This is a genomic window from Lysobacter oryzae DSM 21044 (assembly GCF_059568595.1).
The window spans coordinates 115,344-340,491 of record NZ_JCANTQ010000009.1; the positions used below are offsets into that span (position 1 = coordinate 115,344).

General features: G+C 69.2%; 215 protein-coding genes, 1 tRNA gene and 2 pseudogenes (2 of these 218 only partly in view). 113 read left to right on the forward strand and 105 right to left on the reverse strand.

The genetic code is table 11. The annotated features are described in order from the left end of the window. Together BP05_RS04245 and BP05_RS04250 are read right to left on the reverse strand one after the other, a co-directional pair. Positions 1–459, reverse strand: partial view of a hypothetical protein gene (locus BP05_RS04245; protein ID WP_496360821.1) — the 5' portion only. The gene continues 27 nt to the left of window position 1, outside the view; 459 of the gene's 486 nt are visible here — the first part of the coding sequence; it begins with the start codon at positions 457–459; its stop codon lies beyond the left edge, outside the window. Beyond that, positions 456–1,043 carry an RNA polymerase sigma factor gene (locus BP05_RS04250; RefSeq protein WP_496361504.1) on the reverse strand — a complete coding sequence of 196 codons (588 nt, stop codon included), beginning with the start codon at positions 1,041–1,043 and terminating at the stop codon, positions 456–458. The genes BP05_RS04245 and BP05_RS04250 overlap by 4 nt, the downstream gene beginning before the upstream one ends. 198 nt (positions 1,044–1,241) lie before the next feature. On the opposite strand from BP05_RS04250, the gene rpoH reads away from it, so the two are divergent. Continuing rightward, positions 1,242–2,132, forward strand: a complete 891-nt coding sequence (rpoH, locus tag BP05_RS04255; RefSeq protein ID WP_496360823.1) for an RNA polymerase sigma factor RpoH — start codon at positions 1,242–1,244, stop codon at positions 2,130–2,132. Positions 2,133–2,194: 62 nt separating this feature from the next. Here the strand turns inward: rpoH and BP05_RS04260 are convergent, their stop codons facing one another. From BP05_RS04260 to tal, 5 genes are all read right to left on the reverse strand, one after another. Beyond that, positions 2,195–4,099 carry an XVIPCD domain-containing protein gene (locus tag BP05_RS04260; RefSeq protein WP_496360825.1) on the reverse strand — a complete coding sequence of 635 codons (1,905 nt, stop codon included), beginning with the start codon at positions 4,097–4,099 and terminating at the stop codon, positions 2,195–2,197. 26 nt (positions 4,100–4,125) lie between these two features. Next, the gene (locus BP05_RS04265) at positions 4,126–4,887 is read right to left on the reverse strand and encodes a hypothetical protein (RefSeq protein WP_496360827.1); all 762 of its coding nucleotides are present in this window, start codon (positions 4,885–4,887) and stop codon (positions 4,126–4,128) included. A 220-nt stretch (positions 4,888–5,107) separates the two neighbouring features. Next, complete coding sequence (locus tag BP05_RS04270) at positions 5,108–6,394, reverse strand: NAD(P)/FAD-dependent oxidoreductase (protein ID WP_496360829.1); 1,287 nt, start codon at positions 6,392–6,394, stop codon at positions 5,108–5,110. Between the two features lie 130 nt (positions 6,395–6,524). Next, positions 6,525–7,835, reverse strand: coding sequence for an MFS transporter (locus BP05_RS04275; protein ID WP_496360831.1), 1,311 nt, complete (start codon positions 7,833–7,835; stop codon positions 6,525–6,527). 12 nt (positions 7,836–7,847) lie between these two features. Continuing rightward, positions 7,848–8,804: a transaldolase gene (gene tal, locus BP05_RS04280; protein ID WP_496361506.1), complete on the reverse strand. Its 957-nt coding sequence runs from the start codon at positions 8,802–8,804 to the stop codon at positions 7,848–7,850. A 94-nt stretch (positions 8,805–8,898) separates the two neighbouring features. Between tal and BP05_RS04285 the strand changes: the two genes are divergently transcribed. Together BP05_RS04285 and BP05_RS04290 are read left to right on the forward strand one after the other, a co-directional pair. Then, complete coding sequence (locus tag BP05_RS04285; protein WP_496360833.1) at positions 8,899–9,639, forward strand: protein-L-isoaspartate(D-aspartate) O-methyltransferase; 741 nt, start codon at positions 8,899–8,901, stop codon at positions 9,637–9,639. Between the two features lie 13 nt (positions 9,640–9,652). Continuing rightward, positions 9,653–12,148, forward strand: a complete 2,496-nt coding sequence (locus BP05_RS04290; protein ID WP_496360835.1) for a spermidine synthase — start codon at positions 9,653–9,655, stop codon at positions 12,146–12,148. Positions 12,149–12,267: 119 nt separating this feature from the next. Here the strand turns inward: BP05_RS04290 and BP05_RS04295 are convergent, their stop codons facing one another. From BP05_RS04295 to BP05_RS04305, 3 genes and pseudogenes are all read right to left on the reverse strand, one after another. Next, the gene (locus BP05_RS04295) at positions 12,268–14,454 is read right to left on the reverse strand and encodes a primosomal protein N' (RefSeq protein WP_496360837.1); all 2,187 of its coding nucleotides are present in this window, start codon (positions 14,452–14,454) and stop codon (positions 12,268–12,270) included. Positions 14,455–14,955: 501 nt separating this feature from the next. Continuing rightward, complete coding sequence (locus BP05_RS04300) at positions 14,956–15,315, reverse strand: DUF4286 family protein (RefSeq protein ID WP_496360839.1); 360 nt, start codon at positions 15,313–15,315, stop codon at positions 14,956–14,958. A gap of 958 nt (positions 15,316–16,273) precedes the next feature. Next, positions 16,274–16,571 (reverse strand): annotated as a pseudogene (locus tag BP05_RS04305) (DUF3667 domain-containing protein); the annotation flags it as partial. A 141-nt stretch (positions 16,572–16,712) separates the two neighbouring features. Here BP05_RS04305 and BP05_RS04310 point away from each other — a divergent pair. Next, a complete protein-coding gene (locus BP05_RS04310; RefSeq protein ID WP_496360841.1) occupies positions 16,713–18,080 on the forward strand; it encodes an MATE family efflux transporter in 1,368 nt (455 codons plus the stop codon). A 184-nt stretch (positions 18,081–18,264) separates the two neighbouring features. Beyond that, positions 18,265–20,172 carry a signal peptide peptidase SppA gene (sppA, locus tag BP05_RS04315; protein WP_496360843.1) on the forward strand — a complete coding sequence of 636 codons (1,908 nt, stop codon included), beginning with the start codon at positions 18,265–18,267 and terminating at the stop codon, positions 20,170–20,172. A 72-nt stretch (positions 20,173–20,244) separates the two neighbouring features. Here sppA and BP05_RS04320 read toward each other — a convergent pair whose 3' ends face one another. Then, complete coding sequence (locus tag BP05_RS04320) at positions 20,245–20,457, reverse strand: hypothetical protein (protein ID WP_496360845.1); 213 nt, start codon at positions 20,455–20,457, stop codon at positions 20,245–20,247. Between the two features lie 71 nt (positions 20,458–20,528). Here BP05_RS04320 and BP05_RS04325 point away from each other — a divergent pair, with 71 nt between their 5' ends. After that, positions 20,529–21,305: an SDR family oxidoreductase gene (locus tag BP05_RS04325; RefSeq protein ID WP_496360847.1), complete on the forward strand. Its 777-nt coding sequence runs from the start codon at positions 20,529–20,531 to the stop codon at positions 21,303–21,305. A 16-nt stretch (positions 21,306–21,321) separates the two neighbouring features. Here the strand turns inward: BP05_RS04325 and BP05_RS04330 are convergent, their stop codons facing one another. Next, positions 21,322–22,008, reverse strand: a complete 687-nt coding sequence (locus tag BP05_RS04330; protein WP_496360849.1) for an arylesterase — start codon at positions 22,006–22,008, stop codon at positions 21,322–21,324. A gap of 58 nt (positions 22,009–22,066) precedes the next feature. Between BP05_RS04330 and BP05_RS04335 the strand changes: the two genes are divergently transcribed. After that, entirely contained in the window at positions 22,067–22,801 is a 735-nt protein-coding gene (locus tag BP05_RS04335) for an ABC transporter ATP-binding protein (RefSeq protein WP_496360851.1), read from the forward strand. Then, the gene (locus BP05_RS04340) at positions 22,798–25,350 is read left to right on the forward strand and encodes an ABC transporter permease (protein ID WP_496360853.1); all 2,553 of its coding nucleotides are present in this window, start codon (positions 22,798–22,800) and stop codon (positions 25,348–25,350) included. The genes BP05_RS04335 and BP05_RS04340 overlap by 4 nt, the downstream gene beginning before the upstream one ends. A gap of 63 nt (positions 25,351–25,413) precedes the next feature. On the opposite strand, the gene BP05_RS04345 is transcribed toward BP05_RS04340, so the two are convergent. The 14 genes from BP05_RS04345 to BP05_RS04410 form a co-directional block, all read right to left on the reverse strand. Continuing rightward, positions 25,414–25,986 (reverse strand): NADPH-dependent FMN reductase, encoded by a 573-nt coding sequence (locus BP05_RS04345; RefSeq protein WP_496360855.1) that lies wholly within the window; start codon positions 25,984–25,986, stop codon positions 25,414–25,416. A 20-nt stretch (positions 25,987–26,006) separates the two neighbouring features. Beyond that, positions 26,007–26,417, reverse strand: a complete 411-nt coding sequence (locus BP05_RS04350) for an OsmC family protein (protein ID WP_496360857.1) — start codon at positions 26,415–26,417, stop codon at positions 26,007–26,009. Further along, positions 26,414–26,845, reverse strand: a complete 432-nt coding sequence (locus BP05_RS04355) for an OsmC family protein (protein WP_496360859.1) — start codon at positions 26,843–26,845, stop codon at positions 26,414–26,416. The genes BP05_RS04350 and BP05_RS04355 overlap by 4 nt, the downstream gene beginning before the upstream one ends. A gap of 95 nt (positions 26,846–26,940) precedes the next feature. Beyond that, positions 26,941–27,612: a DUF4124 domain-containing protein gene (locus tag BP05_RS04360; RefSeq protein ID WP_496360861.1), complete on the reverse strand. Its 672-nt coding sequence runs from the start codon at positions 27,610–27,612 to the stop codon at positions 26,941–26,943. Beyond that, on the reverse strand, positions 27,612–28,328 hold the full coding sequence (locus BP05_RS04365; protein ID WP_496360863.1) for a DUF4124 domain-containing protein: 717 nt from the start codon (positions 28,326–28,328) through the stop codon (positions 27,612–27,614). The genes BP05_RS04360 and BP05_RS04365 overlap by 1 nt, the downstream gene beginning before the upstream one ends. Positions 28,329–28,474: 146 nt before the next feature. Next, positions 28,475–29,089 carry a DUF1579 domain-containing protein gene (locus tag BP05_RS04370; protein WP_496360865.1) on the reverse strand — a complete coding sequence of 205 codons (615 nt, stop codon included), beginning with the start codon at positions 29,087–29,089 and terminating at the stop codon, positions 28,475–28,477. A 105-nt stretch (positions 29,090–29,194) separates the two neighbouring features. Then, positions 29,195–29,761 (reverse strand): L-threonylcarbamoyladenylate synthase type 1 TsaC, encoded by a 567-nt coding sequence (gene tsaC / locus BP05_RS04375; protein WP_496360867.1) that lies wholly within the window; start codon positions 29,759–29,761, stop codon positions 29,195–29,197. Positions 29,762–29,777: 16 nt separating this feature from the next. Continuing rightward, positions 29,778–32,303 carry a DNA topoisomerase I gene (locus BP05_RS04380; protein WP_496360869.1) on the reverse strand — a complete coding sequence of 842 codons (2,526 nt, stop codon included), beginning with the start codon at positions 32,301–32,303 and terminating at the stop codon, positions 29,778–29,780. Between the two features lie 185 nt (positions 32,304–32,488). Further along, complete coding sequence (locus BP05_RS04385) at positions 32,489–33,496, reverse strand: RDD family protein (protein ID WP_496360871.1); 1,008 nt, start codon at positions 33,494–33,496, stop codon at positions 32,489–32,491. Between the two features lie 10 nt (positions 33,497–33,506). Next, on the reverse strand, positions 33,507–34,232 hold the full coding sequence (locus BP05_RS04390) for a pilin (RefSeq protein ID WP_496360873.1): 726 nt from the start codon (positions 34,230–34,232) through the stop codon (positions 33,507–33,509). 16 nt (positions 34,233–34,248) lie between these two features. Beyond that, complete coding sequence (locus tag BP05_RS04395) at positions 34,249–34,995, reverse strand: GYF domain-containing protein (protein ID WP_496360875.1); 747 nt, start codon at positions 34,993–34,995, stop codon at positions 34,249–34,251. Positions 34,996–35,082: 87 nt separating this feature from the next. Further along, a complete protein-coding gene (locus BP05_RS04400; protein ID WP_496360877.1) occupies positions 35,083–35,571 on the reverse strand; it encodes a DUF494 family protein in 489 nt (162 codons plus the stop codon). Between the two features lie 84 nt (positions 35,572–35,655). Beyond that, positions 35,656–36,825 (reverse strand): DNA-processing protein DprA, encoded by a 1,170-nt coding sequence (dprA, locus tag BP05_RS04405; RefSeq protein WP_496360879.1) that lies wholly within the window; start codon positions 36,823–36,825, stop codon positions 35,656–35,658. Positions 36,826–37,010: 185 nt separating this feature from the next. Then, positions 37,011–38,159, reverse strand: a complete 1,149-nt coding sequence (locus tag BP05_RS04410) for a LysM peptidoglycan-binding domain-containing protein (RefSeq protein ID WP_496360880.1) — start codon at positions 38,157–38,159, stop codon at positions 37,011–37,013. A 276-nt stretch (positions 38,160–38,435) separates the two neighbouring features. Between BP05_RS04410 and def the strand changes: the two genes are divergently transcribed. The 4 genes from def (at position 38,436) to BP05_RS04430 (ending at position 43,050) form a co-directional block, all read left to right on the forward strand. Next, a complete protein-coding gene (gene def / locus BP05_RS04415; protein ID WP_496360881.1) occupies positions 38,436–38,957 on the forward strand; it encodes a peptide deformylase in 522 nt (173 codons plus the stop codon). A gap of 94 nt (positions 38,958–39,051) precedes the next feature. Continuing rightward, positions 39,052–39,972 carry a methionyl-tRNA formyltransferase gene (gene fmt / locus BP05_RS04420; protein ID WP_496361508.1) on the forward strand — a complete coding sequence of 307 codons (921 nt, stop codon included), beginning with the start codon at positions 39,052–39,054 and terminating at the stop codon, positions 39,970–39,972. After that, positions 39,969–41,264, forward strand: a complete 1,296-nt coding sequence (gene rsmB / locus BP05_RS04425) for a 16S rRNA (cytosine(967)-C(5))-methyltransferase RsmB (protein WP_496360883.1) — start codon at positions 39,969–39,971, stop codon at positions 41,262–41,264. Before fmt ends, rsmB begins: the two co-directional genes overlap by 4 nt. Positions 41,265–41,346: 82 nt before the next feature. Then, positions 41,347–43,050, forward strand: coding sequence for an ArnT family glycosyltransferase (locus tag BP05_RS04430; protein WP_496360885.1), 1,704 nt, complete (start codon positions 41,347–41,349; stop codon positions 43,048–43,050). Positions 43,051–43,074: 24 nt separating this feature from the next. Here the strand turns inward: BP05_RS04430 and BP05_RS04435 are convergent, their stop codons facing one another. Beyond that, positions 43,075–43,827 (reverse strand): glycosyltransferase family 2 protein, encoded by a 753-nt coding sequence (locus BP05_RS04435; protein WP_496361510.1) that lies wholly within the window; start codon positions 43,825–43,827, stop codon positions 43,075–43,077. Positions 43,828–43,879: 52 nt separating this feature from the next. Between BP05_RS04435 and BP05_RS04440 the strand changes: the two genes are divergently transcribed. Then, complete coding sequence (locus BP05_RS04440; RefSeq protein ID WP_496361512.1) at positions 43,880–44,932, forward strand: CDP-glycerol glycerophosphotransferase family protein; 1,053 nt, start codon at positions 43,880–43,882, stop codon at positions 44,930–44,932. A 25-nt stretch (positions 44,933–44,957) separates the two neighbouring features. On the opposite strand, the gene BP05_RS04445 is transcribed toward BP05_RS04440, so the two are convergent. Genes BP05_RS04445 through BP05_RS04455 form a run of 3 tightly spaced genes read right to left on the reverse strand, consistent with a single transcriptional unit; the run spans position 44,958 to position 47,864 of the window. Further along, entirely contained in the window at positions 44,958–46,454 is a 1,497-nt protein-coding gene (locus BP05_RS04445; protein ID WP_496360887.1) for a PH domain-containing protein, read from the reverse strand. Next, on the reverse strand, positions 46,441–46,938 hold the full coding sequence (locus tag BP05_RS04450; RefSeq protein ID WP_496360889.1) for a PH domain-containing protein: 498 nt from the start codon (positions 46,936–46,938) through the stop codon (positions 46,441–46,443). Before BP05_RS04450 ends, BP05_RS04445 begins: the two co-directional genes overlap by 14 nt. Further along, the gene (locus tag BP05_RS04455) at positions 46,935–47,864 is read right to left on the reverse strand and encodes a lauroyl acyltransferase (RefSeq protein ID WP_496360891.1); all 930 of its coding nucleotides are present in this window, start codon (positions 47,862–47,864) and stop codon (positions 46,935–46,937) included. Before BP05_RS04455 ends, BP05_RS04450 begins: the two co-directional genes overlap by 4 nt. Positions 47,865–47,968: 104 nt before the next feature. Here BP05_RS04455 and dtd point away from each other — a divergent pair, with 104 nt between their 5' ends. The 3 genes from dtd (at position 47,969) to BP05_RS04470 (ending at position 50,614) form a co-directional block, all read left to right on the forward strand. Then, entirely contained in the window at positions 47,969–48,409 is a 441-nt protein-coding gene (gene dtd, locus BP05_RS04460) for a D-aminoacyl-tRNA deacylase (protein WP_496360893.1), read from the forward strand. Positions 48,410–48,551: 142 nt separating this feature from the next. Further along, complete coding sequence (gene rpoD / locus BP05_RS04465; RefSeq protein WP_496360895.1) at positions 48,552–50,414, forward strand: RNA polymerase sigma factor RpoD; 1,863 nt, start codon at positions 48,552–48,554, stop codon at positions 50,412–50,414. Between the two features lie 124 nt (positions 50,415–50,538). Then, positions 50,539–50,614 (forward strand) — tRNA-Ile (locus BP05_RS04470). A gap of 233 nt (positions 50,615–50,847) precedes the next feature. Here BP05_RS04470 and BP05_RS04475 read toward each other — a convergent pair. The 4 genes from BP05_RS04475 to BP05_RS04490 all read right to left on the reverse strand — a co-directional run bounded on the left by BP05_RS04475 (position 50,848) and on the right by BP05_RS04490 (position 55,108). Next, positions 50,848–51,285 (reverse strand): hypothetical protein, encoded by a 438-nt coding sequence (locus BP05_RS04475; RefSeq protein ID WP_496360897.1) that lies wholly within the window; start codon positions 51,283–51,285, stop codon positions 50,848–50,850. Positions 51,286–51,440: 155 nt separating this feature from the next. Continuing rightward, positions 51,441–52,364 carry an alpha/beta fold hydrolase gene (locus tag BP05_RS04480; protein ID WP_496360899.1) on the reverse strand — a complete coding sequence of 308 codons (924 nt, stop codon included), beginning with the start codon at positions 52,362–52,364 and terminating at the stop codon, positions 51,441–51,443. Between the two features lie 60 nt (positions 52,365–52,424). Then, positions 52,425–53,999, reverse strand: coding sequence for a DHA2 family efflux MFS transporter permease subunit (locus tag BP05_RS04485; protein WP_496360901.1), 1,575 nt, complete (start codon positions 53,997–53,999; stop codon positions 52,425–52,427). Next, positions 53,996–55,108 carry an HlyD family secretion protein gene (locus BP05_RS04490; RefSeq protein ID WP_496360903.1) on the reverse strand — a complete coding sequence of 371 codons (1,113 nt, stop codon included), beginning with the start codon at positions 55,106–55,108 and terminating at the stop codon, positions 53,996–53,998. Before BP05_RS04490 ends, BP05_RS04485 begins: the two co-directional genes overlap by 4 nt. Positions 55,109–55,339: 231 nt before the next feature. On the opposite strand from BP05_RS04490, the gene BP05_RS04495 reads away from it, so the two are divergent. Then, entirely contained in the window at positions 55,340–56,992 is a 1,653-nt protein-coding gene (locus BP05_RS04495) for a PAS domain-containing sensor histidine kinase (protein WP_496360905.1), read from the forward strand. 1 nt (position 56,993) lies between these two features. Here the strand turns inward: BP05_RS04495 and BP05_RS04500 are convergent, their stop codons facing one another. After that, on the reverse strand, positions 56,994–57,989 hold the full coding sequence (locus BP05_RS04500) for a response regulator (protein ID WP_496360907.1): 996 nt from the start codon (positions 57,987–57,989) through the stop codon (positions 56,994–56,996). A gap of 140 nt (positions 57,990–58,129) precedes the next feature. Here BP05_RS04500 and BP05_RS04505 point away from each other — a divergent pair, with 140 nt between their 5' ends. From BP05_RS04505 to BP05_RS04515, 3 genes are all read left to right on the forward strand, one after another. Then, positions 58,130–58,495 carry a response regulator transcription factor gene (locus BP05_RS04505; protein WP_496360909.1) on the forward strand — a complete coding sequence of 122 codons (366 nt, stop codon included), beginning with the start codon at positions 58,130–58,132 and terminating at the stop codon, positions 58,493–58,495. Between the two features lie 348 nt (positions 58,496–58,843). Next, a complete protein-coding gene (locus tag BP05_RS04510; protein ID WP_496360911.1) occupies positions 58,844–59,821 on the forward strand; it encodes a carbon-nitrogen hydrolase family protein in 978 nt (325 codons plus the stop codon). A 73-nt stretch (positions 59,822–59,894) separates the two neighbouring features. Then, positions 59,895–60,347, forward strand: coding sequence for a carboxymuconolactone decarboxylase family protein (locus BP05_RS04515; protein WP_496360913.1), 453 nt, complete (start codon positions 59,895–59,897; stop codon positions 60,345–60,347). A gap of 29 nt (positions 60,348–60,376) precedes the next feature. On the opposite strand, the gene BP05_RS04520 is transcribed toward BP05_RS04515, so the two are convergent. After that, complete coding sequence (locus BP05_RS04520; RefSeq protein WP_496360915.1) at positions 60,377–61,354, reverse strand: YeeE/YedE thiosulfate transporter family protein; 978 nt, start codon at positions 61,352–61,354, stop codon at positions 60,377–60,379. A gap of 144 nt (positions 61,355–61,498) precedes the next feature. Between BP05_RS04520 and BP05_RS04525 the strand changes: the two genes are divergently transcribed. Beyond that, positions 61,499–62,761: an acetyl-CoA C-acyltransferase gene (locus tag BP05_RS04525; protein WP_496360916.1), complete on the forward strand. Its 1,263-nt coding sequence runs from the start codon at positions 61,499–61,501 to the stop codon at positions 62,759–62,761. Positions 62,762–62,877: 116 nt separating this feature from the next. On the opposite strand, the gene prpF is transcribed toward BP05_RS04525, so the two are convergent. The 7 genes from prpF to BP05_RS04560 all read right to left on the reverse strand — a co-directional run bounded on the left by prpF (position 62,878) and on the right by BP05_RS04560 (position 74,567). Continuing rightward, a complete protein-coding gene (prpF, locus tag BP05_RS04530; protein ID WP_496360918.1) occupies positions 62,878–64,065 on the reverse strand; it encodes a 2-methylaconitate cis-trans isomerase PrpF in 1,188 nt (395 codons plus the stop codon). Between the two features lie 33 nt (positions 64,066–64,098). Continuing rightward, positions 64,099–64,548: an SRPBCC family protein gene (locus BP05_RS04535; RefSeq protein ID WP_496360920.1), complete on the reverse strand. Its 450-nt coding sequence runs from the start codon at positions 64,546–64,548 to the stop codon at positions 64,099–64,101. A gap of 38 nt (positions 64,549–64,586) precedes the next feature. Then, the gene (gene acnD, locus BP05_RS04540) at positions 64,587–67,199 is read right to left on the reverse strand and encodes a Fe/S-dependent 2-methylisocitrate dehydratase AcnD (RefSeq protein ID WP_496360922.1); all 2,613 of its coding nucleotides are present in this window, start codon (positions 67,197–67,199) and stop codon (positions 64,587–64,589) included. A gap of 153 nt (positions 67,200–67,352) precedes the next feature. Next, complete coding sequence (locus tag BP05_RS04545) at positions 67,353–68,024, reverse strand: ATP-binding cassette domain-containing protein (protein ID WP_496360924.1); 672 nt, start codon at positions 68,022–68,024, stop codon at positions 67,353–67,355. Then, positions 68,011–68,736, reverse strand: coding sequence for a molybdate ABC transporter permease subunit (modB, locus tag BP05_RS04550; RefSeq protein ID WP_496360926.1), 726 nt, complete (start codon positions 68,734–68,736; stop codon positions 68,011–68,013). Before modB ends, BP05_RS04545 begins: the two co-directional genes overlap by 14 nt. 1 nt (position 68,737) lies before the next feature. Beyond that, the gene (gene modA, locus BP05_RS04555; protein WP_496360928.1) at positions 68,738–69,892 is read right to left on the reverse strand and encodes a molybdate ABC transporter substrate-binding protein; all 1,155 of its coding nucleotides are present in this window, start codon (positions 69,890–69,892) and stop codon (positions 68,738–68,740) included. A gap of 124 nt (positions 69,893–70,016) precedes the next feature. Beyond that, complete coding sequence (locus BP05_RS04560; protein ID WP_496360930.1) at positions 70,017–74,567, reverse strand: Lhr family helicase; 4,551 nt, start codon at positions 74,565–74,567, stop codon at positions 70,017–70,019. Positions 74,568–74,782: 215 nt separating this feature from the next. On the opposite strand from BP05_RS04560, the gene BP05_RS04565 reads away from it, so the two are divergent. The 4 genes from BP05_RS04565 (at position 74,783) to hemC (ending at position 78,399) form a co-directional block, all read left to right on the forward strand. Next, positions 74,783–75,481: an alpha/beta hydrolase gene (locus BP05_RS04565; RefSeq protein ID WP_496360932.1), complete on the forward strand. Its 699-nt coding sequence runs from the start codon at positions 74,783–74,785 to the stop codon at positions 75,479–75,481. A 10-nt stretch (positions 75,482–75,491) separates the two neighbouring features. Then, complete coding sequence (locus tag BP05_RS04570) at positions 75,492–76,616, forward strand: sensor histidine kinase (RefSeq protein ID WP_496360934.1); 1,125 nt, start codon at positions 75,492–75,494, stop codon at positions 76,614–76,616. Continuing rightward, entirely contained in the window at positions 76,613–77,347 is a 735-nt protein-coding gene (locus tag BP05_RS04575; RefSeq protein WP_496360936.1) for a LytR/AlgR family response regulator transcription factor, read from the forward strand. Before BP05_RS04570 ends, BP05_RS04575 begins: the two co-directional genes overlap by 4 nt. A 137-nt stretch (positions 77,348–77,484) precedes the next feature. After that, on the forward strand, positions 77,485–78,399 hold the full coding sequence (hemC, locus tag BP05_RS04580; RefSeq protein WP_496360938.1) for a hydroxymethylbilane synthase: 915 nt from the start codon (positions 77,485–77,487) through the stop codon (positions 78,397–78,399). Positions 78,400–78,479: 80 nt separating this feature from the next. Here hemC and BP05_RS04585 read toward each other — a convergent pair whose 3' ends face one another. From BP05_RS04585 to BP05_RS04605, 5 genes are all read right to left on the reverse strand, one after another. Beyond that, on the reverse strand, positions 78,480–79,436 hold the full coding sequence (locus tag BP05_RS04585) for a dimethyl sulfoxide reductase anchor subunit family protein (protein ID WP_496360940.1): 957 nt from the start codon (positions 79,434–79,436) through the stop codon (positions 78,480–78,482). 21 nt (positions 79,437–79,457) lie between these two features. Further along, positions 79,458–80,321: a 4Fe-4S dicluster domain-containing protein gene (locus BP05_RS04590; RefSeq protein WP_496360942.1), complete on the reverse strand. Its 864-nt coding sequence runs from the start codon at positions 80,319–80,321 to the stop codon at positions 79,458–79,460. After that, positions 80,318–80,545 (reverse strand): hypothetical protein, encoded by a 228-nt coding sequence (locus BP05_RS04595; RefSeq protein ID WP_496360944.1) that lies wholly within the window; start codon positions 80,543–80,545, stop codon positions 80,318–80,320. Before BP05_RS04595 ends, BP05_RS04590 begins: the two co-directional genes overlap by 4 nt. Then, positions 80,542–83,475: a molybdopterin oxidoreductase family protein gene (locus tag BP05_RS04600; protein ID WP_496360945.1), complete on the reverse strand. Its 2,934-nt coding sequence runs from the start codon at positions 83,473–83,475 to the stop codon at positions 80,542–80,544. Before BP05_RS04600 ends, BP05_RS04595 begins: the two co-directional genes overlap by 4 nt. Before the next feature lie 241 nt (positions 83,476–83,716). Continuing rightward, positions 83,717–84,388 (reverse strand): LolA family protein, encoded by a 672-nt coding sequence (locus BP05_RS04605; protein ID WP_496360947.1) that lies wholly within the window; start codon positions 84,386–84,388, stop codon positions 83,717–83,719. 207 nt (positions 84,389–84,595) lie between these two features. Between BP05_RS04605 and BP05_RS04610 the strand changes: the two genes are divergently transcribed. From BP05_RS04610 to hslU, 11 genes are all read left to right on the forward strand, one after another. Next, positions 84,596–85,564, forward strand: a complete 969-nt coding sequence (locus tag BP05_RS04610) for a helix-turn-helix transcriptional regulator (RefSeq protein WP_496360948.1) — start codon at positions 84,596–84,598, stop codon at positions 85,562–85,564. Between the two features lie 88 nt (positions 85,565–85,652). Then, a complete protein-coding gene (locus BP05_RS04615; RefSeq protein WP_496360950.1) occupies positions 85,653–85,964 on the forward strand; it encodes a hypothetical protein in 312 nt (103 codons plus the stop codon). A gap of 172 nt (positions 85,965–86,136) precedes the next feature. Continuing rightward, entirely contained in the window at positions 86,137–88,302 is a 2,166-nt protein-coding gene (locus tag BP05_RS04620; protein ID WP_496360952.1) for a prolyl oligopeptidase family serine peptidase, read from the forward strand. Positions 88,303–88,542: 240 nt separating this feature from the next. Beyond that, the gene (locus BP05_RS04625) at positions 88,543–90,687 is read left to right on the forward strand and encodes a S9 family peptidase (protein ID WP_496361514.1); all 2,145 of its coding nucleotides are present in this window, start codon (positions 88,543–88,545) and stop codon (positions 90,685–90,687) included. 13 nt (positions 90,688–90,700) lie between these two features. Then, on the forward strand, positions 90,701–91,150 hold the full coding sequence (locus tag BP05_RS04630) for a YbaN family protein (protein ID WP_496360954.1): 450 nt from the start codon (positions 90,701–90,703) through the stop codon (positions 91,148–91,150). 42 nt (positions 91,151–91,192) lie between these two features. Beyond that, complete coding sequence (gene lptM / locus BP05_RS04635) at positions 91,193–91,426, forward strand: LPS translocon maturation chaperone LptM (RefSeq protein ID WP_496360956.1); 234 nt, start codon at positions 91,193–91,195, stop codon at positions 91,424–91,426. Continuing rightward, complete coding sequence (dapF, locus tag BP05_RS04640; RefSeq protein ID WP_496360958.1) at positions 91,419–92,315, forward strand: diaminopimelate epimerase; 897 nt, start codon at positions 91,419–91,421, stop codon at positions 92,313–92,315. Before lptM ends, dapF begins: the two co-directional genes overlap by 8 nt. Continuing rightward, positions 92,312–92,992, forward strand: coding sequence for a DUF484 family protein (locus BP05_RS04645; RefSeq protein WP_496360960.1), 681 nt, complete (start codon positions 92,312–92,314; stop codon positions 92,990–92,992). Before dapF ends, BP05_RS04645 begins: the two co-directional genes overlap by 4 nt. A gap of 33 nt (positions 92,993–93,025) precedes the next feature. Then, positions 93,026–93,901, forward strand: coding sequence for a tyrosine recombinase XerC (gene xerC, locus BP05_RS04650; RefSeq protein WP_496360962.1), 876 nt, complete (start codon positions 93,026–93,028; stop codon positions 93,899–93,901). Between the two features lie 227 nt (positions 93,902–94,128). Beyond that, positions 94,129–94,680: an ATP-dependent protease subunit HslV gene (gene hslV / locus BP05_RS04655; protein ID WP_496360964.1), complete on the forward strand. Its 552-nt coding sequence runs from the start codon at positions 94,129–94,131 to the stop codon at positions 94,678–94,680. After that, a complete protein-coding gene (gene hslU, locus BP05_RS04660) occupies positions 94,680–96,074 on the forward strand; it encodes an ATP-dependent protease ATPase subunit HslU (protein WP_496360966.1) in 1,395 nt (464 codons plus the stop codon). The genes hslV and hslU overlap by 1 nt, the downstream gene beginning before the upstream one ends. A 62-nt stretch (positions 96,075–96,136) precedes the next feature. Here hslU and BP05_RS04665 read toward each other — a convergent pair whose 3' ends face one another. The 3 genes from BP05_RS04665 to BP05_RS04675 all read right to left on the reverse strand — a co-directional run bounded on the left by BP05_RS04665 (position 96,137) and on the right by BP05_RS04675 (position 98,080). Next, positions 96,137–96,658, reverse strand: coding sequence for a cupin domain-containing protein (locus BP05_RS04665; RefSeq protein WP_496360968.1), 522 nt, complete (start codon positions 96,656–96,658; stop codon positions 96,137–96,139). A 131-nt stretch (positions 96,659–96,789) separates the two neighbouring features. Next, positions 96,790–97,614, reverse strand: a complete 825-nt coding sequence (locus tag BP05_RS04670; RefSeq protein WP_496360970.1) for a D-hexose-6-phosphate mutarotase — start codon at positions 97,612–97,614, stop codon at positions 96,790–96,792. A gap of 10 nt (positions 97,615–97,624) precedes the next feature. Continuing rightward, positions 97,625–98,080, reverse strand: a complete 456-nt coding sequence (locus BP05_RS04675) for a nucleoside deaminase (protein ID WP_496360972.1) — start codon at positions 98,078–98,080, stop codon at positions 97,625–97,627. A 205-nt stretch (positions 98,081–98,285) separates the two neighbouring features. On the opposite strand from BP05_RS04675, the gene BP05_RS04680 reads away from it, so the two are divergent. From BP05_RS04680 to BP05_RS04690, 3 genes are all read left to right on the forward strand, one after another. After that, the gene (locus tag BP05_RS04680; RefSeq protein WP_496360974.1) at positions 98,286–100,031 is read left to right on the forward strand and encodes a S8 family serine peptidase; all 1,746 of its coding nucleotides are present in this window, start codon (positions 98,286–98,288) and stop codon (positions 100,029–100,031) included. Positions 100,032–100,104: 73 nt separating this feature from the next. After that, positions 100,105–100,866, forward strand: coding sequence for a bifunctional demethylmenaquinone methyltransferase/2-methoxy-6-polyprenyl-1,4-benzoquinol methylase UbiE (gene ubiE / locus BP05_RS04685; RefSeq protein WP_496360976.1), 762 nt, complete (start codon positions 100,105–100,107; stop codon positions 100,864–100,866). 140 nt (positions 100,867–101,006) lie between these two features. Beyond that, positions 101,007–101,879: a diguanylate cyclase domain-containing protein gene (locus tag BP05_RS04690; protein ID WP_496360978.1), complete on the forward strand. Its 873-nt coding sequence runs from the start codon at positions 101,007–101,009 to the stop codon at positions 101,877–101,879. A gap of 10 nt (positions 101,880–101,889) precedes the next feature. Here BP05_RS04690 and BP05_RS04695 read toward each other — a convergent pair whose 3' ends face one another. Beyond that, positions 101,890–104,088, reverse strand: a complete 2,199-nt coding sequence (locus BP05_RS04695) for a DUF5916 domain-containing protein (RefSeq protein WP_496360980.1) — start codon at positions 104,086–104,088, stop codon at positions 101,890–101,892. A 120-nt stretch (positions 104,089–104,208) separates the two neighbouring features. On the opposite strand from BP05_RS04695, the gene BP05_RS04700 reads away from it, so the two are divergent. The 5 genes from BP05_RS04700 (at position 104,209) to BP05_RS04720 (ending at position 109,454) form a co-directional block, all read left to right on the forward strand. Further along, positions 104,209–106,191, forward strand: coding sequence for a M1 family metallopeptidase (locus BP05_RS04700; RefSeq protein ID WP_496360982.1), 1,983 nt, complete (start codon positions 104,209–104,211; stop codon positions 106,189–106,191). A 9-nt stretch (positions 106,192–106,200) separates the two neighbouring features. Then, a complete protein-coding gene (locus tag BP05_RS04705) occupies positions 106,201–107,187 on the forward strand; it encodes an alpha/beta fold hydrolase (protein ID WP_496360984.1) in 987 nt (328 codons plus the stop codon). Next, entirely contained in the window at positions 107,184–107,915 is a 732-nt protein-coding gene (locus BP05_RS04710; RefSeq protein ID WP_496360986.1) for a hypothetical protein, read from the forward strand. Before BP05_RS04705 ends, BP05_RS04710 begins: the two co-directional genes overlap by 4 nt. Positions 107,916–108,126: 211 nt before the next feature. After that, entirely contained in the window at positions 108,127–108,594 is a 468-nt protein-coding gene (locus BP05_RS04715) for an aminoacyl-tRNA deacylase (protein WP_496360987.1), read from the forward strand. A 122-nt stretch (positions 108,595–108,716) separates the two neighbouring features. Further along, a complete protein-coding gene (locus tag BP05_RS04720; protein ID WP_496360989.1) occupies positions 108,717–109,454 on the forward strand; it encodes a glycoside hydrolase family 16 protein in 738 nt (245 codons plus the stop codon). A 64-nt stretch (positions 109,455–109,518) separates the two neighbouring features. Here the strand turns inward: BP05_RS04720 and BP05_RS04725 are convergent, their stop codons facing one another. Both BP05_RS04725 and BP05_RS04730 read right to left on the reverse strand, forming a co-directional pair. Further along, entirely contained in the window at positions 109,519–110,889 is a 1,371-nt protein-coding gene (locus BP05_RS04725; RefSeq protein ID WP_496360991.1) for an MATE family efflux transporter, read from the reverse strand. 304 nt (positions 110,890–111,193) lie between these two features. Then, positions 111,194–112,126 carry a carbohydrate kinase family protein gene (locus BP05_RS04730; protein ID WP_496360993.1) on the reverse strand — a complete coding sequence of 311 codons (933 nt, stop codon included), beginning with the start codon at positions 112,124–112,126 and terminating at the stop codon, positions 111,194–111,196. Positions 112,127–112,382: 256 nt separating this feature from the next. Between BP05_RS04730 and BP05_RS04735 the strand changes: the two genes are divergently transcribed. The 15 genes from BP05_RS04735 to BP05_RS04805 all read left to right on the forward strand — a co-directional run bounded on the left by BP05_RS04735 (position 112,383) and on the right by BP05_RS04805 (position 129,253). Further along, the gene (locus BP05_RS04735; protein ID WP_496360995.1) at positions 112,383–113,429 is read left to right on the forward strand and encodes a rod shape-determining protein; all 1,047 of its coding nucleotides are present in this window, start codon (positions 112,383–112,385) and stop codon (positions 113,427–113,429) included. 150 nt (positions 113,430–113,579) lie between these two features. Next, entirely contained in the window at positions 113,580–114,689 is a 1,110-nt protein-coding gene (gene mreC, locus BP05_RS04740; protein WP_496360997.1) for a rod shape-determining protein MreC, read from the forward strand. Then, complete coding sequence (mreD, locus tag BP05_RS04745) at positions 114,686–115,171, forward strand: rod shape-determining protein MreD (protein WP_496361516.1); 486 nt, start codon at positions 114,686–114,688, stop codon at positions 115,169–115,171. Before mreC ends, mreD begins: the two co-directional genes overlap by 4 nt. Then, the gene (gene mrdA, locus BP05_RS04750) at positions 115,171–117,303 is read left to right on the forward strand and encodes a penicillin-binding protein 2 (protein ID WP_496360999.1); all 2,133 of its coding nucleotides are present in this window, start codon (positions 115,171–115,173) and stop codon (positions 117,301–117,303) included. The genes mreD and mrdA overlap by 1 nt, the downstream gene beginning before the upstream one ends. Beyond that, the gene (gene rodA / locus BP05_RS04755) at positions 117,300–118,412 is read left to right on the forward strand and encodes a rod shape-determining protein RodA (protein WP_496361001.1); all 1,113 of its coding nucleotides are present in this window, start codon (positions 117,300–117,302) and stop codon (positions 118,410–118,412) included. The genes mrdA and rodA overlap by 4 nt, the downstream gene beginning before the upstream one ends. A gap of 170 nt (positions 118,413–118,582) precedes the next feature. Then, complete coding sequence (gene mltB / locus BP05_RS04760) at positions 118,583–119,725, forward strand: lytic murein transglycosylase B (protein ID WP_496361003.1); 1,143 nt, start codon at positions 118,583–118,585, stop codon at positions 119,723–119,725. 20 nt (positions 119,726–119,745) lie between these two features. Then, positions 119,746–120,954, forward strand: coding sequence for a septal ring lytic transglycosylase RlpA family protein (locus BP05_RS04765; RefSeq protein WP_496361005.1), 1,209 nt, complete (start codon positions 119,746–119,748; stop codon positions 120,952–120,954). Between the two features lie 160 nt (positions 120,955–121,114). Continuing rightward, complete coding sequence (locus tag BP05_RS04770) at positions 121,115–122,329, forward strand: D-alanyl-D-alanine carboxypeptidase family protein (RefSeq protein ID WP_496361518.1); 1,215 nt, start codon at positions 121,115–121,117, stop codon at positions 122,327–122,329. A gap of 141 nt (positions 122,330–122,470) precedes the next feature. After that, the gene (locus BP05_RS04775; protein WP_496361007.1) at positions 122,471–123,439 is read left to right on the forward strand and encodes a CsgG/HfaB family protein; all 969 of its coding nucleotides are present in this window, start codon (positions 122,471–122,473) and stop codon (positions 123,437–123,439) included. Between the two features lie 134 nt (positions 123,440–123,573). After that, a complete protein-coding gene (locus BP05_RS04780; RefSeq protein WP_496361009.1) occupies positions 123,574–123,852 on the forward strand; it encodes a DUF493 family protein in 279 nt (92 codons plus the stop codon). Next, positions 123,840–124,562, forward strand: a complete 723-nt coding sequence (gene lipB / locus BP05_RS04785) for a lipoyl(octanoyl) transferase LipB (protein WP_496361011.1) — start codon at positions 123,840–123,842, stop codon at positions 124,560–124,562. Before BP05_RS04780 ends, lipB begins: the two co-directional genes overlap by 13 nt. Then, the gene (locus BP05_RS04790; protein WP_496361013.1) at positions 124,559–124,687 is read left to right on the forward strand and encodes a hypothetical protein; all 129 of its coding nucleotides are present in this window, start codon (positions 124,559–124,561) and stop codon (positions 124,685–124,687) included. The genes lipB and BP05_RS04790 overlap by 4 nt, the downstream gene beginning before the upstream one ends. Positions 124,688–124,736: 49 nt before the next feature. Continuing rightward, entirely contained in the window at positions 124,737–125,750 is a 1,014-nt protein-coding gene (lipA, locus tag BP05_RS04795) for a lipoyl synthase (protein WP_496361015.1), read from the forward strand. 261 nt (positions 125,751–126,011) lie between these two features. Next, complete coding sequence (locus tag BP05_RS04800; RefSeq protein ID WP_496361017.1) at positions 126,012–128,279, forward strand: carboxy terminal-processing peptidase; 2,268 nt, start codon at positions 126,012–126,014, stop codon at positions 128,277–128,279. A 110-nt stretch (positions 128,280–128,389) separates the two neighbouring features. Next, entirely contained in the window at positions 128,390–129,253 is an 864-nt protein-coding gene (locus BP05_RS04805) for a bifunctional transcriptional activator/DNA repair enzyme AdaA (protein ID WP_496361019.1), read from the forward strand. A 13-nt stretch (positions 129,254–129,266) separates the two neighbouring features. Here BP05_RS04805 and BP05_RS04810 read toward each other — a convergent pair whose 3' ends face one another. After that, entirely contained in the window at positions 129,267–129,761 is a 495-nt protein-coding gene (locus BP05_RS04810) for an Lrp/AsnC family transcriptional regulator (protein ID WP_496361021.1), read from the reverse strand. Between the two features lie 95 nt (positions 129,762–129,856). On the opposite strand from BP05_RS04810, the gene BP05_RS04815 reads away from it, so the two are divergent. From BP05_RS04815 to BP05_RS04835, 5 genes are read left to right on the forward strand one after another with little or no spacing between them, the layout of a single operon-like run. Then, on the forward strand, positions 129,857–130,495 hold the full coding sequence (locus tag BP05_RS04815) for a LysE family translocator (protein WP_496361023.1): 639 nt from the start codon (positions 129,857–129,859) through the stop codon (positions 130,493–130,495). Positions 130,496–130,504: 9 nt separating this feature from the next. Then, the gene (locus BP05_RS04820; RefSeq protein WP_496361025.1) at positions 130,505–131,026 is read left to right on the forward strand and encodes a DinB family protein; all 522 of its coding nucleotides are present in this window, start codon (positions 130,505–130,507) and stop codon (positions 131,024–131,026) included. Positions 131,027–131,050: 24 nt separating this feature from the next. Further along, positions 131,051–131,995: a drug/metabolite exporter YedA gene (yedA, locus tag BP05_RS04825; RefSeq protein WP_496361027.1), complete on the forward strand. Its 945-nt coding sequence runs from the start codon at positions 131,051–131,053 to the stop codon at positions 131,993–131,995. Then, a complete protein-coding gene (gene rarD / locus BP05_RS04830) occupies positions 131,992–132,948 on the forward strand; it encodes an EamA family transporter RarD (RefSeq protein WP_496361029.1) in 957 nt (318 codons plus the stop codon). Before yedA ends, rarD begins: the two co-directional genes overlap by 4 nt. A 1-nt stretch (position 132,949) precedes the next feature. Next, a complete protein-coding gene (locus tag BP05_RS04835) occupies positions 132,950–133,387 on the forward strand; it encodes a GNAT family N-acetyltransferase (RefSeq protein WP_496361030.1) in 438 nt (145 codons plus the stop codon). A gap of 21 nt (positions 133,388–133,408) precedes the next feature. Here the strand turns inward: BP05_RS04835 and BP05_RS04840 are convergent, their stop codons facing one another. The 3 genes from BP05_RS04840 to BP05_RS04850 are packed head-to-tail and all read right to left on the reverse strand — an operon-like array spanning position 133,409 to position 136,728. Beyond that, positions 133,409–134,014, reverse strand: a complete 606-nt coding sequence (locus BP05_RS04840) for a hypothetical protein (RefSeq protein ID WP_496361032.1) — start codon at positions 134,012–134,014, stop codon at positions 133,409–133,411. 10 nt (positions 134,015–134,024) lie between these two features. Continuing rightward, positions 134,025–136,220, reverse strand: a complete 2,196-nt coding sequence (locus BP05_RS04845) for a xanthine dehydrogenase family protein molybdopterin-binding subunit (protein WP_496361034.1) — start codon at positions 136,218–136,220, stop codon at positions 134,025–134,027. 52 nt (positions 136,221–136,272) lie between these two features. Further along, positions 136,273–136,728, reverse strand: coding sequence for a (2Fe-2S)-binding protein (locus BP05_RS04850; RefSeq protein WP_496361036.1), 456 nt, complete (start codon positions 136,726–136,728; stop codon positions 136,273–136,275). Positions 136,729–136,861: 133 nt separating this feature from the next. Here BP05_RS04850 and BP05_RS04855 point away from each other — a divergent pair, with 133 nt between their 5' ends. Both BP05_RS04855 and BP05_RS04860 read left to right on the forward strand, forming a co-directional pair. After that, complete coding sequence (locus tag BP05_RS04855) at positions 136,862–137,848, forward strand: XdhC family protein (protein ID WP_496361038.1); 987 nt, start codon at positions 136,862–136,864, stop codon at positions 137,846–137,848. Further along, complete coding sequence (locus tag BP05_RS04860) at positions 137,845–138,462, forward strand: nucleotidyltransferase family protein (RefSeq protein WP_496361040.1); 618 nt, start codon at positions 137,845–137,847, stop codon at positions 138,460–138,462. The genes BP05_RS04855 and BP05_RS04860 overlap by 4 nt, the downstream gene beginning before the upstream one ends. A gap of 3 nt (positions 138,463–138,465) precedes the next feature. Here BP05_RS04860 and BP05_RS04865 read toward each other — a convergent pair whose 3' ends face one another. The 12 genes from BP05_RS04865 to BP05_RS04920 all read right to left on the reverse strand — a co-directional run bounded on the left by BP05_RS04865 (position 138,466) and on the right by BP05_RS04920 (position 149,824). Then, entirely contained in the window at positions 138,466–139,644 is a 1,179-nt protein-coding gene (locus tag BP05_RS04865; protein WP_496361042.1) for an ABC transporter permease, read from the reverse strand. 10 nt (positions 139,645–139,654) lie between these two features. Continuing rightward, positions 139,655–140,812 (reverse strand): ABC transporter permease, encoded by a 1,158-nt coding sequence (locus tag BP05_RS04870; protein WP_496361044.1) that lies wholly within the window; start codon positions 140,810–140,812, stop codon positions 139,655–139,657. 28 nt (positions 140,813–140,840) lie between these two features. Continuing rightward, the gene (locus BP05_RS04875) at positions 140,841–141,548 is read right to left on the reverse strand and encodes an ABC transporter ATP-binding protein (RefSeq protein ID WP_496361520.1); all 708 of its coding nucleotides are present in this window, start codon (positions 141,546–141,548) and stop codon (positions 140,841–140,843) included. 88 nt (positions 141,549–141,636) lie between these two features. Further along, a complete protein-coding gene (locus tag BP05_RS04880; RefSeq protein ID WP_496361046.1) occupies positions 141,637–142,875 on the reverse strand; it encodes an efflux RND transporter periplasmic adaptor subunit in 1,239 nt (412 codons plus the stop codon). A 299-nt stretch (positions 142,876–143,174) separates the two neighbouring features. Next, a complete protein-coding gene (locus BP05_RS04885) occupies positions 143,175–144,551 on the reverse strand; it encodes a leucyl aminopeptidase family protein (RefSeq protein WP_496361048.1) in 1,377 nt (458 codons plus the stop codon). Next, a complete protein-coding gene (locus BP05_RS04890; RefSeq protein ID WP_496361050.1) occupies positions 144,548–145,273 on the reverse strand; it encodes an HAD family hydrolase in 726 nt (241 codons plus the stop codon). Before BP05_RS04890 ends, BP05_RS04885 begins: the two co-directional genes overlap by 4 nt. A 104-nt stretch (positions 145,274–145,377) precedes the next feature. Continuing rightward, positions 145,378–146,490, reverse strand: a complete 1,113-nt coding sequence (locus BP05_RS04895; RefSeq protein ID WP_496361052.1) for an AI-2E family transporter — start codon at positions 146,488–146,490, stop codon at positions 145,378–145,380. After that, on the reverse strand, positions 146,487–146,894 hold the full coding sequence (locus BP05_RS04900; protein WP_496361054.1) for a hypothetical protein: 408 nt from the start codon (positions 146,892–146,894) through the stop codon (positions 146,487–146,489). The genes BP05_RS04895 and BP05_RS04900 overlap by 4 nt, the downstream gene beginning before the upstream one ends. Positions 146,895–146,897: 3 nt before the next feature. Next, positions 146,898–147,245, reverse strand: coding sequence for a hypothetical protein (locus BP05_RS04905; protein ID WP_496361056.1), 348 nt, complete (start codon positions 147,243–147,245; stop codon positions 146,898–146,900). A 34-nt stretch (positions 147,246–147,279) separates the two neighbouring features. Beyond that, complete coding sequence (locus BP05_RS04910; protein ID WP_496361058.1) at positions 147,280–147,843, reverse strand: phage holin family protein; 564 nt, start codon at positions 147,841–147,843, stop codon at positions 147,280–147,282. Positions 147,844–147,969: 126 nt separating this feature from the next. Beyond that, the gene (locus BP05_RS04915; protein ID WP_496361060.1) at positions 147,970–148,332 is read right to left on the reverse strand and encodes a hypothetical protein; all 363 of its coding nucleotides are present in this window, start codon (positions 148,330–148,332) and stop codon (positions 147,970–147,972) included. A gap of 46 nt (positions 148,333–148,378) precedes the next feature. Continuing rightward, positions 148,379–149,824, reverse strand: coding sequence for a Do family serine endopeptidase (locus BP05_RS04920; protein ID WP_496361062.1), 1,446 nt, complete (start codon positions 149,822–149,824; stop codon positions 148,379–148,381). A 584-nt stretch (positions 149,825–150,408) separates the two neighbouring features. On the opposite strand from BP05_RS04920, the gene BP05_RS04925 reads away from it, so the two are divergent. The 5 genes from BP05_RS04925 to BP05_RS04945 all read left to right on the forward strand — a co-directional run bounded on the left by BP05_RS04925 (position 150,409) and on the right by BP05_RS04945 (position 156,746). Then, positions 150,409–152,562, forward strand: coding sequence for an adenosylcobalamin-dependent ribonucleoside-diphosphate reductase (locus tag BP05_RS04925; protein WP_496361064.1), 2,154 nt, complete (start codon positions 150,409–150,411; stop codon positions 152,560–152,562). Positions 152,563–152,766: 204 nt separating this feature from the next. After that, positions 152,767–153,321, forward strand: coding sequence for a hypothetical protein (locus BP05_RS04930; RefSeq protein WP_496361066.1), 555 nt, complete (start codon positions 152,767–152,769; stop codon positions 153,319–153,321). A 122-nt stretch (positions 153,322–153,443) separates the two neighbouring features. Then, on the forward strand, positions 153,444–154,247 hold the full coding sequence (locus BP05_RS04935; protein ID WP_496361068.1) for a TSCPD domain-containing protein: 804 nt from the start codon (positions 153,444–153,446) through the stop codon (positions 154,245–154,247). 494 nt (positions 154,248–154,741) lie between these two features. Further along, on the forward strand, positions 154,742–155,692 hold the full coding sequence (locus BP05_RS04940) for a DUF4760 domain-containing protein (RefSeq protein ID WP_496361070.1): 951 nt from the start codon (positions 154,742–154,744) through the stop codon (positions 155,690–155,692). 583 nt (positions 155,693–156,275) lie between these two features. Beyond that, positions 156,276–156,746 carry an REP-associated tyrosine transposase gene (locus BP05_RS04945; protein ID WP_496361072.1) on the forward strand — a complete coding sequence of 157 codons (471 nt, stop codon included), beginning with the start codon at positions 156,276–156,278 and terminating at the stop codon, positions 156,744–156,746. Here the strand turns inward: BP05_RS04945 and BP05_RS04950 are convergent. Next, on the reverse strand, positions 156,701–157,228 hold the full coding sequence (locus BP05_RS04950; protein ID WP_496361074.1) for a hypothetical protein: 528 nt from the start codon (positions 157,226–157,228) through the stop codon (positions 156,701–156,703). The genes BP05_RS04945 and BP05_RS04950 overlap by 46 nt on opposite strands. Before the next feature lie 156 nt (positions 157,229–157,384). On the opposite strand from BP05_RS04950, the gene BP05_RS04955 reads away from it, so the two are divergent. Together BP05_RS04955 and BP05_RS04960 are read left to right on the forward strand one after the other, a co-directional pair. Further along, positions 157,385–158,020 (forward strand): hydrolase, encoded by a 636-nt coding sequence (locus BP05_RS04955; RefSeq protein ID WP_496361075.1) that lies wholly within the window; start codon positions 157,385–157,387, stop codon positions 158,018–158,020. Between the two features lie 141 nt (positions 158,021–158,161). Continuing rightward, entirely contained in the window at positions 158,162–158,656 is a 495-nt protein-coding gene (locus tag BP05_RS04960; RefSeq protein WP_496361077.1) for a hypothetical protein, read from the forward strand. A 52-nt stretch (positions 158,657–158,708) separates the two neighbouring features. On the opposite strand, the gene BP05_RS04965 is transcribed toward BP05_RS04960, so the two are convergent. From BP05_RS04965 to ahr, 3 genes are all read right to left on the reverse strand, one after another. Further along, positions 158,709–159,089 carry a VOC family protein gene (locus BP05_RS04965; protein ID WP_496361079.1) on the reverse strand — a complete coding sequence of 127 codons (381 nt, stop codon included), beginning with the start codon at positions 159,087–159,089 and terminating at the stop codon, positions 158,709–158,711. Between the two features lie 163 nt (positions 159,090–159,252). Further along, on the reverse strand, positions 159,253–159,459 hold the full coding sequence (locus BP05_RS04970; protein ID WP_496361082.1) for a hypothetical protein: 207 nt from the start codon (positions 159,457–159,459) through the stop codon (positions 159,253–159,255). Between the two features lie 73 nt (positions 159,460–159,532). Beyond that, on the reverse strand, positions 159,533–160,540 hold the full coding sequence (gene ahr / locus BP05_RS04975; protein WP_496361084.1) for an NADPH-dependent aldehyde reductase Ahr: 1,008 nt from the start codon (positions 160,538–160,540) through the stop codon (positions 159,533–159,535). Between the two features lie 294 nt (positions 160,541–160,834). Here ahr and BP05_RS04980 point away from each other — a divergent pair, with 294 nt between their 5' ends. Then, positions 160,835–161,440: a hypothetical protein gene (locus tag BP05_RS04980; protein WP_496361086.1), complete on the forward strand. Its 606-nt coding sequence runs from the start codon at positions 160,835–160,837 to the stop codon at positions 161,438–161,440. A gap of 100 nt (positions 161,441–161,540) precedes the next feature. Beyond that, positions 161,541–162,089 (forward strand): hypothetical protein, encoded by a 549-nt coding sequence (locus BP05_RS04985; protein ID WP_496361088.1) that lies wholly within the window; start codon positions 161,541–161,543, stop codon positions 162,087–162,089. A 144-nt stretch (positions 162,090–162,233) separates the two neighbouring features. Here BP05_RS04985 and BP05_RS04990 read toward each other — a convergent pair whose 3' ends face one another. Further along, on the reverse strand, positions 162,234–162,968 hold the full coding sequence (locus tag BP05_RS04990; protein ID WP_496361090.1) for an isochorismatase family protein: 735 nt from the start codon (positions 162,966–162,968) through the stop codon (positions 162,234–162,236). A 138-nt stretch (positions 162,969–163,106) separates the two neighbouring features. On the opposite strand from BP05_RS04990, the gene BP05_RS04995 reads away from it, so the two are divergent. The 8 genes from BP05_RS04995 (at position 163,107) to BP05_RS05030 (ending at position 168,874) form a co-directional block, all read left to right on the forward strand. Beyond that, on the forward strand, positions 163,107–164,030 hold the full coding sequence (locus BP05_RS04995; RefSeq protein WP_496361092.1) for a LysR family transcriptional regulator: 924 nt from the start codon (positions 163,107–163,109) through the stop codon (positions 164,028–164,030). Between the two features lie 149 nt (positions 164,031–164,179). Next, positions 164,180–165,178, forward strand: coding sequence for a helix-turn-helix domain-containing protein (locus BP05_RS05000; RefSeq protein ID WP_496361094.1), 999 nt, complete (start codon positions 164,180–164,182; stop codon positions 165,176–165,178). Between the two features lie 183 nt (positions 165,179–165,361). Continuing rightward, complete coding sequence (locus BP05_RS05005; RefSeq protein ID WP_496361096.1) at positions 165,362–166,279, forward strand: cyclase family protein; 918 nt, start codon at positions 165,362–165,364, stop codon at positions 166,277–166,279. A 101-nt stretch (positions 166,280–166,380) separates the two neighbouring features. Further along, complete coding sequence (locus tag BP05_RS05010; RefSeq protein ID WP_496361098.1) at positions 166,381–166,692, forward strand: DMT family transporter; 312 nt, start codon at positions 166,381–166,383, stop codon at positions 166,690–166,692. Positions 166,693–166,705: 13 nt separating this feature from the next. Next, positions 166,706–167,341 carry an FMN-dependent NADH-azoreductase gene (locus tag BP05_RS05015; protein ID WP_496361100.1) on the forward strand — a complete coding sequence of 212 codons (636 nt, stop codon included), beginning with the start codon at positions 166,706–166,708 and terminating at the stop codon, positions 167,339–167,341. Positions 167,342–167,366: 25 nt separating this feature from the next. Further along, positions 167,367–167,768, forward strand: coding sequence for a tautomerase family protein (locus BP05_RS05020; RefSeq protein ID WP_496361102.1), 402 nt, complete (start codon positions 167,367–167,369; stop codon positions 167,766–167,768). A gap of 109 nt (positions 167,769–167,877) precedes the next feature. Further along, positions 167,878–168,360 (forward strand): GNAT family N-acetyltransferase, encoded by a 483-nt coding sequence (locus tag BP05_RS05025; RefSeq protein ID WP_496361104.1) that lies wholly within the window; start codon positions 167,878–167,880, stop codon positions 168,358–168,360. A gap of 148 nt (positions 168,361–168,508) precedes the next feature. After that, positions 168,509–168,874, forward strand: coding sequence for a hypothetical protein (locus BP05_RS05030; RefSeq protein ID WP_496361106.1), 366 nt, complete (start codon positions 168,509–168,511; stop codon positions 168,872–168,874). A gap of 32 nt (positions 168,875–168,906) precedes the next feature. On the opposite strand, the gene BP05_RS05035 is transcribed toward BP05_RS05030, so the two are convergent. The 3 genes from BP05_RS05035 to BP05_RS05045 all read right to left on the reverse strand — a co-directional run bounded on the left by BP05_RS05035 (position 168,907) and on the right by BP05_RS05045 (position 171,011). Next, positions 168,907–169,233 (reverse strand): thioredoxin family protein, encoded by a 327-nt coding sequence (locus BP05_RS05035; protein WP_496361108.1) that lies wholly within the window; start codon positions 169,231–169,233, stop codon positions 168,907–168,909. Between the two features lie 121 nt (positions 169,234–169,354). Then, positions 169,355–170,287 carry an aspartyl protease family protein gene (locus tag BP05_RS05040; protein ID WP_496361109.1) on the reverse strand — a complete coding sequence of 311 codons (933 nt, stop codon included), beginning with the start codon at positions 170,285–170,287 and terminating at the stop codon, positions 169,355–169,357. A 151-nt stretch (positions 170,288–170,438) separates the two neighbouring features. Continuing rightward, positions 170,439–171,011: a TetR/AcrR family transcriptional regulator gene (locus BP05_RS05045; RefSeq protein ID WP_496361111.1), complete on the reverse strand. Its 573-nt coding sequence runs from the start codon at positions 171,009–171,011 to the stop codon at positions 170,439–170,441. Between the two features lie 137 nt (positions 171,012–171,148). Here BP05_RS05045 and BP05_RS05050 point away from each other — a divergent pair, with 137 nt between their 5' ends. Together BP05_RS05050 and BP05_RS05055 are read left to right on the forward strand one after the other, a co-directional pair. Next, the gene (locus BP05_RS05050) at positions 171,149–171,904 is read left to right on the forward strand and encodes an oxygen-binding di-iron domain-containing protein (RefSeq protein WP_496361113.1); all 756 of its coding nucleotides are present in this window, start codon (positions 171,149–171,151) and stop codon (positions 171,902–171,904) included. Positions 171,905–172,123: 219 nt separating this feature from the next. Next, on the forward strand, positions 172,124–172,585 hold the full coding sequence (locus BP05_RS05055) for a hypothetical protein (protein WP_496361115.1): 462 nt from the start codon (positions 172,124–172,126) through the stop codon (positions 172,583–172,585). A gap of 154 nt (positions 172,586–172,739) precedes the next feature. Here BP05_RS05055 and BP05_RS05060 read toward each other — a convergent pair whose 3' ends face one another. Together BP05_RS05060 and BP05_RS05065 are read right to left on the reverse strand one after the other, a co-directional pair. Further along, the gene (locus BP05_RS05060) at positions 172,740–173,708 is read right to left on the reverse strand and encodes a hypothetical protein (protein WP_496361117.1); all 969 of its coding nucleotides are present in this window, start codon (positions 173,706–173,708) and stop codon (positions 172,740–172,742) included. Between the two features lie 150 nt (positions 173,709–173,858). Beyond that, positions 173,859–174,887: an AraC family transcriptional regulator gene (locus tag BP05_RS05065; protein WP_496361119.1), complete on the reverse strand. Its 1,029-nt coding sequence runs from the start codon at positions 174,885–174,887 to the stop codon at positions 173,859–173,861. Between the two features lie 175 nt (positions 174,888–175,062). Here BP05_RS05065 and BP05_RS05070 point away from each other — a divergent pair, with 175 nt between their 5' ends. The 3 genes from BP05_RS05070 to BP05_RS05080 all read left to right on the forward strand — a co-directional run bounded on the left by BP05_RS05070 (position 175,063) and on the right by BP05_RS05080 (position 176,405). Next, positions 175,063–175,575, forward strand: a complete 513-nt coding sequence (locus BP05_RS05070) for a class I SAM-dependent methyltransferase (RefSeq protein ID WP_496361121.1) — start codon at positions 175,063–175,065, stop codon at positions 175,573–175,575. Continuing rightward, positions 175,572–175,907: a hypothetical protein gene (locus BP05_RS05075; RefSeq protein WP_496361123.1), complete on the forward strand. Its 336-nt coding sequence runs from the start codon at positions 175,572–175,574 to the stop codon at positions 175,905–175,907. Before BP05_RS05070 ends, BP05_RS05075 begins: the two co-directional genes overlap by 4 nt. A 75-nt stretch (positions 175,908–175,982) precedes the next feature. Further along, complete coding sequence (locus tag BP05_RS05080) at positions 175,983–176,405, forward strand: MAPEG family protein (RefSeq protein ID WP_496361125.1); 423 nt, start codon at positions 175,983–175,985, stop codon at positions 176,403–176,405. A 63-nt stretch (positions 176,406–176,468) separates the two neighbouring features. Here the strand turns inward: BP05_RS05080 and BP05_RS05085 are convergent, their stop codons facing one another. Beyond that, entirely contained in the window at positions 176,469–177,269 is an 801-nt protein-coding gene (locus tag BP05_RS05085; protein WP_496361127.1) for an FHA domain-containing protein, read from the reverse strand. Positions 177,270–177,481: 212 nt separating this feature from the next. Here BP05_RS05085 and BP05_RS05090 point away from each other — a divergent pair, with 212 nt between their 5' ends. Together BP05_RS05090 and BP05_RS05095 are read left to right on the forward strand one after the other, a co-directional pair. Then, positions 177,482–177,946, forward strand: a complete 465-nt coding sequence (locus BP05_RS05090) for an SMI1/KNR4 family protein (protein ID WP_496361129.1) — start codon at positions 177,482–177,484, stop codon at positions 177,944–177,946. 20 nt (positions 177,947–177,966) lie between these two features. Continuing rightward, entirely contained in the window at positions 177,967–178,359 is a 393-nt protein-coding gene (locus BP05_RS05095; protein ID WP_496361131.1) for a cupin domain-containing protein, read from the forward strand. 252 nt (positions 178,360–178,611) lie between these two features. Here BP05_RS05095 and BP05_RS05100 read toward each other — a convergent pair. Together BP05_RS05100 and cueR are read right to left on the reverse strand one after the other, a co-directional pair. Then, positions 178,612–179,103: pseudogene (locus BP05_RS05100) on the reverse strand (pyridoxamine 5'-phosphate oxidase family protein); the annotation flags it as partial. Positions 179,104–179,189: 86 nt separating this feature from the next. After that, complete coding sequence (gene cueR / locus BP05_RS05105; RefSeq protein ID WP_496361133.1) at positions 179,190–179,630, reverse strand: Cu(I)-responsive transcriptional regulator; 441 nt, start codon at positions 179,628–179,630, stop codon at positions 179,190–179,192. 544 nt (positions 179,631–180,174) lie between these two features. On the opposite strand from cueR, the gene BP05_RS05110 reads away from it, so the two are divergent. Then, positions 180,175–180,645, forward strand: a complete 471-nt coding sequence (locus BP05_RS05110; protein WP_496361134.1) for a GNAT family N-acetyltransferase — start codon at positions 180,175–180,177, stop codon at positions 180,643–180,645. 85 nt (positions 180,646–180,730) lie between these two features. Here the strand turns inward: BP05_RS05110 and BP05_RS05115 are convergent, their stop codons facing one another. Both BP05_RS05115 and BP05_RS05120 read right to left on the reverse strand, forming a co-directional pair. Continuing rightward, positions 180,731–182,368: an ABC transporter permease gene (locus BP05_RS05115; RefSeq protein WP_496361136.1), complete on the reverse strand. Its 1,638-nt coding sequence runs from the start codon at positions 182,366–182,368 to the stop codon at positions 180,731–180,733. After that, entirely contained in the window at positions 182,365–183,237 is an 873-nt protein-coding gene (locus BP05_RS05120; RefSeq protein WP_496361139.1) for an ABC transporter ATP-binding protein, read from the reverse strand. Before BP05_RS05120 ends, BP05_RS05115 begins: the two co-directional genes overlap by 4 nt. Positions 183,238–183,288: 51 nt before the next feature. On the opposite strand from BP05_RS05120, the gene BP05_RS05125 reads away from it, so the two are divergent. The 6 genes from BP05_RS05125 (at position 183,289) to BP05_RS05150 (ending at position 190,480) form a co-directional block, all read left to right on the forward strand. Continuing rightward, a complete protein-coding gene (locus BP05_RS05125; RefSeq protein ID WP_496361141.1) occupies positions 183,289–183,519 on the forward strand; it encodes a hypothetical protein in 231 nt (76 codons plus the stop codon). A gap of 193 nt (positions 183,520–183,712) precedes the next feature. After that, complete coding sequence (locus BP05_RS05130; protein WP_496361143.1) at positions 183,713–183,949, forward strand: hypothetical protein; 237 nt, start codon at positions 183,713–183,715, stop codon at positions 183,947–183,949. A gap of 190 nt (positions 183,950–184,139) precedes the next feature. Then, a complete protein-coding gene (locus BP05_RS05135; protein WP_496361145.1) occupies positions 184,140–184,586 on the forward strand; it encodes an EF-hand domain-containing protein in 447 nt (148 codons plus the stop codon). A gap of 255 nt (positions 184,587–184,841) precedes the next feature. Beyond that, positions 184,842–187,085, forward strand: coding sequence for a CocE/NonD family hydrolase (locus tag BP05_RS05140; RefSeq protein ID WP_496361147.1), 2,244 nt, complete (start codon positions 184,842–184,844; stop codon positions 187,083–187,085). Between the two features lie 115 nt (positions 187,086–187,200). Then, complete coding sequence (locus BP05_RS05145) at positions 187,201–187,785, forward strand: TMEM175 family protein (RefSeq protein WP_496361149.1); 585 nt, start codon at positions 187,201–187,203, stop codon at positions 187,783–187,785. A 472-nt stretch (positions 187,786–188,257) separates the two neighbouring features. After that, the gene (locus BP05_RS05150; RefSeq protein WP_496361151.1) at positions 188,258–190,480 is read left to right on the forward strand and encodes a choice-of-anchor Q domain-containing protein; all 2,223 of its coding nucleotides are present in this window, start codon (positions 188,258–188,260) and stop codon (positions 190,478–190,480) included. A 175-nt stretch (positions 190,481–190,655) separates the two neighbouring features. Here the strand turns inward: BP05_RS05150 and BP05_RS05155 are convergent, their stop codons facing one another. After that, a complete protein-coding gene (locus BP05_RS05155) occupies positions 190,656–191,084 on the reverse strand; it encodes a helix-turn-helix domain-containing protein (protein ID WP_496361153.1) in 429 nt (142 codons plus the stop codon). Between the two features lie 65 nt (positions 191,085–191,149). Here BP05_RS05155 and BP05_RS05160 point away from each other — a divergent pair, with 65 nt between their 5' ends. Continuing rightward, entirely contained in the window at positions 191,150–192,013 is an 864-nt protein-coding gene (locus BP05_RS05160; RefSeq protein ID WP_496361155.1) for a class I SAM-dependent methyltransferase, read from the forward strand. Positions 192,014–192,073: 60 nt separating this feature from the next. On the opposite strand, the gene BP05_RS05165 is transcribed toward BP05_RS05160, so the two are convergent. After that, complete coding sequence (locus tag BP05_RS05165) at positions 192,074–192,595, reverse strand: hypothetical protein (RefSeq protein ID WP_496361157.1); 522 nt, start codon at positions 192,593–192,595, stop codon at positions 192,074–192,076. Positions 192,596–192,681: 86 nt separating this feature from the next. Between BP05_RS05165 and BP05_RS05170 the strand changes: the two genes are divergently transcribed. Then, the gene (locus BP05_RS05170; RefSeq protein ID WP_496361159.1) at positions 192,682–192,921 is read left to right on the forward strand and encodes a DUF1653 domain-containing protein; all 240 of its coding nucleotides are present in this window, start codon (positions 192,682–192,684) and stop codon (positions 192,919–192,921) included. 91 nt (positions 192,922–193,012) lie between these two features. Here the strand turns inward: BP05_RS05170 and BP05_RS05175 are convergent, their stop codons facing one another. Next, positions 193,013–193,549: a tetratricopeptide repeat protein gene (locus tag BP05_RS05175; protein ID WP_496361161.1), complete on the reverse strand. Its 537-nt coding sequence runs from the start codon at positions 193,547–193,549 to the stop codon at positions 193,013–193,015. A gap of 181 nt (positions 193,550–193,730) precedes the next feature. Between BP05_RS05175 and BP05_RS05180 the strand changes: the two genes are divergently transcribed. Beyond that, entirely contained in the window at positions 193,731–194,402 is a 672-nt protein-coding gene (locus BP05_RS05180; RefSeq protein WP_496361163.1) for a hypothetical protein, read from the forward strand. A gap of 214 nt (positions 194,403–194,616) precedes the next feature. Next, on the forward strand, positions 194,617–195,918 hold the full coding sequence (locus BP05_RS05185) for a DUF763 domain-containing protein (protein ID WP_496361165.1): 1,302 nt from the start codon (positions 194,617–194,619) through the stop codon (positions 195,916–195,918). 276 nt (positions 195,919–196,194) lie between these two features. On the opposite strand, the gene ald is transcribed toward BP05_RS05185, so the two are convergent. Continuing rightward, a complete protein-coding gene (ald, locus tag BP05_RS05190; protein ID WP_496361167.1) occupies positions 196,195–197,313 on the reverse strand; it encodes an alanine dehydrogenase in 1,119 nt (372 codons plus the stop codon). Between the two features lie 154 nt (positions 197,314–197,467). On the opposite strand from ald, the gene BP05_RS05195 reads away from it, so the two are divergent. Further along, positions 197,468–197,941, forward strand: coding sequence for an Lrp/AsnC family transcriptional regulator (locus BP05_RS05195; protein ID WP_496361168.1), 474 nt, complete (start codon positions 197,468–197,470; stop codon positions 197,939–197,941). 104 nt (positions 197,942–198,045) lie between these two features. Next, positions 198,046–198,666: a LuxR C-terminal-related transcriptional regulator gene (locus BP05_RS05200; RefSeq protein ID WP_496361170.1), complete on the forward strand. Its 621-nt coding sequence runs from the start codon at positions 198,046–198,048 to the stop codon at positions 198,664–198,666. Between the two features lie 3 nt (positions 198,667–198,669). On the opposite strand, the gene BP05_RS05205 is transcribed toward BP05_RS05200, so the two are convergent. From BP05_RS05205 to BP05_RS05225, 5 genes are all read right to left on the reverse strand, one after another. Then, complete coding sequence (locus BP05_RS05205; protein ID WP_496361172.1) at positions 198,670–198,972, reverse strand: hypothetical protein; 303 nt, start codon at positions 198,970–198,972, stop codon at positions 198,670–198,672. An 86-nt stretch (positions 198,973–199,058) separates the two neighbouring features. Further along, positions 199,059–199,268: a dodecin gene (locus tag BP05_RS05210; protein ID WP_496361174.1), complete on the reverse strand. Its 210-nt coding sequence runs from the start codon at positions 199,266–199,268 to the stop codon at positions 199,059–199,061. 134 nt (positions 199,269–199,402) lie between these two features. Then, entirely contained in the window at positions 199,403–200,203 is an 801-nt protein-coding gene (locus BP05_RS05215; RefSeq protein WP_496361176.1) for a thiol:disulfide interchange protein DsbA/DsbL, read from the reverse strand. Positions 200,204–200,370: 167 nt separating this feature from the next. Beyond that, positions 200,371–201,726 (reverse strand): hypothetical protein, encoded by a 1,356-nt coding sequence (locus BP05_RS05220; protein ID WP_496361178.1) that lies wholly within the window; start codon positions 201,724–201,726, stop codon positions 200,371–200,373. 157 nt (positions 201,727–201,883) lie between these two features. Further along, positions 201,884–202,462: a manganese efflux pump MntP gene (locus tag BP05_RS05225; protein ID WP_496361179.1), complete on the reverse strand. Its 579-nt coding sequence runs from the start codon at positions 202,460–202,462 to the stop codon at positions 201,884–201,886. Positions 202,463–202,576: 114 nt separating this feature from the next. Between BP05_RS05225 and BP05_RS05230 the strand changes: the two genes are divergently transcribed. Continuing rightward, positions 202,577–203,032, forward strand: a complete 456-nt coding sequence (locus BP05_RS05230) for a hypothetical protein (protein ID WP_496361180.1) — start codon at positions 202,577–202,579, stop codon at positions 203,030–203,032. Between the two features lie 118 nt (positions 203,033–203,150). Here BP05_RS05230 and pepQ read toward each other — a convergent pair whose 3' ends face one another. The 8 genes from pepQ to rph all read right to left on the reverse strand — a co-directional run bounded on the left by pepQ (position 203,151) and on the right by rph (position 210,723). Then, positions 203,151–204,485, reverse strand: coding sequence for a Xaa-Pro dipeptidase (gene pepQ, locus BP05_RS05235; protein WP_496361182.1), 1,335 nt, complete (start codon positions 204,483–204,485; stop codon positions 203,151–203,153). A gap of 105 nt (positions 204,486–204,590) precedes the next feature. After that, positions 204,591–204,935, reverse strand: coding sequence for a PilZ domain-containing protein (locus BP05_RS05240; RefSeq protein ID WP_496361184.1), 345 nt, complete (start codon positions 204,933–204,935; stop codon positions 204,591–204,593). Next, a complete protein-coding gene (locus BP05_RS05245; RefSeq protein WP_496361186.1) occupies positions 204,932–207,181 on the reverse strand; it encodes a DUF1631 family protein in 2,250 nt (749 codons plus the stop codon). The genes BP05_RS05240 and BP05_RS05245 overlap by 4 nt, the downstream gene beginning before the upstream one ends. A gap of 155 nt (positions 207,182–207,336) precedes the next feature. Further along, positions 207,337–208,569, reverse strand: a complete 1,233-nt coding sequence (gene hemW / locus BP05_RS05250; RefSeq protein WP_496361188.1) for a radical SAM family heme chaperone HemW — start codon at positions 208,567–208,569, stop codon at positions 207,337–207,339. Positions 208,570–208,571: 2 nt separating this feature from the next. After that, on the reverse strand, positions 208,572–208,871 hold the full coding sequence (locus tag BP05_RS05255) for an antibiotic biosynthesis monooxygenase family protein (RefSeq protein WP_496361190.1): 300 nt from the start codon (positions 208,869–208,871) through the stop codon (positions 208,572–208,574). A gap of 4 nt (positions 208,872–208,875) precedes the next feature. Next, the gene (gene rdgB / locus BP05_RS05260; protein ID WP_496361522.1) at positions 208,876–209,472 is read right to left on the reverse strand and encodes an RdgB/HAM1 family non-canonical purine NTP pyrophosphatase; all 597 of its coding nucleotides are present in this window, start codon (positions 209,470–209,472) and stop codon (positions 208,876–208,878) included. Between the two features lie 11 nt (positions 209,473–209,483). Next, the gene (locus tag BP05_RS05265; protein ID WP_496361192.1) at positions 209,484–209,876 is read right to left on the reverse strand and encodes a VOC family protein; all 393 of its coding nucleotides are present in this window, start codon (positions 209,874–209,876) and stop codon (positions 209,484–209,486) included. A 115-nt stretch (positions 209,877–209,991) separates the two neighbouring features. Further along, a complete protein-coding gene (gene rph, locus BP05_RS05270; protein ID WP_496361194.1) occupies positions 209,992–210,723 on the reverse strand; it encodes a ribonuclease PH in 732 nt (243 codons plus the stop codon). Between the two features lie 94 nt (positions 210,724–210,817). Between rph and BP05_RS05275 the strand changes: the two genes are divergently transcribed. From BP05_RS05275 to BP05_RS05315, 9 genes are all read left to right on the forward strand, one after another. Continuing rightward, positions 210,818–211,678 (forward strand): YicC/YloC family endoribonuclease, encoded by an 861-nt coding sequence (locus BP05_RS05275; RefSeq protein ID WP_496361196.1) that lies wholly within the window; start codon positions 210,818–210,820, stop codon positions 211,676–211,678. A gap of 11 nt (positions 211,679–211,689) precedes the next feature. Beyond that, complete coding sequence (gmk, locus tag BP05_RS05280) at positions 211,690–212,307, forward strand: guanylate kinase (RefSeq protein ID WP_496361198.1); 618 nt, start codon at positions 211,690–211,692, stop codon at positions 212,305–212,307. 136 nt (positions 212,308–212,443) lie between these two features. Beyond that, positions 212,444–212,743, forward strand: coding sequence for a DNA-directed RNA polymerase subunit omega (rpoZ, locus tag BP05_RS05285; RefSeq protein ID WP_386754466.1), 300 nt, complete (start codon positions 212,444–212,446; stop codon positions 212,741–212,743). Positions 212,744–212,870: 127 nt separating this feature from the next. Beyond that, entirely contained in the window at positions 212,871–215,060 is a 2,190-nt protein-coding gene (locus BP05_RS05290) for a RelA/SpoT family protein (RefSeq protein ID WP_496361200.1), read from the forward strand. A 46-nt stretch (positions 215,061–215,106) separates the two neighbouring features. After that, positions 215,107–215,490, forward strand: coding sequence for a RidA family protein (locus BP05_RS05295; RefSeq protein WP_496361202.1), 384 nt, complete (start codon positions 215,107–215,109; stop codon positions 215,488–215,490). A gap of 80 nt (positions 215,491–215,570) precedes the next feature. Then, positions 215,571–217,697 (forward strand): ATP-dependent DNA helicase RecG, encoded by a 2,127-nt coding sequence (recG, locus tag BP05_RS05300; RefSeq protein WP_496361204.1) that lies wholly within the window; start codon positions 215,571–215,573, stop codon positions 217,695–217,697. Positions 217,698–217,818: 121 nt separating this feature from the next. Then, on the forward strand, positions 217,819–218,754 hold the full coding sequence (locus BP05_RS05305; RefSeq protein WP_496361206.1) for a nucleoside hydrolase: 936 nt from the start codon (positions 217,819–217,821) through the stop codon (positions 218,752–218,754). Positions 218,755–218,837: 83 nt separating this feature from the next. Then, positions 218,838–219,083, forward strand: a complete 246-nt coding sequence (locus tag BP05_RS05310; RefSeq protein WP_496361208.1) for a type B 50S ribosomal protein L31 — start codon at positions 218,838–218,840, stop codon at positions 219,081–219,083. Positions 219,084–219,385: 302 nt separating this feature from the next. Beyond that, positions 219,386–220,690: a citrate synthase gene (locus BP05_RS05315; RefSeq protein ID WP_496361210.1), complete on the forward strand. Its 1,305-nt coding sequence runs from the start codon at positions 219,386–219,388 to the stop codon at positions 220,688–220,690. 67 nt (positions 220,691–220,757) lie between these two features. On the opposite strand, the gene BP05_RS05320 is transcribed toward BP05_RS05315, so the two are convergent. The 3 genes from BP05_RS05320 to BP05_RS05330 form a co-directional block, all read right to left on the reverse strand. Next, complete coding sequence (locus BP05_RS05320; RefSeq protein WP_496361212.1) at positions 220,758–222,233, reverse strand: M20/M25/M40 family metallo-hydrolase; 1,476 nt, start codon at positions 222,231–222,233, stop codon at positions 220,758–220,760. 115 nt (positions 222,234–222,348) lie between these two features. Beyond that, positions 222,349–223,008, reverse strand: a complete 660-nt coding sequence (locus BP05_RS05325; RefSeq protein WP_496361214.1) for a hypothetical protein — start codon at positions 223,006–223,008, stop codon at positions 222,349–222,351. 178 nt (positions 223,009–223,186) lie between these two features. Further along, a protein-coding gene (locus BP05_RS05330; RefSeq protein ID WP_496361216.1) for a penicillin-binding protein 1A crosses the window boundary here: on the reverse strand, positions 223,187–225,148 show its 3' portion. The gene runs 564 nt beyond the window's last position; only the last 1,962 of its 2,526 coding nucleotides appear in the window; its start codon lies off the right edge, out of view — the gene reads right to left on this strand; its stop codon occupies positions 223,187–223,189.

The window sequence follows — 225,148 nt, forward strand, 5'->3', positions numbered from 1 at the left end:
CGCCAGGCGATGGGCGTACGTGCGCCGCAGTTGCTCCAGCAACCGCACTGAATCCGGATCGCGTGCGAGCGCGGCGCGGATCACGGCGACGTCGCGATCGAGCGCTTCGGCGGTGGGCTGCAGGCTCGCCGGGATCGGCGCCTGCACTTCCTGCAGCGCCGCCTGGTACTGGCGCACGAGGCCATCGGCTTCGCGCTGGACCAGGGTCGGGGATTGCGACGCGGCCACCTGGCTCGTGCGCGCGAACCAGCCGGCCGTGCCCACCGCCAGCACCAGGCTTGCCGCCAGTGCCAGCGAGCGCAGCCAGCGGTGCGGCCGGGTCGCCGGTGCCCGTTGCGGTGCCAGGCGTGCGGCGATGCCGGGCCAGAGGTCGTGCGGCGGGGTGGTGTCCTGGCGCAGGGCCCGCAGCTGCCAGCGCAGGGCATCGGGGAAGTCGTTCTGGTTGTCCGGGGTATTCATGCGTGTGCCTCCAGCCGTGTCCGCAGCAGATGCCGGGCACGGTGCAATTGCGCTTTCGAGCTGCCGACGGCCATGCCGAGTTCGGCCGCGATTTCCTCGTGCTGCCAGCCTTCCACGTCGTACAGGACCAGCACCGCGCGGGCGCGCGGCGGCAGGCTGGCGACGGCGCGTTCCAGGTCCATCGACAGCGCGGTGGCGTGGCCGGCGGAGTCGGGGGTGCCCAGGCCGTCGAAGGCCTCCTCGTCGCCGTCGTCCTGGGGACGGCTGCGGCGGCTGCGCAGCTCCATCAGTGCGGTATTGACCGCCAGCCGGTGCAGCCAGGTCGCGAAAGCGGACTCGAAGCGGAAGGCCGGCAGGGCCTGCCAGGCGCGGACGAATGCGTCCTGGGTGAGGTCGTCGGCCCGCGAGCCGTGCCCGCCGACCAGGCGGGCGATGACGCCATGGATGCGCCCGGCATGGCGCCGGTACAGGGCCTCGAACGCGGCGACCTCCCCGCGTGCGGCGGCCCCGACCAGGGCGCGCTCGTCCTCGGCCCCGCCGTCGGGGCTGCTGTCGGTCGGGATGGGCATGACGGCGGTGAGCATAGCCATACAGATGCAGGACCGGCCGCAGCCGTTTAAACGGGCTCGTGACGCCCGCCCCCGCAGAATCCGCCTTGTCCGGGTCTCCCGACGGCCCCATGAACAGGCTTCCGTCGGGGTGCGGCCCGTTCCACCAGTGCAACGCTCCGGAACCTTTTCACCCTTTAGCAGTCCCATACCCCGACTGCTAAGATCCCTGCCATGACCCAGACCGACTCCACCGCCCTCATCGCCAACAACCTGCCGATCCCCGCCTTCAGCGGACTGGCAGCGCTCGGTTCGCTGGATGCCTACATCGGCGCGGTGCACCAGATCCCGGTGCTCACCGCCGAGGACGAGCAGGCGCTCGCGCGCCGCTTCCGCGACGAAGAAGACCTCGACGCCGCCCGCGACCTGGTGCACTCGCACCTGCGATTCGTCGTGCACGTGGCCCGCGGCTACAACGGCTACGGCCTGCAGATGGGCGACCTGATCCAGGAAGGCAACATCGGCCTGATGAAGGCGGTGAAGCGCTTCGATCCGGAGCAGGGCGTGCGCCTGGTGTCGTTCGCGGTGCACTGGATCCGTGCCGAGATGCACGAGTTCATCCTGAAGAACTGGCGCATCGTCAAGGTCGCCACGACCAAGGCGCAGCGCAAGCTGTTCTTCAACCTGCGCAAGTCCAAGACCCGCCTGGGCTGGATGAACGCGGAAGAGGTGCGCGCCGTCGCCGCCGACCTCAATGTGTCCGAACGCGAAGTGCTGGAGATGGAATCGCGCCTGTCCGGCCGCGACATCGGCTTCGATGCGCCGGCCGACGAGGATGACGAACACGCACCGCCCTCGCCGGCCGCGTACCTGCGTACCGACGCCGAGGATCCGTCGCAGGCGTACGAACGCGCGGACAACGAGGACAACCAGCTGGAGCTGCTACGCGAAGGCCTGGCCAACCTGGATGCCCGCTCGCGCGACATCATCAAGCGTCGCTGGCTCGATGCGGACAGCAAGATCACGCTGCAGGAACTGGCCGACGAATACGGCGTCAGCGCCGAGCGCATCCGCCAGATCGAGGCGAACGCGCTGAAGAAGATGAAGGCGCTGTTCGCGGCCTGAGCTCGAGCCGCAGCGCAAGGAACGGAACGGCCCGGACATCCGGGCCGTTCTCGTTCGTGACCTCAGTGGACCGGGGACGGCTTCGGCGTGTGTGCGAGCAGGTGCTGCTCCTCCTGCTGCTGCATGCGCACGTTGATGGCCACCTGCTGCGTCTGCAGGCTGCTTTCCACGATCGGCTGCAATGACGCCTGGCGGGTGCTGATGGCATCGGTGGCCCGGTTGAGAGCCGGCTCGTCGCGTAGCGGATTGACCTGGACCACGCGCGCCAGCGTGCCCTGCGCGTTCAATTCCACCCGATCGATGCGCTCGATCCGTTCCCGGACCGCCTCGACCGTCAGTGCGCCCGCCAGTTGCTCGCTATGCGGTCCTGGTTTGATGCCGCGTTGCGCTTCGGCCGCGTGCACCTGGTCCAGGACCTGCTGATAGCGGGCGTGTTGCGGGTGGCCGGGGTGTGTGAGCAGCTGCTGGTCGGCATGTTGAAGCAGTTCCCGGGTTTTCGGTCCGGCGATGCCGAGCCCCTTGAGGCCATGCTCGCGCTGGAATGCCTGCAGTGCCTGCCGGGTGCGATCGCCGAAATCGCCATCGGCCACCAGCGGGTGGCCTTCTGCATCGCGATAGTCAAGCCGGCGCAACGTTTCCTGCAGCCGCGTCACTTCCTGCCCCTTGTCGCCCGTCTTCAAGGAAGCGACGCCGGCCGCATCGGACGGCTTGGCTTGCGTTGCCGTGGAAAGAGCGGTCTGCGCGGCTTGCGACTGGCCCTGGCCCTGGATCATGTCCCGCGCCTTGGCCAGCGGATCCGTGGCATACAGGGCCACGCCCCGGCTCTGCTTCGATTGCAGGTAGCGGTCGAGTGGAATCATTTCCACGCCTTCGCCGCCGCGTGACTGGCTGACCATGAGCTTGCCGTCATGGGGGTCGCGGACGACCATCGTGATGTGGTCGATGCCTTTGTAGCGGCCGGCGTCCCATTGCCTGCCGTTGGCGTCGAACTTCGGCCCATTGTCTTCGCCGATCACCATGCCTTCGCGAAGATTGCCCGCCGTTACTGCAGCACCTTCAAGCATTACGCCCGAACGTCGTGATGCCTTCTGCACGATCGTGGCAGCCGCATCGTAGATCTTGTCGAAACGGTCCGCAGGCGCAAACACAGATCGACCGGCTTCACGATTGACCTCCGCCATGGTCGCGTTCTGCAGGTGGACTACCCAGCCGGAGCAGTCGATGCTCCCCGCTTCGGCGTTCTTATCGCCCATTCCATAACGCACGTGGTCAAAGCGAACGGTCTGGGCATAGGCCTCGTCGAGCGAAAGCCCGGGAGCAGAAGACGCGATCGGAGGCGTCACGCCACGCGGCGCAACCGACTGTACCGGCGGCTCGATCTGCTTTTCCGGAATGCGGATGCGGTCGAACTTGGTATCCCAGTAGCGCACATAGACGCTGGCGAGGTCGCGGTCGGAAAGCCTTGCGAAATCGCCGTAGGCGTTTCCCGTAACGCGTTCGACGTCGCGTGGACTGACGTTATTGAGAATGTTGTCGCGCGTATCTGCGCGTGAAAACCGTCCGTTGGCGAGCGCTGCCTGTATCGAGGCGTATCCGCCGGCGCCCTGCTGGTGGGCCAGGTACATGTCCAGCCCATCGGGATTGGACTGTCCGGACAGGTAGGGAGCCCGATTGTCGCGGTGCCGCGAGGTCAGGATGCGCTGGTTCTCGAGATACAGGCGTGCTGCTGCATCCGTATTGACCACCGGATCCAGTTCCCTGCCTTCGATGCCATAGGCTCGTGCGGTGCTCGGTACGAACTGGAAGAGGCCTTTGGCTCCGCGAGGACCGCGACTGGCAGTTTCGTCGAAGGTGCCCCCGGTCTCGATGTACGCGAATCGCAGGAAATCATCGCGCGGGATGCCGCGTTCACGCGCTTCGGCTTCGATGATGTCCAGTACTTCACTGCGGCTGTAGTCCCTTGCCATAGAGGCCTCCTTGGCCTGTCACTGAGTTACTGCACAGCGTCGTAGCGCGACTCCTGCGCATTGAAGCGGTAGCGCGTGGACGCGCGGGCGTCGATCTCGCGCACTTGGCCATGTTCGTCGAGGGTGGTGCCGGCGAGCGCGACCACCACATCCGGCATCGGAGCTTCCGGAGTCGATTCAAAGCGCAGCGTACCCTTGCTGCTGGTGCACCGCACCAGCGAGGACGCACCGGCTTCGCAGTCCGCGGTGTTTTCCTCACCAGTGGCGAGGCTACCCACATGGGTCCAGCGCAAGTCCGCAGGGCTGAGCAAGAAGAGTTCAGCCGTTTGCTGGCGGATGCCTCCGGGGGCGGCAACCCAAGCGGCAACGCTCAGTAGCTCGTGCCCGTCCACGGTGCGATACGTCTCCGGCTGGCGGCCGGCATCAATCGTGGGACCCTTTTCGAACGCTCCGAAATCGCCAATGTGGCGTTGTGCGCCGACCAGGTTCCAGCGCTTGCCAGTTCGGTCGTCCATGAGAACGAATGTTGCCTGCGTGATGGCGGCCGGTGTGGCCGGATCAGGATAGTCCTCTGCCGGATCCTTCCCGTACTTCTCGGGAGTCTGATAGACGAATGCGGTGTAGTACTGCTTGCCGGCCGCCTCGAAGCGGCGCCCGTACCAGAAGTGCGCCCAGCTTCCGTTCTCCACCTCGTAGGCCGCGGAGCCATCCCCAGGGTTGTCGAAGATCGCGCTGATGGCTTCGCCAGGCGTGGGCGTTACGGGGACGGGAATGGATGCGTCAGGCATCGTGGCCTCCTTGGCCGGTTGAAGCGGGTCCTGTGGAGCAATGTCGTCTGCCGTCTTTACGGCATTTTGGTCAGTGCAGGCTGCGACCGCCAGGGCGGCGCATAGCAAGGCATGTCGATATCGCACGAGTCCTCCATGACACTCATGTTGTAAGCGCCCGCATGGCGCTGCTCATTCTAGGCGCAGACCCAGGCGCGTCTTCAAGCCCGGGTTCGGTTCGTCAGGGTGGCGCCTGCGGCCGATGGGAAGGTGGGGCGGGGTCGAGTCCAAAAATGATCCGCGCATGCCGCTGATAGCTCCAGTACGCCCATGCCCAGTTGATCAGCACGATCAGGCGGTTGCGGAAGCCGATCAGGAAGAAGATGTGGATGAGGAGCCAGAACCACCACGCCAGCAGGCCCGACAGTTTCAGCCTGCCCAGGTGCATCACGGCGGCCATGCGGCCGATGGTGGCGAGGTTGCCGAAGTCGCGGTATCGGAACGGCTTGGCCGCTTCGCCGCGCAGGCGCGCGCGAATCGCACCCGCGACGTGCGCGCCCATCTGCTTGGCCGCAGGCGCGACGCCGGGCACGGGCCTGCCGTCCTGTTGCACGCTGGCCAGGTCGCCGGCGACGAACAGCTCCGGATGCCCGGGTACGCTCAGGTCCGCTTCGACCAGCACGCGTCCGGCGCGATCGCACGGCGCATCCAGCAATGCGCCCAGCGGTGAGGCCGCGACGCCGGCGGCCCACAGCACGGTTCGCGCGCGAACCGAGGCATCCCCCAGCACGTAGCCATTGGCGTCGATCGCGGCCACGGCCGTGCCGGTCAGGACTTCGACACCCAGTCGTTCCAGTTGCGCGCGCGCCTTGGCCGACAGTTCTTCCGGGAAGGATGCCAATACGCGGGGGCCTGCTTCGATGAGCCGCACCTTCGCTTCGGCCGGATCGATGCGACGGAATTCGTTGCGCAAGGTATGGCGCGCGATCTCCGCGAGCGTGCCCGCCAGCTCCACGCCGGTGGGCCCGCCACCGACAACCGCGAAATTGAGCCAGCCGGCGCGCTCCTCGGCGCTATCCGCGGCCTCGGCGCGCTCGAAGGCGAGCAGGACGCGCCGGCGTATGGCCAGCGCATCGTCGAGCGTCTTCAACCCGGGCGCATGTTCAGCCCAGGCGTCGTGGCCGAAGTAGGCATGCGTGGCGCCGCTGGCCAGCAGGAGGAAGTCGTATCCAAGCCGGTCGCCGTCGGCGAGCGACACCGCGCGGGCATCGGCCTGGATCCCCACGACCTCGCCGAGCCGCACTTCGACATTGCGCTGGCCGCGCAGGATGTGGCGCAGCGGCGCGGCGATGTCCGGCGCCGACAGCCCCGCGGTCGCCACCTGGTACAGCAGCGGTTGGAACAGGTGGTGGTTGCGGCGATCCACCAGCGTGATGCGGACGTTGTCGCGCGCCAGCGCGCGCGCGGCCCACAGGCCGGCGAAGCCGCCACCGACGATGACGATATGGGCAGGGCTGGCAACGCTCACCGGGCCTCCAGGGATGAGGAAACATGCCGGTCGCTCGGCAGGTATTGGCGGCAGTCGGTGGCGCCGGGGAATGCGCCGGACGTAGCAACTCGAATCAGCAGCCGTTGGAGCGCGCGACGGCCGAGCCAGTCTAGCGCGGCAACTCGGGCTCGATCCGGGATGTGCGCTGCGTGTCAGGCATCCATACGTACACCAGCAACGACACGCCGATGCAGGCCGTGACGTACCAGTAGAAGCCGCTTTCGACGCCGGCCTGCTTGAACCACAGCGCCACGTACTCGGCGGTGCCGCCGAACAGTGCCACCGTCAACGCGTAGGGCAGGCCCACGCCGAGCGCGCGCACTTCCACCGGGAACAACTCCGCCTTCACCACCGCGTTGATCGAGGTGTAGAAGCTCACGATGGCCAGCGCGCCCAGGATCAGCCAGAACGCCTCCGTCGCCGTCTGCACGTCCTGCAGTGCATGCAGGATCGGCGCCGTCAGCAGCGTGCCCAGCACGCCGAAGGCGATCAGCACCGGCCGCCGCCCCACGCGGTCCGACAACGCGCCCACCAACGGCTGCATCAGCATGAACACGAACAGCGTGGATGCGTTGAGCAGGGACGCGGCCTGGCGGTCGAGTCCGGCGCTGTTGACCAGGAACTTCAGCATGTAGGTCGTGTACGTGTAGAACGCCAGCGTGCCGCCCATGGTGAGGCCGACCACCGTCAGCACCGCGCGCGGGTGATCGAGCAGGGCGCGCAATGTGCCCTGCCGCCGCTGCCACGCGCTGTTGCCATCCCGCTCGCTACGGTTGAACGTGTCGGTTTCCTGCATCGTCCGGCGCAACCACAGCGCGGTCACTGCGGCGAGCGCGCCGATGGCGAAGGGAATGCGCCAGCCCCAGGCGTCGAGCTGTCCCTCCGCGAGCGTGCGCTGCAACGCTATCAGCACCAAAAGCGCCAGAAGCTGTCCGAGCACCAGCGTCACGTACTGGAAGCTGGACCAGAACCCGCGATGCTGCCGCGAGGCCATTTCGCTGAGGTAGGTCGCCGAGGTGCCGTACTCGCCGCCGACGCTGAGGCCCTGCAGCAGCCGCGCGAGCAGCAGCAGTGCCGGCGCGGCGACGCCGATGCTCGCGTAGCCCGGCGTGAGGGCGATCAGCAGCGAGCCTGCGCACATCATCAGCACCGACAGCATCAGCGCGCGGCGGCGGCCGTGGCGATCGGCGTAGCTCCCCAGCAGCCACGCCCCCAGCGGCCGCATCAGGAAACCGACTGCGAAGATCGCCGCCGTGTTGAGCAGCTGCGAGGTGCGGTCGCCGCGCGGAAAGAACGCCTGCGCGAAGTAAAGAGAGAACGCCGCGTACACATACCAGTCGTACCACTCGACCAGGTTGCCGACCGAGCCGGAGAAGATGCTGCGCAGCCGGCGCGCGGACGACGGGGACGGGTCGGACATCGTGGCCGGCGCCTACAGGCGTTGTGCGAGCAGCTGCTCGAGCTTGACCTGGTCGGCCGCAAAACGGCGGATGCCGTCGGCGAGCTTCTCCGTCGCCATGGCGTCCTCGTTGTGCTGCCAGCGGAAGTCGGCCTCGCCCAGCGGCCCGGGCGCGGGGTGGCGCGTGCCATCGTCCACGAGCGCAGGGGTTACGGGCTCGCTGCCGGCCTCAAGCTGGGCCAGCAGTTCGGGCGAGATCGTCAGCCGGTCGCAGCCGGCCAACGCCAGCACCTGGCCGCTGTTGCGGAAGCTCGCGCCCATCACCACCGTGGCATAGCCGTGCTGCTTGTAGTGGCGCCAGATGCGGGTGACCGAGGCGACGCCGGGATCCGCCTGCGGCGTGGCCGGCGCGGGCGCGCCCTGGGCCAGGTGCCAGTCGAGAATGCGGCCGACGAAGGGCGAGATCAGGAACACGCCCGCCTCCGCGCAGGCCACTGCCTGCGCGAAGGAGAACAGCAGGGTGAGGTTGCAGTGGATGCCCTCGCGTTCGAGCCGTGCGGCGGCGCGGATGCCTTCCCAGGTCGAGGCGATCTTGATCAGCAGCCGCTCGCGGCCGATGCCGCCGGCTTCGTATAACCCCACGAGCTTGCGCGCCTGCGCCAGGGTGGCGGCAGTATCGAAGCTGTGGCGGGCATCGCACTCGGTGGAGACGCGACCCGGGACCAGCTTGAGGATTTCGGTGCCGATGGCGACGGCCAGCCGGTCGCCGGCATCGGCGATGCGCGCGGCGGCGTCATCGCCGCGCGCGCCCGCGATCGCCGCCTCGATCAGGGGCGCATACGCCGGCAGGGCGGCGGCCTTGAGCAGCAGCGACGGATTGGTGGTGGCGTCGAGCGGGCGGAAGCGGGCGATCGCGCCGATGTCGCCGGTGTCGGCGACGACAGCGGACAGCGCGCGCAATTGTTCGAGTTGACTGGTCATGGCAGCGATTCTGCGCGAACAAAGCCCGTGCGCGAAGGCCCTGCCGCGTCATGAGGCGGGCGTTTGCCGACGCCCTAACATCGGCGCGCCTAGACTCGCGGCCATGCGGGATGGAGCCACCATCGCCGGCATCGCGCAGCGCACGCTGCTGGCGGGCGTGTTGTGCGCGCTGGGGCCGCATGCGCAGGCGCAGGATGCGTACGCCGCGCCGCGCCGCGCGCTGATCAACGAACTGCGCGCGGAGTCCGCGGCCGAGCCCGGCGACGCCACCCGTATCGACCCGGGGGTGCTCGCAGTCATGGCGCGGGTGCCACGGCACGCGTACGTGCCGCCCGCCCAGCGGCAGCACGCGTACGAGAACCGGCCGCTCGGCATCGGTTACGGCCAGACCATCTCGCAGCCGTACATCGTCGCGCTGATGACGACGCTGGCGCAGCCCGGGCCGGGCAAGCAGATCCTCGAAGTCGGCACCGGCTCGGGTTACCAGGCGGCGGTGCTGGCCGAAGCCGGTGCGCAGGTCCACACCATCGAAATCGTCGCGCCCCTGGCGAAGCAGGCCGCGTTACGCCTGCGCAGTTACCGCAACGTCAGCACGCGTACCGGCGATGGCTACTACGGCTGGAAGGAGCACGCGCCATTCGACGCGATCGTCGTCACCGCCGCCACCTCGTCGGTGCCACCGCCGTTGCTCGCGCAACTGCGTCCGGGCGGGCGCATGGTCATCCCGGTGGGCAGCAGTTTCCTCACCCAGCAGTTGCTGCTGGTGCAGAAGGACGCCGCGGGACGCGTGCGCACGCGGCAGGTGCTGCCGGTGCGGTTCGTGCCACTGACCGGCGGGCACTGAGCGCCGGGCGGCGATGCCGGGCTTCGGCGAACGCGATTCCCTCGCAGGCGTGGATGCCGCGGGCTGGCGTTTGCCGCTGGCCATCGCGGCGGTGTCCGCGGGCGCGCTCGCGTACCAGTTGCTGCTGATGCGCTGGCTGGCGATCGCGCACTGGTATCCGTTCGCCGCGATGATCATCAGCCTCGCGCTGCTCGGCCACGGCGCCAGCGGCACGTGGCTGAGCCTGTGGCTGCGCGCCAGGGCGATGCGGCGACTGCAGGCCGAGTTCGAACGCGTATTCGCGTCTTGCGCGCTGTTGTTCGCGGCGACGGCGGCGGCCGCGCCGGTGCTCGCGGGCCGGATCCCGTTCAATGGCCTGGAGCTGTTCTGGGATCCGCGCCAGCTGCTTTGGCTCGGCGCGCTCTACCTCGCCCTGGCGGTGCCGTTCTTCTTCGCGGCGAGCTGCTTCGGCCTCGCCTTCGCGCGCCATGGCGGGCGCATCCCGCAGTTGTATGGCGCCGACCTGGCGGGTGCGGGCATGGGCGCGCTGGCCGCGACCGCGTTGGCGTACCTGCCGGTGGAGCGCGGACTGCTGCTCGCCGCGCTGTGCGGACCGCTCGCGGCGGCGTTGGCGTGGCCGCGCCCGCGCGCGCTGCTGGCCACGGCACTGGTCGCGTGCGCGTTGCTGGCGCTGCTGCCGTTCCACGCGCTCGCGCCGCCACCGAACCAGTACAAGGGCCTGAGCAAGGCGCTGTTGCTGCCCGGTGCACGCATCGTCGCGCAGCACTCCGGGCCGTACGGCTGGCTGGCCGTGCTCGACAGTCCGCGCGTGCCGTTGCGCCATGCGCCGGGGCTGAGCCTGGGGGCGACTGGCGAGCCTGCGCCGCAGCTCGGGCTGTATACCGACGGCGACGCGCTGTCGGCGATCGTGCGCGACGACGGCGCGTACCGCACGCGGCAGCAGTGGCTCGGCGAGATGACGTCGGCGGCGCCGTATCGCATGCGCGCACCGCGCACGGTGCTGGTGCTCGCGGCCGGCGGCGGCATGGACGTGCTGCAGGCGCTGGCGCTCGGGGCGCGCCACGTCGATGCGGTGGACCTGGGCCCGCAACGCCTGCGCTGCGTGCGCGACGAGTTCGCGCGCTACAGCGGCGGGCTGTATCGCGACCGGCGCGTGCGTACCATCGTCGCGGAGCCGCGCGCGTTCGTGCGCGCCAGCCGTGCGCGTTACGACCTGATCGTGCTGGCCGGTGGCGATTCCTTCGCCAGCAGCGGCGCCGGGGCGCAGGCCGCATCGGAGCAGTACGCGCTGACCGTCGAGGCCATGCGCGACTACCTGCACCGGCTGGCGCCAGGCGGCATGCTGGCGATCACCCGCTGGAGCAAGCAACCGCCGCGCGACGAACTCAAGCTGCTTGCCACCGCCATCGCGGCGCTGCGCGAGGACGGCGCGGCCAATCCCGCCGCGCAGCTGGCCGCAATCCGCAACTGGGACGCCAGTACCTGGGTGGTGGCGCGGCAGCCGCTGGGGGCGGAGGAAGTGCAGGCGCTGCAGGTGTTCGCAGCTGCGCACGGCTTCGATCCTGTGCACCTGCCGGGTACCCGGCTGGAGCCGGCGCAGCGCTTCCACGTGGTCGAACCGCCGTACCTGTTCGCGGGCACGCAGGCCTTGCTGTCGCCGCGCGCACGCGACTACCTGCGCCGCTACAAGTTCGCCATCGCGCCGGCACGCGACGACCGGCCGTACTTCGGCCACTACTTCCGCTGGCGCAGCCTGCCCGAGCTGTGGCGCCTGCGCGATCAGGGCAGCGCGGTGCTACTCGATTCGGGCTACCTGCTGCTGGTCGCGGCGCTCGCGCAGGCGGTGCCGCTGGCCTTGCTGCTGGTGCTGGTGCCGCTGTGGTTCCTGCCGCGTGCGCGCGCCGAACCGCCGGCGGTGCCGCGACTACGCGCGGGGGCGTATTTCGCGGCGCTGGGGCTCGCCTTCCTGCTGGTCGAGATCGCAACGCTGTCGCGACTGACCCTGCTGGTCGGCCACCCGCTGGTCGCGGCGAGCGTGGGCCTGGCGGGCTTCCTGCTGTGCGCGGGAGCGGGCAGCGCGCAGTCCCAGCGCTGGCTTGCTCGCGAGGGCGCGGACGACGCGCGCATCGCCGCAAGCGTGCGTTGGACGGTGCGCGCCATCGTGTTCGCGGCGGCCTGGCAGTTCGGCGTCTTCTTCGTCGCCTTCGAGGCCGGCGCAGCGTGGCCGGTGGCGGCGCGCGCGGTGCTCGGCCTGGTCGGCATCGCACCGCTGGCCTTCGTCATGGGCATGCCGTTCGCGCTGGGTCTCGCGCGCCTGGCGCGGAGCGCGCCCGCGTTCGTGCCCTGGGCGTGGGGGCTCAACGGCTGCGTCTCGGTGATCGCCGCCATCCTCGCGGTGCTGCTGGCGATGGCGTTCGGACTGCTCGCGACCATGCTGATCGCGCTGGCCTTGTACGTCGCCGCGGGTTGGGTCTGGCCGAGCCGCGGCGCAACCGCGCATGCCGAGTAGCCAGCCGCGGCAGCGGCAGCCGCGCAGGCGCGAGAGCTGAAGCCGCGTCAGCGGCCGAGGCAGGTGCGCGAGCGGAAAGCCCCCGCGCATCTCCTTGAACGCCGTGCGTCGCGGCGCCGCTAGTACAGATCCACCGGATCCACATCCAGCGACCAGCGCACCCGCCGGGCTTCCGGCAGCGCGTGGATGGCCGGCAGGGACGCGGCGAGCGCCGCGTGCAGCGCGCGCCGCTCCGGCGACGACAGCAGCAATTGCGCGCGCTGGTAGCCGGCGCGCCGTGGCATCGGCGCCGGCAGCGGGCCGTGCAGTTCCAGCGTGGTGCCGGTGTCGCGCAGCGCCGCCTTGGCCGCGTGCAGGAATGCGTGCGTGACCTCGAGTTGCTGGGCTTCCGCGCGCAGCAGCGCGAGGTGCGCGAACGGCGGGAAGCCGGCGGCTTCGCGCTGCGCCAGTTCGGCCTGGGCGAACGCGTGGTAGCCGCCGTGGAGCAGGGTCTCCAGCAGCGGATGCTGCGGATGATGGGTCTGCAGCAGCACCTCGCCGGCGCGTTCGGCGCGGCCGGCACGGCCGGCGACCTGGATCAGCAGCTGCGCGAGTTTCTCCGGCGCGCGGAAGTCGGCACTGAACAGGCCTTCGTCGACACCGACCACGGCGACCAGCGTCAGGTTCGGCAGGTCGTGGCCCTTCGCCAGCATCTGCGTGCCGATCAGGATCCCGGGCGCGCTGCCGAATTCGCGCAGCAGGGTCTCCAGCGCATCGCGGCGCTGGGTGCTGCCACGGTCGATGCGCAGCACCGGCACGTCGGGAAAGCGCTTGGCCAGGGCCTCCTCGATGCGCTCGGTGCCGGCGCCCTGCGCCTGCAGGGCGAGGCCGCCGCAGTCCGGGCATGCGTCGGGTGCAGGCCGGCGCGCGCCGCAGTGGTGGCACTGCAGGCGGCGGCCGCCGGCGTGCACGGTCATCGGGGCGTCGCAGCGCGTGCACTGCGCGCTCCAACCGCAGTCGTGGCACAGCAGCACCGGTGCATAGCCGCGGCGGTTCTTGAACACCAGCGCCTGGCCGCCCGCGCGCAGCGTGCCCGCGATCGCCTCGAACAGCTCCGGCGACATGCCGGCGTCGAGCGGGCGCTTGCGTACGTCGCACACGCGCACGCGCGGCGGCAGCGCGTGGCCCGCGCGCGTGCGCAGTTGCAGGTGGGCGTAGCGGCCGGCCTGCGCGTTGCGCAGTGTTTCCAGCGAGGGCGTGGCGCTGCCGAGCACGATCGGCACGTCCAGCGCCTTGGCGCGCACCAGGGCGAAGTCGCGGGCGTGGTAACGGATGCCGTCGAGTTGCTTGAAGCTGCCGTCGTGTTCCTCGTCGATGATGATCAGGCCCGCTTCGGGCAAGGGCAGGAACACCGCCGAGCGCGTGCCCACCACCACGCGCGCCTCGCCGCGCAGGCAGGCCGCCCAGGTGCGGGCGCGCTCGCCGTCGCTGAGCCCGGAATGCAGCGCGTGCACCGGCACGCCCAGGCGCTCGCGGAACCGCTTGAGCGTCTGCGGGGTCAGGCCGATCTCCGGCACCAGCACCAGCGCCTGCCGCCCGCGCGCGATGCAGTCGGCGATCGCATGCAGGTACACCTCGGTCTTGCCGCTGCCGGTGATGCCGTCGAGCAGGAACGGCGCGAAGCCGCGCGCGGCGAGCAGCGCGGCGACGGCCGCCTGTTGCCCGGGGTTGAGCTCCGGCCCCGCGCCAGGGCCCTGCGCCTGCGATGCCGCGGCGGGCAGGACGAAGCGCTCGACCAGCGCGCGCCCGGCCAGTGCGCGCGCGGCGCCGCGCCAGTCCTCGAGCAGTTCCGCCAGCGCGTCCTCGTCGCGCGCGGCGTCGGCGAGCAGCTCCGCCAGTTGCCGCGGCCTGCCACGCAGGCGCGCCAGGCCGGCGCGTCCGGCCTCGGTCAGGCGCCAACCCCAGCGGTGGGTGTCGGCCAGCGGCTCGCCCTGCCGCAGCGGCGCGGGCAGGGCCGTGGCGAAGACTTCGCCCAGGGGCGCGTGGGTGTAGCGGGCCAGCCAGCGCAGGGAGTCCAGCAACTCGCCATGGAACAGCGGTGCCGCATCCAGGCATTCGCCGTGCCGCAGTTCGGGCGCCTCGGCGTCGGGCAGGCCGACGCCGGCAACCACGCCCACCAGCTCCCGCGACCCGAACGGCACGCGCACCCGGCAGCCCACCTGGGCGGCGCTGGCCGCGCCGGCGGCCGGGCGGTAGTCGAACAGGCGCGGCACCGGCACCGGCAAGGCGACGTTCCAGCAGGTAGCGGCGGCGGGCGGGAGCGGCATCGCGGGGTCCATCATCGGTCAGCGCGGGAGCGCGCTCCACGTCCGGCAGGCCTGTTCAGGATTCACGGCCGGCTGCCCCATCCGGCGGCTCTCCGGACCGCCGCCGGGGAACGGTCACAGTTGCGCGGCATTCCTCCCGTAAACATGACGTAGGTCACGCAACTATCGGAAGCAAAAGGGGATTCGGGTTTATCCACACGAGTTGTGGATAAGTCTGTGGAATCACGCCCGCTACACGCGCGCAATGCCGTAAACACAGGCCCCCCACATGGGTTGGTGAAAAAAGTGCCAACAGCGCTATGTCCTTTTAAATCAGTATGTTACGCGTGAAACACCGCATTCACGCAGGGCCGTGAAGCCGCCGATCCGGCGAAGGTGACGAAGTTGTTACTGCTGTGCACAACTGCTTCGCACGCAGCCCGCGCCGCGCCTGGAGGAGCGCCAAATCGCCCAGTGTCAAGCTGGAATTTTTCCGATTCAGATCAAGGCGTCCGCGCCCGCTCAACGGCCGGCGGCGAGGCCTTCCGGCAGCGGCGCCAGGACCCGGCGCGAGGCGGTGAAGCGATCGCCGAAGCGGGCGAGGCCCTCCGCCCGCAACCGCGGGGCGTGCTCGCTCAGGTAGCTGCCCAGTGCCTCGGGTCCGGTCAGACGGTACTGCACGCAGAGGCTGGCGCGGCCCGCGGCGGGTGCCGGATCGGTGACCTCCAGGACCCGCGCGTCGAGGAAGCCCGGCAGGCCGCAGATCTCGGCGACGTGCGCGCCGAGCCACTCCAGGTACTCGGCGCGGACGCCGGCATCGAGGTCCAGGTTCACTTCGTAGACGAGACCCGGATACGCCGCAGGCTGGAGGCCGGTGCTCACGCCACGATCCCCGCGAGCACCGCGAACAGGACCACGAACAGCACCAGCACCATGTAGACCGAACCGACCACCAGGTAGCGCACGGCGGTCAGCGCCCAGTGATCGCCGTAGACCCGGTGCTGCATCAGGAACAGGTACACCGGGATCCACAGCCACAGCAGGCCGTCGACCAGCGCGGTGATGACCGTGACCCAACCCTTGCCGCCGACGGCGTCGTCGATGGCATTCATCAGGAACATCACCAGCACCGCCAGCAACAGCCAGGCGTGGCTGTAGAGCGCAACGACCAGGTGCTCGAGGTAGCGCCGGCCCGATCCCAGGTAGAGCACCTTCAGCAGCAACGCGAACACCGGCATCAGCAGGAATAACGCCGTCGGCACCGCGCTCAGCGCGGCCTGCACGAACTGGTCGGCGTTCTCCATGTGCTCGAGGTTGGCCTCGGCGCGCGCGATCTTATGGTTGACCCAGCGGTCGACGAAGCCGGGCATCAGCGGCACGTCGATTGGGTTGGTCTTCTCGTTCCACTTGCGGCCGTTGAAGTTGAAGTCGTAATTGCCCTCGTCGTCGTACTTCAGGCCGGGCTTGGGGGTCTTGGCGGGCGGCTGCGTCGCCGTCGCGGCGGCAGCGGGGTTCGCGGCGGCGCTCGCCGGTGGCGACTGGGCCGGCGCCGACGGGGCCGCGGCCCCCGCCGCGCCCTTGGCCGCCGCATCGCGCTTGGCCTGCGCCTCCAGTTCCACGATGCGCGCCGAGGCCTCGCCCTGGATGCGTGCGCGCGTGGCGACCAGCACCGCGTCGACGCCCGGGGTCTTCTTTGCCTCGGTTTCGGCGCCCTCGATCTTCTTGAGCAGGCGCGCCTCGACCTCGCGCACTTCGGCCGGCGTGCGCGCCCGTTTCAACGCGGTGCTGCCCTCGCCGCCGAACTGGACCGCCGGCCCCTCCACGTGCACCACGAGCTTGCCGACGAAGAACGTCAGCAGGCTGACGATCACGAACAGGCGCAGCGGCGCGATGTAACGCGCGCGCTGGCCGGCGAGGTAGTTGCGGGCGACCCGCCCGGGCACCATCAGGTCGCGCAGCGTGCGGAACACGCGGCCGTCCAGGTGCCAGAACGATTCGAAGACTTCTTCCAGCGCATGGCCGAAGTTGCGCGTCGGGCTGTGCACCGACTGGCCGCATTCGTGGCAGTAGTGGCCCTGCAGCGGCGTACCGCAGTTCTCACAGTTTGCCGGCGCGTGCTGCGCGTCCGTTCCACTCATGCCTGCATCCCCGCCCCATCCGTTGCCGCGATCATCGGTCGGATCGCCAAGCGAATAAGATAGCCAGCTGTCGTGACCCGGCGCCAGCACGCGGCATTCGTTCGCCTGCGGCCGCAGTCGCGCGACCGATGCATTCCCCCGATGAGCCTCGAATCCATCCTGCCGGCGCGCCCGCGCTTCGCCCACGAAGTGCGCACCACTGCGGTGCTCGCCGCCCCGCTGGTCGCCGGGCACGTCTCCACCGGCCTGATTGGCTTCGTCGACAGCGTCATCGCCGGCCACCACGGCACCGCCACGCTCGCGTCGGTCGCGGTCGGCACCGCGCTGTTCTGGCTGCCGATGATGATCCCGATGGGCACGCTGATGGCCCTGCCGCCGGCGGTCTCGCACCTGGACGGCGCCGGCCGCCGCCACGAGATCGGCGCGCTGTTCCGCCAGGGCCTGTGGCTGGCGGCGGTGCTGGGGGTGCTGCTGTTCGGTTTCCTCACCCTGGCGGTGCACGCGCTCGAACCGATGGGCATCGCCGCGGAGATCCGTCCCGGCGCGATCGCGTTCCTGCACGGCATCCGCTGGGGCGTGCCGGGGCTGACCCTGTACCTGACCATGCGTTACCTCAGCGACGGCCTGCACTGGACGCTGCCGACGATGCTGCTGGGTTTCGGCGGCCTGCTGGTGCTGGTGCCGCTCGGCTACCTGCTGACCTACGGCATCGGCGGCCTGCCGGAGCTGGGCGCCGGCGGCCTGGGCATCGCCTCGGCGATCATGATGTGGGCGCAGGCACTCAGCTTCGCCTGGTACCTCGCGCGCGCGCGCCGCTTCGCCGACCTTGGCCTGTTCGCCCGCTTCGACCCGCCGCACGCCCCGATCCTGCGCACGCTGCTGCGCAACGGGCTGCCGATCGGCGTTACGGTGACCATGGAAGGCGGCCTGTTCATCGCCACCGCACTGCTGATCGGGCGGCTGGGTGAAGTGCCCGCGGCCGCGCACCAGATCGCGATCAACGTCGCCGCGTTGTGCTTCATGGTGCCGATGGGCGTGGCCGAAGCGACCACCGTGCGCATCGGCCATGCATTGGGCCGCAGCGATCCGCACGGCCTGCGCCGCGCCGCGCTCGCCGGCTACACCATCGTGCTCGCCACCCAGGCCATGTCGGCGCTGCTGCTGCTGGCGGGCAACGAATTCGTGGTCGGCTTCTACACGGCCGACGCCACGGTCGCGGCCTTGGCGGCGTCGCTGCTGCTGTACGCGGCGGCGTTCCAGTTTCCCGACGGCGTTCAGGTGCTGTCCGCCGGCGCGCTGCGCGGGCTCAAGGACACGCGCGTGCCGATGGTGCTGGCCGCGCTGGCCTACTGGGGCATCGGCATGCCCGTGGGCGCGGGCCTGGGTCTGGGGCTGGGCTGGGGCCCGCGCGGGATGTGGGTGGGGCTGATCTTCGGCCTGACCATGGCGGCCGTGCTGCTGTGCTCGCGGTTCTGGCGCACGAGCCGCCGCATGACTGCAGCCCCCTGAGTCAGGGGGCGATTCGCGCCGGCAGGCGCGAATGGGGGTGTGGCAGCGCAGGACGGGGCCCGAAGTTTGCGCAGCAAGCTTTGGGGTTTACCGGGCGCGAGCCCCGGTAAACGTCGTGACGTGTGGCGGATGAAACCGCCGCAGCAGGCAGGTACCCTGCAGTCATCGTTCTGGAGTCAAGTACATGAATACCCCTGCCCGACGCGGCCCCATCGCCGAGTTCTTCCTCGGCCTATGGAACGTGATGAATTTCACCCGCCGGCTGATCGTCAACCTGTTGTTCTTCGGCCTGCTGCTGGTGTTCCTGCTGGTGCTGCTGGCGATCGCCGGCGCCGGCGGCGCCAAGCCGCTGTTGGACAACACCGCACTGGTGATCGAGCCGACCGGCCCGCTGGTCGAACAGTTCTCCTCCGATCCGGCCGAGCGCGCGTTCAAGCACGCACTGGGTGATCGCGAGGGCGACGAGATCCAGCTGCGCGACGTGTTGCGCGTGCTCGACGCGGCCAGGGACGACAAGCGCATCGAACGCGTCGTGCTCAAGCTCGATCGCATGCAGGGCACCGGCATGGCATCGCTGCGCGAAGTCGCCGCGGCGCTCGCGAAGGTCAAGGCCAGTGGCAAGGAAGTGATCGCCTACAGCGAGGCGATGGACCAGAAGCAGTACCTGCTCGCCGCGCAGGCGAACGAGATCTACCTCGACCCGATGGGCGGACTGCTGCTGGAAGGCCTCGGCCGTTACCGCCAGTACTACCGCCAGGGCCTGCAGGACAAGCTCGGCGTCGACGTGCACCTGTTCAAGGTCGGCGAGTACAAGTCGGCGGCCGAACCCTACGTGCTCGACGCCGCCTCGCCGCAGGCCAAGGAAGCCGACCTGTTCTGGATGAACGACGTGTGGCAGCGCTACCTCGGCGACGTCGCCAGGGCGCGCAAGCTCGACGCCGCGAAAGTGGCCGAAGGCATCGACCAGTTGCCGGCCGGCATTACTGCCGCGCAGGGCGACATCGCCAAGTACGCGGTGCAGCAGAAGCTGGTCGACGGCCTGAAGACGGCCGAGGAAGTCGGCGACATGCTCGCCGAGCGCGGCGCCGCCGACGGCGATGCCGAAGACGGCTACCGCCAGGTGTCGTTCGACGACTACCTCGCCCGCCTCAACGCCAGCGCCAATCCGCTCGACGAACGCCCGAAGGTGGCCGTGGTCGTCGCCGAAGGCGAGATCAGCGGCGGCGAGCAGCCGCCCGGCCACATCGGCGGCGTGTCCACCGCGGAACTGCTGCGCAACGCCCGCGACGACGACAAGGTCAAGGCGCTGGTGCTGCGCGTCGACTCGCCCGGTGGCGAAGTATTCGCCAGCGAGCAGATCCGCCGCGAGATCGCCGGCCTGAAGAAGGCGGGCAAGCCGGTCGTGGTCTCGATGGGCGACCTCGCCGCGTCGGGCGGTTACTGGATCTCCATGAACGCCGACAAGATCTACGCCGACGAGTCGACCATCACCGGATCGATCGGCATCTTCGGCCTGATCCCGACCTTCTCGCGCGCGCTCGACAAGATCGGCGTGCACAGCGACGGCGTGGGCACCACCCGCTTCGCCGGCGCGTTCGACATCACCCGGCCGCTGCAGCCGGAAGTCGGCCAGGTGATCCAGACCGTCATCGACAAGGGCTACCGCGACTTCACCGGCCGTGTCGCCAGCGCGCGCAAGCGTAGCGTTGAGCAGATCGACGCGGTCGCACGCGGCCGCGTGTGGAGCGGCGCCCAGGCGAAGGAGCGCGGCCTGGTCGACGATTTCGGCGGCCTGCAGGTCGCCATCGACGACGTCGCCCAGCGCGCCAAGCTGGGCAAGCCGGGCAGCTACCAGGTGCGCTACCTGGAGAAGGACCTGCCGCCGTTCGCGCAGTTCTTCACCCGCTTCGCGGAAAGCCGCATCGGCGCGCAGTGGCTGCACGGCTCGGCGTTCGCCCAGGGCCTGGCGCAGGCGCTGCTGCCGCGCGCGTTGCCGCAGGCCGCGCAGGACCTGCGCTTCCTCGAAGGCAGCATCGAGCCCACGCGCGGCGTGCCGGTCAAGGCGCTGGCGTACTGCTTCTGCGGCTTGTAACCGCGGTGCGACGACACGAAAAACGCCCGGCGTGCCGGGCGTTTCTCATTTGCAGACACCGGCGCTTGCGCGCTACTGGCTTTGCCGGTCGATCTCGGCGTCCTGCTGCTCCGCGGCCTTGTCGAGCGTGTCCTGCACGCCCTTGGCCTTGTCGAGCGGCGCATTGATCGCCTGCACCACCGCGCCGGGCGCCTTCGGTTCGACCGGGCGTTCCTTCTCCGGCGGCTGCGGCTTGGAACAGGCGGCCAACGCGAGCAGCACACAGCACAGCAGCAGTCGAAGCATGACGGGGTCTCCGGTACGGGCTGCGGGCTATGCTACGCCGGTCGCGCAGGCCGCATCGAGATGGAGAGCACATGGACCCGAAGCGTTGGCGTCTGGATGGACAGCTGGCCCTGGTCACCGGCGGCAGCGCCGGCATCGGCCGCGCGATCGCGCGCGAGCTGCTCGGCTTCGGCGCCGACGTGCTGCTGGCCGCGCGCGACGCCACCGGCCTGGACAACGCGCGGGCCGAGCTGGCCGAGGATTTCCCCGAACGCGACATCAACACTTTCGTCGCCGACGTGGCCGACGACGAACAGCGCCGCGAGCTGCTGGACTGGGTCGAGGATTTCGGCGAGGGCCTGCACATCCTGGTCAACAACGCCGGCGGCAACGCGACCAAGCCGGTCAACGACTACACCGAGGACGAGTGGCGGCAGATCTTCGAGATCAACCTGTTCTCCGCCTTCGAACTCTCGCGTTACGCGCATCCGCTGCTCACCCGCCACGCCGCGTCGAGCATCGTCAACATCGGCAGCGTGTCCGGCGTGACCCACGTGCGCAGCGGCGCGCCCTACGGCATGAGCAAGGCGGCGATGCACCAGATGACCCGCAACCTCGCGGTGGAATGGGCCGAGGACGGCGTGCGGGTGAACTGCGTCGCGCCGTGGTACATCCGCACGCGCCGCACGTCCGACAAGCTCGCCGATCCGGATTACCTCGACGAGGTGCTGCTGCGCACGCCGCTGGGCCGCATCGGCGAGCCCGAGGAAGTGGCCGCGGCGGTCGCATTCCTGTGCCTGCCGGCATCGAGCTACGTCACCGGCGAATGCATCGCGGTCGACGGCGGCTTCCTGCGCTACGGTTTCTAGGCCGACGCAATCGCCATCACTTGAGCAGCGGCTCCAGCGCGCGCCAGACGTGGTCGCGCAGCTGCGGCTGCACCGCGGCGACCGGGTGCAGGTTGTCGGCCTGGAACGCGGCGCGATCGCGCGCGATCGGTTCGAGCAGGAACGGCAGCAGCGCAGTGTGGAAGAGTTGGGCCAGGTCGCGGTAGTTGGCCTCGAACGCCCGGGTGTACTCGCTGCCGTAGTTCGGCGGCAGGCGCATGCCGACCAGCAGCACCTTGGCGCCCACGCCCTGCGCGGCTCCGATCATGCGCGCCAGGTTGCGGCGGGTGTCGCGCGGCGGCAGCCCGCGCAGTCCGTCGTTGGCGCCGAGTGCGATCACCACGACTGTGGGCCGCACGCGTGCCACCTCGCGCACCACGCGCGCGGCGCCGCCGGCGCTGGTTTCGCCGCTGATGCTGGCGTTGACCAGGCGCCAGCCGGGTTTGGCCTGCGCCATACGCTGTTCGACCAGCGCGACCCAGCCCTGCGACGCGGCGTCGAGGCCGTAGGCGGCGGACAGCGAGTCGCCGAACACCAGCACCGTCGGCGGCGGCAAGGGCGCGATCTTCGCCGGCGCCGCGGCCCATGCGCTGCCGCACAGGCCCAGCAGGAGCAGCAGCACCGCGGTCACGGGGACCTTCGGCCATTGAAGCCGGCGCTGCGATGCCCTATCTCGTGAACTCATGCTGTTCTCCCGAACGGTGCCGACCGCGTTGCCGAGGCCTTGCTGATGGATGTCGATGATGAATAGAGCCGATCCGTCGTCGCTTCAAGCCGACGCTGCCATGGTCGCCCAAGCGCCCACCGCCGCACATGCGCTGGAAGTCAGCCAGTTGGGCAAGCGCGTGCCCCTGCCCGCGGGCGAGTTGACCATCCTCGATGACGTCGGCTTCCGCATCGCGCGCGGCGATGCGGTCGCGATCGTGGGCGCGTCCGGCTCCGGCAAGAGCACGCTGCTCGCGCTGATGGCGGGCCTGGACGTGCCCAGCCGCGGCCGGGTCGTGCTCGAGGGCCACCCGATGTCGGAACTCGACGAGGACGGCCGCGCGCAGGTGCGCGCCGAGAAGGTCGGCTTCGTGTTCCAGAGCTTCCAGTTGTTGCCGTCGCTCACCGCACTGGAGAACGTGATGCTGCCGCTGGAGCTGCGCGGCGACGCCGACGCGGAGACGCCGGCGCGCGCGATCCTGGCGCGGGTCGGCCTGGGCGAGCGCCTGGGCCACTACCCGCGCCAGTTGTCCGGTGGCGAGCAGCAGCGCGTCGCCCTGGCGCGCGCCTTCGTCACCCGGCCATCGCTGCTGTTCGCGGACGAACCCACCGGCAACCTCGACACGCGCACCGGCCAGGCGATCATCGAACTGCTGTTCGAACTCAACGCCGCCGCGGGCACGACGCTGGTGCTGGTAACCCACGACGAACACCTCGCGCAGCGCTGCCACCGCCTGCTGCGCCTGGATGGCGGCCGGCTGGTGCAGTCGTGACCCTGTCGTTCGTCGCGCTCGCGTGGCGCCAGTTGCGGCGCGACCTCAAGGCCGGCGACATCCGCATCCTGCTCGCCGCGCTCGCCTTGGCGGTGTTCGCGGTGACCGCGGTCGGCTTCGTCACCGACCGTGCCGGGCGCGCGCTCGCGATCGAGGCCAATCGCCTGATGGGTGGCGATGCGGTCGTGCGCGGCGATGCGCCGATCACCGGCGCCGTGCGCAACGCGACCAAAGCCGACGGCCTTCGCGCCACCGACACGGTGGAACTCAACTCGATGATCCGCGTGGTCCGCGCCGGCGCGGCGCCGGGCGATGCCGACAGCCTGCGCCTGGGCGACCTGCGCGCGCTGGGCCCGGGCTTCCCGCTGCGCGGCACCTTCCGCCTGCTCGATGCCGGCAAGGTCGAACACGATGCGCACGCCGTTCCCGCGCGCGGGACGGTGTGGATGAGCCGCGCCGGCGCCGACACGCTGGGCGCGGCGATCGGCGACAGCGTGCGCCTGGGCGATGCGTCGCTGCGCCTGGCGGCGCTGGTCGCGCAGGAACCGGACGCCTCGCTCGACTACTTCAACGTCGCGCCCAAGGTTTTCCTCAATCTCGCCGACCTGCCCGCGACCGGACTGGTGCAGGAAGGCAGTCGCGTCGGCTACCGCCTGGTGGTCGCGGGCAACGCCGGCGCGGTCGAACGCTTCGTCGCCACCGTGCGGCCCGCGCTCGGCCGCGGCCAGCGCCTGGAAACCATCGGCCAGGCGCGCCCGGAAATCCGCTCCGCGCTCGACCGCGCCGGCCGTTTCCTCGGCCTCGCCGCGCTGGTGTCGGTGGTGCTCGCCGCGGTCGCGGTCGCCATGGCCGCGCGCCGGCACAGTGCGCGCCATCTCTCGGGCGCGGCGGTGATGCGTTGCCTCGGCGCAAGCCAGCGCACGCTGGTGGGCATCCACGTCGGCGAACTGTTGCTGCTGGGCGCGATTGCCAGCGTGATCGGCATCGCGCTCGCCTTCGTCGTGCAGTGGGCGCTGGGCGGCTGGCTCGCGCGCACGCTGTCGCTGTCGATTCCGGCGGCGGGCTGGCTGCCCGCTTTGCAGGGGCTCGGCGTCGGCCTGGTGGTACTGCTCGCATTCGGCGCGCCGCCGGTGCTGGCGCTGCGCCGCGTGTCGGCACTGCGCGTGCTGCGCCGCGATCTCGACGCCGCCGAGCCCAGCGCCTGGCTGGTCGCGCTCGCCGGCATCGGCGGCCTGGCCGCGCTGCTGTGGTGGAAGGCGGGCTCGGCCACGCTCGGCCTGGCGATGCTGGTCGGCATCGGCGCCACCTTCGCGGCGCTGGCCGTGCTCGCCTGGCTGCTGATCCTCGCGGTGCGCCACCTGCGCCCGCGCCTGCGCGGCAGCCTGCGCTACGGCCTGGCCAACGTCAGTCGTCGTGCCGCCACCAGCATCGCCCAGGTATCCGCGCTCGGCCTCGGCCTGATGGCGCTGCTGTTGCTCACCTTCGTGCGCACCGACCTGCTCGACCGCTGGCAGCTGTCGCTGGCGCAGGACGCGCCCAACCGCTTCATCATCAACGTGCAGGACGACCAGGTGCAGCCGCTGCGCGCATTCGTCGCCGCGCAGGGCATTGCCGCGCCGACGCTGTATCCGATGGTGCGCGGGCGTCTCATCGCGCATAACGGCCAGGCGATCGCGAACGCGGCACGCAGCGGCGCCGCGCCGCCGCAGGACGACGACGAGGTGCGCGCGCAGCGACGCAGCGAACGCGAGTTCAACCTGTCCAGCGCGAGCGCGCTGCGCGACGACAACAAGATCGTCGCGGGCCAGTTCTGGAAAGCCGGCGCGCGCGTGCCGGCGCAGTTCTCGGTGGAGGAGGACTTCGCTGCCTCGCTGGGCTGGAAGATCGGCGACCGCATCGCCTTCGACGTCGCCGGCCAGCGCCTGGAGGCGCCGATCACCAGCCTGCGCAGCGTGGAGTGGGAGAGCTTCCGTCCCAACTTCTTCGTCATCGCCTCGCCCGGCGCGCTCGACGGCCTGCCGGCCAGCTACATCACCGCGGTCAGCGTGCCGCCGCAGGCGACGCGTTTCACCGCGCGACTGGTGGAGCGTTTCCCGAACCTGTCGGTGATCGACGTCGACGCGGTGCTCAAGCAGGTGCGCGCAACCGGCGACCAGGTCTCGCGCGTGGTGCAGGTGGTGTTCTGGCTGTCGCTCGCCGCCGGCCTGCTGGTGCTGATGGCGGCGATCAGCGCGAGCCAGGACGAACGCCTGCTCGAAGGCGGGGTGATGCGCGTGCTCGGCGGCAGCCGCCTGCAGCTGCGCCTCGCGCAGGCCTCCGAGTTCGCGGCGATCGGCCTCATCGCGGGCCTGGTCGCGGCGATCGCGGCCTCGCTGCTCTCGGGCGTCATCGCCGATCGCGTCTTCGACCTGCCGTGGCAGCCGGACTGGATGCTCGCCGCGGCGGGCGGTGGCCTGGGCACGCTCGCGGCGCTGGCCGCCGGCCTGTTCGCCACGCGGCGCGTGCTGGATGCGCCGCCGAGCGTGACCTTGCGGGAGTTGCAGGGCTAACCGTCGCTCCAGCGATCGACGGCGCCGTGACGCGGGGCTTCAAGCGCGCTGCGGCGCGCTCCATCACCTCGCAAGCGCGTCTGGTCGCGGCGCGATGAAGCGCGCGAAGCCGGCGACGAATTCGCCCAGCTGCTTGCGCGTGGCCTCGTCCGCCAGGTTGCCCTCGGCATCCATCAGCGTGTGCGCGCGCGACACCTGCAGGCGGCCTCCCGACCAGTAGCGCACGCGCAGCGTGCGCAGCACCGGCAGCCACGCGTTCTGCGCGAGGATGGTGCCGAAGCCACCGGGCGAGGCGCCGATCACGGCGAAGGGGCGATCGCCGAACACGCGCGGAATGTCGTCCGCGGGCCGCGACAGCCAGTCGATCGCGTTCTTGAACACGCCCGGGATGCCGTTGTTGTACTCGGGCGTGCACAGCAGCACGCCGTCGCTGGCGACCACGCGTTCCTTCAGCGCGACCACGGTGGCCGGCAGGCCGTCGCGCTGCTCGGCGTCGCCGTCGTACAGCGGGATGCCGTGCAGCGTCGCCGCTTCCAGTTGCACGTCGTCGCCGGCGAGCGCCTGTGCGGCGTGCAGAAGCGCGGTGTTGAAGGAGCGCGCGCGCAGGCTGCCGGAAATGCCGAGGATCCTGACCATGTGCGGACTCCGGTAAGTGTTCAGGCGACCAGGCTGGTGTCGATGCGGACTTCACCGACCAGCACGTTGTGGATCGGGCAGGCGTTGGCGATCTGCAGCAGGCGCGTGCGCTGCGCCTCGTCGAGTTCGCCCTGCAGCACGATGCGGCGGGTGATGTCGGTGCCGCTGGCGGGCTTGCCCGCGGGATTGAACTGCAGCTCGACCTCGACGCCCGCGAGCGGCCACTGCTTGCGCGCGGCGTACATCTGCAGCGTGATCACCGTGCACGCGCCCAGGCTCGACAGCAGCAGGCGCGTGGGATCGGGGCCGATGTTGCCGCCGCCCTTGTCGGCGGGTTCGTCGCCCAGCCAGGTGTGGGCGAGATCGTCGGTCAGCGTGACCGTATAGGGCGTGGCACCGCTGCGGGCGTGGACGGTGGAGATGGTGCTCATGCGCTGCGGTCCTCGCTGCCCGCGTGCGCGTCGCCGCGCGCGCTGGTGATGACCGCGCCTTCGCGCATCGCCTTCGTCACGGGCGTGTTGGCGACGATCTCGAGCAGGCGGTTCCACTGCGCATCGTCCAGCGGCTGGTCCGAATGCAGGGTTCGATGTACGTGCGGCTTGCCGTCGTCGTCGAAGCTGAGCGCGAGTTCGGCGCGGAATTCGCCCAGGTTCCAGCCCTTGCGCTGCGCGTACATGCGCAGGGTGATCGCGGTGCAGGCCGACAGCGAGGCGAGGTAGTAGTCGAAGGGGCCGGGCGCCGCGCCCTGTCCGCCCAGGGCCTTGGGCTCGTCGGTGTCCAGGTCATGGTGGCCGACGTGGATGCGATGGAGGTAATCGGTGCCGGTGGAAACGACCGAGGCAAGGTTGACCTTCTTCATGGAGCACTCCCGACGACGCTGGCGGGACGTTACGCCATCCCGGCCCGCGGCGGAAACCGCGGCCGCGGAACGCTCTTTCGTGCACGTCGCGGCGGTTACGACTTCGCGCAGGTGCTCTCGCGCACGACCCGCGTCAGCCGCTGCACTTCCGCCTGCGCCTTCGCCCGGTCCTCGCTGACGCCGAAGCGCAGCGCCGACTCGGCCTGGCGCAGGCGCTTGCGCCAGGCATCGCACAACGCGCCATCGGGGACGCGCTGGCACTGGTCGATCTTCATCTCGCAGGCGGAGGTGTTGTTGCCGCTTTCGATCAGCCCGCCCAGTCCGGTGGTGGTGAGCGTGACGCAGCGCGGCGCCGGCTCGCCGCTGTCGCTGAGGTAGCTGTCGTCGTTGTAGGTACGGCACTCGTACAGCCACGGCGGCGGCAGGCGATCGCCATCGGCGATGGCCGGCGCCTCGTCGCCTTCCGGTGCGGGCGCCGGCGCGGGCGGCGGCGGTGCCGTCAGCGTACGCGGCGGCGGCGCGGCAACGACCGGCCGCGGCTTGGGCGACAGCACGAACGGCGGCGCGGACGACGCAGGCGCCGATTCGATCACCCGGCGCTCCTGCTTGCTGCCCTTGGGGCAGGGCGTGCCGTTCTGGATCGTGAGCGCCCCACTGGCGTCGGTGCAGCGGTAGATCACCACGCCTTGCGCCGATGCGACGGGCGCCGCGCAAAGGAGGGCGAGGCCGAGCGCGACGGCGCGGCGGTAACGGAAAGTAACGGGCATCAACTGTCTCCGCAGTCGTTGGCCAGGCGTGCGTCGATGCCGCGGGTTTCGCGGTCGATCTGCGCGCGCTCACTGGGCTGGGCGATGTTCCAGCGGCGGTTCAGTTCGTAGCGCTCGTCGCGCAGGCGGTCGCAGACTTCGGCTTGCGGCAGGCGATGGCATTCGTCGTGCACCCATTGCCCCGTGGGCACCGCCGGCACGAGCACCGTCGAGGGGTGCGGCGGACGCCGACCGTCATGCGGGCCCGGATCGCCGATGCGGACGCGGCCACGGACGTCGCCGCTGCGGAAACCGACGTCGGCGCTCAAGCCGCCGCCGCTGCGCACCGGCAGGGCGGGATAGCCGAACGTCCACAGCGGTTCCCAGCGCGCGCGGCCTTCGCCGCTGTCGCTGGCGTAGCGTTCGCCATCGGGGCCGACGCATTCGTACAACGGCTGCGGCGGCGTGATCACAACGTAGCGCGGCGCGGGTTCGTTGCCGGGACGCGGCGCGGCGGGTGCCGGCGCGGGCGTGGCGCGGGGGGGCGGGTCGGTCGGCCGCACCATGCTGCGCGCTTCCTGCTTCTCGCCGGCACGACAGGGCGTGTCGCGCAGGGTGAGGGCGCCCTTGGCGTCGGTGCAGCGGTAGATGGTGACCTCGCCGGCGCGCGCCTGCGCCATCGCCAGCAGCGCGCAGGCGGCGATGGAAGGGAGCAGCAGGCGGCCGGTGCGCGTCATGGCGGCATCTTGCGCCCGGCGGCCGGTAGTGGGAAGCGCAGCGTGGTGGATGTTGTTGCGGGTTCAGCCGTTCGCCGCGACCTACCCCGGGGCGCAAAGCAACAGGGCCGGTCGCCCGGCCCTGTCGATCCAATGGCGCGGCGGACTCACTTCGCCCGCGTGTACTCGATCTGCATGGTCTTGGATTCCTTGCCGTCGCGCGTCTCGTACATCTCGAAGTTGACGTGGTCCTTGTCGACGATGCGCACGGTTTCGCGCACCGGGACCAGGGCGCCGTTCTTCATCGGGTCCGGCATCTGCCCGTTGTAGGTGTAGCTCTTGCTGGCCGGGTCATACTCGCCCTCGGACACGAACAAGCCAGTCGACATGTTGTCGGACCACGTGCTGAAGTACTTGCCGGTAACGTTGTCGTAGCCGGTGTAGCCGACGCCTTCGAACGGCTGGCCCATGACCTGCCCGCTGTAGTCCATGCGCAGCTGGCGGCCGCCCAGCACCGCGGTGTTGACCGACTTGCCGGTCTCGATCGACGGCGGCGCCGAGGGGTCCATCCACGAGGTCATCTTCGTGTTCCAGGTGCCCTCGAATTCGGCGAGCAGCTGCTTGTGCTTTTCGTTGGGCGTGGCCGCCTTCTGCCATGCCTCCATCATCGCCTGCTGCTGCGGCGTCATCTGCGGCGGGGTGGCGGCCTTCTTGTCCTTGGCGAATGCCGTGGTGGCGAGCAGGCAGCCAAGCGTGAGCGCGGCGAGCTGACGGATCTTCATCGGGTCCTCTCCCTGGGTTCGGGCCGCGGCTGCGGCCGGGGGGCGAACGCTACGCCGCGCTGCGTTAACGCGATGTTCGCCGGATCGTGCGCCCGCGCGGAGCGATCAGAACCGCAGCACCGCGCCTGTCGCGGCGTCGCGGATCGCGGTGGGCGCGGCCAGGCCACCGGTTTCGCCGATGCATACGCCATCCAGTTGCGCGAGCAGCGCGGGATCGAGCGCGTCGCGCGCGAACGCGGGTGGCTGGCCCGCGCGGTTGGCGCTGGTGGAGACCAGCGGACCGCCAAAGTTTTCGCACAGGGCCGCCACGATCGGATGGGCGCTGACGCGCACCGCGACGCCGCGGTGCGCGCCAGTGATCCACTCGGGCACCCGCGCGGTCGCGGGCACGATCCAGGTGTTGGGGCCGGGCCAGCTCGCATCGACCGCGGCGATCCGATCAGCGGGCAACGCGCTCCAGTCGAGCAGCGCGTCCAGTTGCGCGCGCGTGGCCGCGATCAGGATCAGGCCCTTGGCGACGTCGCGCTGCTTGATGGTGAGCAGGCGCAGCACCGCCGCCTGGTCGAACGGGTCGCAGCCCAGTCCCCACACGGCCTCGGTCGGATAGGCGAGGACGCCGCCGCGTTGCAAAGCGGTGACGGCGTCGCTGATCGAAAGTGCGGCGGTGCTCATCCCTGCGCGCCCTGCCTCAGAACGGCGGCTTGTCGGCCGCAGCCTTGCGGGCGACCTTCTTGGCCGCCTTCTTGGCTACATTCTTGCTGGCCGCCTTGGTGGTCTTCTTCGCCGCCTTCTTGGCGGTTTTTTTCGCCGCTTTCTTGGCCGGCGCCTTCTTCGCGACGGCCTTGGTGGCTGCCGCCTTCTTCACCACCGCCTTCTTCGCCGCCGGTTCCTTCTTCGCCGTGGCCTTCTTGCCGAAGCGGCCGCGCATCGGCTTGCCGGTGGTTTCCATCAACTGCTGCGCTTCCTCCAGCGTCAGCGAGGCCGGCTCGCGATCCTTGGGGATGCGGCCGTTGAGCTTGCCGTCCGACAGGTACGGACCGAAACGGCCGTTGAGCACCTGGATCTCGCTGCCGGGGAATTCCTTGATGATGCGGTTGCGCGCGATCTCTTCCTTCTCCTCGATCAGGAACACCGCGCGGGCGAGGTCGATCGTGTACGGGTCGTCTTCCTTCTTCAGCGACGCGTACACGCTGCCGCGCTTGGCGAACGGGCCGAAGCGGCCGATCCCGACGCTGACTTCGTGGCCGTCACTCTCGCCGAGCTTGCGCGGCAGCTTGAACAGCTCGACCGCGTCCTCCAGCGTGATCGTGTGCATCGACTGGCCGGGCCGCAGCGAGGCGAATTCCAGCTTCTCGTCGGTGTCCTTGTCGCCGATCTGCGCGTACGGCCCGAAACGGCCCAGTCGCACGCTGACCGGCTTGCCGGACTTGGGATCGGTGCCGAGTTCGCGCGCGCCGGTGGCCTCGCTGCGGTCGACCGATTCGGTCTTCTCGGCCACCAGTTCCTTGAACGGGCCCCAGAACTTCTCCATCAGCGGGATCCAATCCTCCTCGCCGCGCGAGACCGCGTCGAGTTCGTCCTCGAGCTTGGCGGTGAAGTCGTAGTCGACGTAGCGGGTGAAGTGGCTGCTGAGGAAGTTCGACACCGCGCGGCCGACATCGGATGGACGGAAGCTGCGGCCTTCCATCTCGACGTACTTGCGGAACAGCAGGGTCTGGATGATCGAGGCGTAGGTGGACGGACGGCCGATGCCGTACTCCTCGAGCGCCTTCACCAGCGCCGCTTCGGTGAAGCGCGGCGGCGGCTGGGTGAAATGCTGGTCGGCATGGATGCGATCGAGCGGGACGCGGTCGCCGATCTTCATCGCCGGCAGCTTGCGGCCCTCGTCCTCGTCCTCGGCGGCCTTGCTGTCCTTGCCTTCCTCGTACACGGCGAGGAAGCCCGGGTCGACCACGGTGGTGCCCGAGGCGCGGAAGCTGTGCTCGTTGCCCGCGGCCAGGTCGACCGACACGGTGTTGAGCGTGGCCGGCACCATCTGCGAGGCGACGGCGCGCTTCCACACCAGCTCGTACAGCTTGCGCTCGTCGTCGCTGAGGAAGCGCGCGACCTGCGCAGGCGTGCGCAGCGCGGAGGTCGGGCGCACCGCCTCGTGCGCTTCCTGCGCGTTCTTCGACTTGGTGGTGTAGGTGTTGGGCTTGTCCGGCAGCGCGCGCGTGCCGTAATCGCGCGCGATCACGTCGCGGATCTCGACCAGCGCGTCCTGCGACAGGTTGACCGAGTCGGTACGCATGTAGGTGATCAGGCCGACCGTGCCCTCATCGCCGATCGCCACGCCCTCGTACAGCTTCTGCGCGACCTGCATGGTCTTGCGCGTGGTGAAGCCGAGCTTGCGCGCGGCTTCCTGCTGCAGGGTCGAGGTGGTGAAGGGCGGCGCGGGGCGGCGCTTGCGCTCCTTGCTGGCGACGTCGGTGACGTGCAGCGCGCTGCCGGCGGCCTTGACCAGGCGCTGGCGCGCGGCTTCGGCGTCCTCGGTATTGGTGATCGTGAACTGCTCGACCTTCTTGCCGTCGAGCTTGGTCAGCTTGGCGGTGAATGCCTGCGTGGCATGCGCGCATTCGGCTTCGACGGTCCAGTACTCGCGGGCGACGAAGGCTTCGATCTCCTCCTCGCGCTCCACGATCATGCGCAGTGCCGGCGACTGCACGCGGCCGGCGGACAGACCGCGCTGGACCTTGCGCCACAGGACCGGCGACAGGTTGAAGCCGACCAGGTAGTCAAGGGCGCGGCGCGCCTGCTGCGCGTCGACCAAGTCGCTGGCGATGTCGCGTGGCTGGGTCATCGCCTCCCTGATCGCGCGCGGCGTGATCTCGGTGAACACCACGCGCTGCAGGGTCTTGTCCTTGAGCAGGCCGCGCTCCTTGAGGATCTCCGCGATGTGCCAGCTGATCGCCTCGCCCTCGCGGTCCGGGTCGGTCGCCAGGAACAGGTGCTCGGCGCCCTTGGCGGCCTTGGCGATGGCGTCGACGTGCTTCTCGTTCTTGTCGATCAGGTCGTAGCGCATGGCGAAGCCGCGGTCGGGGTCGACCGCGCCCTCCTTGGGCACCAGATCGCGCACATGGCCGTAGCTGGCCAGGACGGTGAAGTCCTTGCCCAGGTACTTGTTGATCGTCTTGGCCTTGGCGGGCGACTCGACGATGAGGAGGTTCTTGGCCATGGGGGAGTCCGGTTCCGGGCGTTCCCGGGCTATCGGGGAGGAACGCCAAACGACAGCAGAGAAGGCAACGCCCGGGGCCGGGGGCCACGGGCGTCGGGGTGATTTCCTTTTTTAGTGGAATCACGTGGCGGCCCGGGCTGTCAAGCCGAGGCCGCCGGGAACGTGAACGGGACGCTCCCGCGCGGTCAGTGTCCCATGGCGGCCATGCTGGCGACCAAGGCGACGATCAGGCCGATGTAGGCGATCACGGCGAGGGCGCCCAGGACCAGCACCACGATGGTCACGGTGCCCAGTTCCTCGCGCTGGCGTTCCGGGTGGGACGTGTATGCCCAACGGTCGACCACCAGGGTGCTGCACATCATGTCGTGCAGGGCACGCTTGCGGTCGGTGAACGCGGCCAGGATGTAGCCGATGCAAAGAGTGAAACTGCTGAGCAGGTAGGCGAAGTAACGGCCGATGCCGCGCCAGAAACTGATCCGGTCGCCGTCGTCGTCCACGACCTTGATGCCCACGGCCAGCTTGCCGAGCGTCGCCTGCAGGCCGGAGGCGTGCATCATGGCGAAATACAGGGCGAGCCCGACGATCTCGAGCAGGTAGAACAGGCCCAGCGTGGCCATGCCGGTGCCGGACAGGCCGCGCGCGGGATCGCTGCCCATCACCGCGCCGGACACGCCGATCGCCATCGCCAGGATGAAGATCACCACCATCAGCACGAAACTGTCGATGACCGAGGCCGCGACCCGCTTCCAGAAGCCCGCGTAGACGACATGGCCGTCGGCCACGTAGTCGGTGCCGCCATGCACCGCGGCCCGCGGTGGCGCGTAAGGCGACAGCGGCTCCGCCATCGCGTACGGGTTCGCGCCCGCGCCGAGGGTGGCGTTGGCGGAGAGCGTGCCCAGCGACGGTGCGCCGCCGGCCGCAACCGCGGCGGCGGGCGCCACGTGCAGCGGTTCGGCCATCGCGTACGGATTCACGCCCGCCGACAGCGGTACGGCTTCCGGCGTCGTGCGGCCTGCCGCCTCGTTGAGGGCTTGCGCCATCACCTCGCGCCAGGCGCGCCACTGCGGCATGCCCTCACGCCAGACCAGGGTATCCGGCCGCAGTTGGCCGGCGTGGTGCAGTTCGGCGAGATCGCTCGCGGCGACGGGGCCGAGGCGGTTGCGTTCGTAATCGCTGTAATACCACTGGCTCATGTAGGCGTACTCAGGTCGGGTCGGGGCGGCATTGCATCGGGCGGTAGCGGGACGGCAGGTCGCCGCCGCTGCAGTCCCATTGCGAAGCGTCTCTATTCGCTTCGAACAATATCGTCTTGCCATCCTGCGCGCCGAGGCCGCGCAGGGTCACTTCGAACGCGCAGCGACCGCCTTCCAGCGTGCCCACGCGCACGGCCTGCACGCGCGGGCCCTGCGTCAGTTGCGCCACCAGCGGCGCGATCTCGCCGCTGTCGTTGTCGGGGCAGCGGCCGGCGCGCGCGTGGTGCTCGGCCACGGACAGCTTGAGCGCAGCCACCGATGCCAGCACTTCGGCGACCTTCGCGCGCTGCACGTAATCGTTGTAGGCCGGAAGCGCGATCGCGGCGAGAATCCCCACCGCCGGAATCGCCACCACCCCGCAGACCAGCAGCGCGACCAGGCAGCCGGACATGCCCTTCTTCGGCGCGGCGGCGCGGGCGGACTGGGTCGCACGAACGGGCTGCACCGGCAGGGGACCCCGGGCGGGCAACGGCGGCGGGAGCGCGGCATCGGGCGTGACCGAATCGATGTCGAGTTCGATTGCCAGGCGTTCCAGCGGCAGCCACTGCACCATGCGGTCGCACCACACCAGGCTGTCGCGGCGCACCCGGCGCTCGCGGTAGTGCTCGCGCAGCTCTTCGCCGGAAATCGGGCCGACGCGGTTGCGCGTGTCGTCGGCGTAGTACCACTGGGTCATCGGCGATTCTCCTGGATCAGCCGCCAGCGCGGCATTCAATGGGCCGGTAGGGCCTGGGCATGTCGCCGCCGCGGCAGACCCAGGTGAAGCCACTGGCACTGGGACGACCCTCGAAGCGCAGCGCCTTGCCATGGATCGATTCGCCGTCGGCCTCGATCGCGACTTCGAACGCGCAGGCGTTACCCGTGCCGGTGAAGCGCACGTCCATCGAGAAGCGCGTGCGGATCTCGCGCCGAAGTGTTTGCAGCCGGGCGTCCTCGTTGTCGGGACAGCGACCCGTGCGCACGACATGGTCGGTGACCACCTCTTTCAGGCCGTTCGAGAGGCCCTCGATGGCGCCCAGCCTGGTCGCGCGCCGCGCGTAATCCTTGTAGTTGGGGAGCATGACCGACGCCATGATCATCACCCCGGGAATCGCGATGATCGCGATGACAATGAGTGCGATCGCACCCGGGGCGAGGGTCTTCTTCCGCCGCAACGGCGCGCGCGAATACTTGCCGCGCGCTACGGCGCGGGCGGGCGGAGCTGCGGGCAACGCCGCGGCAACGTTCGGCAACGGCGGCGGGAACGTCGCGTCCTGCCGCAGGCGCCCGAGGCCGATCTCGGCGGCGACGCGCTGCAGCGGCTGCCACTCGGGCAGGCCGTCGTGCCACACCAGGGTGTCGGGCCGGATCACGCGGTCCTGGTAGCGCTTGCGCAGTCCGTCGGCCGACAGCGGCCCGACGCGCCCCTCGCCGGGTGCGTGGTAGTACCAGTCGATCATCGCCTCCCCCCGAGGCTCGCCCCTGAAACCGGTCACTCGCCGCTCCCCGCGCTCCCTCCCCGGGGTGCGGCGGCGGCAAAAGCGTGACTAATGTACCGGTTCGGGCTCGTCCGCGAACATCTGGGTCTCCATCCAGGCATACGCAGCCTCGCTGCCCGGCTGGTTGAACAGCACCATCAGCACGACCCACTTCAGGTCGTCGAGGTCGAGCTCGTCCTGGTCCAGGGCCATGGCGCGGTCGAGCACCAGCTCGCGCTGGTCGGCGTCGAGGATGCCGTGCTGCTCGAGGAACAGCAGGAAACCCCGGCATTCGACGTCCAGCTTGTCCAGCTCGGGGCCGAAGTAGACGCGGGTAGGACCATCGGCGCGCGGTGTGGCCGTGCTCGGGCGCTGCGAAGCCAGCGCGTCGAGCCACTCGAAGGCCTTGTTGATTTCGGCCGGGCTGAAGCCGGCTTGGCCGAGCTCCTCGAACAGGGGGCCGCTACGGAGCGAATCGTGGTCGCGGACGAGGTCGGCGTCCTCGGTGAAGTAGTGCTCGAACAGGTACAGCAGGACGTCCAGGATGCTCTCTTTCATTTCCCTCGGCCTGCGCCGCAGGCGGCGCGATGGGCGGGTTGGGGCTTACTTGGGTGCCGCAAGAACCGTACCTCACAGGGCGGATCAACGACTCCGGTGATACCGGCCGTGCTGCTTTGCTACCCGGCCGTCAAGCTCCATGAGCAGGAGCATGGAGGACAGTGCGGCAGGCGTCAATCCAGTCCGATCGACCAGCTGGTCCATATCTGTAGGGTCATGACCGAGGGCCTTCCACAACTTCTGGTAGTCACGGTCGTCGCTGGCCGGCTCGTTCGGGAGCACGGTAGGGTCGCTCCAAAGATCGGCGACGGGCGCCGATTGGAGCGGCGTTGGCGTCGATGTATGGCCGCCCAGACGCTGTCGCAAGGCCAGGGCGAGATCGCCGGCCGCGGGGGCGAGCGCAGCGATGACCTCCTCGGCGCATTCCACCAGCACGGCCCCGTCGCGGATCAGGCGATGGCAGCCGCGCGCCAGTGGATTGTGGATCGAGCCCGGGACGGCGAACACCTCGCGGCCCGCCTCCGCTGCCAGGCGCGCGGTAATCAGCGCCCCGGAGCGCTCGGCGGCTTCGATCACCAGCGTCCCCAAGGCCAGGCCGGCCAGGATGCGGTTGCGGCTGGGAAAGTGTTCGGCCCGCGCGCCGGTACCGGGCAGATGTTCGCTGACGATCGCCCCGGAGGCGGTGATGCGCGCGTGCACATCGACGTGCGCGCGGGGGTAGGGCACGTCCGGTCCGGTCCCCATGACGGCGAGCGTCCGCCCGCCCGCTGCCAGCGTGGCCTCGTGCGCGGCAACGTCGATCCCGGCCGCGAGGCCGCTGGTCACCGCGAATCCTGCCGCGGAGAAGCGGCGGGCAAACAGCGCGGCGTTGTCCCGTCCGCCCGGCGTGGCGGCACGGCTGCCCACGATCGCGATCGAGGGATGCCACAGCAGCGTGGCGTCGCCCGCCACGAACAGCGCCAGCGGGGCATTGGGGCTGCGCCGCAACAGCGGCGGATAGTCGGCATCGCTCCAGCCGAGGAGGTGATGATCGGGTTGCGACAACCAGCGTCGGGCGGATTCCAGTCGTTCCTGGTCGGGCTTGCGCAGGGCCAGGGCCTGCGCTTCCGACAGGTTGTAGGCGCGCCACGCGGCAACGCCGGCCGCCACGGCGGTGCGCGGGGTGGGGAAGTGGTCCAGCAGGGCCTTGCGCGGGGCAGCCGCGCCGCCGGCGGCCACCAGGCGCAACAGCCCATCGATGTCGTCGTCGTGCATTGGCCTAGGCTAGGCGGCCGATCGGGGCTGCGCCGCCGGGCAAGGGCGCGATCCGGCGTAGGAGTTCTCCCCGGCCGCGGCGGCCGGCGTGTCGAAGATGCCGCTACTCCGAGTGCGTGCGCGGTTCGCATCGCCGCAAACGAAGACGGCGCCTTGCGGCGCCGTCGGGTCATTCCTGGTGCGGATCAGTTCGAAGCGTCGGGATGCTTCACTTCGTAACCGACGCGGGTCGGGCGGATGCTGTCCATCACCAGCGCGTAGCTGACCTTGTCGAAGGTGCGGAACACCATCATGTGTCCGGCGAACTCGTCCGGCAGGCGCACCTTGTTGCCGCCGCCGACGGTGTCGTAGCTGCGATCCTCGCCCACCGCGACGCGGTCCACGGCATCGCTGCCGACGCGCCAGCTGGAGAACACGGTGCCGTTGTCGACGCCATCGCGCGCGCCCACCGACAGCGCGACCACGTCGCGCGGGCCGCCGGAGGTCAGCATGTCCGCCACCGCAAGCACCTTGGCCTTGCCGTAGGCGAATTCCTGCTTGGGCGGATGCGGGAAGAACTGCAGGTCGTAAGGCTGTGCCTCGACCGGAATCAGACGGTCGCCCACGCGCACTTCGCGGCCGACCTGGTCGACGACCAGCGTGCTGGCTTCGACCTGGCCCGCCTCGACGCGGCTGACCGTCGCCGTGGTGATCTGCATCAGTTCGTAGCCGAGGAACTCACCCTTGCCCGCAGGCATCTGGTGGTGCCACAGCTGCTCGGTGAACTTGGTGGTGCGGCCACGGAAGTCGAGGTCTTCGGCCTTGGTCGTGGTCACGTCGCAGCAGCGCTTCGGATTGATCGCGTTGTAGCGGACCGTCGGCCGCACGATCGCGTAGCGCTGGCCCGGCTGGGCGCCGGCAAGGCCGCGCACGTAGGCGACCTGATCGAGCGAGGCGCGCAGGCGGTCCTCCTCGAGGCCGACCACGTAGGGCAGATCCTCGAACTCGTCGACGACCCGCAGGTTCTTCAGGAACGGCTCGACGTCCTTGAGCGGGACGCCGGTGACCGGCGCTTCCTCGCGCGGGCCGGGCGTTACCGCCACGCGGTCGAGGTAGGCCAGCGAGATCACGTCGCCGGGGTAGATCAGGTGCGGGTTCTTGATCTGCGGGTTGGCCTGCCAGATCTCCGGCCACAGCCACGGGCGCTTGAGGAACTTGCCCGCGATGTCCCACAGGGTGTCGCCGCGCCGAACCGTGTAGGTGTCGGGATGATCGCCGCGCATTTCCTGCGCGACGGCGACGGTGGCGATGGTCAGGAACGCAGCGGTAAGAACCGTGCGAATAGGTTTAAGCATGGCGGCCATGTATCTGATTCCCCTTGCCAGTTTTCCCCGCAGGCCCGGGCACTATAGCCCAGAAGATGCGCGCGTTTGCAAGCTTTTCCCGGGCTTGGCGGGGTTACAATCCGACCTGTGCTTGACGATGTGACCGCGGCCCCCGTTTTCCCCGGGAAGCCTCTGCTGGACCGCACGGCGCTTCAGTGACCGGTTGCATGTTTCCCCTCAACGCCGCTTCGTTGCCCGCGACGATCCGGCTCCCCCTCGGCCGGAGGGGGCCCAGAGACCCCGACCATGGCCTTGCTTCCCATCCTTGAATTCCCCGATCCGCGGCTCCGCACCAAGGCGGCCCCGGTCGATCCGGCGGGCATCGCCGACCCGGCGTTCCAGCGCCTGCTCGACGACATGTTCGAGACCATGTACGACGCGCCCGGCATTGGCCTGGCGGCCAGCCAGGTCGATGTGCACAAGACGTTCATGGTCATAGACGTGAGCGAAGACAAAACCCGGCCGCTGGTGTTCATCAATCCGGTGATCACCGCGCGCGACGGCGACCAGGTCTATCAGGAAGGTTGCCTGTCGGTGCCTGGCATCTTCGCCGACGTCACCCGCTCCAACCAGATCACGGTGCAGGCGCTGGACCGCGATGGCGCCGCGTTCGAGATGCAGGCCGACGGCCTTTTGGCCGTGTGCGTCCAGCATGAGATGGACCACCTGATCGGCAAGCTGTTCGTCGACTACCTCTCGCCGCTCAAGCGCGAGATGGTGCGCAAGAAGCTGGCCAAGCAGCGCCGGCTGGCCGGCGACGCGGCCTGACCTGATTCGCCGCTTCTGCGGTCGTTGGCCGGCGCCGCGATGGCCCCGGCGCGACCCGTGCTCGCCAACCGCACGCTACGGATAGTCCATGGCCCTGAGAATCGTGTTTGCCGGTACGCCGGATTTCGCCGTGCCCAGCCTGCGCGCCGCCGCGCAGCGCAATGAGGTGGTCGCTGTCTATACGCAGCCCGACCGGCCGGCGGGCCGCGGCCGCGAGCTGACGCCATCGCCGGTGAAACGCGAAGCGCTGCTGCGCGGCATCGAAGTCGTGCAGCCGGAAAACTTCAAGTCGATCGTCTCCAAGGACGCGCTGCGCGCGCTGCAGCCGGACCTGATGGTGGTAGTCGCCTACGGCCTGATCCTGCCGCAATCGGTGCTCGACATTCCCACCTACGGCTGCTGGAACGTGCACGCCTCGCTGCTGCCGCGCTGGCGCGGCGCCGCGCCGATCCAGCGCGCGATCGAAGCCGGCGATCGCGAATCGGGCGTGTGCCTGATGCAGATGGAAAAAGGGCTCGACACCGGGCCGGTGCTGTTGTCGCAGTCGCTGTCCATCGGCGATGGAGAAACCGGCGGGCAACTGCACGACCGCCTCGCCGCATTGGGTGCGCAGGTGCTGGCCGATGGACTGGGCCTGCTGCGCGCGGGCGTGCGTCCGCTGTCCACGCCACAGCCCGAAGCCGGCGTCACCTACGCGCACAAGCTCGACAAGGCCGAGGCGAAGCTGGACTGGTCGCTGCCTGCGTCCGCACTTGCCAACAAGGTGCGCGCGTTCAATCCGTGGCCGATGGCGGAAGCGACGGTCGCGGGCGAACGCCTGCGCCTGCACGGCGCGGTCGCGCTCGACGAAGCCCATGCCGGCGTGCCCGGAACGCTGCTGCGCGCAGGCCGCGAGGGCCTGGACGTCGCCTGCGGACAGGGCGTGCTGCGCATCCGCGTGTTGCAACGCGAAGGCGGCAAGGCGATCACCGCCGCGGACTACCTCAACGGCCGTCCCGACCTGAGGCCCGCGTGAGCGCCGGCGCCGCGCCACGCGCCGCGGCCGCGCGCGTGCTCGATGCGGTGCTGCACCGCGGCCGTTCGCTCAAGGCGGAGCTGGCGGCGCACTTGCCGGCGCTGGCCGACCCGCGCGATCGCGCGCTGGTCGAGGCGATCTGCTTTGCCGTGCTGCGCCAGCCGGCGCGCTACGAGGCGGCGCTGAAAGCCTGGGTGCCGCGTCCATTGGCGCGGCGCGACGACGAGCTGCGGGCGCTGCTCTACGCCGGCTTCGCCCAGCTCGATCCGCTGGGGCTGCCCGCGCACGCGGCATTGGCAGCCAGCGTCGATGCGGCCCGCGTGCTGGGGCGCGCTCACCAGGCCGGCATGGTCAACGCGCTGCTGCGTCGCGCGCAGCGCGATGGCATTCCGCCAGGCGATCCATCCGCGCATTGGCCGCAATGGCTGCGCGACAGCTTGCGGCAGGACTGGCCGCAGGAGTACGCGTCCATCCTCGAGGCCAGCGCGTGCACGCCACCGTTGTGGCTGCGCGTGAACCGCCAGCAGCAGTCGCGCGATGCCTACCGCCAGCGCCTGCACGACGCCGGCATCGAATCGGTGGTGGACGACGTTGGGTCCGACGCACTGCGCGTCGACGGCAGCCTGGCTGTCGCTCAGTTGCCCGGCTTCGATGAAGGCGCGGTTTCGGTGCAGGACATCTCCGCCCAGCGCGTCGCCGATGCGCTGGAGCTGGCGCCGGGCGCGCGCGTGCTCGATGCCTGCGCCGCGCCGGGCGGAAAGTCCGCGCATCTGCTCGAGCGCGAGCCCTCGCTGCGCCTGATCGCGCTCGACGTGGACACCCGGCGCCTGGAGCGCGTGCGGGGCACCTTCGAGCGCCTGCGCGTGGGCGCCGGCGCGCGCCTGCTCGCCGCCGATGCGGCCCGTCTGGAGAGCTGGTGGGACGGCACGCCGCTGGACGCGATCCTGATCGACGCGCCCTGCTCGGCCACCGGGATCGTGCGCCGGCAGCCGGACGTGCTGCTGCATCGGCGCGCTTCCGACCTGGCGCCCCTGCTGGCCACGCAGGCACGCCTGCTCGACAGCCTGTGGACCACGCTCGCGCCCGGCGGCACGCTGCTGTATGCGACCTGCTCGGTGCTGAAGGCGGAGAACGCAGCGCAGGTCGAGGCTTTCCTGGCGCGCACGCCCGACGCGCGCGCCGAGGCGCTCGATGAAGGGTTCGGCCGCCCGAGCGGGCCGGGACGCCAGCGCCTGCCCGGTGAGAATCACGCCGATGGGTTCTACTACGCACGCCTGCGCCGCGGGCCGTGACGCGTAGGCAGGCGCCGCATTGCGGTGGCGCACGACTCCGCTCCGACACGCTTCCCACGCCACGCCACTATCATTCCGCGCCATGCTGAAGACCGCCAAATCCCGCGAAACCTGGTTGTTCTGGATCCTGGCCCTGCTGGTGCTCGGCGCCGGCCTCGGCCTGCGCGACCCCTGGCCCGCGGACGAGCCGCGCTTCACCCTCGTCGCCAAGCACATGATCGAAAGCGGCGACTGGCTGTTCCCGCATCGCGGCACCGAGTTGTACTCGGACAAGCCGCCGTTCTTCATGTGGCTGCAGGCGACGGCCTACACCCTGTTCGGCAACTGGCGCGTCGCGTTCCTGCTGCCGTCGCTGCTCGCCGCGCTGGGCACGCTGTGGTGCGTGACCGACCTGGGCAAGCGCCTGTGGACGCGTCGCGTCGGCCTGTACGCCGGTTACGCGCTGCTGTTCACCCTGCACTTCACCTACCAGGCGAAGAAGGCGCAGATCGATCCCACCGTGGTGTTCTGGATCACCCTGGCCAACTACGGCCTGCTGCGGCACCTGCTGCGCGGCGGCGACTGGCGCATGTGGATGCTCGGCTGGTTCGCCGCGGGCATGGGCACGATCACCAAGGGCGTGGGCGCGCTCGCGCTCATCATGCTGGTGCCGGCCGCGTTCGCGGCGATGCATGGCTGGAATGGCGTGGTGTTCCCGCTGCGGCGCTGGCGCGTGCTGCTGGGACCATTGGCCTTCCTCGTCGCGATCTCGTTGTGGCTGGTGCCGATGGTGACGAGCGCCTTGCACCATCCCGATCCGGCCTATCGCGCCTATCTCGACGACATCCTGTTCCGCCAGACCGCGGGGCGCTACACGCGTTCCTGGGACCATCACCAGCCGGCGTGGTATCACCTCGGGGTGATGCTCTCGATGTGGCTGCCGCTGGTGTTCGCGCTGCCATGGGCGTTGCCCGCGTGGAAGCGCCGGCTGCAACGGCGCGATCCGCGCTACCTGCTGCCGCTGGTGTGGTGGGCGCTGATCGTGTTGTTCTTCTCGATCCCGCATGGCAAGCGCGACGTCTACATCCTGCCCGCGTTGCCGATGGCGTGCCTGGCGTTCGCGCCGTTGCTGCCGGGCATCCTGCGCAAGGCGTGGCCGCGCCGCATCGCGCTGCTGTTCGCCACCGCATTCGCCGTGGCGATGACCGGCGCCGGGCTGGCGATGCTGTTCGGTCATCCCGGGTTCGAGGACAAGCTGATCGGTGACCGTGGCTTGAGTTCGGATTCGGCGCCGTTCGCCTGGTCGCTGCTGGCGATGGGCATCGGCGCCTGGGCCAGCCTGCTGTGGTTCGGGCGGCGCCGGCCGATTGCGGCGATGCTGTCGACGCTGACCGTGATCTGGGTGCTGTACGGCCTGCTGGTCTATCCGCTGCTCAACGACTCCAGCTCCGCGCGCGGCCTAATGACCGCCGTGGACCGGCGCCTGCCGGCGCAGGCGCAGCTGGGCCTGGTGGCGTGGAAGGAACAGAACCTGCTGATGGCCCAGCGCAAGGTCACGACCTTCGGGTTCCGCATGCCGTGGGGCGAGCAGTTGCGCCACGGCATCGAATGGCAGAGCCAGGCGCCGGCGCAACGCTGGCTGCTGGTGCAGGAGCCGGCGCTGTCGACGTGTGTCGATCGCAGCAAGGCCGAGTTCGCCGGCCGCTCGAACCGGCGCGCCTGGTGGCTGGTGCCGGCGGCGGCGGTCATTCCCGGCTGCGTGCCGGGCGGCAAGGAACTGGAAACGGGTACCGACGAATCCGGCTGACGGCGCGGGCGCCGACCGCCGGCGCTAGGGCTTTTGGCCGTTCTGCAGCAGCCACAGCATGATGGTCTTCTGCCGCACGTAGTTGGCGCGGACATAGGCGTAGACCAGGCCGTGCCAGCCGTCGAGGAAGCCGCCGCGCAGAAGATACCCGCGCCAGAAGCGCCACGCCGGCGACACGATCAGCTTGCCCAGCGTCGCGCGCTTGCCCCGGGCGAAGTCGTGCTCGGCCATCATCCGCGCGTAGCGCTGGGTCTTCTGCAGCTGCTGCTCGAGCGAACGGTACGGGTAATGGACCAGGTCGCCGCGCAAGGTGCGGACGGCACCGTCCACGCTCGCCGCTTCATGCACTTCGCGCGTGCCGCGCCAGCCGCCGCGGCGGCGGTCGAACAACCGCAGGACGCGATCGGGATAGGCGTTGCCGTGGCGCAGGAACTTGCCGAAGTACTCGCTCAGGCGCGCGAAGCGAAAGCCGGCGGCGCCGTCGAATCCGCGCGCACGCTCGGCTTCGATCGCGGCGCGCAGGTGCTCGTCGACGCGCTCGTCGGCATCCAGGCACAGCACCCAGTCGTGCGCGGCCTGGTCGATCGCGAACTGCTTCTGGCTGCGGAACCCATCGAACGGCCGCAACAGCACCCGTGCGCCCAGTTTCCGGGCGATCTCGACGGTGGCATCGGTCGAATGCGAATCGACCACCACGATCTCGTCGCAGAACGCCAGCGAGGCGATGCAGTCGGCGATGCGGTCGGCCTCGTTGAACGTGATAATGCAGCCCGAAATCGGGCAGGCCGGACTCGTGCCCGAAGCCGGCGTCGCAGTGGATGAGGAAGCGTTGATGGCGGAGTACCTGTTGTTCGCGACCGAGCGCTATGCGCTGCCCATCCTGCAACCGCTGGCGGATGCGCTGCAAGCCGCGGGCCATGGCGCGCATGCCCTGCTCGTCGACGGCGCCGCCGGCGCGCGCCTCGCCGGAGCGGTGCGCAGCGTGGACGTGCGCGGCGCAGTGGCGTTGCGGCCACGCGCGATCTTCAGCGCGGCCAACTGGGTGCCGACCTTCGTTCACGGCGCCAAGGTGCAGCTGTTCCACGGCTTCAACGTCGAGAAGCGCTCGGACGAGCGCGGGCATTTCCGCGTGCGCGGCCTGTTCGACCTGTACTGCACGCAGGGACCGGCGACCACCGCGCCATTCCAGGCGCTGGCGGCGCGCGAGCGCCACTTCGCCGTGGTCGAAACCGGCTGGCCCAAGCTCGATCCGCTGTTCCGCGACGACGACGGCAGCGCGGCCGTCCTGCGCGCGCCGGCGGGCGCGCGCCCGGTGGCGCTGTTCGCGTCGACCTTCACCGAACGCCTCAGCGCCGCGCCGCATCTCCATGAAGCCATCGCGGCGGACATCGCCCGCGGCGAGCGCTACTGGCTGCTGACCCTGCACCCCAAGTGCCCGGCGGAGCTGGTCGCGCGCTATCGCGCGCTGGCCGGCCCCAATGCCGCGTTCGTGGAAACCGAACAACTGGTGGCCGCGCAGCGCGCCGCGGACGTGCTGGTCGCCGACACCACCTCGGTGGTGTCGGAGTTCGTGGTGCAGCGCAAGCCGGTGGTGACCTTCCGCAATCGCGCGCCCAAGCCGCACATGCTGGATTTCTCCGAGCCCGCGCGCCTGCCGGAGCTGCTTGCCCAGGCCTTCGCGCCCACGCCGGCGCTGCAGGCCGCGTTGGCCGCCTATGCCGACGCGATCCATCCCTGGCGGGACGGCCGCTCGTCCGAGCGGGTCCTCGCTGCGACCGAGGCGTTGCTGCGCGGTGATCTGGGGACGCTGGCGCGCAAGCCGCTGGCGGCGCTGTGGCGTGGCCTGCAGACCCGGCGCGAGCTGGGCTATTGGCGTGCGTAACGCGGGTTGCGCCGTGCCCTGAAATTCACCAGCGCAGCGGTCGCCGCGCCAGCGTGCGCGCCAGTTGCGCATGCAACGCCTGCGCTTCGGCGTCCGGCAGGAAGCGGATGCGCAGCGGGGGCGCCAGCGCGCTGGCGCCGGCGGTGTCGAGCCACAGCGTCGCGGTGCCGCAGCGGCGATCCAGCGGGTTGCGCGTGAGCTGCACGACCTGCAGCTTGTCGATCTCGGCGAAGCGCCAATGCCGGCTCCACCAGCCCTCGCGCACGGCGACCAGATCGCGGCTGATCGCGTAACCGGCCGTGCGCATGTGGCGATGGGCGACGTAGGCCGCCCACGGCAGCCACAGCAGCACGAGCAATGCCCACCCCTGCAGCCACCACGCCGCAATCGCGCTACCCAACAGCGCGAACGGTACAGCGGGCAGCGCCAGGCGCCACCATGACGCGCGTGCCAGGCCGCGCCATTCCAGCCGTGCCCATGCGGCGCGCGGCAGCAGGTGTTCGATCAAGGCATCGCAGGCCGCGGGGGTGGCGACCGGGGCGAGTTCGCGCAGCGAGCGCTGCTGGTGCTGCTGCTCGGCGACCGCGGTGTCCACCTCCAGGCTGCGTCGCTTGAGCACGCGATGCATGAAGCCCTCGCGCAACGTCCATGCCTGGATGCGCCGGCGCGACGCACTGGTGCGCCAGCGTGCGAACAGGCCGCGCTCCACGGTCAGCCGCCGTCCGCTTTCGCTCAGGCTGAAGCCGTAGTACTGCAACAGCGCCAGCAGGATCGAGAACGCGCGCAGCAGCGCGAGTGCCAGCAGCGCCAGGGTGATCCCGGCAAGCGCGGTCGACGCCGGATGCTGCGCGCCGTTGTGCGAGATCCAGCCGAAGACCCAGTTGCCCCAGCGCTCCATCAGGTTGGGCAACAGGCGCGGGCTGAACTGCGAGAGGCCACCGATCGCCGCGCCGAGCACGATCAGGCCGCGATTGGACACCAAGCCAAGCCGCATGACCTCGCCGGGCGACAGCGTCAGCAACCGCGCCGACTCCGGCGTGGCCACGGCGGTGGCCTCGGACGCCGCGCCACGTCGACGCACCAGCGCCTCCAGCGCCAGCGCGTCGCCCAGCTTGAGCACGCGCATCTCGGCCTCGGGCTTCTGCCCACCGGCCGATTCCAGCCGGACTTCGGCCACGCCGAAGATCCGGTGCAGCACCGACTGCTGCAGCGCGACGTTGTGGATGCGGGCGAAGGGAATCACGCGCACGCTGCGCTCGAGCACGCCGCTGCGCACCACCAGCGCGTCGCCCGCCACGCCGTAGCGGTAGGTGAAGTAACGCCACACCGCCAGCAGGGCGAGCACGCCGACGCCGATCAACGGCCACAGCTCATTGCGGTCGCCGCCGAAGAAGAACGCCGCGACCAGCGGGAAGATGAACTGCTTGAGCTGCTGCAGCAGCACGAACAACCACGACATCGGGTGCAGGCGATGGTCGGCCTGCGCGGCGGCCGCAGTGGCTACGGGGTCACTCGTCGTCATCGCGGTCGACCTGCCGGCCCAGGACATCGCGCAGGCGTTCGGCATCGTCCGCATCCAGGTGCGGCAGCGTGACCGCGCTGTGGCGCGTGCCGGCGGTGTGCACGACCAGGGTCGCGAGCCCGCGCCGGCGTTGCCAGGGACCCCGCTTCAGGTCGAGATGCTGCACGCGCGTCGCGGGGACGCGGGTCTCGCGCTGGAACATCCGGCCGCGACGGATGGCCAGGCCTTCGTCGTCGAGGCGCCAAGCGATGTGGCGGAACTGGCGGACGCCGAGCCACAGTCCCAGCATCGCCACCAGCACGCCGGCGCCCGCTGCGCCGGCGAGGCCGGGGCGGTCGAGCGCTTCCAAGAGCACGAAGCCCGCCACGGCGGCTGGTATCGCAAGACCGACGCGCGAGATCGCAAACAGGGGGCGGGCCCGCGCCGGCAGTGGCTGCCAGCCGGGGGTGGCTGCGCGCGCGGACGTGCCTTCCTCGATGCTCAACGGATCCCCCGGTACGGATTGTCGTAGCCGCTGCCCGAAGGCCGCAGCGTGTAGCGCTTGTAGGTCCATTGGTACTGCGATGGATCGCGCCGGGCGATGCGCTCCAGCCCCGCGTTGAGTGCCGCCACCGCCGCCACCGGATCGGCATCGTCCACTCCTTCCGGCGCGGCTTCGATGCGCAGCGCGAACGCGGGCGCACCGTGGCGGCCACTGTCGATGCGTTCGCAATAGGCGAACACCACCGCCGCGCCGGTGCGATGCGCGAGCCGGCCGAGCAGGGTCATGGTCAGTGCGGGCACGCCGAAGAACGGCGCGAATTCGCCATCGCCCTGCTTGGGCTGCTGGTCGGGCAGGATGCCCACCACGCCGCCGTCCTTGAGCAGCTTGAACAGTTGGCGCACGCCGGGGCCTTCGGCGCGAACCTGGGTCACGCGCTGCGCGTGGGCGTCATCGGCGCGCACCCGACGCAGGAAGGCGTCGCCGATCGCGGATTCGGGTGGCGCATACAGGATCGCCAGCGGCGTGTGTGCGGCCAGCCACTGGTTCAACAGTTCCCAGTTGCCGTAATGCGGTGCGGCGACGATCACCCCCCGCCCGGCGCGGATCGCCGCGTCGAACAGATCCACGCCGTGGTGCTCGCGAATGAGCGCGAGGTTCTCTGCGTGCGGCCGGGTCCACAGCCGCATCGTTTCGATCGCCTGGCGCGCGGTGGTGCGCACGACGCGCTGCTGCATGTCCTCGCGCTGGGCGGGCGATGCGGCCGGGTCAATGAGCTCGAGGTTGCGGCGGGCGACGCGGGCCTCGCGCGTGTTCCGGCGCAGCATCAGCGCCGCGATGCCGTCGCCCAGGCGCAGCAGCCAGGGCCAGGGCAGGCGGGTGAGCAGGGCGGCGAGGAAGTAGGCGAGGCGGGCGAGGAGGTCGGCCATTGGGAGGCGAGTGTAGCGTCCGTCACCATGTCCCCAAGGCGTGGTCGTGTCGCCGCGGCCGCGTTGCTCTTACGATGCCCCGTCCCGATTTCCCCGGCGCTCGCATGCTTGCCCTGATCCAGCGCGTCACCGAAGCCCGCGTCAGCGTCGATGGCGAAACCGTGGGCGCGATCGGTCCCGGCCTGCTGGCCCTGGTCGGCGTCGAGCCCGGCGATGGCGACGCGCAGGTCACGCGCATGGCCGAGCGCCTGCTCGGCTACCGCGTCTTCGCCGACGGGCAGGGACGCATGAACCTGGGACTGGCCGACACCGGCGGCGGGCTGCTGCTGGTCAGCCAGTTCACCTTGGCGGCGGACACCCGCAGCGGCATGCGGCCCGGCTTCTCCACGGCCGCGCCGCCGGAACTGGCTGAACCCGTGTTCAACCGCCTGCTGGCAACGTGCCGGCAACAGCACGCGCCGGGGGTGGAAACCGGCCGCTTCGGCGCCCATATGGTGATCAGCCTGGTCAACGACGGCCCGGTGACCTTCCTGCTCAAGGCGTAGGTCCCGTCGCCGAACCTCCAGGCCGGCATCGCGCCCGTGGCCTGCGGGCGCGCAGCGGCGCGTTGACCAGTTTCGCAAGCCAAGCCTGCCGCTGCGCGGTATAATGCTTGGTTCCCTTAGTACCCCTCCTGGTGTCCACTCCATGGCCAACGAACGTCCGGCGCCCCAGTCCGACATCAAGCAGCTGATCAGCAAGGGCCTGGAGCAGGGCTACCTGACCTACGCCGAAGTCAACGATCACCTCCCCGACGACATGGTCGATGCGGAGCAGATCGAAGACATCATCGGCATGATCAACGGCATGGGCATCGAGGTGCACGAAGTTGCGCCCGACGCCGAAACCCTGCTGCTCGCCGGCGAAGCCAGCCCGGGCGGCCGTGATGTCGACGAAACCGCCGCCGAAGAAGCTGCCGCCGCGCTGACTGCGCTCGATGGCGAAGGCGGCCGCACCACCGACCCGGTGCGCATGTACATGCGCGAGATGGGCACGGTCGAGCTGCTGACGCGCGAAGGCGAAATCGCCATCGCCAAGCGCATCGAGGAAGGCCTGAACCAGATGCAGGCCGCGCTCGCCTCGTTCCCGGCCACGATCCAGCAGATCCTCGGCGACTACGAAATCCACAAGACCGGCAAGAAGCGCCTGGCCGAGATCGTCGTGGGCTTCCTCGATGCCGAGCCGGAACCCGAGCCGGTCCCGGTCGTGGCCGCCGCAGAAGTCGATGCGGACGAGGAGGATGAGGACGTCGAAGTCGCCGGTGGCGACGAAGAAGCCGCCGAGGAAGGCCCGACCGGTCCGGATCCGGCCGAAGTCGCCGTGCGCATCGGCAAGATCGCCGACGCCTGGGGCCGTTTCGAGAAGGCCTACGCCAAGCACGGCGCCGGCCACAAGACCGTGGTCAAGGCGCGCGAGGAGATGGCGGAAGTCTTCGTCACGCTCAAGCTTCCGCTGGGCCTGACCGACACGCTGGTGAAGAACCTGCGCGACGTGCAGAACAAGATCAAGGAACACGAGCGCCGCATCCTCGACCTGTCCACGCGCGTCGCCAAGATGCCGCGCAAGGACTTCATCCGCGCATGGGAAGGCAACCAGACCAACCTGGCCTGGGTCGACGACGTGCTCAAGCGCAAGCAGAAGTGGTCTTCGGGCCTGCGCGACGTCAAGGACCAGATCGTTTCCGAGCAGGAAGCCACCATCGCCATCGAACAGGCGAACTTCCTGAGCCTGGCCGACATCAAGGACATCAGCCGCGCGATGGCCTACGGCGAAGCCAAGGCGCGCAAGGCCAAGAAGGAAATGGTCGAGGCCAACCTGCGCCTGGTGATCTCGATCGCCAAGAAGTACACCAACCGCGGCCTGCAGTTCCTCGACCTGATCCAGGAAGGCAACATCGGCCTGATGAAGGCGGTCGACAAGTTCGAGTACCGCCGCGGCTACAAGTTCTCGACCTATGCGACCTGGTGGATCCGCCAGGCGATCACCCGCTCGATCGCCGACCAGGCGCGCACCATCCGCATCCCGGTGCACATGATCGAGACGATCAACAAGCTCAACCGCATTTCCCGCCAGATGCTCCAGCAGTACGGCCGCGAGGCCACGCCGGAGGAGCTGGCCAAGGAAATGGACATGCCCGAGGACAAGATCCGCAAGGTCATGAAGATCGCGAAGGAGCCGATCTCCATGGAGACGCCGATCGGCGACGACGAGGATTCGCACCTGGGCGACTTCATCGAGGACACCAACGTGGAGTCCCCGGTGGATGCGACGACCAACATCAACCTGTCGGAAACCGTGCGCGAAGTGCTCGCCGGCCTGACGCCGCGGGAAGCCAAGGTCCTGCGCATGCGCTTCGGCATCGACATGAACACCGACCACACCCTCGAGGAAGTCGGCAAGCAGTTCGACGTCACCCGCGAGCGCATCCGCCAGATCGAGGCGAAGGCACTGCGCAAGCTGCGCCATCCGAGCCGTTCGGAACAGCTGCGTTCGTTCCTAGACATCGACTGAGTCCGGCCCAACGTGAAACGCGAAGCCCCGCCTGGTTGCGGGGCTTCGTCGTTCCGGGGCCCGCGTTTCCGTGCGTCGCCCGGTTTCTTGTTTCCCCGCAGTGACTCCATAATCGCGTGGCGGCGGGCCTATAGCTCAATGGTTAGAGCAGAGGACTCATAATCCTTTGGTTCCAGGTTCGAGTCCTGGTGGGCCCACCAGATTGGTCGTGCTCCATCGCCGGGCCAAGGCTCGCCCAAGTTGACTCCTAGCGCGACCTGGCATTGCGCGCGCTGCAAGCAGCCTCGTTGCCGGTGCCGTGACGTTGCGGTCCAGGCGCGTGTCATGCGCTCGATGCAAAGCCCTTGTGGCGGAACGGCTTCCAGTGCGCCGAGCCTTGGTTGCCATCAATCGCATCGTGCGCGTCGGCGTCCACTGGCCCGGTTGCGATCGATCACCGATCCGCGGCTTTCGCCAGGCTCGCGGCTTCCGTGGCGTCGAGGTACAACCCCGGGAACTGCTCGCCGAACTTCTCGCCCATGAGACGTGAAAACTCCACGGTGGCATCGAGTGGGTAGTGGTGGATCAATAGCGAGTCCGCTTCGCCGTTTTCGTTGAGATGCACGAGCACCGAGCACTCCACCGGAACGCCGTTGATGCTTGACCGGTACGCTTCCAGGAAGAACTCGCTGCCCAGGTGCCCGTAGTGGGTGTAGTCCTGGAATTCGTAGAGGGTGCGGGCATGCGAGATGAGGGCGAGGATGTTGTCCCTGCCATGGACGGCGTGCCTCAGCACGGCGCCTTCCAGCGTGGCGTCCGGCGCGATGTTGCCAAGCCAAGGCGGCGGGCCCGCCGGGCGCGGCAGGGTGGGTGCGGTGTCGGTGAATTTCATCGTTGGGATCCAATGGATTGGGGGGGCGCAGAATCGGCTTCGTGCCCGGCGAACCAGAAGTGGCGCAATCCGGGACCCGTTGGCGCTCACGCGAGCGTTCGCAAAGCCGGTAGTGATGGAACCGCGCGCGCCGGGTGACTCGATCGACTGCGAGCTCAATCGAAGCTGGCGCGGATCTCGGCGATCGCCGCGTCCGGCGCCTGGAGGTGCGGGTAATGGCCGATCCCCGAGAGCACCGTGAGCGGCGCCCTGGCCTTGGCGGCGAATTCGATGCCCATGTCCCTGCTGATGTAGAGATCCTTCTCTCCCCACACGACCTTGACCGGCGCCTTGAGCCTGCCGATGTTGGCTTCGAGGTACTGCTGGTCGCGCGAGAACTGGCGGTAGTAGTGGGCGAAGGCATCCACGGAGGTCATCGCGCCGTGGTTCCAGGCGCGCGTTATGTCATCCCTCAATTCATCGGATACCTCATAGCGGGCGTCGTCCGGCAGGCCTCGGGTGAAGGTGTTCTGGATGATCTCGTCGGCGTTCGCGTTCATCCGGGTCCGCACCGCTTCCGCTGACGGCTCGGCCTTGAGCGCCTGCAGGTTCGGTGACATCAGCTCGGGCCGGTCGAACGGCGCGAAGTCACCGACGATGAGAGCCCTGGCGACGTCTGGCCGCTCGAGGGCAAGCAGCAGGGTCGGCAGCGCGCCGATGTCGGTTGCGTAGATGGTCAGCGTCGTCCTGTCGATGCCGGCAGCGTCGATGTACGCAGCCAGGACGCGCGCATAGTCCCTTGGCGAATACGGGAATGCGTCCGCATCGGGACGCGAGGAGAAACCGAAGCCCGGCCAGTCGAACGCGTGGACCTCGTGGTCGCGACCGAGCGACAGCGCGATGTCCTTCCAGGCATGCACGCTCTCGGGAAAGCCGTGCAGCAGGAGCACCGTGCCCTTCGATCGCGGTCCGCGCACCAGCATCCGCCTGAGCGTGAGGCCACCCGCTTCAAGGAAACCGATGTCGATCCTGGGGGCGCCTACGTCCGCGTTGACGACGGAAGAAGCGAGGGCATGGGGAGGTGTGTTGGCGTCGGACATGTCAGTGGCCTTGCAGTAGAAGTTGGGGGATCGGCGGACAGTGCCGCCCGTTGCATCGGGTCAGTGCGCTTCGGCCGCGCTGCCGGCACTTGGCGCGCCCGCCTTTCGCATCAGCGGCACCATGGCGGCCGTTACCGCCATGCAGGCCATGACGACCAGGAAAGTGTCGGAATACGCGAGGGTTTGCGCTTCGCGGAGGGTCATCTGCCACAGCAGGCGCAAACCCGGCTCCTGCGCGACGCTGCCGAAGCGATGGGAAGCATTGGCGAGGAAGTCGGCGGTCGCATCGTTCGCGTAGGTGAGATGTTCCGCCAAGCGGAAGAAATGCAGGTTGGTCCGGTCGTTGAGCAGGGTGGCGCACACCGCGATGCCGATCGCGCCACCCAGGTTGCGCATCAGGTTGAACAGGCCCGAGGCGAGCTTCAGGCGCGCCGGGGCGAGGCTGCCCAGGCTCAGCGTCACCGTCGGCGCCACCGACAGTTGCTGCGCCACGCCGCGCAGCGCCTGCGGTAGCAGCAGCTGCGAGGCCCCCCAGTCGTGGGTGATCGGCGCGAACTCCCACATCGACACGGCGAACAGGCTCAGGCCGGCCATCAGGATCCAGCGCAGGTCGTAGCGTCTCGCCAGCCACGAATACACGGGGACGGTGAGGATCTGGAAGATTCCGGTCGAGAAGACCGCTTCGCCGATCTGCAACGCGCTGTACCCGCGCACCCGGGCGAGAAACAGCGGGGTCAGGTAGATCGTGGAAAAGAGGCCGAGGCCGGTGACGAACGAGAAGAAGCAACCCAGGGCAAAGGTGCGATCCCGCAGCGCGCGCAGGTCCACCAGGGGTTGCGCGTAGCTGAGCGTGCGCGCGATGAAGGCGATGCCGGACAGCGCCGCGATCCACCCGGTGGTGGTGATCGTCGCATCGCTGAACCAGCCAAGGCGCGGTCCTTCCTCGAGCGTGTACTCGAGGCAGCCCAGGAACAGCGCCAGCAGCACCATGCCGACGTAGTCCGCACCACGCAGAAGGGACAGGTCCGGTTTGTCGATCTTCACCAGCATCGGCACCACCACCGCGACGAAGATGCCCGGCACCAGGTTGATCAGGAACAGCCAGTGCCAGGAGAAATGATCGGTGATCCAGCCGCCGAGCGTCGGACCGAGCGTCGGCGCGAGCGATGCGAGCACGCCGAGCGTGGAGGCCGCGACCACCCGCTGCTTGGCATCGAAGAAGATGAAGGCGGCGGTGAAGACGGTCGGGATCATCGAGCCGCCGAGGAACCCCTGCAGCGCCCGGAACGCGATCATGCTTTCGATGTTCCACGCGAAGGCGCAGAGCAGGCTGGCCAACGTGAACCCGACCGCGGAGGCCAAGAACAGCCAGCGCGTCGACATCAGCCGCGACAGCCAGCCCGACAGCGGAATGACGACGATCTCGGCGATCAGGTAGCTGGTCTGCACCCATGCGGTTTCGTCGACGCCGGCGGACAGGCCGCCCCCGATGTCCTTCAGCGAGGCCGACACGATCTGGATGTCGAGCAGGGCGATGAACATGCCCAGGCCCATCGTGCCGAACGCGAGGATCTTGTGCAGCGTCGGCAGCGACGCCGGGCTCGGCGGCGCGACGGTGTCGGCCTGGCGGCTCACGGCGCACCCGCCTGACGGGCCGGATGGGTGTCCACTTCCGCCACCACCGACAGTCCCGGGCGCAGCATCCCGAGCGTCCCATCCTTCGACTCGAGCAGGATGCGCACGGGCACGCGCTGCACGATCTTGGTGAAATTGCCGGTGGCGTTCTCGGGCGGCAACACGCTGAACTGGGCACCCGTGGCCGGCGCGAGGCTGGCGAGATGGCCTTGGAAGACCTTGCCGGGCAGTACGTCGGCGCGGACCTCGACGGATGCGCCTTCGCGCATGCGGGCGAGCTGGTCCTCCTTGAAATTGGCGTCCACCCACAACCCGCGCGAAGGGACGATGGCCAGCAACTGGCCGCCGGCAGCGGCGTAGGCTCCGAGGCGGGCGCGACGATTGCCGACCACGCCATCGACCGGCGCGTGCACTTCGGCATAGCTGAGCAGAAGGCGCGCCGTTTCGCGGTCGGCCTTGGCCTGGGCGAGCGCGGCCTCCGCCTGCCGCCGCTGCGTCCAGATCACTTCGCTCTGGCGCTGCGCGGCGACCACGCCCGCCACGGCGTGGTCGGCGTTGGCGAGCGCGGTGCGGTAATCGGCATCCACGCGCTCGGCGCTTTCGGCGGACACCAGCCGTTGCGCGGCAAGCGCGGCATAACGTGCCTGGTCGTTGCGGGAGCGCGCCGTTTCGGCCGCCGCGGCGCTGACGCTGGCGCGCGCCTGGTGGATCACGGCCTGCTGCAGGCGCTCGGTGGCGTCGAGGTTGGCGAGCAGCGCTTCCTGCGCGGCAACGGCGCCTTCGGCCTTGGCCAGCGCGGCGCGGAAGTCGCGGTCGTCGATGCGGAACAGCAGGTCGCCCTTGCGCACGCGCTGGTTGTCGTGGACCGCGAGCTCCGCGATGTACCCGGCGACCCGGGGCGCGATGACGGTGACGTCGCCGCCGACGTAGGCGTCATCGGTTTCCTCGACGAAGCGGCCATGCGTCCACCAATGGGCCGCGTAAGCGCCGCCACCGATGAATGCGAGCGCGGCGAGGCCGCTCCAGAGCAGCGTGCGGCGCCGCAGCCACGGGCGCCTGGGGGCGGATTCGAGCTCGGGGACGTTGCCGATGGCGGAAAGGTTGGTCATGACGCAGCTCACCCTGATGAGTACTGCGTGCATGCTCGGCCGATGCCCGGGCAACGCCCATCAGGCCGTGGCATGCGCCGGCTCATCCCTGCGTATAGGTGCGCGACGCGCGGTGCGCGCGAGCGCCGGGCGTACACTTCCCGGCCTGACGTCGCGACCGGAGGGGCCATGCGCGAGGCTCGGCGGGGACCTTCCCGCGACCGGCAGATCCGTGGGCTCCTGAGGCGCTACATGCGCCTGGCCCGCGCCATGCAGGTGGCGATCCTGGAGCTGGATGTTTCGGCCGCGGTGCCGCTGCTTGCCACGCTCGGCATGCGCGATGCCGACGAAGTGCGCCGGCATTTGGCCAGCCGCCCCGGGTTCGTGCACGAGCTCGCGCGCGCGATGCCGATCGCGCGCGCCAACGCACAGGCAGCCGTGCTCCTGGGACGAAGCGTGCAGGCGCCGGGCACGCTCGCGCAGGTCCTGGCCGAGGAAAGCCTGCCGGTGCTGGCCGAGGCCATCGTCGCCGCGAACGAAGGCCGGCGCGGGTTCTCGGGCGAAGCGCGCCTGCAGTCGGCATCGGGCGCGCGCATCGACGTCCTGGTCAGCGCCTGCCTCAATCCGCGCGAGGTCAGGGAAGGCAGGGTGGTCGTCGGACTCCTCGACGTTTCCGACCGGATGCGTACCACCGAAGTGCTGCGACAGGCCAAGGAACGCTACGAGCACCTGTTCCAGTACATGCCCATCGCCCTGTGGCAGCTCGACGCCAGCGCGGTCGCGGACACATTCAAGCAACTGCGGTCGCAGGGCGTGACCGACCTCGGCCAATACCTGGATGCGCATCCCGGGTTCCTCGAGCGGCTGATGGATGCGTTGCGCGTGGAGGAGGTCAACCAGTACGCGGTGCAGCTGTACGGCGCGCGCGATGCCGACCAGCTGCGCGGCACGACCCGGTACTGGGACGAGAGTCCGGGCACCTTTCGCCGCGCCATGGAGGCGCGCTTCCGTGGCGAGGCCGTCTTCCAGGAAGAGGCGCGCTTCCGCACGCTCGACGGCCGCCTGGTCGATGCGTTGTTCACCGCTGCGCGTCCGGGACCGCCCGACCGCTTGAACGCCAGCATCATCGGGCTGATCGATGTCACCGAACGTACGCGGGCGCAGGAGCGGCTGCGACGCGTGCAAGCGGAACTCGCGCACGCGGCCCGGGTTTCGCTGCTCGGCGAACTGGTCGCGTCGATCGCGCACGAGATCAACCAGCCGCTGGCGGCGATCATCGCCAACGGCGGCGCGGGCATCCGCTGGATCGACCGGCCGCAGCCCGAGCTGCGGGAAACATTGACGCTGCTGCAACGGATCGTGGCCGATGCCGAACGCGCGGCGCAGATCATCCGCAACATCCGCGCCATGGCCACGCGCCGCGAGCCGGAGCTGAAGCCGCTGGAGTTCGCCGACGTCGTGCGCGAGTCCACCGCCTTCCTCCAGCACGAGTTCAAGGCCCACAACGTGACCGTGCGGCTGGCGCTGGATGAGACGCTTCCCGCAATCGCGGGCGATCGCACGCAGTTGCAGCAGGTGCTGGTGAACCTCGTGCTGAATGCGGTCCAGGCGATGGCGGGCGACAGCCTGCGGCGCATCCTCAGGATTCGTGCGTGGCGTGCGGGCGACGGGGCGCTGCAGTGCTCGCTGGAAGACAGCGGGCCGGGCATCGCGGAGGGCGACCTGCCCAATCTGTTCGACAGCTTCTTCACGACCAAGGCCGATGGCCTGGGCATGGGCCTGGCCATCAGCCGCAGCATCGTCGAAGCGCACGGCGGCCAGCTCACCGCCGACAACGCCTCGGAACTGGGCGGCGCGCGCTTCCTGCTCCGGTTGCCGGCATCCGCTCCGCAGCCTGGCAACTGACCTAGCGCGAGCCGGCGCCTTCCAGGCGCAGTGCGGACGCCATCTTGACCAGCGCGGCCAGCGAGCGTGCGCCCATCTTTCGCATCGCATTGCCGCGGTGGATCTTGACCGTGATCTCGCTGAGGCCGAGGTCGGCCGCGATCTGCTTGTTCATCCTGCCCATGACCACCTGGGCCATGACCTCGCGCTCGCGCGGGCTCAGGTGCGAATAGCGCAGCCGCAGGCTCGCATCGTCCTGCTGCTCGGCGCGGCCCACCCGGTCCACTTCGATCGCGCGGGTGATCGCATCCAGCATGTCCTGGTCGCGGAACGGCTTGGTGAGGAAATCCACGGCACCGGCCTTCATCGCCTTGACCGACATCGCGATGTCGCCGAATCCGGTCATGAAGACGATCGGCAGCTGGACCTGGTGCTGGTTGAGCTGGGCTTGGAAATCCAGGCCGCTCATCCCGGGCATCCGGATGTCGAGCACGATGCACGAAGGAATGTCCGGCCGCTGCGCCGACAGGAACGCGGCTGCATCGCCGTAGGTGCGCGTCTGCATGCCCACCGAGCGCAGCAGGGTATCGAGGGCGCTCCGCACGCCCGGATCGTCGTCGATGATGTGCACCAGCGACGAGGCGGCAGCCGCGGGATCCTGTGCGCGGACGGATTCCTCGAAGCCGGAGTGCGTCACTTCCTGGACGGCGGTGACCGGGGTCACCAGCGCGTAGCCGCGCAGCGGTATGTCGGCGATATAGCGATGGCCCGCGTGGCCGTCGTCGAGCGCCTTCCGCAAGGCGGTCATGTGCAGGCGCAGGTTGCCTTCCGGTCCGGCCTGGTCACCCCAGATTGCGGCGGCCAAGGTTTCCTTGGAGACGGCGTCTCCGGCGTGCCGGCACAGGACCAGGAGGATGTCGAACGGATGGCTGCCAACACGCACCGGCCGTCCCGACCGCAGCAACAGGCGATCCTCGGGAAGCACCGTGAACGGACCAAAGCGATATGCCGTGCTCATCGCGAATGCCGGCGTGACTCTGGCCGGAGATCATACGCGCCCCGCGTGCGGCCGGCGGAGGGGCAAAACCCATACCTCCGTACAATGGCAAGCGTGCTGTCGCATGGCGAAGATGGCGCATATCCGCGAACGAGCGCCCGGTGCCTTCCAGCCTGCCCATCGCCGTGGTCGATGACGACCGGTCCGTCCGCGAGGCGATCGTGATGCTGCTGCGGTCCCACGGACATGCGGCCATGGGCTTCGACTCGGCGGAGCAGTTCATCCAGAGCTTCCAGGCAGGCAAGTACGGCTGCCTGGTCAGCGATGTGCAGATGCCGGGCATGGATGGCCCGGCGCTGGCGGGTTGGCTCGCCGAACGCGACATCCATCTCCCCGTCGTCCTGATGACGGCCCGTGCCGGCGAGCGCCTGCCCGCGCTGCCAGCCAATACCAAGGTGGTGCTGCGCAAGCCGTTCGCGTGCGACGCGCTGGCCGACATCCTGCGCGCGGTCATGCGGCCTTCCTGAGGTGGTGGCGTGCCTGCGCGTCGCCTGGTTTGCCGGCCACGCGCGGCGCGCCGCTCATATCAACGGATGATGTCGTGCATCCCGCGGTCTGATGGTGACGCGCGAGCGCCGACGGGATGATGGCTCCGTGGCAGCGCGGCCCCTTCCCCCAAAACGCGATGCCACCGGCAGTGAGTCTGCCGGCGGGGGCTGGTTGCCCTGACGCCAGCCCCCGCTCCTTGGGGGAAGCCGGCAGCAACAGCGCCGGTCCCACTCCGCACAACTACGCCTCGCCAGCCGGCGGCCGGTCGAATCCCTCGTCGGCCCGAGCCGATGCGCATGACGGCGTCGACACCATCGGATCCCCACATGACAACCATCAAAGCCGCTGCCGTCCAGATCGCCCCGGTGCTCTACAGCCGCGAGGGCACCATCGAAAAGGTGGTGCGCAAGATCCGCGAGCTGGGCAGCAAGGGCGTGCAGTTCGCCGTCTTCCCGGAAACGGTCGTTCCCTACTACCCGTATTTTTCCGCAGTGCAGACGCCGCTGCAGATCCTCTCCGGCAGCGAACACCTGCGGCTGCTCGAGCAGGCGGTGACGGTGCCCTCCGCGGCGACCGATGCCATCGCCGAGGCGGCGCGCGAGGCAGGGATGGTCGTCTCCATCGGCGTCAACGAACGCGATGGCGGCACGATCTACAACACGCAGTTGCTGTTCGATGCCGACGGCACCCTGATCCAGCGCCGGCGCAAGATCACGCCCACGCACTTCGAGCGCATGATCTGGGGGCAGGGCGACGGCTCGGGCCTGCGCGCGGTCGACAGCAAGGTCGGACGGATCGGGCAACTGGCGTGCTTCGAGCACAACAACCCGCTCGCGCGCTATGCATTGATCGCCGACGGCGAGCAGATCCATGCGGCCATGTATCCGGGCTCGGCCTTCGGCGAAGGTTTCGCGCAGCGGATGGAACTCAATATCCGCCAGCACGCCCTCGAGTCCGGTTGTTTCGTCGTGAACGCGACGGCGTGGCTGGATGCCGACCAGCAGGCGCGGATCATGCAGGACACCGGTTGCGAGATCGGGGCGATTTCCGGCGGCTGTTTCACCGCGATCGTCACGCCCGACGGCATGCTCCTGGGCGAACCCCTGCGCACGGGCGAAGGCGAAGTCATCGCCGACCTTGATTTCGCGGCCATCGACCGGCGCAAGCTGCTGATGGACTCGGCGGGTCACTACAACCGGCCGGAACTGCTCGGCCTCCTGATCGACCGCACGCCGACGGCGCACATGCATGAGCGTGCAACGCGTCCGTCCTTCGAGCCCGTCCGCAGCCTGGAAACGCTGTAAGGCACGGCACGTGCAGCGCCACGCTCCCTGATTCGCCAAGCCCTTGCCCGGGTCACCCCAAGAGATTCCATCCATGAACAATCGCGTCAACCTTTCCAAAGCCGCGCCCCAGCTGTACCAGGGCATTGCCAACCTTGACCGCTCCGCAAGCGAGCTTGCTGCCTCCGCGGGGCTGGCCGAGGGCTTCGTGCACCTGCTGCGGCTGCGGGCCTCCCAGATCAACCAGTGCGCCTACTGCGTCAGGCTGCACACCCGCGATGCCCTGGCCAGCGGCGAGTCCAGCGATCGCATCAGCGTCCTGCCGGCATGGCAGGAAACGCAATACTTCAGCGGGAAAGAGCGCGCCGCCATCGCCCTGGTCGAAGCGGTGACCCTGATTTCCGATGGACAGGTGCCCGACGCCGTTTACGCCATGGCCACCGCGGTGCTGTCGGACGAGGAGATCGCCGCAGTCGAATGGCTCGCCGTCGTCATCAACGCCTGGAACCGGATTGCCATCCCCAGTCGCTATCCGGTCGCACCGTGACCGCTGCGCTCGAGCCGAGCCACCGGCATCTAGGAGCGCGCCGGCGTGGTGGATGAGGGGAGCGACACCTTCACCGCGACGTAGATCGTGATGCACATGGTCACGAAGGCGAGCCAGGCGTAGGGCCAGAGCAATGGCATTCCGACCAGCGTCAGCCCATCGGTGCCGCCCGGGATAAGCGTGGCGCCGATTCCCATCATGCCTCCGCCGCAGAAGCAGCGTCCCACCTTGGCCACGCGCGGCTTCCGCGGCCTGAGTCCGCTGGTCCATCCCCCGGCCACCGCACCCGCAAGCAGCGCCGCGAAGAGCGAGGCTTCATGCGTCGCATCGAATGTCTCGCCCCTGGCCAGGGCGGCAAGGGCACCGGAATAGGTCCATCCGCCCGCGGTGAGAAGAACCACAAGAAACGCCACGGCGGCGATAGTGGTCGCCACATGCGGGGGCCAGGTGTAGGGCAGTGGCCGTCCTGAACCCGATTTCCACGCGGACAAGCCACCGGTGAACAATCGCAGCGCGACGCCCAGGCCAATCACCACGGGCAGAGTCCAGGTCGTGGCGACGAGAGATGGCTCGCCCGCAAGGCGCACTGGCTGGAACCACCGCGACATCAGCAGGCAGCCGAGGAAGTAACCGACCAGGGTCGCCACGTAAGCGACTTGGCCCGATCCGATCCGCGCGATGGTTCCGATGGCGCAGGAACGATTCAAGAAGGCGCCGAGGCCGAACACCACGCCTCCGGCAACGGTCATTGCACTGGCGGAATAGCCGCGAGGCACCGCCGGCAACAGGCCCGCGCGGTTCAACAGCACCAGGCCGGCCGCGACCACCAGCGAGGATTCCACCAGTGCCAGCAATCGCCCCAGGCGACGCTCGGTCACGACTTCCACGATCGACGCCACCGCACAGGCGCCTCCGCGTTGGGTCGCATAACCCCAGACGCCGATCGCGGCCAAGCCGATCATGAAGCTCGTGTTCGACACTGAATCCGACCAGTCGATGGTGCGCACCAGAAGGCGTGGATACCGGTTGTCAATCAGCCCCTACGGAATGCAGATCATATTCACGTATAGCGTCTCTTCCCGCTCGGGAAGACGAACATGCCGCACGGGCCCTCGGCCCGAACCACGCTGCACCGCCTGTCGGAGATGCCCATGCAACGCTTTCCTCAACCCATCCACGTCGCGTCCGGATTGCGGACGCCCTTTGCCCGCGGCGGTGGCGCGCTCGCAGGCCATGATGCCATCAGCGTGTCGGTACCGCTCGTCAAGGCCCTGGCGGCCTCCGCGCGTCCTGACGTGTTCGTCTGGGGAACGGTGATCCCGGGATTGGGCTGGAGCAACATCGGCCGCGAGATCTGGCTCGACGCCGCGCTCGATCCGACCGTGCCCGCGTTCTCGACGGTGCTCGCCTGCGCGACCAGCATGCTCGCGGCGTTCGCTGCCGCGGGAATGCTTGGCGGCAATGCCGAGCTCGCGCTGGTGGGCGGGTCGGAAGTGATGAGCAAGCCGACCGTCGGATTGAAGGACGCAGCTTCCAGGCGGATTGCAGACCTGTACCGGGAGAATCCGCTCACCGGCCTTGCGGCGCTACGGGAGCTGACGGCCGATGACCTGGTGCTGCCGGCCAAGGGCTGGGTCAATCGCATCACGGGCAGGTCGATGGGTGACCACATGGAGGAAACCGCGCAGGCGTGGTCGATCGGCAGGGAAGCCCAGGATGACTGGGCGCTCCAGAGCCATCAGCGCGCCGTGGCGGGCTGGGAGCGCGGCTTCTTCGACGATCTTGTCCTTCCCCTTCCCGGGATCGCTCGCGATGCCAATCCGCGACCCGACACGTCTGCTGGGAAACTCGCTGCACTGATGCCCGCCTTCGACAGGACGGGCAGGGGAACGATCACGGCCGGCAACAGTTCTCCGATTACCGACGGTGCCGCGGCCTGCTGGATCGCGACCGAGGCAGGGCTGTCGAGATTGCCCGGCGGCACGCCGCACGCGCAATTGATGGACTATGAAATCAGCGCCGTCGACCATGCGGTCGATGGACTGCTGATGGCCCCAAGCTTCGCCATCGCGGGCCTGCTCGCCCGCAATGGCCTGCGCTATGCCGACGTCGAACTGTGGGAGATCCACGAGGCGTTCGCGGCCCAGGTGCTGGCCAACATCGCCGCGCTCGAGAAGCCAGGCTGGACGCGCGCAAGAGCCGGCGTGGAGTTTGATTTCGGCCCGTTCCCCTGGGACCGGATCAATCCCAACGGCGGCTCGGTGGCCCTCGGCCACCCGTTTGCCGCGACGGGCGCGCGCGACCTGAGCCAGGCGGTGAAGGAGCTGTGGCCGATGCGGTCGGGTTCGCACGCGGTTGTCAGCATCTGCGCCGATGGTGGACACGGCACGGTCGCGCTACTGCGTCGGCCCTGAGCCGGATGGTTTGTCCTGTCGATCCAAGCCGGACTCGACCCGACCGTCCGCGCGAAGAGTGATTCCAGCGGGATGCAAATCCTGGCTCGTCGAATCATCCTGGCGAGCTTGGCGGGTCAGAACGTGTCGTCCGGCACGCGCACCCAGCCTTCCATCAGCACGCGCGCGCTGCGACTCATGATCGCCTTGGTGACGTGCCACTCGCCATTGACCTGGCGCGCCTGCGCGCCGACGCGCAGCGTGCCGGACGGGTGGCCGAAGCGGACGGCTTCGGGCTCGCCACCGCCGGCGGCGAGGTTCACCAGCGTGCCGGGAATCGATGCCGCGGTACCGATCGCGACCGCGGCGGTGCCCATCATCGCGTGGTGCAGCTTGCCCATCGACAGCGCGCGCACGTGCAGGTCCATGTCGCTCGCGGCGATGCGCTTGCCGCTGGAGGACACGTAGTCCTGCGCGGGCGCGACGAAGGCGACCTTCGGCGTGTGCTGGCGCGTGGCCGCGTCCTCGGGCCTGGCGATCAGGCCCATCCGCACCGCGCCGTGCGCGCGGATCGCCTCGAACTTCGCCAGCGCGGCCTTGTCGTCGTTGATCGCGCCCTGCAGCTCGGTGCCGCTGTAACCCAGGTCCGCGGCATTGAGGAAGATGGTGGGAATGCCGGCGTTGATCAGGGTCGCCTTGAACGTGCCCACGCCGGGCACGTCGAGATCGTCGACGAGGTTGCCGGTCGGGAACATCGCGCCGCCGCCTTCGCCCTCGTCGGAGGGATGGAGGAATTCCAACTGGATCTCCGCCGCCGGGAAGGTCACGCCGTCGAGTTCGAAGTCGCCGGTTTCCTGCACCTCGCCATTGCTCATCGGCACGTGCGCGACGATGGTCTTGCCGATGTTGGCCTGCCAGATGCGAACGCTGGCGATGCCGTCCTGCGGCACGTGGCGGATGTTGACCAGGCCGTTGGCGATGGCGAACGGACCCACGGCCGCGCTCAGGTTGCCGCAGTTGCCGCTCCAGTCGACGAACGCGCTGTCGATCGACACCTGGCCGTAGAGGTAATCGACATCGTGGTCCGGGGTCGCCGACTTGGAGATGATCACGCACTTGCTGGTGCTCGAGGTCGCGCCACCCATGCCATCGGTGTGCTTGCCGTAGGGGTCGGGCGAGCCGATCACCCGCATCAGCAACGCATCACGCGCCGGCCCCGGCACCTGCGCCGCGGCGGGCAGGTCCTCCAGGCGGAAGAACACGCCCTTGCTGGTGCCGCCGCGCATGTAGGTGGCGGGGATGCGGAGTTGCGGGCCGTGGCTCATGGTGTTCTCGTGCGGAAGCAGCGGTGGGGACGATCAGGGATTGTCGGGAATGTTCGGCTCGACCAGCTGCGCGAGCAGGGCCAGCGATTCCTGCCAGCCCAGGTAGCAGAACTCGACCGGGATCGCGTCGGGGATGCCCTGCTGGACCACCTGCAGTTCGGTGCCCGTCATCACCGGCTTGAGCGTGACCGTCGTGTCCATCTCGCCGGGCAGCGAGGGATCGTCGAAGCGGTCGTTGTAGCGCAGCTTCTCGTTCGGGACGAGTTCCAGGTAGGTGCCGCCGAACGCATGGCTGCTGCCGGTGCCGAAGTTGGTGAACGACATGCGGTATGTGCCACCCACGCGTGCGTCCATTGCATGCACCTTGCCGGTGAAGCCGTGCGGCGGCAGCCACTTCGCCATCGCGTCGGCATCGAGGAAGGCGCGGTAGATGCGCTCGGCGGGCGCCTTGAGGACGCGGTGCAGGGTGACGGTTCCGGGCATGTCGCGGGCTCCTTGCGCTGGGTGGAAGACGTACTGTCTCAGGCGGCCTGCGCCGACTCGAGGAAATCGTTGGCGAAGCGTTGCAGCACGCCGCCGGCGTCGTAGATCGACACCTCCTCGGCGGTGTCGAGGCGGCAGGTCACCGGCACTTCGACGCGATCGCCGTTGCGGCGGTGGATCACCAGCGTGAGCGTCGCGCGTGGCGTGCGCGCACCGACGACGTCGAAGGTCTCGGTGCCATCGATCCCCAGCGTCGTGCGGTCGGTGCCCGGCAGGAATTCCAGCGGCAGCACGCCCATGCCGATCAGGTTGGTGCGGTGGATCCGCTCGAAGCCCTCGGCCACGATCGCTTCCACGCCGGCCAGGCGCACGCCCTTGGCGGCCCAGTCGCGCGAGGAGCCCTGGCCGTAGTCGGCGCCGGCGATGATGATCAGCGGCTGGCCGCGATCCATGTAGGTCTCGATCGCCTCCCACATGCGCGTGACCCGGCCTTCCGGTTCGATCCGTGCGAGCGAACCCTGTCGCACGCTGCCGTCGGCGTTGCGCACCATTTCATTGAGCAGCTTCGGGTTGGCGAAGGTCGCGCGCTGCGCGGTGAGATGGTCGCCGCGGTGGGTGGCGTAGGAGTTGAAGTCCTCTTCCGGCAGGCCCATCTTCGCCAGGTACTCGCCGGCGGCGCTGTCGAGCATGATCGCGTTCGACGGCGACAGGTGGTCGGTGGTGATGTTGTCGCCGAGCACGGCGAGCGGGCGCATGCCCGCGAGCGTGCGTTCTCCGGCGAGCGCGCCTTCCCAGTACGGCGGGCGGCGGATGTAGGTGCTCTGCGGGCGCCAGTCGTACAGCGGGCTGACCTGTTCGCCGGTTTCGACGCGGACCTTGAACATCGGATCGTAGACGCGACGGAAATGCTCGGGCTTCACGCTGGACGCGACGATCGCGTCGATCTCCTCGTCGCTCGGCCAGATGTCCTTCAACGTGATCGCATTGCCACCGGCGTCGAAGCCGAGCGCGTCCTTCTCGATGTCGAAGCGCACCGTGCCGGCGATCGCATAGGCCACCACCAGCGGCGGCGAGGCCAGGAAGGCCTGCTTCGCGTACGGATGGATGCGGCCGTCGAAGTTGCGGTTGCCCGACAGCACCGCGGTGGCGTACAGGTCGCGCGCGATCACTTCCTGCTGGATCGCCGGATCCAGCGCGCCGCTCATGCCGTTGCAGGTGGTGCAGGCGAAGGCGACGATGCCGAAGCCGAGCTGCTCCAGCTCCGGCAGCAACCTGGCTTCTTCCAGGTACAACTGCACGGCCTTGGAGCCGGGCGCGAGCGAAGTCTTCACCCACGGCTTGCGGGTCAGGCCGCGCGCGTTGGCATTGCGCGCGAGCAGGCCGGCGGCGATCACGTTGCGCGGGTTGCTGGTGTTGGTGCAGCTGGTGATCGCGGCGATGATCACCGCGCCGTCGGGCATCAGGCCTTCGGCCTCCTGGGCGCGCGCGGCGTCGAGATTGCCGGCGATGCCGCGCTCGGCCAGCGCGGAGGTCGGCAGGCGCTTGTGCGGGTTGGACGGGCCGGCCATGTTGCGCACCACGGTCGCCAGGTCGAAGGCCAGCGTGCGCTCGTACCGGGCGTTCTTCAGCGCATCGGCCCACAGGCCGGTGTGCCTGGCGTAGGTCTCGACCAGCTTGACCTGCGCGTCGTCGCGGCCGGTCAGGCGCAGGTAGTCGATGGTCTTGTCGTCGATGAAGAACATCGCCGCGGTCGCGCCGTATTCGGGCGCCATGTTGGAGATCGTGGCGCGGTCGCCGAGGGTCAGCGCGGCGGCGCCTTCGCCGCGGAATTCCAGGTAGGCGCCGACGACCTTCGACTGGCGCAGGAACTCGGTCAGCGCCAGCACGATGTCGGTGGCGGTGATGCCCGGCGCAGGCTTGCCGGTGAGCTCGACGCCGACGATCTCGGGCAGGCGCATCCACGAGGCGCGGCCGAGCATCACGTTCTCCGCTTCCAGGCCGCCCACGCCGACCGCGATCACGCCCAGCGCATCGACGTGCGGCGTGTGGCTGTCGGTGCCGACGCAGGTGTCCGGATAGGCGACGCCATGGTCGTCGTGGATCACCGGCGACATCTTCTCCAGGTTGATCTGGTGCATGATCCCGTTGCCCGGCGGGATCACGTCGACGTTCTTGAACGCCTTCCGGGTCCAGTCGATGAAGTGGAAACGGTCTTCGTTGCGGCGGTCCTCGATCGCGCGATTCTTGGCGAACGCGTTCTTGTCGAAGCCCGGCGCCTCCACCGCGAGCGAATGGTCGACGATCAGCTGCGTCGGCACCACCGGGTTGATCTGCGCCGGATCGCCGCCCCTTTCCGCGATCGCATCGCGCAGGCCGGCCAGATCGACCAGCGCGGTCTGGCCGAGGATGTCATGGCACACCACGCGCGCCGGGAACCAGGGGAAGTCCTGGTCGCGGCGGCGCTCGATCAGCTGGGTCAGGTACGCATCGAGCATCGCCGGCTCGGCGCGACGCACCAGGTTCTCCGCATGCACGCGCGAGGTGTACGGCAGCGTGTCCCAGGCGCCGGGAGACAGGGCTTCGATCGCGGCGCGCGCGTCGAAGTAGTCGAGCTGGGTACCGGGGAGCGGCTTGCGGTGCTGGGAATTCATGGCGTTGGCTGCAGTCAGGGCGGGATCGCGCGGGGCGACGGCGTCAGCGCGGTGGGCGTGCCACGACGCGGAGACCCGGGAGGGACGGAAGCTGCCGATTATCCCGCAATCCTGCGGCCAGGATCAGCCGGTTTCGGGTGAATGCCGCGTGCTTCAGCGCTCAAGTGCCACGGCGGCGACGCGGTCCTCGCCGCCTAGCCGGCCACGATCCATCAGCAGCACGCGGTCGGCGAGGAAATCGACTTCGGCGCGGGCGTGGGTGACGTACAGCATCGGGATGCGCGTCTCGTCCTTCACCCGCTTGAGGAACGGCAGGATCTGCTGCTTCAGGCGCTCGTCCAGCGACGACAGCGGCTCGTCGAGCAGCAGCAGGCGCGGCGAATACAGCAGGGCGCGGCCGAGCGCGACGCGCTGGCGCTCGCCGCCGGAGAGCAGGGCCGGGCGGCGGTCGAGCAGATGGCCGATCTCCAGCAGCTGCAGCACCGTGTCCAGGGTGAACAGGCGACGTTCCGCAGGCAGGCGCGCATGCCCGTAGAGCAGGTTGTCGCGCACGCTCAGGTGCGGAAACAGCTGGCCGTCCTGGAACACCAGGCCGAAGTGGCGCTGCCACGCCGGCACGAACACGCGCCGCGCGCGATCGACCAGCACGTCGTCGCCCATCCGCAACGTGCCCGACTGCGGCTTGAGCAGGCCGGCGATCAGCAGCAGCAGCGTGCTCTTGCCCGAGCCGGACGGGCCGCAGATGCCGGTCACGCCGCCTTCGAGGCGCGCGTTCGCCTCGAGCTGGAAGGAGCCGCGGGCGTAGGCGAACTCAAAGTTCAGCATGCGCGCTCCGGTGATCGGCGAAGCCGAGGCGGCGTTCGGTGCGCGCGGTGATCCAGTGGCTCACCAGCAGCGCCGCGATCGCGAGCGCGATCGACAGCAGCGCGAGCCGCAGCGCGCCGGCTTCGCCGCCCGGCACGTGGGTCAGCGAGTAGATCGCCAGCGGCAGCGTGCGGGTCTCGCCGGGGATGTTGCCGACGAAGGCCATGGTCGCGCCGAACTCGCCGAGGCTGCGCGAGAAGCACAGCACGCAACCGGCGATTAGGCCGGGCGCGGCCAGCGGCAGGGTGATGGTGGCGAACACGCGCCACGGCCGCGCGCCGAGCGTCGCGGCGGCATGCTCCAGGCGCGAATCGATCAGGCGGAAGGCGAGGCGGATCGGCTGCACCATCAAGGGGAACGCCATCACCGCCGAGGCGAGCGCGGCGCCTTTCCAGGTAAAGGCGATGACGATGCCGAAGCTGTTGTCGAGCCAGCGCCCGAGCGGGCCCTGCGTGCCCAGCAGCAACAGCAGCAGGTAACCCGGCACCACCGGCGGCAGCACCATCGGCAACTGCACCAGCGCATCGACCAGGAAGCGTCCCGGGAAGCGGCGGCGCTCCAGCCACCACGCCAGCGCGATCGCGGGCGGCAGGCAGACGGCGGTGGCGCACAGCGCGACCTTGGCCGAAAGCCACAGTGCCTGCGATTCCTCCGCCGACAGCCACGCGGTCATGTCATTCCTTCCGCACGGTGAAGCCGTGGCGACGGAAGATCGCCGCCGCCTGCGGCGTTTGCAGATAGCGCAGGAAGGCGGCTGCTTCGGGCCGTGCATTCTTCGTCAGCGCGAAGGGGTACACGATCGGCGCGTGCGTCCGCGGCGGGAATGCCGCGACGGTGACGACCGCGCCGCTGATGCGCGCATCGGTCGCGTACACGATGCCGGCACCGCATTCGCCGCGCTCCACGAACGCCAGTGCGGTTCGCACGTCGTCGGTGCCGACGATGCGCCCCTGCAGCGACGGCCACCAGCCGAGTTTTTCCAGTGCTTGCCTGGCGTAGATGCCGGCCGGCACGACACCGGGTTCGCCGGTGCACAGCTTTCCCTTGAATGCCTTGGCGATGGGGAAGCCGGACTGCAGCCGCGCCTGGAACGGCTTCTGCCTCGGCGCGATCAGCACCAGGGTGTTGCCGAGCAGGTCCACCCGCGACGCGGCGTCGATGCGGCCGCGCTGGGCCAGGTAATCCATCCACTTCAGGTCGGCGGATACGAAGATGTCCGCCGGCGCACCCGCTTCGACCTGTTTGGCCAGCGTCGATGACGCACCGAAGGCCAGGCTGGGTTGCGGATGGCCGGCGCGGCGCCACTGCGCGGCCGCGTCGTTGAGCGCGTCGGTCAGGCTGGCGGCGGCGAACACGCGGACCGGGGCTTCGCCGTCGGGGCCGGCGGCGCGTGCGGGCGCGACCTGCGCCGGGGCACCGGCGACGAGGAGGCAGGCCAGCAGGGACCGGAGCAGGCGCATGGGGCGGGGCCGTGGGGGCGGTGCCGGGATTCTGACGCAGGGCCCGGATCGGGGCCATCGCGCCGCGGATCGGCGCGCCCCGCCGGTGGACACGGCCTGCCGGCGTGCGAGTGATTTCCGGACGCGCGCGAGTGAAATCCACTCAGGCGTGAGTGCCTGCCACTGGCGCGTGAGTGAAATGCACGCGTGCTTCAATGAAATCCACTCGCGGGTGAGTGAAATCCACTCGTTCGTCAGTGGATACCAGTGGCGCGTGAGTGAAAGCCACTGGTGATCGAGCGAAATCCACTCGCGCTTGAGCAAAATCCACTCGTTCGTGAGTGATATCCACTCATGTGTGAGTGAAATCCACTGGCGCGTGAGTGACATCCACTCAGGCGCGAGTGCCTGCCACTTGCGCGCGGGTGGTGGAATCGTCTCGAACCGGGATGGCGTGCGGGCGTGGACCGGAGCCGCCCGATCGCGGCGCGAGCCCACGCCGTGCGGCGGGGCGTTACGCCTTTGGGCGGCCCGGGGGCGCCGCCAGCGTCGCGGCGCGCTCGTCGATCCACGCGCGGATGTCCGCGGTCAGGTCGAGGCCGCCGGCCGCGTACAGCTCCGGCTCGCGCATCAGCACCTTGTGCGCGGTGCGCTGCTCGGCGGCAGGCAGTTCGGCCAGCCAGCTGCCCTCGCCGGCGACCAGCGTCGCCACCGGCAGGCCGTCGCGCCACAGCACGCGCGCGCCAAGCTGGCGCGGCACCTTGGCGCCGGCCACGACGGTGCCGACCAGGTTGAGCGGATCCAGCGCCGACAGCGCCAGCCAGTCGCCATCGGGCGTGCGCTTGCGCACCTGGCGCAGCGCGGCGATCGCTTCGGGCAGGGCGAACTGCTCGCCCGACAATCCGGCGATGAAGCGGCCGCCGCGGATCTCGCCGCGGGCCTCGAGCCGGTGGTACACGCGCAGCAGCTCGCGCCACGGCGGCAGCCACGGCGCTTCGCGTTCGAGCAGGCGCCAGCTGACCACGCCGTAGCGACGCAGCAGGGTGCGGGCGATGTGTTCGATGCTGTCCGCTTCCAGTCTGGCGTCATCGCCCTCGGCACGCGGTGCGCGACGGGTCAGCGTCCAGCGGCCGGCGTCCTCGATGCCCAGCAGTGCGGTGCGGCGGCCACGGCGGCCGCGGCCGTCAAAGGCGCTGGGCCGCTTGGACTGCGGCACCAGCAGCGCGCGCAGGCCGGCGTAGCTGTCGCAGGTGACGCGGCCGCGCGCGACCAGTTCGGCCAGCGCGTCCTCCAGTTCGGTGTGCAGCAGGTGCGCGCCGCTCACCAGTTCGTCGAAGAACGAGGCGCCGTGGTCGCGCAGGTAATCGGCGACGCGTTGCGCGCGCGAGGACAGCGTGGGACCGTCGTCGAGCGAGTTCGCGGTGAGCGGGGTCCAGTGCGCGAGGTGGCGGCGCGGCAGCAGCACCACCGGGGTCGCGCGCACCGGTGCGGTGCGGCCGTTGCCGGCGGCGTCGGAGGTCGCGCCGCGCAGGCGCGTCCAGGCGATGCGGCCGGCGGTGCACAGGTCGTCCAGCCACGAGATCGAATAATCGCTGACGCGCGCCGGCAACAATTCGCCCTCCCAGGCCGCGGCGGGCGCCTCGAAGCCTTCCAGTTGCGCCAGCACGCCCGCGAGCGCTTCCGGACCGCTGACCCGCGCCGACTTCGACACGCGCTGCCAGTCGAACAGGAAACGCATGAAGTCGCGCGGTTCGACCGGCTCGATCTCGCGCCGCAGCTTGCCGATGGTGTAGCGGTGGATGCGCGCGAGCAGGTGGCGCTCGCACCATTCCTCCTCGATCGCGTGCGGCGTGAAGCGCCCGCGCATCACATAGCCTTCGTTCTCCAGCGCGAGCAGGGCGACGTCGACTTCCGCTGGCGGCAGGGCGAGCGATGCCGCGAGCGTCGCCGCCGGGGTCGGGCCGAGGCCGGTGAGGCGCGAACGCAGCAATTCGACCAGCGCGTCCTCGCGGGTCCACGGCTGCTGTACGAATTCCGCCGGCGCTTCGATCGCCGGCGCGCGGGTGGCGCCGGGATGCACGGCGTCCGCTTGCGGCAGGCGTTCGGCGGCGAACCAGAGCTTCGCGGGTCCACCCGTGCCTGCAGGGGTCACGCACGTGGCGCGATGATCCAGTGCCAGTTGCTGTAACCAACCGCTCCAGCCGTGCGCCTGCGCCTCGTCGTCGCCGACGCAGCCCAGGCCCATCAGCGCGTCGTGCATTTCGTCGGCGTTGCGCACCTGCGGCCAGGCCTGTTCGCGGACGTCCTCGATCGCGGCGGGGTCGAGGCGGCCGAGGTCGTCGGCACTGTCGGCGTCGGCGTAACGGCGCGCCATCACCGCCTGGGTGCGGCGCTCCTCCAGCGGCGCGTCGTCGAGGAAGGCGTACGGGCGCGCGTTCAAGGCCTCGGCGGCGAACGGCGAGGGCGCGGTGAGGTCGCGCGCGACCACCTGCACCTCGCCGCTTTCCATCCGGCGCAGCAGCGCCAGCCAGCCTTCGGTGTCCATGGCCTCGTGCAGGCAGTCGTCGAGGGTCTGCGCGACCAGCGGATGGTCGGGTACCTCGCGTTCGCCGACGATGTTCTCCTGGCACGCGACCTGGTCGGGGAACACCGTCGCCAGCAAATCCTCCGAATTCATCCGCTGCAGTTGCGGCGGCACCTTCTTGCCGCCGACGAAGCGCGGCAGGGCGAGCGCGGTGGTCGCGTTCCAGCGCCAGCGCACGCCGAACAGCGGCGCGTCGAGCAGCGCCTGGACCAGGATGTCCTCGGCGGAGGACGAATGCAGGTACCTGGCGACTTCGATCAGCGGGAAGCTGTGGCTGGTCGAGAGCGACAGCACGATCGCATCCTCGGTCGCGGCCGCCTGCAGTTCGAAGTTGAACTTGCGGCAGAAGCGCTTGCGCAGCGCCAGGCCCCAGGCGCGGTTGAGGCGGCTGCCAAAGGGCGAATGGATGATCAGCTGGGTGCCGCCGGACTCGTCGAAGAAGCGCTCCAGCGCGATCGTCTCCTGCGTCGGCAGCAGTCCGTAGGCGGCGTGCTGGCGGCCGAGGTAATCGGCGAGCTGCACGGCCGCGGGCGGCGTCAGCCCGACCTCGTCGACCAGCCAGCGCGCGGCCCTGGCGGTCGCGCCTTCGTTGCTGGGCACGTCGGCGACCTGCGCGGTCTCGTTGCTGGCGCTGGCGAAGTCGAGGCGCGAGGCCACTTCCGCGCGCAGCCGCGACACCCCGTGCGACAGCTCGTCGCTGCGCCCGGGCGCCTCGCCCAGCCAGAACGGAATGCTAGGCGGCATCCCCTGCGCGTCCTCGACGCGCACGCGCCCGGGTTCGACGCGCAGGATGCGGTAGCTGGCATTGCCGAGCTGGAAGATGTCGCCGGCGATGCTCTCGATGGCGAAGTCTTCGTTGATCGTGCCGATGTTCTGCGACTGCGGCTCGAGGATGACGCTGTAGTCGCCGGTATCGGGAATCGTGCCGCCCGACATCACCGCGGTCATGCGTCCGCCGGCGCGCCCGCGCAGGCGCTTGTGCACGGCGTCGCGATGCAGGTAGCCGGCGCGCGTGCCGCGGCGGGTGGTGAAGCCGTCGGAGAGCATCTTCACCACCGCGTCGAAGTCCGCGCGCTCGAGCCGCGCATACGGCCAGGCGCGGCGGAACCAGTCGTACAGCGCGTCCTCTGCCCATTCGCGCGCGGCGACTTCGGCGACGATCTGCTGCGCGAGCACGTCGAGTGGCGCGGGTGGCATCACCAGCGCATCGAGTTCGCCGCGGCGCACGCAGTCGAGCAGCGCCGCGCATTCGGCGAGGTCGTCGCGCGAGGACGGGAACAGCCGGCCCTTGGGCACGCCGCCGACGTGGTGGCCGGAGCGGCCCACGCGCTGCAGGAACGCGGCGATCGCGCGCGGCGAACCGAGCTGGCAGACCAGGTCGACGTCGCCGATGTCGATGCCCAGTTCCAGCGACGCGGTGGCGACCAGCACCTTGAGCTGGCCGTTCTTCAAGCGTTGCTCGGCGTCGAGGCGCAGCTCCTTCGCCAGGCTGCCGTGGTGCGCGGCGACGTGTTCCTTGCCCAGGCGCTCGCCGAGATGGCGCGCGGCACGCTCGGCCATGCGCCGGGTGTTGACGAAGACCAGCGTGGTCGAATGCTGTGCGACCAGTTCGGCGATGCGCGCGTAGACCTGCTCCCACTGGTCGTTCGACATCACCGCCTGCAGCGGCGTCGGCGGCACTTCCAGGGCGAGGTCGCGCTGCTTGGCGTAGCCGATGTCGACGATCTCGCAGTCGGTCGTGCCGTCCGCGGCGACGTGCGAGCCGCCGACCAGGAAGCGCGCGACCTCATCGATCGGCTTCTGCGTCGCCGACAGGCCCACGCGCGTGAGGCCCCGGCTGGCCGCTCCCGGGCATCCTGCCCTCCGCGGCACTTGGGCGTCCTGCCCGGCGCACAGCGCTTCCAGCCGCTCCAGCGACAGCGCGAGGTGGCTGCCGCGCTTGCTCGCGGCGACGGCGTGGATTTCGTCGACGATCACCGTGCGCGCCGTCGCCAGCATCGCGCGCCCGGAATCCGAGCCGAGCAGCACGTACAGCGATTCGGGCGTGGTGACCAGGATGTGCGGCGGCTTCTTGCGCAGTTGCGCACGCTCGCTCTGCGGGGTGTCGCCGGTGCGCACCGCGGTGCGGATCTCGACGTCGGGCAGGCCCAGGCGCGCGAGTTCCTCGCGAATACCGGCCAGCGGGGCTTCGAGGTTGAGGTGGATGTCGTTGGACAGCGCCTTGAGCGGCGAGACGTAGACGACGTGGGTTTCATCCGGCAGCCCCTGCGCCAGGCCTTCGCGCACCAGGGCGTCGATCGCGGAGAGAAAGGCGGTGAGCGTCTTGCCCGAGCCGGTCGGCGCCGCCACCAGCGTGTTGCGACCGGAGCGGATCGCCGGCCACGCAAGCGTCTGCGCTTCGGTCGGGCCGGGGAAGGCGCGTTGGAACCAGCCGGCAACCGCGGGATGGAAGCCTTCCAGGGGGGCGGGGGAGTGCGACACCGCGCCATTATCCCGCCGCGGCGCCGGCGGGTCCTGAACGGTGCGGGCGCGGGTTTCGTCGCTGAAGTCCAGGCGGATCTGATCCTGCATCGCGCGATGGTGCGTGCGACCCGTCTCAGGATCTGCGACGGCGAGGCCGCGCCAGGCCGGATCCCGCGTCGATTGTGGGAGCGACCGCGCTGGCAGAGCACAGACCCAACAGCCACAATGCCCGCATGAACGAGTCAGCAACCGCTTCCCTCGACACCGTCGAACACGAGACCGGCCCGTCGCCGCAATGGAGCGTGCTGTGGCTGCACGGCCTGGGTGCGGACGGCCACGACTTCGCCCCGATCGTGCCCGAGCTGGTGCGGCCGGGCTGGCCCGCGCTGCGGTTCGTCTTCCCGCATGCGCCGGTGCGCGCGGTGACGATCAACAACGGCGTGCGCATGCGCGCCTGGTACGACATCCGCGACATGAACCTCGCCAACCGCGCCGACGAGGCCGGCGTGGATGAATCGGTCGCGCAGACCGAAGCCCTGCTCGCGCGCGAGGCTGCGCGCGGCATCCCGGCGCAACGCGTGCTGCTGGCCGGCTTCTCGCAGGGCGGCGCGATCGCGCTGGCGACGGCGATGCGCCGCACGCAACCGCTGGCCGGGGTGATCGCGCTGTCGACCTACCTGCCGATGGCCGAGCGCCTGGTGCAGGAGGCCACGGTCGCGGCGCCGGCGCAGCCGGTGTTCATGGCGCACGGGCAGTTCGATCCGGTGGTGCCCTACGCCGGCGGCGACCTCAGCGCGCGCGCCCTGCGCGGGCTCGGTTTCACCGTCGACTGGCATGCCTATCCGATGGCGCACCAGGTGTGCGCGGAGGAGATCCGCGATCTGGGCGACTGGATGACCGGTCGCTTCGCCGCCGCGGGCGCGGCCGCCTGAGCCACTGCCCATGGCCCCCCGCGAACCGCGCGAACCCTGGCTGCCCGACCTGTGCCGGCTGCCGCGTCTCGCGGTGATGCTCGGCATGGCCGAGCTGGTCGTGGTGGTGCTCGCGCTGGCCCCGGGTGGCGCGCATTGGGACCTCGAACGCTTCGTCACCGCCAGCGCCTTTTCGCAGTGGCTGGCGCTCACCGCGTCGGTGTTGCTGTGTGTGTCGCGGAGCTGGGTGTCGAAGCTGTCGCAGCCGGTCGGCACCGCGGTGGCGCTGTTCGGCAGCGGCGCGGTGGCGGCCCTGGGCGCATCCATGGCCTACGTGATCGACGACAGCCTCGGCTACGGGCTGGTGCCGAACGACGTGTCGATGCCGCGGTTCCTGTGGGGCTCGGCGGCGACGACCGCGCTGATCGTCGCGATCGTGCTGCGCTACCTCTACGTCAACGATGGCTGGGCGGCGCAGGTGCGCGCCAGCGCGCGCGCCGAGGCCGATGCGTTGCAGGCGCGGATCAAGCCGCACTTTCTCTTCAACAGCATGAACACCATCGCCGGGCTGGTGCGCAGTGATCCGGTCGTGGCCGAGCGCGCCGTGCTCGACCTGTCCGACCTGTTCCGCGCCGCGCTCGGCGCCGGCGAGTCCGACTCCACCCTGCGCGAGGAAGTGGAACTGTGCGAGCGCTATTTCGCGATCGAGCAGTTGCGCCTTGGCAACCGCCTGCGCGTGGCCTGGCGCAAGGGTGAGCCCTTGCCCTGGCGGATGCCGATGCCGCGCCTGGTGCTGCAGCCGCTGCTCGAGAACGCGGTGCTGCACGGCATCTCGCGCCTGCCCGGCGGCGGCGAGATCGAGGTCGAGCTGGCCCAGGTCGGCGACGAGCTCGCGATCTGCATCCGCAATCCGGCGCCGACGCCCCGCGAGGGCGACATCCTGCCGACCCTGGACGCCAGCAACGACGCGGCGCGCAGCGGCAACCGCCACGCACAGTTCAGCATCGCCCAGCGCCTGCGCTACGCGTACGGGCCGCGCGCCCGGATGGCCGCCGCATGGAACGAGGGCTACTATCAGGTCGACCTGAGGCTGCCGGTCACCACCGCCAGTCCCGGGCCCGCCAGCAACGGCACGGGAAGCAAGAGGACCGCATGAAGGTAGTGATCGCCGACGACGAGCCGCTGGCACGCGAGCGACTGCGCGGCCTGCTCGCGGACATCAAGGGCGTGGAGATCGTCGCCGATGCCGCCGACGGCCACGAGGCCCTGCATGCGTGCGCCACCCACCATCCCGACCTGGTGCTGCTCGACATCGCGATGCCGGGCATCGACGGGCTCGAGGCCGCGCGCCACCTCGCGGCGTTCGAACCGCGCCCGGCCGTGGTGTTCTGCACCGCCTACGACGCCCACGCGCTGTCGGCGTTCGAGGCCGAGGCCATCGACTACCTGGTCAAGCCCGTGCGCCCCGAACGGCTCGCCGCCGCCATCGACCGCGTCCGCACCTTCGCGGCCGGCCGCGGCCAGTCGACCGGCTCGCCGGCCGCGCCGGCGCAACGGCGCACGCACCTGTGCGCGCGCCTGCGTGGCAGCCTGCGCCTGATCCCGCTCGAGGACGTGCATTACCTCCATGCGGAGGAGAAGTACGTCATCGTCCACCACGCGCGCGGCGAGGACCTGATCGAGGAATCGCTGAAGTCGCTGGAAGAGGAGTTCGGCGAACGCTTCGTCCGCATCCACCGCAACTGCCTGGTGGCGCGCCACGAGATCGTCGAGCTCAAGCGCAGCCCCGACGGCCACGTGCAGGCGCTGCTGCGCCATGGCAAGCAGCCGCTGGAAGTGAGCCGCCGCTGCGTGGCGGGCCTGCGCGATACCCTGAAGCACCTGTAAGCGCGCGCTGCGCCGCGCCCGGGCGGGGCCGGCGGCGTCGCACGCCGCTAAGGCCGGCCAACCCGCGCTGGTCGCGCAACCCGGCCCCGTCCCCGCGGTTTTTTGGGCGCAACGGCCAAGCCGGCGATAATGCCCGCATGACCGTCCTGCGCATCGCCACCCGCAAGAGCCCGCTCGCCCTGTGGCAGAGCGAACACGTCGCCGCCGCCCTGCGCGCCGCGCATCCGAACCTCGAGGTGGTGCTGGTGCCGATGAGCACGCGCGGCGACGAGGTCCTGGACCGCTCGCTGGCGGCGATCGGCGGCAAGGGCCTGTTCCTGAAGGAGCTCGAGCTGGCGATGCTGCGCGGCGAAGCCGACTGCGCGGTGCACTCGCTCAAGGACGTGCCGATGGAACTGGAACCGGGCTTCGCCCTGCCGGCGATCCTGCGGCGCGCGGACCACGCCGACGCATTCGTCAGCAACCACTACGACGACATCGCCGCATTGCCGCAGGGCGCGGTGGTCGGCACCTCGTCGCTGCGCCGCCAGGCGCAGCTGCGCGCGCTGCGCCCGGACCTGCAGCTGCGCGATTTGCGCGGCAACGTCAACACGCGCCTGGCCAAGCTCGACGCCGGCGACTATGACGCCATCGTGCTCGCGTGCGCGGGGCTGCAGCGCCTGGGGTTCGAGGCGCGCATCCGTTCCCGCATGGATGCGCCGCAGTGGTTGCCGGCGCCCGCGCAGGGCGCGATCGCGATCGAATGCCGCGACGACGACGCGGCCACGCGCGCCGTGTGCGCCACGCTCGACGATGCCGCCACCCGCACCTGCGTGGAGGCCGAGCGGGCGATGAACCGCGCGCTGCACGGCAGCTGCCACGTGCCGGTCGCGGCGTTCGCCAGCCTGGACGGCGAGCACCTGCACCTGCAGGGCCTGGTCGGCTCGGCCGGCGATGGACGCGCAGTGCGCGCGCAGGCGCTCGGCCGCGGCGACGCGCCCGAATGCCTGGGCCTGGAAGTCGCCGGCCTGCTGCGCGAACAGGGCGCGGACGCGTTGCTCGACCTGGGCTGATCCGCCGGCCGCCGCAGCACCGCCGGCGGAACGCACGCAACACAACGGATGCCGGCGGAAGCGGCGCTGCGCCCCGCGCCTCAGTAGTACAGCGTGACCATGTGCCGCGCCTCGGCGAAGAACAGCCAGCGCTCGACGAAAGCCCCGGCCAGCGCGCACGCCGCGGCCACCAGCAGCCACGGCAGCGCGTCGATGTGCACGAACAGCCACACCGGCACCAGCAGCAGCACCGGCAGCACCGCGAACAGCGCGATCGCGATCCGCCGCAGCCGGCGCGAATGCCTGCGCGCGACCACGAAGCCCATGTCACGGGTCAGGTAGTTGGCTTCGGTATGCGGGCGTTCGAACACGCCCACTTGGCGGCCGGGCAGGCCGACCGCATCGGCGCGCGTCATCGTCAGCGGCGTGCTGTCGATGTCGTGCCAGTAGTGCGACTTCAGCAGCGCCAGCACGATCGCCACCGGCATCCCGAGCAGGGCGACGCCATTGCCGACCGAACCCAGGGCGCTGGCGATCGCCGCCCACAGCAGGCCGCCGGTAAGCAGGGCGAACAGCAGGTAGACCGGAACCACCGCGCGATGGCGCCAGGCCGGAATCGGCGGCAGCGAGGCATAGATCATCGCCGTGCACACCACCGTGGCCAGCGCGCCTGCCACGAGCAGTGGCGCGATCACCGCGAGCACGGGCACGAACACGGCGGGGATGCGGTCGTCGCCGTGCGAGGCGAACACGACCACCGCGAGCAAGACCGCGAATGCGAGCGCCGGCAGGTACGTCGCCACCGCCATCACGCCTTCGCGCGACAGCCACGAGGTGCGCCATTGCGAGAACGCGCGCCACGCCCGCTGCGGCTTGCCCAGGTGCGCCATCGAACTGGACAGCCCGATCGTGACCAGCACCAGCGCGAGCAGCACGCAGGCGAGCAGCGGCTTCGCGCCTGACCAGCGGAAGAGGGCGGCGAGCGCGCTCCAGGCCAGCAGTCCGTAGCCGGCGCCGGACAAGGTGGTGAAGAAGATGACGGAGAGGGCGGGATGCATGTCGGGTCGTTCTCGTCCTGGTCAGCGCGAGAGCACGCGGTCGAGCCAGCGCAGCACCGGCGGCAACGACGCGGCATCGAGCGCCTCGGCGGGCGGCTCGCGCGTCGACCTCGCGTCGTCCTGGCCGGCCCGGCGCGGGCGTGGCGGCAGGTAGCGGTTGACCGGGGCATAACCCAGTTCCGGCATCAGCGCGACGCCGCCGCGTTCGGCGACGAGCTTCGACACCTTCGACTCGGGATCGCCCAGATCGCCGAAGTGACGCGCGCGGGTGGGGCAGACCTGCACGCAGGCCGGTTCGCGTTCGGCTTCGGGCAGGTTCTCGTTGTAGATGCGGTCGATGCACAACGTGCATTTCTTCATCACGCCTTCGACCGGCGAGTACTCGCGCGCGCCGTACGGACAGGCCCACGAGCACAGCTTGCAGCCGATGCACTTGTCCTCGTCGACCAGGACGATGCCATCCTCGGCGCGCTTGTAGCTGGCGCCGGTCGGGCACACGGTGACGCAGGCCGGCGTCTCGCAGTGCAGGCACGAACGCGGGAAGTGCAGGGTCATCGCCGGTTGCGCGACGAGCTGCTGCGCCAACGGAGCATTCGAGCTGCACGCCGTGGCGGACGTGCTTTGCGCGAGATTCAGTGCGTCGTGCTCACCGGGATCGTGCGCGGGCGTGCTGAAGTCGGTCGCGGCGATTTCGTAGCTGTGCACGCGGTTGAACCACACGCCGCTGGGATCCTTGCCGTACGGCTGTTCGTCGGTGAGAGGCGCGGCGAAGCCGCCCGAATTCCATTGCTTGCAGCCGACCGCGCAGGCGTGGCAGCCCACGCAGGTGTCGAGGTCGATCACCAGGCCGAGTTTCTTCGTCGAGGGCGGCGGCAGCGCGGTCACTTCTTCGCGCCCCCGTTGCGGGATCCCTTCAGCAACCACAGGCCGATGACGAAGGCGCCCAGCGCGAGCAACACGCTCGGCATCAGGCCGATCAGCACGTCGCGCATCGACGTGGCGTTGGCGGGCAGGCCGCCGATCGGATCGATCACGCCATACCCGAGCAGCAGCACCAGGGCGAAGCCGAGGACGACGCAGAAATAGCCGGCGAGCTTGCGTGGATTCATGCCTTGTCCTCGTGTTGGCGCGCGGCGCGGTCATGCGGTTGTTCTGCCTCCGCGCGCGCCGCGCGGTCACGCGCTTGTTCTGCTTCCGCGCGTGCCGCGCGGAAGTCGGCGCCGTAGCGCAGCGGACGGTTGTCGGCCTCGCCCATGGCCAGCGCGGCGAACTGCGGCGCGCTCTGTTGCGTGGGATGTCCGGCCTTGGCGATGCGCACGCGCAGGTCGAACCACGCCGCCTGGCCGGTCACCGGATCGGCGTTGAAGTAGTCGCCGCGCGGGGTGATGTCGCTGATCAGGTGGTTGAGCAGGAAGCCCTTCTCGCCTTCCGGCGCGTCCTTGCCCAGGCGCCAGGCGCCACGGCGCTTGCCGATCGCATTCCAGGTCCACACCGTGTCGGGCTGCACGTTGGCGGCGAACTTCGCCTGCACGGTGATGGTGCCGTGGTGCGAGGCCACGGTGATCCAGTCCTCGTCGGCGAGTCCGTACTTCACCCCGGTGTCCGGATGCAGGTACAGGTAGTTGCGCGTGGTGATCTGGCGCAGCCACGCGTTCTGCGAACCCCAGGCGTGGTACATGAACATCGGCCGCTGGGTGATCGCGCTGAGCGGGAATTGCGCGTCCACGTCCGCGATCTGCTCGCCCTCGAAGGGCTCGTACCAGATCGGCAACGGATCGAAATAGGTCGCCACGCGCTCGCGATGCTGCGCCGGCGGTTGCCGATCGCCGAAGCCCAGCGCGGCCAGGCGGAACTTCTGCAGCGTCTCCGAATACAGCTGCAGCGTGATCGGCGCGGTGCCGGCAAGGAAGCCCATGCGCTGCGCCCACTCCAGGTAGCCGCGGTTGGCCATCTTGTAGTAGCGCGCGTCCTCCGGAATCTCGCTGCGCCAGAAGCCGCCGTTGGCGATGTAGCGCTGCAGCTGCTGCGGATTCGGTGCGCCCTTGGCTTCCAGCGCGCCGTCCTCGCCGCGCCAGCCGGCGAGCAGGCCGACGCCCGGCGCGCGCTCGTGGCGCTGGATGTAGTCGGCGTAATCGCGGTACTTCGGCGAGCCGTCCTCGTTGCACAGGCCGGGCAGGCCCAGGCGCGCGCCCAGGTCGATCAGCACACTCTGGAAGCCGCGCACGTCGCGGCCTTCCTGCTGCGTGGCCGCGTCCAGCACCGGATGGCGGATCGCATCGATCGCCGCGTCGGCATCGGAGATCGGCCGGTCCAGCAGCGAGATCGCGTCGAAGCGCTCGAGGTAGGTGGTGTCCGGCAGCACCAGGTCGGCGTAGGCGACCATCTCGCTGGCGTAGGCGTCGGCATAGATGATGCGCGGGATCCGGTATTCGCCGCTTTCGTCCTGGTCGGTGAGCATCGCGATGGTCTCGCGGGTGTTCATCGACGAGTTCCAGCTCATGTTCGCCATGAACATCATCAGCGTGTCGATCCGGTAGGGATCGCCCGCCCACGCGTTGCGGATCACCCCGTGCATCATCCCGTGCGCGGACAGCGGGTACGCCCACGAATAGGCGTGGTCGATGCGGCGCGGATTGCCGTCCGCGTCGACCACCAGGTCTTCCGGCGCGTGCACGAAGCCGAGCGGCGCCGCATCGAGCACGCCATTGGCCTGGCGTGCCTTGCCGGGCCGGTTCGGCGGGGCGATCGGTTTCGGGAACGGCGGCTGGTAGCGGAACGAGCCCGGCGTATCCACCGCGCCCAGCAGCAGCTGCAGCAGGTGCAGCGCGCGACAGGTGTGGAAGCCGTTGCTGTGCGCGCTGATGCCGCGCATCGCGTGCATCGCGACCGGGCGGCCGATCATCTCTTCGTGCACGCGCCCGTGGGCGTCGGTCCAGCGCACGGGCAGGCGGATCTCGTGGTCGAATGCGGCTTCCGCCAGTTCGCGGGCGATGCGGCGGATGGTGTCGGCGGGCACGCCGCAGCGTTCGCTCACCGCGTCGGGCGAGAACGACGGATCGAGATAGCGCTCGACCACCAGGTGGAACACCGGCACGGCTCGGCGGCCGTCGGCCAGCGTCACTTCGCCGACGACCGCCGGCGACACGTCGATGGAATCCGCATCGGCCGCCGCGTTGCTGCGCTTGTCGAAGCATTGCGGCTTGCCGTCGGCGTCGCGCACGAACAGGCCGTCGTCGGCGCCGCCCGGGTTGCGCACCACCAGCCAGTGCGCGTTGGTGTAGCGCACCAGGTAATCGAGGTCGATGCGGTCGGCCTTGAGCAGCTCGTGGATCAGCGCAAAGGCGAACAGGCCGTCGGTGCCGGGACGGATGCCGATCCATTCGTCGGCGATCGCGCCGTAGCCGGTGCGCACCGGATTGACCGCGACGATCTTGGCGCCGTGCGCCTTGAGCTTGCCCAGGCCGAGCTTGATCGGATTGGAGTCGTGGTCTTCGGCCACGCCCCACATCATCAGGTACTTCGCGTGCTCCCAGTCGGGCTCGCCGAATTCCCAGAACGACCCGCCCAGCGTGTACAGGCCGCCCGCGGCCATGTTCACCGAGCAGAAGCCGCCGTGCGCGGCGTAGTTGATGGTGCCGAACTGCTGCGCCCACCAGCCGGTCAGCGCCTGCGACTGGTCGCGGCCGGTGAAGAAGGCGAGCTCGTCGGGATTGCGTTCGCGGATCGGCGCCAGCCACGAGGTCGCGATCTCCAGCGCTTCGTCCCACTCGATCTCGCGGAACTCGGCCTTGCCGCGTTCGCCCACGCGCAGCAGCGGCTTGTCCAGCCGCGCGGGCGAGTAGTGCTGCATGATCCCGGCCGAGCCCTTGGCGCACAGCACGCCCTTGTTGACCGGATGCTCGGGGTTGCCCTGGATGTAGCGGACCTTGCCGTCCTGCAGCCAAACCTTGATGCCGCAGCGGCAGGCGCACATGTAGCAGGTGGTGGTCTTGAACCCGTCGCCCGGCGAGGGGGAGAGGTTGATGTCCGGCTGCTTCATGGCGTGGTTCGCCACGAAGCGCGGACCCTCGGGCCGCATCCGCGATGCCATTGGCAGCGCATGGGCATGCAACCTTCGATGATCGCGGATTCGTCAGGAGCGGCGGGCGTGCGCATGCGCGCATTGTAGGGCGGGCTCCAGCCCGCCGTGCCGTGCCGGCGTGATCAGCTGCAGCCGGGGTCGCCCCGCGCCGGTGAGTTCCAGCGGCGGGCTCGAGCCCCCCAAGCCGCCGCGTCGATGCTTACTGCGGCGGCTCGACGCGGATGGCGGGATCGTTGAAGCGCGAATAGCGGATGGTGGTGCGGGTCGCGGTACCGCCGGCGTCGCCCGTCACTTCGATCTTCAGCGGGTAACCGGCGCCATCCACCCACAGCATCGATTCCCCGGGCCTGGGTTGGGTGCTGTGCAGCAGGTACTTCTTCGCGGCCTGGCCATCGACGCTGTCGCTGCCCAGCGCTTCGACCGTCATCGACGCCTTGTTCTCCTGGAAGCTGGCGGGGTCGCGGTAGCCGGTGATCCGCCCCTTGGGCAGCGGCACCTTCATGGTCCGGCCCTGCGCCGTCATGTACATCGTGTCGCCGATCACGTATTGCGTGCCCATCGGCGTCTGCATGCGGTAGCGGTCGGGGGCGACGAAATCCATCTCGATGGTCATCGCGCCCTTGCCGGTCGAGGCATCCATCGTGGCGTGGTAGCTCTTCACCGCGAGGAAGCGGTCCATCGCCTCGCCGATCTCGTCCTTGGCACTGAGTGGGTTGACGGCTTCCGCGGTGGCGGCGACGAGCGCCGCCGGTGCGCTCGTCGCGGTACGAGCCGCGCTGGCGGGGGGCGCCGCATCGCGCTGGCACGCGCCGAGCACGGCCACCACGACCGAGGCAAGCAGCAAGAGGGCAGGTGGACGCAGGGTGCTCATGACGGCTCCGGTCAACGCGGGGGGAGGTGCGGAATGCGTGCAGCTCACCAGCCGATGCACTGCCATGGAGAACGCCATCGGTACGTCCGATCCGGCCAGCTGCGGGTGCGAAGCGGGCGGTCTCCATGTTTTGCCATACTTGCACGCACAGGGCAGCCGCGCGCGGCTCCCGCTGCCCTCTCCCGCACGCTCTCCCGGCCTCCGCTCATGGAACGCATCGAACGCATCCACGCCTTGCACCGCATCCTCAGCGCCGCGCGCTATCCGGTAACCGTGCAACGCCTGCAGGAAGACCTGGAGTGTTCGCGTGCGACCGTCTACCGCGACCTCGCCTACCTGCGCGACTACCTGATGGCGCCGGTGGTCGGCAACGGCGAAGCCGGCTTCCAGTACGACCACAAGGACGCGCAACGTTTCGAGTTGCCGGGCCTGTGGTTGAGTTCGGAAGAACTGCACGCCCTGCTCGCCGCCCAGCAGCTGCTGGTGCGCAGCGGTGGCGGCGTGCTCTCGAATGCACTGGCGCCGCTGCAGCAGCGCATCGAGAAGCTGCTGGACGAACACGCGGGCGGGCGCCGCCTGCCGGTCGAGCGCGTGCGCGTGGTCCCGCACCGGACCCGCAAGCTCGACGAGACCGCCTTCCGCATGGTTGCCACCGCGGTGCTGGATCGCAGGCAGCTCAGTTTCGAATACCGCGCACGCTCGACCGACGAACGCACCCGCCGCATCGTCTCCCCGCAACGGCTGACGCACTACCGCGACAACTGGTACCTCGATGCCTGGGACCACGATCGCGACGCGTTGCGCAGCTTCTCCGTCGACCGCATCAGCGCGGCCAAGGTGTCGGAGGACGTCGCGCGCGACGTGCCGGACGAGGAACTCGACCGCCACCTCGCCTCGAGCTACGGGATCTTCTCCGGCACGCCCAAGGGCTGGGCGACGATCCTGTTCAGCGCCAAGGCGGCGCGCTGGGTCGCCGACGAGCACTGGCATTCGCAGCAGCAGGGCCGCTACCTGCCCGACGGCCGCTACGAGCTCAAACTGCCCTACAGCGCCGGCCGCGAACTGCTGATGGACGTGATGCATTACGGCAGCGACGCGGAGATCGTCGAGCCCGCCTCGTTGCGCGAGCAGGCGCGCTCGCTGCTGGCGCTGGCGCTCAGCAACTACGAGCGCTGAGCCGGCGCGCAAGGAGGGCGGCGCCAGCGTCGCAGCCCCTGAGATGCGCCCGCGCCAGTCTGGCTCCCGACCCAACGGAGCCCGTGCCATGCGCCATGCCGACCCTGCCGCCCCCGACTTCCAGCCGCGCCTCGAGGGCGCGCTGCGCTATGCCCTCGCCATCGGCGGCACCCTGGTCGTGCTGTTTCCGGGCGCGCGTGGCTTCAGCGAGGCGCTCGGCTGGTTGCCGCTGTGGCTGCTGGCCATGCCGGCGGTGGCGCTATGGGCCCTGCGCGGATTCCCGCTGCCGCGGCGGGCGCCGCCGACTGGCGCCTGCGAACATCGCCGCCGTCGCTCCATCCCGCAGGCGCGGCGCCGCCAAGGCGCAGTCAGCCGTCGCCCCCTGGCGCGTGCGGCGTGAGCAGGGCGGGCTGCCGGCGCCCGGGGCCGCACGCCGTTTCTCCCTGCGCACTGCGGCGCACTGGGGCATCTTGCGCGTTCGGGTGAATCGCGGCGCGGCATGACCTCGGGCACGCCGCCCGGCCCAGGACCCTGTGCTAGCGTGCGGGCCTTTCCACCAGTGCCCGATGCCCATGCTGCAACTGCCGAAGGCCCGCAAGGCCGCCAAAAGCGCGACGCTGTGCGTGCTCCTGTCCGCCGGCCTCGCCGCGACCCTGGGCGCCGCCCACGCCGAGGACGCTCCCAAGATGAAAGCCCCTTCCGATCCGTTCGCCTGGCTTGAAGAGGTCGAAGGCAGCCAGCCGCTGGACTGGGTGCGCGCGCAGAACGCCCGGACCGAAACGGCGCTGGCGGCGACGCCGCAGTTCAAGCAGCTCGAGGGCGACATCCGCGCCATCCTCGACTCCAACGCCAAGATCCCCGGCGTGGAGAAGATCGGCGCGTACTACTACAACTTCTGGAAGGACGCGCAGCACCAGCGCGGCCTGTGGCGCCGGACCACGCTGGACGAATACCGCAAGGCCGAGCCGCAATGGGAAACCGTGCTCGACCTCGACGCGCTCAACGCCACCGAGAACGAGAAGTGGGTGTGGCATGGCGCGCAGTGCCTGAAGCCGAAGTACGAGCGCTGCCTGATCGCGCTGTCGCGCGGCGGCTCCGACGCCGACGTCACCCGCGAGTTCGACCTCGCCAGCAAGGCCTGGGTCAAGGACGGCTTCTACCGTCCGGAAGCCAAGGGCGGGCTGGGCTGGATCGACCAGGATCGCGTGTACGTGTACACCGACTTCGGCCCGGACGCGAAGGGCATGTCTTCGATGACCCCGTCGGGCTATCCGCGCATCGTCAAGGAATGGCGGCGGGGCACGCCGCTGGCCGCCGCGAAGACCGTGTACGAAGGCCACGCCGACGACATGTACATCGCCGCCTTCCACGACGACACGCCGGGCTTCGAGCGTGACTTCGTCAGCCGCACGCTCGCGTTCTACAACGACGAGCTGTTCCTGCGCGGCGGCGACGGCAAGCTCGTCAAGGTCGACGCGCCCAATTCCGCCAACAAGTCGGTGCACAAGGAGTGGCTGCTGCTGGAACTGCGCGACGCGTACACGGCCGGCGGCAAGACCTATCCGTCCGGCAGCCTGATCGCGGCGAAGTTCGACGACTTCATGGCCGGCAAACGCGAATTCACCACGCTGTTCGCGCCCACCGAACGCACCTCGCTGTCGAGCTACGCCTGGACCCGGAGCCGCCTGCTCATCAACGTGCTGGAGGACGTCAAGAACCGCATCAGTGTGCTGACGCCGTCTTCGGCCGCGACCGGCACCGGCGAGTGGAAGCGCGAGGCCTTCGCCGGCGCGCCGACCATCGGCACGGTCAGCGTAGGCGCGGTCGATGCCGACAGCTCCGACGCGGTGTGGATGACCGCCACCGACTACCTCACCCCGACCACGCTCGCCCTGGTGGAGGCCGGCCGCGCGCCGGAAGTGCTCAAGACCAACCCGGTGTTCTTCGACGCCAGCAGGAACGTGGTCGAACAGCACTTCGCGACGAGCAAGGACGGCACCAAGGTCCCGTACTTCCTGGTCAAGCCGAAGAACCTCAAGCTCGACGGCTCCGCGCCGACGCTGCTGTACGGCTACGGCGGCTTCGAGATCTCGCTCACCCCGGGCTATTCGGGCAGCGTCGGCAAGGGCTGGCTGGAGAAGGGCGGCGTGTACGTCGTCGCCAACATCCGCGGCGGCGGCGAGTACGGCCCGCGCTGGCACCAGGCGGCGCTGAAGGCGAACCGGCACAAGGCGTATGAAGACTTCGCCGCGGTCGCGCGGGACCTGATCGCGAACAAGATCACCTCGGCCAAGCACCTGGGCGTGCAGGGCGGCAGCAATGGCGGCCTGCTCACCGGCAACATGCTGACCCAGTATCCGGACCTGTTCGGTGCGGTCGTCGTGCAGGTGCCGCTGCTCGACATGAAGCGCTACAGCCACCTGCTCGCCGGTGCGTCGTGGATGGCCGAGTACGGCGATCCCGATACCGCCGACTGGGAATTCATCCGCAGCTTCTCGCCCTACCACCTGTTCGACGCCAAGCGGAGCTATCCGCCGGTGATCTTCATGACCTCGACCAAGGACGACCGCGTGCACCCGGGCCACGCCCGCAAGATGGCGGCGAAGATGCTCGAGGCCGGCAAGGACGTGACCTACTACGAGAACATCGAAGGCGGCCACGGTGGTTCGGCCAACAACGCGCAGGCCGCGCACATGAGCGCGCTCGCCTACACGTTCCTGTGGGAAAAGCTGAAGTAAGCAGCACGTGGCCCGGGTAGCGCGGCGTACCCGGGCCACACGATTCGCGTTCCAGGTCTTCGCATCCACGACATCCGGGCTCCCGCATACTGATCTTGCTCGCGCGCTGCGGCGCGTTGAGCGGTGCCGCGGAGTGAAGGTTCCCGCGGCGCGGCCCGGCCCATTGCGCACCGCCTATCCGGACCCCATTGCATGAAGCATTCCGCCCTGCTGGCCACGCTTCTCACGAGTACGTTCCTGATGACCACCTTCTCCGCACCCGCCGCCGACCTGCCGCCGCCGCCCGATGCGGCCAAGAAGCCGCACGCCGTGAAGGCGCCGCACGGCGCCACGCGCAACGACGACTACTACTGGCTGCGCGACGACACGCGCAAGAACCCGGAGATGCTGGCGTACCTCAATGCCGAGAACGCCTACGCCGACGCGGTGATGCAGCCGCTGCGGCCGCTGCAGTCCAAGCTGTACGACGAGATCGTCGCGCGCATCAAGCAGGATGACGCCTCGGTGCCGTACCGCGAGCGCGGCTGGTGGTACTACTCGCGCTTCGAGACCGGCAAGGACTATCCGGTGCATGCGCGCCGCAAGGACGGCGCGGGCGTTGACGCGACCTCGATCCAGCAGGCCAACGCGGGCGCGGACTTCGCCGCCGAGCAGGTGCTGCTCGACGTCAACGCGATGGCCGCGGGCAAGGAGTACTTCAGCGTCGGCGACTACGAGGTGAGCCAGGACAACCGCATCCTGGCCTGGGCCGAGGACGACGTCGGCCGCCGCCAGTACACGATCCGCTTCAAGAACCTGGACACCGGCGAGGTCTATGCCGACGCGGTGCAGGGCGTCTCCCCCAACCTGGTCTGGGCGGACGACAACAAGACCCTGTTCTACGTCGAGAACGATCCGGAGACCCTGCTGACCGTGCGCGTGAAGAAGCACGTGCTCGGCACGCCGGCCGCGCAGGACGCGCTGGTGTACGAGGAGAAGGACGACAGCTTCTACATGGGCGTCTCGCGCACGCGCGACGACCAGTACATCTGCATCGGCGTGAGCAGCACGGTCTCGGACGAGCTGCGCTGCGCGCCGGCCGCCGACCCGAAGACCTTCGTGGTGTTGGCGCCGCGCGAGCGCGACGTGGAATACGACGCCGACCACCATGGCGGCCGCTGGGTGATCCGCACCAACGCCCCGGGCGCCGACGGCAAGCCGGCGAAGAACTTCAAGCTGGTCACGGCCCCGACCGGCGCGACCTCGCGCAAGGACTGGCAGGACTGGATCGCCGCGCGCGACGACGTCTACATCGACGGCTTCGAGCTGTTCGACGGCTTCACCGCGATCGCCGAGCGGTCCGAGGGCCTGGAGCGCGTGCGCGTGCTCGGCAACGAGGGCAAGTCCGAGCACGTCAAGGCCGACGAGCCGGCGTATTCGATGGGCCTGGCGGTCAACGCCGAACCGGACACCGAGTGGCTGCGCTACAGCTACACCTCGATGACCACGCCCAACACCACCTACGAACTCAACACGCGCACCGGCGAGCGCCGCCTGCTCAAGCGCGATCCGGTGCCCGGCTACGACCCGAGCCAGTACGTGACCGAGCGCCAGTGGGCGACCGCGCGCGATGGCACCAAGGTGCCGGTATCGCTGGTCTACAAGAAGGGTTTCAGGAAGGACGGCACCGCCGCGTTGCTGCAGTACGGCTACGGCAGCTACGGCGCGTCCATGGATCCGGGCTTCAACAACGCGGTGGTGAGCCTGCTCGACCGCGGCATGGTCTACGCGATCGCGCACATCCGTGGCGGCGAGGAGATGGGCCGCGCCTGGTACGACAACGGCAAGCTGTTCAAGAAGCAGAACACCTTCACCGACTTCATCGACGTCACCGATTTCCTGGTCCAGCAGGGCTATGCCGCGAAGGATCGGGTCGCCGCGCACGGCGGCAGCGCCGGCGGCCTGCTGATGGGCGCGATCAGCAACATGGCGCCCGACCGTTACCGGGTGATCCTGACCGAAGTGCCCTTCGTCGACGTGGTCACGACCATGCTCGACGCCAGCATTCCGCTGACCACCAACGAATACGACGAGTGGGGCAATCCCGAGAAGAAGGAGTACTACGACTACATGCTGTCGTACTCGCCCTACGACAACCTTTCCGCGCAGGCGTATCCGGCGATGTTCGTCGGCACCGGCCTGTGGGATTCGCAGGTGCAGTACTACGAGCCGGCCAAGTACGTGGCCAAGCTGCGCGACCTGAACACCTCCGGCCGCACGGTGATCTTCCGCACCAACATGGACGCCGGCCACGGCGGCAAGTCCGGGCGTTTCCGCCGCCACAAGGAGCGCGCGGAAATGTACGCGTTCATGCTCGACCAGTTGGGCGTGGACGCGGGCAAATAGTCCCAGCCTGCGCATGCTTCGCCGCAGCCACGACCGCGACGGAATGGGCGCGCCTGCGGTGCAGGCCGCCGCGGCGGCACGTAGGCAGCGGTTGCGGAAGGTGATCGCGGCGCGGCTGTGGTGGCTGCTGGCCTACGCCAGCCTCGCCCTGGGCCTCATCGGCATCGTCGTGCCGGGGCTGCCGACCGTGCCGTTCGTGCTGCTGGCGGCGTTCGCGGCGGCGCGCGGTTCGCAGCGCCTGCGCGATTGGCTGCTGGCGCACCGCCACTTCGGGCCGATGATCCGCGACTGGGAAGCGCACGGCGCGGTCAGTCGTCGCGCCAAGCGCCTGGCGACGCTGATGATGGCCGCCTGCGCCGTCGTGATGTTCCTCACCGCGCCCGAGGCGTGGATGGCCGCGACCGGCACCGCGGTCATGGCCGTGGTGGCCGCGTGGCTGTGGCGGCGCCCCGAACCGCGCTGAAGCGATGCGGAGTTGGCGTGGCGGCGCGCTACACTCCCGGGCATGAACCGCATTTCCCGTCTCGTCGTCATCGCCGCCGCAGTGGCCGCCCTGGCCGGTTGCGGCAACAAGGGGCCGCTGGTACTGCCGACCCCGCCCGCGCCGGTCGAACCGGTGGAACCGGCAGAGCCGGCCGCTGCGCCGGCCGAAGCGGCACCGGCCCCGGAGCAGGCGCCGCCCCCCGTCGAAGAACCGCTGCCGCCGCCGCCCGCCACGCCCAGCGAAGGCAATGGCTGAAACGGCTGCATCGTCGGCTGCGCCCTTGCCGTACGGCCAGCGCGCGCTGCGCTTCAGCAAGATGCACGGTGCCGGCAACGACTTCGTCGTGATCGACCTGCGCGGCGGCGAACACACGCTGGATGCCGCGCTGTGCCGCGCGCTCGGCGACCGCCATACCGGCGTGGGCTGCGACCAGATCCTCACGATCGAGCCACCGCGCAGCGCCAACGCCGTGGCCAGCTACCGCATCTGGAATTCCGACGGCTCGCTTGCCCGCCAGTGCGGCAACGGCGCGCGCTGCGTGGCCGCCTGGCTGCTGCGCGACGGCACCGCGCGCGGCGATCGCTTCGACGTCGACAGTCCGGTGGACACCCACCACGTCGAGCGGCTCGCCGACGGGCGCTTCCGCATCGCCATGGGCGTGCCGCGGTTCGCGCCTGCCGACGTGCCCCTGCACGGCTTCGACGGCACGCGCGACGAGTACGTGATCGAGTACAACGATGCGGTGTACGCGTTCGGCGCGGTCTCGATGGGCAATCCGCATGCGGTGATCCAGGTCGACGATGTCGACGCCGCCCCCGTGGAAGCGGTCGGGCCGCTGCTGCAGTCGCTGCCGGCGTTCCCGGACAGCGCCAACATCGGCTTCGCCCAGGTCGAATCGCGCGAGCGCGTGCGCCTGCGCGTGTACGAGCGCGGCGCCGGGGAAACGCTTGCCTGCGGCAGCGGCGCCTGCGCGGCGGGCGTGGTCCTGATGAAGCGCCGCCTGGTGGGGCGCGAGGTGACCATCGCGCTGCCCGGCGGCGAGTTGCAGATCGCGTGGCCGCGCGACGATGGCCCGGTCACCATGGCCGGCCCGGCCGCATTCGTATTCGAAGGATCATTCTTGATGGGAGCGGGATTGGCATGAGCGACGTGCAGGAAAAGCTGGGCGCGCATGAAGTCGCGGCGTGGCTGCGGCGGCATCCGCAGTTCCTCAAGCAGTTCCCGGACCTGGCGCTGAGCCTGGTGGTGCCGCGCGACGAGGGCCCGGCCGCGTCGCTGGCGAGCTACCAGCTCGAGGTGCTGCGCGACAAGAACCGCGAACTCGCGCGCCGCCTGCAGGACCTGTTCGGCAACGCGCAGGAGAACGAGCGCCTGGCCGTGCGCACGCACCAGCTCACGCTCGCGCTGATGAAGCAGGGCAACGCGGCCGATACGCTGCGGGCGATGGCGGCGTCGCTGGCCGAGGATTTCAACGGCGACCTCGTGCGCATCGTGACCTTCGCGCCGGTCGCGGGCCTGGGCGACGCCGGGTGGTTGCAGCACATCGCGCCCGGCGACGCGCGCCTGCAGCCCTTCCGCGACCTGATGGCCAGCGGCGAGCCGTTGTGCGGCCGCCTGCAGCCGGAGAAGCACGCGTTGCTGTACGGCGCGCGCGCGGATGAAGTGGAGTCGAGCGCGCTGCTGCCCGTCGCGGGCATCGGGCTGGTCGCGGTCGGCAGCCGCGATCCCAACCGTTTCTTCCCGGGCATGGGCACGTTGTTCCTGCGCATGATGTGCGAGGCGCTGGGTACCGCGCTGCAGCGGTATGCACCGGCGGCGTAGCAGCGGCGCCAGTGATGCGCTGCCGGTGACGCCATGAGCTCGGCAGCGGAAGAGTTCCTGTCCCATCTCGCGGTGGAACGGCGGATGTCGCCGCACACGCTCGACGCCTACCGGCGTGACCTGGCGGCCTTGGACGCGTGGGCACAGGCGCAGGGCGTGCAGGCCGGCGAACTGCACGCGGACCAGCTGCGCCAGTTCGTCGCCGGCGAACACCGCCGCGGCCTGTCGCCGAAGTCGCTGCAACGGCGCCTGTCGGCCTGTCGCAGCTTCTACGCGTGGCTGCTCAAGCATGGGCGCATCGACGCCAATCCCGCCGCGGCGGTGCGCGCGCCCAAGGCGCCGCGCAAGCTGCCGCAGGTGCTCGACCCGGACGAGGCCAAGGCCCTGGTGGAAGTATCCACCGACGCGCCCCTGGGCCTGCGCGATCGCGCGCTGCTGGAACTGTTCTATTCCTCCGGCCTGCGCCTGAGCGAACTGTGCGCGCTGCGCTGGCGCGACCTCGACTTCGCCGAGGCCCTGGTCACCGTGCTCGGCAAGGGCAGCAAGCAGCGCAGCGTGCCGCTCGGTTCGCACGCGCGCGGCGCCTTGCAGGCGTGGCGTGCGTCGACCCAGGCGGCTTCGGACGCGCCGGTGTTTCCTGGTCGCAACGGTCCGATCACGCCGCGTGCGATCCAATTGCGCGTGCGCCAGCTCGCCCAGCAACAGGGACTGTTCAAGCGGGTGCACCCGCACCTGCTGCGGCACTCCTTCGCCAGCCACATCCTCGAGTCGTCCGGGGATCTGCGCGGCGTCCAGGAGCTGCTTGGCCATGCCGACATCGCCACCACCCAGATCTACACGCACCTGGACTACCAGCATCTGGCCAAGGTGTACGACGCCGCGCATCCGCGGGCGAAGCGCAGGAAGTAGCGCCGATCTGGCGCTCGTGCAATTCCGCTTGGCTGGGAGCGTCGCTAGCCCGTGGCACGGCGGGCGTTGATGCCGGCGCCTGGCGCAACGCTTACTTCGACTTCGCGCCGCCACGGCTACGCTCAGGATGCGCGGTGGAACGGGGACGGAATGCACCAGCGTGACTTCCGGACCGCTTGAACCCCGCGCCGCGGCCCCCAATTCGTGGGAACCCCACGGAGAACCCCATGGATCCCAGCCGCAATCCCGATGTCTTCCACGCCACGACCATCGTGTCGGTGCGCCGCAACGGCCACGTCGCCGTCGCCGGCGATGGCCAGGTCACGCTCGGCCACACGGTGATGAAGTCGAACGCGCGCAAGGTGCGCCGCCTCGGCCGCGACGGCCAGGTGCTCGCCGGGTTCGCCGGCGCCGCCGCGGATGCCTTCACCCTGTTCGAACTGTTCGAGGCCAAGCTCGAGAAGTATGGCCAGCTGACCCGCGCCGCCGTGGAGCTGGCGAAGGAATGGCGCACCGAGCGCCGCCTGGGCAAGCTCGAGGCGCTGCTGATCGTGGCCGACAAGGAAACCTCGCTGATCGTGGGCGGCACCGGCGACGTGATCGAACCGGAGGACGGCATCGTCGCGATCGGCTCCGGTGGTTCCTATGCGCTGGCCGCCGCGCGCGCGCTGGCCGCGCACACCGACCTCGATGCAAAGGCGATCGCCAGCGAGGCGCTGAACATCGCCGGCGACATCTGCATCTACACCAACCGCAACGTCGTGGTGGAAGAACTGTGATGAACAAGCTCGTGAACACTTCCGACACGATGACCCCGCGCGAGATCGTGCAGGAGCTGGACAAGCACATCGTCGGCCAGCAGGCCGCCAAGCGCGCCGTCGCCATCGCCCTGCGCAACCGCTGGCGGCGCATGCAGCTGGCGCCGGAACTGCGCGACGAGGTGATGCCCAAGAACATCCTGATGATCGGCCCCACCGGCGTGGGCAAGACCGAGATCGCGCGCCGCCTGGCGACGCTCGCCAATGCGCCGTTCGTGAAGGTCGAGGCCACGCGCTTCACCGAGGTCGGTTACGTCGGCAAGGACGTCGAGCAGATCGTGCGCGACCTCGCCGACACCGCTGTGAAGATGTACCGCGAGCAGGCCAAGCACCGCGTGCGCACCCAGGCCGAGGAAAGCGCCGAGGAACGCATCCTCGAGGCGCTGCTGCCGCGGCGCGCGGTCACCCTGTTCGGCTTCCAGGGCGACCCGGATGGCGTGCAGAACGACAAGCCGCCAACCGAATCGGAAGCCGACGACAAGACCCGGGCCAAGCTGCGCAAGCAGCTGCGCGCGGGGGAACTGGACGACCGTGAGATCGAGCTCGACTTCGCGATGAACGTCGGCGTCGACATCATGGCGCCGCCGGGCATGGAAGAGATGGGCCAGCAACTGCGGCAGATGTTCTCGCAGGTCGCCGGCGGCAAGACGCACAAGCGGAAACTGGCGATCAAGGCCGCGCGCGGGCAGCTGATCGAGGAGGAAGCCGCACGCCTGGTCAACGAGGACGACGTGCGTGCCGCGGCGATCGAGGCCTGCGAGCAGCACGGCATCGTCTTCATCGACGAGATCGACAAGGTCGCCAAGCGCAGCGACGCCGGCACCATCGGCGGCGACGTCAGCCGCGAGGGCGTGCAGCGCGACCTGCTGCCGTTGGTCGAGGGGTCCACCGTCAGCACCAAGTACGGCTCGGTGAAGACCGACCACATCCTGTTCATCGCCTCCGGCGCGTTCCACCTGGCCAAGCCTTCCGACCTGATCCCGGAACTGCAGGGCCGCTTCCCGATCCGCGTCGAACTGGGGGCGCTGAGCAAGGACGACTTCGTGCGCATCCTCACCGAGCCCAAGGCGGCATTGACCACGCAGTACACCGAACTGCTCCGGACCGAGGGCGTGTCGCTCGACTTCGCGCCCGACGCCATCGAGCGGCTGGCCGAGATCGCCGCGCAGGTGAACGAACGCCAGGAGAACATCGGCGCGCGCCGCCTGCACACGGTGCTCGAACGCCTGCTCGATACGCTCAGCTTCGAAGCGCCCGACCGCAACGGCGCCGCGGTCGCGATCGACCGCGCCTACGTCGACGCGCACCTCAACGAGCTGGTCAAGGATCCGGACCTGAGCCGCTACATCCTGTAACGCACGCGCTGGAAGCATCCGAGAGCCGACCCGCACGGGGTCGGCTTCGTCGCGCCGGGGCGCTACTTCTTCTTTTCGGGCTTCGCCTGCTTCTCGGGCGGTGCCTGCTTGCGCGGGTCGTCGGCCGGATTCACGTAGTTGATCTCGAACGGCCCGTTGCTCTGGATCTGCAGCGTCGCGCCGCCACGCGTGCTCGCTTCGTGCAGCATCTTCATCGGCAGGACCACGAAGTCGCCGGGGACGAAATCGGCCGAATGCGCACCGGCGCCATCGCCCATGGCCAGGGTGAGGTCGCCTTCGAGCAACGTCACCTGCTCCTCGGTGGGATGCCAGTGGCGCGGCACGCGGTAGCCGGCCGGCGCCTTGATCCGGATGACGAACGGACCGGCCTTGCCCGGATCGCCCGCCAACACCGCGGCCTGCGCCCCGCGCGGCAGCATGGGCGGTGCATCGCCCCACTGGATCGAGGACGCGCGCACCATCACATGGCCGGAGGCGGGCATGTCGGCGGCAGGGGTGGTCGGTTCCGCGGCCAGCAGGCAGCCGGGCAGCAGGCACAGGCCTAACAGGAGGGACGGTTTCATCGGGCATCTCCGCTGTGGCGGTCCGCCGCGGGGAGCCGGACGGACCGGGATGAATGCCTGCGGCCGCGGCGCGGCCGGGCATGCGAATTGTTCCCCGTTGCCGTTAAGGCAGTGCGACAGGCGCGGCGGGCTCAGGCCAGGCGCTGGATACCGGACCAGTGCTCGCCGGGCCGCAGGTGCACCGGCTGCAGCACCTGCCCGGCCTCGACGCAGACGAAGCGGCGGTATTCGCCCGGGGCGAGGTCGCCGATGCGACCGCCCAGCACCTCGCCCGGATTCCACACGATGGTGTCCGCGAAGCCCTGCTGGACGATGCGGATGCCGTCGCCGCCGTCGCGCAACTCCAGCGCCGGCGGCGGCGCGACGTAGATGCGATCGATCTCGCCGGCGAAGCGCAGCGCGTCGTCGTGCTGCTGCCGGATCGTGCCGGCTTGCGCGGTGTCCTCGTAGCGGCAGCCGCCGAGTCCGTGCAGCGTGGCGGCCGCCACGTCGTCGACCGCCAGGTAGGTATGCAGGGCCGCGGTGAACGCGAATGCCTCGTTGCCGGTGTTGTGGACGGCGAGCGTCACCGCGAGCGCCGGTCCTTCCAGCGCGACGTGCAGGCGCGCGCCGAAGGCGTGCGGCCAGGCCTGCGTCGCGGCGCCGGACGCCAGTTCGAATGTCGCCCGCGCATCGGCGCCGGCGAAACGCCAGGGCAGGGTGCGCGCGAAACCGTGCTTCACCAGTGGCCCGCGCCCGGCGAACTGCGGGAAGACCACCGGGATGCCGCCGCGGATCGCCGCGCCCGGCGCGAACAGCGCGCGTTCGCCGAGGAACAGGCGTTCGCGGCCGTCGGCGGGGATCCACGACAGCACCTGCGCGCCGTGCAGCGCGACCAGCGCACTGCCGCCGTCCGCGCCGTGCAGGCGCACGCAGGGCGTGCCATGGAAGTCGACCGGTTGCGCGCGCAGGGCCATCCGACGCGGCTCAGTCTTCGCCGATGTCTTCGTTCCACACGTCGGGATGGGCGGCGATCCAGTCGCCGAGCATGCCGATGCATTCGGCGTCGGCCAGGTCGATCACGTTGACCCCGTGCTCGCGCAGCCAGTCGATGCCGCCACGGAAGTTCACCGACTCGCCGACCACCACCGTGCCGATGTTGAACTGCCGCACCAGCCCGCTGCAGTACCAGCACGGGGCCAGCGTGGTGACCATGATGGTGTCGCGGTAGCGGCGCTGGCGGCCGGCCTTGCGGAAGGCATCGGTCTCGCCGTGCACCGACGGATCGCCTTCCTGGATGCGGCGGTTGTGGCCGCAGCCGAGCAGGGCGCCATCGTTGCGGTAGAGCGCGGCGCCGATCGGGATGCCGCCCTCGGCGAGCCCCTGGCGGGCTTCGGCGACGGCAGTGGCGAGGAGGGCGCGGTAGTCGGGGGTGTCGATCATGGCGGCTCGGGCGTGGGGCGCGGTCATCATGCCGGATTCGCCCGACCGCCAGCGCATCGCCGCGTCGAGCGTGCGGCCGATCGCGGACGCGCTCGCGGCATGCCGCACCTGGACTGGACAAGGCGGCCGCGGTCCCGGTTAATGGCGGCGCACGGTGAGGAGCGCGCGCATGCGCCCCGAATTCCGTCACCACAGGGGATCCACCATGAAGCAACAGGCACTCGTTGCGGCGCTGGGCGCCACGCTGGCGGTTTCGGCCTTGGGCAGCGCGCTGGCCGCGCAGCCTGACGCCAATCGCGTCTGGGTGAAGTTCAAGCCTGGCGCCGGGCCGCAGGTCGAGCGCACGCTGCGTGCCGCCGGTGGCAAGGTGCACTACCGCTTCGACAAGCTGCGTGCGTTCTCGGTGACGCTGCCGCCGCAGGCACTGAGCGGACTGCGCCACAATCCCAAGGTCGAGTCCGTCGAGCCCGATGCGCCGCGCTATCCGTTCGGCCAGATCACGCCCTATGGCATCGGCAAGGTGCAGGCGCCCCAGGCGGCGGCGGCCGGCGCCGACGGCACCGGCATCAAGGTGTGCGTCATCGATTCGGGCATCCACGCCGGGCACGAGGACTTTGCCGGCATCGCGATGGCGGGCTACCCCGCGGGCTGGGACAACGACCAGTGCGGCCACGGCACGCACGTCGCCGGCACCATCGCCGCCGCCAGCAACAACCGTGGCGTGGTCGGCGTGAGTCCGGCCAAGGTCTCGCTGTACATCGTGAAGGTGTTCGGGGATTCCTGCGCCTGGAGTTACAGCTCGGACCTGGTCGACGCCGCGATGCATTGCCGCGACGCCGGCGCCCGGATCATCAACATGAGCCTGGGCGGCACTGAGGCCGTCCTCCCCGAAGCGATGTACTTCGATGCGCTCAACGACCAGGGCATCCTCAGCATCGCCGCCGCCGGCAACGCCGGTACCACGGCCATGAGCTATCCGGCTTCCTATGCCAGCGTGATGTCGGTGGCGGCCACCGACGCCAACAACGCGCACGCCAGCTTCTCGCAGTCCAACGCCGCGGTGGACATCGCCGCGCCCGGCGTCGGCGTGTTCAGCACCTACCCGCGCAAGGACGCATCGCTGGACGTGGGCGCCGCCGGCTACGTGGTCGGGCCGATCGAGGGCACCGCGCAGGCGGAGGTGGCAGGGGCGCTGGTGGACGGCGGCCTGTGCACGAGTGCGGGCAACTGGGCGGGCAAGGTCGTGCTGTGCGAGCGCGGCAGCATCACCTTTGCGGCCAAGACCGCCAATGCGACCGCCGGCGGCGCCGTCGCCGTGGTCGTCTACAACAACCTGCCCGGCGGTTTCGCCGGCACGCTCGGGGGCCGGTCGACGATCCCCGCGGTCTCCGCGACCCAGGAAGACGGCAAGGCCCTGGTCAACGCGCGCCTCGGCCGCCTCGGCCAGATGGCGAGCGTGAGCACGATCCCGCACAGCAACGCCAACGGCTACGCCTACATGGATGGCACGTCGATGGCGACGCCCCACGTGAGCGGCGTGGCCGCGCTGGTCTGGAGCGCGAATCCGGCGGCGAGCAACACCGCGGTCCGCAATGCCCTGGAAACCCGCGCGCTCGACCTGGGCGCGCCCGGACGCGACAACGCGTTCGGCTACGGCTTGGTGCAGGCGCTCGCCGCCGCCGATGCGATTACCGCCGGCGCCACCGCTCCGACCAGCCTGAGCCTGAGCAACAGGGGCACCTACGGGGCCTGGCTGCAGGTCGGCCTGCGCTGGCAGGGAGGTGCGAGCAGGGTCGACATCTATCGGGGCGGCACCCGGATCAAGTCCGCGGTCGCCAATGCCTTGGGCGCGACCGACTCGCTCCGGTTGCGCGCCAGCGCCATGGTGGCGTATCGGGTCTGCAATGCCGGCACCGGTTCCTGTTCCAACATCGCCGAGATCCCGTATTGACCGCGGAAGCTGATCCGGCTGCGGTGGCCCGCGTCTTTCGGCCTTTCCGCGGAGGCGATGCGATAATCCCCGCATGAGCGAACACGACACCCGCAGCGGCACCACCCACTTCGGCTTCCGCGACGTGCCCGTCGCCGACAAGCAGAAGCTGGTCGGCGAAGTCTTCTCCTCGGTCGCCGGCAAGTACGACCTGATGAACGACCTGATGTCGCTGGGCGTGCACCGGGTGTGGAAGCGCTATTTCGTCGGCACCTGCCAGGTGAAGCGCGGCGACCGCGTGCTCGACCTCGCCGGCGGCACCGGCGACATCGCGCTGCTGCTGCGCGACCGCGTCGGCGCGAACGGCAGCATCGTGCTCGGCGACATCAACGGCGAGATGCTCAAGGTCGGCCGCGACCGCATGACCGACCGTGGCGTGGTGGCGGGCATCGAATTCGTCGAGTGCAACGCGGAGAAGCTGCCGTTCCCGGACGCCAGTTTCGACTTGGTCACGATCGCCTTCGGCCTGCGCAACGTCACCGACAAGGACGCCGCGCTGCGCGAGATGCACCGCGTGCTGAAGGTCGGCGGCCAGGCGCGCGTGCTGGAGTTCTCGGAAGTGAAGGCGGACTGGTTCAAGCCGATCTACGACTTCCACTCGTTCAACATCCTGCCCAGGCTCGGCAAGCTGTTCGCCAACGACGCGCACAGCTACCAGTACCTCGCCGAGTCCATCCGCAAGCACCCGCCGCAGGACGAACTCAAGGCGATGATGGAAGCGGCGGGCTTCGCGCGCTGCAACTACCGCAACCTCAGCGCCGGCATCGTCGCTATCCACACCGGCTACAAAGCCTGAACACCTGAATCACCCGAACGGGTGCATCCGCCCACGCGTCACTCAGCTTTGTGACGCGCACCGATATCCTCGGCCAGGAAGTCAGCAACCTGGCGGTCTGAACAATGACGGGGCTTGGCGTTTATCGCGCGCTTTCGCGGGTGTTCCCGCATTCCTTCCGCGCCAAGCTCATGGCCGTGGTGGTGACCTGCACGCTGCTGCCGCTTACGGTGTTCCTGGTCTGGCTGCTGCTGCACGAGGGGCCCAGCCCGCTGCAGCTGGTGACCGGTGTCAGCCTGACCGTGGCCGTCACCCTGCTCGGGGTGCTCGCCGCGCTGTTCCTGCTCTACCACCTGCTCACGCCGCTGCGGATGATGGCGGACGTGGTGCAGGCCTACCAGCAGGAGCACCGCCTGCCGGAACTGCCCGAGGACGGCCGCGACGAAGTCGGCCTGCTGATGCGCGGCATCAACTGTGGCCTGCGCGACATCGACCAGGGCATGCGCGAACTCGAACGCAATGCCCTGGAAGACCCGCTGACCCACGCGCTGAGCCGGCGCGGCAGCGACCGGCATCTGCACGACTGCGTAGAACTCGCCGAGCGGGGCTCGCCGCTGGTGCTGTACGTGCTCGATGTGGACAACCTCAAGCCGGTCAACGACGAATACGGCCATGCCGCCGGCGATCGCATGCTGGTCGACCTGGTCGAGAGCTCGCGCCGCTGGCTGCGCGGCAAGGACTGGATCGGACGCTGGGGCGGCGATGAATTCCTGATCTGCATGCACGACAACCAGCGTGCGAGCAACGAGCGGGTGCGCCAGTGGCTGCGCGAACTGGAGACGCCGCGGCCCGATGGCATCCCGATCCGGGTCAGCGTCGGTTGCGCGCAGTACCGCCCGGGCCTGGACGCGATGCAGCTGTACCGCGAGGCCGACACCGCGATGTATGCGGCGAAGGCGCAGGGCGGCGCCATGCTGGTGTGCGACGACGGCGAGCACGCCCCGCCCGAACCGCTGCGCGCGGCCGGGGCATGAGCGCGCGCGCTCAGCCGCGCGGCTGCCAGGCGTAGCTGAGTTTCAGGAACAGGCTGCGATCGCTGCTGAACAGCTGCTGGAATTCGTCGTCCGCATAGCCGCCCTGCGAATAGCCGGCGTACAGCGCGCTGCGCGGATTGAGCTTGTACGAGTACAGCAGCTGCGCGGCGAGGTCGCGGAAACGGTCGTCGACGTCGCTCGTGTACAGCGCCTGGTCGCGTTCGATGTGGCTGCCCTGCAGCGACAGGCGCAGGCGCTGGCGCGGATCGAATTGCCAGCTCAGGCGTCCGTCCAGCACCTGCGCGTCGAAGGCGGTGCCGCCGTCGCGCCGCAGGCGCTGCCGGGTGTAGTTGAGGTTGATGTTGACGCCGGTGCCGACGTCCCATTGCAGCGACGGCTGCCACTCCACCACGCGCCCGGTGCGCGCGGCGAGCAGGTCCAGCTGCTGGCCCGCGCGCACGGACATCATGAGCTTGAGCCCGGAGACCGGCACGGCTTCCGCGTACAGCGTGCCCCAGTGCTCGTCGAACATGCGGTCGTTCCAGAAGCGCACGCGGGTCAGGCCGCCAAGTTCGTAGTAGCCCTGGCGCGAGGCGCGCGCGCTCAGGTAACCCTCGAGCTCGCGTTCCAGCAACTGGCCGTCGAAGCGGTGGGTGATGTCCCAGTCGCCGTTGAACTCGATGCGGCTGACCGTGGAGCCGTCGGGACGGAACCAGGTATGGCCGCCGCCGATCACCGACTTGCGGTAGCCGACCTGGGTGATGAAGCCGAGGTCCGAGCGGAAGCCCGGGTCGATGTCCCAGTGGCCGACGTTGCCGCGCCAGTTGCGGCTGCCGTAGCTGTAGTTGAGGTACAGCGCGTTGCCCGCGGGCGCGGTGTCGGGCAGGTCGAAGCCGTCGGGGTAGCGCGAATCGCTGCGCAGCCACTGCCCGCGCAGGGTGTGCGCGTCCTTCTGCCAGCGCGCATCCGCGCCCGCCAGCGCGTTGCGGTAGTCGCCGCCGCCGCGGTAGGTGGCGACGCCGCCGATGCTGGTATGGGCGTCCAGGTCGTAGCGGTAGCGGCCGACGAAATCGTCCGCTTCCTGGTCGAGGTCGCGGAACGACGAACCCAGCACGCCCGGCACCAGCAGCTGCGTGGTCGCGTCGCGCGCGGTGATCACGCCGTAGGCCTGCTGGCCGTTGCGACCGGTCACGCGCAGGCCGACGTCGGGGTCGGCGATCTGGCGGGTGTAGAGCACCTGCAGCGGCGTGGTGAAGTAGTCCGCGCCTTCCAGGAAGAACGGCCGCTTCTCCGGGAAGAACAGCGCGAAGCTGGTGTTGAGGTCGAGCTGCGCCTGGTCGGTCTCGACCTGGGAGAAGTCCGGGTTGAGCGTGCCGTTGAGGGTGAGGTTGGGGCTCGGCGCCCAGGCCACGTCGAGGCCGGGTTCGATGTCGGTGCCGTCGCCGGTCCACGCCGCCTGCGGCGCGTCGCGGTGCTCGGCGTGGATCACGGTGAGCGTCGGCACGATCTCGAGGTTGCGGCCCTGCCGGACCCCGGCGAAGCCCTCGACCTTGTCGAAGGTGCAGGTCAGGCAGCGCGAACCGCGCGGCACGCGGTTGTTGAAGTACTGGTAGCGGAATTCGCGCGGGCGGATGCGCAGGAACGCCGCGCCCCAGCGACGCGGGCCGTCGGTGTCGCGGAAGCGCAACGTCGCGAACGGGATCCGCATCTCCACGTCGTAGCCCTGGTCGGTGATCTGCGCGGCGCTGGTCCACAACCCGTCCCAGGAGTCGTCCTCGTCGCCGGTGGCTTCTTCCTTGATCAGGTCGGCCTGCACGCCGAGCGGATTGACGAAGAACTCGTAGGCGCGGCGCTGGTCGTCGAAGGTGTCGAGCATGACCCCGGCGAAGTCGTCGCTGTAGAGCGCATCGCGGTCGCGCAGGAAGGCGCGGATCTTCGCCGGGTCCGGGTCCTGCGCGTGGAAGGAGATCAGCACGGCGTCGTCGGTGTAGGCGATGCGCGCGGTGGTCTTCACCGCGGCGGGCAGGTTGTCGCCGGGCGAGACCTCGTAGCCGAGATCCACGCTGGCGGCCTGCGCCCACAGCGGGTCGTCGAGGTGGCCGTCGACGACGATGTCGCCTTCGACGCGCGGGATGGTGAGGGGTTCGGACGCAAGGGCGGGGAGGGCGGCCAGCGCGAGCAGGCCACCGATCAGTCGGGTCGGGTGCATGCGTGCATTGTCGCGGAACGCGGCCTTTGCCGACCCTGTCGAAAGTCGGGGGCGCGGGCGGAGCCGGCCTCACGGGGCTGGCGCTACACTCCGCGCTTTCCAAGTACGCAGGCCCGTTCCATGCGCCATTCGCTCCTGATGCTGTCCCTCGCGGCCGTGCTGGCCGCCACCACCGGCTGCAAGCGCGAAGCCCCCGCGGGCGGCGATGCCGCGCCGACCGCCGCCGCCCCCGCTCCCGCCGCCACGGCCGTGCACATGATCGACGAGCATTCCTACGCCGAACCGGACAAGGTCCGGACCAAGGACCTGGCCCTCGAACTGAAGGTCGACTTCGACCGGAAGGTGATCGACGGCAGCGCCACGCTCGCGCTGGAATGGCTCGATCCCAAGGCCACCCAGCTGAACCTCGACACCCGCGACCTGACCGTCAGCAAGATCGTCGGCGAGCGCAGCGACGGCAAGTGGGAGGACCTGAAGTACACGCTGGCCCCGGCCGACAAGGTCCTTGGCAGCAAGCTCACCATCGAGACGCCCAAGCGCAACCCGCGCGTGCGCATCACCTACACGACCTCGCCCAATGCCTCGGGCCTGCAGTGGCTGACCGCGGCGATGACCGAGGGCAAGAAGACGCCCTTCATGTTCAGCCAGTCGCAGCAGATCCACGCGCGCTCCTGGGTGCCGCTGCAGGACACGCCGTCGGTGCGCTTCACCTACACCGCGCACGTGGTCGCGCCGCAGGACACGATGGTGGTGATGAGCGCCGCGATGGTGCCGGGCGCCGGCGATGGCGCCGGCAGCCGCGCCGACCAGCGCGACGGCGACTACAGCTTCAAGATGACCAACGCGATCCCGTCCTACCTGCTCGCGATCGGCGTCGGCGACCTGGTGTTCAAGCCGATCAGCAACCGCAGTGGCGTGTGGGCCGAGCCGGCCGCGGTCGATCGCGCCGCCCGCGAGTTCTCCGACACCGAGAAGATGATCCAGACCGCGGAAAAGCTGTACGGCCCGTACCGCTGGGAACGCTACGACATGCTGCTGCTGCCGCCGTCGTTCCCGTACGGCGGCATGGAAAACCCGCGCATGACCTTCCTGACGCCGACCGCGATCGTCGGCGACAAGTCGCTGGTCTCGCTGATCGCGCATGAGCTGGCGCACAGCTGGTCGGGCAACCTGGTCACCTTCTCCACGGCCAAGGATGCCTGGCTCAACGAAGGCGTGACCACGTACGTCGAAGGCCGCATCGACGAGGAGCTGTACGGCAAGGACCGCGCCGACATGGAGCGCGTGATCGCGCGCAACGAACTCAAGGCCGAGTTCACCGAAGAGAACAAGCCGTTGCAGGTGCTGGCCGGCAAGCCGGGCGAGCTCAAGGATCCGGACGACAACCTGGGCTCCACGGTCTACGCCAAGGGCGCCTGGTTCATGCAGTTCCTCGAGCAGCGCTTCGGTCGTGCCGACTTCGACGCGTTCCTGCGCGGCTACTTCGACCACTTCGCGTTCCAGTCGATTTCCTCGCAGCAGTTCGCCGACTACGCCAAGGCCAACCTGCTGGACAAGTATCCGGGCAAGGTCACCCAGGCCGAGTTCGACGCGTGGCTGCATGAGCCGGGCATTCCGGCGACCGCGCCGCAGGTCACCTCGGCGCGCTTCGACGCCGTCGACGCCGCGCGCAAGGCCTGGCTGGACGCCGGCACGCTGCCGGCGAAGGACGCGACGGCGAAGTGGACCACGCAGGAGTGGGTGCACTTCATCGAGGGCATGCCGGAGACGTTGAAGCCCGAGCAGCTGGCCGCGCTCGACGCCGCGTTCCATTTCACCGGCACGCCCAACGGCGAGATCGCGCAGCGCTGGTACCCGCTGGCGGTGCGTAGCGGCTACACCCAGGCCAACGCGGAGATCGCGAAGTTCCTGGAGCGCGTCGGCCGCCGCAAGCTGATCATGCCGACCTACAAGGAACTGGTGAAAACGCCGGAAGGGCTGAAGCTGGCCGAGGAGATCCTCGCCCGCGCCAAGCCGGGCTACCACCCGATCACCACCGGCTCGGTCGAAGCCGCGATCGCGGAAGCCAAGGCCGCCAAGCCGGCCGGGGCGGCCAAGCAGTAAGCGATGCGGATGCGTCGTTCCCTGCGTACGGCCGCCCTCGTGGCGGCCGTACTGCTTGCGCTGCTGGTTGCCGCCGCGGCGCTCGCGGTCGCGCTGGACCCATATCGATTGGTACGCCTGGAATTCGCGCGGCAACGGCTGGGCGCGGGCCTGTCGCAGGGCAGCGTCGAGGTGGCCGGCCACCGCTGGGTCTACGCATACAGCGACGACGCCCCGCGCGGCGCGCCGGTCGTGGTGATGGTGCACGGCTTCACCGGCAGCAAGGAGAACTGGTACCCGCTTGCGCGTCGCCTGCGTGGGCAGTACCGGCTGCTGATCCCGGACCTGCCCGGCTGGGGCGGGAGCGAACGCCGGGCCGGACAGGACTACGGTTTCGCCGCGCAGGGCGCCCGCGTCGATGCCTTCGTGCGCACGCTCGCGCCGGATCGCCCGGTGGTCCTGCTCGGTCATTCGATGGGTGGTGGCATCGTCGCCCTCGTCGCGGCCCGGCACCCGCGTGATGTCGCGCGCGTGGGCCTGTTCGACGCCGCCGGCGTGCGCTTCGCGGACAACGAGTTCGGCCGCGAAGTGCTGGCCGGCCGCAACCCGTTCGCCGTCTCCGATCCGGCCTCGCTGCGGCGTTACCTCGACACCGTCTTCCACGACGCCGCCGCCAAGCCGGTCATTCCCTGGCCGGCCTCCAGCGGCCTGATCGCGCGCCGCCGCCGCGACGCCCCGTTCGAGCAGGCCGTGCTCGATCGCATCGGCCGCGGCCCCGAACGTTTCCTGCCGGGCGTGGAAGCCGCGCGCATCCGCCAGCCCACGCTGCTGCTGTGGTGCCGGCAGGATGCGGTGATCGATTCCAGCGCATCGGGCCTGTACGCTGCGCGCATTCCGCAGGCGCGGCAGGTGCTGCTCGACGGCTGCGGGCACATGTCCATCGTGGAGCGGCCCGATGCGGTCGCGGCCGCGGTCACCGCATTGATCGAAACGCCTTCCGGAACTCCGACGCGATGAAACCGATCCGATTCGCTCTCCTGCTCGCCGCCATCATGGTCCTGACCGCCTGCGAGTCCGCCGAGCAGCAGCAGGCCGCCGCGCAGGCCGCCACCGCCGCGCAGGCCGCGGCCAAGGAACAGAAGGCGCAGGAGCTGGGCAAGCAGTTCGACGCGCAGTACGCGCAGCACAACTGGCTGCTCGCGCGCGCGCACGGCGAGGAGCTGGTGGTCATGTACCCCGACAGCCCGGTGACCGCGCGCATCCGCCCGCAATACGAGGAAGCCAAGGCCAAGGCGGAGCAGGCGCGCGAGCAGCAACGCATGGCGGCGCTGTGGGAGTACCAGAGCGTGGCGGTGAAGGGCGGCAACCAGCTGTCCGCGGCGATCTATTCGAAGAAGCCGGTGGACACCGGCGTCGGCACGGCGCAACCGGTGCGGTTGATCTTCCGCGACCACCCATCGTGGGGACGCAGCAGTTACCTGGTGCTGGAGAACGGCGACTTCGACTGCTACGGCGGTTGCAAGGTCCAGGTCACCCTCGACGACAAGGCGCCCAGGGCGATGGCCGCCTCGCGTCCGAAGACCGACGAGGCGATCGCGATGTTCATCGAGGACGAGCGCGCGTTGTGGCGCATGGCCGGCAGCGCGAAGACCATGACCATCGAGTTCCCGGTGAAGATGGGCGGCAAGCGCACGGCGCTGTTCGAAGTCGGCGGCCTGGATCCGGGCAAGCTGCCCAAGTGGTGACCCGGCGCGACGCCGCCGCCGCGCGACGACACGCCGCACAACAAGTGTTTCACGCGGGGCAACCGCAGGCGGAGTAGTCTCGTCGCGACGGCGTTTTCGCGCAGTGGCTGCAGGCCCCGCGGCGCCCGGTCGGCGCCGCAGGATGCGCGCGCCGCGTCCACCAGCGGCGCCGCCGCGCCGGACTTAAGGCGGATGCCACGCGGAGGGAGTCATGTTGTCCCCACGCCTGCACAACCTGCTCGACGAGCACCACTCGCCTTACCAGACGGTCGTGCACGACCGCACCGTGACCGCGCACGAGACCGCCGCCGCGTCGCACATCCACCAGCAACAGTTCGCCAAGACGGTGATGCTCAAGGTGGACGGCAAGCTGGCGATGATGGTGATGCCCGCGGCCTATCGCGTCGATCTCACCCGGCTGTCCCGCGCGCTCGGCGGCGGCTTGGTCGAGCTGGCCAGCGAAACCGAATTCAAGGACGCCTTCGCCGATTGCGAACTCGGGGCGATGCCGCCGTTCGGCCACCTCTACGGGATGCCGGTATACGTCGATTCGCGCCTCGCGCAGCAGCCTGAGATCGCGTTCAACGCCGGCTCGCATACCGACGCCGTGCGCATGCCGTACGAGGAGTTCGAGAAGCTGGCCCAGCCCGAGCTGCTCTGGCTGGCGCATGTGATGTAAGCCTCACCCGGGAGGGCCATGGCGGCGCTCCCGGGTTGCCGCGTACCTTTCGCGGACGCCCTGCATGGCGGCCGGCACGGCAGCGCGCACGCGAATCGCCGGCCACGACTGAGGAGCAGGTGATGGATCGTTTGCCCAGCGGTTGGATGGCGCCCGCACTGGCGGGCCTGATTGGCCTGGTGGCTGCGCCGGTGTGCGCGGCGAAGACGCTGCTGTTCTCCGGTATGAGCTGGACCGTGCGCCCGAACGGCGTAGGCGGCCCGCGCAACAACAACTGGTGCGAGGCCAACGCATTCGTCGATGCCAACGGCGAGCTGCACCTGCGCCTCACCAAATCCAAGGGCAACAAGTGGTGCGCCGCCGAGATCGTCAGCGACACGCGCCTGGGTTACGGCACCTACCAGTTCCAGTTGAAGGGGCGCGTCGACCTGCTCGACCGCAACGTGGTGCTGGGATTGTTCAACTATCCCACCGCCGACGTCGGCGTCGACGCCACCAACGAGATCGACATCGAGTTCGCCCGCTGGGGCGACCCAAGCGCGGACATGCTCAACTACACCGCGTGGCCGGTGCAGCAGTCGCTGGGCCCCTCGGGCAACACGTTCCCGCTGGCGCTCAGCGGCGACCTCAGCACGCACCGCTTCATCTGGCAGCCCAGCTACATCCGCTACCAGTCCACGCACGGCCATTACGACGACAACCGCTATCCCATCGCCGACTGGACCTTCGCGCCGGCCGATTACGCCAAGCGCATCGCCCATGCGGCGATGCCGGTACACATGAACCTGTGGCTGTACGCGGTGCCGTCGAACAGGCAGCCGGTAGAGATCATCGTCAGCCGGTTCAAGTACACGCCGTAAGCACCATGCCGAAAAAACAGAAGCCGCTCCAAGGCGGCCTCTGGCTCGCGCGTGGTGGCTGGTTTCATTCGGTCGCTGGCTGCGCCGCGGCGGTGGTGCGCGCGGTCGCGGCCGGCAACCGCCGCCGGAATTCCCGCCGCAGCAGCCCCAGGCTCACGATCGCCTGCAACGCCACCGTCGCCATCGACAGCAGCCACAGCTGGCGCAGCTCGAAGCCGGGCTGGCGCGACAGCCACAGCGCCGGCACGCCGAAGGTGAGCAGGCGCGTGGCGGTGCTGAACAACGCCGGCAGCGTGTTGCCCAGCGCCTGGAACATGCCCGAACAGGTGAACACCAGGCCGGAGGCGAGGAAATTCCACGAGATGTAAGCGAGGAACTCGCTGGCCACGGCGAGCACGCCGGCGTCGTGGGTGAACCCGCGCACCAGCAGTTCCGGCCGCCATTGGCACAGCAGGGTGAGCCCCAGCATGATCACGCCGCCGTACCACGCCGCGATGCGGAAGGTCTCGCGCACGCGCTGCGCGTGGCCCGCGCCGAAGTTCTGCGCGGCGACCGGCGATGCCGCGAAGGCGATCGCCATGACCGGCAGGAACGCGGCCTGCATGACCCGCGATCCGATCCCGAAGCCCGCTTGCGCATTGGCGCCGAAATCGCGGATCACCCAGTACACCACGCCGATGAACACGAACATCAGCAGGAATTCGCCGCCGGGGGGCAGGCCGATGCGCAGGATGCGCTTCCACACGTCCGGACGCGCGCGCTGCAGCGACCGGTCGAAACCGACGTAGTGCTCGAGCCGCGCGAAATACAGCGTCATCAGCACGACGCCGACGCCGATCGACAGCGAGCTGGCCAGGGCCGCGCCCGCCACGCCAAGCGCGATCCCGGTACCCCAGCCGGCGATCAGCACCGGCGCCAGCACCGCGTTCAGCACCACGGTCACCATCTGCACGAGCATCGTCGGCTTGGCGATGCCGGTGCCGCGCAGGGCCGAGCCCATCGAGATCAGTGCGAACTGCAGGGCCAGGCCGGGCAGGAACCAGTACAGGTACGTGGTGCCGGCCGCCGCGGTGGCGGCATCGGCGCCGAAGGTGCGCATGAAGCCCGCGGCGAACGCGTAGCCGGCGAGCAGAACCAGCACGCCGCAGCCAGCCGACAGCAGCAGGCTCTGGTTGAACACCAGGTTGGCGTCGGCCTGGTCCTTGCGGCCCACCGCCTGCGCGATCAACGCCATCGTGCCTACGCCGAGCACCTGGGTGATGCCCATGACGATGAACTGCAGGTTGCCCGCGGCGCTGACGCCGGCGATGGCCGCACCGCCCAGGCGCGCGACGAAGTACAGGTCGATCAGCACGTATGCCGTCTGGAACAGCATGCCGATCGCGATCGGCACCGCCATCCGCAACAGGTGCCGGGGAATGGAGCCTTGGGTCATGTCGTGCATGCAGTCACCTCGAGATCGCGCGACGCCTAGGATCGCATCGGCGCGGGCACAAAAACCGGAAAGGCCGCCCGGAGGCGGCCTCTCTTTTCAGGCTGCGAACGCCATCGGAGCGCGTAGCCGGACTGCTGCTTGAACCTGCCCGGCGAACTCTCCGCGCCGATGCCTACAGCGCGTAGCCGAACTGCTGCTTGAACTGCTCGGCGAATTCGTCGTAGTCGAAGCGCGCGCCGCGGCCTAGACGAGGCGCTGGTGATGTCCGCGCCGTCGCCACGGCCGGTGTCGTGTCCGCCGATGCCTACAGCGCGTAGCCGAACTGCTGCTTGAACTGCTCGGCGAATTCGTCGTAGTCGAAGCGCTGGTTCTGGGTGCCGGGATGCTCGACCTTCAGCGCGCCCATCAGGTTGCCGATGCGGCCGATGGTCATCCAGTCGTAGCCCTTCTCGATGCCGAAGATCAGGCCCGCGCGGAAGGCGTCGCCGCAGCCGGTCGGATCGGTGACGCGGCGCTCGTGCGCCGGCGGCACGTTGAGCTTTTCCTTGGCGGTGTGGATCTCCGCGCCCTTCGGGCCGCGGGTGCAGATGTAGGCCTTCACCCGCGACACGATGTCCTTCTCGCTCCAGCCGGTGCGCTCCTGCAGCAGGTTGGATTCGTAGTCGTTGACGGTGACGTAGTCGGCCAGCTCGATGAAGTCGCGCAGCTCGGCGCCGTTGAACAACGGCATGGCCTGGCCCGGGTCGAAGATGAAGGGGATGCCGGCGTCGGCGAATTCCTTCGCGTTCTGCAGCATGCCTTCGCGGCCGTCGGGGCTGACGATGCCGAAGCTGACGCCGGGCACGTCCTTCACGTGGTTCTCGTACGACCGCATCATCGCGCCCGGGTGGAAGGCGGTGATCTGGTTGTTGTCGTGGTCGGTGGTGATGAAGGCCTGCGGGGTGAACAGCTCGTCGATCACCTTGATGCGGTCCAGGCGCACGCCCATCTGCTCGAAGTGCTCGCGGTACGGGCCGAAGTCCTGGCCGACCGTCGCCATCGGGATCGGCTCGCCGCCCAGCAGCTTGAGGTTATAGGCGATGTTGCCGGCGCAGCCGCCGAATTCGCGGCGCATGCGCGGCACCAGGAAGGACACGTTGAGGATGTGCACCTTGTCCGGAAGGATGTGGTTCTTGAACTGGTCCGGGAACACCATGATGGTGTCGTAGGCCAGCGAGCCGCAGATCAAGGCTGCCATCGGCAAATCGTCCTGGTGGGGAGCCCCGGGGGTGGGGCCGAGCTGAAGAGTGAATCGGGGTCGGTCCGGGGCATGTCCGGGGCGGCGGTCGCCGCGCGGCGCGTAGGGTAGCCGCTGGCCCCTGCCCGGGCCAGCGCCAATGCGCTTTTTGGGCAAAATTTCCTTGTCTGGACAAGGGGCTGGGCGTAGTCTACCGGGCTCTTCGTGCCCCCATCCCCCAGTCGGCAGAACGCCGGCCAAAACGGTCAATTCCCCGATGTTCAAGAAGTTCCGCGGCATGTTCTCCAATGACCTGTCCATCGACCTGGGCACGGCCAACACCCTCATCTACGTGCGCGGCCAGGGCATCGTGCTGAACGAGCCGTCCGTGGTGGCGGTGCGCCAGGACCGCCTGATCGGCGGTAACCGCTCGGTGGCGGCGGTCGGTTCGGAGGCCAAGCAGATGCTCGGCCGCACCCCGGGCCACATCAACACGATCCGCCCGATGAAGGACGGCGTCATCGCCGACTTCACCTACACCGAGGAAATGCTCAAGTACTTCATCCGCAAGGTGCACAAGTCGCGCTTCCTGCGTCCCAGCCCGCGCGTGCTGGTGTGCGTGCCCTGCGGCTCGACCCAGGTCGAGCGCCGCGCGATCAAGGAATCGGCCGAGGAGGCCGGCGCGCGCGAGGTCTACCTGATCGAGGAGCCCATGGCCGCCGCGATCGGCGCCGGCATGCCGGTGACCGAGGCGCGCGGTTCGATGGTCGTGGACATCGGCGGCGGCACCACCGAAGTCGCGGTCATCGCCCTGAACGGCATCGTCTACTCGCAGTCGGTGCGCATCGGCGGCGACCGCTTCGACGAAGCCATCATCAGCTACGTCCGCCGTACCTACGGCACCCTGATCGGCGAAACCACCGCCGAGCGCATCAAGCTCGAGATCGGCTGCGCGGTGCCGCAGAAGGACCCACGCTCGATGGAGGTCTCCGGCCGCAACCTCGCCGAGGGCGTGCCGAAGATGGTGAAGATCAACTCCAACGAGGTCTACGAGGCGCTGCGCGAACCGCTGGCCGGCATCGTGGCCGCGATCAAGCTGGCCCTGGAGCAGACCCCGCCGGAACTGTGCGCCGACGTCGCCGAGCGCGGCATCGTCCTGACCGGCGGTGGCGCGCTGCTGCGCGACCTGGATCGCCTGATCAGCGACGAGACCGGCCTGCACGTGCAGGTGGCCGACGATCCGCTGACCTGCGTGGCCCGCGGCGGCGGCCGCGCGCTGGAGCTGGTCGACATGCACGGCAACGAGTTCTTCGCGCCGGAATGATCGGAACGAATTGACCGGAGCGCGGGAGGCGCTGTGCGGAAGCTCGACCACCGCCACACATCGTCTCCCGGCTTTGCGCACAATGCAGTGCTAGCCATGCGCATCCGCCGCATCGCTCCTTCCGACCCTTCTTCCAGTTGATCCGCTGACGTGCCTTCCTACGCCGGTCCTTCCGCAAGCCGCTCCGGCGAGATCGCCGCGACCCTGCGGCTGCTGGCGTATCTCACCCTGGCGGTCGTCCTGATCGTGCTCGACCACCGCGGCGGCTGGCTTGCGCGCACGCGCCAGCAGGCGCAGGCGCTGGTGCAGCCGGTCCGTGCCGTCGCCGGCCTGCCTGGGCGCGTGGTCCAGACCGTTTCCAACGACGCCGGCACGCTCGGCCAGCTCACCGCCGAGAACCGTCGCCTGCGCAACGAGCTGCTGGTCACGCGCGCGCGCATGGCGCGGCTGGCCACGGTGAACGCGGACAACGCACGCCTGCGCGGCCTGCTCGGCGCGTCCGAGCAGGGCAGCCTCGACGTGCAGCTGGCGCCGGTGCTCGACATCGACCTCGATCCGACCCGCCAGCGCCTGGTGCTGCGTGCCGGGAGCAGCGATGGCGTGCGGGTGGGCCAGACCGTGATCGACGCCGGCGGTGTGCTCGGACAGATCATCGAGGTAGCCCAGCTGCAGTCGACCGTGCTGCTGCTGACCGACCCCGACCACGCCATTCCGGTGGCGATCGCGCGCAACGGCGTGCGCCTGGTCGCGTACGGCACCGGCCGGGCCGACCAGCTCGCGCTGGCGAGCGTGCCGCTGTCCAGCGACGTCAAGGTCGGCGACGTGCTGGTGACCTCGGGCCTGGGCGGGCGCTTCGCCGCCGGCTTCCCGGTCGGCACGATCACCGCCCTGCGGCCCGACGACAGCCGCGCCTTCCTGGTGGGCGACGTGAAGCCCGCCGCCCAGCTCGACCGCGGCCGCGACGTGCTGCTGCTACGCACCCTGCCGGCGCGGCCGGTGATCGGCGGACTGCCGCCTGCGCCCGCACCCTCGACGCCTGCCGAGACCGCCAAGCCGGCCGATGCGAAGACGAGCGCCACGGCGCCGGCCAACTCGCCCCGCACCAGGACGACGGCCGCGCCGGCGCCCGCGAAGTCTTCGACCGCGCCGCCCGTCCAGGTTCCGGCATCGTCGCCGCCGGCCGCGGATGACCGGGAAGCGCAGCCGGCCGCCACGCCGGCCGACGCCAAGCCGGCCACCCCGCCGGAGGAGCAGCGCTGATGCGTTCGCGTTCGCCCTGGATCCTGCCGCTCAGCCTGCTCGCCGCGCTGCTGCTCGCCTTGCTGCCGGTGCCGCCGCTGCTGCAGGCGTTGCGCCCGTACTGGCTGGCGCTCGTGATGGCCTACTGGGTGATGGAAGATCCCGACCGGGTCGGCCTGGGTTTCGCCTTCCTGGTCGGACTGGTCGCCGACCTGGTCATCGGCAGCCTGTTCGGCGAACAGGCGCTGCGGCTGGTGGTGATCACCTTCATCCTGCAGCGCTTCCGCGCGCGGCTGCGCTTCTTCCCGATGTCGCAGCAGGCCCTGGCAATCGGCGCGCTGCTGCTCAATGACCGCATCGTCACCACCGCCGTGCACGTGGCGCTGGGCGAAGCGGTGCCGACCTCGCTGTCGTGGTTCTCGCCGCTGGTGGGGATGCTGTTGTGGGGGCCGGTGTTCGTGCTCCTCGACGGGCTGCGCATGGGCGGGCTGCGGAGGCGCTGATGTCGTCGTTCCGCCCGCGCCGCCGTGTGCTCAAGAACGCCGCGCTGGAAGCCGACCAGTTCCGGCGCCGCGCCTTCGTCGCCTTCATGGGCGTGCTGCTGGCGCTGGGCGGGCTGGCGCTGTGGTACTTCCGCCTGCAGGTGTGGCAGCACAGCGAATACGCCACGCGCTCGGAAGAGAACCGCATCAAGCTGCGCCCGGTGGTGCCCGCGCGCGGGCTGATCTACGACCGCAAGGGCCGCATCCTCGCCGACAACGTGCCGGCCTACCGTCTCGACGTCACTCCATACGAGGCCGGCGACAGCAAGCGGTGGCTGCCGGAGCTGGCGAAGATCGTCGCGCTCTCGCCCGAGGACATCGCCAGTTACGAGGCCAACCGCCACGTCGCCCGCGGCTACAAGCCGGTGACGCTGAAGCTGCGCCTGACCGAGGAGGAGGCCGCGCGCTTCGCGGTCGACCGCTGGCGCTTTCCCGGCATCGAACTGCAGTCCTACCTCAACCGCCGCTATCTTTACGGCGAACTGCTCTCGCACGTGATCGGTTACGTCGGCCGCGTCGACGCCAACGACCTCAAGACCATGAGCGAGAGCGACGCGGCGCTGAGCCACGTCGGCAAGACCGGGCTGGAGCGCTTCTACGAACAGGACCTGCGCGGCAAGATCGGCTACGAGAAGATCGTCACCAATGTCGATGGCCGGCCGATGCGCTCGGCCGGGCGCGTACCCGCGCAACCGGGCGCCGACCTGCGCCTGAGCATCGATCTCGACCTGCAGCAGGCGATGGTCACCGCGTTCGGCGACATGGACGGCTCCGCGGTGGCGATCGACCCGCGCACCGGCGAGATCCTGGCGATGGTCAGCCTGCCCGGCTACGACACCAACCTGTTCGTCAACGGCATCTCGCACAACGACTACCGCACGCTGATGGACGACCCGTCGCGGCCGCTGTTCAACCGCAACGTGCTCGGCGGCGGGCCGCCGGGTTCGACGGTGAAGCCGCTGATCGGCCTGGCCGGCCTCGACAGCGGCCTGCGCACGCCCGAATCCAAGGTGTTCTCCACCGGCACCTTCTACATTCCCGGACAGCGCCGCGGCTGGCGCGACGCGCACGGCGGCGCGGGCTGGACCGACCTGCGCAAGTCGATCTCGCAATCGGTGAACTTCTACTACTACAAGCTGGCCTACGAGATGGGGATCCAGCGCTTCGACGAGTACATGTACAAGTACGGCTTCGGCGCCAAGACCGGCATCGACCTCGCCGGCGAGAACGTCGGCGTGGTGCCGTCGCCGGAGTGGAAGCGCAAGCGCTCGAAGGAAAACTGGTATCCGGGCGAGACGGTCAACGCCGGCATCGGCCAGGGCTATTGGGTCGCGACCGTGCTGCAACTGGTGCGCGGCACCGGCGCGATCGCCAACGGCGGCGAATTGCACCGCCTGCACCTGGTCGACGATCGCCGCGACGGCTACGACCGGCCTTGGACGCCGCTGCCGCAACCGGCGCCGGTGCGCATCACCGACAACGCCAGCCACCTGCGTGCGGTCCAGGAAGGCATGATCGCGACGATCCACGGCGGCGGCACGGGCGCCTCGATGGCGCACGGCGCGCCGTACATGATGGCGGGCAAGACCGGCACCGCGCAGAAGATCAGCCGCAAGGGCAACGTCAGCTTCGACCCGCACTCGCTGCCGTACAACCTGCGCCACCAGGCCCTGTTCGTCGGTTACGCGCCCGCGGACAACCCGACCATCGCGGTCGCCATTTCCGTCGAGCACGGCGGCTTCGGCGCGTCCTCCGCCGGTCCGATCGCGCGCAAGCTGTTCGACGCCTGGCTGCTGGGCAAGATGCCCGAACCGGTAGAAGGCGTGACGCGTTCACCGCAGGGCGGGATCCTGATGGCCGGGCGCACGCCGCCGGCCGCGGTGCAACCGCCGAACGCTGCGCCCACGCCGACGCCGACGCCGACGCCGACGCCGACGCAGGCCGCCACGCCGCCGGCGCATGCGCCCGGCACGACCGCGGCGCCGCCGGGCGCGCCCGCGCGCGATGCCGAGGCGAAACCGCAAGGCACCGCGCCGGCGCCGGTACCTCCGCCCGCCGCGCCCGCGCCGCCGGCCACGGAGCCGACGCGATGAGACTGATCCTGCGCTGGCTGTTCGACCTGCTGCTGCGCTTCACGCGCACGCTGGACCTGCCGCTGCTCGGCGCCCTGCTCGCATTGATGGCGATCGGCCTGGCGGTGCTGTACAGCGCCGGCGACCAGTCCACGCGGCTCGTGCTCGCGCAGGGTTCGCGTTTCGCCATGGGCCTGGGCGTGATGTGGATGCTGTCGCGCCTGCCGCCGACGCAACTGCGCAACTGGACGCCGTGGGTGTACGCGCTGTCGCTCATCCCGCTGCTGATCGTGCTGGTGATCGGGCAGGGCAAGCACGGCAACCTGTGGATCAACCTTGGCGTGTTCTATTTCCAGCCGGCCGAGGTGCTCAAGCTGAGTCTGCCGATGATGGTCGCGTGGTACCTCAACCGCCGGCCGTTGCCGCCGCGCTTCGGCGTCGTGCTCGTCGCCGCGGTGATCATCGGCGTGCCGACCGGACTGATCCTGCTGCAGCCCGACTTCGGCACCGCGATGCTGGTCGGGATCAGCGGTGCGTTCGTGCTGTACCTGGCGGGACTGCCGTGGTGGTGGTTCGGCGCGGCGTTCAGCGCGATCGCCGCGATCGCGCCGGTGGCGTGGTTCTGGCTGCTGCGCCCGTACCAGAAGGACCGCATCCTCACCTTCCTCAATCCCGAATCCGATCCCCTCGGTACCGGCTGGAACATCATCCAGTCGAAGATCGCCATCGGTGGCGGCGGCGTCACCGGCACCGGCTGGGGCCAGGGATCGCAGTCGCACCTCAACTACATCCCCGAGCACACCACCGATTTCATCTTCGCGGTGTTCAGCGAGGAATTCGGCTGGCTCGGCGTGGTGCTGGTGCTGTCGCTGTACCTGTTCGTGATCGGCCGCTGCCTGTGGATCGCGGCCGGCGCGCGCGACGGCTATTCGCGCCTGGTCGCCGGCGCGCTGGGCCTGGCGTTCTGCGTGTACGTGATCGTCAACGGCGGCATGATCGCCGGCCTGCTGCCGGTGGTGGGCGTGCCGATGCCGCTGCTGAGCTACGGCGGCACCTCGGCGGTGTCGCTGCTCGCCGGCCTGGGCGTGGTGATGGCGGTGCAGGCGCATCGACCGGTGCATGCACGCTGAGCGGTGCGACGTGCGCTAGGCCAACCGGCGAAGCTGACCATCGCGTTCATGCTGCGGAAAACAAGGGTTTTTCGTCTCAGGGCCGCGTGCTACCCTCGGCCGCGATGACCCGATGCCCGTCCCTTTCCAGTGCGCGGCTCAAGACGGTTCGGCCGGCATTGGTCGGCCTGATGAGCCTCGCACTCGCAGCCTGCGCCACCCAGGCACCGCCTTCGCACTCCACCCACAAGCGCGCCGCCGCCAAGCCGGCTGCAGCTCCGGTCGCGCCGGGCATGACCCCGGCCGACGCGATCTCCACGCCGTTGCCGCCGCCGCAACCGCCCAGTGACGAAGTCCGCGCGGCCTTCGTCGCGGAGACCGCCACCAAGTACGGACTCGACGCCGCCTACATCGAATCGGTGCTCGCGCGCGCCCAGATCCGCGAGGCCACGATCACCGCGATGGCGCGACCGGCCGAAACCAAGCCGTGGCGCGACTACCGTCCGATCTTCGTCACCCAGCAACGCATCGACGGCGGCCGTGCCTTCCTCGCCGAGCACCGCGACCAGTTGGCGCGGGTGGAAGGCCAGTACGGCGTGCCGGCGGAAGTCATCGTCGCCATCCTTGGCGTCGAGACGGGCTGGGGCAGCAACACCGGCAAGACCTCGGTGCTGGACGCGCTGTACACGCTCGCCTTCAATTACCCGCGCACCAATCTGCCCGACAAGGTCGCGCGCGAGAACCAGCGCGAAGCCTTCTTCCGCGACGAACTCGCGCAGCTGATGAAGCTGGGCAAGGAAACCGGACTGGACATCACCACGCTCACCGGCAGCTACGCCGGCGCGATGGGCTGGGGGCAGTTCATGCCCTCGAGCTACCGCGCCTATGCCGTCGATGGCGATGGCGACGGCATGCGCGATCTGTTCAACGACCTCGACGACGTGTTCGCCTCGGTCGCCAACTACTTCGTGAAGAAGGGCGGGTGGGTGCGCGGGCAGCCGGTGATGGCGCGCGCCAGCTACGTGCCGGGCGCGGTCGCGCTGGTCGATTCGCAGGGCGATCCGATCCACACCCTGGCCACGCTCGAGCAGGCCGGCTACAAGCCGCTCGAGCCGGTGCCGGCCAACATCACCGCCGCGCCGATCGTGCTCGATGGCGACAGTCCGGAGTACTGGCTGACGTTCCGCAATTTCCGCGCGATCTGGAGCTACAACAACTCGATCCGCTACGCCACCGCCGTGTACCAGCTGTCGCAGCTGATCGCGCAGCCGGCGGAGAGCGTCGCGCCGGCAGTGGTGCCGGCGGACACGCAGAACGGGCAGCCGGGCGCATGAGGCACTTCCACTGGCTCAGGATGAGCGGTCTACTCGCAGCCTTGGCACTGGGCCTCGCGGCCTGCGCCGGCGCACCGAAGAAATCCGCGCCGCCGCCCGCCGCGGCGGCCAAACCCGAAAGCAAGGCGGAAACCGCGACCGCACCGCGGCGCAAGTCGCCGTATGCACCCGCGCAGGAAGATCCGGGCAAGCGCGGCGACTATGTCGCGGGCGGCCTGTATGCGCCCGGGGTGCGCGACAGCGTCCCCGACGACATTCCGGACGTCGACGCCATTCCCGAGCCGGAGGTGACCGACGAGCCGCGCTCGCCGGTCGGCAACCGCCGCAACTACGCCGTGCTGGGCAAGAAGTACGAGGTGATGGATGAAGCCGAAGGCTACGTCGAGACCGGCGTTGCATCCTTCTATGGCAAGAAATTCCACGGCCGGCGCACCTCGAACCTGGAGGTGTACGACATGTACGCCTTCAGCGCCGCGCACAAGACGCTGCCGCTGCCGAGCTTCGCGCGCGTGACCAACCTCGACAACGGCAAGTCGGTGATCGTGCGCGTGAACGATCGCGGGCCCTTCCACGAGGGTCGTCTGATCGACCTGAGCTACGCCGCGGCCACCAAGCTCGGGTACGTCAGGAACGGCACCGCGCGCGTGGAAGTGCGCGCGCTCACGCCGCGCGACCTGCAGGACGCGCACGCCGTCGCGAAGCGCGAACCGGCGCCGGCCAAGTCCCACGATTTCGTCCCCAGCGCGATCGACAAGCTGGTCGCGGCCATCCCCGTCGCCACGGTGGCAGCGGCGGAACGACCGGGTGCGCCCGCGAGCGCCGTCGAGCATCGTTTCGACATGCGCCAGGACGGCCGGACCATGACCGCGGCCGAATTCGACGCGTGGATGAAGGCACGCCAGGTCCGCATCGCAACAGGCAAGCCGGCGCTAGCGGGCACGGCGGCGGCAGCGGACGCCACGGCCGGCGCGCCTCCCGCGGCCACCCAGCCCCGCGGCGAGCGCGTGGTCCTGCAGGTGGCCTCGTTCTCCGCCCGTGCCAATGCCGACCGGGCACTGGCCCTGCTGCAGGGCGCCGGCATCGATTCGGCCGCGCTCGCCGACGGCGACGCCAACGGCCGCAGGATCTGGCGCCTGCGCGTGGGCCCGCTGGCCGCCGCCGCCGCCCCGGAACTCGCCGCGCGCATCGCTGGCCTGGGCTTCGGGACGCCGCAACGCGTGCGGGAGTAGGATCGGCCCGCGATCGCGTGCCGGGCCGGCGTGGAGCCGGCGCAAGCCCGCACCAGATTTCCGTGTTTTGTTTTTCGCTTCGCCTTGACGCCTCTTCCCCCGCAGTAACAGGCCGCCCATGCCGGCCGCCGGAGTAATTCCCGCAATGACCTCGCGCCCAATGACCTCGCGCCGGCTCCAATCGCGCTTCGCCCTCGCCGCCCTCCTGCTCACCTCGACGCTGGGCCTTGCCCTGGCGCAGGCGCCCGCGCCCAAGCCCGCGCTTCCGCCAGCCAGCGATGCGCTGCCGGTGCCGCCGGCGCCGAAGATCACGGGTACCTCGTGGGTGCTGATGGATTTCGCCAGCGGCAACGTGCTGGCCGGCGACAGCTACGACACCCGCCTGGAACCGGCGAGCATCACCAAGGTGATGACCAGTTACGTGATCGCCGCGGAAGTCGCCGGCGGCAAGGTCAAGCCCACCGACCAGGTGATGATGAGCGAGAACGCCTGGCGCACCGGCGGCGCCGGCACCGACGGCAGCTACAGCGGCTTCGAGGTCAACAAGACCGCGCCGCTGGAGCAGATGGAAAAGGGCATGGCGATCCAGTCCGGCAACGACGCGGCGATCGCGCTGGCCGAGCACGTCGCCGGCAGCGAGCAGACCTTCGCCTCGCTGATGAACGCCTACGCCGCGCGCATCGGCATGAAGAACTCGCACTTCGTCAACGCCACCGGCCTGTCGGCGCCCGAGCACTACTCGACCGCGCGCGATCTCGCCTTGCTCGGCCGCGCCTTCATCCGCGATTTCCCCGAGACCTACGCCTACAACAAGATCAAGGAATTCACCGTCGGTCCGATCACCCAGCCCAACCGCAATCGCCTGCTGTGGCTGGATCCGACCGTCGACGGCATCAAGACCGGCCACCACTCCGGCGCCGGCTATTGCCTGATGGCCTCGGCCAAGCGCGGCGACCAGCGCCTGATCAGCGTGGTGATGGGATCGACTTCGGACGACCAGCGCACCAGCGACAGCCAGGCGCTTCTCAACTGGGGCTTCCGCTTCTTCGAGACCCACAAGCTGTACGACGCCGGCAAGTCGATCGCCAAGCAGAAGGTGTGGAAGGGCGCGAGCGACCAAGTGCAGCTTGGTGTCGCCCAACCGCTGCTGGTCACGGTGCCGCGCGGCCGCTACGCGCAGCTGAAGCCATCGATGGACGTGCCCAAGACGCTGGTCGCACCGATCAAGCAGGGCCAGAAGATCGGCACGGTCAAGGTCGTGCTTGATGGCAAGGTGATCGCGCAGCGTCCGCTGGTGGCGATCAACGCGGTGGAAGAGGGCGGCTTCTTCAAGCGCCTGTGGGACGAATTCTGGATGTGGTGGGAGTCCGACTGAGCCTCGGCTCCGCGAACCGCCGGGCATCCGGGCCGCTGTCCGGAATCCGCGCACGTTCACGTTCTTTTCGGGCATCGAACCGGTGGCCGACCCAGCACGGGTCGGCCATTGCGTTTCTGGAATCACCACAAGGGAACGGACATGACCAACGGCACGAACCACACGCTTCTCCGCATCTGCCTGCTCGGCAGCCTGCTCGCGACGGCCGCCGCGCCGGCGCTGGCGCAACGCCAGAGCGCGCAGGACATGCGCAAGGAGCAGATGCAGCAGATCCCGGTCTGCGCGAAGAAGCTCGGCACCATCTCGGTGCTCGAACCCGAGGACGCCACCAACTGGTGGACCGGGCAGCAGCTGCCGGCGCCGTCGAAGCTGATCAAGGTGTTCGTCAACAAGTCGCGCTGCTTCACCCTGGTCGATCGCGGTGCCGGCATGGACGCGGCGATGCGCGAGCGCGAACTGGCCTCCAGCGGCGAGCTGCGCGGCCGCTCGAACGTCGGCAAGGGCCAGATCAAGGCGGCCGACTACGTGATGGTCCCCGACCTGATCGCGCAGAACAGCAATGCCGGCGGCAGCGGCGTGGGCGCGCTCGTCGGTGGTCTGCTCGGCGGCAGCCGCGGTGCGGCGCTGGGCGGCGCGGTGAATTTCAAGAAGAAGACCGCCGACGTGGTGCTGACCGTCACCGACGTGCGCTCGTCCGAGCAGGTGGCCATGGCCGAGGGCAGCGCCAGGAAGACCGACATCGGCTTCGGCGTCGGCGGCGGCCTGTTCGGCGGCAGCGGCCTGGGCGGCGCGGGGGTGGGTGGTTACGCCAATACCGAGATCGGCCAGGTGGTCACCATGGCCTACCTGCAGGCCTACACCGACATCGTCAGCCAGCTCGGCGGCCTGCCCGACAGCGCTTCGGCGGCCAGCGCGCAGCAGGCGGTGACGGTGACCAAGCCCGCGCGTCTGTTCACGGCGGCGGACGGCAAGAAGGTGGTCCGTTCGCTCGACGTCGGCATGATGCTGTACCCCACCGGCACCAAGCAGGGCGTGATGTGGGAGGTCGAGGACGAGCTGGGCAACAAGGGCTGGGTGTCGTCCACCCTGCTGGAACTGTCCAAGCGCTGATGCGGTTCCCTGCCCGGGACGTCTGCAAGGGCTGCCTCCGGGCAGCCCTTTTCATTGGCGGCTGGAACGTCCCGTTCCGCCGTCGCGGCGCCCGCGCGCTTGGGTTCGCCGCCCCCGGCGCCCATAATCCGCGCATGGAGATCAAGTCCGACAATCCGGAACACGGCTTCCAGTTCCCGGGCACCTTCGAGCTGTCGGCGATGGGTGCCGCGGACAAGGGCCTGGAAACGGAGCTGCCGCGCCGCCTGCTCGATGCCGGCCTCGAGGTCGAGCACGAATCGATCAGCTGGAAGCACTCCTCCAACGGCCGTTACGTCTCCGTGCGGATCGCCTTCCGCGCCGTGAGCCGCGAGCAGTACGACCTGGCCCACCAGGTGCTGCGTGACCACCCGGAAGTGAAGTGGACGCTGTAACCAGCCCGGCCTGCGCGGTAACCGAGCCGAGCGAGCGGGAGAAGTCCCCGGCGCTGCTGCGCGATCTGGGCCGCCGGGCCTACGAGCCGGTGTGGCGCGCGATGCAGGCGTTCACCGACACGCGTGGCGACCACACGCCCGATGAGCTCTGGCTGGTCGAACACGATCCGGTCTTCACCCTGGGCCAGGCCGGCAAGGACGAGCACGTGCTGATGCCGGGCGACATTCCGGTGCTGCACGTCGACCGCGGCGGCCAGGTCACCTACCACGGCCCCGGCCAGATCGTGCTGTATCCGCTGCTCGACCTGCGCCGGCTCAAGGTCGGGGTGAAGGATTACGTGTGCCGGATCGAGCAGGCGATGATCGACACGCTCGCCGACTGGAACATCCACGCCGAACGCCGCGAGGGCGCCCCTGGTGTCTACGTGAACGGGGCCAAGATCGGCGCGCTGGGCATCCGGGTGCGCCACGGCTGCACCTTCCACGGCCTGGCCTTCAACATCGCCATGGACCTGGAGCCCTTCATGCGGATAAATCCGTGTGGATACGCGGGGTTGCAGGTGACCTCGATGCTAGACTTGGGCGGCCCGTCCGGCCTGGACGCGGTCAAGCCGATCCTGCTGCAGCACGTCGCCCGCCTGTTCGGGCTGAGCGTGCAGGCCGCGCCGGCGGACTTCGCAACCCATCTCCTTGCAAAGGACCCTGCATGAAGAACGTGAACAGGATGACCTGGGCCGCGTTGGCGGCATTGGCCGTGGCGTTCCTGGTGTTTGCCGGTGGCTACCACGCCGGCAAGGACCTCGCGGAGCGCGACAGCACGCGACAGGCGATTTGATCGCATCCGCCCCGGCGGAGCGGCAGCAGGCAGCAAGAGCGAAAACCCGATGACGACCGACTCCGCCACCAAGACCATTCCGCTCGCCGTCGTGGGCGCCGATACGCCGACCGCGTTGGAACCAGGCGCCAAGCAGCTCGGCGGCGACAAGATCGGCCGTTCGCCGGTGCAGTTCGCCGATGCGCCGGTGCTGCGCAAGCCGTCGTGGATCCGGGTGCGGATTCCCTCGGGCAACTCGGTGCAGCAGCTCAAGGCCAAGCTGCGCGAGAACCGCCTGGTCACGGTGTGCGAGGAAGCCAGCTGCCCCAACATCCACGAGTGCTTCAGCCACGGCACCGCGACCTTCATGATCCTCGGCGAGGTCTGCACGCGCCGCTGCTCGTTCTGCGACGTTGCCCACGGCCGGCCGAAGCCGCCGGATCCGGCCGAACCGTTGCACCTGGCGCAGACGATCAAGGACATGGCCCTGAAGTACGTCGTGGTGACCTCGGTCGACCGCGACGACCTGCGCGACGGCGGTGCCTCCCACTTCGTCGACTGCATCGCCGCGATCCGCGAATTCAGCCCGCGCACCAAGATCGAGATCCTCACGCCCGACTTCCGCGGCAAGGGCCGCATGGAACGCGCGCTGGAGATCCTCAAGGCCAACCCGCCGGATGTGTTCAACCACAACATCGAGACGGTGCCGGACCTGTACACCAATGTGCGCCCGGGCGCCGACTACCAGTGGTCGCTGACGCTGCTGCAGAAGTTCAAGCAGCAGCATCCCGAGCTGCCGACCAAGAGCGGCATCATGCTGGGCCTGGGCGAGACCATGGAGCAGGTCCAGGCCACCTTGCGCGACCTGCGCGCCCACGATGTCGACATGGTCACCATCGGCCAGTACCTGCAGCCGACCGCGCACCACCATCCGGTCATGCGCTACTGGACGCCGGACGAGTTCAAGCAGCTGGAAACCTACGGTTACGGGCTGGGCTTCAACCACGTCGCCTCGGGCCCGCTGGTGCGCTCGTCGTACCACGCGGACCGTTCGGCCGCCGAAGCGGGATTCGTCGCCGCCTGAGCGGCGCCCCGGGCCGCGCCGGGCTTCGACAACGACCATCGCCGCCGACACCGGAATCGCGCGTCCGGCGGTCGCGTCAGCGCGCGCTCACCAAACTGAACCTTGTCCCGCATGCCTGCCGGGACCTGCGAATAACCCGCTAATTGGCACGCTTTCGCATCGCCCGCGCAGTCGACAGGCCCTGCAACTTCCGGCACTGTGGACCGGTCGAATCCCGCGACATCCTTGCACCGGGCCACGTCGGTCCGCGAAGACCCCGCGATGAAAATCCAGACCCCACGCGCCACGACCGCCCCCGCACTCAAAGTGCTCGCGGCCTTCCTGCTCACCGCTCCCCTGGCGCTGCTCGCCGCTGACGGTTCCAAGACCGCGCAGCTGCCGGTGCCGCCGCAGAGCGACAAGGCCCTGCTGAAGTCGGTCGATGCCAAGACGCTGCCCAATGCGCCGACCACCGACCAGACGACCGCGGCCAAGCTCGTGTACGGGTTGCTGTCCGACAGCCGTTACGCCTATCGTCCGCGCCCGCTCGACGACACCCTGTCGGCGGACATGTACAAGCGCTACCTGGAAGCGCTCGACGGCAACAAGCAGTTCTTCACCGCGAAGGACATCGCGAAGTTCGACGCGTACAAGTTCCAGTTCGATGACGCGATCAAGGGCGGCAAGCTCGATCCCGCGTACGCGATCTTCGCGGCGTACCGGCAGCGCTTCGACCAGCGCGTCGCGTTCGCGCGCAACCTGCTCAAGCAGGACATCTTCTCCTTCACCGGCAGCGACCGTTTCGAGTACGACCGCGAGAAGGCGCCGTGGGCGAGCGACGATGCAGCGCTGGACATGCTGTGGAAGCAGACCGTGCGCAACGACTGGCTGCGCCTGAAGCTGGCGGGCAAGAAGCCCGAGGACATCCGCAAGACCCTCGACAAGCGCTACGCGAACATGTCCAAGGGCGTGGCCGAGTTGAAGGGCGAGGACGTGTTCCAGACCTTCCTCAACAGCTACGCCAATTCGATCGATCCGCACACCGACTACTTCACCCCGCGCACGGCCGACAACTTCAACATGACCATGTCGCTGTCGCTGGAAGGCATCGGCGCGGTGCTGCAGAAGCAGGACGACGTGGTCGCGATCCGCGAGATCGTGCCCGGCGGCCCCGCCGGCAAGTCGCAGAAGCTCAAACCCGGTGACCGCATCGTTGGTGTGGGCCAGGGCGACAGCGGCCTGATGGAAGACGTGATCGGCTGGCGCATCGACGATGTCGTCGCCAAGATCCGCGGCGCCAAGGGCACCAAGGTGCGCCTCGACGTCATCCCGGCCGAAGCCGGCCTCGACAGCCATCCCAACCGCCTCGTCCTGGTGCGCGACAAGGTGCGCCTGGAAGACCAGGCGGCGAAGTCGGAAATCATCACGCTGCCAGGCGCGGACGGCGTTCCGGCGCGCCGCATCGGCGTGATCAAGCTGCCCGGCTTCTACCAGGACTTCGAAGGGCGCCGCCGCAACGATGGCGATTACGCTTCGGCCACCCGCGACGTCGCCAAGCTGTTGACCAAGCTGCGCGGCGAAAAGGTCGAGGGCGTCGTGCTCGACCTGCGCAACAACGGCGGTGGTTCGCTCGACGAGGCGATCGACCTCACCGGCCTGTTCATCGATCGCGGCCCGGTCGTGCAGCAGCGCGAATCCGGCGGTCGAGTGCAGGTATACGGCGACGAGGATTCCGGGATTGCCTGGGAGGGCCCGCTGGCGGTGCTGATCAACCGCGGTTCGGCCTCGGCGTCGGAAATCTTCGCCGGCGCGATCCAGGACTACGGCCGCGGACTCGTCATCGGCGAGACCACCTTCGGCAAGGGCACGGTGCAGAACCTGGTCGACCTCGACCGCTGGCCGGCCAATGAGACCGCGCGCTTCGGCCAGGTCAAGCTGACGATCGCGCAGTTCTTCCGCGTCAGCGGCGGCAGCACGCAGAACAAGGGCGTGGTGCCGGACATCGCCTTCCCGGTGTCGGTCGACGCCAGCGAATTCGGCGAAAGCACCTACGACAACGCGCTGCCGTGGACACGCATCGCCGCCGTGCAGCACACCCGCTATGGCAATTTCGCGCCGCTGCTGCCGAAGCTGGAATCCATGCATGCCGCGCGCATCGCCAAGGACAAGGAATTCCAGTGGTGGAGCGAGGACGTGGCGCAGTTCCGCGAGGAGCGCGCGAAGAAGTCGGTGTCGCTGAACGAAGCCGAGCGCCGCGCCGAGCGCGACCGCGACGACGCCAAGCGCAAGCTGCGCCAGGAACAGCGCAAGGCGCTGGGCCTGGCCATCGATCCGCTGGCCGACGACAACGCCGACGACGGCCTGGCCTCGAGCGAACGCGACATCGCCAAGGACGCCGCCCGCGAGAAGCTGGCCGAACAGCGTCCGGACCCGCTGCTGCGCGAGTCGGCCGCGATCCTGGGCGACGCGGTGCGCCTGCTCAACGGCGACAAGCAACTGTCGGTGCAGGTGCTGCCCCAGGCGGCGACGCCGGGCCACTGGGCCGACTGATGGGGTTTCCCGGGCCCCCGCCTGGGAATCCGCCCGGGGGCGCCCGCCCCGCGATCGCATCGCAAGAATCGGATAGCGGGCGCCCATGGGCGCCCGTTACCGTTGGGGCCATGAACGCCATGGTCAAGAACCTCCAGCTCCCCGCCGGCGCGCCCGGCCATTCCTCCGACAAGCTCGAGCGCGCGCGCGCGCTGCTCGACCTGGGCGAGCCGTCCCTCAACGACCTCGCCGAGGCCGTGGGCCTGAGTCCATCGCACCTGCAGCGCACGTTCACCGCGCGCTTCGGCCTGAGCCCGGCCGAATACCTCGCCCAGCGCAAGCTCGGCACGCTCAAGTCCGCGCTGCGCGAAGGCCGCGACGTCAGCGCCGCGCTGTACGACGCCGGTTACGGTTCGCCCTCGCGCGTGTACGAACGCGGCGCCGCCAAGCTCGGCATGACGCCCGCGCGTTACCGCGCGGGCGGCGACGGCGAGCAGATCCGCTGGAGCCTGCTCGACACCGCGCTCGGCACCGCGCTGGTGGCGACCACCCAGCGCGGCATCTGCATGATCGAACTCGGCGAGGATCCGGTGGCACTGGAAGCCAAGCTGCAGGCCGAATTCCCGCGCGCCGTGCTCGAGCGCGTGGACGCCGGCCGCGACGAATTCCTGGCGCCGCGCCTGCGCGCGGTCGCCGACGCGCTCGCCGGCAAGCAGGCGCAGGTGGACATCGACCTGATCGGCACCGCGTTCCAGAAGAAGGTGTGGGATGCGCTGATGCGGATCCCGCGCGGCGAGACCCGCAGCTACGCCGAGGTCGCCGCGCAGCTGGGCGCACCGCGCGGCGCACGCGCGGTGGCGAGCGCCTGCGCGCACAACCGCGTGGCGATCGTGGTGCCGTGCCATCGGGTGGTGCGCGGAGACGGCTCGCTCGGCGGCTATCGCTGGGGCCTGCCGCTCAAGGAGCGGGTGCTGCAGCGCGAACGCGCGGCCTAGGGCCCGCGCCCGATCAGCGCTTGCGCCGCCCCGGTGCGCGCGTCGGCAGGGCCAGGCCTTGCTTCACCACTTCGAACACCATCCGCGTCTCGTAGCGCTTGAGGTTTTCGTCGCCACCGAACAGGCGCTCGGCCACTTCCCGCGTATGCGCCAGGCCCGTGGTCGCCAGCACCACCAGGTAATCCCATTCGCCGGCGAGCACGTAGCACTGCTGCACCTCCGCCGCCGAACGCAGCCGCGCGTGCAGGGCGGCGTGGTGGCGCGCGGACTCGCGTTCCAGCGCGACCAGCACGGTGGCGAGGGTGACGTTGGCCAGCTGCGCGGGATTGAGCACGGCGACGGTGCGCATCAGTCCGCTCTCGCGGTAGCGCTTGATCCGGCGCTGCACGGCGCTTGCCGACAGCCCGACCGTTTCGCCCAGCGCAGTCAGGGTGAGACCGGCGTCGCGCTGCAGCAGGTCGAGCAGGCGGTGGTCGAATTCGTCGAGGGCGATGGGCGCGGCAGCCATGCAAAATTATTGCGCCGCGACGCACGTATTTTCAAACGCGATGCTCGCCCCGCCGATAGGCTGTCTCGCATCCCACGCCGCACCATGCGCCCTCCATGATCCCGCTCGAGCAACTGCTGCTGTTCGCCGCCACCGCGCTGGTGATGGTGCTCACCCCCGGCCCGAACATGATCTACCTGGTCTCGCGCTCGGTGAGCCAGGGGCCGCGTGCGGGCGTGGTGTCGCTGTTTGGCGTGGTGTGCGCCTTCCTCGTGCACATGACCGCGGCTGCGGCCGGACTCACCGCGCTGTTCGTCGCGGTGCCATTGGCCTACGACGCGTTGAAGCTCGCCGGCGCGGCCTACTTGCTGTACCTGGCCTGGCAGGCGGTGAAGCCCGGCGCGCGCTCGCCCTTGCAGCCGGCGATCCTGCCGCCGGATTCGCGGGCGAAGCTGTTCCGCATGGGCTTCCTGACCTGCCTGCTCAATCCGAAGGCGGCGGTCCTGTACCTGTCGATCCTGCCGCAGTTCGTCGACCCGCATCGCGGCTCGGTGTTCGTGCAGAGCGTGGAGCTGGGCGTGCTGCAGATCGCCATCAGCTTCACCTTCAACCTGCTGATCGCGCTGTCGGCGGCGGGCCTGGCCGCGTGGTTCGCGCGCAAGCCGGTCTGGCTCGCCGCGCAGCGCTACTTCATGGGCACGGTGCTCGGCGGCCTCGCGCTGCGCATGGTGCTGGAACCGCGCCGGCTGGCCTGAGGAGCGACGATGAAGGACGTGACAATCGCAACCACGCTGCAGGCGCTGGCGGCATTCCCCAGCCAGCTGGAGGCGCATTACGCCACGGTGCCCGCCGGCTTCGCGCGCTGGACGCCGCCGTCCTGGGAGGGCATCCCCAGCGAGCGCTTCACCCCACTGGAGCAGGTCCTGCACGTGCGCGACATCGAAGTCGATGGCTACCACGTGCGCTTCCGCCGGACCCTGCACGAGCAGCGGCCGCTGCTGGTGGACATCGACAGCTACGCGCTGGCGGCCGAACGCGGCTATGCCGGCGATGACGACGTGCAGGCCGCGCTGGTGGAATTCCGCGTTGCACGGGCGCATACCGTGGAGTTGCTGGCGCAGCTGCATGCTGGCGACTTCGCGCGCACCGCGGAATTCGAGGGCTACGGTCCGGTCACGCTGCGCGGCCTGATGCACTACCTGTGCAGTCACGACCAGCAGCATCTCGCCGGACTGCAGTGGCTGCTCGGCCGGATCGAAGCTTCCCGCGCTGCCCCTGCTTCCTGACACCCTCGCTACCCGGCCTCCTCCATGACCGCCATCGTATCCACCCCGCACCGCGCCTCCGCGCTCGCCATCGCCTTCGCGCTGGCGTCGGTGTACGTGCTGTGGGGCTCGACCTACCTGGCGATCCGCTTCGCCCTGGAGGGCTACCCGCCGTTCCTGCTCGGCGCGATCCGCATGTCGATCGCCGGCGCGCTGATGTTCGCGGTGCTGCGCTGGCGCGGGGTGAAGGCGCCGACCCGGAAGCAGTGGCGCACGCTGGCGGTGCTGTCGGTATTCATGGTGCTGCTGTCCAACGGCCTGGTGAACCTCGCCGAGACCGAGGTCGGTTCCGGCCTGGCCGCGATCGCGGTGGCCTCGATGCCGCTGTTCGCGGGCGTATTCGCGATGCTGCGCGGGCGCCACCCGACCAGGATCGAATGGCTCGGCACCATCATCGGCTTCCTCGGCGTGATCTGGCTCAACGCGGGTAGCGAACTGTCTTCATCGCTCCTGGGTGGCGTGTGCCTGGCGATCGCCGCGGTCGCGTGGGCGTGGGGCTCGATCTGGAGCCGCGACCTCGACCTGCCGGAGCCCTTCATGATGGCCGCGGGACAGATGCTGGTGGGCAGCCTGTGGATGCTGGCGGCGGCGCTGGCCACCGGCGAACGCTTCGCAGGCGTGCCGTCGATGGGCGCCACCGCGGCGATGCTCTACCTCGTCGTCGCCGGTTCGATCTTCGGCTTCACCGCCTACATCTGGCTGCTGCACCACGTGCGCCCCGCGCTGGCGACCAGCTATGCCTACGTCAATCCGCCGATCGCGGTGTTCTTCGGCTTCATGCTCGGTGGTGAAAGTTTCACCACGCATGACCTCGGCGCGATGGCGGTGATCCTCGCCGGCGTGGTGATCATCACCCTGGCGAAGGCGCGCGCGTCGACCGCGGCGCCCGCGCCGATCGCCAATCCGTCCAGCAGCGAGCCCGCGGCATGAGCCCCGGTTTCAACAGTAGCGCCGCGGAAAGCCGCGCCGGCCTGTGGGTCGCCGTCGCCTCGTTCGTGCTGTGGGGGCTGATGCCCTTGTACTGGCACCTGCTCAAGGCGGTGCCGTCGCTGCAGATCGTCGCCCACCGCGTGGTCTGGAGCACCCTGCTGGTGGTGGCGTGGCTGCTGTGGAAGCACGGTCGCGGCTGGCTGCGCGCGGCGCTCGCGCGGCCGCGCGCGGCGTGGATGCTCGCGTCGAGCGGCGCGCTGATCGGCTTCAACTGGAGCCTGTACATCTGGGCGGTGAATGCCGGCCACGTCGTCGAAAGCAGTCTGGGCTACTTCATCAATCCGCTGTTGAACGTGGTGTTGGGCGTCGCCTTCCTGCACGAACGCCTGAGCCGTGCGCAATGGATCGCGGTGGCGCTGGCCGCGGCCGGCGTGCTGTGGCTCACCGTGCAGTTCGGCCAGCCGCCGTGGATCGCGATCTGCCTGGCCCTGTCGTTCGCGCTGTACGGGCTGCTGCGCAAGCTGCTGGCGATCGATGCCGTCGCGGGGCTGGGCGTGGAAAGCGTGTACCTGTTCCTGCCCGCGCTGGCCGTGCTGGTGTGGGGCGAGGCGCACGGGCAGGGCGGTTTCCTGCCTTTTGAGGGCGCACCCGGGTGGGGCCTCGGCCTCGACGTGCTGCTGGTCGTCGGCGGCGCACTGACCGCGCTGCCGCTGATCGGCTTCGCCTTCGCGGTGCGACGCGTGCCGCTGTCCGTGGTCGGGCTGCTGCAGTACATCGCACCGACGCTGCAGTTCCTGACCGGCGTGTTCGTCTTCCACGAAGCCTTCGACCGCGACCGTCTGATCGGCTTCGTGTGCATCTGGATCGGCCTGGGCATCTTCGCCATCGATGGCGCCCTGCGTGCGCGGCGCCAGCCCGCGACGCCGGTCGCCGCGACCGCGAGCAAGGCCTGACATGGACGGCATCGAGATCCGGCCAGCACGCAGCGACGCCGAGATCACCGCGACGTTCGAGGTCATGCACCAGTTGCGGCCGCACCTGCGGCGCGAGGATTACGTGGCGACGATGCATGCGCTGCGCGCCAGCGACGGACTCGAGCTGCTCGCGCTGTGGAACGCGGGCGTGGTGCGCGCGGTGGCGACCTATCGCGTGATGAACATGCTGTATTGCGGACGCGTGCTCTACGTCGACGACCTCGTCAGCGACGAAGGGACGCGCTCACGCGGCCATGGCGCGCGCCTGCTGGCGCGGCTCAAGGATGAAGCGCGCGCGCTGGGTTGCAGCCAGCTCCAGCTGATCTCGCATGTGAGGCGCGAGGCCGCGCACCGCTTCTACTTCCGCGAAGGTTTCGGCATCGAGTGCTTGCACTTCCGCGCCGGGCTCGCGGACTGAACTGGAGCGGCAGGGGCGCGCTCACGCGTCCGGGCACGGCCCGCCGGCGTCCACCCAGGTCTTGAACGCGGCGACGAGTTCGTCGTGCGGCACCGGCACCGGGGCGCGGTTGCCGCCCGGTTCCCAGCCCCACAACACCAGCTTGTCGTTGCTGACGTGCTTGAGCAGCGCGGCGAGGTCGCGGTTTCCGTTGCGCTTGCGGTCCTTGATCATTTCGCAGGTCACCCTGGGCGACTCGCCGAACCACGCCATCTTCTGGTCCGGCGGCGGCAGGCCCCAGTGCGGTGCGCCCGGCGGCGCGTGCGGGCCGTAGCTGGCCGGCGAATTCCGGTTGCCATGGCAACTGGCGCACGGCAGGCCCAGGGCGCCGTGGCCTTCCGGGCCGCGCGCCACGCCCATCGGATGCGGCACGCTCGCGTCGGAGACCAGCGGCGCATCGCCGGTGATGTGGCAGTTGGCGCAGCGCGGGTGCTGGAACACCGTGTGCACCGTCAGGAACGCGTTCTTGCCCGCCTGCTGCCGCTCCGGCGCGGCCTGGGTGTCGCAGCCGCAGAGGGCGAGCACGCCGCACAGCGCGCCCATCGCGCGCAGCAGGGTCCCCATGGGAATCGGCGATCTCGTGCGCATGGCAGGCACCTCAGGCGCGGGCCGACGCGGCGTCGGCGGACAGTTGCAGCGGCAGTTCGCGCAGGCGTTGCCCGGTCAGCGCGAACACGGCATTGGCGACTGCGGGCGCGATCGGCGGCACCCCGGTCTCGCCCACGCCGCCGGACTTCTCCGTGCTCGGGACGATGTGCACTTCGACGTTGGGCATCTCGCCCAGGCGCAGCACCGGGTAGTCGTGGAAGTTGGATTGCTCGACGCGCCCCTCGCGGAAGCTCAGGCGACTGTGCAACGCCGCGCCCAGGCCGAAGGCGATGCCGGATTCCATCTGCGCCCGGATCGATTCCGGATTCACCGCGATGCCGCAGTCGATCGCGCACACCACGCGGTGCACGCGGATCGCGCGCGGCCCCTCGGCGGGTCCTTCCAGCGACACTTCCGCCACCTGCGCGACGTAGCTGCCGAAGGATTCGTGCACGGCGATGCCGCGCGCGCGGCCCTTCTTCAGTGGCTTGCCCCAGCCGGCCTTTGCGGCGGCCAGCTTGAGCACGCCCAGGTGGCGCGGATGCTTCTGCAGCAGCGCGCGCCGGTAGGCGAGCGGGTCCTGCTTCGCCGCGTGCGCCAGTTCGTCGATCAGGCTCTCCATCACGAAGCCGCTGTGGCTGTGGCCGACCGAGCGCCACCACAGCACCGGCACCGGCTTGCGCGGCGAATGCAGGTCGACGCGATGGTCGGCGATCTCCTTGAGGTAGGGCGAATCGGACACGCCTTCCACCGAGGTCGCGTCGATGCCGTTCTTCACCAGCATCGGCTCGAACGGCGTCCCGGCGAGGATCGATTGCCCGGCGATGCCGTGCTGCCAGGCGACGGGCATGCCCTTGGCGTCGACGCCGATGCGCGCGTCGTGCACATAGGCGGGGCGGTAATAGCCGCCGCGGATGTCGTCCTCGCGCGACCACACCGTCTTGACCGGCGCGCCCGCGGCCTTGGCGACGTGCACGGCTTCGGTGACGAAGTCGGACGTTGGCGTCGCGCGCCGGCCGAAGCCGCCGCCGAGGAAGGTGGTGTAGATCTGCACCTGTTCCGGCTTCAGGCCGAGGATCTTCGCGGCGACCGACTGGTCGACCGTCTGGAACTGCGTGCCGGTCCAGATCTCGCACGAGTCCTTGCCGATCTTCACCGTGCAGTTGAGCGGCTCCATCGGCGCGTGCGCGAGATAGGGTACGGCGTACACCGCACGCAACGTCTTCTTCGCCTTGGGCCATGCCCCGGCGACGTCGCCGGCCTGTGCCGCGGGCGTGCCCGCGGTGGCGGCGAGCTCGGTGAGTTCCTTGCGCATGGCGTCGCTGTCCATCGCCGCGCCTTCGCCCAGGTCCCAGTCGACCTTGAGCGCATCGCGGCCGAGCTTCGCCGCCCAGTAGTGGTCGGCGACCACCGCGACGCCGCTGGGCACCTGCACCACCTTGCGCACGCCAGCGACCTGCTGGGCCGCGGTCGCGTCGAACGACTTCACCTTCGCGCCGAACACCGGCCCGCGCGCGACGACCGCGGTCAACAGGCCGGGAAACTGCACGTCCATGCCGAACTGCGCGCGGCCGGTGATCTTCTCCGGCGTGTCCAGGCGCCGGGTCGGCTTGCCGATGATCTTCCAGTCCTTGGGATCCTTGAGTTTCAGCGTGGCCGGATCCGGCCCCTTGAGCTTGCCCGCGTCGTCGGCCAGCGCGCCGTACCGCACGCGGTGCGTGCCGGCGATGATTTCGCCCTTGTCGGTGCGCACCTGCTCCAGCGGCACGTTGAAGCGGGTGGCGGCGGCCTGCATCAGCATCTGCCGGGCGGCGGCGCCGGCCTGGCGGTAGCGGTCGAATTCGGACCAGGTCGAGGTCGAGCCGCCGGTCATCTGCATGCCGAACTGGGTGTGCGCGTACGCCGGCGCGGCCGGTGCGTGTTCGACCCGGATCTTCGACCAGTCGGCGTCGAGTTCCTCCGCGATCAGCATCGGCAGCGAGGTCCAGATGCCCTGGCCCATCTCGGAATGCGCGATCAGCACCGTCACGCTGTCGTCGTTGCCGACGCGCAGGAACGCGTTGGGCGCGAACGCCGCGGCGGGCGCGGCGGCATCGGCGAAGCGGCGCGCGCCGGGAATGACGAAGGCGACCACGAGGCCGCCGCCGACCACGGCGCCGGTCTTGAGGAAATCGCGACGGGAAAGCTGACGGGGCACGGCGTTCACGGGAACCTCCGTTGCACAACGCAACACGCCGCGGGCGCGGCGCAGGAAACGATCAACCCTTGGAAAGCTCGGCGGCGCGATGCACCGCGGCGCGGATGCGCGGGTAGGTGCCGCAACGGCAGATGTTGCCGGACATCGCCTGGTCGATATCGGTGTCGCTGGGGTGAGGCACTTTCGCGAGCAGCGCAGCCGCCGCCATCACCTGCCCGGACTGGCAGTAACCGCACTGCACGACGTCGAGCTCGGTCCACGCGCGCTGCACCGGATGGGTGCCGTCCTTCGACAGGCCTTCGATCGTGGTGATGTGCTTGCCGACCACGCTCTCCACCGGGGTGACGCACGAGCGTCGCGGCAAGCCGTCGACGTGCACGGTGCAGGCGCCGCATTGCGCGATGCCGCAGCCGAACTTGGTGCCGGTCATGCCCATCACATCGCGCAACACCCAGAGCAGCGGCATCTCCGGTGGCGCGGCCACCTCGTGCTCGGTGCCATTGACGTGCAGCTTCATGGCGCGCTCCCGCGGGTCGGGACGCCGAGCCTACTCCTGGCCCGGCCGGCGTGCATGGCACGGCGCAACAGCGGGACCGCCGGGGTCGGGCATAGACTCTGCGGGTCGCCAACGCTGCGGGGTTCGCGTCGCCATGGACATCGAAGTCGCCGTTACCCGCTCCCCGACCGGTGGCCCCCGCGCCGTGCTGGAGGCCTGCGCGCTGGCAGCAGAGCGTGACGATGCCGCCGTGCTGGCGCTGGTGGTAGCCACCGAGGGATCCACCTACGTGCGGGCGGGGGCGATGGCCTTGTTCTGCTCGGAGTCCGGGCAGGTCGGCTGGCTCAGCGGTGGCTGCCTGGAACCGGAGATCGAACGCCGCGCCCGCCAGGTGGCCACGGCACCGCGGATGGACTGGCTGCACATCGATACCCGCGACGACGAGGACCTGCTGTCCGGCTCGGCGCTGGGATGCCGCGGGCGCCTGCGCATCGCGCTGCTGCCGCTGCGATCGCTGCCGCAGTGGGGCGAGCTGGTCGCCGCCTGGCGCCGCGCGGAAGCGCCATTGCGCATCGACATCGCGGCGGGGGGCAACCTGCGTGCGGAAGTGGGGTTGCTCGCGCGGCAGTGGCAGCTTGCGCCGCTGCACCCGGGCGAGGCGCAGGGCGGCGCCTGGACACTGGAGATCCCGGCGCCGCCCACGGTCGTGATCTTCGGCGCCGGACCGGAGACACCGGCCTTGCTGCCCGCGCTGCGCAATCTCGGCTGGGTGGTGACGCTGGTCGAGCAGCGCCCGCGCTGGGCGCCGCTGGCCGCGGGCGCCGATGAGGCGATCCAGCGGCCCCCGCAGACCGCGTTGCCGGCGCCGGCGCGCTTCGATGCGGCGCTGGTGATGCACCACCACTTCGAGCTCGACCGCGAGGCCCTGGTGGCGCTGGCGGCCAGCGACATCGGCTTCATCGGCCTGCTGGGACCCACGCGGCGTCGCGAGGATCTGTTCCGCCTGCTCTCGCCGGAGGTGCGCGACGCGCTGCGGTCGCGCCTGCATTCGCCGGTGGGGCTGGACCTGGGCGGACACGGTCCGGAAGCGATCGCACTGAGCATCGCCGCCCAACTGCACGCCTACCGCCATTCGCCATGAGTACCGGCCACGCCGCGATCGTGCTGGCCGCGGGCGGCAGTCGCCGCCTGGGACATGCGAAGCAACTGCTCACGCGCGAGGGCGAGACGCTGGTGCACCGCGCCGTGCGCCTCGCCATCGCGACCGGCGCGATGCGCGTGGTCCTCGTCACCGGAGCCGGACACGAACGCATCGCCTCAGCGGCTGCCGGCCTGGAGGTCGAAGTGGCCTTCAATCCCCGCTGGGAATCGGGGCTGGCCAGCAGCCTGCAACGGGCGGCGCACGCGTTGCAGGAGCACGCGGGTCGCGTGCTGGTCCTCGGCTGCGACCAGCCCGCGTTGGAGGGCGCGCACCTGCAGCGCCTGCTGGCGGGCGCCGCGACTGCCGATTCCGGCTGCGCCGCCACGCAGCACGCCGACCGCCTGGGTTCGCCCGCCGTGCTGTCGGCGCCGCTGCTGCGCGCTGCAGCACAACTGCAGGGCGATCGCGGCTTCGGCGCCTACCTAAACGCACTCGCACCCGACGCCGTGTGGCGCCTGCACGCACCGGAGCTGCAACTGGACATCGACAACCCGGAAAACGAACAGGCCGCGATCGCTCGCGGCCTGCTCGATGCTTCCGACGTTCCCGCCTAGCGCTTACGCCGCGCGCAAGGCCGACGTCACCGGCATCCGCGCCGCGCGCCACGCCGGCAGCAGGCCGCCGAAGAAGCCGATGACCAGCGCGATCACCAGGCCGGTGAGCACCAGCGGCGGCGTCACCTTGAACGCGAACACCACCTGGGTGAAGTTCTCGCCCAGCGTCGATACCGAGAAGTTGTTGAACAGCAGGTAGGCGATGATCGCGCCCAGGGCGCCGCCGACGAAGGCGAGCACCAGCGACTCGATCATCACCGACACCAGCACGGGCATGCCGCCGAAGCCGATCGCGCGCAGGGTGGCGATCTCCTTGGCGCGCGTCGCGACCGCCGCATACATGGTGTTGAGCGCGGCGAAGATCGCGCCGAGCGCCATGATGACGGTGACGAAACCGGCGAGGAAGCCGATCTGCTGGCGGAAGTTCTTGGTCTGGCCGCTGAAATATTCCTGTTGGCCCTTCACGTCGACGGTGAGGCGCGGATCGGTCTTCAGCCCGTCCTGCAGCGCCTGCAGCCCGCTCGCGCCGTCCAGCCCGACCAGCACCGAGCTGAAGCCGCCGCGGTTGAAGGTCGTCTGCGCGACTTCCGCATCGGCCCACAGCTCGCTGTCGTAGGCATCGCCGGACTCGAACACGCCGACCACGGTCCAGTCCGAACCGCGCATGCGCAGGGTCTTGCCGAGTTCGGCGCCCTGGAACTGGCGGGTGACCCCGCGGCCGACGATCAGCTCGCGCAGACCGGTGCGGAACTTGCGGCCCTCGACGATTCTCAACTGCGGACGCAACGCGAACGCGTCGGGCTCGACCCCGCGCACGGTGATGTTGGCGCCGTTCTTCTCGTCGCCCTGGCGCACCAGTTCGGCGATCACGATCATCTCCGCCGAAGCCAGCGGCTTGCCGTCGGCGCCCTTGCGGATGCCGGGGGCCTGCTTGATCAGCGTGGCCGAATCGCGGCTCAGGCCCGAGTTGAGCTCGGCATCGGAGCCGCCGCGCAGGACGATCGCGTTGCCGGTGCTGCCGGTGGCCGCCAGCGTCTTCTCGAAGCCGGTGGCCATGGCGAGCAGGGCGGTGAACACGGCGACCACGCCGGCGAGGCCCACCACGATGACGAGCGAGGAAGCCCAGCGCTCGGGGATGCTCTTGAGGTTCAAGCCGGTGATGGCGGTGATTTGACTCAGCATGGTGTTCTCCTCAGCGTCCGGCCAGTGCGTCGACGATCTTCAGGCGGCGTGCGCGCAATGCCGGCAGCAGGCCCACGGCCAGGCTCATCAGCACGATCGCGATCGCGCCGGTCATCCACACCCAGCCGTTGACGCTGAGCGCGAACTGCCCGCCGGTACCCTTCTCGATCAGGGCGCCGAACAGGGTTGCGATCGACATCCCGATCACGCCGCCGACCAGGCACAACGCGGTGGCTTCGGCCAGGACGAAGCCGAGCACCGAGCCGTCGGAGAAGCCCAGGGTCTTGAGCACCGCCAGTTCCGGGATGCGCTCGCGCACGCTCTGGGCCATGGTGTTGCCCACCACCAGCAGCAGGGTGAAGAACACCGCGAACAGGATCCAGCGCACGATCATGCCGATGTCGCCGATCTGCTTGATGAAGCCGACGTTGAAGTCCTTCTCGGTCTGGGTCTTGGTCTCGTCGGGCGAGTTCTCGAACATCTTGTCGACGGTGCTGCTGATCTTCGCGCCGTCGGCCCCCGGGGCGAGCTTGAGCATGAAGAAGTTGGTGCGGCCGCTGCTGAACTGGTTGGCCTCGTCGAAGTAGTCGTGGCTGATGAAGACCGTGTTGGTCTGCTTCTGCCAGTTCTCGTCGCTGCCGTCGTAGATGCCCACCAGGTCGAAGGCCCAGGCCTTGCTGCCGTCCTTCTGCGGATAGATGTTGGAGCGGATCGGGATCTTCTGGCCGATCTTCCAGCCGTACTTGTTGGCGATGTTGCGCCCCGCGACCATCGCGGTGCGGGTATTGGCGAACGCCTTCCACTGCGCGTCGGGCATCACCCACTCCGGGTAGACGTCATGCTGGCGCACCGGGTCGACCGCGAACACGAACAGCGGGGTGTTCTCCTGCCACACGCCGCCGAACCACTGCATGTGCGCGACCCGCGCCACGCCGGGCACGGCTTCGAGCTTGGGCAGCATGCTCAGGGGAATGGGCTGGGTGAAGGACACGCGCGCCTGGGTCACCAGGCGGGTGGCGCCGATGAAGTCGGCGCCGGCGTCGAAGATGTGGTTCACCGACTGCAACAGGCCGAACAGCAGGAAGGCCATGATCACCGACAACAGCGTCAGGATCGTCCGGGTCTTCTTGCGGAACAGGTTGGCGATGACGAATCCGGTCTTGGTCATGGGCTGGTCCTCCGGTGGCCGGCGCGCATCACGAGCCGACGACCTGTTCGGCGAGGCGGCCCTTGTCCAGGTGCAGGGTGCGGTTGGCGTACTCGGCCGCGAGCGGGTCGTGGGTGACCATCACGATGGTCTTGCCGTGTTCGCGGTTGAGCGCCTGCAGCAGCCTGAGGATCTCGTCGGCGGTGGCGCGGTCGAGGTCGCCGGTCGGTTCGTCGCAGACCAGCAGGTTGGGGTCGGAGACGATCGCGCGGGCGATCGCCACGCGCTGCTCCTGGCCGCCGGAGAGTTCGCGCGGCTTGTGCTTGGCCCGGTCGGCCAGGCCCACCACCTGCAGCGCGACCTGCACGCTCTTCTTGCGCTGCGCCGCCGACAGCTTGGTCAGCAGCAGCGGCAGTTCGACGTTGCCTTCGGCGGTGAGCACCGGCATCAGGTTGTAGAACTGGAACACGAAGCCGACGTTGTTGCTGCGCCAGCGGGCGAGCTGGCCGCCCTTGAGCTGGTCGATGCGCTGGCCGTCGACGCTGATCTCGCCGGAGCTGGGCGTGTCGAGGCCGCCGATCAGGTTGAGCAGCGTGGTCTTGCCGGAACCCGACGGGCCCATCAGGGCGACGAAGTCGCCGCGTGGCACGTCGATGTTGAGGCCGTGCAGCACTTCCACCTTCTGCCGGCCGCGCTCGTACGACTTGGTGACGTTGCGGATGCGGATCATCGCGTCGTGCCTGCTCATGTCGCTCATGTCGTTCATTGCCTGCCTCGTTCCTTGGACGGTTTGTTCGGTGTTCGCGCCCGTCGCCGCCAGGGCATCGCGCGCGGGCGGGGAAGGATTACTTGCCTTCGGCGACCTCGACCGCGTCGCCGTTCTTGAGCGTCGCCGGCGCCTCGGTGATGACACGCTCGCCCGCGCTGACGCCGGCGAGCACCTGGCGGTTGTCGCCGAGGTTGCCGCCCAGGCGCACGGCGCGGCGCTCGGCCTTGCCGTCGTGCAGGACGAAGACGATGTCCTGTTCGCCGTCCTTGCGCAGCGCGGCCGGCGGCACCAGGGTGCGCGGCGCGGCCTGGGCGACGGCGGCGGACTTCCTGTCGTCCTGCTCGAGGAAGGACACGCGCACGCCCATGTCCGGGACGATGCGCGGGTCCTTCGACTTCAGGGCGATGCGCACCTTGACCGTGGCCTTGGCGCGGTCCGCGGTCGGGATGATCGCGATCACCTCGGCGGGGATGCGCCAGTCCGGATAGGCATTGAGCACGGCCTCGACCGGCATCTTCGGCTGCACGCGGCCGATGTAGGCCTCGCTGACGTCGACTTCGACTTCCAGCGAATCCATGTCGACGATGGTGCCGATGCCGGTGCGGGTGAAGCCGCCGCCGGCCGACAGCGGCGAGACGATCTCGCCCGGCTGCGCGGCCTTGGCGATGACCACGCCGGCGAACGGCGCGCGCACCACGGTGTTGTCCACGCCCTGCGCGGCGATGCGCAGGCCGCTGCCGGCGACCTGGGCGTTGCGTTGCGCGGTCTGCAGCCGGGCGCGCAGCGCGTCGCGCTGTGCGATGGCCTGGTCGTACTGCGATTTCGAGATCAGCTGCTGCTGGACCAGGCTGCCGAGGCGTTCGGCGTTGGATTCGGCTTCCTTGAGCTGCGCCTGCACCGCGCCGATCTCGCTGCGCGCGGCGGCGAGCTGCGAGGCGGCCAGGTCGCGCTGCGCGTCGGCGTCGATCGGGTCGAGCGTCGCCATCACCTGGCCGGCCTCGACGCGCTGGCCTTCCTCGATCAGCACCTCGCGCACCTTGCCGGTGATCTTGGCCGACACCGTGGCCATGCGCCGCGCGACCACATAACCCGTGGCATCGAGCACCGAGGCGCTGCCGCCACCGCTGTCGACGGCGGTGACGTCGGCCGTCTTGACCTCGATGGCGCGGTCGCGACCGAACACGGCCCAGCCCACCAGCGCCAGCACGAGCACGGCCGCGGCAATGCCGAGGCCGATCCACAGGCCGGTGCGCGAAGGCGGCGGCGCGGCGCTGCGGTCGATGCGGAGTTCCTTGAGCAGATCGGAGTTGTTCATCCCGGAAAGACCTTCATCCTGAAACTGGAAGCGGGCGGGCCGCATGGTCGTATGACGAATGGAGCGGGCCGGATTCGACGTCGGCCGGCTGGAAAGCGGCGCCAGTGTGGGCGCGCCACTGCGCCACGCCAACCTGCCGGAAGTAAGTTTCTTGCGCGCGACAAGGCGCCGGCACGGGCGGATGCCGTGCCTAGTGTGGCGCTTCACCCGGTCGCCGCCAATCTGACGCGGCGTCAGGGTCGTGCAAGGCGCAACTCGTGCACAGCGCGCGGATCACGCCGCGCGGACGGGCGCGGCGATCAGGCGCCGGCGTACGCCTTCAGCATCGCGTACGCGGCGCGCAGGCCCTGCGCTTCGCCGCCGGCGGGCTTGCCCGGGCGGTCGCTGTCGTTCCAGGCGTACACGTCCAGATGCGCCCACTTCTGCTGCGCGGGCACGAAGCGCTCCAGGTACAGCGCCGCGGTGATGCTGCCGGCCATCTTCGACGGGCCGGCGTTGGCGATGTCGGCGACGGTACTGGTGAGGTAGCGCCAGTACGGGCGCCACAGCGGCATGCGCCACAGCGGGTCGCGCAGGCGCGTGCCGGCGTCGAGCCAGGCGGCGGCGAGCGCCTCGTCGTTGGCATACACCGCCGGCAGGTCGGGGCCGAGCGCGATGCGCGCGGCGCCGGTCAGCGTGGCGAAGTCGAGCAGCAATGCCGGCTGCTGTTCGGCGGCGTAGACCAGCGCGTCGCAGAGCACGACGCGGCCTTCGGCGTCGGTGTTGTCGATCTCGACGCTGAGGCCCGCGCGCGTGGCGATCACTTCGCCGGGGCGGAAGGCATCCGGGCCGACGGCGTTCTCCACTGCGGGCACGAACAGGCTGATCCGCAGCGGCAGGCCACTGGCCATTATCCATTCGGCCAGGGCGATCGCGTGCGCCGCGCCGCCCATGTCCTTCTTCATGTTGCGCATGCCGTCGGCGGGCTTGAGATCGAGGCCACCGGTGTCGAAGCACACGCCCTTGCCGCAGATCGCGATGTGCGGGTGCGAGGGGTCGCCCCAGCGCAGCGAGATCAGCCGGGGCGCGCGGTGCGAGGCGCGGCCGACCGCATGGATGGCCGGGAAATTCTTCAGCAGCAGGTCGTCGCCGCTGACCACGTCGATGTGCGCGCCGAAGCGCTCGGCCAGCTCGCAGCACACCTGTTCCAGCTGGTCCGGGCCCATGTGCTCGGTCGGCGTGTTGACCAGGTCGCGCACGCGCAGGCACGCGGCCAGTTCGGCGCGGACCGCGTCGGTGTCGCCGTCGATCGCCAGCGTCGCCGGCGCGCGCAGCGGCTGCTTGTAGCGGGTGTAGCGGTAGCTGCCCAGGCCCCAGCCGAGCTGCAGCGCGGCGGCTTCCGCCGGCTCGAGCGTGTTGACCAGGCGCCAGTTGCGCGCCGGCAGCGCGAACGGCGCGTGGCCGTACGCGGCGGGATCGAGGCGGTCGCCGACGCCGATCACCGCGGCGGCGATGCGGCCTTCGGTGTCCGGCACCACCAGCGCCGTGTAGGCGCTGCCGTCGTAGCCCTGCGCCTCGATCCACGCGTCGACCGCGGCCGGTTGCGCCGCGCGCCATTCGGCGAAGTCCGCCCGCGTGACGACATGCAGCGGCAGGGCATTGGTGGAATCGAGGGTGAGGCCGGCGGGCAAGGTCATGCGGCGACGTCTTCCTGTGCGGTCGGGGAGTGCGCATCCAGCCAGTCGGCCAGTGCGGTGAGCGAAGCGAAATGCAGGTCGGGGCCGACGTCGGCGTGCGGCCACGCGAGGTTGTCGCGGTTGATCCAGCACGCGCGCAGGCCGGCGCGCGCGGCGCCGACGACATCCATCGTGATGTCGTCGCCGACGTGCAGCACGTGGACGGGATCCTCGCCCAGGCGTGCGCAGGCGGCGTGGAAGATGCTGGCGTCGGGCTTGGCGGCGCCGTGCTCGCGCGCGCCCAGCTGGAAGCGGAAGTGCTGGTCGATGCCCACGGCCGCCAGGTCGGCGTTGCCGTTGCTCAGCGCCGCCACCGGGACGCGTGCCGCGATGCGCTGCAGCGCCGGCAGCGCGTCGGGATAGAAATCGACGCGGTTGCGCTCGGCGAAGAAGATCGCGTACGCCGCTTCGGCCAGGGCGACGTCGCCGCCGCTGTCGCGCAGCGCGCGCTCGATGGTGAGGCGGCGCAGCAGGCTGAGGTCGTGCGCATGCTGCGGATGCTCGGCGACCACGCGCTCGCGCAGGACGCGCATCTCCGCGACGGGGAAGCGGGCCGCGGTCCGCGGGCTGTGCCGTTCCATCCACTCGTGCAGGGTTCGCTCGATCCGCGCCCCGATCGGCGCGAACGGCCACAGGGTGTCGTCGAGATCGAGGGTGATGGCGCGGACTGGGAACGGACTCACGGCCGCAATTCTAACGGCCTGCGCGCGCCCCGGCCTTAGTCGCAGTCAGTTATGTGAAGGATCACTCCGGCGATCCGCGCGCGACCGGGCACCGATACCGCAGGCTACTCGAGCAACCGGGCCCAGCCTTCCATGCCCTCGGTGCGCTCCAGTACCAGCTTCACGCACACCAGCAGCGGCACGGCCAGCAGCAGGCCGACGATCCCCCACAACGCGCCGAACACCATCAGCCCGAGGATCAGCACCAGCGGCGAGAGCCGCATGCGCCGGCCGAGCACGATCGGGGTGACGATCTGGCCCTCGAGCGTGTGCAGCAGCAGGTAGATGCCGGCCGGCAGCACGGCCTTGATGCCGTCGAAATCGGTAAGCCCGATCAGCAGCATCACGGCGATGCCGACCAGCGGACCCACGTACGGTGCGTAATTGAGCAGCGCCGCCATCGTGCCCCACAGCAGCGCCTCGGGCAGGTCCAGGCCGAGCAGGTTGAGCGCGATCGCGAACACCAGGCCGACCACGGCGTTGATCAGGCTGATGGTCAACACGTAGCGCGAGAGTTCGGCCTCGATCGACTGCAGGATCTCGACGGTGAGCTTCTTCTGCTGGCGGCTGTGCAGCAGGTCGATCGCGTTGCGCTGCAGGTTCTCGCCGTAAACCATGAAGAAGAACGTCAGCAGCACCACCGCCAGCACCGAGGCGAGCAGGCGTGGCGTGGTGGTCAGGGCGCGGTAGGGGTCGTTGACCTCGGTGCGCACCACCTGCACCGGCTTGGACTCGCCGCCCGCCGCGCGGGCGAGGGTCTCCGCCGCGCGATTGGCTTCCTGCATCGGCCTGACCATCTCGCGCAGCTTCGGCGCGAGGGCCTTGAGTTCGCGCGGCGCCTGCCGCACCCATTCGCCGGCCGGTTCGACCAGCTGGTTGCCCAGCGCGCCGGCCAGCAGCAGCCCGCCGACCAGCACCAGCAACGCGGCGACGAAGCGCGGCAGCCACAGCCGCCGCAGCACGCGGATGATCGGGTTGCCGATCAGGGCCAGGAACATCGCCAGCAACACCGGCACGATCAGGTCCTGCGCCGCCCACAGCACCGACCCGACCGCGATCGTGGCGATGACCACCGCGGCGACGGATGCGCGCGGCCGCGCCGTGGTCGGCGGCGGATTGGGCAGCTGCTCGGCGTCCGCCGCGGATTCCAGGTCGGAATGGGAGGCGGGAAGCGTCACGGCAGGGGACCTGGTGGGTGGATGGGATCGACCGGGGTGGCGGCCGGCGGCGTCGGCACTGCGCCCGGCACCGCGCCCGGGGCCACGGTGTCGGCCACGGTTTCCGCGGTGTCCGCCGCCTCTTCGGCATGCTCGGCCGCAACCTGCGCGCTGCCGCCGGCGAACAGGCCCGAGAGCATGGTCACCAGTTGCATCCACTGGCCGCTGCGCGCGACCGCGCGCAACGGCTGCGCGCGCCCGACCAGGAAGCCGCTGACCAGGCCGGCGATGACCAGGCGTCCCGGCGTCCACGCCGCGCGCCACGTCGTCTTCAGTTGCTGCCATTCGGCCGAGACGCGGCGCTCGCGCGCCTCGAGCGCGGCCTCGGCCTGTTGCACCTTCGTGAGCAGTTGCTTGAAGCCCATGGACTATCCGGTTTGAAGTGCCGCGTCGGACGCCGCGCCGAAGCCGGCCGCCGGCGCGCTCGCCATGTCTTCGTACAGGCCGAAGACGTCATCGCCGTCCACGCCCGGGTCGCCGATCGCGTAGAGCGTGCCGAACACGGCTTCGTAGGCCGTCGACTGCATCAGCAGGCACAGGTCCTGCGCCGCGACACCGGCCGCGAGCGCGCGTTCGATCGCGCCAGCGACCGCGGCGGAACCGCTGTCGGGCGCGCGCCGGGCGTTGGCGACGATGTTCGCCAGGCAGCGCGGATCGCGCAGCGGGTTGATCACCGTCTGCCACAGGTGTTCGACCAGTTGTTCCCGTGTCGCCACCGCGTGCTCCCCTCGTTCGTGGAATGAAGACCGCTCAGGGCGGGGTAACGTCGACGCCGAGTCCTTTCTTCACCGGCTCGCCCTCGGTGACGTCCGCCACCTGCTCGGCCGCCTGCTTGGTGGACTGCGGCGAATCCGCATCGGGCATGTAGTCGGCGAGCTCGCCGATGCCCAGCCGCGCCAGCTGCCGCCGCGTCGCCTGCATCCGCGTGTGCTCGAAGTAGTGCATCGAACGCCACACGCCGAACGCGGTCACCACGATGCTCAGCAGCGCGCACGCGCCCAGCGACAACGTCCAGGACCAGGACAGGGCATCGTGCAGCGCCGCAGTCAGCGCCGCCATCAGCAGCATCCACGCCGACGCGCCGAATGCGATCGCGACCCCGGTGAAGGCCAGGGTGCGGCCGAAGGCGCTGCGCGCGAGCGAGAGGTCGGCGCTGACCAGGATGCGCATGGCCTTGGCCGCATCCGAGGTTGCCTTCAGGCCGGCGCGGCCGACCGCGCTGATCTCGCGCAGCGATTCGCCCAGGTCCGGCGCAGGCCCGGGCCTGCCGGCACCCGGCGTGGGAGGCGTCTGCTCGCTGCGCGATTCGTCCATAACGGGCCGGCCGTGTCGGGCGGTGCGTCGAAGAGTAGCCCGGGCAAGCGCGACCTGCGCGAGGAGTGTTCCCGACAACGCTCCCCGCGGCCGGTCGCCGGCCTCGCCCGGGCTACATGCGAAGGCTTACTTGTCGCCGCCGCGCGCGAGCTTGGCGATGATCCAGCCGGCCGCGAAGGCCACGCCGAACGAAACCAGCGGCCGCTCGCGGATGATTTCGGCGGCGCTGTCGACCAGGTCGCGGCCCTTGTCCATCAGTGCGTCCATCTGTTCGCGCGCGGCGCCGCCGGCCTGTTCGGCCGCGGTCAGTCCGGCGATGGCGCTGTCGGCGAGGTCGGCCTTGACGTTGGCCTTGCCCAGGCGCAGCTCATCGGCCGCCGCGCCGGCGGCGCTGCGCAGCGCATCGCCGGTGTCGACCGCGGCCTGCTTGAGGTGGCCGCCGGCTTCGCCGAGGTGGGACTTCATGCCATCGGTATTGGTAGGGGACATGTTCGATCTCCTGGAAGTGGGCGAAGCGGTCGCAGCAGGGGTCGGGTTACTGCATTTCGATCTCGCCGCGATCGCCACCCCGGATCACGCGGAACACCAACCTTGCCGGGGCCCGTGTGAAGCTGGCGCGGAAGCCGGGCAGGTCGGCGAAATCGCCGCTGGTGGCGGCCACGACGACGTCGCCCTTGGCCAGGCCGTTGCGGGCGGCGCGGCTGCCGCGGGCGACGGCCTCCACCACCACGCCGTCCACGCCCTGCTGGCGCAGCGACGCCGGCAACTCGGCGAAGGTCGCGCCTTCCAGGCGCGGGTCGAGCTCGGCGCCGGCCAGCGCGCGCGGCTGTTCGCGCAGGCTGGCGGTGAGCTGCAGCGGCTTGCCGTCGCGGATCACGTCCAGGGTGACCCGGCTGCCGACCGCCTGCAGGCCTTCGAAGTTGCGCAGCGCGTTGCGGTCGTCGACGTGCTCGCCGTTGGCGCCGACGATCACGTCGCCGGTCTTCAGGCCCGCCGCGGCCGCCGCCGAGCCGGCGAACACCCGCGTCACCGCCGCCCCGCGCGCTTCGCCCAGGCCCAGGCCCTGCGCGATGCGCGGGTCCACGTCCTGCGTTTCCACGCCCAGGGTGCCGCGGCGCACCTCGCCGGTGGCGACCAGCTGGTTCATCACGCCGCGCGCGATGCTCATCGGGATAGCGAAGCCCAGCCCGATGTTGCCGGCCATCGAGCCGCGCGGATTGAAGCTGGCGGTGTTGATGCCGACCAGTTCGCCGTTGAGGTTGACCAGCGCGCCGCCGGAATTGCCCGGGTTGATCGAGGCGTCGGTCTGGATGAAGTTCTGGTAGCCGAGCCCGCGCAGGCCGCTGCGGCCGACGGCCGAGACGATGCCGGAGGTGACGGTCTGGCCGATGCCGAACGGGTTGCCCACCGCGACCACGAAGTCGCCGACCTTGAGCTGGCTGGAATCGGCCAGCGGCAGCGCGCTCAGCCCGCTCGCCTTGATCCGCATCACCGCGACGTCGGTGTCGGGATCGGAACCGACGAACTCGGCCTTGAAGGTGCGCTCGTCCGCGAGCGTCACCGAGACCTCGTCCGCGCCCTCGATCACGTGGTGGTTGGTGAGGATCAGGCCGCGCGCGGCATCGACGATCACGCCCGAGCCCAGCGATTCGTTGATCCGCTCCTGGGTAAGCTGCGGGAACATCCGCCGGAACACCGGGTCGTTGGCGAACGGTCCCACGCCCACGCGCACGCGCTGCTTGGTGTGCACGCTGACCACCGCGGGGGTGACCCGCGCCAGCATCGGCGCGAGCGAGGGCAGCGGGGTGGTGCCGACCGCGGCGGGCAATGCGGCGACCGCCGGGGCGGCGCCCGCGGCGGGAAGCGGCGCGGCTGCAGCCGGCGCTTCGAAGGCATCGCGCATCGCGGTGGCGGCGAAACCGCCGAACGCGGCGGCGGCGGACAGGGCGAGCAGGGTCTTGTGGGCGTTCGACAGGCGCATGGGAGGCGGGTCGTCAGGAGAGGTGGGAGAGGATCGCGGCGCGGGCGCGGTTTTCAAGCGTCGCGGACCGGTTCAGTGTCCGCGCGGGCCGCCCAACCGTCCATGAAGTTTCATGCCCGCACCGCCGCGCGCGGTGCAAGTTGCGGGCCAAGCCGCGTGCTTGCCGGGCTGGCGCGAGGCGCGTGCGCATGCACTGCGGGTAAGAAAAAAAACCGTTGACTTGGGTAGGGGCGGGGTTTAGGTTTGGTTCCCGTCCGGCCACTACATCTTGTGGTTGGCCCGATGGGAAGAGCCCAAGCTTAGGGGTAGGCTTGGAAGTAAGGACAAGGCCGGGCAGACGCAGGGGAGCGGCGTCCGGCAGGAGTAGACCGGGTCGGCAACCGACCCGAGGACCCACGAAAACCGAAGGCAGCGCGACGCGATCCGGATTCTCCAGAGAGACATCTCAACGGGGGCACTTCAGGGCATCGATCGCGCGCCAAGTCGTCGGCGCAGTGGGGTGATGTGACAGGCAGCACACAACCATAAGAACAGCATGGCGCCGGGGCCGACCTGTCGCCGAAGGCAACAGGAGATAGCAAGGCATGAGCACGGTACGCCTCGAGGCAGTAAAGACCCCCATGGCCGAACAGGAAATCCCGATGCAGCCGGCGTCCCAGGACATCTGGGACAAGAAGTACCGGTTGAAGACCAAGTCCGGCGCCGCCGTGGACGCCGACATCGACGCCACCTACCAGCGCGTCGCCAAGGCCCTGGCCGATGCCGAGCCCAACGCCGAGAAGCAGGCCTACTGGAACGAGCGCTTCGTATGGGCGCTGCGCCGCGGGGCGATCCCCGCCGGCCGCATCACCTCCAACGCCGGTGCGCTCGAGCACAAGCCCGCGACCTCGACCATCAACTGCACCGTGTCCGGCACCATCGAGGACTCGATGGACGGCATCCTCGAGAAGGTCCATGAAGCGGGCCTCACGCTGAAGGCCGGCTGCGGCATCGGCTACGAGTTCTCCACGCTGCGTCCGCGCGGCGCGTTCGTCGCCGGCGCCGGCGCGTACACCTCCGGCCCGATGTCCTTCATGGATATCTACGACAAGATGTGCTTCACCGTGTCCTCGGCCGGTGGCCGCCGCGGCGCGCAGATGGGCACCTTCGACGTGTCGCATCCGGACGTGAAGGACTTCATCCGCGCCAAGCGCGAGGACGGCCGCCTGCGCCAGTTCAACCTGTCGCTGCTGATCACCGACGGCTTCATGGACGCGGTCAACGGCGACAAGGACTGGCCGCTGGTGTTCCCGGTCAACGAGAAGGAAGTGGGCGACCTCGACCTGCAGGACGCCGAGCAGGTCGTGTGGCGCGAGTGGCCGACCCACCGCAACTACATCGTCCGCGACGACGGCCTGGTCGCCTGCAAGATCTACGGCCACATCCGCGCGCGGCACCTGTGGGACATGATCATGGTCTCGACGTACGACTACGCCGAGCCGGGCTTCATCCTGATCGACCGCGTCAACGAGATGAACAACAACTGGTGGTGCGAGTCGATCCGCGCGACCAACCCCTGCGGCGAGCAGCCGCTGCCGCCGTACGGCGCCTGCCTGCTGGGCTCGGTCAACCTGACCAAGTTCGTGCGCAAGCCCTTCACCGACGAAGCCTCCTTCGACTGGGAGGAATACAAGGAAGTCGTGCGCGTGTTCACCCGCATGCTCGACAACGTGGTCGAAGTGAACGGCCTGCCGCTGGAGCAGCAGCGCAACGAGATCATGCGCAAGCGCCGCCACGGCATGGGCTTCCTTGGCCTGGGCAGCACCATGACCATGCTGAAGATGAAGTACGGCTCCAAGGAGTCGTGCGACTTCACCGACCGCATAGCCCGCGACATGGCCGTGGCCGGCTGGGAGATGGGCCTGTCGCTCGCCAAGGAGAAGGGCCCGGCCCCGATCATGGACGAGCTGTTCACCGTCACCGCCGAGATGCTGCGCAAGCGCCCGGAAATGGTGAAGGACGGCTGGAAGCTCGGCCAGGAGATCGAGGGCAAGACCCTGCACGCGCGCTACAGCCGCTACATGCAGCGCGTCGCCTCGGTAGCCCCGGAACTGGTCGACGAGCTGGCCGAAGTCGGCGCCCGCTTCACCCACCACAGCTCGATCGCCCCGACCGGCACCATCTCGCTGTCGCTGGCCAACAACGCCTCCAACGGCATCGAGCCGTCGTTCGCGCACCACTACAGCCGCAACGTGATCCGCGAAGGCAAGAAGACCAAGGAAAAGGTCGACGTCTATTCCTACGAGCTGCTGGCCTACCGCGAGCTGGTCAACCCCAAGGCGATGCCCTTCGCCGAGGACGCGGACGCCAGGCTGCCCGAGTACTTCATCTCCGCCGACGACATCACCCCGAAGGAACACGTCGACGTCCAGGCCGCGGCGCAGAAGTGGGTGGACTCCTCGATCTCCAAGACGGCCAACGTCCCCACGGACTACCCGTACGAGGACTTCAAGGACATCTACCGCTACGCCCACCAGCAGGGCCTCAAGGGCTGCACCACCTTCCGCTTCAACCCGGCCGCCTTCCAGGGCGTGCTGGTCAAGGAAGCCGACCTGGAGAACACGACGTACCGCTTCGAGCTGGAAGACGGCAGCGTGGTCGAGGTCAAGGGCAACGAGCAGATCGAGTACGACGGCGAGATGCACACCGCCGCCAACCTGTTCGACGCGCTCAAGGAAGGCTATTACGGCAAGTTCTGATCGTCGTCTCCGCCCTCTCCCCGCCGGGGAGAAGGGCGGGCGCGGACGGACGCGCCGGGCAACCTGAAAAACGATTCAGTCTTGTTCGTTCCGCTTCACCATGCTTTCGAACCGCCACGGGTATAGGATCGAATCGCAACACCGCAGTTCCGATTGTTTGTCCCGATAAAAACCAGCAAGGCATAGCGCCCGCGAGGAGGGCACATGAGCAACGGGAATGGAGTGACGGCGACTCTTTCGCAAGCCGCCGAATCGGTGAAGGAAACCGCGTCCAGCGCGGCGACCGCCGTGGCCAAGAAGGCCGAAGGGGTAGTCAAGGCGGCGAAGAAGCGCGCCACCAAGGCGAAGAAGGCCGCGACCAAGGCCGTGAGCAAGGCGAAGAAGACGCTCGCGTCCGCCTCCGCCGCGGCGAAGAAGGAAGCGACCGCGCTGCGCGCCAAGGTCGCCGGCAAGAAGAAGACCGCGAAGAAGGCCGCCAAGAAGGCCGGCAAGAAGGTCGCGAAGAAGGCCGCCGCGACCAGGAAGGCCGCGAAGAAGGCAGTACGCAAGGTGACCAAGAAGGCGGCGAAGAAGACCGCCCGCAAGGCACCGGCCAGGAAGGCCGCCAAGAAGACCGCCCGCAAGGCGACTCCGCGCAAGGCCGCGGCCAAGAAGACCGCACGCAAGGCCGCGCCGCGCAAGGCCGCCAAGAAGGTGGCAAAGAAGACGGCCCGCCGTCCCGCCAAGAAGGCGGCGAAGAAGGCCGCTCGCAGGAAGTAAGCAGTACCGGCAACACCAGGCAGTAACCAGAACAGAAAGCCCCGATTGGTCACCGCGCCCCGCGCGGGCGCGGTGACCGCACTGAACTACTTAAGCACTGACGCAATACCAGGGACCCGACGATGACCGTCAAAATCAACAAGAAGATCAAGGGCTACGCCGTCGTCACCGCCGACGACAAGGCCAGGGAAGCCATCAAGGCCGAATCCGTCTCGCGCATCGCCGCCGAGGCCGAAGCCAAGCCGGTGGCCGACGTCATCCAGATGCACGAGCGCGTCGAGCGCCCCGAAGTGCTGATCGGCTCCACCTACAAGATCAAGACGCCGCTGGTCGAGCACGCCATGTACGTGACGATCAACGACATCGTCCTCAACCCGGGCACCGAGCACGAGCTGCGCCGCCCGTTCGAGGTCTTCATCAATTCCAAGTCGATGGACCACTTCCAGTGGATCGTCGCCCTGACCCGCATCATGTCCGCCGTGTTCCGCAAGGGCGGCGACGTCACCTTCCTGGTCGACGAGATGCGCGCCGTGTTCGACCCGCGCGGCGGCTACTTCAAGGCCGGCGGCGTGTACATGCCCTCCCTGGTCGCCGAGATCGGCGCCGTGGTCGAGGAGCACCTCAAGTCGATCGGCCTGATGCACGACCCCGAGATGAGCGACGCCACCCGCGCCCTCATCGCCGAGAAGCGCAAGGCCTACGAAGACCGCGCAAAAAAAAAGTCTGAAGTAATCACCGCCGGCGAGATGGGCGGCGCCATGAGCGCCGACGTCGACGCCCGCACCGAGGAAGTGATCGAGGTCACCGGCGAAGGCGCGTCGTTTCCGCCCTCGGCGACCATGTGCCACAAGTGCAGCACGAAGGCCGTGGTGATCATGGATGGGTGCGCGACTTGCTTGAATTGTGGGTATAGCAAGTGCGGGTGAGCTAATTCGTCCCACACCTATAAATAAGGGCCAAGTCAGAAATGAACTTGGCCCTTATTCTTTAGAGGTCAACCGCAGTCGTCGCAGCGGCCCGCTGGTTGGGGCTAGCTCTAGCGTAAGAACCGGCTAGCAATTGCCCAAAGTTGGGTTGTAATAAAATCAATAACTTACGGCTAAGCTGAACGCGCAGCATGCCGTTGCCATCTGTAGAACTGTGAGTTGTGGGTCTTCCCTAGACGCGGAAATGGTGTAGTTTTCGCCTTGACGCAGCAGTCAGGATCGTTGCGTTAGGGTGGCAGCCGTTAGAAGTGTGGTGGATGGGATTGAGTCCTTAATCAAATCTGTTCGCAAAACCGCAACCTACAACGTCTCGCTCGGGGGCTTCCTAGGGGTAACAAAATGAAAACTGGTACCGGTGACGGCTAAGCATTCTTAGACTCACAAATGAAAGAAGCCCCCGATATCGGGGGCTTCGCCGTATCTAGGGGGAAGTGATGAGTCGGAAGAAGGAAAACATTGTTTCGCTCGGTTGGCATAACGTCATATGTCCTCTCGCCAAAGCTGCAGATCCACTTAGTTGGATTCTTTTCGTTGGCTTTTTAGCGCTAGTGGCAATCTCGATCGTTGCTCGTTACGACGATGGCGCCCTTCATAACTTCTATCAGATTAGATATCCGCTCTTTTGGTATGGCGCGTGGATCCTCGTTGTGCTCGCTACTGCTGGCCCTATATTCAATCTCACGAGAGAAAAGAATGAGGTTCCACTCGGAGTTCTGATTGGCGTCAGCGTTGCCCACGTTCTGAACTTTCTGATAATTAGTGTTGTAACGCTAAATCAATCTGGAAATGTCGCTGCAATAACTGCATTGCTTGCCGCAACGGTGGCGGCGTCGATGGTTGGTATCGGCTGGGTTGTTCAGCATCAGAGTAGTGCGAGAGCATCGCGCCGCGCCCACACATTCAACATCCTGATGCAGTCGAGACTCAGCAAAGAGTTCCAGGATCAGATCAAGAAGCGAGCTGACATGTACTCGGCTGGAAATCCCGTGGCGGCCGAAGATGCAAAGCTTTTTAACAAGATCGGCTATGAGCAATGTAAGGCCGAAACAATTAGGCAGCGAGACTTGGATTTGGCTCGAACAAAAGACGAAGCCAAGGCTGATGTTAGCGCCGCATACGAGAAGAAGTTGGAGGTTCTCGAAAAGAAGTTTGAGTCGCTTCAGGGCGTCAAATATTTGCTCAATTTCTACGAATTCATGAGCGCAGGAATCCATCTTCGTGAGCTCGACGAGCCGCTCTTAAGAGAGACGCTTAGGGATATTGCCATAACGCTATACAAGGATTCCGCGCAAATCAGGACGTTTCAGCGTGAGTCCCAACCTAATGTGTTTGTCAATCTAGATCGGATCGTCAAAGGCATTTGGATGAAGGACGATCAACGCTGACAGATCTCGTAGGGCGCAATAACCGAAGGGCATTGCGCCGACATCCATCCGGGTAAGGACCGTAGGCTGGGTTGGCTTCATCAACCCAGCAAATTCTCTAGGCAATCCCGCCACCTGATCGTCTTTCGCATGAAGGACCGTAGGCTGGGTTGGCTCCATCAACCCAGCTTCTCCAGGACCGTAGGCTGGGTTGGCTCCATCAACCCAGCTTCTCCAGAGAGTCCTGCTGCCTGATCACCTTCCGCGTGAAGCGCTGGGTTGGAGAAGCCAACCCAGCCTACGCCTCCCGCGGGGTTTTCCGATGGCGGGGTGCGCGGTGGCGGCACCCGCGGACCCTTCCCCGGCTACGATGCGATCCACCTGCGCGGGAAACCGACCCGCGTCTCGCCGAGGAATCATGAAGCCAGCCCTTGCCCTCACCGTCGTGCTGATCGCCGCTGCCACTTGTGCGTCCGCGCAGCCAGCGTAGCCCGGGTAAGCGAAGCGCACCCGGGGCTTTTCGTGGCGCGACTGCCTCCACCCGGGTGCGGCCTTCGGCCTTACCCGGGCTACGATGAACCTACATGGATGACGGAGCGCCAGGATGGTGCGATATCGACGCAATCGGGTCCCGGGTGGGACCTTTTTCTTTACGGTGACGTTGCGTAACCGGCGCAGCGACCTGCTGGTGGCGCGAATCGATGCATTGCGCGAGGCCTGGCGATCGGCGAAGGGGCGCGTGCCGCACGACGTGGTCGCGGCCGTGGTACTGCCGGAGCATCTGCATGCTGTGATCGCCATGCGCGATGCCGCTGCCGACTACCCGCGGTTATGGCAAGACATCAAGAAGGGCTTCACCCGGCGCGTGCAGGCGACCGGAATGCCACCGCCGTGGCAGTCACGCTACTGGGAACACACGCTGCGCGATGAAGACGACCTGCGCCGGCATGTGGACTACGTGCACATCAACCCTCTAAAGCATGGCCTCGTCGAACGGGTGGCAGATTGGCCGCATTCCACCTTCCACCGTTACGTCGCGCGCGGGGTGCTGCCGACCGACTGGAGCGGGTCGTAGATCTCGTAGGGCGCAATGACCGAAGGGCGTGGCGCCGACATCCATCCGGGTAGCGAATGGAGGGTTCTGCCGTAGCGCTTCGTTCTCCGGCACCGGCTCGTAGGCCTCCAGTGTTTACTCTGGCGCAATGCGCTGCGCTTATTGCGCCCTACGAGCGCCGGCGAACCAACGCCGCTACGCAGCCGGTGCGAGAAGGGGGCGCGGCATCTGGCAACGGCGCCTTTGGCTGCATCAGCCACGCCTTGCGCCAGGTCGGCGACGTCACGCGTGGGCTTGGCGACCTCGACGATGGGATCGCCGACGCCATGCGCGGCGTCGGCCACCCCGTTCGCGAGGTCATCGACGTCATACATGAGCTCGCGGACCTCGCGAACGAGGTCGCGGAACTCATCCTTCAGGTCGCCGACGTGGGCGATGAGGTCGCCGATCCCTCGGATGACGACTTCGACGTCAGCCAGCGTCGCCCGGGTAGCGCAGCGCACTGGGGTTCTTCGCCGCGCGACTCACTCCACCGGGTGTGGCCTTCAGCCTTGCCCGGGCGACATGGCCGACCAGATAGCCGCAGGAACGGCAGGAAAATTGATCGGGCCTTAACTCGCACGGGGCCGACAATCGCGCTCCCGTCGCAGGAGCCCGCCATGTCCGGTGTCACGCCCATCCGCGATCCGAAGGCCGATGCGTTGCTCACCCCGGACAACGCGGTCATCGCCTTCATCGATTACCAGCCCGAGCAGTACGCCGGCGTGGGCTCCATGCCGCAGGACGAGCTGGTGGCCAACGTCACCCTGCTGGGCCACGTGGCGACCGCGTTCGGCCTGCCGGTGGTGCTGTCCACGGTGTACGTGCAGCACGGCATGGGTGCGACCAATCGCGAGTTGCGCGAGGCCCTGCCGGGCGTCGAGGAGATTGACCGCACGTCGATGAATTCCTGGGAAGACCCCGACTTCCACGCCGCGGTCGCAGCGACCGGGCGACGCAAGCTGGTCATCGCCGGGCTGTGGACCGAAGTATGCGTGGCGTTCCCGACGATCGATGCACTGCGGGAAGGCTACGAGGTCTACGTTGTCACTGACGCCATCGGCGGCGTCAGCACGACCGCCCATGAAAGCGCCATGCAACGCATGATCCAGGCGGGTGCAATCCCCATCACCGTGCTCGCCCTGGCCTGCGAACTGCAGCGCGACTGGGGCCGGCCCGAGGCCGATCGCCTGCGCCGCGTCATGCGCGAGTATTTCGGCGCGCATCGGGCGCTGCGATCGTCGAAGCCGACGTAACCCGCGTAGTTCTCGTAGGGCGCAATAACCGGAGGGCATTGCGCCGATATCCCGGTCGCGATTCCTGCTTGCAGCGTGACGGCCTGTCGACGCGCGCGTGCGTAGGGTGCGCGGAACCCTTGGCCCGTCGAGCACACACCGATGTCACCTACCAGGCTCCTGCCCCTCCTCCTCGCCGCCGCGGCACTGGCCGCCTGCTCCGATCGCCAGCCTGCCTCGGACGCCTCGCGCCCGGCGGACGCAACGACCCGCGCAGGCAACGAATCCGCCGGCGACGACACGGACACGAAATCGCCTCCCGCCACGCCACCGCCGGAATCGCCCAAGCCCGGAACGCCCAAGCCCGAGACGCCAAAGACGGAAGCCGACTACCTCGGCCGCTGGACCGGAGTCGAAGGCATGTACCTGGTGGTCGCGTCCAGGCCCGGCGGCGGCGTCAGCCTCGAGATGCAGTGGGACCTCGACCGCAAGGGCACCTTCGATGGCTCGGTCACCGCCGAAGGCCTGCGCTTCGTGCGCGAGGGCGTCGCCGAGACCGCCGTGCACAGCAATGGCGATGCCACCGGCCTGAAATACCTCGCCGGCAAGCAGGACTGCCTGACGGTCAAGCCGGGCGAGGGCTACTGCCGGGATTGAACCCGGAAGGCATGGCTGACAGGCAGCGCCCACCGCGCCGCGCGAACGGGCTTCACTTGAACGAGTGCAGTCCGATCGCATTGCCCTCGGTGTCGGTCACGATGGCGATGTAGCCGTAGTCGCCGGCGGCGAACTTGTCCTTCATCACCTGGCCACCGTTGGCCGCTGCCTTGGCCGCTTCCCGCGCACAGTCCTCGCAGCTGAAGTACACGATCACGGCGTTGCCTTGCGGTCCGCCGTCCTCCATGAGCGCGAGCGCGCCGGCGGCGCCGGGCGCATCCTTCGCCATCGGGAACATCCACATCTCGCGCAGGCCCGGGCCGATCTTCTCCTGCTTCTCCAGCGCGATGCCGAACACGGCCTCGTAGAACGCCCTGGCGCGCGGCATGTCGCGCACGTAGATCTCGAACCAGCCAACGGGATTGGCATTCATGACCCGGTCCCTGCAAAGGAGTGCACGTCATTGGACGCGGCGCGGGGTCAAGCCGGCGTCGGGTGCAGTTGGGTTGAGGTCGTCTACGGTCCGCGAGATCTCGCGCCGTGTGGTGCGTACCAAACCGCAGGGGTAGGTCAGCGCCACGTGCCGAATCCGCGCCTCAATGCTTGTCGGACTCGCCCGACGGCCCGCGTTCGGAGTCGGCATGCTCGGTCCGCTGCTTGCCGTCCTTGAAGATCGTCCAGTCGTCTTCGTCTGTACGGGTGTTGCGGTCGCCCGAGCTGTGGGCGTATTCGCTGTCGCGCGCGTCCTTCGGCGGCAGGGGCGGAGGGGTTTGCTTGGCGTGGCGCTTGTCGGTCGATCGCATCGTGGTGCTCCGTTGCAGCGGGCGCCGCCAGCGTGCGCCCGCAGCGGTGAACAGCGCGTCCTCCGGCGCCTGCTCAGGTATCCAGCACGATGCGGTAGCGCGCCTTGCCCGCGCGCAGGTGGTCCAGGGCGTCGTTGACCCGGTTCATCGGGAAATGCTCGGTCTGCGGCGCGATGCCGTGGCGGGCGGCGAAGCCGAGCATCGCGTCGATCGTGCCGCGCGATCCGGTGGGCGAACCGGACACGCTCCTCTGCCCGGAGATCAGCGCGAACGCGACCACCGGGATCGGCTCGAGCACCGCGCCCACCACGTGCAGGCGTCCGTTCGGCGCCAGCGCGGTGAACAGCGCCGGCCAGTCCAGCGGCACGTTGACGGTGTCGATGATCAGGTCGAGCGTGCCGGCCAGCGCCTTGATCGCGTCGCTGTCGCGACTGGACACCACGCGATGCGCGCCGAACGCGCGCGCCTCCTCGGCCTTGGAATCGCTGGAGGTGAAGGCCGTCACCTCGCAGCCCCAGGCGCGGCAGAACTTCAGCGCCATGTGTCCCAGGCCGCCAATGCCGAACACGCCGACGCGGCTGGTCGGACGGATGCCCAGCAGTTCCAGCGGCGAATACACGGTGATGCCGCCGCACAGCAGCGGTCCAACTTCGGCGAAGGGCAGCGCGTCGGGAATGGGCACGGCCCACACCCAGTGGCAGCGCACCCTGTCGGCGAACGCGCCGTGGCGGCCGGTGATGGTGCCGACCACGGCGCTGCACAGATGCTGGCGGCCGGCGATGCATTGGTCGCAATGCAGGCAGCTGTAGGCATTCCAGCCGATGCCCACGCGCTGGCCGGGGACGAGACCTTTCGCTTCGGCTCCCAGGGCCACCACGCGGCCCACGCCTTCGTGGCCGGGCACGAACGGATAGGTGGTCGAGCCCCAGTCGTTGTCGAGCATCGACAGGTCGGAGTGGCAGATGCCGCAATGCTCGATGGCGATCTCGACCTCCTCGGCACCGAGCGGGCCGGGGTCGTACTCGAACGGCTGCAGTCGTCCACCGGCGGTATGTGCCGCCCACGCCTTGATCGTCGCCATGGTCCGTACCTCCGGGCAGGAGGCCGATGGTACGCAGCGTTCGTTCCGCCGCCGTGAGCGGGCGAGTCCACCTGCCGTGCCAGTCTTCACGCGCGCCGTCCGGTGCCGGGAGGCTCCCCAACTTGAATGGTCTCCGGTAGGGTGCGGCGACGGTTCGGGGTGCGGAACCTCACTTCGTGAAGCCAGGCGGTCCGGACGACAGGGGAAATGATGGGCAACCAATGGCCACGTCCAGCGATTTGCGGGACGTTTATCGGACTCGTTACCGCCGTGACTGCGTGCAGCCCTGCGGGCGTGCTCAGCGCATCGCCATCGCCCGGAGCAATTGATCCGGGCGCGGTGGCCGCCTACCAACGCGCGAACCAAGCGTTGCTCGAGCGGGCACGCCAGGGCGTGCGCGCAACGGTGGTGCTGCAGCACGCGGATGGCAGTGCAGGCCAAGGCTACGACGAGTACATCAACGGAACGCCGCTGCGCCTGCGGGAAATCCGCCCGGACTACGAGGCCATCGGCGTGGGCGACACCGTCTGCAGGCGCGAGCCGGATGCCGGCCTGACTTGCGAGCAGGCAGAGTTCTACCTCGGGTTGCGCGAGGTCGAGGAGTCCGGCGTCCGCCGGGCCCAGTCGTCGTTTGCGGACTGCGGCATGTCGCGTTGCCGTCGGATCGACATCGAGCAGACGGCTGGTGATGCCGCGGAACTGACGGAGTTCTTGGGCGGCAACCAACCGGTGACGGTGGACGGGGAGCGCTACGTCATGACCCTGCTCGTCCGCGAGGACGGGTTGCCCTTTGCGCTCACCGAGTCCACGTGGTCCGGCACCGGGACGACCGAAGGACTGGCCACTTACACCTTCGACTACGACACCCCGGTCAATCCGATCGAGCTTCCCGCGGAGTGAGCGCGCCTGGTCGAGTGGCGCCAGGCGAATTGGCCAAGCCGGCATCCCCCAACCAATTCGAGTCCCATCGGCCGGAACTCGGCTGAACCAGGCTGCCCCCATGCACGACGGCGATATCGACTATTCCCGCTACTCCCTGCTTGAACTGGAAGAGGCGCTCGCGGGCATCAACCGGCATCGGTACCCGAGGAACTACGCCAACCTGCGATCCGCCTACGCGCTGCTGACCGGCCGCCTTGCGCAGGTCCCGGATCCCACGCCGCCTGCGGTGGCGCACCAAGTGGAAGACCGCGAACCGCAACCGCGATTCGACGCGAGCGGTCGCTACCTGCCCAACCAGATCCCGCCCGCGGAGCGTGCGCGCCACGTGCTGCTGTCACTGGCGTTGCTCGCGTACGGCGGTTACGGCGTGTGGGTCAACGACCTCTACGTGCCTGGCCGGCGTGGCCGCGGCATGCACCTGCACGACATACCGGCGTGGCTCATGTACGGGGCAATGGTCTGTGCCTGCCTGGTGATGCTCTCCGTGGTGTTCGACCACTACGACCGCCGCAACAACGAACGCCATTACCGCGCGTTCGCCGCAGTCGGCGAGTTCGCGGGCTGGACGCTGTTTGCGCTGTCGCTGCTTGGAGCGGTGTTGCGCTAGTTGCCTTCGCCATGAGGCACGCAATCATCGTTCCGCTGCGTGACGCCGTCCGGCGAAACTCGTGCAGGACGGGCAGGAGCCCGCCCTGCGATGGACGCTCCGGATGATTCAACGGCACCGGGCTGGATGCAGCTCGATGCGGGTTCAGCGCGCTCCTTCCGGCAGCAACCAGCCATGGCCGTCCGGCGTGAGGTCCTGCACCGGCCCGACGGTCGACGCCGGCCAATGCTGGCGGATCAGCTCCATCGCGGCGGCACCTTCGGGTGTCTTGAAGTCCCTTGCCAGCTCGGTGGTGACATTCAGCCAGGTCACCGTGACCGCGCCGGCATCGCGCAGGCGATGGATTGCCATCTCTTCGGCAAGCTTGCTGTTGCTACCGGAAGCATCCACGACCACGTAGACGTTGTAGCCCGCGCGCAGGAGGTCCAGCGCGGTCTCCAGCGTGCAGTTGTCGATGGTGATGCCGCCGATGATGACGTTCCGGCGCCCCTGCGACTTGAGCCAGGCGGCCATGTCGGGCGTGTACCCGGAGACGGTGGTGCGCGGAAAGCGATGGAAGTCGTGGGTGACGTTGCGCGTTATCTCGGGCAGGAAGGTGCCGTAGAAGTCGTCTTCCTCCCCCAGCACGACGGCCGGCATCTTGAACAACGCGTTGAGCTTGGCGAACGCCTCGACGTTGTTGCGGAACTGCCTGGGCGGAATGGTGTTGATCAGGTTGTCCAGGCCGGTCACGTAATCCACGTACACGAGCAGTGAATCGCGGGCCTCGAGCCGGGCCAGGGCGGCGGGATTGGTGCTGGGTGGCGAAGCGAAGCCGCGCGGAGCGGCGAGCATCGCCAGCGAAAACACCAGGACAGCGAGGGGGCGGAACCAGGACATGGCGGACTCCTTCGGCGAGCGGGCGGGTGGCTGCGTGCCGAATGCTGGCGCAGGCCGGCCGGATCGATTAGGGGGCCGATTCGGGAATAATCATGCCGTTGGTGGTCCGCGAAACCCGGGGCGAGCAGTGCGATGGACGTGACGGCCGATGACACGCTGGTGTTCCTGAGGGTGGTCGAGCAGGGCAGCTTCGCCGCGGCCGCCCGCGCGCTGCGCCTGCCCAAGACCACCGTGAGCCGGCGCGTGCGCATGCTGGAGTCCAAGCTGGGCGTGCAACTGCTACACCGCACCACGCGCAAGCTGGCGCCGACCGAAGCCGGCGCGGTGTACTACCGTCATTGCGCCCGGATTCCGGTCGATCTCGACCTGGCCGAACAGGCCGTGAGCGAACTCAGCGGCATGGTCCGCGGCACGCTGCGCATGACCACGGCGTTCTCGATCGCGGACTGGCTGCTGGGTCCGATGCTGGCCGAACTCGGGCGACGCCATCCGGCGCTGCGCGTGGAACTGGTGCTGGCGAACGAGCGCCTCGACCTGATCGAGCATGGCCTCGACCTGGCCCTGCGCCTGAGCCCGGGCGTGTTGCCCGACTCCGACAACGTCGGCCGTCCGCTGTGCGCGATGACGCTGGCGCTGTACGCGGCGCCGGATTACCTGGCAGCGCATGGCACTCCGGATTCGCCTGCGGACCTGGTGCATCACCGCACGCTGGCGCTGCGCGCGCAGCTGAGCGGTGGCGGATACGTCTGGCGCCTGCAGCGCAAGGGCGAGACCAGCGACGCGGCGCTGCACCCCAGCGTGATCGCCAGCGACCCCGCGCCCCTGCTGCGGGCGGCCGCCGACGGCGGGGGCATCGTCATGGCAGGTGGGCCGCAGGTGCGCGAAGCCGTTGCCGCCGGTGCGTTGCAGCGCGTACTTCCGCAGTGGACCGGGCCGCGGATGCAGCTGTTCGCGTTCTACCCGCGCGAGCGCCTGATGGCGCCGAAGATGAGGGCATTCATCGATTTCCTGGTGGAACAGACCGCGGCCCACGAGGATGAGATCGGCGGCGCAAACGGCTGAATCCGGCGACGCCGCGATCGAAGCGGCGGCAGGCGCCGCCGCGCGCACGCACAGGGTCACGCACGCCATTGGCTGCAGGCGCGGAACGCTGCTCCATCGATCGGGGAATTGAAAAACCCGGCCGCGGACGTATGTTCCCGATCGTGAAGATGCCGCCACAAAAGCGGGCGCAAACGGGTGCCCACCAGGTCGCGATCCTCGCGTACGAGGGCCTGTGCCTGTTCGAGTTCGCGACCGTGCTGGAGATCCTGCGTGATCGGGCCCCACCGACTCCGGACTGGTACCGCGTGCAAGTCGCTTCGATCGACGGTCCGCAGGTGCGTTCGGATTCCGGCGTGCTGGTGAACGTGGACGAAGCCCCGGAAGCCCTGGCCGCGGCGGACACCATCCTCATTCCCGGGTGGCGCGACGGGGCGGTCCCAGAAGACCTGTGCGAGCTGATGCGGCGCGCGCACCGTCGCGGCGCGCGGTTGGTGTCCATCTGCACCGGTGCCTTCGTGCTCGCTGCCGCGGGGCTGCTCGACGGCAGGCGCGCCACCATCCACTGGCGGCACGCCGACGCGCTTGCGCGCCAGTTCCCCGCGGTCGACGTCGATCCATCGGTGCTCTACGTGGATGGCGGCGACATCCTGACCTCCGCGGGTTCTTCGGCGGGGTCCGATCTCATGCTGCACCTGGTGAGCAGGGATTTCGGCGCGGCGGTATCCAACCAGATCGCGCGCGGCATGGTCACGCCGCCGCACCGCGCGGGCGGGCAGGCGCAATTCATCGAAACGCCGCTGCCGCAGGAGCACGACGACCGGTTCGCCGGGATCATCGAGCAGCTGCGTCGCAATCCCGGCGCGGAGCACTCGGTCGAGAGCCTTGCACGCCAGGTGGCGATGAGCCCGCGCACGTTCCACCGCAAGTTCCGCGCGGTCATGGGCCATACCCCGTACGACTGGCTGCTGATCGAGCGCACGCGGCTGGCCAAGCAGTTGCTGGAAGCGAGCGACCTGAGCATCGACCGGATCGCCGAGCGCACCGGCTTTGCCGCGACCGACACGTTCCGGCACCACTTCAGCCGCATCGTCGGCACCAGCCCGTCCCGGTACCGGGCCACCTTCATGCATGGGGAACCGGGCCGGCGCGAAGCGTCGCTGTCCTGACGCAATCTGCCCGCAGATTGGCAGCAAGCGCGGTGGTGCGCCGGCGTGCGCGATCGCAACATCTGCAGCACGCCGAATCGGCGACGGGCCCGGGATGCCGTGTCCTGGTATTCGCGATTCGCGCTGGCACCCGTGGCCAACGACGAGCGCAAGCAATGACATCCAACCGGATGGGAGAGAAACATGAGTGACCGACGCGCCTGCTTCGACTTCGAAGTCGATTTTTCCAACGGCGGCGGCATCCAGGGCCAGGGATTCCGCCTGGACATCGATGGCGACGACATCGACGACGAGGCCCTGGCCGCCTACATCATCCGCGACCTGCGCCTGCTCATGGTCGGCGCGGTGCGCATCCGCAACAAGCGGATCATCGAGGAGCGGCACAAGCGCGCCAGCAATCATGTTGCCGGGGCGGACGCCGCTGCCGGCGAAGGCTTGCTGGTCGACCTGAGCCACACGATCGAGGACGGCATGATCACCTACAAGGGCCTGCCGGCGCCGCTGATCTGCGACCACCTGTCGCGCGAGCAATCCCGTGCGCGCTATGCGGAGGGCACCGAGTTCCAGATCGGCCGCATCGACATGGTTGCCAATACCGGCACGTATATCGACACGCCGTTCCACCGCTATTCGCATGGCCACGACCTGGCCGGCCTGCCGCTCGCGAAAGCATCGGGCCTGCCCGGAGTCGTCGTCCGGCTGGAGGGCTTCGCAGGCCGCGCGATCGACTGGCACGCGTTCGCGGCGAGCGAGGTCAGGGGCAAGGCCGTGCTGGTGCACACCGGATGGGACCGCCACTGGCGCACCGACGCGTACTTCGAAGGCCACCCCTTCCTGACGGAGAAGGCGGCGTTGTACCTGCGCGACCACGGCGCGGAGCTGGTGGGCATCGACTCCTTCAACATCGACGACGTGTCCGGTGGCGATCGTCCCGTGCACACCGTGCTGCTCGGCGCGGGCATCCCGATCGTCGAGCACATGACGGGGTTGGCGCGACTGCCCAACGAAGGGTTCGAGTTCTGGGCCGTCCCGCCGAAAGTCGCCGGCATGGGCACGTTCCCGGTGCGTGCGCATGCCCGGCTCGGCCCAGCGCCGCCCTGAGCGACGCGCGCTGCCGGGATCGGCAGCGTCGCGTTGCAGGCGACTGCCACCACGGCCCAACCCACACCCCGACCGCGTCACGTTCCGGCTGGATCGCAACCATGGCATGGCTACTACTCATTGCAGCGGGCATCGTCGAGGTCGCCATGGCGGCGGCGTTGAAGGCGGCCGACGGCTGGATCGGGCCGAGCATCGCCGGTATCGCGTGCGCGCTGCTATCGATCTTCCTGCTCACCCACGCGCTCAAGCTGCTGCCCAGCGGCACCGCGTATGCGGTCTGGACCGGCATCGGCGCCGTGGGCGTCGCCGTGCTCGGGATCGCCGTCCATGGGGAAAGCGTGTCGCTGGCGCGGCTGTTCTTCATCGGCCTGGTCGCGGTGGGCGTGATCGGGCTGCGCGTGGTCGAGCACTGAGCGGAGGCGCGCGATGGCCAACATGCTCCATGTCGCCGCTTCGCCCCTCGGGGTCGGCTCGCGTTCGAATGAAGTCGCGCTCGAACTGGTGGACGCCTACCGCAACCTGCATCCGGGCCGGGAGGGCGCGACGGTCGATGTGTGGAACGTGGACCTGCCCGATTTTGACAGGGCCATGATCGCCGCGAAATTCGCGGTCCTGCGCAGCCACGACGCCACCGACGAGCAGCAGGCCCAGTGGGCGCGCGCGGTCGAGCTCTCGCAGCTGTTCAACCAGGCCGACAGCTATCTCTTCAGCGTGCCGATGTGGAACTTCGGTGTGCCGTACCGGCTGAAGCACTACATCGATGTCATCACCCTGCCCGGGCAGAACTGGTCCTGGAACCGCTCGCACGGGTATCGGCCGTTGCTGCAGGACAAGCGCGCGGTGCTGGTGTACTCGAGCGCGGGCGACTATCCGGTCGCGCCCGCCGGCAAGGCCGGCAGCGAGGAGTTCCAGAAGCCGTTCATGCGCAAGTGGCTGGAATTCATCGGCGTCGAGGTCGTGGAGGAAATCGTGGTGGGGCCGACGCTTGCGGACGCGGACGAGCTGGCGGCGCTGTTGGCGCACTGCAAGCAGCGCGCCCGCACAGCGGCGCAGGTGCTCTAGGCCCGCCGCCCGAATTGGAGGACCCATGCCGATTCTCAATGTCAAAGTCGCTGCCGTCGCTTCCCGGGAGCTCACGCAGGCCATCGTCGACGGTTTGTCGGAGTTGACCTCCCGCGTTCTCCGCAAGGACCCGGACGTGACGGCGATCGTCGTCGAATACGTCGACCCGGAGCACTGGTATGCAGGCGGGCGTGCGCTGGCCGCGCAGGGCAAGAGCAGCTTCTACTTCGATGTCCGGGTGGTCGACGAAACCAACACGAAGGCCGAGAAGGCGGCGTACATCCGCGAGGCCTTCGCGTTCTTCGCCGCGTTGCTGGGCAACGTGCACGCCGAGAGCTACATCCATGTGCTCGACGTCCGCGCCGCTGCCTACGGATACGGCGGCTTGACCCAGGAGGAGCGTGCGTATTGCGGCGGGTGCCCGTAGCCCGCGCGACGCGCGCATGCGGCCACCTGGGAGACAGGTCGGCCAACCAACGACACCGTTCGCCCGCAGCCTGGACGGCTTCGTGGCGCTTCACGCGAGGTTTGCAGCCATGACAGGTTCCCAATGCGTGTTGCGGGACGCCGACAGCCCCGCACTGGTCGAGATCGCAAAGACCCTCTTCAAGGAGTACGCCGAGGCGATCGGCACGGACCTCGAGTTCCAGGGGTTTACCGCGGAGCTCGAAGCGCTGCCGTTTCCCTACGCGGCGCCGCGCGGCGCACTCCTGATCGCCTACGTCGACGACGCGGTGGCCGGCTGCGTGGCCCTGAAACCGCTGGATGCGCACAAGGCCGAGATGAAGCGGCTGTACGTGCGCCCGCAGTTCCGGAGCCTGGGACTCGGCAAGCAGCTGGTCGAGGCCGTGATCCATGCCGCCAGGGCCGCAGGCTACAGCGAGCTGCGGCTGGATACGCTGGCCAGCATGGCGTCGGCGCAGGCGCTGTATGCCCGGCTTGGCTTCGCCGAGATCGCGCCCTACAGCAGCAACTATCTTCCCGGCACCCGCTTCTATGCACTGCCGCTGGCGCAGTGACGCTTTCGCGCCTGTCCACTTGCGTGCGCGGCGAAGCGGTCGCTCGACGCGCCGGGTCAGCCAAGCATTGCCGGGTCGGCGTGCGACTTCCCAGGCGGGTGCCATGGAAGAATATGCGCTCGCATCGCCCGCGCTGGCTGGAGGCCACATGATTCGAGACATCCGGATCTTTCCGGAAGCGCGCCGACTGGAAATGAAGTTCATGGGCGGCGTCGGCATCCAGGATCGCCTCGATACGCTGGCCCTGGTGGCGCCGTTGCTGGCGAACCAGCCGCTCGACCGGATCCTGGTCAATTTCAGCGCGGCCTGGCACGAGCCGCCATTGGAAGACGGCGGCATCCCGTTCGAGGAAACGCTGCGCCAGGACGGCGCCTACTCGGGGCGTCGCGTCGCGTTCGTCAGCCGGCCGCACGACTATGTGCCAACGAAGGGCGCGGAGGCGCCGGCGCTCGGATTCGAGTTCCGGTGCTTTTCCGGGCTGCATGCCGCGCTGGCGTGGCTTGAAACCGCCTAGGCGCAGGCAGTGCCCCATCACCCAAACACGTTTCAGGCGAGCGCGGCGTCCAGCGGCTGCAGGTCGCCGGCCGCTTGCGGACGCACGACGCGCGCGATCTCGTGGCCATCGCGCAGCAATACCAGCGTCGGCCACAGCTTGACCCGGTAGGCGCGGCCGAGCACGCGGCCGCGACCGTCCTCCACGCGCAGGTGCGCGACGCCGGCGTGGCCGTCGAGCCACGCGTCCACCGGCGCGCGCGCGGCAATGCAGTGCCCGCACCAGTCGGTGCCGAAGTCGAGCAGCACCAGGCCCGCCATTGCTTCGACCGCGGCGCGTTCCGGGGCCTGCTGCTGGTAGGTCGGGTCGCGTCGGGTCATGGGCGTTCTCTGGCTGGTGGCAGTGTCATGCCTACCTTGCGCTGCCGGTTGTCCATGTCGCGTCGACAGGCGGCGCGCGCACGCATTCCGGTCGACGCTTGCGCGTTACCGACGCGCGCAGTCATTTGCACAGTGCGATGGTCTTCGACCGCTGGTCGATCATGAGTACGAAGCCTTCCAGCGCGTGCGCGCCGACCAGCAGTTCCGGGAAGCGGTCGGCGACGCGGACCTCGACGTCGGACAACCGGGCGCCGCCGATCCGGAAGGGGCCGTGGATCGTGGCGCGCTGGGTCTCGATGTTGCCGTTGGTCAGCTGTCCGCTGCCGGCGCGCTCGAGCGGGCCGGCGGCGACCTGGCCGTAGAGCGACCGCGGCAGCACGAAGCTCACGTTGGCGCCGGTATCGAGGTTGCCCTCGGTCTGCAGCGCGCCGATCGACACCGGCACGCGGAAGGCGCGCTCGTACGTCAGGACATTGTCCGCCGCCGGCGACAAAGCACGCGTGCGGCCGAACGACAGGGTCTTGCGCGGGTAGTCGATGACCAGCAGTCCGTCGGCGAAGAACTCGCGCGCGAGGATGCCGGCGAACGCGGCCTCGGGTGACTTGCGGCTGCTGTAGTCGCGGGTGATGACATCGAGGTCGCGCCGGGTGACTCCGCCCAGTTCCAGCGAATCAACATGCGTGGTGTCGACGCTTGCGGCCTGCACCCCGTCCGACGTCGTCGCCTGGCCCTGCACGCCCAGGCCGAGCGCGCCCACCAGGCTGGCATCGGCGCGCGCCAGTCCGCTGGCGCCGGTGTCGACGGCGAAGCGGAAGGGCCCGCGCCCGTTGACCCGCGCCTGCACGTAGATGCGCCCGTCGACCACTTCGAACGGGACGCGGACGAGGGCCTCGCCGGTGCGGACATGCCTCGACCTGCACGCGTCCTGGCGGGCGAGCGGGGCGTGCGTGCAGGCTGCTGCGCCGAGCGCGATGAGCAACAGGCCCGCGCCGATCCGCTGCATCGGGTGGCGGGCGGCGGGTCGTGCGCACGTGGAGGGTGGGGTGGGCTGCATTCCATTGCTCCGGGGCGGGTGTGCGGCCACGCTGTCGAGTGGTCGGGCAGGCGGCAAGGCCGATGCGACGAAACGCGGCTGCGGCCGACGAATCCCCTTCAGCGCGCGCAGACCGTGGCCACGGCAGGGCAGACAGGGCGCGCAGCGCCGGTCAGGCGGCTGCGGTGATCGCCGCGATCATCGTGCGCACCGCTGCGTCCGGCGCCAGCGCGCTGTCGCGCACCAGGCTGCGCCAGGTGAAGTAGCTCAGGCCCAGCCGCAGCAGCGCGCGCGGCGCAGGGGCCAGGTCCGCCCCGAGCACCTCGTCGTAAGCCGCCTGGTACGGACCCCAGCGCAGCTCGACGATCTCGCGCACCAGCGGATGCGATTCGGCGTCGCGCAGGACGCAGGCGGCCAAGTCGGCGTTGCGCTCGTACCACGCGTAGACCGCGGCCAGCCCGGTGGCGATGCGCTCCCTGCGGTCGCCGATGTCGCGCCAGGCGGCAGCTTCGGGGAGCGGATCGCGTTCGAGGGAGTAGGCCGAGCAGGCCAGCAGCAGGCTGCGCTCGTCCGGGAAGTGCGAATAGAAGGTGTTGCGCTGCACGCCGGCCCGTTCAGCCACCTGGCTGAAGGTGGTACGGGCCGGACCGAGTTCGCCGTGCAGCGCCACGGCCGCTTCGACGATCCGCTGCCGGGTTTCCGCCTGCTGTTCCGCGCGTCGCTTGAGGGTGTAGGTCCGGGCCATGTGATTCACTATACACAGATGCTCATCCATATTGACAGCCCCGATTATTGAGAGCACATTCGTGTTCGCCCAAATAGCGGAACGCATCGGGGCGCGGTCCCAGGCGGGCGATTCCCTCCCCAATCAGGCAGATCCCCATGAACACCCAAGTCGATGAAATCGCCGATGGCATCTTCCGGCTGTCGACCTTCGTGGCCGAAGTGGCAGCGCCCGCCGGCTTCACCTTCAACCAGTTCCTGGTCCTCGGCGACGAGCCGCTGCTGTTCCACACCGGGCCGCGGCGGATGTTCCCGCTGGTGCGCGAGGCGGTCAGCCGGCTGATGCCGCCCGAACGCCTGCGCTGGCTCTCCTTCGGGCATGTGGAAGCCGACGAATGCGGCGCCATGAACGAATGGCTGGCGACGGCGCCGCACGCGCTGGTGGCGCACGGCGAAACCGCGGTCCTGGTTTCGTTGAACGACCTGGCCGATCGCGCGCCGCGCCTGCTCGGCAACGGCGAAGTCATCGACCTGGGCGGTGGCAAGCGCGTGCGCTACCTCGACACGCCGCACACCCCGCATGCGTGGGAGGCAGGCGTGATCTACGAGGAGTCGACAGGCACGCTGCTGTGCGGCGATCTGTTCACCCAGGTCGGCAACGCCCCCGCGCTGGTCGACGGCGACATCGTCGGCCCGGCCATTGCCGCGGAGGATCTGTTCCAGTACTCCTCGCTCAACCCGAACATGGGCGCGACGATCCGCGCGCTCGCGCAACTGTCGCCGCGCACGCTGGCCCTGATGCACGGTCCCGCGTTCTCCGGCGACGGTGCGCGCGCGCTGCATGCGCTGGCGGATGACTACGATCGTCGTGCGCTGCGGCGTGGCGTGGCGGTGGATCGCCTCGAACCCGCATAGACCGACCTGCAACAACAGCGCGCGGGGGAGCGACGCCCGGGCGCGTTGCCCGATGCACGATGCGACTTTGCGCCTGCCGCATCGTCTGGGCGCGATGCCGCGCGCGGCGGTGGCATGGGCGGGGTTCCACGCATCCGGCGCTCCCGGGTATCTTCCCGGCTTCCTCTCCGGGCGCCGCCTGCCTGGAGCCGTACGTCGAAATCACGGGGACATGTTTCGGTGAAACCACACAAGTTCTTTTCCGTCCTTGCACTGGCGCTGGCCCTGCAGGTCCCGGCCACCGGGCATGCGGGCGTCTACAGCGACGACCTGGGCAAGTGCCTGGTCAATGCGTCCACTGCCGAGGACAAGCAGCAGTTGGTGCAATGGGTGTTCTTTGCCATCTCGTTGAACCCGACGATCAAGCCGTACGCGAACATCAGCGCGGAGCAGCGCGTCGCGACCGACAAGAAGATGGCGGCGGTATTCGAAAAGCTGCTCGGCGAATCCTGCGTCAGGGAGGCCACCGAAGCGATGAAATACGAGGGCAACCTCGCGTTCTCCGAATCGTTCCGCCTGCTGGGCCAAGTCGCGGGCCGCGAGATCTTCGCGTCGCCGGAAGTGGCCGCGGGCACGGAGAACTTCACCCAGTACATCGATATCGAGAAGCTGCGAGAGAAGCTCGGCGTCACGACCAAGTAGGCCGAAGCGCGACGCGCACGAACCAAGGGCCCCGCGCATGGCGGGGCCTTTGGTTCGGTAACCACGTCGCAGGTGCCATCGCGAACGGTCCGGGGTCACTTCGTGGCCTGCCGCTTCGCCGCGGCACCGCCGCAAGCCCACGCCCAACAGGGCCCTACAGCGCCGCCATCAGCGGCGCCAGCGCCGCACCGATGCGCTGCATCTGCGCCGGGGTCACCAGCTCGGCCAGTACCTTCTGGAAGCGCGGCTCCTGCACGCCCGACACGATGTACTGCCAGCGGTACGCGGCCAGCGTCTCGGCCGCGAGCAGGTCGCGTTCGGCGGCGCTCTGCGCACGCGGGACGATCAGCGAGAAGTACTCGGCGTCGGCGCGCGCCTGCGCCTGCAGGATGCCGTCGACGCCGCCGACCAGCGCGATCAGGTCGTCCACCGCGGCGTCGCGTTCGGCCGGCGAGAGCTGGGCGTCGACGCGGCGCCATTCCAGCTCGTCGAGGATGGCGTGCTGCGACTCCTCGCGCCAATGGAACAGGAACACGTCCTTGAACAGCGCCGACAGCGACGCGTCCGGCTCGATGCTCTGGCGGTAGTGCGCCTGGGTGAACAGCTCGATGTGGCAGGTCAGCGCCAGCACCGCCCAGCTGCTCTTGCCCAGCACGAACTCGGCAACCGCGTTGGGATCGGCCGCGCTGGTGTAACCGGCGGGCATGGCGGCGCCGATCATCGCCTCGATGCGGCGGAACAGCTCCTGGTGCTTGAGCTCCTCGTCGCTGAAGCGGATCAGCGCTTCCAGCGCGACCTGGTCGCCGAGCCAGTGGTCGCGGCTCAACTCCAGCACCTTGGCGTTGATGAAGCGCTCGACCAGGCCAAAGATGTTGGCGTAGCTGCGGCCCTGGATCTGGCTCATCAGGCGACGTTCGCCGCTGTCCTCGAGGATCGAACGATCGAGCCGGCTCAGCCCGTCGGGCAGGAACTTGTTGTCGAAGTCGAACTGGCGATCGCGGATGACATCGCGATCGATCTCCCAGCGCACGCGCTTGGATACTTCGACGACCTTGGCGTAGCGGCTGGGGTTGGCCGCGTGGTCGGCGGTGTAGGCGGGGTACTCGATGGCGACTGCGTTCACGGGATCATTCCTGTGGAGCGGGGGAGGAGTGGCGATTCTTCGCGGGCCACTGCGCCCCGCGCTCCACCGGTCGTCCTTCCCGCTTGCCCGAAAATCCGCGATTGCCGCGCCGTGCACCCGCTCCATGCCGGCACCGGCGCGTGCGCCGATTCAGGGTGGTCCGGGCAACTGTCCCTGCTTGCGCCGCCACGCCGCGGGCGGCATGCCGACCAGGCGCTTGAAGGCACGGCCGAAGGCGGCCTCGGACTCATAACCCGTCTTGAGCGCGATCGACAACACGCTCGCCTGGCTCTCGCGCAGCATCCGCGAGGCCAGCTGCATCCGCCACTGCGCCAGGTATTGCATCGGCGGTTGCGCGATGAGTTCGACGAAGCGCTCGTGCAGCGCCGAGCGCGACAGGCCGACCTGGCTGCTGAGCTCGTCGATGCTCCACGCGGCCGCGGGATTCTCGTGCATCAGCGCCAGCGCGCGGCCGACGAAGCGGTCGCGCAATCCCGCCAGCCAGCCCGTCGACTGCTCGGGCATGCCCTCGATGTGGCGCGTGACCGCGTCCACGAACATCATTTCGCTCATGCGCTCGAGCAGTACCTCGCTGCCGGGGCGGCGGTTGCCGGACACGGTCGCCGCGAGTTGCGCGAACTGCGCGCCCCAGGCGCTGCCTGCGGTGGCCGGCAAGTGCAGCAGTCGCGGCAGGGTGGCGAGCAGCGGATTGAACGGCCGCTTGTCGCAGCCGATGAAGCCGCACACCAGCGAGGTATCCGTTTCATAGTCGATGCCCAGTTCCGGCGCGGCGACTTCGCGCGCCGGCGGCGCCGCCATGCATTGCTGGGCCAGGCGGAAGGGCCGCCGGTGCAGCTTCATCTCTTCGTACCAGTCGACCTTCGGCTCCGGTCGCAGGCCCGGCGCACTCGACACCACGTGCGGGTCGCCCTGCGGCAGGATGATGATGTCGCCGCGCTGCAGTCGCAGTGGCTGTTCGCCTTGCAGCGCGATCCAGCATTCGCCCGCGGTGACCACGTGGTAGGGAATCACCTGGTCGACTTCGGACATGACCGCGGTGGCGATTTCCGTAGACGCCGGAGCCTCGGCCAGCCATTTGCCCGCGCAGGAAAGATCGAAGAACAGGGCGCCGCGCAGGCGCACGGTGCGCAGTACGTCGGAGAGGGTGTCGTGGGTCATGGGACCGCCGGATCGATCACGCCACGCCGATTCTGGCAGACGCTGCGTAAGCAGAGGTTGGCCGGCGTCGATTGCCGGATGGCGGGACGAATCGCGGGGAGTTCCGGTCAAGCGCCGGGTCGTGGCGCTGCGGACAATGACCGCGTTCCCCACACGAAGGCCCGGAGAAATTCCCATGGCACTGGCAAGAGAGCTACCCGATCGCGTCGCCGCAGCCGCTCCCGATTTCGCCGCCATCAAGACCCGGCAGCAGGCGACCTGGGCGAGCGGCGATTTCGCGGTGATCGGCACGACCCTGCAGATCGTCGGCGAGTCGCTGGCCGAGGCCGTCGATGTGCGCGCCGGCGAACGCGTGCTCGATGTCGCCGCCGGCAACGGCAACGCCACCCTCGCGGCGGCGCGTCGCTTCGCCCGTGTCACGTCGACCGATTACGTCCCGGCGCTGCTGGAGAAGGGCGCCGCGCGCGCCGCCGCGGAGGGCCTGCGGGTCGCATTCGAAGTCGCCGATGCCGAGGTGTTGCCGTACCGCGACGGCAGCTTCGACGTGGCCCTGTCCACCTTCGGCGCGATGTTCACTCCCGATCACCGGCGTCCCGCCGACGAGATGTTGCGGGTCGTGCGCCACGGCGGCCGCATCGGCCTGGCCAACTGGACGCCGGAAGGCTTCGTCGGCAGCTGTTCAAGGTGATCGGCCGGCAACTGCCGCCGCCGGCGGGGCTGGAATCGCCGGCGTTGTGGGGCACGGAGCCGCACATCGTGCGGCTGTTCGGCCGCAAGGCCGCGGACATCCGCTGCGAGCGCAAGCTGTTCAATTTCCGCTATGAGTCGACGGCGCACTGGCTGCACGTGTTCCGCGCGTTCTATGGCCCGACGCACCAGGCGTTCGCGGCCCTCGATGCGGCCGGGCAGCGCATGCTCGAGGCGGCCATCACCGACCTGCTCGCGCGATGCAACGTCGGCGGCCCCGACTCGCTGGTGGTGCCGGCGGAGTACCTGGAAGTCGTCATCGTCAAGCAATGATCCGGCGCGCGCGGGAGGCGATGCGTCCCGCGCGCATCCGCGCCACCGGCGCACACACGGTCCAGGAGACGTGCCATGACATTTCCACTGTGGATGCTGCTCGGGTTCGCCATCTGGACCGCGCTCGTGCTGATCTGCACGATCGGCCTCTATCGCCTGAGCCGGGTGTTCACCGGCCGCGCGGGCATGGCATCGTTCCCCGCCGATGCGCCCGAGGGCGCCGCGTGGTACCTGCGGGCGATGCGGGCCCATGCGAACTGCGTGGAGAACCTGCCGCTATTCGCCGTCGTCGTGTTCGCGCTGTATGCCAGCGGGATCTCCAGCCAGGCCACCGACGCGATGGCGGGCATCGTGCTCGCGGCGCGCGTGGTGCAGTCCGTGGTGCATGTCTCCACCGTCCAGACGGACCGGATCGTCTCGGTGCGCTTCACCTTCTTCCTGGCGCAACTGCTGTGCTTCCTGGGCATCGCGGCGGTCGTCGTCGCGCATGCCCTGTAACCAGGGCGTGCAACCCGGACGAGGCCTGCCGTGCGTGCCGAAGGCTTCGGGCGGCCGGCCGCGCTAGAGCAGGTAGCCGGCTGCCAGCGCCGCCAGCGCGACCAGCATGCCGCCGATCGCCGCCGTCGCGGCCCAGCCGCGTCCGGATGGCGCGGGCGCGGGTGCGGGCGTCGCGCGCAGGAGACGCACGTTGTCGGCGAGGGCCGGCCCGCTGCCGGCCAGGCGGAAGCGCACGCGGTCGAAGCTGACCTCGTCGCCGATGTGCAGCTTGTGCTTGCGCACGCGGTGATCGTTGACGAAGGTGCCGTTGGTGGATTCCAGGTCCTCGACCACCACGCCGTCCTCGCTCGGTACCAAACGCGCGTGCACGCGCGAGAGGCCGGGGGCGTCGAGGTGGATGTCGCACTCGGGCGCGCGGCCGATGGTCACCGCGCTCGACACCGCGTAGGAGCGGCCGAAGGCCCCGCCGGTCACGCCACGCAGGACGAACATCGGGAGCACTGCGCGGATGGTGGTCGCGCCGGGGCCGTCGTTGGCCGCGTCCTGCGGCGCCGCGGCGCCCCTGCCGGCAACCGGGGCGTCGAACGCCGCCAGGCGCGCGCGTACGTGGTCGAAGCTGACGTTGTCGCCGGGGCGCAGCGCGATCAGGCCGTCGACCCGGCGGCCGTTGACCTCCACGCAATTGCCGTGCGGCACCTCCAGCATCACCCCGGCGGCGCTGACATGCAGCTGGCCGTGCTGCGGTTGCACGCCGGGTTCGTGGAGGACGATGTTCGCCGTGGGATCGGAGCCGACGCAGGCAACGCCGGGATCCAGCCGGACCTGGGGGTGCTCGCCACCGGGAAATACGAGCGTCATGGTCATGGATGACTCCTCGTGGACGGGTTTGGCCGGCAGACCGGCCGTGCCGGATGCGTGAAGCTGGGACGAAGGGAAGCGACGCTATTCGCGAAGGTGCATGGGGCGCGTGAACGGGGCACGGTGGGGCGACGCGCGGTCCGGGACGGCGCCCGGGCGGACAGGGAGATGACGCGGTAGGCTGCCGGCACCATCGCCACGCCACGCGCAAGGACGTCATGACACTGCCCCTGTTGCCATGGCTGCTGCTGCTGGCCGCGATCGCGGCACTGCTCCTGTGGCGGATGTTCGCCCGCGGGGACGTCGCGCCGGTGGTGGAGATTCCACCCGAACCCATCCTCCTGCTCTCCGCCGCCGACGTGCAGGCCATCGAAGCGGCACTGGGCGTGACCCTGCCCGCGGACTACGCGCGCTTCCTGCAGGCCGAGCGTCCCGAGGGCATCGACGACACCAGCGTCAGGGACTGCCCGGACCTGATCATCGAGGCCACCCGCGAGTACCGCGACAGCAGCCAGTGGCCGGGCCACCTCGTCTGGATCGGCGACGAAGCCGATGCGTGTCCGCGCGTGATCGATTGCCTCAGCGGCGAAGTGTTCCGGGTGGAGAAAGGCAACCTGAAGAAGTCGTGGGATCGCCACCCCAGCTTTTCCGCCTTCCTCGCCGCGATGCTGCGGCAGCGCTAGCACCCGGTGCGGTGGAAGCCATGAGGGAAGCCATCCACCCGTTCGATCCGGCGCGCGAGTACGACACGCCCGAGCGCTGCCACATCAACGAATTGGCCAACATCGCCGCCGATCCGCACGTCTCGATTGCGCGGGCGCGCGTGGCGCCGGGCGTCACCACCCGCTGGCATCGCCTGCGCGGCACCGCCGAGCGCTATGTCATCACCGAGGGGTGCGGGCGGGTGGAAGTGGGCGAGCTGCCTGCGACGGACGTGGGCGTCGGCGACGTCGTGCTGATACCGCCCGGTTGCCCGCAGCGCATTGCCAACACCGGTCCGACCGACTTGGTCTTCCTCGCGATCTGCTCGCCGCGCTTCCTGCCCGACGCGTACGAGGACATCGACGACGAGATGCTCGGGCGTCCCGCGCGCTAGCAACGCGCGGCGCAATCGGCCCTAGCGCTTGCGCGCGCCGGCCTGCTTCGCCGCGCTGGTGGTGCGCGCGCGTGTCGCGGTGCGGGACGCGGCGGCGGCCTTGCGCGCCGGTCGCTTGCTGGCGGTGCTCTTCTTCGCCGCCGTGCGCTTCGTCGCTGCCGTGCGTTTCGCCGGCGCTGCGCGCTTGGGCGTGGGTGCGCGCTTGCTGCCGGGGCGATCGCTGCTCGGCGGCTTGCGGCTGCGGCCGGTGGCGAGGTCGACGATCCGGTTCTCGCCCATGACGTCGTCGTTGCCGGTCACGCGCGCCACCAGGAACGTGGCGGCCTTGCCGAGCCAGCTGCCCGGGCCGTCCCAGTATTCGATCGTGCGCACGTGGACCTCGATCAGCGTGAGGTTCGGATCGTCTTTGCCCTTGGGGAAGAACGCCTTCATCGCGTCGTTCCAGAGCGCATCGATCAGGCCTTGGTCGCGCCGCGCGCGCGCATCGCCGGCGGCGGAGATGTAGGTGTTGGCATCCTTCGACGAGTACGCGACGTTGACCTTCGGGTGGCGGCGGATCTCGGCGACCTTGGGACTGTCGGCCTCGGTCATGAACCAGATGCGCTCGCCATCGAATTCCACCGTCTGCGTCGACAACGGCCGGCTCACCAGGTAGCCGCCCTTGCCGACCGTGGTGAGCATGGCGATGTCGATCTTCTTCATCAGCTTCGCCAGGGTGGCGACTTCGTGCTTGCGCGCTGCCATGGAGGGCTCCCGTGGATGGCCGGGGTCCAGTGTCCAGTGGCGCCGTACTGGCGGCGTGATGGAGCGGCTGCAGCGCGGCGTGCAGCTCAACCCGCCAGGTCGTCGAGGATCGGACAGTCCGGCCGCTGGTTGCCGCGGCAATGCCGGGAGAGGTCGACCAGCGTGCGCTGCATCGCCTGCATCTCGAGGATTTTGGCGCCGAGTTCCTCGGCATGGGCCAACGCCAGCGCCTTCACTTCCGAACTAGCGCGCTCGCGATTGCCCCACAGCGCCAGGAGGGCTTCGATCTGCTTCATCGAGAAGCCCAGGTTGCGCGCGCGGCGGATGAAGCGCAGGCGGTGCAGGTCGGCGTCCGCGTACAGGCGGTAGCCCGCGAACGTGCGGCTGGCCTGCGGGATCAGGCCCACGCTTTCGTAATGGCGGATCATCTTCGCGCTCACGCCGGTGGCGGCCGAGGCTTCGCCGATGTTGTGGAAGCCCTGCTGCCTGGCGTCGGCCAATTCAGGTCGTTGTGCTTGCCTGCCCATCTGTCGACTCCCCGGCCGTGTGCTGGTTTCCCGGCCGCGGATACAGCCTAGACCTTCCCGCCATGGCAAGGTCAACGCCCGCCCGGGAGCGTTCGCGGGCGGTTGACCTTCCCACATGGGCAAGGCCCAGCCTGCACTGCACGGCATCCCGCCGTAGTCCAGGAGAACCTCATGAATACCGATACCGAAAAGAAAGCCTGTGCCTGTTGCAAGTGCACCAACTGCAGCTGCACGCAGTGCACCTGCTGCAAGTGCCAGAACTGCGGCTGCACCAGCAAGTAAGCAGACCGGGAGAGGAGCCGAAAGGCTCCTTTCCCGCGAATGCACGGGCAACACAGTGCAGGGCCGTTGATGCGCCTGCGGACATGCCGGCTGACGTGCTGCGTCCACATCGCCGGCGCAAGAGCGGCGTGTTAAGCCAGGCGGGGTTCGCATCCTGCCCACCGCTCTCTTCACCTGCAGGCTAGCGCGGAGTGCGTTGACTAGCCGTTGAAGCGGAACTGTCGGAGCCGGCCGGGCGTAAGATCACTGGGCCGTGTTGGCCATGCCTGCCGTTCGACTCGCGACGCCCGGCGATGCTCGCGCCATCGCCGCATTGTCGCGCGACTACATCGAATACGGGCTCGGCTGGAGCTACACCCAGGACCGGATCCTGCGGGCGATCCGCAGCCGGACCGCGAACGTTGCGGTGATCCACGAGCGCGCGCTCCTGGCCGCCGGGATCATGGACTACGGCGACACCACCGCCCACCTCGTGCTGCTCGGCGTGCACCCGGCGCACCGTCGCCGCGGCTTGGGCCGGCACTTGCTCGCCTGGCTGGAGCAGTGCGCGCTGACCGCCGGGCTCGAGAAGGTCAGCGTGGAGGCCCGCGCCGACAATCCCGGTGCCCTCGAGTTCTACCGGCGACAGGGCTTCGCGGTGCGCGCGCGCGTCGCGGGCTACTACCGCGGCGTGGTGGATGCCGTCTGCCTGGAGAAGCCGCTCGGGATCACGGGCGCGCGCAGCGGCGACTGACGCGAGTCCTGGCTTTGCGCAGGCGTCGCGCCCAACGGGACGAAGGTGCTTTGCGCATCGCCTTCGCCCCGGATTCGCTATCGCGCTAGGCGCGCGCGGCCACGCCCTGTCGCCACGCCACCACCAGCAGCGCGACGGCCATCGGGATCGACGCCGCATGCCAGGCGAGGGTCGTCTGCGGTGCGGCCAGCGTGTCGAGCACCAGGGCGCCCTGCGCGCTGACGTAAGCGGCGGCCAGCAGGCTCAGCTCGAACGGGCGTGCATTGCGGAACAGCGCGCCCAGGGCCAGTCCCCACAACGCCACGGAGATGCCGGCCACGCACGTCGCGAGCGCGGCGCTGGGATGCTGCAGCGACAGGCGCAGCAGCGCGGGCAGCGTAACCGCCCAGGCCAGGCCGATCGCCGTCGTCGCGCGCGTGGCGAGCAGCTTCGCGCGCATGCCGGGCGCGGTGAACACCAGTGCCGCGGTGCGGGTGTCGTGCTCACGCAGGATCAGGCGCGAGAACACGTCCAGGCACAGGATCCAGCCGGCGAGGATGCCGATCACGAGGCCCTTCTCGGGCGCCGCCAGCTGCACGATGAAGGCGATCGCCATCGACAACCACCACCACCAGCGGCGCGAACGCAGCACCAGGCGCAGTTCCGCCGCGAGCAATGCGCCGCCGGTGCCGCGCTGCAGCGGCTTCAGCGCCCATTCGAGCCAGCGCAGCGATGCGCCGCGGGACGCGTTGGCCCGGACCGTGCCGGTGCGCGCGGCGAAGTAATCGAGGAAAGGTGTCGCCGCCAGCAGCACCAGCAACGCCCCGCCGAGCCAGAAAGCGCGGCCGCGCAGCGTGTCGCCGCCGACCTGCCAGTGCGACCACTCGACCAGCGTCGGTCGCTTCCCTTCCAGGACCAGCGTGCCCACGCTCAGGCCGGGCGCTGCGACCTTCGCGGCGTCGCCGGGCTTGCGTGCTTCCCGGGTTGGCGACTGGGCGGCCTCGGCACGCCTGCGCTGCGCGTCCGCGGCCAGGGCTTCACGCGCCGCAGGCCAATTGTGGGTCATGTCGTATTCGACGCCGACCAGGCCGTGCAGGTCGCCGGGGAACGGCGGCGGCGCATCCGGATTGCCGCTGGTCTGCGACACGCCCACGCTCACCAGGGCGATGAACACCATGAAGAACACCACGTTGCCTGCGCTGCGCCGCAGCCAGGGCACCAGGTCGAACCAGACTGCCAGCGCGGCGGTCAGTGCGAGCGACGGCAGCGTGATCAGCGCCACCGGCTTGACCAGTTCCAGCAGGTCGATGCGCATGTCTTCGCCGCGCATCAGCTGCAGCGCCAGCGCGAACGCCAGGCCCACCAGCAGCACGCCGGCGAACACGGTCAGGTGGCTGAGCCATTTCGCGATCAGGTACGCGCGCCGGCTCATGGTGGTGGTGACGAGCAACTGCCAGGCGCGGGTATCGAGGTCGCGCGTCACCGTCCCGCGCACCAGGTAGAAGCCGGCGAGCGAGAGCAGCGGGCTGTAGATCAGCGCCACCGCCATGCCGACCCAGGCGCTGGAGTAGCGGCCGCGCACGGTGTCGCCGAGCACGACGGTGAGGTAGTCGGCCTCGGCCGGCGGCAGGCACCACCACATGAACGCGCCCAGCGCGAACATCACGATCCAGTAGCGCGGCGAGCGCATGCGCTGGAGGAGATCGGCGCGCAGGATCGCGCCCGTTGCGCGCAGCATGCTCATGCCGCGACTCCGGTGCGGTGCAGCAGCCACAGGTAGGCGTCTTCGAGGTCGGCCGCGACCGGGGTGGCGTCGTCGGAGGGCGCGCGTTCGCCGACCACGCGCACTTCGACGCCGTGCGCGCGCCGCTGCGCGCGGCTGACGCGGAACTTCGCGCGCACGTCGGCCAGCTGCTCCGCGCTGACCGTCCAGTCCCAGACGTGGCCCTGCGCGCCGCCGATCAGCGCCTCTGGCGTGCCGTGGAAGCGCAGCTGGCCGCCGGCCATCACCGCCAGCTCGCCGGCGCTCGCTTCGATGTCGGACACGATGTGGGTCGAGAGGATCACCAGGCGCTGCCCGGCCAGTTCGGCCAGGAGGTGGCGGAAGCGCACGCGTTCTTCCGGATCCAGGCCGACCGTGGGTTCGTCGACGATCAGCAGGCGCGGGTCGTTGAGCAACGCCTGGGCGATGCCCACGCGCTGGCGCATGCCGCCGGAGTAGTCGCCCAGGCGGCGGTCGGCGACGTCGTGCAGGCCGACCATCTCCAGGCATTCGTCGACGCGTGCGGCCACGGCGCGGGCGGGCAGGCCCTTCACGGTGGCGAGGAAGGCCAGGAACTCGCGCGCCGACAGCGCCTCGTACACGCCGAAGTCCTGCGGCAGGTAGCCCAGTTCGGTGCGCAGCGCGTCGGGCTTGCGGGCGATGTCCTCTCCGCGCCACAGCACCCGGCCCGAGGTCGCTCGGGCCAGCGTGGACAGCACCCGCATCAGGGTGGATTTGCCCGCGCCGTTGGGCCCGAGCAGCCCGACGATGCCGGGCCCGAGCTTCAGGCCGACCTCGGCGACGGCCTGGTGCCCGCCGCGGTAGCGGTAACCAACTGATTCCAATGCCAATTGCAACATGGTGCCGCGCCCCGATAGCCAAGATGTCTAGGTATGGTAGTGATGTATAACACCTATGAACATATGACCTACGACAGGGGACGGGTTCTGCCGCGGATTGAGTGCCCCGCCAGCACTCGGGCGAGCGATGGGCTGGCTTGCGAATGCCGCACGTTCACCGCGGAGCGCGCGCACCTGGCGGCGCATGCGCCGGATCTTCGCGAACCCTTCGACGTGTCCGCGCCGCCACCCGAACTGGCGGCCCGGTTGCCCGAGCGGCTTGGCTTGCCCTGACCCGCGGCGTGTCGGCCTCCCGGCAAGGACAGGCCGTGCGAACGCCGCCGCTGCAACCGCGCCGCCTGCTCGGGTCGAGATTCGCCGGCTTCGTCGACGCTGCGGGCGATTCGTCGCATGGCCATTGCCCCCGGCGTCCACGACTTGCAGCCTTCGTCGTGGGGCCGGCCGCGCCCCGCCTGCGGAGCCCGCCGTGAAGACCCTGCTCGTGATCGTCGCCTGGTGCCTGCTGTTCGTCGTGTGCTGGCCATTGGCCTTACTTGTCCTGCTGCTCTGGCCGCTGGCCTGGCTGCTCGCCCTGCCGTTCCGCCTGGTGGGTATCACGTTCGGTGCTCTTTTCGCGCTGCTGCAGGCGATCTTGCTGCTGCCGGCGCGGCTGCTCGGCTGGCGTCCGCGTTCGATGCGTGCGGCCCGCGCCGCGGCGGCGTGAGCACCAGTCTGCGCAAGGGCCACGGTCGACACGGCTTGCACCAATGCGGAGCCAGACATCGACGCCGTGCCGCGGTGCGCCAGTTGCGGCGTGAAAAGGCAGGGCACGGCGTTGCCTGTGTTGATTCGGTGTTGACGCCGCGGGGATCAGATTGGGCTTCCTTCGCCGAGCATTCGCCACGGTGAGCGCCATGAGCATCCATTCCCCGCGTGCCTTCCCTTCCGCTGCCGGCCTCCTGCTGCTGGCCATCGCCGCGGTCCCGGCCGGGACCTCCTTCGCGCAGGCGCCAGCGACGACCGCCACCGCGCATTTCGAATCGCTCGACACCAACAAGGACGGCCTGGTCAGCAAGGGCGAGTACGAGAGCAGCGGCGCATTCGCGCAGTTGGACGAGAACCACGACAACCGCATCTCCGCCGCGGAGCTCGAGGACATCCTAGGGCCGCAGGAAGACGGCACGCCCTCGGCCGCCGACCGCATCCGGGTCGCCGACAGCAATAACGACGGCGAGCTCACCGACGAGGAGTTGCGCCGCAATGCCGAGATGCAGTTCACCCGGCTCGATGGCAACAACGACGGCCACCTCGATCTCGCCGAGATGAAGTCGGGCTTCGGCATCCCGGTCGTGCCGCGCTAAGCGGGCTGCAAACGCGCCGGCGTCGAACCGGAGCCGCCGGCGGGGCCCGGGCGACGCGCGCAGTCAACCAGGGCCGCCACCGGGCCCAACGCCTCGACGATGTGTCGGGCACCGCGTGACACGCGATCGTGTGACCGGAGGGTGCGCGCGGATCCATCCGGCCTCGGCGCTCGCCGCGTGCCGGGCCGGCTGCGGGCAAGACGCACCCGCACTGAGGTAACGTCTGTCGAGCGTCCCGACCCACCGGCAGGACCCATGATCAAGTCGTCGTTGCTTGCGATCCTGCTGCTGGGCATGGCGCCGTCGCTTCGGGCGCAGCAACTTGCCTTCGCGACGGCGGCGGACGATGCCAGCCTGGCGCGCAGCATGCCGGCGCTGGCCACCAAGGCCCTGGCGATCTATCGGGATGCGGACGCGGAGCGGTTCCTGGGCAATCGATTCCGCTTGCAGCTCGTCGCGGGCCAGTACCCGCAGGCGATCGAAACGCTGCGCAGCCTGCGCCAGTTGCGCACTGGCCAGGATGCCAATGCGGCGGCCCTGTACCTGCAGTACGAGCTCTATGCCCGGGCCAAGGCGCGGCAGCGGGCCGGGCGCGTGGCATTCGGGCGCGCTTTCGACGATGCCTTCCGCACGCTCCACGCCGGTCTCGACGACAACACCGCGCTGCAGGCGCAGATCTCGTTCGCCGCCAACCTGGCGGCGATGCAGGACGAGCTGCGCCAGACGCTGCAGGCACGCAAGGGCAAGCGCACCATCGCCCTGGACGATGCCATCGATCTGCTGCGCAAGTACCAGGTGCGCCAGGCCTACGCCGCCATCCTGCCGCGCGTCGGCAAGCTGATGTCCGAGGACGACGCGCGCCGTTACCTGGCGACGACCGACGCGCTGGTCCGCACGCGCGACGGGGCAACGATCGCGGCGCTGCTGGTCCGGCCCCGGAACGCGGCCAAGCCCTTGCCGACGCTGCTGGAATTCACCATCTACGCCGACGATGGCTGGTCGCTGATGGATGCCAAGCGCGCCGCGGCGCATGGTTACGCGGGCGTCGTCGCCTACACGCGCGGCAAGGGCCGCAGCCCCGGCGCCATCGTCCCCTACGAGCACGACGGCGACGACGCGCGCGCGGTGATCGACTGGATCAGCCGGCAGCCGTGGAGCGACGGGCGGGTCGGCATGTACGGCGGCAGCTACAACAGCTTCGCGCAATGGGCGGCCGCCAAGCGCATGCCGCGCGCGCTCAAGGCGCTGATGACCTCGGCCTCGGCCGCGCCCGGCATCGATGTGCCGATGCAGGGCAACGTGTTCATGAGCTTCCTGTATCCGTGGACGTTCTACGTCGGCAACAACCGCGGGCTCGACGATGCCGTCTACGGCGACCGCAAGCGCTGGGACGCGCTCAACCGCAACTGGTACCGGGGTGGCCGCGCCTATCGCGACCTCGACCGCATCGATGGCACGCCCAACCCCGTGTTCCGCCGCTGGCTCGATCACCCCGGCTACGACGCGTACTGGCAGGCGATGATTCCGTACCGGCGCGAATTCGCGGCCATCGACATCCCGGTGCTGGCGACGTCGGGCTACTTCGACGGCGCGCTGGTCGGGGTGCAGTACTACTTCACAGAACACACGCGCTACAACCGCCATGCCGACCACACCCTGCTGATCGGCCCGTACGAGCACTTCACGATGCAAAGTGGCGTCGGCCGGTTCGTGCAGGGATACGAGATCGACGCGGTGGCCAAGGTGGACCTGCAGGAGTTGCGGTTCCAGTGGTTCGATCACGTACTGAGGGGCGGCGTGAAGCCGGCGCTGCTGAAGGACCGGGTCAACTACCAGGTGATGGGTGCCAACGCCTGGAAGCACGCGCCGTCGCTGGCGGCGATGCGCAACGCCGCATTGCGACTGTACCTGCAGGCGGGCGAGGGCAAGGCGCATCGGCTGGACCCAACCCGGCCGGGCCGCGATGGCGTGATCGAACAGCGCATCGACTTCGCCGACCGCAGCGACGCCGACTGGTCCGCGCCGGTGCTGTCGCTCACGCCGACGCTCGATGACCACAACGGCCTGGTCTTCGCGAGCGCACCGATGCAGCAGCCCACCGAGGTGAGCGGCCTGCTGTCCGGGCGGCTCGAATTCATCGCCAACAAGCGCGACATGGATGTGTCGGTCGCGCTGTACGAGCGCATGGTCGACGGGCGCTACCTGCAGCTGACGACCTACATGGGGCGCGCCAGCTACGCGCGTGACCGCAATCGTCGCCGGCTGCTCACGCCGGGCAAGCGCGAGCGACTGGATTTCACCAGCGAACGCGCCACCAGCCGCCTGCTGCAGCCCGGCAGCGCGCTGGTGGCGGTGCTGAGCATCAACAAGCAGGCGGACCTGCAACTCAACTACGGCACGGGCGGGGACGTCAGCGACGAAACCATCGCCGATGCCGGCGAGCCGCTGCGGGTGCAGTGGCGCGCCGGCAGTTATCTCGACGTGCCGGTGTGGCGTTGAGCGTTGCAGGCGCGCCGATGATGCCCTTGGTGTATCGCACCGCTGGCATGCTTCCACGTCTGCGCGAGGACAGCCGCGTGCGAGCTTTCAACGAGCGTCGGTAGGAGTGCCAGGCGTGGGCAAGAGCAGGCTCGAAGCATTCAGCGACGGCGTCATCGCCATCATCATCACGATCATGGTGCTGGAGCTGAAGGTGCCGCATGGCAGCTCGCTGGCATCGCTGCGGCCGCTGCTGCCGGTGTTCCTCAGCTACGTGCTGAGCTTCGTCTACGTCGGCATCTACTGGAACAACCACCACCACATGCTGCATGCCTCGAGCAGGGTCTCCGGCGGCGTGCTGTGGGCCAACCTGCACCTGCTGTTCTGGCTGTCGCTGTTCCCGTTCGCGACCGGCTGGATGGGCGAGAACCATTTCTCCGCGTGGCCCAGTGCCCTGTACGGCGTGGTCCTGCTGATGGCCGCCTGCGCGTACTGGCTGCTGCAGCAGACCATCATTGCCGTGGAAGGCCCCGATTCCCTGCTCAAGGCGGCGTTGGGTCGCGACTGGAAGGGCCGGCTCTCGCCACTGCTCTACCTGCTCGCGATCGCATCGACCTTCTGGCTGCCGTGGATCGCATTGCTGATCTACGTGGTGGTGGCGCTGCTGTGGCTCGTGCCGGATCGGCGCATCGAGCGCGCGTTGCGCAACCGCACGGGTTAGCCGTCCCGCACTGTCCGCATGCGGCGCGACGCGAAGCGCGCGCGTTGAGGAGGCCGCTGCGCTGACGCCCTTCGCCAGACGTGCCACCTCCAGGCCGGGCCAGCGCCGGCCGCGTGCGGGCCGGGTCCAGCCGTGACGCAGCGCACGCTTGGCACGTTCCATTCCATCGCCCTTGGCGGCCTTAGCCGCGACGGCCGGCGTTTGCGCCGATTCACGGGGTAAAGACCGCGCCCGGCAGCGGCGACTGTGACGCGCGTCCAATCGCGTTTCCCAGTTCAGATTTCACATTCACTACTGCGCGCTGAACGAGAACGGCCTTGAGCGCCTCAGCGGGCGGTTGCGCGCGCGCCGCGTCCAAGCCCGGCCCGAACTGTGGCCGCACGCACAAACCCGCCAAAACCCCGTCCCTACAGTCCGCCCCGGCCTTGAGGGAGGCGCCAACCAACCGTCAATCACACGGAGTTGTCCTCCCATGTCTGTCGCGACCCTTCGCACCCGCAAGCTCTCCAAGGTCATCCTCTCGCTTCTTCTGCCGTCGATTGGCCTGGCCGCTTTCGGTGCCGCCAATGCCAGCACGTTCTACGTGCGCGCCGACGGTGGCGATGCGTCCCAGTGCAACGGTCGCGCCGACGCCGCCTATCCGGGCAGCGGCACCGCGCAGAACTGCGCGTGGAAGAACCCCAACATCGCGCTGCCGAACTCCGGCACCGCGCGCATCGCGGGTGGCGACACCCTGCTGATCGGCGCCGGTACCTACCAGATCGGCAGCGGCGGCTACATGCAGCCGATTCCGAGCGGCACCTCGAGCGCCAAGACCCGCATCCTCGGCAATGGCAGCACCGCGCCCAAGCTCGTCGGCATCGCCGGCGTCCATCGCGTGCTCAACCTCGACGGCAGCTCCAACGTCGAAGTCGGCAACCTGGAAGTCACCGACAACAGCGACTGCGTCTACAACCATTCGCAGGCGGCGGTGGCGTGCACCAGCACGATGCCGTGGGCCCGCGTCGGCCTGTACGCGCGTTCGTCCAGCAACGTGTGGCTGCATGACCTCAACATCCATGGCATGGCCAAGAACGGCGCGAACGCCGGCGGCCTGACCAACTGGACCATGGAGCGCGTCAAGCTCAACAAGAATGGCGCCGCCGGCTGGGACGGCAACATCGGTACGGTTGCGCCCAATGGCGGGCAGATGATCCTGCGCAACATGGAAATCGCCTGGAACGGCTGTGGCGAAAAAGTCGCCACGGGCGAGCCGTGGGCGTGCTGGGCGCAGCAGACCGGCGGTTATGGCGACGGCTTCGGCACCACCGACACCGGCGGCCAGTGGCTGGTCGAAGATGCCTTCATCCACCACAACACCTCCGACGGTCTCGACCTGCGCTACATGGATGGCGCCGACACGACCAACGTCGTCCTGCGTCGCATCTACTCGGTCGCCAACGCCGGCAACCAGGTCAAGATCAAGGGCAACTCGCTGATCGAGAACTCGGTGCTGGTCGGCCAGTGCACCTACTTCCGCGGCAAGTTCTACATGACCGAAGGCGACCTGTGCCGCGCCTACGGCAGCTCGCTGCTGCTGATCCTGACCGGTGGCGACACCGCGACGGTGCGCCACAACACCATCGCCGGCGAAGGCGATGCGCAGATCGCGTACGGCGAAGGCACCTCGACCGACAAGGTCTACGTGCAGAACAACCTGGTGGTCGGCTTCCCCTACTACGCCAACACCGCCAGCAACACCCTGTTCGCGGGCGGCAGCGCCCCGGCGGTGAAGTCGTTCTCCGGCAACATGGGTTGGAACGCGCGTTCGTGCCCGTCTGGCAGCACCTGCACGCAGAACCCGAACCTGAAGAACATGACGCTGGCGTCGTTCGATGCCGAACCGCAGTCGGGCAGCCCGGTGATCGACAAGGCGCCGATGATCAGCGCCGTGACGACCGACTTCGTGCTGGGCCAGCGTCCGACCGGCGCCGCCAATGACGTCGGTGCGTACGAGTTCGGCGCGGGTTCGTCCACCACCCCGCCGCCGCCGCCGGCACCAACCTGCACCCACGCCGCGCCGACCCTGACCGTCACCGGTCCGACCGCTGCAGTGGCCGCCGGCACCGCCAACACCTACACCCTCAGCCTGAAGAACAACGACAGCAGCGCCTGCACGAGCACTGCGTTCGCGCTGGCCCGCACCGTTCCGTCGGGTTGGACCGGCACGCTGTCGTCGAGCTCGCTTGCGCTGGCACCGGGTGCGAGCGGTAGCGCCACCCTCGTGGTGACTTCGGCCACCAGCACCGCCGCGGGCAGCTACGGCATCGGCGTGGGCACGAGCAGCGCCGCGGGCAGCGAACACACCCAGAGCGCCTCGACCACCTACTCGGTTGCCGCCGCCGTTGTTGCGCCGATCACCGAGACCGTGGGCACCGACAAGGCCACCTACAAGGCCGGCGAAGCGGTGGCTGCCAGCGCCCGTGTCATGCAGAACGGCGTGGCGGTTGCCGGCGCGCAGGTCAGCTTCACCATTACCAAGCCCAGCGGCAGCAACGTGGTGCTGCGGGCCGTGTCCGACGCCAATGGCTATGCCCGCGTCTCGTATGCAACCGCCAAGGGCCAGGGCGCCGTCGGCACCTACCAGCTCAGCGCCGCGGCCAGCAGCGGTGGCCAGACGGCCAGGGCGACGGCCAGCTTCTCGGTCTACAAGTAAGCCGGCCGATCAGTTCAAGGGGTAAGAGGGAGAGGGGCCCCGGAGAAATCCGGGGCTGCTTTTTTTTGCGCCGCCAGCGACGACATCGCACCGGATGCGTCGCCGGCGATCATGGGGAGGTGGTCGCACGACGCGTGGACGAACTGTCGGCGCACGCGATCCCGCTGGTGTCCGCTCATCGCGGCAACCAGGCCTTTTTCGGTGGCGCGCCGAGCTTGCCCGTCGATGCCGTGCGCAGGATGCGACGGAAAGTGGGGCACTCCATGTGGCTGGGGGCGCGGCACGCAGCGGCGTGGCGCAGGCCGTCGCGCATCACCGCAAGTTCGCGGATCCGCCGGTCCAGGGCGTCGGCTTTTTCCAGCAGCCTGCCCCGATCGATGCGGGGCGCGTCCGCGGAGAGCATCGTGGCGATCTCGTCGAGCGAAAAGCCGGCGGCGCGGCCCAGCGTGATCAGCGCCAGTCGCTCCAGCACGCCGGCATCGAACACACGGCGCAGGCCATGCCGGCCGATGGACGCGATCAGGCCTTTTTCCTCGTAGTAGCGCAGGGTCGAGGCGGGCACGCCGGCATGCTGTGCGACCTCGCCGATGTCCAGCTCCGCCATCCGCTTGACCTCAAGTCGACTTGAAGTGGCACGTTGCGGCTTCCTCCCCGCGAAGGCAAGCGACGATGACCATCCATGCCCTACCTCCCATCCCCGGCGGCGAACAGGCCGCGCTCTGGAACGGCCGTTCCGGGCGCGCCTGGGTCGAGGCGCAGGCGCTGCTCGACCGCATGCTGCAGCCGTTCGAGGATCTGCTCCTGGCGGAGGCAGAAGCCGGCGGCGCCGGGAACGTGCTCGACGTCGGCTGCGGCACCGGAAGCACCACGCTCGCGCTCGCCCGCCGCGCCGGAGCGCGGGGCCGCAGCGTCGGCATCGACATCTCGCAGCCGATGATCGATGCCGCGCGCATCCGTGCCGGGCAGGAAGCATCGAGCGCCGCCTTCGTCTGCGCCGACGCGCAGTCGCACGCGTTCGATGCGGCCGGTTTCGACCTGGTCGCCTCGCGCTTCGGCGTGATGTTCTTCGACGATCCGCCGCGAGCGTTCGCCAACCTGCGCCGGGCGGCGCGTGACGATGCGCGGCTGTGGTTCGTCGCCTGGCGCGGGGTTGCCGACAACCCGTTCATGACGGCCGCCGAGCGTGCCGCGGCCCCGCTCTTGCCCGCGCTGCCACCGCGTCGTCCGGATGGGCCCGGCCAGTTCGCCTTTGCGGATCCGCAGCGCATCCACGCGATCGTCGCGCAGGGCGGCTGGAATGCCATGGGGATCGCGCCGGTCGACGTCGAGTGCGGTTTTCCCGCCAGTGGCCTCATGCGTTACGCGAGCCGGCTGGGGCCGGTGGGCCTGCTGCTGCAGGAAGCCAACGCCTGTACCCGCAAGCTGGTGCTGGAAAGGGTGCGGGCCGCGTTCGATCCCTACGTGCATGGCGACGAGGTGCGCTTCACCGCCGCGTGCTGGTTGGTGACCGCACGCGCGGGCAGTAACGGCTGATGTCTTACGGACGGGCGCGGGGCGGCGCGATTGCGCGGCGGCTGCGAGCCCCGCGCGGTCTCACGGCTTGCGCTTCTTCTTCGCTTTCGCCTTCTTCTCCTTCGCCTGTTTCTCCTTCGCCTGTTTCTCCTTCGCCTGGCGCGCACGCACGCTGGCGATCTCCGCCGGCAACTCGCGTTGCAGTAGCGCCAGCAGGTCCGCCGTCGCCTCGGTGTCGATCGGCTTGCCGGCCGGCGTGGTCGCCGTGACTTTCGTGGTCAGGCGGTTGCCCGTCACCGCGGCCGGCAGCGCCTTGGTCAGGACCAGGAACTCCACGCCGCGGTAGCGCAGCGAGTACAGGTCGAGCATCTGTGCGCGGCCCTGGTATTCAACCCCGGGCGTGCGCACCGCAATCTGCCCGACCGCGTTCCAGGTATCGAGCTTGTCGGCCTCGAGCGTGAATTCGCCCCGCGTGGCGAGCGGCGGCTGCGCGGCCGGTGCGGCCGGCGCGGCCGCCGGCGCTTCGGCCCGCGGCGAGACGTTGCGGCATCCGGCCAGCAGCAGGACGGGGAGGAGGCAGGCCAGGCGCATCGTGTGGTCCATGAGCGGGATTTCTCGCATGGCCGGCGTCAGGCCACGGCGAAGGCGGCGCCGGAGCCTTGCCGGCGACCATGGGCTACCCTGCGCGCATGACCGGCCTGTCCCCGCTTCCCCCACTGCCTCCGGGCCGCTATCGCCACTACAAGGGCAAGGACTACGAAGTGCTCGGGGTCGTCCGCCACAGCGAGACGCTGGAGGCGCTGGTCCTGTATCGGGCCCTGTACGGCGACGGCGGGCTGTGGGTACGGCCGTACGCGATGTTCGTGGAGCCGGTGCTGGTAGAAGGCCACGCGGTACCGCGCTTCGCACCGGTCGACGGCACGCCCTGAGCCTTGGGCAAGGCGTTCTCGGGCTAACCCACCGCCAAAGGAAAGGCCGGCCCCCGGGGCCGGCCTTTCGCCGATCACGACGCGCGCGGACTTACTCCTGCGGCTTCACGCCCAGGTACGCGCCGGCCATGTGCTCGGTCATCCAGGGGTCGTTGTCCTCGAGCTCGATCGCGCGCGCGAACATGCGCTCGGCGGTCGCGCGATCGCCCTGCAGCATGTAGTACGCGCCGACTTCCGCGAAGCCCTTGGCATCGTCGGGATTGCGGGCGAGGAACTGTTCGAACAGCGGCTTCGCCTTGGCCCATTCGCCGGCCTCCGCGTACACGCGGGCAATGCGGTAGACGTCGCTGTCCTCGTGCTTGCCGGCCAGAACCGCATCGAACACCGCCTGGCCTTCAGTCTTGAGGCCGCCGAGGTAATACACGCGGCCGGCGCCGATGCGCTCCCAGCTGCCGTTCTTTCCCGCCTGCGCCAGGGCGAGCTCCAGTAGGGCCTTGCCCGCATCCTGCGGGGCCTTTTCCTGGTAGGTCGCCGGCGTGGGCGCGGGCTTTTGTGCGCCGTGGGCCATGCCGATGCCGGCAGCAAACAGGAATGCGGCTGCGGTCGCCGCCGTAATGCGCTTGGTCATGCAAATCTCCCCTAGTGAATGGCGGTACGCGCTCGACGCGTTCCCGAGTCGTCCATCGCCCGTACCGGGCCTGGCCGCAGCCCAAGTCTAGCGGCGCCGAGCGACTTCTTCCCGCACATGCCGGGCCGGGCCGCACTCGGCGGGATAAAATTTTCCGACACATTCCCCGAGGCGCCGAGCGATGCAATGGCCGCTGCGATGGTTGCTCAGCCTGGTCCTGTTGCCGGCGCTCCCGGCCATGGCCGGCGCGCTGTCGCCGTCGCGCCCGCCGTCGACGGATCCGCCCGGTTCGCACGGCATGCTCGTGGTCGGCACCGACGTGGTGTACCTCTCGCACCTGCCGATGTTCCATTCGCCGCACGACTACCAGCTCATCTTCGAGGCGGGGCTGCCGGAGCGCGTGCTGGCCGCCTACCGCCGCGACAGCCGTGCGCATCCCGGCATGTATTACACGCTGGTGCCGAGCGCACGCTGGGTGTTGCCGGACACGGTGCGCGATGGCGCAAGCTTTGCCGCCGACCTGTATCGCGGCCACTTCGAACGCGGCGGAAAGCCGATCAGCAAGGGCGTCACCGTGACGGTGCGGCGCATCGTGCACTTCCGCCGCTTCGATGCCGGCCGCGCGCCCGATGCGACGCAGTGGATCGGCTTCGGTCGCGGCCGCGAGCACTTCCTCGCCCATCGCATCGAAGCCGCGCCCGACATGGACCAGGTGGTGCAGGGGTCGGTGGCCTCGCCCGAGGGACAGGCCGTCGGCGTGGCGCGGGGCGGTGAGCTGCGCGTGGGCGATGCGGTGCCGCAGGGCGCGGTCCGGCACGTGCTCTACACCGAGTACGGCGACCTCGCGCAGTGACGGCCGGCGTTGCGAGCTGCGCGTCGACGATCTGTTGACTGCCGGCACCCGTGCTGCTGCGCGACCCGCTCGGTAGCGTCGACACTGGCGCAACCTGCGGCGGGTCGGCGCGACGCCTGTGTTGCCCTGAACCGTTCACCCCGGCGCGCGCTGAATCTCACGCCGCGAGAAGCAAGGCGACGATCATGGCGACGATGAATCCCGCAGCACGACCATGACCCGCCGTTCCGGCAATGCGGACCTGCCCCTGCACGGCGGGCGCGTGCCGCGCTGGCTCGCCGAGCGCATGGCGAAGCTGGGTGCGGTGATGTGCCAGGCGATCGTGCTCGAATACGGGCGCGACGAACTGCTGCGCCGCCTGGCGCATCCGTTCTGGTTCCAGTCCTTCGGTGCGGTGATGGGCATGGACTGGCATTCCTCGGGCATCACCACCAGCGTGATCGGTGCGCTCAAGCGCGGGCTGGCGCCGTTGTCGAACGAACTCGGCCTGCACGTCTGCGGTGGGCGCGGCCGGCATTCGCGCGCCACGCCGGGCGAACTGTTGGCGATCGGCGAGCGCGTCGGCCTCGATGGCGCCGCGCTGGCGCAGGCGAGCCGCCTGGTCGCCAAGGTCGACAGCGCCGCGGTGCAGGATGGCTTCGACCTCTACCTGCACGGCTTCATCGTCGCCGACGACGGCCGCTGGGTCGTCGTGCAGCAAGGCATGAATGGCGAGCGCCGGCAGGCGCGGCGTTACCACTGGCTGTCGGAAGGGCTGACGAGTTTCGTCGACGATCCGCACACGGCGGTCGAGGGGCCCGGCCAGGGCCGCATCGTCAACCTCGCCGATGCGCGCGCGGCACGATCACGCGAGGCGCAGCTGCAACTGCTGGCGACCTTGCCGCCGGAGGCGATCGCGCGCGAGTTCGCCAGGCTCGAGGCGGCCGAAGCGCCGCCGGCACAGGCGCGGGACCGCGCGGTCATGCAGGGCGCGCAGTTGGAATTGCTGCCGCACCTGGTCTTGCCCGACCGCCACGACGTACGCGCCTCCGACGTGGTCGTGCGCCGCCTGCACGGTGCGCTCGCCGCGGCCGCGGAGCAGGGTCCGCGCGATTTCGCCGGCCTGCTGCAGGTCCCCGGCGTCGGCGCACGCACCGTGCGCGCGCTGGCGCTGGTGGCCGAGGTCATGCACGGCACGCCGTGCCGCTTCACCGATCCGGCGCGCTTCGCGCTCGCCCACGGCGGCAAGGACCGGCATCCGTTTCCAGTGCCGACCAAGGTGATGGACCGCACCATCGGCGTGCTCAAGTCGGCGGTGTGCAACGCGAAACTCGGACGCGAGGAAGAACTCGCCGCCCTGCGCCGGCTGGACGCGCAGGCACGGCAGCTGGAGCGCACCGCGACCGGGCCGTCGGTGGAGGCCTACATCGCCCAGGAGCGCCGCGACTCGCACGCCCATGGCGGGCGCAGCATCTTCGGCTGGGAGCCGCCGCCGTGCGAGGTGGCCCCGGACGCGGACCAACGCAGGCTGGGCTGAGGCATTGCGCGGCGCGTGCGACTGCCATGGCCCTCGCGCATCGGTTGGCGCGCAGGCACTGGAGGGGAGCAGGCGATGCCGAGAGATTCCGCGCACGACTGCGGCGACGCCCCGGGTACGAACAGCGACACCGGCGACGCGCCTGACCTCTCCAGCGAGTGAGCGGCCGCGGCTTGGTCGAAGTCCGCGGCCCCACGCTTCCAGCCCGCGGCGGCGAAAAACAAAAAAAGGGACGGGGCTCGCGCCGCCGTCCCTTTTCGTTGCTGCGCTATCGGCTCAGAGGCCGATGGCCTTCTCCGCCGGCACGTACGCCAGGTTGTGCGCCTGGGCGACGGGTTCGCAGGTGACCTGGCCTTCGCAGACATTCAGGCCGTTGCGCAGGTGCACGTCCTGCGCCAGCGCCTTCTGCCAGCCGTAGTTGGCCAGCGCCAGGGTGAAGGGCAGGGTCACGCTGTTGAGCGCGAAGGTCGAGGTGCGCGCGACGGCGCCCGGCATGTTCGCCACGCAGTAGTGCACGACGCCGTCGACGACGTAGGTCGGATCGGCATGCGTGGTGGCATGCGAGGTTTCCACGCAGCCGCCCTGGTCGATGGCGACGTCGACGATGACCGCGCCCTGCTTCATGGTCTTGACCATTTCCTTGGTGACCAGCTTCGGTGCGGCGGCGCCCGGGACCAGCACGGTGCCGATCAGCAGGTCGGCGCGCCGCACCAGTTCCTCGATCGCGGCACGGGTGGAGAACACGGTGGAGATCGAGGTGCCGAACTGCGCGGCCAGGCGCTTGAGCGCATCGGCCGAGCGGTCGACGACGGTGACCTTGGCGCCCATGCCGACGGCGATCGTGGCCGCGTGCGTGCCGGACACACCACCGCCAAGGATCACCACTTCAGCGGCCGACACGCCCGGCACGCCGCCGAGCAGTACGCCGCGGCCGCCCTGGGCCTTCTCCAGCGAATGCGCGCCCACCTGCGGGGCGAGGCGGCCGGCGACTTCCGACATCGGCGTCAGCAGCGGCAGCGAGCCGTTGGGCGCGGTGACGGTTTCGTACGCGATGCAGATCGCGCCCGAGTCGATCAGGTCCTTGGTCTGCGGCGCATCGGGGGCGAGATGCAGGTAGGTGAAGAGGATCTGGCCACGGCGCAGCTTCTTGCGCTCCTCGGCCAGCGGCTCCTTCACCTTCACGATCATGTCGGCGTCGGCAAAGATCTGGTCGGCGGTGTCGATGATCTTCGCGCCAGCAGCGACGTAGTCGGCATCGGACAGGCCCGCGCCGAGGCCGGCGCCCTTCTGCACCAGCACTTCATGACCGTGGTGCACGAGTTCCAGCACGGACGACGGAATGAGGCCGACGCGGTACTCGTGGTTCTTGATTTCCTTGGGTACGCCGATACGCATGAGTGGGATCTCCCGGTGGGTGGGCGTCGGGCGTCCCGACGTTTTGAGGTGTGGGAGTATGGGCGAAGGTTTGCGCATTTTGTCGCTAATTTCGTTGACCTGCCGGCGCGTCTGTCGCATGGTTGTTCGTAATTCGACCAATCGATCGAACAATATGCGAACTCTGGAACCGGCCATCGACGAGCGCGACCGCGCCATCCTGCGCCTGCTGCAGGAAGACGGGCGCCTTACCAACATGGAGCTGGCGCAGCGGATCAACCTCTCGCCCTCCGCCTGCCTGCGCCGGGTCAAGCTGCTGGAAGAAGCCGGGCTGATCTCGCGCTACGTGATGCTGCTCGACGAGAAGGCGGCGGGATTGCCCGGCACCGCCTTCGTCCTGGTCACGCTCGACCAGCAGGGGCGCGCGGCGCTGGATGCCTTCGAGGCAGCGATCCAGCAGCACGCCGAAGTCACCGAATGCTGCCTGCTGGCCGGCGCCGCCGACTACATGGTGCGGGTGGCGTACGCGGATTCGGCCGACTTCGAGCGCATCCACACCGAGATCCTCACCCAGCTGCCAGGCGTGGTGCGCGTGCAGTCGACGCTGGCATTGCGCACCGTCAAGAAGACCACGGCGCTGCCGGTGTAGGCGAACGCCGGTGCGCGACTGCCGTCGTTGGCCGCCGCGCCGCGGTCGAGGTTGGCGGGGCCCGGGTAGGGAAATTCGCCCGCACTGGGGGTAGGGTGGCGCTCGTGACAAACCCGCGCGGCCGCCCACGCTTCGACGACCTGCTCACGCCCGCGGAATGGCGCGTGCTCGAAGCGGTGCGGCACGGTCTGAGTAATCCGCAGATCGCGCAGCGGCTGGGCGTGAGCGTGGATGCGGTCAAGTACCACGTCGCCAACACGCTGCAGAAGCTGGGCATCACCGGGCGCGCCGGACTGCGCGCGTGGACCGGGGTCCGTCGCGACAGCGCCCTCCATCGCAAGGCTCACGCCATGAACAGCAACGAGATCGCCCTGGGCCCGGTCGGCCAGATATCGCGCAGCGTGAAGGACATCGCCGCCGCGCGCGCGTGGTACGCCGACGTGCTCGGGCTCAAGCACCTGTATTCGTTCGGCAACCTCGCCTTCTTCGATTGCGGCGGCCTGCGCCTGTTCCTCTCGGAAGGCGACGGCGCAGCCGATTCGATCCTCTACTTCCGCGTCGACGACATCCGCGCCGCGCACGCGGCGCTGGCCGCCCGCGGCATCGAGTTCACCCATGCGCCGCACCTGATCCATACCCACGCCGACGGCACCGAGGAATGGATGGCGTTCTTCAAGGACAACGACAGCCGGCCGCTGGCACTGATGGCGCAGGTGAAGGCCTGAGCGTCAGGGCCGGCGCGGACGCCGTCGCGCGCGGGCGAGTTCCTCGATATCGCTGACGCGGAATTCCACCGTGACCCGGCTGCCCGGCATCACGCCCCAGCGGATGCCGATGCGCGCCAGCCGTGCCTCGACATCGGCGCGCTGTTCGGGTGGCGCAATGGCGAGGATCGCGTCGTGGCGCTCGGCCCACGCGCTGGCCAGCGCGAACACGCTGGTATGTCGCAGGTAGAGGTGCGGCATTTCCGCTTCCAGGTCCCGCAGGCGCGCCTCCACGGCGGCATCGTCGGTCGCATCGATGGAAGACATGGCTTCCCCCTGACGTGGACGATCCATGTCGGTGGCCCGCCGGCCGCGTCGTGCGACCGCTTCCCGGGCCGGAGCATAGCGGTCGCTCATTCCTCGAGTGTGAAGCCCACCTTCACAGTGACCTGCCAGTGCGCCACCTTGCCCTGCTCCACGTGGCCGCGCGTCTCCACGACCTGGAACCAGCGGATGTTGCGCATCGAGACGGACGCGCGCTCGATGGCGGTGCGCACGGCGTCGTCGCTGCTCGTCTTCGAGGAGCCGGTGAGTTCGAGGGACTTGTAGACGTGGTCGGTCATGGCGGTGCTCCGGGGCAGGCACCTTCAACCAACGCTGGCGCCATGCCGCTCCGGTCACCCCCGGAGCCCAACGAAAAACGGCCGGGGCGTGCGCACCCGGCCGTACTCGCTGCTGGTCTGCGGGATCGCGCGGATCAATGGCCCTGCGCGGCCCGCTCCATCGCGATCAGGTGGTCGGCGATGCGCAGCTTTTCCTCCCAGCCGCCCTTGCCGGTGACACGGTACTTGCCGTCGATCACGAGGGTCGGCGTGCCGGTCACGCCGCTGCGGATCATGAACTGCTTGCCGCGGTTGACCTTGGAGTTGACCGCGAAGCTGTTCATCTGCGCCAGGAACTGCGCCGGATCGGCGCCGTAGCTCGCGTAGAAGTTGGCGATCTTCTGCTCGTCGGGCTTGTCGCCTTCGCCCGGCATCGTGTGCTGCACGTGGATGGCGTTGACCAGGGCGTCATGCGAGCGCTTGACCAGACCCATCGCTTCGGCGACGTAGAACCCCTTTGCGTACGGATTCCATTCCGGGCCGAACGGCGCGGGCACGTAGGTGAAACGCACGTCGGCCGGGAGCTTCTTTTCCCACTCGCTCACGACCGGGTGGAAGCTGGCGCACGCCGGGCACACGTAACCGAAGACCTCGACCACTTCGATCTTGCCGTCGAGCGGCTGGTACGGCTGGCCGCCGGCGATCTCCTCGTAATCGGTACCGAGCACCGGGGCCGGGCCCTTGGGTGGGACCACCGGATTGTTGTTGGGCGCCTCGGGCTCGGCCGCGACGGGCGCAGCCGCGGCCGGCGCCGGGGTGGCGGGTGCGGCTTCGGCCGGCGCCGGGGCCGGAGCAGTCGCGGTGGCGGGCGGCGCGGCGGCTTCGGGCGCCTGCGGTTGCGAACAGGCGGACAGGGTCAACACGGCAAGGAGCAGGGAAGCCAGGCGCACATTCATCGGATCAAGTCTCTGCGTGGGCGGGAGCTGGCGCGCGGTTCGCGCCGGTGGGAGGCAAGGATAGCCGCCGTGCCCGGGCGGTGCGACTACGGCAATTGGCGCGTGTGTTCCGATGGAGAAAAAAATGACGCCCGGCAGGAACCGGGCGTCGTGGCCGTGCGGGTGACTCAGTACGGACGCAGGTTGAGGATTGCCTGCAGCACCGACCCGAGGATCACGTAATTGCCGTCGTCGAAGCGGCCATAGCGGTAGCCGCGGCCATATCCGTCCTCGTAGCCGCGCCGGAAGGCCTGCCGGAAGTAGTGGTTGTATTCGGCCTGGTCGACGTAATAGCCGTAGTAGCCGTAATTCGCATCCATGTAGGCGAAGTTGTTCCGGTAGTCGTAGCGCCAGCCGTCGTAGCGGTCGGCTTCGCCGGCGCGGTAGCCCTGGTCGTAGCCAAGGCGGATGGCCTGCTGCAGCAGGTCGGCCGCGTATCGGTTGACCTCGTACCAGCGGCCGGCGCGCAGGTAGCGGTAGCTCGGCGGCGTATAGAAGTACGGATCGTTGGCGTAGCTGTAGTTGCGCGAATACCAGCGATCCTGCATCTCGCGCTGGCGCTGCCAGTATTGCTGCTGGTAGCGGTACTGGCGCATGCGGCGCTCGTGCTGGAGGGCGTTGATGCGCGCGCGTTCGGCCGCCTGGCGCGCTTCGGCCTCGCGCCGGTACTGCGCGGTGCGCTGCCGCTGCAGTTCGATCCGGCGCTGGCGTTCCTGTTCGGACAGGCGGTCGCGGCGATCCTGGTCGTGGCGTGCCTCGTCGTAGCGTGACTGGTCGCGTGCGTCTGCATCGCGGCGTCGATCGCGCAGGGCGTCCTCGCGGCGTTGTTGGTCGCGGCGCGCCTGTTCGCGGCGGGCATCCGCCTGCGCTTCGTCGATGGCGCGGCGCCGCGCATCGACGGCGTTCTCGCGGTCATGCTCGCGACGGTCCGCCTCGCGACGGTCCGCCTCGCGACGGTCGACCTCGCGGCGTGCCGCCTGCTCGCGGTCAACTTCGCGGCGATCCGCGTCGCGCTGCCCGGCCTGGCGTTGCTCGAACTCGCGACGCTGCTCGGCCTGGCGCTGTGCGTCGTCGCGGATGCGATCGCGCTCCTGGCGCTGACGCGTCTCCGCGCGCTCGCGATCGCGTTCCATCGCTTCGTCGCGCTGTTGCATCGCGCGGGCCTGCGCGGCCTCGCGCCGCTGCTCGACATCGCGGGCCTGGTCGGCCTGGCGTGCGGCACTGCGCGCCTGGGCGTCCTCGCGCTCGCGGACCTGCATGGCGCGCGGGTCGGGACGCGCGGCAGCGTCGTTCTGTCGATCGGCAGCGCGCTGCGCATCCTCACGGGCCTTGCGCTGCTTGGCCCGCTGTTCGTCCTGGCGTTCTTCGTTCTGGTTCTGGTCCTGGCCGCGGTCGTGCTCGCGGGCTAACACCGGGGCGGCCAGGCCGATCGCCAGGGCCAGCACGGTCGCGCGGCCCAGGAGCGATGGATTCGAGGTTTTCATTGCGGTCTACCTGCTTGGTTGCGGCTGAGCGCAGTTAGCGACCGGCGCGCTTAATCCTTTCTGAGAATTTCACGCACACCCCAAGCCTGTTCAGCTTGCGCTGGGCTGGCGGACGGGAGCCGCCCGCAATGGCGCAATTGCCGACCGGAATCCGTCGTCAGCCCGCCGCCGCGTGCAGGTGCTCGTAAAGGATCGCGCCGCCAACGGCGATCAGGATCACGCCGCCTGCGATCTCGGCACGCCTGCCGATCATCACGCCCAGCGCGCGGCCAAGCATGACCCCCAAGGTCACCATGACGAACGTGCACAGGCCGATCACCAGCGCCACGACGCCGATGTGGACGTCGGCGAACGCCAGGCTGACGCCGACGGCCATCGCGTCGATGCTGGTGGCCAGGCCAGCGATGGCGAGCTTGGCGATGCTGGGGTTGCCATTCGCCTCCTTGCCGGCGTCCTCCTCGCCGGGGTGCAGCGCCTGCCAGATCATGTGCAGGCCCAGCGCGGCGAGCAGGGTGAAGGCGATCCAGTGGTCCCAGGCTTCGATGAAGCGGGAGGCCGCGGTGCCCAGCAACCAGCCGACTACCGGCGTGATCGCTTCGACCACGCCAAACACCAGGCCCGCGCGCAGCGCCTGGGACAGGCGCGGCCGGGTCATGGCCGCGCCCTTGCCGATGGCCGCGGCGAAGGCGTCGGTGGACATGGCCAGGCCGATGAGCAGGATGGATAGCGGGTTCATCGCAGGCGCCATTCGCAAATGGCGGCCATGATCGCGCATCCACCCACCCTAGGCGACGACGGAATCGTGCCCACCGGCACCGGCCTTCGCACCGCGAGCGCGTAGCATGTAGCCATGGCCGCGGCAGGCGGCAGCGAGAAGTCCATGTCCCTGAACTCGAAAGCCCGGCGCGATGCGCGCAAGAAGAAGGTGGCCAAGCGCCCCATCCGCCGCCTCGGCGCAGCGCTGCAGCCGCACGCGCAATTGGAAACGCCGGACGGCAATACGATCGGGGGCGCGGGCTGGCGCGACGGGGAATGGCTGACGGTGCTCGGTGGCCAGGTGGCGACACGCACGCCGAGCGCGGCGATGACCCTGGCCATGCTGCGGCACGTGGTGGCGGTCCAGGAACAGGCCGGGATCGAACTGAAGCTGACCTTCTCGCCTGCGATGGAAACGGCGGCGACCCGCGAGGCGCAGGCCGCAGGCCGCACGCTGGAGGAATACCTGCTGATGCTGGAGCAGGAGCGCCGGGAGCGCCTGGAGCCCGCCGAGCCGCCCGGCGCGGACGGCGCCGAAACGCGCCACTGAATCGCCGGCGCGCCGGCGCGCGCGGGCCCTTGTCATCGCAGTCATTCCTGCGCCGGCCATGCGGTAGCAGCGACGCCGGCCTACCTGCAGGCCGACGCCGATGGGCCCGACCGGCCGACTACGGCGCGGCGGCGAATTGCTCCCGCGTGAGGTTGAGCGGCTCGCCCTCGGTGCAGACCACGTCGTCCTCGATGCGGATGCCGCCGTATGGCTTGAACTGCGCGACGCGATCCCAGTTCACGCTCGGGCCCAAGCCCTTGTCCTTCAGTTCCTCGAGCAGCATGTCGATGAAATAGAGGCCCGGCTCGATCGTCACCGCCATGCCCGGTTCGAGCACGCGGGTGAGGCGCAGGTACGGATGGCCCTGCGGCTTGGCAATCGTGCCGCCGCGATCGCTCTGCGCAAACCCGGCGACATCGTGCACCTGGAGGCCAATGCCATGGCCGATGCCGTGCGGGAAGAATGCGCTGCTCACGCCCGTCTCGACCGCGACCTCGGGCGACACGTTGATCAGGCGGAATTCGCCGAGGATCCGCGCCAGCGACAGGTGCGCGTCCAGGTGCAGCTGCTTGTAGTCGAAACCCGCGCGCACCTGCGCGCACATCGCCTGTTGCGCGCCGTCGACCGCGTCGATCAGGGCCTGGAATTCGCCGCCGCGATCGAACGCATGGGTGCGGGTGATGTCGCTGGCGTACCCGCGGAAGCTCGCGCCCGCGTCGATCAGGAAGCTGCGCGCCTGCTTTGGCGGCAGGCGGTCGCGGTCGGTGTAGTGCAGGATCGCGGCGTGCTCGTTGAGGGCCACGATGTTGTTGTACGGGAGGTCATTGGCGTCCTGCAGCGCGGCCTGGCAGTAGACCAGGTGGATGCCGAATTCGCTGGCGCCGGCGCGGAACGCGCGCTCCGCCGCGCGATGCGCGCGCACGCCGATGCGCGAGGCCTCGCGCATCATCTCGATTTCGTAGGGCGTCTTGAAGGCGCGCTGGTATTCCAGGTAGGCGACCACCGCGGGCGGATTGTTCGCGGCGAAATCGCCGAGCGTACTTTGCGCCTCGCCGAGGATCGCGCAGCGCGCGCTATCGCGCGGGAGATGCTGCAGCGCTTCCTCCGGCTTGCGGATCACCACGATGTCGAAGTGCTCGGTCCAGTAGCCGTTCGGGGATTCCGGCACCGCGTGCCAGTAGTCGAAGGGCTGCAGGTAGATGATCCTGGGACGCTGCCCGGGCGTGGCGACCAGCCAGCTGCCGGGATTGCGCGTCAGCGGGGCCCAGTGCTTGAACTGCGGATTGACTGCGTAGGGATAATCGCGGTCGTCGAACAACTGGTAGTGCAGGGTCCCGCTGGGAACGACCAGGTGGTCGAAGCCGCCGCGCTGCAGCGCTTCAGCGGTGCGCTCCTGCAGCGTCTCCAGGTGTTGCGGGAACAATGCGGCAAGGGTGCTCGGGGTCCGGCTCATTCGCGATCAACCATGTGGGGTCGAACGGATTTTACGGCCTGGCCACCCCGCGCCGCGTGCAGGAAGTCCTGCGCTTTCGTCCGGTGCGCCGGTGCGCACCGCGGGTCAGGCGTAGTGGCTGCCGGGTGCGTCGATCCAGCGGCGCAGCTGATGCATCTGCTGGTCGCTCATGGTGATGAAGCGGAAGCCGGTCCAGGCCTGGCCGGGAGCGCTGGCCTGGTCGCGCCACAGCAGGTGCGCACCCACCTCGAATGCCGTCCGGGAACCGCCATCGGGCAGCGCGAAGCGCAACTGGTAGAGCGCGTCCACCACCAGCGGCGCATTGGACATCACCAGGATTCCGCTCTCGGACACGTTGCCGAGGTGGCCGATGACGGCGTCGGTCATGCTGTCGGTGACGTGGATGACCTCGGCGACCTGGCGACGACGGCTGCGGCGGAACTCCTTCATGCCTGTTCTCCCTTGCGCGGCCCGGCCGATTCCGTCGAATGCTTGCTGCCCACGAAGCCGCGCAACACGCCGAGCGCGCTGTGCCAGGCGCGGTCGACCAGGCTGCTGTGCTCCACGGTCACCATGCGCATCTGCCCGCTGGCGAGCATGCGCGCCAGGCTGTCGAGCGACTGCTCGCCGACGCGTTGGCCGCGCTGGTTCACGAACAGGGCATGGTCGGTCATCGGGCTGTACCAGGACAGGCGCCGCCGCACGACGTCGCCCTGCTGGTTGGTGATGAATTCGAACCAGGCGCCGAATGGCAGCGTCCGCAGCATGTCGTAGGCCGCCTGCTCGCGTTCGTTGCGGGGCGGCAGGACCGGCTTTTCGGGCGACGCTTCCTGCCCCAGGCGACCGCGTGCCTTCAATCGCATCGCCAGTTCGGTGCGCGATGCCGAATCGTTCTCGTCGTCGTCCACGTTCGCGGTCAGGCGGCGGGCGATGTCGCCTGCCTCGTCGCTGTGGTAACCCACGAGCATGAGCGAATGCTCGATCTGGTCCGCCAGGCGGGCAGGCGGCGAAGCCGGATGGTTCAGCGACGTCGCCCGCACGATCGCGGTGGTGGATTCCAGCTGTTGCTGCCACTCATCGGAATCCTCGCCGTTGCGCAGCAGCACGAGCGTCAGCACGTCGGTCCAGGAGTTCGCCAGCAGGGTCTGGACGAAGCGCGGCAGCTTGTGGTCTTGGGAAATCCCGCTGATGACCTCGGCGGCGCGGCGCTTGGCCAGTTCCAGCTTTTCCTTGCCACGGGCGGCTTCGACGTGGCGGCGCTCGGCCACCTCGGCCCGGCGGGCCAGGCCGTGCAGGTGCTGCTGTACGCGCTGGTTGGCGGCGTCGAAGACATTGGTGTCGCCCTCGTAATGCGCGACGACATCGTCGACGGCATGGACGAGCTGGTCGTTGAGCTGCGCGTCGACCTCATCGTCGCCCACCCAGTTGGCGTTGGACTCGGCGACCGCATTGAGCAGCTGCCGTGCCGGGTGGCTCTGGTGGACGAAGAAGCCGCGGTCCTTCAGCACGAGTCGCAGCAGCGGCACCACCAGCTTGTGTACCAAGCGGTTGCCGGGCGCATCCTGGCGCAGCTCGCGCTGGATCTCGGCCATGAGGATCGCGAGCAGCTCGAATGCATCGTTGTCCTCCCGCGACAAGGCAGTGGCCTGGCCATGGGCCTGGCGGCTCTGCGCGAGCAGCGCCTGGCGCACGTCGTGCACGCTGCGCGGGCGCGAGGCCTCGCTTGCGGGCTCGCGCGGCGAGGACTGCATGCGCGCCAACGCCTGCATCACGTCCTCGGTACTGAGCTGCGCCCGCGCACCGGGATCGGTGTTGCCGGGGGTGAGCTTGTGCAGCAGGTCGCGGCGCGAGGCCAGCATCTCCTGCAGCAGGGTGAAGCTTTCGGGGCTGTCGTGATGGCCCTCGTCGCCGCTGAACCAGCCGGTGTAGGGCGTGTTGCGCGCGCTGTCGGCCTGCGCGCGCGCGTTTTCGCGGCGTTCGCGCCCGGCTTCGCCCGTGAGTTCCGATTGCAGTGCCGGGCGCACCCGGATCGGCACGTAGGCCAGGTTCGGCAGCACGTTCTCCCGCGCCAGCATGGCGTTCATGGCTTCGACCAGCTGCGCGTAGCCATTGAGGGCGTAGTGGTCGAAGCAGCGGAACAGCTCCAGTCGCGGCTGCAGTTCGATCTGCAGGACGCGGCTGGCCTTGGCGAGGATTTCCCCGAGCTGGCGCGGTCCGACCGGCAGGCGTTCGGCCTCGAACGCGGGCGAGCCGGCCAGTACGCCGAAACGCTGGCCCAGCAGGTGCAGCGGCAGGCTGGTGCGTGATTCGTGGCGGGACGCGATCGCGCGCAGCACCGCTTCCTCGTCCAGTTCGTGATCCTCGACCAGGCGCAGGTTGCCGAAGTGCAGGTGGCCCGTGGTCTTTCCCGGCGGCGGAGGCGGCTCGCGGATGCCCGCCAGGGCGGCTTCCAGCCCGCTAAGGAATTCGGGGATCAGGTCGGCGCGGTTCTGGCGGACCAGGCGCAATGTGTCGAAGTAGGCCTGCTGCGTGCCCGGATTACCCGCCTGGTCGGCGAGCCGGAACTGCTGCTGCTCGAATTCGGCAAGCATCCGCTCCAGCGCCCGCGCCATTTCGTCGGCCGTGAGGTTGTAGATCTGCTCGAGCGCACGCCGGACCCGGCGCGGCAACTGCGCGGCGGCCAGGGTGGGGTGCAAGGCTGAGTGTTCGAATGTCACCGACATGCATCCTGTCCCCGGGGCGCCCGGATTGTGACCACGATCTTAATCACGGCCATGGCATGGCTGCCAGCGGCACCCCCCTCAGGGAGACGCAAAAATCGCACCAACTCCGGTCATGCGTCCGTGAAATATCAGAGGAACAGGGACACCAGGTCGTTGTTGAACCGCCGGCCAGCCTCGGTGGGACGCACCTGGCCTGCCTCGATCGCCAGCCAGCCGTTGCTGACGGCGTGCGCCAGTTGCGGGCCGATCGCTTCGACGGCCAGCCCCGTCCGCGCCGCGAACAGGGGAAGGTCGAACCCATCGACCAGGCGCAGCGCGTTGAGCATGAACTCGAACGCCCGGCGTTGCGGTTCGATGCGGTCGTCGCCGCCGATGGCTTCGGCCCGTCCGGCCGCGGCCAGGTACGCCGCCGGATGTTTGACCTTCCACCGCCGCAGGATGCTCTGGTCGTGCCCGAGGGTGAGCTTGCCGTGCGCGCCGGCGCCGATGCCGAGGTAATCGCCGTAGCGCCAATAGTTGAGGTTGTGCGCGCACTGGCGTCCGGGCCGGGCGTAGGCGCTGACCTCGTACTGGCCGTAGCCGTGGGCGGCGAGCAGGGCCTGGCAGTGCTCCTGCATGTCCCAGCTGCTGTCGTCGTCGGGAATGCCGGCCGGGGGCCGGGCGGCGAACACGGTGTTGGGTTCCAGTGTCAGCTGGTAGTGGCTGACATGCGCCGGCTGCAGGGCTAAGGCCCGCTCCAGGTCGCGTTCGGCCATGGCCAGCGTCTGTTGCGGCAACGCATACATCAGGTCCAGGTTGATGTTGTCGAAGCCGGCGTCCTGCGCCAGCTTCACCGCCGCATCCGCCTCGCGGCTGTCGTGGATGCGGCCCAACCGCTGCAGGCAGCCGTCGTCGAAGCTCTGGATGCCGAAACTGAGCCGGCTGACGCCGGCTTGGCGGTACAACTCGAACCGGCCGTGCTCGGCGGTCCCCGGGTTGGTCTCCAGCGTGATCTCGCAACCGGGCGCGAAGCGCAGGCGGCTGCTGGCGCCCTGCAGGAAGCGGTCGATGAATTCCGGCGGGAACAGGCTCGGTGTGCCGCCGCCGAAGAACACGGTCTGCACCGTGCGTCCCCACACCAGCGGCAGGTCGTGGTCGAGGTCGGCGAGCAGCGCATCGACGTAGGCAGCGAACGGCAGCGCGCCGCGGCCTTCGTGCGAGTTGAAATCGCAGTACGGGCATTTGCGCACGCACCACGGCAGGTGCACGTACAACGACAGCGGGGGTGGGTGCAGCGGCACGGTGGCGATGCCTTGGTCCGCGCGCGGCTGGGTGTCCGGCAGCTGGGTCGCCGGGCCGGGGGTCGAGACGGACGAAGACATGGTCATGGGGCCGTGTACACGCCGATACGGCGTTCGGCGGAAGTGAGTGCATCGCCAATCGCATCAATCTGCGCGTAGCGGGATTTGGCCCCCGTGAGGAAGCGTTCATAGGCCTCCGGCGACGACCAGCGATCGATGGTGGCGAAGCGGGCCGGATCGTCGGCGTCGCGCAGCAGTTCGGTGCCGAGGTAGCCGTCATGTTCGCGGAACAGCGCCACCCAGTCGCCGTCGGCGCCATACAGCGCGACGAACGCCGCTTCGCAGCCTGCACGCACCTCGTATTCCCAGATCACCGCGAACATGGCGTCACAGCCGGGTATCGGCGAGCTTCTGCCGCAGCAGCGCCAGCGCACGGCCGCGATGGCTCAGCCGGTTCTTGATCGCCGGCTCGAACTCGGCGGCCGACAGGTTGTTCTCCGGGTCCAGGAACACCGGGTCGTAGCCGAATCCGCCGGTGCCGCGCGGCGCGTCGAGGATCACGCCCGACCAGCGGCCTTCGGCGATCAGCGGCTGTGGATCCTCGGCATGGCGCAGCAACACGATCACGGCCACGAAATGCGCGGTGCGTTGCGCCGCCGGCACGTCCTTCATCGCCTCGAGCAACTTGGCGATGTTGGCCTGGGCATCGCCGTGCGGGCCGGCGTAGCGCGCCGAATACAGCCCCGGCGCGCCGCCCAGCGCGTCGACGCAGAGGCCGGAATCGTCGGCGAGCGCGGGCATGCCGGTCGCGCGCGCCGCGTTGCGCGCCTTGAGCAAGGCGTTCTCGACGAAGCTGAGGCCGGACTCCTCGACGTCGGCGACGCCCAGTTCGCCCTGGGTGATGAACTCGTAGCCGGCTTCCCCGAGCAGGTCGCGGAACTCGGCCAGCTTGCCCTGGTTGCTGCTTGCAACGACGAATTTCACTGCCTGGTGGCTCACGCGTTCAGTTCGATCAGGTCCCAGCGGTTGCCGTAGAGATCCACGAATACCGCCACCGTGCCATAGGCTTCGTGCCGCGGTTCTTCGGCGAAGCGCACGCCGCGTTCGCTCATCGCGGCATGGTCGCGCGCGAAGTCGTCCGTGTGCAGGAAGAAGCCGACGCGGCCGCCGACCTGGTCGCCGATGCGCGTGCGCTGCGCCTCGGTATCGGCGCGCGCGAGCAGCAGCGCCGTGCCGCTGGCGTTCGGCGGCGCCACGCGCACCCAGCGCTTGCCGTCGCCCAGGTCGATGTCCTGGAGCAGGGTGAAGCCCAGCACCTGGGTGTACCAGGCAATGGCTTCGTCGTAGTCGCCGACGAGCAGCGCGATGTTGGCGAGATGTTGCTTCATGGGATCCTTGTTGCGGCGACGGAACGCTTCCGCCGTCCGCGGTTGGCCAATCAGGTGCCGCAGCGCCATCCCGGGGGCGCTGGTCGCTCCCCCGGGGTCAACGCCGCGCATGGGCTCAGGCGGCCAGCGCCTCGCGCTGCTTCCGGATCAGAGCGGCGATGCCGGCGTCGGCCAGGCCCAGCAGGGCGTCGAGTTCGTCGCGACGGAATGCATGGCCCTCGGCGGTGCCCTGCAGTTCGATGAATCCGCCGCCGTCGTTCATGACGACGTTCATGTCGGTATCGCAGTCGCTGTCCTCGGCGTAGTCGAGGTCGAGCACGGGTACGCCGCGGTAAACGCCGACCGAGACCGCCGCAACGGCGCCGACGACCGGGTCCGTCGTGATCATCCGCTTCGCCTGCATCCAGCGCACCGCATCCACCAGTGCGACGTAGGCGCCGGTGATCGCGGCCGTGCGCGTGCCGCCGTCGGCCTGGAGCACATCGCAGTCCAGGGTGATGGTGCGCTCGCCCAGCGCCTTGCGGTCGACGCAGGCGCGCAGCGCGCGGCCGATCAGGCGCTGGATCTCCAGGGTGCGTCCGCCCTGCTTGCCACGCGCGGCCTCGCGGTCGTTGCGGGTGTTGGTGGAGCGGGGAAGCATGCCGTACTCGGCGGTGACCCAGCCTTCGCCCTTGCCGCGCAGGAACGGCGGCACCCGGTCGTCGACGCTGGCGGTGCACAGGACGCGGGTGTCGCCGAAGCTGAGCAGCACGGAGCCTTCGGCGTGGCGCGTATAGGCGCGTTCGATGCGCACGTCGCGCAACTGGTCGGCGGCGCGGCCGCTGGGACGGAGGAGGGGGCTGTTCATCGCGTGCAGTCTAGCAGCGGCGCCCGCGCTGCCCCCGGCCGGCCACGGCGCCGGGCAATGGCATACTGCGCGCCCGCAACCGCCGGAGCCCCGCATGATCCGCAGCATGACCGCCTTCGCCAGTGGCGAACGCGCCACGCCCTGGGGGACGCTCGGCTGCGAACTGCGCTCGGTCAACCACCGCTTCCTCGAGATCGGCGTGCGCCTGCATGACGATCTGCGCTCGCTGGAGCCGATGTTGCGCGAACGCATCGGCGCCCGCATCACGCGCGGCAAGCTCGACCTGACCTTGCGCCTGCGCGCTCCGGAAGGCGGCAACAGCCTGCAACTGGATCCCACCCGCCTGCGCGAACTCAGTGAACTGGCGATCGACATGGCGGCGCGCTTCCCGGGCCTGCATACCGAGTTCAGCCAGTTGCTGCAGTTCCCGGGCGTGCTGCAGGCGCCCGCGAGCGACGCCGCGGCGTTGCAGGAGCAGGCGCTGGCGCTGCTGGACGAGGTGCTGGATGAATTCGTGACCTCGCGCGAACGCGAGGGCGGCAAGCTCGCGGCGGTGATCAACGAGCGTGTCGACGGCATTGCCCGGATCGCCGGCGAAGTGCGCACGCTGATGCCGGCGATCCGCGCCGGCCAACGGCTGAAGCTGGAAACGCGCCTGGCCGATCTGCCGCAGCCGCTGGATCAGGGCCGGCTGGAGCAGGAACTGGTGCTGTGGCTGCAGAAGCTCGATGTCGAAGAAGAACTCGACCGCCTGGATTCCCACGTCAGCGAAGCGCGCCGCGTGCTCAAGCTGAAGGAGGCGGTGGGCCGCCGCCTGGACTTCCTGCTGCAGGAATTCAATCGCGAAGCCAACACGCTGGGCTCCAAGTCGGTGGACGCACGCAGTTCCGCGGCGGCGGTGGAACTGAAGGTGCTGATCGACCAGGTCCGCGAGCAGATCCAGAACATCGAGTGACCCGACCGGCCATGCGCGGAACCCTCTACATCGTCGCGGCGCCCTCCGGGGCCGGCAAATCCAGCATCGTCAACGCGGTGCTCGCGCGCGACCCCAACATCTGCCTGTCGATCTCGTTCACCTCGCGCCAGCCGCGCCCGGGCGAGCGCCATGCCGAGCACTACCACTTCGTCAGCGCCGCCGAGTTCGAGGCGATGGTTGCCGCCGGCGACTTCTTCGAGCACGCGCTGGTGCACGGCGACTGGAAGGGCACCGCCCGCCAGTCGGTCGAGCCGCAGCTGGCCGCGGGCAAGGACGTGCTGCTGGAAATCGACTGGCAGGGCGCGCGCCAGGTCCGCGCCAAGGTGCCCGATTCGGTCAGCGTGTTCATCCTGCCGCCCTCGCGCGAGGCGCTGGAGCAGCGCATGCGCATCCGCGCGCAGGACAGCGACGAGACGATCCGCCAGCGGCTGGATGCCGCGCGCGAGGAGATGTCGCATTACACCGAATTCGACTACGTGATCGTCAACGAGCACTTCAATGTGGCCGTCGACGAGATGTGCGCCATCTTCACCGCCAGCCGCCTGCGCCGCGAGCCCCAGGTGGCGCGCCATGCGCGGCTGATCACACAGCTGCTGGTCGATGAATGACCGTGGGGTGCGCCGGGTTCATGCCCTAACGCACTGATTTATAAGGAATGGGTTGCTTTCCGCCGGCCGGGGCCCTTACAATCCATGCCCCCTCAAAGCCTGTATGGACGGCCGGACCGGCCGCCCGGGAGTCTCCATGGCCCGCATCACCGTAGAAGATTGCCTGGAAGTGGTCGATAACCGCTTCGAACTCGTCATGATGGCCGCCAAGCGCGCGCGCCAGCTGGCCAACGGCGTCGAGCCGATGCTCGACAACAGCGAGGCCCAGGACAAGCCGACCGTGCTGGCGCTGCGTGAGATCGCCGCGCGCCGCATCGACACCGATTACATCGACGCCGTCGAGAAGTCCGAGCGCGAGCGCAAGGAACGCGAGGCCCTGGAATGGGCCGCGGCCGAAGTGGTCGCCGACGACGACATGTCCAAGGGCGACGACTGAGCCCCGGGACCGGTTCCCGCTCCGTTGTTGTACGACGGCCCCGCCCAGCGGGGCCGTTCGCGTTTTGGGCGCCTGGATTCAGCTGGCTTCCGTTGCGCCGCATCCATCGCGCCCTTAGATTCCTGACATGACTCCTCCGTCGCACGTGCTGACCCCGGTGCCATCCGCCATGGACGAAGCGGATGTGCCCGACTACGTGCGCGAGCTGGAGCAGGCCGCCCATTACCTTCCCGAACCGCAGCGTGCCCAGGTGCGCCGGGCCTGGCGCATCGGCGCCGCCGCGCACGCCGGGCAGACGCGGAAATCCGGCGAGCCGTACATCACCCATCCCGTGGCGGTGGCGAAGGTGCTGGCCGACCAGGGCCTGGACGTGGAAACCCTGGTCGCGGCAATCCTGCACGACACCCTGGAAGACACCCCGCTGACACCGGATTCGATCACCACCGAATTCGGCGCCACCGTGACCGAGCTCGTTGACGGCGTCACCAAGCTGGACAAGCTGCAGTTCCGCGACCGCCAGGAAGCCAATGCGGAAAGCTTCCGCAAGATGCTGCTGGCGATGTCGCGCGACCTGCGCGTGATCCTGATCAAGCTGGCCGACCGCCTCCACAACATGCGCACCCTGGGCGCACAGAGCGTCGAGGCGCGCCGCCGCATCGCCGCCGAGACCTTGGAGATCTACGCGCCGATCGCGCAACGCCTGGGCATGAACCTGATCAAGGCCGAGCTGCAGGATCTGGGCTTCCGCGCGTTGCATCCGTGGCGGCATGCAGTGATGGAAAAGCGCATCCGCACCCAGCCGGTGATGCGACGCGAGGCGATGGTGCAGATCGAGGCGCACCTCGCGCAGAAGCTGGCCAAGGAGAAGCTGCACCACCGCCTGATCAGCCGCGTGAAGTCGCCCTGGAGCATCTACAGCAAGATGCGCGCGGAGCACAAAAGCTTCACCCAGGTGATGGATGTGTTTGGGTTCCGCATCGTGGTGGGAACGGTCGCGGATTGCTACCACGCGCTCGGCGTCGTGCACGCCGCGTACAAGCCCCTGGACGCGCGCTTTCGCGACTTCATCGCCATTCCCAAGGCCAACGGTTACCAATCGCTGCACACGGTGCTGTTCGGGCCGTACGGCTCCCCGATCGAGGTGCAGATCCGCACCGACGACATGGACCTCATCGCCGAGCGCGGGATCGCCGCGCACTGGTCGTACAAGCATGGCGGGCGCGACATGCCCTCCAGTGCGCAGAGTCGCGCGCAGGGCTGGATCACCAACCTGGTGGAGTCGCAACGCGCGACCGGCTCGTCGCTGGAGTTCCTGGAAAACGTCAAGGTCGATCTGTTCCCCGACGAGGTCTACCTGTTCACTCCCAAGGGCGACATCCTCTCGCTGCCTCGCAACGCCACCGCGCTCGACTTCGCCTACGCGGTGCACACCGATGTCGGCAACCACGCGGTGGCTTCGCGCGTGGACGGCAAGCTGGTGCCACTGCGCAGCAAGCTGGCGAGTGGCCAGCGCGTGGAAATCATCACCGCGAAATCGGCCTCGCCGAAGCCGCAATGGCTGGAATTCGTCGTATCCGGCAAGGCGCGCACGTCGATCCGCCAGCAGCTCAAGCAGCTCGAGCACGAGGACGCCGTGCAGCTGGGCCACCGCATGCTCGACCGTGCGCTGGAAGCGCAGGCCACTTCGCTCGAACGGGTTCCCGTGCAGCGCATGGAAGCCTTCCTCGCCGAGCACCGCTACCCGCGCCTGGAAGCCATGCTGGCCGACATCGCCCTGGGCAACCGCATGCCGCAACAGGTCGCGCAGGCGCTGGTGCGCGAGGCCACCGCGAAGAAGCCGCGCAAGACCGCGGTGCCCGAACCGATGCCGCAACACGAGGACAAGATCCTCATCACCGGCGCCGAGCGCGGCGTGATCAGCTTCGCCCAGTGCTGCCTGCCGATCCCGGGCGACGAGATCATGGGCTACCACACCACCGGCAAGGGCATCGTCGTGCACCGGCTGGATTGCCCGAACGTCGCCGAGTACCGCAAGTCGCCCGACCGCTGGGTATCGATCGGCTGGGACCGCGAGGTCGCCGGCGACTTCCCCACCGCGATGCGCATCGAACTCGACAACCGCCCCGGCGCCCTGGCCCAGGTTGCCGCGGCTATCGCCGAAGCCGAATCCAACATCGACCGCCTCGAGTACATCGAGCGCGACACCAATGTGTCGGCGATCCGCTTCCAGATCGAAGTGCGCGACCGCAAGCACGTGGCCGAAGTGATGCGCCGCGTGCGCCGGCTCAAGGTGGTGCTGGGCGTGCAGCGGATCTGAGCGGGCGCTCCGGTAAGCTGTACGCAGCTTCCGTCCGGAGAATCCGATGTCCCGCGAAATCATCCACACCGACCGGGCGCCTGCCGCCATTGGCCCGTACTCGCAGGCCGTGCGCGCCGGCGATACCGTCTACCTGTCCGGCCAGATTCCCCTGGATCCGAACACCGGCCTGGTGATCGAGGGCGACATCGAAGCGCAGGCGCGCCGCGCGTTCGAGAACCTCAAGGCGGTGTGCGAGGCCGCAGGTGGATCGCTGGACAAGATCGTGCGGGCGGGACTGTTCCTCACCAACCTCGGCGACTTCGCCAAGGTGAACACGGTGATGGGCGAGTACTTCAGCGCACCGTTCCCGGCGCGCTCGACGGTCGAAGTGTCGGCGCTGCCGCGTGGCGTGCAGTTCGAGGTCGACGCGATCATGGTGCTCGACTGAGCCGGGCTGCCGGCGTTTTCCCGATCGCATCCCGGCGCGCCGGGGTTCTGTCCGGCCGCAAATCCCGGCATCCTTGAGCCATGCCGACCAATGCCGGTAGCGCCGCCAGGCGCGCCGTGGATCTCAACCAGCAAGCCCTCAGCAGCCTGCGCGGCGTGGGCCCGAGCGTGGCCGAGAAACTCGCCGCGCGCGGCCTGCTCACCGTGCAGGACCTGTGGCTGCACCTGCCGCGGCAGTACGAGGACCGTACCGCGCTGACGCCGATCCGCGCGTTGCAGGCCGGCGTGGCCGCGCAGGTCGAGGGGCGCGTGGAAGCCGTCGAGCGCGGCTTCCGTTATCGGCCGATGCTGCGCGTGGCCATCGGCGACGACTCGCACGCCACGCTGGTGCTGCGCTTCTTCCATTTCCGTGCGGCCCAGGCGGCGCAGTTCGCGCCCGGCGCGCGGGTCCGCTGCTACGGCACGCCGCGCGCGGGCCAGCACGGACTGGAGATCGTGCACCCGAGCTACCGCCTGCTCGATGACGAGGCAGAGATCGAACTCGGCAGTGCGCTCGATCCGGTGTACCCGGCGATCGAGGGCGTGGGTCCGGCATCGCTGCGCAAGCTGATTGGCCTCGCCCTGGACCGATTGCCGCTGGATGAGTCGCTGGAGCTCCTGCCCGTCGCGCTGCGCGATGCGCTGGGCCTGCCGTCGCTGCGCGAGGCACTGCTGACGGTCCACCGGCCGCAGGCGGGCGAAGACGTCGCCGCGCTGCTGGTCGGTCGCCATCCGGCCCAACGCCGGCTGGCCCTCGAAGAACTGCTCGCACACCACCTGAGCCTGCGTCGCCAGCGCCTCGCGCAACAGGCGCACGCCGCGCCGGCGCTGCGCAAGGCCGCGCTGGCCGCCAAACTGCGCAAGGCGCTGCCGTTCCAGCTCACCGGGGCGCAGCAGCGCGTGTTCGACGAAATCCATGCCGACCTGGGCAAGCCTTCGCCGATGCTGCGATTGGTGCAGGGCGACGTCGGCAGCGGCAAGACCGTCGTCGCCGCGCTTGCGGCGATGCAAGCGGTCGAAGCGGGTAAGCAGGCTGCGCTGATGGCGCCGACCGAATTGCTGGCCGAGCAACATCTCAACAACCTGCGCGGCTGGCTCGAGCCGTTGGGCGTGCGCGTCGCCTGGCTTGCGGGCAAGGTGACCGGCAAGGCTCGCAGCAAGGTCCTGGAGGAAGTGGCTTCGGGCGCAGCCCAGGTGGTCGTCGGCACCCACGCGCTGATGCAGGAGGGCGTGGCCTTCAACGACCTCGCGCTGGCCATCGTCGATGAGCAGCATCGCTTCGGCGTGCATCAGCGCCTGGCGCTGCGCGACAAGGGCACGGGCGGCAACGGCAACGGCGGCAGCATCGTCCCGCACCAGCTGGTGATGACGGCGACGCCGATCCCGCGCACGCTGGCCATGGCGGCGTACGCCGATCTTGACGTGTCCGCGATCGACGAGCTGCCACCCGGACGCACGCCGGTACAGACGGTCGCGTTGAGCGCGGAGCGGCGCCCGGAGCTGGTCGAGCGCATCCGCGGCGCATGTGCCGAGGGACGACAGGCCTACTGGGTGTGCACGCTCATCGACGACAGCGACGAGGTGGTGGCGCAGGCCGCGCAGAGCACCTTCGAGGACCTGTCGAAGCAGTTGTCGAAGCTGCGCGTCGGCCTCGTTCATGGCCGCATGAAGGCCACGGAGAAGCAGGCGACGATGCGGGCCTTCAAGGAAGGCACGATCGACCTGCTCGTCGCCACGACGGTGATCGAAGTCGGCGTGGACGTGCCCAATGCGTCGCTGATGATCGTCGAGAACGCAGAGCGCCTGGGCCTGGCCCAGTTGCACCAGCTGCGGGGACGGGTAGGGCGCGGCAGCGCGGCTTCGAGTTGCGTGTTGCTGTACCAGTCGCCCTTGTCGCAACTGGCAAAGCAGCGCCTGGAAACCATGAGGCAGACGCACGACGGGTTTGTCATCGCGGAAAAGGATCTCGAGCTGCGCGGCCCCGGCGAACTGCTCGGCACCCGCCAGACCGGCCTCGCCGGCTTCCGCGTCGCCGACCTCGCCCGCGACGCCGACCTGCTGCCGCTGGTGCAACAGGTTGGCGCGAAGCTGCTGGCCGAAGCCCCGGACATCGCCGAGCGCATCATCGCCCGGTGGGTGGGGGGCGCGGCGCGATACGCCTCCGCTTGAGCCTTCAGCGCCCGCAGGTCAATGCGGCCATGCGCAGGGTCGGCGAGGACTTCGCTCGCCTGCCTGCGCTCTTTTCAGTCCCTGTCGACAGGCGGCGCGCCGCCATCGTAATAATGGCGACATGACCCAACGCATCCCTTTGCTGATCGACACCGATCCAGGCGTCGACGACGCCCTCGCCATCCTGATGGCGTTCAACGATTCCCGCCACGAAGTCGTGGGGCTCACCATCGCCGCAGGCAACGTCGGCCTGCAGCACACCGTCGCCAACGCGCTTAAGTTGTGCGAGGTCGCAAATGCAGACGTGCCTGTGTTCCCGGGATGCGCGGCGCCGCTGCTGCACGCGGCGCGCGATGCCGCCTACGTGCACGGGCGAGACGGCTTCGGCGACACCAATTACGCGCCGGCGCAGCGCCGGCCTGCCGACGAGCACGCCGCCCTGGCCATCCTGCGCCTGTCGCACGAGCATGCGGGGCGGCTGGTACTGGTGGCCTTGGGCCCGCTGACCAACGTAGCCCTGGCCCTGAAGCTCGATCCGACCCTGCCGACGCGCGTGGCGCGTTGCGTGGTCATGGGCGGGGCCGTGACGGCGCACGGCAACATCACCCCGGCGGCGGAGTTCAACGTAGCCTTCGATCCGGAGGCGGCGCACATCGTGTTCGCCGCGTTCGAGCGCATTGATCTCAGCGACTGGGAGGCGACGATCGAACACGGCTTGCTGGATTCCGACGTGGATCGCTGGTTGGCGGCAGAGTCACCGCGTGCGCGCTTCTACGACGCGATATCGCGCCAGACCCGGGCCTGGGCCGGCGAGCGCCGTGGCGACCGCTGGCATTCCGCGGACAGCCTGGCGATGGCCTTCGCGCTGTGGCCCGAAGGGGCTACGGAGACGGCGGAGCGCCCGCTGGCGGTCGAGACCGAGGGGCGGCACACCCGCGGGGCGACGATCATCGACTGGCGCCGGGAAAGCGGCCGGCCGGACAATGTCCGCATCCTCCTGCGGTACGACCAGGCCCGGTTCGAGGCGCTGGTGGAGGCGGCCCTGGCCGCCCGCTGATCCTGGCGATAGCGGGGCTTGCTTCGGCCAAGGGCAGGCCGCTATACTGCCCGACTTTCCCCGCAACCTATTGGTGCGTTGCCATGAAGACCGGCATCCATCCCGACTACCGCGAAGTCGTTTTCCAGGACGTGACTACCGATTTCGCGTTCCTCACCCGTTCGACCCTTGGCAGCAAGGAGACGATCAAGTGGGAAGACGGCAACGAATACCCGCTGATCAAGCTGGATATCACCTCGGCCTCGCACCCGTTCTACACGGGCAAGCACAAGATCGTGGACACCAGCGGTCGCGTCGACAAGTTCCGCAAGCGCTACGCGCAGAAGTGATGCTGGGCGGCGCCTCCGGCGCAGCCTGGGCCTCCCCGGCATAGCGGGAGCACGCTTCACCCACAAGGCCCGCCATTGGCGGGCCTTGTGCGTTCTGGCGCATGCAGGACGAACGCTGGCAACTTTCGCGGCATCGAGCAGACACTCTATTTCAAGCGTCGCATGCGACTTTAGTACCACCCTGCGGCAGCGAAGGCTTATGCGATAATTCTCTGTCGCGGCGCGGCCGCGAACGATTACCGAAAGTGTTCCCTCCATCCGCCGCGGCCATCCCTGCGGCGTGCAGAAACCAGGAGCGTTGCGTGTCCGAGTCCACCAAGTCCGGCCTCGATCAGGTCACCCTGACCGCGGGCGACAAGAGCGTCACCCTGCCGGTGCATCACCCGACCCTGGGTGCCCCGTGTATCGACATCGGCAAGCTGCCCAAGGAAACCGGCTGCTTCACCTACGACAATGGATTCACCGCGACGGCCAGCTGCCGTTCCGCGATCACCTACATCGATGGCGATGCCGGCGTGCTGCTGTACCGCGGCTACCCGATCGAGCAGCTCGCGGAAAATTCCAGCTTCCTCGAAGTCGCCTACCTGCTGATGAACGGTGATCTCCCGTCGAAGGAACAATTCGGCGCGTTCGAGCATGAGGTCACGCATCACACGATGATGCACGAGGCCTTCCGCACGTTCCTGTACGGCTTCCGCCACGACGCGCATCCGATGGCGATGCTCACCGGCATGCTCGGCTCGCTGGCGAGCTTCTACCACAACGATCTCGACCTCGAAGACCCTGAGCAGCGCCGCCTCGCCGCGATCCGCCTGATCGCCAAGGTGCCGACCATCGCGGCCGCCTGTTATCGCTATTCGATCGGCTGGCCGATCCGCTATCCGCGCAACAACCTCGAATACACCACGCGCTTCCTGCACATGCTCAAGGAAGTGCCGAGCGAGCCGCTGGAGCTCAGCCCGGTCGCCGCCAAGGCGATGGACCTGCTCTTCATCCTGCATGCCGACCACGAGCAGAACGCCTCGACCTCGACCGTGCGCCTGGTCGGTTCCACCGGCGCCAACCCGTACGTGAGCGTCGCCGCCGGCGTCGCCGCGTTGTGGGGTCCGGCGCATGGCGGCGCCAACGAAGCCGTATTGAAGATGCTGGCCGAGATCGGCAAGCCCGAAAACGTCGGTGCTGCCGTCGCCAAGGCCAAGGACAAGGAATCCGGATTCCGCCTGATGGGTTTCGGCCACCGCGTCTACAAGAACTTCGACCCGCGCGCGAAGATCATCCGCGCCATGTGCCACAAGGTGCTGGCGGAGCTGGGCGTCAACGATCCGCTGCTGGACGTGGCGATGAAGCTCGAAGAGGCCGCGCTGCAGGACGAATACTTCATCCAGCGCAAGCTCTATCCGAACGTCGATTTCTACTCCGGCATCATCTACAAGGCGCTGGGCATTCCCGTGGAGATGTTCACGGTGATGTTCGCCATCGCCCGCACCGCCGGCTGGGTGTCGCATTGGCTGGAACAGCAGAACGATCCGGAAAACAAGATCGGTCGCCCGCGCCAGATCTACACGGGTGCCGCCACCCGCGATTACATCGGGATCGACAAGCGCTGATCGCGCTGGTCCGAATCAAAACGCCCCGCACTTGGCGGGGCGTTTTCGTTTATGGGCGTGCCAAGTGCTACTTGGCCAGTTCGTACAGGTATTCGACGAACGACATCGTGGCTCCGTCGATGCCTTGCACCTTGGGATTGCTCGATTCGACCAGGTAGTACTCGTCCGGTCCATGCGCGCCGCTGCCATGGCCCAGGCCGAAGTGGCCCGCGGCAAGGTTCAGCGGCGCATCCGTGAACGCGTAACCCGGATACGATCCTGCATTGCGCGGCCACAGCACGGGATCGATGCCGGCGTTCCTCAGCGTGGCGAGCTGCGCCTGGATGAGGGGTGCGGAGGCGGGGGTGCTGGTCGGGTCGTAACCGCCGGTCATGTTCACCTCGATGTCGCCGAACCCGCGTTTGGCCAGGTGCGCTTTCAATGCCGCCACGGCGTCGGCGGCCTTCATGCCCGGTACCAGGCGCAGATCCATCTTGGCAACGGCCCGATGGGGCAGCACGGTCTTGCCGCCAGGACCGGTGTAGCCGCCGACCAGTCCCTCGATGTTGACGGTTGGTTGCGAGACCAGTCGCTCGTTGGCCTGTTGCCAGGACAGGTCATCGATCCAGTGGCGCACGCCGAGCTGCTGCTTCGACTTGGCTTCGCTGCGGCGCTTGGCGGCCGCAGCGATCATCGCCTTTTCCTCGGCACTGATCGCGGGCGCTGCCGGGTAGCCGTCGATCGTGATCGTGTTGCCGTCGTCGGACACGAGCGTGTCGAGCGCTTTGACCAAGTGCCAGGCCGGGCTGTCCACCATGGCCTTCAACGAGGAATGGATGTCCTTGGAAGGGCCGCGGCCCCATTTCTCGCCGCTGGACACCAGTTCGAGCTCGACCACTCCCTTGGCGCCCAGCGACACCGTCACCACGCCGTCGCTGTCCTGCATCGCCGAGGGCATGAACACGCCGATGGTCTTGCGCAACGCGGCTTCGACCTCGCGATTGCGAGCGAGCTGGGCGATATGCGGTGAGCCGATCTCTTCTTCGCCCTCGGCCACGAGCACGAGGTTTACCGGCGGCTTTCGGCCCGCCTTCCTGATGGCATGCAGCGCAGCCAGCAGTGCCGCTTCCGGGCCCTTCTGGTTCACCGCGCCACGCCCGACGACTGCCTTGCCCAACCCGGGCTTGTCGACCAAGCGCGCCTCCAGCGGGGGAGAGGTCCATTCGCCAGGGTCGAACTGCTTCACGTCGTACATGAAGTACAGGCCAACGGTTTTCGGCGCGCCGGCATCGAGCGTTGCGAACACTCCGGGCTTGCCGTCGGTGTTGATCACCTTCACCTGCTGGAACCCCGCATCCCGCGCCAACTGCGCCATGTATTCGGCACCGGCGGGATAGCCGCGATCCTCCGCCGCGATCGCCGGCTGGGCGATCCAGTCCTGCAACCGCTTCACGGCCTCGCCGTGCCCCTTGGTGACCTCGGCCTTGATCGCCTGGAGATCACTTTCGGCAGCTAGTGGTTGCCCCAGGCCTGCGGCGATGACCACAAAGGCAGCCGCGGCCATGGCTAGGGTTCTGGCATGACTCGAACGCATCTTTGCCCTCCTGATGACTGACAACATCGAACCGCGACGCCTTGCGGCGGTCGCCACGTGGGTTGCGCGGTGACGCTGGAGCGGATCAGCCGCGATCGGATTCGTAGCCGGCGATTTCCTCATCGGCGAGCAACTGCCGCACCTGCGCCACGGACGCGCGCCGCATCGGCTTTTCATCGATGCTGGAGAGCGGCGCCTGGCGCAGCACATCGCGAGGGAGCACGGTCAAGTCGAAGGGCAGGCCTTCAGCGCTGAACAGCCAGACCGGGAAGTCGTCGCTGCGCTCGCGATCGAGGCGGATTCGGCGGTTGCGCGACTCGGCGGGAATGGCGTGCTGCTCGAGGTGGCGATGCACCGCTTCGGGATCGTCGCTGTGGAGGTGCAGGGCCACCGCGCTGCGCGCATCGGCGGTGCCCTCGAGCACCGGGCCGACCAGGCGCGGGTCGAATTCGGCGAAGAATTCGAGGGCGCGCACCGCAGCCTCGCGACGCAAGCGTTGTTCGCCCATGTTGTCGCGCTGGAACAGGCGCTGGTATTCCCGCAGCGCGTCCTCGATCTCGCGGTTACGCGGCAGCGAGGCGTCGTCGAATATTCCCAGCCGCTGCGCCGCCTTCAGCTTGGCTTGGTGGTAGTCGCGGATCCCGCCCTCGGCCATCAGGCGCGCGGCCTCGTGGGCGAGGCTGCGCCTTCGCTCGTTGGTGCGGGTCTGGGCGTGGAGTTGGGCGTGCTGTCGGGCGTGGCGCATGACGTCCTCCGCGGCTGGCACGACGACGGCGAGGAGCTTCGCCGCGGCCGGCAGCGGCCGGCGAGATCAACGCTAGCACGGGCGGCGTGAATCAGGAATCGGCGCGGACCAGCCGACAGCCTGCGCAAATGCGAAGCGGGCCGAAGCCCGCTCCGCCAAGCATGCACCCGCCGGCGACTCAGAAGATGTCGAAGGATTCCTCGGCGGGCACGGCGTCTTCCGGGCCGTAATCGACATAGGTTTCCATGCGGTCCAGGTCCTCGGCCTTGACCCACTCCACGACCCCGCCGCTGCCTTCCGGCAACAGCGTGCCATTGGCGGCGACCGAGACCTTCACCATGCCTTCGGGCGGTTCGTTGCCCGTAATGGGCTGGTCCTTCAACGCCACGCGCATGTACTCGATCCATACCGGCAGCGCCGCCTTGCCGCCGTATTCGCGGTAGCCCAGGGATTTGTAATCGTCCCGCCCCACCCACACCGTCGTCACGTATGGGCCGCCGAAACCCGAGAACCAGGCGTCGCGGTGGTCGTTGGTCGACCCCGTCTTGCCGCCGATGTCCTCGCGGTTGAGCACCTTGGCCGGCGTGCCCGTGCCGCGCAGGACGACATCGCGGAGCATCGACACGATCTGGTAGGCGATGCGGTTATCGATCGCACGCGGCGCCACGACCATGTCCGCGGGCGGCGCCTTCACGTCCTTCGGCTTGCTCTTGTCGGCGGCCTTAGCCGCTGCGGCTTGGCTGCCGCTGCCGCCGGTGGGGCCGAAGTCGAAACCGTCCACCACGCTCGAGGCGGCCGACGCGGCTACGACCTTGCCGGCAGTGCCGATTCCGCATTGCGGGCAGGCGGTGGCGGGCTTTTCCTTGAACAGCACGGCGCCATTGCTGTCACGCACCTCGTCGATGAACCACGGCGTGATCAGGAAGCCGCCGTTGGCGAACACCGAAAAACCGCGTGCAACCGACAGCGGCGTCAGCGAGGCGGTACCCAGCGACATGGACAGGTTCGGCGGCAGCTCCTTTTCCTCGAAGCCGAGGTGGCTGATGTACTTGCGGGCGTAGTCGACGCCGATCGCATCGAGCAGGCGCACAGACACCAGATTGCGCGATTGCACCATGGCTTCGCGCAGGCGCATCGGGCCGGCGAAGTTCCCGGTGTCGTTCTGCGGACGCCACAGGTGCCCGCGGCGATCCTTGAAGACCACCGGCGCGTCGAGCACGACCGAGGCCGGATTGAAGCCGCGCTCGAATGCCGCCGCATACACGAAGGGCTTGAAGCTCGAACCGGGCTGGCGCCGCGCCTGCGTGGCGCGATTGAACTTGTTGCCCGCATAGCTGTAGCCGCCCGAGAGGGCGCGCAATGCGCCGTTGGAAGGCTCCAGCGACACCAGCGCGGCCTGCGCGCGCGGCAACTGCCCCAGCGAATATCGGGTACCCGCGGGCTTGGCAGGCGCGGCGGCCTTTTCGCCAGCCGGGGCGGCTACCGGCGCGTCGCTGCGCAACACACGCACCAGGTCGCCCCGCTTGACCAGCTTGCCGGGCGCCTGCCCGTTCCAGCCTTGGCTGGGGCCCAGCTCGAGCCGGGTGCCATCGCCGAGCAGCACATCGGCCGAACCCTCATTCACCTGCAGCACGATCGCCGGCAACAGGTCGGCCTGGGGCGAAACCTTGCGGACGCGAGCCAGGACAGTGGCCTCGTCTTCGTTGTCGGCCAGGTCAAAGTGCTGCTCGACGCCATGCCAACCATGGCGCAGATCGTACGTACGCAGGCCTTCACGGATGGCCTTATCCGCCGCGGTCTGCAACGTCGGGTCGATCGTGGTGACAACGTGATAACCCTTGGTCAGGGCCTCGGCGCCGTAACGCGCGACCATTTCCTGCCGCACCATTTCGGCCACGTAGGGTGCGTTCACCTCGACGGGCCGTTCGTGCGGCCGGGCATGCATGGGCACGGCTTTCGCCGCGTCGGCCTCCGACTGGCTGATGTATTTGAGCTGCGCCATGCGCTGCAGGATGTAGACGTCGCGGCGCTCCTTGGCGCGCGCCGGGTTGCTCAGGGGATTCGCGGTGGAAGGAAACTTCGGGATCGCCGCCAGCGATGCCATTTCGTCCAGGCTGAGCTCGCCGAGCTTCTTGCCGTA

Coding starts and splice junctions, on each gene's coding strand:
- BP05_RS04250 (WP_496361504.1), bottom strand. CDS start 1,043: ATGCTCACCGCCGTCATGCCCATCCCGACCGACAGCAGCCCCGACGGC.
- rpoH (WP_496360823.1), top strand. CDS start 1,242: ATGACCCAGACCGACTCCACCGCCCTCATCGCCAACAACCTGCCGATC.
- BP05_RS04260 (WP_496360825.1), bottom strand. CDS start 4,099: ATGGCAAGGGACTACAGCCGCAGTGAAGTACTGGACATCATCGAAGCC.
- BP05_RS04265 (WP_496360827.1), bottom strand. CDS start 4,887: ATGCCTGACGCATCCATTCCCGTCCCCGTAACGCCCACGCCTGGCGAA.
- BP05_RS04275 (WP_496360831.1), bottom strand. CDS start 7,835: ATGTCCGACCCGTCCCCGTCGTCCGCGCGCCGGCTGCGCAGCATCTTC.
- BP05_RS04285 (WP_496360833.1), top strand. CDS start 8,899: ATGCGGGATGGAGCCACCATCGCCGGCATCGCGCAGCGCACGCTGCTG.
- BP05_RS04290 (WP_496360835.1), top strand. CDS start 9,653: ATGCCGGGCTTCGGCGAACGCGATTCCCTCGCAGGCGTGGATGCCGCG.
- BP05_RS04295 (WP_496360837.1), bottom strand. CDS start 14,454: ATGCCGCTCCCGCCCGCCGCCGCTACCTGCTGGAACGTCGCCTTGCCG.
- BP05_RS04310 (WP_496360841.1), top strand. CDS start 16,713: ATGAGCCTCGAATCCATCCTGCCGGCGCGCCCGCGCTTCGCCCACGAA.
- sppA (WP_496360843.1), top strand. CDS start 18,265: ATGAATACCCCTGCCCGACGCGGCCCCATCGCCGAGTTCTTCCTCGGC.
- BP05_RS04320 (WP_496360845.1), bottom strand. CDS start 20,457: ATGCTTCGACTGCTGCTGTGCTGTGTGCTGCTCGCGTTGGCCGCCTGT.
- BP05_RS04325 (WP_496360847.1), top strand. CDS start 20,529: ATGGACCCGAAGCGTTGGCGTCTGGATGGACAGCTGGCCCTGGTCACC.
- BP05_RS04330 (WP_496360849.1), bottom strand. CDS start 22,008: ATGAGTTCACGAGATAGGGCATCGCAGCGCCGGCTTCAATGGCCGAAG.
- BP05_RS04335 (WP_496360851.1), top strand. CDS start 22,067: ATGAATAGAGCCGATCCGTCGTCGCTTCAAGCCGACGCTGCCATGGTC.
- BP05_RS04345 (WP_496360855.1), bottom strand. CDS start 25,986: ATGGTCAGGATCCTCGGCATTTCCGGCAGCCTGCGCGCGCGCTCCTTC.
- BP05_RS04350 (WP_496360857.1), bottom strand. CDS start 26,417: ATGAGCACCATCTCCACCGTCCACGCCCGCAGCGGTGCCACGCCCTAT.
- BP05_RS04355 (WP_496360859.1), bottom strand. CDS start 26,845: ATGAAGAAGGTCAACCTTGCCTCGGTCGTTTCCACCGGCACCGATTAC.
- BP05_RS04360 (WP_496360861.1), bottom strand. CDS start 27,612: ATGCCCGTTACTTTCCGTTACCGCCGCGCCGTCGCGCTCGGCCTCGCC.
- BP05_RS04365 (WP_496360863.1), bottom strand. CDS start 28,328: ATGACGCGCACCGGCCGCCTGCTGCTCCCTTCCATCGCCGCCTGCGCG.
- BP05_RS04370 (WP_496360865.1), bottom strand. CDS start 29,089: ATGAAGATCCGTCAGCTCGCCGCGCTCACGCTTGGCTGCCTGCTCGCC.
- tsaC (WP_496360867.1), bottom strand. CDS start 29,761: ATGAGCACCGCCGCACTTTCGATCAGCGACGCCGTCACCGCTTTGCAA.
- BP05_RS04380 (WP_496360869.1), bottom strand. CDS start 32,303: ATGGCCAAGAACCTCCTCATCGTCGAGTCGCCCGCCAAGGCCAAGACG.
- BP05_RS04385 (WP_496360871.1), bottom strand. CDS start 33,496: ATGAGCCAGTGGTATTACAGCGATTACGAACGCAACCGCCTCGGCCCC.
- BP05_RS04390 (WP_496360873.1), bottom strand. CDS start 34,232: ATGACCCAGTGGTACTACGCCGACGACACGCGCAACCGCGTCGGCCCG.
- BP05_RS04395 (WP_496360875.1), bottom strand. CDS start 34,995: ATGATCGACTGGTACTACCACGCACCCGGCGAGGGGCGCGTCGGGCCG.
- BP05_RS04400 (WP_496360877.1), bottom strand. CDS start 35,571: ATGAAAGAGAGCATCCTGGACGTCCTGCTGTACCTGTTCGAGCACTAC.
- dprA (WP_496360879.1), bottom strand. CDS start 36,825: ATGCACGACGACGACATCGATGGGCTGTTGCGCCTGGTGGCCGCCGGC.
- BP05_RS04410 (WP_496360880.1), bottom strand. CDS start 38,159: ATGCTTAAACCTATTCGCACGGTTCTTACCGCTGCGTTCCTGACCATC.
- def (WP_496360881.1), top strand. CDS start 38,436: ATGGCCTTGCTTCCCATCCTTGAATTCCCCGATCCGCGGCTCCGCACC.
- BP05_RS04430 (WP_496360885.1), top strand. CDS start 41,347: ATGCTGAAGACCGCCAAATCCCGCGAAACCTGGTTGTTCTGGATCCTG.
- BP05_RS04445 (WP_496360887.1), bottom strand. CDS start 46,454: ATGACGACGAGTGACCCCGTAGCCACTGCGGCCGCCGCGCAGGCCGAC.
- BP05_RS04455 (WP_496360891.1), bottom strand. CDS start 47,864: ATGGCCGACCTCCTCGCCCGCCTCGCCTACTTCCTCGCCGCCCTGCTC.
- dtd (WP_496360893.1), top strand. CDS start 47,969: ATGCTTGCCCTGATCCAGCGCGTCACCGAAGCCCGCGTCAGCGTCGAT.
- rpoD (WP_496360895.1), top strand. CDS start 48,552: ATGGCCAACGAACGTCCGGCGCCCCAGTCCGACATCAAGCAGCTGATC.
- BP05_RS04475 (WP_496360897.1), bottom strand. CDS start 51,285: ATGAAATTCACCGACACCGCACCCACCCTGCCGCGCCCGGCGGGCCCG.
- BP05_RS04480 (WP_496360899.1), bottom strand. CDS start 52,364: ATGTCCGACGCCAACACACCTCCCCATGCCCTCGCTTCTTCCGTCGTC.
- BP05_RS04490 (WP_496360903.1), bottom strand. CDS start 55,108: ATGACCAACCTTTCCGCCATCGGCAACGTCCCCGAGCTCGAATCCGCC.
- BP05_RS04495 (WP_496360905.1), top strand. CDS start 55,340: ATGCGCCTGGCCCGCGCCATGCAGGTGGCGATCCTGGAGCTGGATGTT.
- BP05_RS04500 (WP_496360907.1), bottom strand. CDS start 57,989: ATGAGCACGGCATATCGCTTTGGTCCGTTCACGGTGCTTCCCGAGGAT.
- BP05_RS04510 (WP_496360911.1), top strand. CDS start 58,844: ATGACAACCATCAAAGCCGCTGCCGTCCAGATCGCCCCGGTGCTCTAC.
- BP05_RS04515 (WP_496360913.1), top strand. CDS start 59,895: ATGAACAATCGCGTCAACCTTTCCAAAGCCGCGCCCCAGCTGTACCAG.
- BP05_RS04525 (WP_496360916.1), top strand. CDS start 61,499: ATGCAACGCTTTCCTCAACCCATCCACGTCGCGTCCGGATTGCGGACG.
- prpF (WP_496360918.1), bottom strand. CDS start 64,065: ATGAGCCACGGCCCGCAACTCCGCATCCCCGCCACCTACATGCGCGGC.
- BP05_RS04535 (WP_496360920.1), bottom strand. CDS start 64,548: ATGCCCGGAACCGTCACCCTGCACCGCGTCCTCAAGGCGCCCGCCGAG.
- acnD (WP_496360922.1), bottom strand. CDS start 67,199: ATGAATTCCCAGCACCGCAAGCCGCTCCCCGGTACCCAGCTCGACTAC.
- BP05_RS04545 (WP_496360924.1), bottom strand. CDS start 68,024: ATGCTGAACTTTGAGTTCGCCTACGCCCGCGGCTCCTTCCAGCTCGAG.
- modB (WP_496360926.1), bottom strand. CDS start 68,736: ATGACCGCGTGGCTGTCGGCGGAGGAATCGCAGGCACTGTGGCTTTCG.
- modA (WP_496360928.1), bottom strand. CDS start 69,892: ATGTCACTCACGCGCCAGTGGATTTCACTCACACATGAGTGGATATCA.
- BP05_RS04565 (WP_496360932.1), top strand. CDS start 74,783: ATGAACGAGTCAGCAACCGCTTCCCTCGACACCGTCGAACACGAGACC.
- BP05_RS04570 (WP_496360934.1), top strand. CDS start 75,492: ATGGCCCCCCGCGAACCGCGCGAACCCTGGCTGCCCGACCTGTGCCGG.
- BP05_RS04575 (WP_496360936.1), top strand. CDS start 76,613: ATGAAGGTAGTGATCGCCGACGACGAGCCGCTGGCACGCGAGCGACTG.
- hemC (WP_496360938.1), top strand. CDS start 77,485: ATGACCGTCCTGCGCATCGCCACCCGCAAGAGCCCGCTCGCCCTGTGG.
- BP05_RS04585 (WP_496360940.1), bottom strand. CDS start 79,436: ATGCATCCCGCCCTCTCCGTCATCTTCTTCACCACCTTGTCCGGCGCC.
- BP05_RS04595 (WP_496360944.1), bottom strand. CDS start 80,545: ATGAATCCACGCAAGCTCGCCGGCTATTTCTGCGTCGTCCTCGGCTTC.
- BP05_RS04600 (WP_496360945.1), bottom strand. CDS start 83,475: ATGAAGCAGCCGGACATCAACCTCTCCCCCTCGCCGGGCGACGGGTTC.
- BP05_RS04605 (WP_496360947.1), bottom strand. CDS start 84,388: ATGAGCACCCTGCGTCCACCTGCCCTCTTGCTGCTTGCCTCGGTCGTG.
- BP05_RS04610 (WP_496360948.1), top strand. CDS start 84,596: ATGGAACGCATCGAACGCATCCACGCCTTGCACCGCATCCTCAGCGCC.
- BP05_RS04615 (WP_496360950.1), top strand. CDS start 85,653: ATGCGCCATGCCGACCCTGCCGCCCCCGACTTCCAGCCGCGCCTCGAG.
- BP05_RS04620 (WP_496360952.1), top strand. CDS start 86,137: ATGCTGCAACTGCCGAAGGCCCGCAAGGCCGCCAAAAGCGCGACGCTG.
- BP05_RS04625 (WP_496361514.1), top strand. CDS start 88,543: ATGACCACCTTCTCCGCACCCGCCGCCGACCTGCCGCCGCCGCCCGAT.
- BP05_RS04630 (WP_496360954.1), top strand. CDS start 90,701: ATGCTTCGCCGCAGCCACGACCGCGACGGAATGGGCGCGCCTGCGGTG.
- lptM (WP_496360956.1), top strand. CDS start 91,193: ATGAACCGCATTTCCCGTCTCGTCGTCATCGCCGCCGCAGTGGCCGCC.
- dapF (WP_496360958.1), top strand. CDS start 91,419: ATGGCTGAAACGGCTGCATCGTCGGCTGCGCCCTTGCCGTACGGCCAG.
- BP05_RS04645 (WP_496360960.1), top strand. CDS start 92,312: ATGAGCGACGTGCAGGAAAAGCTGGGCGCGCATGAAGTCGCGGCGTGG.
- xerC (WP_496360962.1), top strand. CDS start 93,026: ATGAGCTCGGCAGCGGAAGAGTTCCTGTCCCATCTCGCGGTGGAACGG.
- hslV (WP_496360964.1), top strand. CDS start 94,129: ATGGATCCCAGCCGCAATCCCGATGTCTTCCACGCCACGACCATCGTG.
- hslU (WP_496360966.1), top strand. CDS start 94,680: ATGAACAAGCTCGTGAACACTTCCGACACGATGACCCCGCGCGAGATC.
- BP05_RS04665 (WP_496360968.1), bottom strand. CDS start 96,658: ATGAAACCGTCCCTCCTGTTAGGCCTGTGCCTGCTGCCCGGCTGCCTG.
- BP05_RS04670 (WP_496360970.1), bottom strand. CDS start 97,614: ATGGCCCTGCGCGCGCAACCGGTCGACTTCCATGGCACGCCCTGCGTG.
- BP05_RS04675 (WP_496360972.1), bottom strand. CDS start 98,080: ATGATCGACACCCCCGACTACCGCGCCCTCCTCGCCACTGCCGTCGCC.
- BP05_RS04680 (WP_496360974.1), top strand. CDS start 98,286: ATGAAGCAACAGGCACTCGTTGCGGCGCTGGGCGCCACGCTGGCGGTT.
- ubiE (WP_496360976.1), top strand. CDS start 100,105: ATGAGCGAACACGACACCCGCAGCGGCACCACCCACTTCGGCTTCCGC.
- BP05_RS04695 (WP_496360980.1), bottom strand. CDS start 104,088: ATGCACCCGACCCGACTGATCGGTGGCCTGCTCGCGCTGGCCGCCCTC.
- BP05_RS04700 (WP_496360982.1), top strand. CDS start 104,209: ATGCGCCATTCGCTCCTGATGCTGTCCCTCGCGGCCGTGCTGGCCGCC.
- BP05_RS04705 (WP_496360984.1), top strand. CDS start 106,201: ATGCGTCGTTCCCTGCGTACGGCCGCCCTCGTGGCGGCCGTACTGCTT.
- BP05_RS04710 (WP_496360986.1), top strand. CDS start 107,184: ATGAAACCGATCCGATTCGCTCTCCTGCTCGCCGCCATCATGGTCCTG.
- BP05_RS04715 (WP_496360987.1), top strand. CDS start 108,127: ATGTTGTCCCCACGCCTGCACAACCTGCTCGACGAGCACCACTCGCCT.
- BP05_RS04720 (WP_496360989.1), top strand. CDS start 108,717: ATGGATCGTTTGCCCAGCGGTTGGATGGCGCCCGCACTGGCGGGCCTG.
- BP05_RS04725 (WP_496360991.1), bottom strand. CDS start 110,889: ATGACCCAAGGCTCCATTCCCCGGCACCTGTTGCGGATGGCGGTGCCG.
- BP05_RS04730 (WP_496360993.1), bottom strand. CDS start 112,126: ATGGCAGCCTTGATCTGCGGCTCGCTGGCCTACGACACCATCATGGTG.
- BP05_RS04735 (WP_496360995.1), top strand. CDS start 112,383: ATGTTCAAGAAGTTCCGCGGCATGTTCTCCAATGACCTGTCCATCGAC.
- mrdA (WP_496360999.1), top strand. CDS start 115,171: ATGTCGTCGTTCCGCCCGCGCCGCCGTGTGCTCAAGAACGCCGCGCTG.
- rodA (WP_496361001.1), top strand. CDS start 117,300: ATGAGACTGATCCTGCGCTGGCTGTTCGACCTGCTGCTGCGCTTCACG.
- mltB (WP_496361003.1), top strand. CDS start 118,583: ATGAGCCTCGCACTCGCAGCCTGCGCCACCCAGGCACCGCCTTCGCAC.
- BP05_RS04765 (WP_496361005.1), top strand. CDS start 119,746: ATGAGCGGTCTACTCGCAGCCTTGGCACTGGGCCTCGCGGCCTGCGCC.
- BP05_RS04770 (WP_496361518.1), top strand. CDS start 121,115: ATGACCTCGCGCCGGCTCCAATCGCGCTTCGCCCTCGCCGCCCTCCTG.
- BP05_RS04775 (WP_496361007.1), top strand. CDS start 122,471: ATGACCAACGGCACGAACCACACGCTTCTCCGCATCTGCCTGCTCGGC.
- BP05_RS04780 (WP_496361009.1), top strand. CDS start 123,574: ATGGAGATCAAGTCCGACAATCCGGAACACGGCTTCCAGTTCCCGGGC.
- BP05_RS04790 (WP_496361013.1), top strand. CDS start 124,559: ATGAAGAACGTGAACAGGATGACCTGGGCCGCGTTGGCGGCATTGGCC.
- lipA (WP_496361015.1), top strand. CDS start 124,737: ATGACGACCGACTCCGCCACCAAGACCATTCCGCTCGCCGTCGTGGGC.
- BP05_RS04800 (WP_496361017.1), top strand. CDS start 126,012: ATGAAAATCCAGACCCCACGCGCCACGACCGCCCCCGCACTCAAAGTG.
- BP05_RS04805 (WP_496361019.1), top strand. CDS start 128,390: ATGAACGCCATGGTCAAGAACCTCCAGCTCCCCGCCGGCGCGCCCGGC.
- BP05_RS04810 (WP_496361021.1), bottom strand. CDS start 129,761: ATGGCTGCCGCGCCCATCGCCCTCGACGAATTCGACCACCGCCTGCTC.
- BP05_RS04815 (WP_496361023.1), top strand. CDS start 129,857: ATGATCCCGCTCGAGCAACTGCTGCTGTTCGCCGCCACCGCGCTGGTG.
- BP05_RS04820 (WP_496361025.1), top strand. CDS start 130,505: ATGAAGGACGTGACAATCGCAACCACGCTGCAGGCGCTGGCGGCATTC.
- yedA (WP_496361027.1), top strand. CDS start 131,051: ATGACCGCCATCGTATCCACCCCGCACCGCGCCTCCGCGCTCGCCATC.
- rarD (WP_496361029.1), top strand. CDS start 131,992: ATGAGCCCCGGTTTCAACAGTAGCGCCGCGGAAAGCCGCGCCGGCCTG.
- BP05_RS04835 (WP_496361030.1), top strand. CDS start 132,950: ATGGACGGCATCGAGATCCGGCCAGCACGCAGCGACGCCGAGATCACC.
- BP05_RS04840 (WP_496361032.1), bottom strand. CDS start 134,014: ATGCGCACGAGATCGCCGATTCCCATGGGGACCCTGCTGCGCGCGATG.
- BP05_RS04850 (WP_496361036.1), bottom strand. CDS start 136,728: ATGAAGCTGCACGTCAATGGCACCGAGCACGAGGTGGCCGCGCCACCG.
- BP05_RS04855 (WP_496361038.1), top strand. CDS start 136,862: ATGGACATCGAAGTCGCCGTTACCCGCTCCCCGACCGGTGGCCCCCGC.
- BP05_RS04860 (WP_496361040.1), top strand. CDS start 137,845: ATGAGTACCGGCCACGCCGCGATCGTGCTGGCCGCGGGCGGCAGTCGC.
- BP05_RS04865 (WP_496361042.1), bottom strand. CDS start 139,644: ATGCTGAGTCAAATCACCGCCATCACCGGCTTGAACCTCAAGAGCATC.
- BP05_RS04870 (WP_496361044.1), bottom strand. CDS start 140,812: ATGACCAAGACCGGATTCGTCATCGCCAACCTGTTCCGCAAGAAGACC.
- BP05_RS04875 (WP_496361520.1), bottom strand. CDS start 141,548: ATGAGCGACATGAGCAGGCACGACGCGATGATCCGCATCCGCAACGTC.
- BP05_RS04880 (WP_496361046.1), bottom strand. CDS start 142,875: ATGAACAACTCCGATCTGCTCAAGGAACTCCGCATCGACCGCAGCGCC.
- BP05_RS04885 (WP_496361048.1), bottom strand. CDS start 144,551: ATGACCTTGCCCGCCGGCCTCACCCTCGATTCCACCAATGCCCTGCCG.
- BP05_RS04900 (WP_496361054.1), bottom strand. CDS start 146,894: ATGGGCTTCAAGCAACTGCTCACGAAGGTGCAACAGGCCGAGGCCGCG.
- BP05_RS04910 (WP_496361058.1), bottom strand. CDS start 147,843: ATGGACGAATCGCGCAGCGAGCAGACGCCTCCCACGCCGGGTGCCGGC.
- BP05_RS04915 (WP_496361060.1), bottom strand. CDS start 148,332: ATGTCCCCTACCAATACCGATGGCATGAAGTCCCACCTCGGCGAAGCC.
- BP05_RS04920 (WP_496361062.1), bottom strand. CDS start 149,824: ATGCGCCTGTCGAACGCCCACAAGACCCTGCTCGCCCTGTCCGCCGCC.
- BP05_RS04925 (WP_496361064.1), top strand. CDS start 150,409: ATGAGCACGGTACGCCTCGAGGCAGTAAAGACCCCCATGGCCGAACAG.
- BP05_RS04930 (WP_496361066.1), top strand. CDS start 152,767: ATGAGCAACGGGAATGGAGTGACGGCGACTCTTTCGCAAGCCGCCGAA.
- BP05_RS04935 (WP_496361068.1), top strand. CDS start 153,444: ATGACCGTCAAAATCAACAAGAAGATCAAGGGCTACGCCGTCGTCACC.
- BP05_RS04940 (WP_496361070.1), top strand. CDS start 154,742: ATGAGTCGGAAGAAGGAAAACATTGTTTCGCTCGGTTGGCATAACGTC.
- BP05_RS04945 (WP_496361072.1), top strand. CDS start 156,276: ATGGTGCGATATCGACGCAATCGGGTCCCGGGTGGGACCTTTTTCTTT.
- BP05_RS04955 (WP_496361075.1), top strand. CDS start 157,385: ATGTCCGGTGTCACGCCCATCCGCGATCCGAAGGCCGATGCGTTGCTC.
- BP05_RS04960 (WP_496361077.1), top strand. CDS start 158,162: ATGTCACCTACCAGGCTCCTGCCCCTCCTCCTCGCCGCCGCGGCACTG.
- BP05_RS04965 (WP_496361079.1), bottom strand. CDS start 159,089: ATGAATGCCAATCCCGTTGGCTGGTTCGAGATCTACGTGCGCGACATG.
- BP05_RS04970 (WP_496361082.1), bottom strand. CDS start 159,459: ATGCGATCGACCGACAAGCGCCACGCCAAGCAAACCCCTCCGCCCCTG.
- ahr (WP_496361084.1), bottom strand. CDS start 160,540: ATGGCGACGATCAAGGCGTGGGCGGCACATACCGCCGGTGGACGACTG.
- BP05_RS04985 (WP_496361088.1), top strand. CDS start 161,541: ATGCACGACGGCGATATCGACTATTCCCGCTACTCCCTGCTTGAACTG.
- BP05_RS04990 (WP_496361090.1), bottom strand. CDS start 162,968: ATGTCCTGGTTCCGCCCCCTCGCTGTCCTGGTGTTTTCGCTGGCGATG.
- BP05_RS05000 (WP_496361094.1), top strand. CDS start 164,180: ATGCCGCCACAAAAGCGGGCGCAAACGGGTGCCCACCAGGTCGCGATC.
- BP05_RS05005 (WP_496361096.1), top strand. CDS start 165,362: ATGAGTGACCGACGCGCCTGCTTCGACTTCGAAGTCGATTTTTCCAAC.
- BP05_RS05010 (WP_496361098.1), top strand. CDS start 166,381: ATGGCATGGCTACTACTCATTGCAGCGGGCATCGTCGAGGTCGCCATG.
- BP05_RS05015 (WP_496361100.1), top strand. CDS start 166,706: ATGGCCAACATGCTCCATGTCGCCGCTTCGCCCCTCGGGGTCGGCTCG.
- BP05_RS05020 (WP_496361102.1), top strand. CDS start 167,367: ATGCCGATTCTCAATGTCAAAGTCGCTGCCGTCGCTTCCCGGGAGCTC.
- BP05_RS05025 (WP_496361104.1), top strand. CDS start 167,878: ATGACAGGTTCCCAATGCGTGTTGCGGGACGCCGACAGCCCCGCACTG.
- BP05_RS05030 (WP_496361106.1), top strand. CDS start 168,509: ATGATTCGAGACATCCGGATCTTTCCGGAAGCGCGCCGACTGGAAATG.
- BP05_RS05035 (WP_496361108.1), bottom strand. CDS start 169,233: ATGACCCGACGCGACCCGACCTACCAGCAGCAGGCCCCGGAACGCGCC.
- BP05_RS05040 (WP_496361109.1), bottom strand. CDS start 170,287: ATGCAGCCCACCCCACCCTCCACGTGCGCACGACCCGCCGCCCGCCAC.
- BP05_RS05045 (WP_496361111.1), bottom strand. CDS start 171,011: ATGGCCCGGACCTACACCCTCAAGCGACGCGCGGAACAGCAGGCGGAA.
- BP05_RS05050 (WP_496361113.1), top strand. CDS start 171,149: ATGAACACCCAAGTCGATGAAATCGCCGATGGCATCTTCCGGCTGTCG.
- BP05_RS05065 (WP_496361119.1), bottom strand. CDS start 174,887: ATGACCCACGACACCCTCTCCGACGTACTGCGCACCGTGCGCCTGCGC.
- BP05_RS05070 (WP_496361121.1), top strand. CDS start 175,063: ATGGCACTGGCAAGAGAGCTACCCGATCGCGTCGCCGCAGCCGCTCCC.
- BP05_RS05080 (WP_496361125.1), top strand. CDS start 175,983: ATGACATTTCCACTGTGGATGCTGCTCGGGTTCGCCATCTGGACCGCG.
- BP05_RS05085 (WP_496361127.1), bottom strand. CDS start 177,269: ATGACCATGACGCTCGTATTTCCCGGTGGCGAGCACCCCCAGGTCCGG.
- BP05_RS05090 (WP_496361129.1), top strand. CDS start 177,482: ATGACACTGCCCCTGTTGCCATGGCTGCTGCTGCTGGCCGCGATCGCG.
- BP05_RS05095 (WP_496361131.1), top strand. CDS start 177,967: ATGAGGGAAGCCATCCACCCGTTCGATCCGGCGCGCGAGTACGACACG.
- cueR (WP_496361133.1), bottom strand. CDS start 179,630: ATGGGCAGGCAAGCACAACGACCTGAATTGGCCGACGCCAGGCAGCAG.
- BP05_RS05110 (WP_496361134.1), top strand. CDS start 180,175: ATGCCTGCCGTTCGACTCGCGACGCCCGGCGATGCTCGCGCCATCGCC.
- BP05_RS05115 (WP_496361136.1), bottom strand. CDS start 182,368: ATGAGCATGCTGCGCGCAACGGGCGCGATCCTGCGCGCCGATCTCCTC.
- BP05_RS05125 (WP_496361141.1), top strand. CDS start 183,289: ATGTATAACACCTATGAACATATGACCTACGACAGGGGACGGGTTCTG.
- BP05_RS05135 (WP_496361145.1), top strand. CDS start 184,140: ATGAGCATCCATTCCCCGCGTGCCTTCCCTTCCGCTGCCGGCCTCCTG.
- BP05_RS05140 (WP_496361147.1), top strand. CDS start 184,842: ATGATCAAGTCGTCGTTGCTTGCGATCCTGCTGCTGGGCATGGCGCCG.
- BP05_RS05150 (WP_496361151.1), top strand. CDS start 188,258: ATGTCTGTCGCGACCCTTCGCACCCGCAAGCTCTCCAAGGTCATCCTC.
- BP05_RS05155 (WP_496361153.1), bottom strand. CDS start 191,084: ATGGCGGAGCTGGACATCGGCGAGGTCGCACAGCATGCCGGCGTGCCC.
- BP05_RS05160 (WP_496361155.1), top strand. CDS start 191,150: ATGACCATCCATGCCCTACCTCCCATCCCCGGCGGCGAACAGGCCGCG.
- BP05_RS05165 (WP_496361157.1), bottom strand. CDS start 192,595: ATGGACCACACGATGCGCCTGGCCTGCCTCCTCCCCGTCCTGCTGCTG.
- BP05_RS05170 (WP_496361159.1), top strand. CDS start 192,682: ATGACCGGCCTGTCCCCGCTTCCCCCACTGCCTCCGGGCCGCTATCGC.
- BP05_RS05175 (WP_496361161.1), bottom strand. CDS start 193,549: ATGACCAAGCGCATTACGGCGGCGACCGCAGCCGCATTCCTGTTTGCT.
- BP05_RS05180 (WP_496361163.1), top strand. CDS start 193,731: ATGCAATGGCCGCTGCGATGGTTGCTCAGCCTGGTCCTGTTGCCGGCG.
- BP05_RS05185 (WP_496361165.1), top strand. CDS start 194,617: ATGACCCGCCGTTCCGGCAATGCGGACCTGCCCCTGCACGGCGGGCGC.
- ald (WP_496361167.1), bottom strand. CDS start 197,313: ATGCGTATCGGCGTACCCAAGGAAATCAAGAACCACGAGTACCGCGTC.
- BP05_RS05195 (WP_496361168.1), top strand. CDS start 197,468: ATGCGAACTCTGGAACCGGCCATCGACGAGCGCGACCGCGCCATCCTG.
- BP05_RS05205 (WP_496361172.1), bottom strand. CDS start 198,972: ATGTCTTCCATCGATGCGACCGACGATGCCGCCGTGGAGGCGCGCCTG.
- BP05_RS05210 (WP_496361174.1), bottom strand. CDS start 199,268: ATGACCGACCACGTCTACAAGTCCCTCGAACTCACCGGCTCCTCGAAG.
- BP05_RS05215 (WP_496361176.1), bottom strand. CDS start 200,203: ATGAATGTGCGCCTGGCTTCCCTGCTCCTTGCCGTGTTGACCCTGTCC.
- BP05_RS05220 (WP_496361178.1), bottom strand. CDS start 201,726: ATGAAAACCTCGAATCCATCGCTCCTGGGCCGCGCGACCGTGCTGGCC.
- BP05_RS05225 (WP_496361179.1), bottom strand. CDS start 202,462: ATGAACCCGCTATCCATCCTGCTCATCGGCCTGGCCATGTCCACCGAC.
- BP05_RS05230 (WP_496361180.1), top strand. CDS start 202,577: ATGGCCGCGGCAGGCGGCAGCGAGAAGTCCATGTCCCTGAACTCGAAA.
- pepQ (WP_496361182.1), bottom strand. CDS start 204,485: ATGAGCCGGACCCCGAGCACCCTTGCCGCATTGTTCCCGCAACACCTG.
- BP05_RS05240 (WP_496361184.1), bottom strand. CDS start 204,935: ATGAAGGAGTTCCGCCGCAGCCGTCGTCGCCAGGTCGCCGAGGTCATC.
- hemW (WP_496361188.1), bottom strand. CDS start 208,569: ATGTCTTCGTCCGTCTCGACCCCCGGCCCGGCGACCCAGCTGCCGGAC.
- BP05_RS05255 (WP_496361190.1), bottom strand. CDS start 208,871: ATGTTCGCGGTGATCTGGGAATACGAGGTGCGTGCAGGCTGCGAAGCG.
- BP05_RS05265 (WP_496361192.1), bottom strand. CDS start 209,876: ATGAAGCAACATCTCGCCAACATCGCGCTGCTCGTCGGCGACTACGAC.
- rph (WP_496361194.1), bottom strand. CDS start 210,723: ATGAACAGCCCCCTCCTCCGTCCCAGCGGCCGCGCCGCCGACCAGTTG.
- BP05_RS05275 (WP_496361196.1), top strand. CDS start 210,818: ATGATCCGCAGCATGACCGCCTTCGCCAGTGGCGAACGCGCCACGCCC.
- gmk (WP_496361198.1), top strand. CDS start 211,690: ATGCGCGGAACCCTCTACATCGTCGCGGCGCCCTCCGGGGCCGGCAAA.
- rpoZ (WP_386754466.1), top strand. CDS start 212,444: ATGGCCCGCATCACCGTAGAAGATTGCCTGGAAGTGGTCGATAACCGC.
- BP05_RS05290 (WP_496361200.1), top strand. CDS start 212,871: ATGACTCCTCCGTCGCACGTGCTGACCCCGGTGCCATCCGCCATGGAC.
- BP05_RS05295 (WP_496361202.1), top strand. CDS start 215,107: ATGTCCCGCGAAATCATCCACACCGACCGGGCGCCTGCCGCCATTGGC.
- recG (WP_496361204.1), top strand. CDS start 215,571: ATGCCGACCAATGCCGGTAGCGCCGCCAGGCGCGCCGTGGATCTCAAC.
- BP05_RS05305 (WP_496361206.1), top strand. CDS start 217,819: ATGACCCAACGCATCCCTTTGCTGATCGACACCGATCCAGGCGTCGAC.
- BP05_RS05310 (WP_496361208.1), top strand. CDS start 218,838: ATGAAGACCGGCATCCATCCCGACTACCGCGAAGTCGTTTTCCAGGAC.
- BP05_RS05320 (WP_496361212.1), bottom strand. CDS start 222,233: ATGGCCGCGGCTGCCTTTGTGGTCATCGCCGCAGGCCTGGGGCAACCA.
- BP05_RS05325 (WP_496361214.1), bottom strand. CDS start 223,008: ATGCGCCACGCCCGACAGCACGCCCAACTCCACGCCCAGACCCGCACC.